At 72.3% G+C, this 230686-nt stretch carries 196 protein-coding genes, 3 tRNA genes, 3 pseudogenes and 1 riboswitch (1 of these 203 cut by a window edge); of the genes and pseudogenes, 113 read left to right on the plus strand and 89 right to left on the minus strand.

Annotated elements, in window-relative coordinates; genetic code table 11:
- Positions 1 to 75 precede the first annotated feature (75 nt).
- From HUT12_RS08300 to dapB, 3 genes are all read left to right on the plus strand, one after another.
- Positions 76 to 2436, plus strand: coding sequence for a polyribonucleotide nucleotidyltransferase (locus HUT12_RS08300; RefSeq protein ID WP_176093008.1), 2361 nt, complete (start codon positions 76 to 78; stop codon positions 2434 to 2436).
- A 151-nt stretch (positions 2437 to 2587) separates the two neighbouring features.
- Positions 2588 to 3949, plus strand: a complete 1362-nt coding sequence (locus tag HUT12_RS08305; RefSeq protein WP_176093009.1) for a pitrilysin family protein — start codon at positions 2588 to 2590, stop codon at positions 3947 to 3949.
- Between the two features lie 69 nt (positions 3950 to 4018).
- Complete coding sequence (dapB, locus tag HUT12_RS08310) at positions 4019 to 4792, plus strand: 4-hydroxy-tetrahydrodipicolinate reductase (RefSeq protein WP_176093010.1); 774 nt, start codon at positions 4019 to 4021, stop codon at positions 4790 to 4792.
- Positions 4793 to 5160: 368 nt separating this feature from the next.
- Here dapB and HUT12_RS08315 read toward each other — a convergent pair whose 3' ends face one another.
- Positions 5161 to 5733, minus strand: a complete 573-nt coding sequence (locus HUT12_RS08315) for a GNAT family N-acetyltransferase (RefSeq protein ID WP_131057756.1) — start codon at positions 5731 to 5733, stop codon at positions 5161 to 5163.
- Positions 5734 to 5768: 35 nt separating this feature from the next.
- Between HUT12_RS08315 and HUT12_RS08320 the strand changes: the two genes are divergently transcribed.
- A complete protein-coding gene (locus HUT12_RS08320; protein ID WP_176095695.1) occupies positions 5769 to 7076 on the plus strand; it encodes a glycosyltransferase family 87 protein in 1308 nt (435 codons plus the stop codon).
- Here HUT12_RS08320 and HUT12_RS08325 read toward each other — a convergent pair.
- Positions 6975 to 7526, minus strand: coding sequence for a GNAT family N-acetyltransferase (locus tag HUT12_RS08325; protein WP_176093011.1), 552 nt, complete (start codon positions 7524 to 7526; stop codon positions 6975 to 6977). The two genes, HUT12_RS08320 and HUT12_RS08325, sit on opposite strands and share 102 nt — an antisense overlap.
- Positions 7527 to 7605: 79 nt before the next feature.
- Here HUT12_RS08325 and HUT12_RS08330 point away from each other — a divergent pair, with 79 nt between their 5' ends.
- The 6 genes from HUT12_RS08330 to HUT12_RS08355 all read left to right on the plus strand — a co-directional run bounded on the left by HUT12_RS08330 (position 7606) and on the right by HUT12_RS08355 (position 14346).
- Positions 7606 to 8835, plus strand: a complete 1230-nt coding sequence (locus HUT12_RS08330) for a winged helix-turn-helix domain-containing protein (RefSeq protein WP_176093012.1) — start codon at positions 7606 to 7608, stop codon at positions 8833 to 8835.
- Complete coding sequence (locus HUT12_RS08335; protein ID WP_176093013.1) at positions 8832 to 9401, plus strand: DUF2752 domain-containing protein; 570 nt, start codon at positions 8832 to 8834, stop codon at positions 9399 to 9401. The genes HUT12_RS08330 and HUT12_RS08335 overlap by 4 nt, the downstream gene beginning before the upstream one ends.
- 194 nt (positions 9402 to 9595) lie before the next feature.
- The gene (thyX, locus tag HUT12_RS08340) at positions 9596 to 10339 is read left to right on the plus strand and encodes an FAD-dependent thymidylate synthase (protein ID WP_131055348.1); all 744 of its coding nucleotides are present in this window, start codon (positions 9596 to 9598) and stop codon (positions 10337 to 10339) included.
- Between the two features lie 80 nt (positions 10340 to 10419).
- Entirely contained in the window at positions 10420 to 11346 is a 927-nt protein-coding gene (gene dapA, locus HUT12_RS08345; RefSeq protein WP_131055344.1) for a 4-hydroxy-tetrahydrodipicolinate synthase, read from the plus strand.
- A 52-nt stretch (positions 11347 to 11398) separates the two neighbouring features.
- A complete protein-coding gene (locus tag HUT12_RS08350) occupies positions 11399 to 13090 on the plus strand; it encodes a ribonuclease J (RefSeq protein ID WP_131055346.1) in 1692 nt (563 codons plus the stop codon).
- A gap of 71 nt (positions 13091 to 13161) precedes the next feature.
- Positions 13162 to 14346 carry a S1 family peptidase gene (locus HUT12_RS08355; protein WP_176093014.1) on the plus strand — a complete coding sequence of 395 codons (1185 nt, stop codon included), beginning with the start codon at positions 13162 to 13164 and terminating at the stop codon, positions 14344 to 14346.
- A gap of 55 nt (positions 14347 to 14401) precedes the next feature.
- Here the strand turns inward: HUT12_RS08355 and HUT12_RS08360 are convergent, their stop codons facing one another.
- Positions 14402 to 15976, minus strand: coding sequence for a YbjN domain-containing protein (locus HUT12_RS08360; RefSeq protein WP_176095696.1), 1575 nt, complete (start codon positions 15974 to 15976; stop codon positions 14402 to 14404).
- Between the two features lie 101 nt (positions 15977 to 16077).
- Positions 16078 to 16545 carry a YbjN domain-containing protein gene (locus HUT12_RS08365; RefSeq protein WP_131057877.1) on the minus strand — a complete coding sequence of 156 codons (468 nt, stop codon included), beginning with the start codon at positions 16543 to 16545 and terminating at the stop codon, positions 16078 to 16080.
- Between the two features lie 113 nt (positions 16546 to 16658).
- On the opposite strand from HUT12_RS08365, the gene HUT12_RS08370 reads away from it, so the two are divergent.
- Positions 16659 to 19118, plus strand: coding sequence for a DNA translocase FtsK (locus HUT12_RS08370; RefSeq protein ID WP_176093015.1), 2460 nt, complete (start codon positions 16659 to 16661; stop codon positions 19116 to 19118).
- 111 nt (positions 19119 to 19229) lie between these two features.
- On the opposite strand, the gene HUT12_RS08375 is transcribed toward HUT12_RS08370, so the two are convergent.
- Both HUT12_RS08375 and HUT12_RS08380 read right to left on the minus strand, forming a co-directional pair.
- Positions 19230 to 19463, minus strand: coding sequence for a hypothetical protein (locus HUT12_RS08375; protein ID WP_343232793.1), 234 nt, complete (start codon positions 19461 to 19463; stop codon positions 19230 to 19232).
- Between the two features lie 90 nt (positions 19464 to 19553).
- Positions 19554 to 19868, minus strand: coding sequence for a multidrug efflux SMR transporter (locus tag HUT12_RS08380; RefSeq protein ID WP_131057162.1), 315 nt, complete (start codon positions 19866 to 19868; stop codon positions 19554 to 19556).
- 60 nt (positions 19869 to 19928) lie between these two features.
- Positions 19929 to 19994, minus strand: a riboswitch (guanidine-III (ykkC-III) riboswitch).
- A gap of 93 nt (positions 19995 to 20087) precedes the next feature.
- On the opposite strand from HUT12_RS08380, the gene HUT12_RS08385 reads away from it, so the two are divergent.
- The 7 genes from HUT12_RS08385 to HUT12_RS08415 all read left to right on the plus strand — a co-directional run bounded on the left by HUT12_RS08385 (position 20088) and on the right by HUT12_RS08415 (position 26370).
- Positions 20088 to 21011 carry an ornithine cyclodeaminase family protein gene (locus HUT12_RS08385; protein WP_176093016.1) on the plus strand — a complete coding sequence of 308 codons (924 nt, stop codon included), beginning with the start codon at positions 20088 to 20090 and terminating at the stop codon, positions 21009 to 21011.
- Positions 21012 to 21146: 135 nt separating this feature from the next.
- Positions 21147 to 22682 carry a 30S ribosomal protein S12 methylthiotransferase RimO gene (gene rimO / locus HUT12_RS08390; protein WP_236146047.1) on the plus strand — a complete coding sequence of 512 codons (1536 nt, stop codon included), beginning with the start codon at positions 21147 to 21149 and terminating at the stop codon, positions 22680 to 22682.
- Positions 22683 to 22738: 56 nt separating this feature from the next.
- Positions 22739 to 23332 carry a CDP-diacylglycerol--glycerol-3-phosphate 3-phosphatidyltransferase gene (pgsA, locus tag HUT12_RS08395; protein ID WP_131057602.1) on the plus strand — a complete coding sequence of 198 codons (594 nt, stop codon included), beginning with the start codon at positions 22739 to 22741 and terminating at the stop codon, positions 23330 to 23332.
- A gap of 84 nt (positions 23333 to 23416) precedes the next feature.
- Positions 23417 to 23905 carry a CinA family protein gene (locus HUT12_RS08400; protein ID WP_176095697.1) on the plus strand — a complete coding sequence of 163 codons (489 nt, stop codon included), beginning with the start codon at positions 23417 to 23419 and terminating at the stop codon, positions 23903 to 23905.
- A gap of 125 nt (positions 23906 to 24030) precedes the next feature.
- Entirely contained in the window at positions 24031 to 24489 is a 459-nt protein-coding gene (locus HUT12_RS08405; RefSeq protein WP_131057730.1) for a helix-turn-helix domain-containing protein, read from the plus strand.
- Between the two features lie 205 nt (positions 24490 to 24694).
- A complete protein-coding gene (locus tag HUT12_RS08410) occupies positions 24695 to 25564 on the plus strand; it encodes a PspA/IM30 family protein (protein WP_131057729.1) in 870 nt (289 codons plus the stop codon).
- Between the two features lie 23 nt (positions 25565 to 25587).
- Complete coding sequence (locus HUT12_RS08415; protein WP_176093017.1) at positions 25588 to 26370, plus strand: hypothetical protein; 783 nt, start codon at positions 25588 to 25590, stop codon at positions 26368 to 26370.
- 37 nt (positions 26371 to 26407) lie between these two features.
- Here the strand turns inward: HUT12_RS08415 and HUT12_RS08420 are convergent, their stop codons facing one another.
- Positions 26408 to 27472, minus strand: a complete 1065-nt coding sequence (locus tag HUT12_RS08420) for a LacI family DNA-binding transcriptional regulator (RefSeq protein WP_176093018.1) — start codon at positions 27470 to 27472, stop codon at positions 26408 to 26410.
- 7 nt (positions 27473 to 27479) lie between these two features.
- Positions 27480 to 28853 (minus strand): dihydroorotase family protein, encoded by a 1374-nt coding sequence (locus HUT12_RS08425; RefSeq protein ID WP_176093019.1) that lies wholly within the window; start codon positions 28851 to 28853, stop codon positions 27480 to 27482.
- Between the two features lie 35 nt (positions 28854 to 28888).
- Between HUT12_RS08425 and HUT12_RS08430 the strand changes: the two genes are divergently transcribed.
- Positions 28889 to 29668 carry an SDR family NAD(P)-dependent oxidoreductase gene (locus HUT12_RS08430; RefSeq protein WP_131054072.1) on the plus strand — a complete coding sequence of 260 codons (780 nt, stop codon included), beginning with the start codon at positions 28889 to 28891 and terminating at the stop codon, positions 29666 to 29668.
- A gap of 5 nt (positions 29669 to 29673) precedes the next feature.
- On the opposite strand, the gene HUT12_RS08435 is transcribed toward HUT12_RS08430, so the two are convergent.
- The 9 genes from HUT12_RS08435 to HUT12_RS08475 all read right to left on the minus strand — a co-directional run bounded on the left by HUT12_RS08435 (position 29674) and on the right by HUT12_RS08475 (position 41700).
- Positions 29674 to 30732: an iron-containing alcohol dehydrogenase gene (locus HUT12_RS08435; RefSeq protein ID WP_176093020.1), complete on the minus strand. Its 1059-nt coding sequence runs from the start codon at positions 30730 to 30732 to the stop codon at positions 29674 to 29676.
- Complete coding sequence (locus HUT12_RS08440) at positions 30729 to 31784, minus strand: Xaa-Pro peptidase family protein (RefSeq protein ID WP_254877036.1); 1056 nt, start codon at positions 31782 to 31784, stop codon at positions 30729 to 30731. Before HUT12_RS08440 ends, HUT12_RS08435 begins: the two co-directional genes overlap by 4 nt.
- The gene (locus tag HUT12_RS08445; RefSeq protein ID WP_131054069.1) at positions 31781 to 32572 is read right to left on the minus strand and encodes an SDR family NAD(P)-dependent oxidoreductase; all 792 of its coding nucleotides are present in this window, start codon (positions 32570 to 32572) and stop codon (positions 31781 to 31783) included. The genes HUT12_RS08440 and HUT12_RS08445 overlap by 4 nt, the downstream gene beginning before the upstream one ends.
- A complete protein-coding gene (locus HUT12_RS08450; RefSeq protein ID WP_176093022.1) occupies positions 32569 to 33381 on the minus strand; it encodes an ABC transporter permease in 813 nt (270 codons plus the stop codon). The genes HUT12_RS08445 and HUT12_RS08450 overlap by 4 nt, the downstream gene beginning before the upstream one ends.
- On the minus strand, positions 33378 to 34286 hold the full coding sequence (locus HUT12_RS08455; protein ID WP_176093023.1) for an ABC transporter permease: 909 nt from the start codon (positions 34284 to 34286) through the stop codon (positions 33378 to 33380). Before HUT12_RS08455 ends, HUT12_RS08450 begins: the two co-directional genes overlap by 4 nt.
- A 5-nt stretch (positions 34287 to 34291) precedes the next feature.
- Positions 34292 to 35401 (minus strand): PotD/PotF family extracellular solute-binding protein, encoded by a 1110-nt coding sequence (locus HUT12_RS08460; protein WP_131056607.1) that lies wholly within the window; start codon positions 35399 to 35401, stop codon positions 34292 to 34294.
- Between the two features lie 123 nt (positions 35402 to 35524).
- A complete protein-coding gene (locus tag HUT12_RS08465; RefSeq protein ID WP_131056605.1) occupies positions 35525 to 36625 on the minus strand; it encodes an ABC transporter ATP-binding protein in 1101 nt (366 codons plus the stop codon).
- Between the two features lie 239 nt (positions 36626 to 36864).
- Complete coding sequence (locus tag HUT12_RS08470; protein WP_176093024.1) at positions 36865 to 40626, minus strand: hypothetical protein; 3762 nt, start codon at positions 40624 to 40626, stop codon at positions 36865 to 36867.
- A 246-nt stretch (positions 40627 to 40872) separates the two neighbouring features.
- The gene (locus HUT12_RS08475; RefSeq protein ID WP_176093025.1) at positions 40873 to 41700 is read right to left on the minus strand and encodes an Fpg/Nei family DNA glycosylase; all 828 of its coding nucleotides are present in this window, start codon (positions 41698 to 41700) and stop codon (positions 40873 to 40875) included.
- A 111-nt stretch (positions 41701 to 41811) separates the two neighbouring features.
- On the opposite strand from HUT12_RS08475, the gene HUT12_RS08480 reads away from it, so the two are divergent.
- A complete protein-coding gene (locus tag HUT12_RS08480) occupies positions 41812 to 43029 on the plus strand; it encodes a hypothetical protein (RefSeq protein ID WP_176093026.1) in 1218 nt (405 codons plus the stop codon).
- Positions 43030 to 43081: 52 nt separating this feature from the next.
- On the opposite strand, the gene HUT12_RS08485 is transcribed toward HUT12_RS08480, so the two are convergent.
- Positions 43082 to 43324 (minus strand): CPCC family cysteine-rich protein, encoded by a 243-nt coding sequence (locus tag HUT12_RS08485; RefSeq protein WP_131056850.1) that lies wholly within the window; start codon positions 43322 to 43324, stop codon positions 43082 to 43084.
- 24 nt (positions 43325 to 43348) lie between these two features.
- Complete coding sequence (locus HUT12_RS08490; RefSeq protein ID WP_176095698.1) at positions 43349 to 44182, minus strand: S-adenosyl-l-methionine hydroxide adenosyltransferase family protein; 834 nt, start codon at positions 44180 to 44182, stop codon at positions 43349 to 43351.
- 114 nt (positions 44183 to 44296) lie between these two features.
- Here HUT12_RS08490 and HUT12_RS08495 point away from each other — a divergent pair, with 114 nt between their 5' ends.
- Positions 44297 to 44866 (plus strand): hypothetical protein, encoded by a 570-nt coding sequence (locus HUT12_RS08495; RefSeq protein WP_176093027.1) that lies wholly within the window; start codon positions 44297 to 44299, stop codon positions 44864 to 44866.
- Between the two features lie 9 nt (positions 44867 to 44875).
- On the opposite strand, the gene HUT12_RS08500 is transcribed toward HUT12_RS08495, so the two are convergent.
- Positions 44876 to 49459 (minus strand): ATP-dependent helicase, encoded by a 4584-nt coding sequence (locus HUT12_RS08500; protein ID WP_176093028.1) that lies wholly within the window; start codon positions 49457 to 49459, stop codon positions 44876 to 44878.
- Positions 49460 to 49638: 179 nt separating this feature from the next.
- Here HUT12_RS08500 and HUT12_RS08505 point away from each other — a divergent pair, with 179 nt between their 5' ends.
- The 11 genes from HUT12_RS08505 (at position 49639) to HUT12_RS08555 (ending at position 62123) form a co-directional block, all read left to right on the plus strand.
- Positions 49639 to 49977, plus strand: coding sequence for a hypothetical protein (locus tag HUT12_RS08505; RefSeq protein WP_176093029.1), 339 nt, complete (start codon positions 49639 to 49641; stop codon positions 49975 to 49977).
- A gap of 462 nt (positions 49978 to 50439) precedes the next feature.
- Positions 50440 to 53277 (plus strand): Na+/H+ antiporter subunit A, encoded by a 2838-nt coding sequence (locus HUT12_RS08510; RefSeq protein ID WP_176093030.1) that lies wholly within the window; start codon positions 50440 to 50442, stop codon positions 53275 to 53277.
- Positions 53274 to 53744 (plus strand): Na(+)/H(+) antiporter subunit C, encoded by a 471-nt coding sequence (locus HUT12_RS08515; RefSeq protein WP_131053514.1) that lies wholly within the window; start codon positions 53274 to 53276, stop codon positions 53742 to 53744. Before HUT12_RS08510 ends, HUT12_RS08515 begins: the two co-directional genes overlap by 4 nt.
- Positions 53745 to 53772: 28 nt before the next feature.
- Positions 53773 to 55275 carry a Na+/H+ antiporter subunit D gene (locus HUT12_RS08520; RefSeq protein WP_131053513.1) on the plus strand — a complete coding sequence of 501 codons (1503 nt, stop codon included), beginning with the start codon at positions 53773 to 53775 and terminating at the stop codon, positions 55273 to 55275.
- Positions 55272 to 55874, plus strand: a complete 603-nt coding sequence (locus HUT12_RS08525) for a Na+/H+ antiporter subunit E (protein WP_176093031.1) — start codon at positions 55272 to 55274, stop codon at positions 55872 to 55874. The genes HUT12_RS08520 and HUT12_RS08525 overlap by 4 nt, the downstream gene beginning before the upstream one ends.
- Positions 55871 to 56134, plus strand: a complete 264-nt coding sequence (locus HUT12_RS08530; protein WP_131053511.1) for a monovalent cation/H+ antiporter complex subunit F — start codon at positions 55871 to 55873, stop codon at positions 56132 to 56134. The genes HUT12_RS08525 and HUT12_RS08530 overlap by 4 nt, the downstream gene beginning before the upstream one ends.
- Before the next feature lie 47 nt (positions 56135 to 56181).
- The gene (mnhG, locus tag HUT12_RS08535) at positions 56182 to 56517 is read left to right on the plus strand and encodes a monovalent cation/H(+) antiporter subunit G (RefSeq protein WP_131053518.1); all 336 of its coding nucleotides are present in this window, start codon (positions 56182 to 56184) and stop codon (positions 56515 to 56517) included.
- 164 nt (positions 56518 to 56681) lie between these two features.
- Positions 56682 to 58235 carry a M28 family metallopeptidase gene (locus HUT12_RS08540; protein WP_176093032.1) on the plus strand — a complete coding sequence of 518 codons (1554 nt, stop codon included), beginning with the start codon at positions 56682 to 56684 and terminating at the stop codon, positions 58233 to 58235.
- A gap of 536 nt (positions 58236 to 58771) precedes the next feature.
- The gene (locus tag HUT12_RS08545) at positions 58772 to 60121 is read left to right on the plus strand and encodes a hemolysin family protein (protein ID WP_131053509.1); all 1350 of its coding nucleotides are present in this window, start codon (positions 58772 to 58774) and stop codon (positions 60119 to 60121) included.
- Entirely contained in the window at positions 60118 to 61185 is a 1068-nt protein-coding gene (locus HUT12_RS08550; RefSeq protein ID WP_131053508.1) for a hemolysin family protein, read from the plus strand. The genes HUT12_RS08545 and HUT12_RS08550 overlap by 4 nt, the downstream gene beginning before the upstream one ends.
- Before the next feature lie 11 nt (positions 61186 to 61196).
- Positions 61197 to 62123, plus strand: coding sequence for a sporulation protein (locus HUT12_RS08555; RefSeq protein ID WP_176093033.1), 927 nt, complete (start codon positions 61197 to 61199; stop codon positions 62121 to 62123).
- 149 nt (positions 62124 to 62272) lie between these two features.
- On the opposite strand, the gene leuE is transcribed toward HUT12_RS08555, so the two are convergent.
- Positions 62273 to 62935, minus strand: a complete 663-nt coding sequence (gene leuE, locus HUT12_RS08560) for a leucine efflux protein LeuE (RefSeq protein ID WP_176093034.1) — start codon at positions 62933 to 62935, stop codon at positions 62273 to 62275.
- Entirely contained in the window at positions 62932 to 64176 is a 1245-nt protein-coding gene (locus HUT12_RS08565) for a bifunctional pyridoxamine 5'-phosphate oxidase family protein/GNAT family N-acetyltransferase (RefSeq protein WP_176093035.1), read from the minus strand. The genes leuE and HUT12_RS08565 overlap by 4 nt, the downstream gene beginning before the upstream one ends.
- Positions 64177 to 64210: 34 nt before the next feature.
- Here HUT12_RS08565 and HUT12_RS08570 point away from each other — a divergent pair, with 34 nt between their 5' ends.
- The 9 genes and pseudogenes from HUT12_RS08570 to rny all read left to right on the plus strand — a co-directional run bounded on the left by HUT12_RS08570 (position 64211) and on the right by rny (position 73417).
- Positions 64211 to 65551: an aminotransferase class I/II-fold pyridoxal phosphate-dependent enzyme gene (locus HUT12_RS08570; protein ID WP_176093036.1), complete on the plus strand. Its 1341-nt coding sequence runs from the start codon at positions 64211 to 64213 to the stop codon at positions 65549 to 65551.
- 83 nt (positions 65552 to 65634) lie between these two features.
- Positions 65635 to 66336, plus strand: coding sequence for a UdgX family uracil-DNA binding protein (locus tag HUT12_RS08575; protein ID WP_176093037.1), 702 nt, complete (start codon positions 65635 to 65637; stop codon positions 66334 to 66336).
- A gap of 27 nt (positions 66337 to 66363) precedes the next feature.
- On the plus strand, positions 66364 to 67770 hold the full coding sequence (locus HUT12_RS08580; RefSeq protein WP_176093038.1) for an MFS transporter: 1407 nt from the start codon (positions 66364 to 66366) through the stop codon (positions 67768 to 67770).
- Between the two features lie 5 nt (positions 67771 to 67775).
- Entirely contained in the window at positions 67776 to 67976 is a 201-nt protein-coding gene (locus HUT12_RS08585) for a DUF3046 domain-containing protein (protein WP_131053787.1), read from the plus strand.
- A 185-nt stretch (positions 67977 to 68161) separates the two neighbouring features.
- A pseudogene (gene recA / locus HUT12_RS33140) lies at positions 68162 to 68776 on the plus strand (recombinase RecA); the annotation flags it as partial.
- A 3-nt stretch (positions 68777 to 68779) separates the two neighbouring features.
- Positions 68780 to 69868: pseudogene (locus HUT12_RS33145) on the plus strand (recombinase RecA); the annotation flags it as partial.
- Positions 69869 to 70300: pseudogene (locus HUT12_RS33150) on the plus strand (DNA recombination/repair protein RecA); the annotation flags it as partial. It lies immediately after the preceding pseudogene.
- A gap of 8 nt (positions 70301 to 70308) precedes the next feature.
- Entirely contained in the window at positions 70309 to 71067 is a 759-nt protein-coding gene (locus HUT12_RS08595; RefSeq protein WP_131053785.1) for a regulatory protein RecX, read from the plus strand.
- A gap of 583 nt (positions 71068 to 71650) precedes the next feature.
- Positions 71651 to 73417, plus strand: coding sequence for a ribonuclease Y (gene rny, locus HUT12_RS08600; RefSeq protein WP_131053784.1), 1767 nt, complete (start codon positions 71651 to 71653; stop codon positions 73415 to 73417).
- A gap of 70 nt (positions 73418 to 73487) precedes the next feature.
- On the opposite strand, the gene HUT12_RS08605 is transcribed toward rny, so the two are convergent.
- The 4 genes from HUT12_RS08605 to HUT12_RS08620 form a co-directional block, all read right to left on the minus strand.
- Complete coding sequence (locus tag HUT12_RS08605) at positions 73488 to 74480, minus strand: amino acid ABC transporter permease (RefSeq protein ID WP_176093040.1); 993 nt, start codon at positions 74478 to 74480, stop codon at positions 73488 to 73490.
- Positions 74477 to 75184 carry an amino acid ABC transporter permease gene (locus HUT12_RS08610; RefSeq protein ID WP_131053782.1) on the minus strand — a complete coding sequence of 236 codons (708 nt, stop codon included), beginning with the start codon at positions 75182 to 75184 and terminating at the stop codon, positions 74477 to 74479. The genes HUT12_RS08605 and HUT12_RS08610 overlap by 4 nt, the downstream gene beginning before the upstream one ends.
- A 23-nt stretch (positions 75185 to 75207) precedes the next feature.
- Positions 75208 to 76086: a glutamate ABC transporter substrate-binding protein gene (locus HUT12_RS08615; RefSeq protein ID WP_131053781.1), complete on the minus strand. Its 879-nt coding sequence runs from the start codon at positions 76084 to 76086 to the stop codon at positions 75208 to 75210.
- A gap of 64 nt (positions 76087 to 76150) precedes the next feature.
- Entirely contained in the window at positions 76151 to 76906 is a 756-nt protein-coding gene (locus HUT12_RS08620; RefSeq protein WP_131053780.1) for an amino acid ABC transporter ATP-binding protein, read from the minus strand.
- Between the two features lie 182 nt (positions 76907 to 77088).
- On the opposite strand from HUT12_RS08620, the gene selD reads away from it, so the two are divergent.
- Together selD and HUT12_RS08630 are read left to right on the plus strand one after the other, a co-directional pair.
- Entirely contained in the window at positions 77089 to 78078 is a 990-nt protein-coding gene (gene selD, locus HUT12_RS08625) for a selenide, water dikinase SelD (RefSeq protein ID WP_176093041.1), read from the plus strand.
- 302 nt (positions 78079 to 78380) lie between these two features.
- Positions 78381 to 78860, plus strand: a complete 480-nt coding sequence (locus HUT12_RS08630; protein ID WP_131053778.1) for a hypothetical protein — start codon at positions 78381 to 78383, stop codon at positions 78858 to 78860.
- 163 nt (positions 78861 to 79023) lie between these two features.
- Here the strand turns inward: HUT12_RS08630 and HUT12_RS08635 are convergent, their stop codons facing one another.
- A complete protein-coding gene (locus HUT12_RS08635; protein WP_117226614.1) occupies positions 79024 to 79242 on the minus strand; it encodes a DUF2277 family protein in 219 nt (72 codons plus the stop codon).
- Between the two features lie 52 nt (positions 79243 to 79294).
- On the opposite strand from HUT12_RS08635, the gene miaB reads away from it, so the two are divergent.
- Positions 79295 to 80800 (plus strand): tRNA (N6-isopentenyl adenosine(37)-C2)-methylthiotransferase MiaB, encoded by a 1506-nt coding sequence (miaB, locus tag HUT12_RS08640; RefSeq protein WP_131053777.1) that lies wholly within the window; start codon positions 79295 to 79297, stop codon positions 80798 to 80800.
- Positions 80801 to 80846: 46 nt separating this feature from the next.
- On the opposite strand, the gene HUT12_RS08645 is transcribed toward miaB, so the two are convergent.
- Positions 80847 to 82280 (minus strand): RICIN domain-containing protein, encoded by a 1434-nt coding sequence (locus HUT12_RS08645; protein WP_176093042.1) that lies wholly within the window; start codon positions 82278 to 82280, stop codon positions 80847 to 80849.
- Positions 82281 to 82698: 418 nt separating this feature from the next.
- A complete protein-coding gene (locus HUT12_RS08650; protein WP_131056901.1) occupies positions 82699 to 83907 on the minus strand; it encodes a DUF349 domain-containing protein in 1209 nt (402 codons plus the stop codon).
- Between the two features lie 272 nt (positions 83908 to 84179).
- On the opposite strand from HUT12_RS08650, the gene HUT12_RS08655 reads away from it, so the two are divergent.
- From HUT12_RS08655 to dapF, 3 genes are read left to right on the plus strand one after another with little or no spacing between them, the layout of a single operon-like run.
- A complete protein-coding gene (locus HUT12_RS08655; protein ID WP_176093043.1) occupies positions 84180 to 84905 on the plus strand; it encodes a class III extradiol dioxygenase subunit B-like domain-containing protein in 726 nt (241 codons plus the stop codon).
- Positions 84902 to 85819 (plus strand): tRNA (adenosine(37)-N6)-dimethylallyltransferase MiaA, encoded by a 918-nt coding sequence (miaA, locus tag HUT12_RS08660; protein WP_176093044.1) that lies wholly within the window; start codon positions 84902 to 84904, stop codon positions 85817 to 85819. Before HUT12_RS08655 ends, miaA begins: the two co-directional genes overlap by 4 nt.
- An 8-nt stretch (positions 85820 to 85827) precedes the next feature.
- On the plus strand, positions 85828 to 86661 hold the full coding sequence (dapF, locus tag HUT12_RS08665; protein ID WP_176093045.1) for a diaminopimelate epimerase: 834 nt from the start codon (positions 85828 to 85830) through the stop codon (positions 86659 to 86661).
- Between the two features lie 219 nt (positions 86662 to 86880).
- On the opposite strand, the gene HUT12_RS08670 is transcribed toward dapF, so the two are convergent.
- Positions 86881 to 88353 (minus strand): NAD-dependent malic enzyme, encoded by a 1473-nt coding sequence (locus HUT12_RS08670; protein WP_131056452.1) that lies wholly within the window; start codon positions 88351 to 88353, stop codon positions 86881 to 86883.
- Between the two features lie 174 nt (positions 88354 to 88527).
- Between HUT12_RS08670 and hflX the strand changes: the two genes are divergently transcribed.
- Entirely contained in the window at positions 88528 to 89976 is a 1449-nt protein-coding gene (hflX, locus tag HUT12_RS08675; RefSeq protein WP_131056455.1) for a GTPase HflX, read from the plus strand.
- A 52-nt stretch (positions 89977 to 90028) separates the two neighbouring features.
- The gene (locus tag HUT12_RS08680; protein ID WP_176093046.1) at positions 90029 to 91939 is read left to right on the plus strand and encodes a hypothetical protein; all 1911 of its coding nucleotides are present in this window, start codon (positions 90029 to 90031) and stop codon (positions 91937 to 91939) included.
- Positions 91940 to 91970: 31 nt separating this feature from the next.
- On the opposite strand, the gene lexA is transcribed toward HUT12_RS08680, so the two are convergent.
- Complete coding sequence (gene lexA, locus HUT12_RS08685) at positions 91971 to 92753, minus strand: transcriptional repressor LexA (protein ID WP_176093047.1); 783 nt, start codon at positions 92751 to 92753, stop codon at positions 91971 to 91973.
- Between the two features lie 566 nt (positions 92754 to 93319).
- On the opposite strand from lexA, the gene nrdR reads away from it, so the two are divergent.
- The 3 genes from nrdR to HUT12_RS08700 all read left to right on the plus strand — a co-directional run bounded on the left by nrdR (position 93320) and on the right by HUT12_RS08700 (position 97360).
- Positions 93320 to 93814, plus strand: coding sequence for a transcriptional regulator NrdR (gene nrdR, locus HUT12_RS08690; RefSeq protein ID WP_176093048.1), 495 nt, complete (start codon positions 93320 to 93322; stop codon positions 93812 to 93814).
- Between the two features lie 65 nt (positions 93815 to 93879).
- Entirely contained in the window at positions 93880 to 96759 is a 2880-nt protein-coding gene (locus HUT12_RS08695; protein ID WP_176095699.1) for a vitamin B12-dependent ribonucleotide reductase, read from the plus strand.
- Between the two features lie 361 nt (positions 96760 to 97120).
- Positions 97121 to 97360 carry a DUF5522 domain-containing protein gene (locus tag HUT12_RS08700; protein WP_176093049.1) on the plus strand — a complete coding sequence of 80 codons (240 nt, stop codon included), beginning with the start codon at positions 97121 to 97123 and terminating at the stop codon, positions 97358 to 97360.
- A gap of 55 nt (positions 97361 to 97415) precedes the next feature.
- Here HUT12_RS08700 and HUT12_RS08705 read toward each other — a convergent pair whose 3' ends face one another.
- Entirely contained in the window at positions 97416 to 98105 is a 690-nt protein-coding gene (locus HUT12_RS08705; protein ID WP_131057812.1) for a metal-dependent transcriptional regulator, read from the minus strand.
- Between the two features lie 97 nt (positions 98106 to 98202).
- Between HUT12_RS08705 and HUT12_RS08710 the strand changes: the two genes are divergently transcribed.
- Genes HUT12_RS08710 through HUT12_RS08720 form a run of 3 tightly spaced genes read left to right on the plus strand, consistent with a single transcriptional unit; the run spans position 98203 to position 102854 of the window.
- Complete coding sequence (locus tag HUT12_RS08710) at positions 98203 to 99057, plus strand: sulfurtransferase (RefSeq protein ID WP_176093050.1); 855 nt, start codon at positions 98203 to 98205, stop codon at positions 99055 to 99057.
- A 37-nt stretch (positions 99058 to 99094) separates the two neighbouring features.
- Positions 99095 to 100276, plus strand: coding sequence for an acetoin utilization protein AcuC (locus HUT12_RS08715; RefSeq protein WP_176093051.1), 1182 nt, complete (start codon positions 99095 to 99097; stop codon positions 100274 to 100276).
- A gap of 25 nt (positions 100277 to 100301) precedes the next feature.
- The gene (locus HUT12_RS08720; protein WP_254876750.1) at positions 100302 to 102854 is read left to right on the plus strand and encodes a bifunctional GNAT family N-acetyltransferase/acetate--CoA ligase family protein; all 2553 of its coding nucleotides are present in this window, start codon (positions 100302 to 100304) and stop codon (positions 102852 to 102854) included.
- Between the two features lie 48 nt (positions 102855 to 102902).
- On the opposite strand, the gene HUT12_RS08725 is transcribed toward HUT12_RS08720, so the two are convergent.
- Both HUT12_RS08725 and sigB read right to left on the minus strand, forming a co-directional pair.
- On the minus strand, positions 102903 to 103319 hold the full coding sequence (locus tag HUT12_RS08725; RefSeq protein WP_176093052.1) for a VOC family protein: 417 nt from the start codon (positions 103317 to 103319) through the stop codon (positions 102903 to 102905).
- A gap of 175 nt (positions 103320 to 103494) precedes the next feature.
- Positions 103495 to 104505 carry an RNA polymerase sigma factor SigB gene (gene sigB / locus HUT12_RS08730; RefSeq protein WP_254876751.1) on the minus strand — a complete coding sequence of 337 codons (1011 nt, stop codon included), beginning with the start codon at positions 104503 to 104505 and terminating at the stop codon, positions 103495 to 103497.
- 272 nt (positions 104506 to 104777) lie between these two features.
- On the opposite strand from sigB, the gene HUT12_RS08735 reads away from it, so the two are divergent.
- The gene (locus tag HUT12_RS08735) at positions 104778 to 105566 is read left to right on the plus strand and encodes a sporulation protein (protein ID WP_131054434.1); all 789 of its coding nucleotides are present in this window, start codon (positions 104778 to 104780) and stop codon (positions 105564 to 105566) included.
- 60 nt (positions 105567 to 105626) lie between these two features.
- Here HUT12_RS08735 and dtd read toward each other — a convergent pair whose 3' ends face one another.
- Both dtd and HUT12_RS08745 read right to left on the minus strand, forming a co-directional pair.
- The gene (gene dtd, locus HUT12_RS08740; protein ID WP_176093053.1) at positions 105627 to 106049 is read right to left on the minus strand and encodes a D-aminoacyl-tRNA deacylase; all 423 of its coding nucleotides are present in this window, start codon (positions 106047 to 106049) and stop codon (positions 105627 to 105629) included.
- A complete protein-coding gene (locus HUT12_RS08745; protein ID WP_176093054.1) occupies positions 106049 to 107533 on the minus strand; it encodes a methyltransferase in 1485 nt (494 codons plus the stop codon). The genes dtd and HUT12_RS08745 overlap by 1 nt, the downstream gene beginning before the upstream one ends.
- A gap of 178 nt (positions 107534 to 107711) precedes the next feature.
- Here HUT12_RS08745 and HUT12_RS08750 point away from each other — a divergent pair, with 178 nt between their 5' ends.
- Entirely contained in the window at positions 107712 to 108932 is a 1221-nt protein-coding gene (locus tag HUT12_RS08750; RefSeq protein WP_131054429.1) for a S8 family peptidase, read from the plus strand.
- A 128-nt stretch (positions 108933 to 109060) separates the two neighbouring features.
- On the opposite strand, the gene HUT12_RS08755 is transcribed toward HUT12_RS08750, so the two are convergent.
- From HUT12_RS08755 to HUT12_RS08765, 3 genes are all read right to left on the minus strand, one after another.
- Positions 109061 to 110119, minus strand: a complete 1059-nt coding sequence (locus HUT12_RS08755) for an ABC transporter ATP-binding protein (RefSeq protein WP_176093055.1) — start codon at positions 110117 to 110119, stop codon at positions 109061 to 109063.
- 116 nt (positions 110120 to 110235) lie between these two features.
- Positions 110236 to 111771: an iron ABC transporter permease gene (locus HUT12_RS08760; RefSeq protein WP_176093056.1), complete on the minus strand. Its 1536-nt coding sequence runs from the start codon at positions 111769 to 111771 to the stop codon at positions 110236 to 110238.
- Positions 111772 to 111836: 65 nt separating this feature from the next.
- Positions 111837 to 112895: an iron ABC transporter substrate-binding protein gene (locus HUT12_RS08765; protein WP_131057097.1), complete on the minus strand. Its 1059-nt coding sequence runs from the start codon at positions 112893 to 112895 to the stop codon at positions 111837 to 111839.
- A 137-nt stretch (positions 112896 to 113032) separates the two neighbouring features.
- Here HUT12_RS08765 and HUT12_RS08770 point away from each other — a divergent pair, with 137 nt between their 5' ends.
- Positions 113033 to 113614, plus strand: a complete 582-nt coding sequence (locus HUT12_RS08770) for an HhH-GPD-type base excision DNA repair protein (RefSeq protein ID WP_131057095.1) — start codon at positions 113033 to 113035, stop codon at positions 113612 to 113614.
- Between the two features lie 111 nt (positions 113615 to 113725).
- Positions 113726 to 114082 (plus strand): DUF3099 domain-containing protein, encoded by a 357-nt coding sequence (locus HUT12_RS08775; protein ID WP_131057093.1) that lies wholly within the window; start codon positions 113726 to 113728, stop codon positions 114080 to 114082.
- 58 nt (positions 114083 to 114140) lie between these two features.
- On the opposite strand, the gene HUT12_RS08780 is transcribed toward HUT12_RS08775, so the two are convergent.
- Positions 114141 to 115082: a sugar kinase gene (locus HUT12_RS08780; protein WP_254876752.1), complete on the minus strand. Its 942-nt coding sequence runs from the start codon at positions 115080 to 115082 to the stop codon at positions 114141 to 114143.
- On the minus strand, positions 115079 to 116014 hold the full coding sequence (locus HUT12_RS08785; protein ID WP_176093057.1) for a pseudouridine-5'-phosphate glycosidase: 936 nt from the start codon (positions 116012 to 116014) through the stop codon (positions 115079 to 115081). The genes HUT12_RS08780 and HUT12_RS08785 overlap by 4 nt, the downstream gene beginning before the upstream one ends.
- An 89-nt stretch (positions 116015 to 116103) precedes the next feature.
- On the opposite strand from HUT12_RS08785, the gene HUT12_RS08790 reads away from it, so the two are divergent.
- The 3 genes from HUT12_RS08790 to HUT12_RS08800 all read left to right on the plus strand — a co-directional run bounded on the left by HUT12_RS08790 (position 116104) and on the right by HUT12_RS08800 (position 119062).
- Positions 116104 to 116322: a DUF3039 domain-containing protein gene (locus tag HUT12_RS08790; RefSeq protein ID WP_131057695.1), complete on the plus strand. Its 219-nt coding sequence runs from the start codon at positions 116104 to 116106 to the stop codon at positions 116320 to 116322.
- 40 nt (positions 116323 to 116362) lie between these two features.
- Entirely contained in the window at positions 116363 to 117016 is a 654-nt protein-coding gene (locus HUT12_RS08795) for a trimeric intracellular cation channel family protein (RefSeq protein WP_176093058.1), read from the plus strand.
- Between the two features lie 321 nt (positions 117017 to 117337).
- On the plus strand, positions 117338 to 119062 hold the full coding sequence (locus HUT12_RS08800) for a DEAD/DEAH box helicase (protein ID WP_176093059.1): 1725 nt from the start codon (positions 117338 to 117340) through the stop codon (positions 119060 to 119062).
- A gap of 195 nt (positions 119063 to 119257) precedes the next feature.
- Here the strand turns inward: HUT12_RS08800 and HUT12_RS08805 are convergent, their stop codons facing one another.
- Positions 119258 to 119491, minus strand: coding sequence for a hypothetical protein (locus HUT12_RS08805; RefSeq protein WP_117226588.1), 234 nt, complete (start codon positions 119489 to 119491; stop codon positions 119258 to 119260).
- Positions 119492 to 119733: 242 nt separating this feature from the next.
- A complete protein-coding gene (locus HUT12_RS08810) occupies positions 119734 to 121332 on the minus strand; it encodes an RNA polymerase sigma factor (RefSeq protein WP_176093060.1) in 1599 nt (532 codons plus the stop codon).
- A gap of 287 nt (positions 121333 to 121619) precedes the next feature.
- Between HUT12_RS08810 and HUT12_RS08815 the strand changes: the two genes are divergently transcribed.
- The gene (locus tag HUT12_RS08815) at positions 121620 to 122441 is read left to right on the plus strand and encodes an inositol monophosphatase family protein (protein ID WP_176093061.1); all 822 of its coding nucleotides are present in this window, start codon (positions 121620 to 121622) and stop codon (positions 122439 to 122441) included.
- Positions 122442 to 122534: 93 nt separating this feature from the next.
- On the opposite strand, the gene HUT12_RS08820 is transcribed toward HUT12_RS08815, so the two are convergent.
- Positions 122535 to 123050, minus strand: a complete 516-nt coding sequence (locus HUT12_RS08820) for a LytR C-terminal domain-containing protein (protein ID WP_176093062.1) — start codon at positions 123048 to 123050, stop codon at positions 122535 to 122537.
- A 433-nt stretch (positions 123051 to 123483) separates the two neighbouring features.
- Here HUT12_RS08820 and HUT12_RS08825 point away from each other — a divergent pair, with 433 nt between their 5' ends.
- Positions 123484 to 123780 (plus strand): DUF4193 domain-containing protein, encoded by a 297-nt coding sequence (locus HUT12_RS08825; protein WP_007075406.1) that lies wholly within the window; start codon positions 123484 to 123486, stop codon positions 123778 to 123780.
- Between the two features lie 222 nt (positions 123781 to 124002).
- The gene (locus HUT12_RS08830) at positions 124003 to 124842 is read left to right on the plus strand and encodes a hypothetical protein (RefSeq protein ID WP_236145961.1); all 840 of its coding nucleotides are present in this window, start codon (positions 124003 to 124005) and stop codon (positions 124840 to 124842) included.
- Positions 124843 to 124938: 96 nt separating this feature from the next.
- On the opposite strand, the gene HUT12_RS08835 is transcribed toward HUT12_RS08830, so the two are convergent.
- Positions 124939 to 125439: a DUF3093 domain-containing protein gene (locus tag HUT12_RS08835; RefSeq protein ID WP_176095703.1), complete on the minus strand. Its 501-nt coding sequence runs from the start codon at positions 125437 to 125439 to the stop codon at positions 124939 to 124941.
- A 77-nt stretch (positions 125440 to 125516) separates the two neighbouring features.
- Between HUT12_RS08835 and dut the strand changes: the two genes are divergently transcribed.
- From dut to HUT12_RS08855, 4 genes are all read left to right on the plus strand, one after another.
- On the plus strand, positions 125517 to 126047 hold the full coding sequence (dut, locus tag HUT12_RS08840) for a dUTP diphosphatase (protein ID WP_131056240.1): 531 nt from the start codon (positions 125517 to 125519) through the stop codon (positions 126045 to 126047).
- Complete coding sequence (locus tag HUT12_RS08845; protein WP_176093063.1) at positions 126044 to 126712, plus strand: DUF3710 domain-containing protein; 669 nt, start codon at positions 126044 to 126046, stop codon at positions 126710 to 126712. The genes dut and HUT12_RS08845 overlap by 4 nt, the downstream gene beginning before the upstream one ends.
- Positions 126713 to 126840: 128 nt before the next feature.
- Entirely contained in the window at positions 126841 to 127221 is a 381-nt protein-coding gene (locus HUT12_RS08850; protein WP_131056108.1) for an OB-fold nucleic acid binding domain-containing protein, read from the plus strand.
- 31 nt (positions 127222 to 127252) lie between these two features.
- Positions 127253 to 127933 (plus strand): DUF3159 domain-containing protein, encoded by a 681-nt coding sequence (locus HUT12_RS08855; RefSeq protein WP_131056110.1) that lies wholly within the window; start codon positions 127253 to 127255, stop codon positions 127931 to 127933.
- Between the two features lie 13 nt (positions 127934 to 127946).
- Here HUT12_RS08855 and HUT12_RS08860 read toward each other — a convergent pair whose 3' ends face one another.
- On the minus strand, positions 127947 to 128636 hold the full coding sequence (locus tag HUT12_RS08860; RefSeq protein WP_131056112.1) for a TrkA family potassium uptake protein: 690 nt from the start codon (positions 128634 to 128636) through the stop codon (positions 127947 to 127949).
- Between the two features lies 1 nt (position 128637).
- On the minus strand, positions 128638 to 129300 hold the full coding sequence (locus HUT12_RS08865) for a TrkA family potassium uptake protein (RefSeq protein ID WP_176093064.1): 663 nt from the start codon (positions 129298 to 129300) through the stop codon (positions 128638 to 128640).
- A 152-nt stretch (positions 129301 to 129452) separates the two neighbouring features.
- On the opposite strand from HUT12_RS08865, the gene HUT12_RS08870 reads away from it, so the two are divergent.
- From HUT12_RS08870 to dxs, 3 genes are all read left to right on the plus strand, one after another.
- Positions 129453 to 131528, plus strand: a complete 2076-nt coding sequence (locus HUT12_RS08870; protein ID WP_176093065.1) for an APC family permease — start codon at positions 129453 to 129455, stop codon at positions 131526 to 131528.
- Entirely contained in the window at positions 131525 to 132760 is a 1236-nt protein-coding gene (locus HUT12_RS08875; protein ID WP_176093066.1) for a class I SAM-dependent RNA methyltransferase, read from the plus strand. Before HUT12_RS08870 ends, HUT12_RS08875 begins: the two co-directional genes overlap by 4 nt.
- 112 nt (positions 132761 to 132872) lie before the next feature.
- Positions 132873 to 134831 (plus strand): 1-deoxy-D-xylulose-5-phosphate synthase, encoded by a 1959-nt coding sequence (gene dxs / locus HUT12_RS08880; protein ID WP_176093067.1) that lies wholly within the window; start codon positions 132873 to 132875, stop codon positions 134829 to 134831.
- A 284-nt stretch (positions 134832 to 135115) separates the two neighbouring features.
- Here dxs and HUT12_RS08885 read toward each other — a convergent pair whose 3' ends face one another.
- On the minus strand, positions 135116 to 136312 hold the full coding sequence (locus HUT12_RS08885) for a hypothetical protein (protein ID WP_176093068.1): 1197 nt from the start codon (positions 136310 to 136312) through the stop codon (positions 135116 to 135118).
- Positions 136313 to 136751: 439 nt separating this feature from the next.
- Here HUT12_RS08885 and HUT12_RS08890 point away from each other — a divergent pair, with 439 nt between their 5' ends.
- The 8 genes from HUT12_RS08890 (at position 136752) to HUT12_RS08925 (ending at position 146612) form a co-directional block, all read left to right on the plus strand.
- The gene (locus HUT12_RS08890; RefSeq protein WP_254877037.1) at positions 136752 to 138527 is read left to right on the plus strand and encodes a hypothetical protein; all 1776 of its coding nucleotides are present in this window, start codon (positions 136752 to 136754) and stop codon (positions 138525 to 138527) included.
- Complete coding sequence (locus HUT12_RS08895; protein WP_176093069.1) at positions 138491 to 140323, plus strand: hypothetical protein; 1833 nt, start codon at positions 138491 to 138493, stop codon at positions 140321 to 140323. The genes HUT12_RS08890 and HUT12_RS08895 overlap by 37 nt, the downstream gene beginning before the upstream one ends.
- A 48-nt stretch (positions 140324 to 140371) precedes the next feature.
- Positions 140372 to 141037 carry a GntR family transcriptional regulator gene (locus HUT12_RS08900; RefSeq protein WP_131053366.1) on the plus strand — a complete coding sequence of 222 codons (666 nt, stop codon included), beginning with the start codon at positions 140372 to 140374 and terminating at the stop codon, positions 141035 to 141037.
- 75 nt (positions 141038 to 141112) lie between these two features.
- A complete protein-coding gene (atzF, locus tag HUT12_RS08905; protein ID WP_176093070.1) occupies positions 141113 to 143026 on the plus strand; it encodes an allophanate hydrolase in 1914 nt (637 codons plus the stop codon).
- Between the two features lie 17 nt (positions 143027 to 143043).
- The gene (locus HUT12_RS08910) at positions 143044 to 143733 is read left to right on the plus strand and encodes a cysteine hydrolase family protein (RefSeq protein WP_131053364.1); all 690 of its coding nucleotides are present in this window, start codon (positions 143044 to 143046) and stop codon (positions 143731 to 143733) included.
- 9 nt (positions 143734 to 143742) lie between these two features.
- A complete protein-coding gene (locus tag HUT12_RS08915; RefSeq protein ID WP_176093071.1) occupies positions 143743 to 144435 on the plus strand; it encodes a cysteine hydrolase family protein in 693 nt (230 codons plus the stop codon).
- 13 nt (positions 144436 to 144448) lie between these two features.
- Complete coding sequence (locus HUT12_RS08920) at positions 144449 to 146128, plus strand: regulator (protein ID WP_176093072.1); 1680 nt, start codon at positions 144449 to 144451, stop codon at positions 146126 to 146128.
- Entirely contained in the window at positions 146121 to 146612 is a 492-nt protein-coding gene (locus tag HUT12_RS08925) for an AtzH-like domain-containing protein (RefSeq protein ID WP_254876753.1), read from the plus strand. The genes HUT12_RS08920 and HUT12_RS08925 overlap by 8 nt, the downstream gene beginning before the upstream one ends.
- 65 nt (positions 146613 to 146677) lie before the next feature.
- On the opposite strand, the gene HUT12_RS08930 is transcribed toward HUT12_RS08925, so the two are convergent.
- Positions 146678 to 148537 (minus strand): hypothetical protein, encoded by a 1860-nt coding sequence (locus tag HUT12_RS08930; RefSeq protein ID WP_176093073.1) that lies wholly within the window; start codon positions 148535 to 148537, stop codon positions 146678 to 146680.
- Between the two features lie 79 nt (positions 148538 to 148616).
- Here HUT12_RS08930 and HUT12_RS08935 point away from each other — a divergent pair, with 79 nt between their 5' ends.
- The 4 genes from HUT12_RS08935 (at position 148617) to HUT12_RS08950 (ending at position 152301) form a co-directional block, all read left to right on the plus strand.
- Positions 148617 to 149918 (plus strand): PQQ-binding-like beta-propeller repeat protein, encoded by a 1302-nt coding sequence (locus HUT12_RS08935; RefSeq protein WP_176093074.1) that lies wholly within the window; start codon positions 148617 to 148619, stop codon positions 149916 to 149918.
- A gap of 77 nt (positions 149919 to 149995) precedes the next feature.
- The gene (locus tag HUT12_RS08940; protein WP_176093075.1) at positions 149996 to 150664 is read left to right on the plus strand and encodes a response regulator transcription factor; all 669 of its coding nucleotides are present in this window, start codon (positions 149996 to 149998) and stop codon (positions 150662 to 150664) included.
- Entirely contained in the window at positions 150661 to 151860 is a 1200-nt protein-coding gene (locus HUT12_RS08945; protein ID WP_236145613.1) for a cell wall metabolism sensor histidine kinase WalK, read from the plus strand. Before HUT12_RS08940 ends, HUT12_RS08945 begins: the two co-directional genes overlap by 4 nt.
- Before the next feature lie 45 nt (positions 151861 to 151905).
- Entirely contained in the window at positions 151906 to 152301 is a 396-nt protein-coding gene (locus HUT12_RS08950) for a VOC family protein (protein ID WP_176093076.1), read from the plus strand.
- Positions 152302 to 152358: 57 nt separating this feature from the next.
- Here the strand turns inward: HUT12_RS08950 and HUT12_RS08955 are convergent, their stop codons facing one another.
- The 5 genes from HUT12_RS08955 to HUT12_RS08975 form a co-directional block, all read right to left on the minus strand.
- Positions 152359 to 153162: a hypothetical protein gene (locus HUT12_RS08955; protein WP_176093077.1), complete on the minus strand. Its 804-nt coding sequence runs from the start codon at positions 153160 to 153162 to the stop codon at positions 152359 to 152361.
- A gap of 124 nt (positions 153163 to 153286) precedes the next feature.
- Positions 153287 to 155353 (minus strand): 3-hydroxyacyl-CoA dehydrogenase NAD-binding domain-containing protein, encoded by a 2067-nt coding sequence (locus HUT12_RS08960; RefSeq protein WP_176093078.1) that lies wholly within the window; start codon positions 155351 to 155353, stop codon positions 153287 to 153289.
- Positions 155350 to 156546: an acetyl-CoA C-acyltransferase gene (locus tag HUT12_RS08965; protein WP_176093079.1), complete on the minus strand. Its 1197-nt coding sequence runs from the start codon at positions 156544 to 156546 to the stop codon at positions 155350 to 155352. Before HUT12_RS08965 ends, HUT12_RS08960 begins: the two co-directional genes overlap by 4 nt.
- Positions 156547 to 156796: 250 nt before the next feature.
- A complete protein-coding gene (locus HUT12_RS08970) occupies positions 156797 to 158152 on the minus strand; it encodes a ribonuclease D (protein ID WP_176093080.1) in 1356 nt (451 codons plus the stop codon).
- A gap of 91 nt (positions 158153 to 158243) precedes the next feature.
- Complete coding sequence (locus HUT12_RS08975) at positions 158244 to 158816, minus strand: DUF3000 domain-containing protein (RefSeq protein ID WP_176093081.1); 573 nt, start codon at positions 158814 to 158816, stop codon at positions 158244 to 158246.
- Between the two features lie 208 nt (positions 158817 to 159024).
- Here HUT12_RS08975 and hemE point away from each other — a divergent pair, with 208 nt between their 5' ends.
- The 3 genes from hemE to hemQ are packed head-to-tail and all read left to right on the plus strand — an operon-like array spanning position 159025 to position 162223.
- A complete protein-coding gene (gene hemE / locus HUT12_RS08980) occupies positions 159025 to 160110 on the plus strand; it encodes a uroporphyrinogen decarboxylase (RefSeq protein WP_176093082.1) in 1086 nt (361 codons plus the stop codon).
- Positions 160111 to 160115: 5 nt separating this feature from the next.
- A complete protein-coding gene (gene hemG, locus HUT12_RS08985; protein ID WP_176093083.1) occupies positions 160116 to 161525 on the plus strand; it encodes a protoporphyrinogen oxidase in 1410 nt (469 codons plus the stop codon).
- Positions 161522 to 162223, plus strand: a complete 702-nt coding sequence (hemQ, locus tag HUT12_RS08990; RefSeq protein ID WP_176093084.1) for a hydrogen peroxide-dependent heme synthase — start codon at positions 161522 to 161524, stop codon at positions 162221 to 162223. The genes hemG and hemQ overlap by 4 nt, the downstream gene beginning before the upstream one ends.
- A gap of 236 nt (positions 162224 to 162459) precedes the next feature.
- On the opposite strand, the gene HUT12_RS08995 is transcribed toward hemQ, so the two are convergent.
- From HUT12_RS08995 to HUT12_RS09005, 3 genes are all read right to left on the minus strand, one after another.
- Entirely contained in the window at positions 162460 to 163488 is a 1029-nt protein-coding gene (locus HUT12_RS08995) for a lytic polysaccharide monooxygenase (protein WP_236146023.1), read from the minus strand.
- A 219-nt stretch (positions 163489 to 163707) separates the two neighbouring features.
- Positions 163708 to 164148 (minus strand): GNAT family N-acetyltransferase, encoded by a 441-nt coding sequence (locus HUT12_RS09000; protein ID WP_176093085.1) that lies wholly within the window; start codon positions 164146 to 164148, stop codon positions 163708 to 163710.
- 181 nt (positions 164149 to 164329) lie between these two features.
- Positions 164330 to 164590, minus strand: coding sequence for a Prokaryotic metallothionein (locus tag HUT12_RS09005; protein ID WP_131057241.1), 261 nt, complete (start codon positions 164588 to 164590; stop codon positions 164330 to 164332).
- Positions 164591 to 164997: 407 nt separating this feature from the next.
- Between HUT12_RS09005 and HUT12_RS09010 the strand changes: the two genes are divergently transcribed.
- Both HUT12_RS09010 and HUT12_RS09015 read left to right on the plus strand, forming a co-directional pair.
- Positions 164998 to 165744, plus strand: a complete 747-nt coding sequence (locus tag HUT12_RS09010; RefSeq protein WP_176093086.1) for a lytic polysaccharide monooxygenase — start codon at positions 164998 to 165000, stop codon at positions 165742 to 165744.
- 92 nt (positions 165745 to 165836) lie between these two features.
- The gene (locus tag HUT12_RS09015; protein ID WP_254876754.1) at positions 165837 to 166445 is read left to right on the plus strand and encodes a DUF305 domain-containing protein; all 609 of its coding nucleotides are present in this window, start codon (positions 165837 to 165839) and stop codon (positions 166443 to 166445) included.
- 52 nt (positions 166446 to 166497) lie between these two features.
- On the opposite strand, the gene msrB is transcribed toward HUT12_RS09015, so the two are convergent.
- Positions 166498 to 166908, minus strand: a complete 411-nt coding sequence (gene msrB / locus HUT12_RS09020; RefSeq protein ID WP_131052832.1) for a peptide-methionine (R)-S-oxide reductase MsrB — start codon at positions 166906 to 166908, stop codon at positions 166498 to 166500.
- A 47-nt stretch (positions 166909 to 166955) separates the two neighbouring features.
- Here msrB and ligD point away from each other — a divergent pair, with 47 nt between their 5' ends.
- Positions 166956 to 167981, plus strand: a complete 1026-nt coding sequence (gene ligD / locus HUT12_RS09025; RefSeq protein ID WP_176093087.1) for a non-homologous end-joining DNA ligase — start codon at positions 166956 to 166958, stop codon at positions 167979 to 167981.
- Between the two features lie 152 nt (positions 167982 to 168133).
- Here the strand turns inward: ligD and HUT12_RS09030 are convergent, their stop codons facing one another.
- From HUT12_RS09030 to HUT12_RS09040, 3 genes are all read right to left on the minus strand, one after another.
- Positions 168134 to 168586, minus strand: a complete 453-nt coding sequence (locus HUT12_RS09030) for a GNAT family N-acetyltransferase (protein WP_176093088.1) — start codon at positions 168584 to 168586, stop codon at positions 168134 to 168136.
- 194 nt (positions 168587 to 168780) lie between these two features.
- Positions 168781 to 170307: an alpha/beta hydrolase gene (locus tag HUT12_RS09035; protein WP_176095706.1), complete on the minus strand. Its 1527-nt coding sequence runs from the start codon at positions 170305 to 170307 to the stop codon at positions 168781 to 168783.
- A 114-nt stretch (positions 170308 to 170421) separates the two neighbouring features.
- Complete coding sequence (locus HUT12_RS09040) at positions 170422 to 171528, minus strand: ATP-dependent DNA ligase (protein WP_176093089.1); 1107 nt, start codon at positions 171526 to 171528, stop codon at positions 170422 to 170424.
- Between the two features lie 136 nt (positions 171529 to 171664).
- Here HUT12_RS09040 and HUT12_RS09045 point away from each other — a divergent pair, with 136 nt between their 5' ends.
- The gene (locus HUT12_RS09045; RefSeq protein ID WP_131052828.1) at positions 171665 to 171877 is read left to right on the plus strand and encodes a hypothetical protein; all 213 of its coding nucleotides are present in this window, start codon (positions 171665 to 171667) and stop codon (positions 171875 to 171877) included.
- A 29-nt stretch (positions 171878 to 171906) separates the two neighbouring features.
- Here the strand turns inward: HUT12_RS09045 and HUT12_RS09050 are convergent, their stop codons facing one another.
- Positions 171907 to 172824: a DNA-3-methyladenine glycosylase gene (locus HUT12_RS09050; protein WP_176093090.1), complete on the minus strand. Its 918-nt coding sequence runs from the start codon at positions 172822 to 172824 to the stop codon at positions 171907 to 171909.
- A 477-nt stretch (positions 172825 to 173301) separates the two neighbouring features.
- On the opposite strand from HUT12_RS09050, the gene HUT12_RS09055 reads away from it, so the two are divergent.
- From HUT12_RS09055 to HUT12_RS09065, 3 genes are all read left to right on the plus strand, one after another.
- Complete coding sequence (locus HUT12_RS09055; protein WP_176093091.1) at positions 173302 to 175116, plus strand: stealth family protein; 1815 nt, start codon at positions 173302 to 173304, stop codon at positions 175114 to 175116.
- A gap of 23 nt (positions 175117 to 175139) precedes the next feature.
- On the plus strand, positions 175140 to 177914 hold the full coding sequence (locus HUT12_RS09060; RefSeq protein ID WP_176093092.1) for a CDP-glycerol glycerophosphotransferase family protein: 2775 nt from the start codon (positions 175140 to 175142) through the stop codon (positions 177912 to 177914).
- A gap of 64 nt (positions 177915 to 177978) precedes the next feature.
- Positions 177979 to 179745, plus strand: a complete 1767-nt coding sequence (locus HUT12_RS09065) for a stealth family protein (RefSeq protein WP_176093093.1) — start codon at positions 177979 to 177981, stop codon at positions 179743 to 179745.
- A 62-nt stretch (positions 179746 to 179807) separates the two neighbouring features.
- On the opposite strand, the gene HUT12_RS09070 is transcribed toward HUT12_RS09065, so the two are convergent.
- The 10 genes from HUT12_RS09070 to HUT12_RS09115 all read right to left on the minus strand — a co-directional run bounded on the left by HUT12_RS09070 (position 179808) and on the right by HUT12_RS09115 (position 192899).
- Positions 179808 to 180494 carry a hypothetical protein gene (locus HUT12_RS09070; protein ID WP_131052823.1) on the minus strand — a complete coding sequence of 229 codons (687 nt, stop codon included), beginning with the start codon at positions 180492 to 180494 and terminating at the stop codon, positions 179808 to 179810.
- A 195-nt stretch (positions 180495 to 180689) separates the two neighbouring features.
- Positions 180690 to 181466: a zf-HC2 domain-containing protein gene (locus HUT12_RS09075; protein WP_176093094.1), complete on the minus strand. Its 777-nt coding sequence runs from the start codon at positions 181464 to 181466 to the stop codon at positions 180690 to 180692.
- Positions 181463 to 182155 (minus strand): sigma-70 family RNA polymerase sigma factor, encoded by a 693-nt coding sequence (locus tag HUT12_RS09080; protein WP_119579049.1) that lies wholly within the window; start codon positions 182153 to 182155, stop codon positions 181463 to 181465. The genes HUT12_RS09075 and HUT12_RS09080 overlap by 4 nt, the downstream gene beginning before the upstream one ends.
- 84 nt (positions 182156 to 182239) lie before the next feature.
- Positions 182240 to 183097, minus strand: coding sequence for a spermidine synthase (locus HUT12_RS09085; protein ID WP_176093095.1), 858 nt, complete (start codon positions 183095 to 183097; stop codon positions 182240 to 182242).
- Complete coding sequence (locus HUT12_RS09090) at positions 183097 to 184053, minus strand: hypothetical protein (RefSeq protein ID WP_176093096.1); 957 nt, start codon at positions 184051 to 184053, stop codon at positions 183097 to 183099. Before HUT12_RS09090 ends, HUT12_RS09085 begins: the two co-directional genes overlap by 1 nt.
- A gap of 115 nt (positions 184054 to 184168) precedes the next feature.
- Positions 184169 to 186643 carry an AAA family ATPase gene (locus tag HUT12_RS09095; RefSeq protein WP_176093097.1) on the minus strand — a complete coding sequence of 825 codons (2475 nt, stop codon included), beginning with the start codon at positions 186641 to 186643 and terminating at the stop codon, positions 184169 to 184171.
- On the minus strand, positions 186643 to 187791 hold the full coding sequence (locus HUT12_RS09100) for an exonuclease SbcCD subunit D (RefSeq protein WP_176093098.1): 1149 nt from the start codon (positions 187789 to 187791) through the stop codon (positions 186643 to 186645). The genes HUT12_RS09095 and HUT12_RS09100 overlap by 1 nt, the downstream gene beginning before the upstream one ends.
- Before the next feature lie 35 nt (positions 187792 to 187826).
- Positions 187827 to 189632, minus strand: a complete 1806-nt coding sequence (locus tag HUT12_RS09105; RefSeq protein WP_236145592.1) for an ATP-binding protein — start codon at positions 189630 to 189632, stop codon at positions 187827 to 187829.
- Between the two features lie 160 nt (positions 189633 to 189792).
- Positions 189793 to 192096: a hypothetical protein gene (locus tag HUT12_RS09110; RefSeq protein ID WP_176093099.1), complete on the minus strand. Its 2304-nt coding sequence runs from the start codon at positions 192094 to 192096 to the stop codon at positions 189793 to 189795.
- A 56-nt stretch (positions 192097 to 192152) separates the two neighbouring features.
- Entirely contained in the window at positions 192153 to 192899 is a 747-nt protein-coding gene (locus HUT12_RS09115; RefSeq protein WP_131051778.1) for a pyrimidine reductase family protein, read from the minus strand.
- A gap of 150 nt (positions 192900 to 193049) precedes the next feature.
- Between HUT12_RS09115 and HUT12_RS09120 the strand changes: the two genes are divergently transcribed.
- The 7 genes from HUT12_RS09120 to HUT12_RS09150 all read left to right on the plus strand — a co-directional run bounded on the left by HUT12_RS09120 (position 193050) and on the right by HUT12_RS09150 (position 202195).
- Entirely contained in the window at positions 193050 to 193595 is a 546-nt protein-coding gene (locus tag HUT12_RS09120; RefSeq protein WP_131051777.1) for a plasmid pRiA4b ORF-3 family protein, read from the plus strand.
- Between the two features lie 268 nt (positions 193596 to 193863).
- Entirely contained in the window at positions 193864 to 195150 is a 1287-nt protein-coding gene (locus HUT12_RS09125) for an ABC transporter substrate-binding protein (RefSeq protein ID WP_131051776.1), read from the plus strand.
- Between the two features lie 119 nt (positions 195151 to 195269).
- Entirely contained in the window at positions 195270 to 196235 is a 966-nt protein-coding gene (locus HUT12_RS09130) for a carbohydrate ABC transporter permease (protein WP_131051775.1), read from the plus strand.
- 10 nt (positions 196236 to 196245) lie between these two features.
- A complete protein-coding gene (locus HUT12_RS09135; RefSeq protein WP_131051774.1) occupies positions 196246 to 197088 on the plus strand; it encodes a carbohydrate ABC transporter permease in 843 nt (280 codons plus the stop codon).
- Positions 197085 to 198518, plus strand: coding sequence for a GH1 family beta-glucosidase (locus HUT12_RS09140; RefSeq protein WP_131051773.1), 1434 nt, complete (start codon positions 197085 to 197087; stop codon positions 198516 to 198518). Before HUT12_RS09135 ends, HUT12_RS09140 begins: the two co-directional genes overlap by 4 nt.
- Before the next feature lie 81 nt (positions 198519 to 198599).
- On the plus strand, positions 198600 to 199646 hold the full coding sequence (locus tag HUT12_RS09145) for a LacI family DNA-binding transcriptional regulator (protein ID WP_176093100.1): 1047 nt from the start codon (positions 198600 to 198602) through the stop codon (positions 199644 to 199646).
- Between the two features lie 119 nt (positions 199647 to 199765).
- A complete protein-coding gene (locus HUT12_RS09150; protein WP_176093101.1) occupies positions 199766 to 202195 on the plus strand; it encodes a hypothetical protein in 2430 nt (809 codons plus the stop codon).
- Here HUT12_RS09150 and HUT12_RS09155 read toward each other — a convergent pair.
- The gene (locus HUT12_RS09155) at positions 202169 to 203389 is read right to left on the minus strand and encodes an acyl-CoA dehydrogenase family protein (RefSeq protein ID WP_176095707.1); all 1221 of its coding nucleotides are present in this window, start codon (positions 203387 to 203389) and stop codon (positions 202169 to 202171) included. The two genes, HUT12_RS09150 and HUT12_RS09155, sit on opposite strands and share 27 nt — an antisense overlap.
- The gene (locus tag HUT12_RS09160) at positions 203389 to 204450 is read right to left on the minus strand and encodes a phosphotransferase family protein (RefSeq protein ID WP_176093102.1); all 1062 of its coding nucleotides are present in this window, start codon (positions 204448 to 204450) and stop codon (positions 203389 to 203391) included. The genes HUT12_RS09155 and HUT12_RS09160 overlap by 1 nt, the downstream gene beginning before the upstream one ends.
- A gap of 146 nt (positions 204451 to 204596) precedes the next feature.
- Here HUT12_RS09160 and HUT12_RS09165 point away from each other — a divergent pair, with 146 nt between their 5' ends.
- Positions 204597 to 205295, plus strand: a complete 699-nt coding sequence (locus tag HUT12_RS09165; RefSeq protein WP_131051769.1) for an amino acid-binding protein — start codon at positions 204597 to 204599, stop codon at positions 205293 to 205295.
- A 111-nt stretch (positions 205296 to 205406) separates the two neighbouring features.
- A complete protein-coding gene (locus HUT12_RS09170) occupies positions 205407 to 206468 on the plus strand; it encodes a GNAT family N-acetyltransferase (protein ID WP_176093103.1) in 1062 nt (353 codons plus the stop codon).
- Positions 206469 to 206809: 341 nt separating this feature from the next.
- Here HUT12_RS09170 and HUT12_RS09175 read toward each other — a convergent pair whose 3' ends face one another.
- Together HUT12_RS09175 and HUT12_RS09180 are read right to left on the minus strand one after the other, a co-directional pair.
- Positions 206810 to 207004, minus strand: a complete 195-nt coding sequence (locus HUT12_RS09175) for a DUF397 domain-containing protein (protein WP_176093104.1) — start codon at positions 207002 to 207004, stop codon at positions 206810 to 206812.
- Positions 206992 to 207738, minus strand: coding sequence for a DUF5753 domain-containing protein (locus HUT12_RS09180; RefSeq protein ID WP_176093105.1), 747 nt, complete (start codon positions 207736 to 207738; stop codon positions 206992 to 206994). Before HUT12_RS09180 ends, HUT12_RS09175 begins: the two co-directional genes overlap by 13 nt.
- A gap of 210 nt (positions 207739 to 207948) precedes the next feature.
- Between HUT12_RS09180 and HUT12_RS09185 the strand changes: the two genes are divergently transcribed.
- Positions 207949 to 208296 carry a hypothetical protein gene (locus HUT12_RS09185; RefSeq protein WP_176093106.1) on the plus strand — a complete coding sequence of 116 codons (348 nt, stop codon included), beginning with the start codon at positions 207949 to 207951 and terminating at the stop codon, positions 208294 to 208296.
- Positions 208286 to 208606: a hypothetical protein gene (locus HUT12_RS09190; protein ID WP_254876755.1), complete on the plus strand. Its 321-nt coding sequence runs from the start codon at positions 208286 to 208288 to the stop codon at positions 208604 to 208606. The genes HUT12_RS09185 and HUT12_RS09190 overlap by 11 nt, the downstream gene beginning before the upstream one ends.
- Positions 208607 to 208716: 110 nt before the next feature.
- Here the strand turns inward: HUT12_RS09190 and HUT12_RS09195 are convergent, their stop codons facing one another.
- The 6 genes from HUT12_RS09195 to bioB all read right to left on the minus strand — a co-directional run bounded on the left by HUT12_RS09195 (position 208717) and on the right by bioB (position 215839).
- A complete protein-coding gene (locus tag HUT12_RS09195; RefSeq protein WP_176093107.1) occupies positions 208717 to 209433 on the minus strand; it encodes a cutinase family protein in 717 nt (238 codons plus the stop codon).
- Positions 209434 to 209611: 178 nt separating this feature from the next.
- Positions 209612 to 212305 (minus strand): glycoside hydrolase family 9 protein, encoded by a 2694-nt coding sequence (locus HUT12_RS09200; RefSeq protein ID WP_176093108.1) that lies wholly within the window; start codon positions 212303 to 212305, stop codon positions 209612 to 209614.
- A gap of 696 nt (positions 212306 to 213001) precedes the next feature.
- Complete coding sequence (locus HUT12_RS09205) at positions 213002 to 213961, minus strand: hypothetical protein (protein WP_131051761.1); 960 nt, start codon at positions 213959 to 213961, stop codon at positions 213002 to 213004.
- A 172-nt stretch (positions 213962 to 214133) separates the two neighbouring features.
- Positions 214134 to 214640, minus strand: coding sequence for a GNAT family N-acetyltransferase (locus HUT12_RS09210; RefSeq protein WP_131051760.1), 507 nt, complete (start codon positions 214638 to 214640; stop codon positions 214134 to 214136).
- Positions 214641 to 214643: 3 nt separating this feature from the next.
- Positions 214644 to 214844 (minus strand): hypothetical protein, encoded by a 201-nt coding sequence (locus HUT12_RS09215; RefSeq protein WP_131051759.1) that lies wholly within the window; start codon positions 214842 to 214844, stop codon positions 214644 to 214646.
- Positions 214844 to 215839: a biotin synthase BioB gene (gene bioB / locus HUT12_RS09220; protein ID WP_131051758.1), complete on the minus strand. Its 996-nt coding sequence runs from the start codon at positions 215837 to 215839 to the stop codon at positions 214844 to 214846. The genes HUT12_RS09215 and bioB overlap by 1 nt, the downstream gene beginning before the upstream one ends.
- Before the next feature lie 197 nt (positions 215840 to 216036).
- Between bioB and HUT12_RS09225 the strand changes: the two genes are divergently transcribed.
- Positions 216037 to 217173: an 8-amino-7-oxononanoate synthase gene (locus HUT12_RS09225; RefSeq protein WP_176093110.1), complete on the plus strand. Its 1137-nt coding sequence runs from the start codon at positions 216037 to 216039 to the stop codon at positions 217171 to 217173.
- A complete protein-coding gene (gene bioD, locus HUT12_RS09230) occupies positions 217161 to 217898 on the plus strand; it encodes a dethiobiotin synthase (RefSeq protein WP_131057143.1) in 738 nt (245 codons plus the stop codon). The genes HUT12_RS09225 and bioD overlap by 13 nt, the downstream gene beginning before the upstream one ends.
- 11 nt (positions 217899 to 217909) lie before the next feature.
- On the opposite strand, the gene HUT12_RS09235 is transcribed toward bioD, so the two are convergent.
- Together HUT12_RS09235 and HUT12_RS09240 are read right to left on the minus strand one after the other, a co-directional pair.
- Complete coding sequence (locus HUT12_RS09235; protein WP_236146016.1) at positions 217910 to 219154, minus strand: cytochrome P450; 1245 nt, start codon at positions 219152 to 219154, stop codon at positions 217910 to 217912.
- Positions 219155 to 219163: 9 nt separating this feature from the next.
- Positions 219164 to 219832: a methyltransferase gene (locus HUT12_RS09240; protein WP_131057145.1), complete on the minus strand. Its 669-nt coding sequence runs from the start codon at positions 219830 to 219832 to the stop codon at positions 219164 to 219166.
- Positions 219833 to 220008: 176 nt separating this feature from the next.
- Between HUT12_RS09240 and HUT12_RS09245 the strand changes: the two genes are divergently transcribed.
- Positions 220009 to 220920: a hypothetical protein gene (locus HUT12_RS09245; protein WP_176093111.1), complete on the plus strand. Its 912-nt coding sequence runs from the start codon at positions 220009 to 220011 to the stop codon at positions 220918 to 220920.
- Between the two features lie 88 nt (positions 220921 to 221008).
- On the opposite strand, the gene HUT12_RS09250 is transcribed toward HUT12_RS09245, so the two are convergent.
- Together HUT12_RS09250 and HUT12_RS09255 are read right to left on the minus strand one after the other, a co-directional pair.
- On the minus strand, positions 221009 to 221584 hold the full coding sequence (locus HUT12_RS09250) for a TIGR03086 family metal-binding protein (protein ID WP_176093112.1): 576 nt from the start codon (positions 221582 to 221584) through the stop codon (positions 221009 to 221011).
- Between the two features lie 84 nt (positions 221585 to 221668).
- Positions 221669 to 222271: a TetR/AcrR family transcriptional regulator gene (locus tag HUT12_RS09255; protein WP_131056437.1), complete on the minus strand. Its 603-nt coding sequence runs from the start codon at positions 222269 to 222271 to the stop codon at positions 221669 to 221671.
- A 305-nt stretch (positions 222272 to 222576) separates the two neighbouring features.
- Between HUT12_RS09255 and HUT12_RS09260 the strand changes: the two genes are divergently transcribed.
- The 5 genes from HUT12_RS09260 (at position 222577) to HUT12_RS09280 (ending at position 227006) form a co-directional block, all read left to right on the plus strand.
- Positions 222577 to 222649 (plus strand) — tRNA-Gly (locus tag HUT12_RS09260).
- Positions 222650 to 222683: 34 nt separating this feature from the next.
- A tRNA-Cys gene (locus HUT12_RS09265) sits at positions 222684 to 222754 on the plus strand.
- 17 nt (positions 222755 to 222771) lie between these two features.
- Positions 222772 to 222846 (plus strand) — tRNA-Val (locus tag HUT12_RS09270).
- Positions 222847 to 223201: 355 nt separating this feature from the next.
- Positions 223202 to 226078, plus strand: coding sequence for an AAA family ATPase (locus HUT12_RS09275; protein ID WP_303393478.1), 2877 nt, complete (start codon positions 223202 to 223204; stop codon positions 226076 to 226078).
- A gap of 115 nt (positions 226079 to 226193) precedes the next feature.
- The gene (locus HUT12_RS09280; RefSeq protein WP_161595076.1) at positions 226194 to 227006 is read left to right on the plus strand and encodes a BTAD domain-containing putative transcriptional regulator; all 813 of its coding nucleotides are present in this window, start codon (positions 226194 to 226196) and stop codon (positions 227004 to 227006) included.
- A 62-nt stretch (positions 227007 to 227068) separates the two neighbouring features.
- On the opposite strand, the gene HUT12_RS09285 is transcribed toward HUT12_RS09280, so the two are convergent.
- The 3 genes in view from HUT12_RS09285 to HUT12_RS09295 are tightly spaced (at most 28 nt apart) and all read right to left on the minus strand, a layout consistent with a single transcriptional unit that may run on beyond the window.
- Complete coding sequence (locus tag HUT12_RS09285) at positions 227069 to 228310, minus strand: zinc ribbon domain-containing protein (RefSeq protein ID WP_176093114.1); 1242 nt, start codon at positions 228308 to 228310, stop codon at positions 227069 to 227071.
- Complete coding sequence (locus tag HUT12_RS09290) at positions 228297 to 228872, minus strand: phage tail protein (protein ID WP_176093115.1); 576 nt, start codon at positions 228870 to 228872, stop codon at positions 228297 to 228299. Before HUT12_RS09290 ends, HUT12_RS09285 begins: the two co-directional genes overlap by 14 nt.
- 28 nt (positions 228873 to 228900) lie before the next feature.
- Positions 228901 to 230686, minus strand: the 3' portion of a protein-coding gene (locus HUT12_RS09295; RefSeq protein ID WP_131055026.1) for a putative baseplate assembly protein. 164 nt of this gene lie beyond the right edge of the window; only the last 1786 of its 1950 coding nucleotides appear in the window; its start codon lies off the right edge, out of view; the stop codon is at positions 228901 to 228903.

Genomic DNA, 230686 nt, shown 5'->3' on the forward strand with positions numbered 1-230686 from the left:
GCGCTTCGATCGAAGACCGGCCGTCCGTACAGCTCCCGCGTCGTGGCCCCCGATGCGAAGGAGTACTGCCGCACCATGACCGAGACCAAACTCGGCACCGAAGTCCGCACCGCCGTGATCGACAACGGCTCGTTCGGCACCCGTGAGATCACCTTCTCCACCGGTCGGCTGGCCCGTCAGGCCGCCGGCTCCGTCATCGCCCAGCTCGGCGAGACGGTCGTCCTCTCCGCCACCACCGCCGGCAAGCAGCCGAAGGAGCACTTCGACTTCTTCCCGCTGACCGTCGACGTCGAGGAGCGGATGTACGCCGCGGGCCGGATCCCCGGCTCGTTCTTCCGCCGTGAGGGTCGCCCCAGCGAGGACGCCATCCTCACCTGCCGCCTGATCGACCGGCCGCTGCGCCCCTCGTTCGTCAAGGGCCTGCGCAACGAGGTGCAGGTCGTCGAGACCATCCTCGCGCTCGACCCGCAGCACCCGTACGACGTGGTGGCGATCAACGCCGCCTCGATGTCGACGAAGCTCTCCGGCCTGCCGTTCTCCGGCCCGATCGGGGCCACCCGGATGGCCCACGTCGACGGCCAGTGGGTCGCCTTCCCGACCCACGAGGAGCTGAGCCGCGCCACCTTCGACATGGTGGTGGCCGGTCGCGCCCTGGCCGACGGCGACGTCGCGATCATGATGGTCGAGGCCGAGGCCACCGAGCACACCGTCAAGCTGGTCGCCGACGGTGCCCCGGCGCCCACCGAGGAGGTCGTGGCCAGCGGTCTGGAGGCCGCCAAGCCGGCCATCCGTGAGCTGTGCCGCGCGCAGAGCGAGCTGGCCGAGGTGGCCGCCAAGCCCGTCGCCGACTTCCCGGTCTTCCTGGACTACCAGGACGACGCGTACGACGTGGTCGCCGAGTTCGCTCGCGCCGACGTCGCCGAGGCCCTGCAGATCGCCGGCAAGGCGGACCGCGAGGAGGCCCTCGACGCGATCAAGGCCCGCCTGCAGGAGGAGCTCGGCCCGCGCTTCGAGGGTCGGGAGAAGGAGCTGTCGGCTGCCTTCCGCTCGCTGACCAAGTCCGAGGTGCGCGGCCGGGTGCTGCGGGAGCAGGTCCGGATCGACGGCCGTGGCCCGCGCGAGATCCGTCCGTTGAGCGCCGAGGTCGGCGTGCTGCCCCGGGTGCACGGCTCGGCGCTGTTCGAGCGTGGCGAGACCCAGATCCTCGGCGTCACCACGCTGAACATGCTGCGCATGGAGCAGTCGTTGGACACCCTCTCCCCGGAGAAGTCCAAGCGCTACATGCACAACTACAACTTCCCGCCGTACTCGACCGGTGAGACCGGCCGGGTGGGCTCGCCGAAGCGCCGCGAGATCGGGCACGGCGCGCTGGCGGAGCGGGCGCTGATCCCGGTGCTGCCGTCGCGGGAGGAGTTCCCGTACGCGATCCGCCAGGTCTCCGAGGCGCTCAGCTCCAACGGTTCCACCTCGATGGGTTCGGTCTGCGCCTCGTCGCTGGGTCTGCTCTCCGCCGGTGTGCCGCTGCGGGCGCCGGTGGCCGGCATCGCCATGGGCCTCATCTCCGACGAGGTCGACGGCAAGACCCAGTACGTGACGCTGACCGACATCCTCGGTGCCGAGGACGCCTTCGGTGACATGGACTTCAAGGTCGCCGGCACCCGGGACTTCGTCACCGCCCTGCAGCTCGACACCAAGCTCGACGGCATCCCGTCGGACGTGCTGGCCGCCGCGCTCCAGCAGGCGTACGAGGCCCGGCAGACCATCCTCGACGTGATGCAGCGGGCGATCGAGGCTCCGGCCGAGATGTCCGACTACGCGCCGCGGGTCACCACGGTGAAGATCCCGGTCGACAAGATCGGCATGGTGATCGGCCCGAAGGGCCAGACCATCAACGCCATCCAGGACGAGACCGGCGCCGAGATCTCCATCGAGGACGACGGCACCATCTACGTCGGCGCCACCAACGGCCCGTCGGCGCAGGCCGCGGTCGAGCGGATCAACGCTATCGCCAACCCGACCCTGCCCAAGACGGGCGACCGCTTCCTGGGCACGGTGGTCAAGACCGCGCCGTTCGGCGCGTTCGTCTCGCTGCTGCCGGGCCGCGACGGCCTGCTGCACATCTCCAAGGTGGGCGACGGCAAGCGGGTCGACAAGGTCGAGGACTTCCTCAACGTCGGCGACCGCGTCGAGGTCGAGATCGCCGACGTCGACCAGCGCGGCAAGATCTACCTGGACAAGGTCCGGCCGGAGGGCGCCGAGGCGCCGGCCGCCGAGGCCGGTGGCGAGCGGCCGGCCAGCCGTGACCGGGGCGACCGTGGCCCGCGTGACCGGGGCGACCGCGAGCGCGGTGGCGACCGGGGCGGCCGTGGCCCGGAGGGTGGCGAGGGCGGCGGCGACGGGGACTCCCGTCCGCGGCGCCGCACCCGGCACAGCTGATCGCCGACAGTAGCTAGTACCGCACCGCTGACCGGCCGGGCGACACCGTCGCCCGGCCGGTTCGTGATCCACCACCCCTCGTCGTACTGGGAAGCAGGTTGCCGTGAGTCGGACCCGCCGTTCGTCCTTGCCCACGGCGCGACCGGGAGGGATGCCCTCGGGCGGCCGGCAGGCCGCCACGACCACCCGGTCCGCCGGAGCGGCCACCCGCGCGGTGACCAGGACGTTGAGTGACGACCCGCTGGGCGGTACGGTGCGCCGCACGGTCCTCCCCAGCGGGCTGCGGGTACTCACCGAGGCGATCCCGGCGATGCGCAGCGTCTCGTTCGGCATCTGGGTGGCGGTCGGCTCCCGGGACGAGACCGGCACGCAGGCCGGCGCCGCCCACTTCCTGGAGCACCTGCTCTTCAAGGGCACCCACAAGCGGGACGCCCTGGAGATCTCTTCGTCGATCGAGGCGGTCGGCGGCGAGACCAACGCCTTCACCACGAAGGAGTACACCTGCTACTACGCCCGGGTGCTGGACGAGGACCTGCCCCTGGCCATCGACGTGATGTGCGACCTGGTCGCCGACTCGGTGCTCGACCCGGCCGACGTGGAGACCGAGCGGAGCGTCATCCTCGAAGAGATCGCCATGCACGACGACGAACCCGGCGACGAGGTGCACGACCTGCTCACCCGGGCCGTCTACGGTGACCACCCGCTGGGCCGGCTGATCTCCGGCACCGCCGAGACGGTCACCCCGATGACCCGCCGGCAGATCCAGAGCTTCTACCGCCGCCGCTACGTCGCGCCGCAGATCGTCATCGCCGCCGCCGGGAACCTCGACCACGCGACCGTGGTCCGGCTGGTCCGGTCGGCGCTCAAGGGCAGTCCGCTCGACACCGACCCGGCGACGCCCGCGTCGCACCGGCCGATCACCCCGGCGGTACGCACCCAGACCGCCACCGTGGTCGTCCACGCGAAGGAGACCGAGCAGGCGCACGTCGTGCTCGGCTGCCCCGGCATCGACCGGCTCGACGAGCGACGCTTCGCCCTCGGCGTGCTCAACAACTTGCTCGGCGGCGGCATGTCCAGCCGCCTGTTCCAGGAGATCCGCGAGCGGCGTGGCCTGGCGTACTCGGTCTACTCCTACGCCAGCCAGTACGCCGACACCGGTCTGTTCGGCGTGTACGCCGGGTGCGCCCCGGGGCGGGTGCAGGAGGTGCTGGAGCTGACCCGGGCCGAGTTGGCGCGTACCGCCGCGCAGGGCGTCACCGAGGCCGAACTGGCCCGGGGCAAGGGGATGAGCAAGGGCTCCTTCGTGCTCGGCCTGGAGGACACCGGCTCACGGATGAGCCGGCTGGCCAAGGGCGAGCTGCTCTACGGTGACCTGGTCCCCGTCGACGAACTGCTGCACCGGGTCGACGCGGTCACGCTCGACGACGTCAACGCACTCGCCGCCGACCTGCTCAGCCGACCCATGTCGCTGGCCGTGGTCGGCCCGTTCGGCGACTCGGACTTCGTCGCCTGACCCGGCCGCCCGGGTGCGGCCGTCGTACCGCCGGGGTGCCGGCGTCCCGATTGGGATAGGTTGTGCCGCGTGACTGACGAGCAGGAGAAGGGCGCGACCGGGCCGATCCGGGTCGGTGTGCTGGGTGCCCGGGGCCGGATGGGCCTCGAGGTGTGCAGGGCCGTCGACGGCGCCGCCGACATGGAACTGGTGGCCTCGGTCGACCAGGGCGACCCGTTGACCGCCGTGGCGGACGCCGGTGCGCAGGTGGTCGTCGACTTCACCACCCCGGACGTGGTGATGGACAACCTGCGCTGGTGCGTGGACCACGGCGTGCACGCGGTCGTCGGCACCACCGGCTTCACCGGGCAGCGGCTGGATCAGGTGCGGGACTGGCTCGGCGGCAGGCCGGAACTGGGTGTGGTGATCGCCCCGAACTTCGGCATCGGCGCGGTGCTGATGATGCAGTTCGCCACCCGTGCGGCCCGGCACTTCGAGTCCGTCGAGATCATCGAGCAGCACCACCCGCGCAAGCTCGACGCGCCCAGCGGCACCGCCACGCACACCGCCCGCCTGGTCGCGGCGGCCCGCGCCGAGGCCGGGCTGGGCCCGGTGCCGGACGCCACCGCCGACGAGGTCCCCGGTGCCCGGGGCGCCGACGTCGAGGGGGTGCGCGTGCACGCGGTCCGGGCCACCGGCCTGCTCGCCCACCAGGAGGTGCTCTTCGGCACCACCGGCGAGACGCTGACCATCCGGCACGACTCGTACGACCGGGTCTCGTTCATGCCCGGCGTGCTGCTGGCCGTCCGCGCGGTGCCCGGCCGACCCGGTCTGACCCTCGGCCTGGACCCGCTGCTCGACTGAGCCCGACCCGGGCGGCCGCCACGCCCGACGCGGACCCCTCCCGGACCGGGGTTGCCGTGACGGACCGAGGCTGCCGTGACGGTTCGAGGCGGCCGGGTCCTACCCCTGCTTCGGGCACTGTCGAGCTGAACCGTCTGCGCTATCGCGGCCCGGCCGGCCGCCCGTCACCGTCGGCTGCCCGTCACCGTCGGCTGCCCGTCACCGTCGGTCGGCTACGTGTGATCCGTCGCTGCCGGACGAGCCGTCGCTGGCTGCTCGCTGCCGAGTCGGCCGTCGGTGATCCGTCTCTGCTCTCAGCTCGACAGGCACCGGGGTGGCAGTACATCTCCGTCGTGGTGCTGCCGCAGCCCCGGCCGTCCGACGGCCGCTCAGTCCGCCTCGGCGGGCACCGCCACGTGCAGGCGCAGCTGCGGCACCAGCATGTCGTCCACGTCCAGCGCCCGCCCCGCCCCGTCGGGCTCCCAGCCGGCCGCGCCGAGGAACTTCCGGGACGCCTCGTCGCCCTCGAAGACCCAGGAGACGGCCCGGGTGAATCCAGACTCCCGCCACAGGTCCACACTGGCGGCGAGCAGCCGGCTGCCGTGTCCGCGCCGGCCCCAGCGCGGCTCCACCAGCAGGTCGGTCACCGCCACCACGTCGGCGCCGAGCGCGTCGGCGGGCTCGTTCGGGGCCAGCGCCTCCGCGTCGACCGGCCCGGAGGCGGCGAAGCCCACCAGATACGATTGCTCGGCCTGTTCGACGGCGACCAGCACCCGATGGGTCTCACCGGGCGGCTGGCGCACCGCGGCGTCCCACCGCCGCGCGAGCCACGCCTCGTCGAGGTTCTCCAGCACGTGCCGGGGCAGCAGCCGCCGGTAGGCGACCCGCCAGGTCGCGAGCTGGATGCGGGCGATCTCGGCGACGTCCTCCGGACGCGCCGGGCGGACAAACCCCAGAGCCATGGGACGACAGCCTACGCAGGGTGAGGGAGGCGACGGTGGCGCAGGGTGCCAGGCGGACGGTCGGACAGGTCGTCGCAGTGGTCGTACTCGCCGTCGCGGTGACCGCGTTCCTCTCCGTGGCGGCGGTCCGGCACGGCTTCTTCGACCTGCACGTCTATCGCGGCGCGCTGGTCTGGTGGGTGCACGACGGCGGCGAGATCTACGACTACCTCAAGCCGGGCACCCAGTACGGCTTCACCTACCCGCCGTTCGCCGCGCTGGTGATGCTGCCGATGGCGTACCTGTCCTGGCACGGGGCGATCGTGGTGAGCGTGGCCGCCGGGGTGGCCACCGCCGCGGTGCTGATCTGGTGGCTGCTGGACCCGGTGTCCCGCCGCGCGGGCTGGACCCGGTGGTTCGCGTTCGCGGTGGCGCTCTGCCTGGCCGCCGCGTTCGAGCCGATGCGCGAGACCATCAACTTCGGCCAGGTCAACACGCTGCTGCTGTTCCTGGTCGCGGTGGACCTGCTGCGGTTGCTGCCACGCGACAGCAGGTGGGCCGGCGTCGGCATCGGCCTGGCCACCGCGATCAAGCTCACGCCCGGCATCTTCCTGATCTATCTGCTGGCCACCGGTCGCTGGCGGGCGGCGCTCACCGCCACCGGCACCGCGACCGCAGCGACCGTGCTGGCCGCCGCGCTGTTCCCGGACGCGGCCCGCGAGTTCTGGACCTCGGCGTTGTGGAACACCGGCCGGGTCGGTGAGCTGGCCTTCATCTCCAACCAGTCGCTGCGCGGCGTGGTGGCCCGGCTCGACCCGCAGAGCCCCAGCACGCTGGCCTGGCTGGCGCTGGTGGCCGCGACCGTCGCGCTGTGGATCCGACGGTCGCGGGCCGCCGTGGCGGCCGGCGACGAGGCCGCCGGTCTGGCGCTGACCGGCGCGGTGATGTGCCTGGTCAGCCCGGTCACCTGGGTGCACCACCTGGTCTGGCTGCTGCCGGGGCTGTTGCTGCTGGTGGACCACGGCATGGCCGCGCCACCGCGCAGCCGCCGCCGGCACCTGCTACTGGCCGCCGCCACCGTCGGGTACGGCTTCCTGACCAGCCGGATCGTCTGGGCGTGGGAGCAGGACTTTAGCGGGATCGACGGCTTCCTCTTCGGCAACACGTACGTCTGGATCAGCCTGGCGCTCCTGGCCTTCCTGCCGCTGGGCCGCCGGGGCGAACCGCTGGACCGGGGCGCACCGCCGGCGCCGGCCGGACGGTCAGCCGTCGAGGCGGCCGGTGTACCGCAACTCGACCAGCCCGATCGGCGGACGCCCGCCGGAGAGCGGCACCGGATAGGTCGACTCCTCACCATCCGGTGACAACCCGGCCCGCTGATAGAACCGGCGGGCCCGGTGGTTGTCCGCCAACACCCACACCCGGTACTCCGACCAGCCGTGTTCCCGCAGGCCGTCGTGCGCGGCGGCGAACAGCGCCGGAGCCGTGCCGTCGCCCCAGTGGGCGGGCGCCACGTAGAGCGCCACCACCTCGCCGTACGCCGGGTCGAGGTCGCCCCGGTCCTGGTTGTTGCGGTACGGCCCGAACGTGGTGAACCCGGCCAACGCCCCGTCGACCTCGGCGAGCAGCGTGGTGAACGGGTGCTCCGGGTCGGCCGTGCCGAGGGCCCGGCGACGCTGCGCCCAGGCCACCGGGTTGAGTCGGCCCAGCACCTCGTCCGGCATGATCCCGGCGTACCCGGCCTGCCAGCCGCTCACGTGCACCCGGGCGATCGCCTCGGCGTCCTCGGGTTCCTCCCGACGGATGGTGGGCATGGCTCCAGTTCTAGGCGGCCCGGGGCGTCAGGTCCAGTCTCCGCACCGGTGTCGTACGGGTGACGTAGCCTGCGCTGCGATGGTCGCACCGGAATCACTCTCGCTCGCCCAGGCCCGCCGCGTGGCGCTGGCCGCACAGGGCTTCGCCGACCCGTCGCCCACCGGGGCGCCCACCCGCCGTCACCTGCGGCGGGTGCTCGACCGGGTCGGGCTGATCCAGATGGACTCGGTGAACGTCCTGCAACGCGCGCACTACCTGCCGCTCTACAGCCGGCTCGGGCCGTACCCGACCACGTTGCTCGACACCGCCGCCTACCGCCGGCCCCGTGACCTCTTCGAGTACTGGGGGCACGAGGCGTCGCTGGTGCCGGTCGGTCTGCATCCGGCGCTGCGCTGGCGGATGGCGCGGGCGCACACCGACGCCTGGGGCGGGATGCGCCGCATCGCCCAGGAGCAGCCCGCCCTGGTGGCCTGGGTACGCGACGAGGTGGCCGCGCGGGGACCGCTGACCGTGGCCGAGATCGAGCACGACGCACCCCGGGAGACCGGCAACTGGGGGTGGAACTGGTCGGCGGTCAAACAGGCGCTGGAATACCTGTTCTGGGCCGGCGAGGTGTGCGCGGCGGACCGCACCACCTCCTTCGCCCGCCGCTACGACCTGCCCGAACGGGTGCTTCCCGCCGAGGTGCTGAACGCACCCACGCCGACCGACGCCGAGGCGTACCGCACGCTCGTCGGCATCGCCGCCCGGGCGCTCGGCGTGGCCGCGGAGGTGGAGCTGCGCGACTACTTCCGGCTGCCGGTGGCCGGTGCCCGGCAGGCCGTCGCCGAGCTGGTCGAGGCCGGGGAGTTGCGCCCGGTGACGGTGCCGGGCTGGCGGCAGCCGGCCTGGCTGCACGCGCAGGCCCGGCTGCCCCGCTGGGTACGCGGCAACACGCTGGTCAGCCCCTTCGACCCGCTGATCTGGGAACGCGCCCGCACCGAGCGGCTGTTCGGCTTCACCTACCGCATCGAGATCTACGTGCCCGCGCCCCAGCGGGTGTACGGCTACTACGTGCTGCCGTTCCGGCAGGGGGAGCGGTTCACCGCCCGCGTCGACCTCAAGGCCGATCGCAGGGCCGGGGTGCTGCTGGTGCCGGCCGCCTGGGTCGAGCCGGGCGCCGACCCGGGGGAGACCGCCGTGGCCCTCGCCGCCGAGCTGTACCGACTCGCCGGCTGGCTCGGCCTGGACGCGGTCGCTCCGCCGTCCGCCGGTGATCTGGCCGGCCCGCTGGCCGCCGCGCTGCTGAGCGTGGCGGGTGTACGGTGAGCAGCGTGACGAGCGTTGACCGACCGGGCGCCCCCGATCCCCACGCGCCCGCCACCCCCGCTCACCCGGAGGGCTACCCCGGTGGCTATCCGGCGGGCTACTACCCGCCGATCGCCGAGCCCGACCGCCTGACCCGCTTCGTCACGCGCTTGCACGAGCGCACCCCGCGCTGGGTGGTGCCGCTGGCCGCCGTCGGCTGCGTCGCCGCAGGCATCGGGTACGCGCTGATCAGCGATCCCACCCGCTCCGCGCCGGACGCGATCCCCAGCTGCCTGCTCAAACTCACCACCGGGCTGGACTGCCCGGGCTGCGGTGGCACCCGCGCCCTCTGGTACGTCCTGCACGCCGATCTGCCGGCCGCCGCCCGGCACCACTTCCTCTTCGTCTTCGCGTTGCCCTTCCTGGCGTACTTCTTCGTCGCCTGGGCCGGCAAGCAGGCGTTCGGCTGGCGACTGCCCGAGTTGCGCGTCGGCCCGAAGCTGGTCGGCGGCTTCCTCGCCGCCTGGCTGGCCTTCACGGTGATCCGCAACCTCCCCTGGCCCCCCTTCACGGCCCTCTACGTCTAACCCCCCCACCCCCACCACCCCCCACCTCCTGAATGAGTTGATCAAGAGGTTTGCGCCCTCCGGCCACCTCGTTCGTGACCGAAACCTCTTGATCAACGCGGCGGTGCACGCGGCGGGACACGTGGTGGGGTGGGTGGTGGGGGTGGGGTGGGGGTGGTGGGGTGGGGCCAACTACAGTCGCAGGAATGCCGGAGATGGTGCAGCCCCAGGTCAAGCTGATCGCGTGGACCCACTTCGACCCGCCGGAGGACGTGCCGTGGTCGACCGACGCGGACGGGGGACAGGCGCTCGCGGAGTTCGCCGGCCGGGCCTGCTACCAGAGCTGGAAGAAGCCGAATCCGGCGACCGCCACCAACGCCGGATACCTCGCGCACATCCTGGAGGTCGGGCACCTCTCGGTGCTGGAGCACGGGTCGGTGAGTTTCTACTTCAGCGGGGTCTCCCGGTCGTTCACGCACGAACTTATCCGGCACCGGCACTTCTCGTACTCCCAGTTGTCGCAGCGGTACGTGCCGGAGCGGGACGCGGCGATGGTGGAGCCGAGGGTGATCGCCGAGGACCCGGAGCTGCACAAGCGGTTCGTCGAGGCGGCCGAGGCGAGCGTGCGGGCGTACACCGAGTTGTTGGAGGGGTTGGAGCGGCACTTCGCCGACGAGCCCAACCCGACGTTGCGGCGCAAGCAGGCCCGGCAGGCGGCGCGGGCGGTGCTGCCGAACGCCACCGAGACGCGGATCGTGGTGACCGGCAACTACCGTGCCTGGCGGCACTTCATCGGGATGCGGGCCACCGAGCACGCCGACGTGGAGATCCGCGAGCTGGCGGTGGAGTGCCTGCGGCAGTTGCAGCGGGTGGCGCCGAACGTCTTCGCCGACTTCGCCGTCTCGACTCTCGCCGATGGCACCGAGGTGGCGGCGAGCCCGCACATCGCGGCATCCTGAGCGGGAGAGCACTCCGCTCACCGAGGGGTCCTGAGGCCTTCCCCGGCGGCCGACCGCCGGCCGTCCGCTAGGTTGTCACCATGACGCACGACCACCTTGACACACCGGTCCGGGCGGCCTCCCGCCCCTTCGGACGAGTGCTCACCGCGATGGTGACCCCGTTCACCGCCGACGGTGCGCTCGACCTCGACGGCGCCGCGCGGCTCGCGGACCACCTCGTGACCGAGCAGGGCAACGACGCGCTGGTGGTCAACGGCACCACCGGCGAGTCGCCGACCACCACGGACGCGGAGAAGGAACGCCTGATCCGGACCGTGGTGGAGACCGTCGGTGAGCGGGCCCGGGTGGTGGCGGGGGTCGGCACCAACGACACCCGGCACACCATCGAGCTGGCCGCCGCCGCGGAGAAGGCCGGTGCGCACGGGTTGCTGGTGGTGACCCCGTACTACAACAAGCCGCCGCAGGCCGGGTTGCTGCGTCACTTCATCGAGGTGGCCGACTCCACCGGCCTGCCGGTGATGGTCTACGACATCCCGCACCGCGCCGGGGTGCCGATCGAGACCGAGACGCTGGTCCGGCTCGCCGAGCACGGCCGCATCGTCGCGGTCAAGGACGCCAAGAACGACCTGACCGCGACGAGCTGGGTGACCAGCCGCACGGACCTGGCGTTCTACAGCGGCGACGACGCCTCCACGCTGCCCGCGCTCGCGGTCGGGTGCGTGGGCGTGGTCGGCACCTCGACGCACTTCACCGGGGCCGACACCAAGCGGATGATCGAGGCGTACGACGCGGGGGACACCGCGTCCGCGCTCGCTCTGCACCGCCGGCTGCTGCCGTTGTTCACCGGGATCTTCCGGACCCAGGGCACGATCCTGGTGAAGGCGGGTCTGAACGCGTCGAAGCTGCCGGCCGGGCCGGTCCGGTCGCCGCTCGTGGAAGCCACCGAAGACGAGTTCGCCCAGCTGCGCGCCGACTGCGCGGCGGCGGGGCTACCGCTACCCGAATGATCAAACGACACGACGGACGCCGGGTGACGGCGTCGCAGAATGAGGTGAACGCGTGACCGAGGCGCACAACGAGGAGGCCCAACTTCCCCCGCCGCTGCCGGAGGGCGGACTGCGGATAACCCCGCTCGGCGGGCTCGGCGCCATCGGCCGGAACATGACCGTCTTCGAGTACGACGGCAAACTGCTGGTCGTCGACTGCGGCGTGCTCTTCCCCGATGTGGAGCAGCCCGGTGTCGACCTGATCCTGCCGGATTTCGGTCCCATCCTCGACCGGCTCGACGACGTCCAGGCGATCGTGCTGACCCACGGGCACGAGGACCACATCGGCGCGGTGCCGTACCTGCTCGCCCACAAGCCGGACATCCCGCTGGTGGGTTCCCAGTTCACCCTGGCGCTGGTCGAGGCGAAGCTGGCGGAGCGGCGGATCCAGCCGTACACGTTGACGGTGCGGGAGGGCGGCCGGGAGCGACTCGGTCCGTTCGAGTGCGAGTTCTTCGCCGTCAACCACTCGATCCCGGACGCGTTGGCGGTGGCCATCCGTACGCCGGCCGGCCTGGTGCTGCACACCGGCGACTTCAAGATGGACCAGCTCCCGCTGGACGGCCGGATCACCGACCTGGCCGGGTTCGCCCGGCTCGGCGCCGAGGGCGTGGACCTGCTGCTCTCGGACTCCACCAACGCGGAGATCCCCGGCTTCGTCACCCCGGAGCGGGAGATCGGCCCGGTCCTCGACTCGATCTTCGCCAAGGCGCGCGGCCGGATCATCGTCGCCTCGTTCGCCTCGCACGTGCACCGGGTGCAGCAGGTGTTCGACTCGGCGCTGGAGCACGGCCGCAAGGTCGCGCTGATCGGCCGGTCCATGGTGCGCAACATGGGCATCGCCCGCGACCTGGGGCTGCTCAACATCCCGGCGGGCCTGGTGGTCGGCCTGGACGAGGCCACGTCGATGCCGCCCGAGCAGATCGTGCTGATGTCCACCGGGTCGCAGGGCGAGCCGATGAGCGCCCTGGGCCGGATGGCCAGCGGCGACCACCGGCACATCACCATCGCCCCGGGCGACACGGTGGTGCTCGCCTCGTCGTTGGTGCCGGGCAACGAGACCTCGGTCTACCGGGTGATCAACCGGTTGGCCCGGGCCGGTGCCGTGGTGGTGCACAAGGACGTGGCCAAGGTGCACGTCTCCGGCCACGCGCCCGCCGGTGAACTGCTCTACCTGCTCAACGTGGTGCGGCCCAGCAACCTGATGCCGGTGCACGGCGAGTGGCGGCACCTGCGGGCGCATGCCCGGCTCGGCATCGAGTCCGGGGTGGCGGCCGACCGGGTGGTGCTCTGCGAGGACGGCGACGTGGTCGACCTCGTGGAGGGCCGGGCCAGCCTGGTGGGACGGGTCAAGAGCCGGTACGTCTACGTCGACGGACTGGCCGTCGGTGACGTCAGCGAATCGCTGCTCACCGAGCGTCGCATCCTCGGTGACGGTGGGTTCATCGCCGCGACGGTGGTGGTGGACTCGGTGACCGGCAAGGTGGTCGCCGGGCCGACCGTCTCCGCCAAGGGTTTCTCCGAGGACCAGCAGGCGTTCAACGCGGTGATCCCGTTGGTGACCGAGGCCCTGAACAGGGCCGCTGCGGACGGCATCACCGACCCGCACCAGCTCCAGCAGATCGTTCGTCGCACGGTGGGTCGGTGGGTCAACGACGCCTACCGGCGCCGGCCGATGATCGTGCCCACTGTCGTCGAAGTCTGAACCGTTCGGTCCATCCGCCCGTACTCCGATCCGGCAGGCGTGCCCCGCGCCGGCCGGGAGGAGCATGGCGGATGGACCGCAGACGATTGACAGCCATCGGTGTCGTGGTGGCGGCGCTGGGCGCGGCGGCGGCGGTGGCCCTGCCGTCCTTCGCCGGTGACGGCGGCGCGCCGAGCACCGCGCCGACCGGTCAGGCCGTGGCGGGCGCCGACGCGGAGGTGGTCGAGGCCATGCGTCGCGACCTGGGGCTGGACCAGGCGCAGGTCGCGGCGCGGCTGAAGACCGAACGCTGGGCCAGCGGGGTCGTCGAGCAGCTCCGGTCGGACCTCGGCGGGGACTACGCCGGTAGCTGGCTGAGCGCCGACGGCGCCCAGCTCAACGTCGCGGTCGCCGACGAGGCCCAGGCACAGCGGGTACGCGCCACCGGCGCGGTGCCGAAGGTGGTGGAGCGTGGCGTCGGCCAGCTCGACGCGATCAAGACCCGGATGGACCGGACCGCCGGGCGGGCCGAGAACGTCTCCGGTTGGTACGTCGACGTCGCCACCAACACGGTGGTGGTGCTCGCCGCACCGGGTGCCGAAGCGGCCGGCTGGCGTTTCGTGGCCCGTGCGGGCGTACCCCGGCAGGCGGTCCGGATGGCCACCGAGGAGCAGCCGCGACTCTTCGCCGACGTCCGTGGCGGCGAGCCCTTCTTCGTCGGCGCCGGCCGCTGCTCGGTCGGGTTCGCGGTGGTCGGCGGCTACGTGACCGCCGGGCACTGCGGCCGGGTCGGTGCCCGGACCTCGGGGCCGGACGGCGAGTTGCAGGGTGTGTTCCGGGCCTCCTCCTTCCCCGGCGACGACTGGGCCTTCGTGCAGGTCAACCAGAACACCCGGGTGCTGCCCGAGGTGACCGACTTCCGGGGCGGCATCGCCCGGGTCGCCGGCTCGCAGGAGGTGCCCGCAGGGTCGTCGATCTGCCGGTCCGGCTCCACCACCGGCGTACGCTGCGGCACCGTGCAGGCCCGCAACGCCACCGTCCGCTACCCGGAGGGACTGGTCAGCGGGCTGGTCCGGACGAACGTCTGCGCCGAGCCCGGTGACTCCGGCGGTTCGTGGATCTCGGGCAGCCAGGCGCAGGGCGTCACCTCCGGCGGCTCGGGCGACTGCGTACGCGGTGGCACGACGTTCTACCAGCCGGTCAACGAGATCCTGCAACGCAACAACCTGACGTTGCTCACCACGCAGAACTTCGCCACGTTGGGCAGCCGACGCTGATTCCCCGCCGGCCCGGTCGGACGCGTCCCGTCCGGCCGGGCCGGCGCATGTCCGCTCAGGGCAGCGCGGCGACCGCCTCCGCGTACGCGACGCCCGTGCGGACCGCCGCGTCGACGAGGACCGTGACCTGTGCCGGGGCCACCCCGTACGCCAGGTCGGTGGTCACCTCGCCGGCCAGCACCAGTTCACCCTCGCCCGGATCGTGCACGTACGCGCTGGGCAGCAGCCGGTCCCGGTTCCACCCGTTGCAGAACGCGTACGCCTCGGCCCGACGGGCGGCCGGCAGCCGACGACCGGCGACCACCCGGGCGTGCAGGATCTCGCCGCGCTCCCCGGCCCGCCGGAACTGGATCACCGCGTCGCCCCAGCGCCCGAGCACGGTGCCGGTCGGGTCCAGGGCGTACCCGTCGCCCCGCCGGTCCAACGCCTCGGTGATCATCCGTACGGTCAGTGCACCTACCTCGTCCGCCGTCTGACCGGCGGAGTCGTCCGTCCTGACCTCGGCCCCGGTCCCGCTGCCGGTCGGCGTCGGGTCGCCGGGCCAGGGCTCGTCGTCCGGCTCGATCTCGTCCTCACCCGGCAGCGGCACCGGCTCGGCCAGCGGGCGTTCGGCCAGCCAGGCGGCGATCCGGCCGGACTGGTGGCCGGTGCCGTTGCGGGCGTCGAAACTGCCGGCGAGCGCGGTGGCGACGGCGAGCAGCTCGGTGCCGAGCGCGCTCACCGTGACCTGCGCCGCCGGCCGTCCCCGGTATGCCGGCCGGTGCACCGGGCGGTCGCCGTCGGCGGCGGCGCGGGCGCAGACCAGCGCACCGGCGGCGGTGAACTCCATCACCGACCGGTCGTCGTGCGGCTGGTCCAGCCGGGGCAACTGCGCGACCAGGATCGCCAGCCCCTGCCCGAGGTGCCCGCCGAGGGCACAGAAGCGCAGGTGCGTGGCGAGGTGGCCGAACCCGTCGGGCTCGACCCGGTGCCGCCGGTACGCCCGGACGTGGGCGCGGGCCGCCCGGTGCGTCTCGCCGGCCCGCAGCCAGGGCAGCAGTGCCCCGGTCAGGGCCGCTTCGGGCTGGGCGGTGCAGCCGTCCGGACCGTCCAGCACGGACGCGACGGCGGTGAGCGCCTCCGTCCAGTCGCCCCAGCCGGCGAGCAGTTCGGCCTGGCGTACCGGCAGGCAGTCGGGACATCCGGCGGCCGGGTCGGCGGGCGCGGCCTGCCACCGGCGCAGCCAGTGCCGGGCGGCGGGCTCGTCGCCGAGATGGTCGGCGATCCGGCAGCGCACCTGCGCCACCACCGCGTCGTCCCGGTCCGCCGTCACCCCCGGGCCCGTGTCGGTGTCGAGGAGGTGGGCGGCCTGGTCGAGGCCGATGCGCGGGGTGCCGAGCAGGGCTTCGGCGGCGTACCGGCGGTAGCGGCGCAGCGTGTCGTCGTCGGGGTCGCCGGGGGTGGACCGGGCGCGGGCGGCGGCGTCGAGGCAGCGCCGGACGGGCTCGAAGAGCCGCCACCGCTCGCCGCCGCGCAGGTGCGTCTCGACCAGTTCGGACCAGGCGGCCCGGGCGGTGGCGGGGTCACCGGCCGCCTCGGCGCGGACGGCGACGCGTTCCACCTCGGCGATGCGCGCTTCGCCGTCCGGCATGTCCCGGGCGACGTGCAACGCGTCGGCGGGCCGTTCGCCGGGGACCGGCGCGGTGGTCCGGCTGCGCTGGCGGCCACGTCCGGGACCGGTCGGCCAGCCGGTCACGGCCGCTCCGACCCGACGAGCCGGCCCACCTCGGCGGCCAGCCGGCGGCCGGTGGAGATGCCCCGGTCGAGCAGCCGGTCGAGCTGGTGCGGGGTGACGCCGCGTTCCAGGTCGGTGATCACCTCGCCGCAGACCCGGGCCCGTCCGGCGTCGTCGACGTGGACGAACGCCTTGGGCCAGAACAGGTCGTGGTTCCAGGTGTTGCAGAACTCGTGCAACCGGGGCACCTCGTCGAGGCCGAAGGCGGGCGTGGCCACGATGCGTACCTGGAGGATCTCGCCGTCGTCCCCGGCGCGCAGGAACCAGACGTGGCCCTCGGCCCACCGGCCGACCAGCGCACCCCCGTCGGCGGTGACGGGGTGGCCCCGGTGCGCCAACACGGCCGTGACGAGGTCGTGCGTCAACGGCCGCAGTGCCGACGGATGGCCGGCCAACGGTCCGTCCTCGAACTCCGGCGACGCCATCGGGCACCCTTCCATGGGGCGAATATCACGGCACGCGGCGGTGGCCGCGCTGCGACACGCGGACGCGACCAGTAAGACCGGCGTATCCCGGGGCCCGCCGTTACGGTGATGCTATGGCGGGCCGTACCTCTCAGGCGAGTCGCCGACGCGGCGCGTCGCCGCGCGGTGGCACGAACAACAGTCGTGCGCGCCAACCGGCGAAGAAGACCCGGGCGCCGGTCCGGCGTCGCACCACGGCCCGGGGGCCGGGCCCGGCGGCGTACGTCGGCCGGGCGGTCCGTGCGGTGTGGATGGGCCTGGCGCACAGCGTCGGGTGGGCGGTACGCGCCACCGGCCGTCAGGCCGCCTCCGCCGCCGACATCGACCCGGAGCACCGCCGCGACGGCGCCGGCCTGCTGGTGATCGGCCTCGCCCTGCTCACCGCCGGTGCACTGTGGTTCTCCGGGGCCGGCCCGCTGGGTGCCCAACTCGCCGACACGATCCGGTTGTTCCTCGGTGCCATCTCCATCGTGGTGCCGGTGCTGCTCGGCATCGGCGGCTGGCGGCTGATGCGGCAACCCGGCGATCCCGAGCACCGGGGACGCGGCGTGATCGGCTGGGGCTCCATGCTGGTCGCCACCGCCGCGATGCTGCACATCGGTCAGCAGCCGTCCGACCCGACCGAGCGGGACTTCGCCGGTGGCCTGGTCGGCGCGGGCGTCGGCAGCCTGCTGGAGCGCGCGGTCACCGCCTGGGTGGCGGTGCCGCTGCTGCTCCTGCTGCTGGTGTTCGGGCTGTTGGTGGTGACCGCGACGCCGATCAACAAGGTGCCCGAGCGGCTCGGCCTGCTGGCCGGGGCGGTGATCGGCCGCACCGAGGAGGAGGACGAGGCCGAGGCGGAGACGCCCGCCGCGCCGTCCCGGCGACGGCCGGCGAAGCGGACTCCTCCGCCGATCGATCCGGACGACTTCGAGGACCTGGACGGGGTGGACCTCCAGGAGACCGTGGTCCTGCCGCGCAAGGCACCGTCCCGGGTGCCGGCCAGCCGCAAGCCGGCCGAGCCGCCGGAGCACTCGCCCGCGCCGACCCGGGCCGAGCAGCTCGCGTTGACCGGGATGGCCGGGGACTACACGCTGCCGCCGGCGAACATGCTGAGCACCGGAGCCGCGCCGAAGAGCCGCAGCAAGGCCAACGACGAGGTGATCGCGGCGCTGACCGGGGTCTTCGACCAGTTCGACGTGGACGCGGCGGTCACCGGATTCACCCGGGGCCCGACGGTGACCCGGTACGAGGTCGAGCTGGGCCACGGCGTCAAGGTCGAACGGATCACCCAGCTCTCCCGCAACATCGCGTACGCGGTGAAGTCGCCGGACGTGCGGATCCTCAGCCCGATCCCGGGCAAGAGCGCGGTCGGTGTGGAGATCCCGAACACCGACCCGGAGAACGTGGCGCTCGGTGACGTGCTGCGGTCGCGGGCGGCCACCAGCGACCACCACCCGATGGTGGTGGCCCTCGGCAAGGACATCGAGGGCGGGTTCGTGGTGGCCAACCTGGCCAAGATGCCGCACATCCTGATCGCGGGCGCCACCGGCGCCGGGAAGTCCAGTTGCCTCAACTCCCTGCTGATGTCCATCCTGACCCGGGCCACGCCGGACGAGGTGCGGCTGCTGCTGATCGACCCGAAGCGGGTCGAGCTGACCGGCTACGAGGGCATCCCGCACCTGGTCACCCCGATCGTGACCAACGCGAAGAAGGCCGCCGACTCGCTGGAGTGGGTGGTCCGCGAGATGGACATGCGCTACGACGACCTGGCGGCCAACGGGGTCCGGCACATCGACGACTTCAACCGCAAGGTCCGCAACGGCGAGATCAAGGCGCCGCCGGGCAGTGAACGGGAGATGCGCCCGTACCCGTACCTGCTGGTGATCGTGGACGAGTTGGCCGACCTGATGATGGTCGCACCGCGTGACGTGGAGGACTCGGTCGTCCGGATCACGCAGCTCGCCCGGGCCGCCGGGATCCACCTGGTGCTGGCCACCCAACGGCCCTCGGTCGACGTGGTGACCGGTCTGATCAAGGCCAACGTGCCGTCCCGGCTGGCGTTCGCCACCTCGTCGCTGGCCGACTCGCGGGTCATCCTGGACCAGCCCGGCGCGGAGAAGCTGCTCGGGCGCGGTGACGGCCTGTTCCTGCCGATGGGCGCGTCGAAGCCGGTGCGGATCCAGGGCGCCTGGGTCACCGAGCGCGAGATCGGCGACGTGGTCAAGTTCTGCAAGGACCAGCGCGAGCCGGAGTTCCGTTCCGACGTGCTGGCCCCCGCCCAGGAGAACAAGAAGAAGATCGACGAGGACATCGGCGACGACCTGGACCTGCTGGTGCAGGCGGTCGAGCTGGTGGTCACGTCGCAGTTCGGCTCGACCTCGATGCTCCAGCGCAAGCTGCGGGTCGGGTTCGCCAAGGCGGGTCGCCTGATGGACCTGATGGAGACCCGGGGCGTGGTCGGCCCCTCCGAGGGTTCCAAGGCCCGCGAGGTGCTGATCAAGCCGGACGAGCTGGACGAGGTCCTGGACGGCCTGCGGGGCACGGAGGGCTGACCTCGGTGGCTCCTGGCCGATCGGTCGGCGCCGTCACACCGGACCGACCCGTACACGAGGAAGGGCCCGCCGGACGTCCGGCGGGCCCTTCCTCGTCTGCGGTGTCGCGGGTCAGCTCGCGAGGGCTGCCGCGAGGACCAGGTTGAGCAGGATCGCGGCCACGCCGGCCCCGGCGGCGTACCAGCCGAGCGGCTTGTCGCCCTGCACCGCGCCGGCGACCCCGAGCCCGACGGCGACCAGGCCGAACAGCAGCGGGAACAGGAACAGCGCGAGGCCGGCGAAGACGAAGCCCGCGATCGTGCAGATGCGGGCGGCGTTGGTGCGCGGGCGGGTGCCTGCGTGCATGTTGGCCATGATCTCCTCCGGTGGTCAACTCGTCGTTGATCGGCCAGTACCCATACCGGCGTGCCGTCCAAACAGCACCCCGGACACGGATCAGTGATAGATCTTGAGCCCCACCACACCGGCCACGATCAGCAGCAGACAGAGCAGTCGGGGCAGGCTGGCCGACTCGCCCAGGACGAGCATGCCGACCAGGGCGGTGCCGGTCGCGCCGATGCCGACCCACACCGCGTAGCCGGTCCCGACCGGGATCTCGCGCAGCGCGTACGCCAGGCCGCCCATGCTGAGCACCAGCGTCACCGCGAAGACCGCGGAGGGGACGGGTCGGGTGAAGCCGGCACTGCGGTCCAGGGCGATCGCCCACGCCGTCTCGAGAAGTCCGGAGATCACCAGTGCGATCCAGGCCATCGGGTCACCTCTTCGGGGCCGCCCGGGCCACCGGGGCGCCGGGACGAGTCGGGTCCATCACGCGGGGCGTCTTGGCTCACCGGGTACGCCCACGACTCGTCCGGGACGGCCACGCGGGCCGTCGTGACCGACCGTAGCACCGGACGCGGCGGACGGCCCGGGTGAGAACGCTCACCGGAGGTGGACCTCAAGGTGACTTCAACTTGCACGATGGCAGGCATGACGGTCCTCATCACCGATCCGGAGGTCGCCGCCGCGCTGGACGCCGCGACCACCGTGGACGCGATGCGCCACGCCCTGCTCGCCGCGTACGAGGGACGACTGGTGGCCCCGCCCCGGGCCGCCGCGCCGCTGGGCGGGGGCCGGATGGTGCTGACCGCCGGGCACCTGCGCGACGAGTGGTACGGCTACCGGTCGTACGACACCTTCGGGCACCCGGGTGCCGAGCAGGTGGTGGTGCTGCACGACGGGCGTAGCGGGGTGGTGCGGGCGGTGGCGGTGGGGGAGGAGTTGGGCTCGCGGCGGACCGGCGCGATAGGTGGGGTCGCGGTGGACGCGCTGGCCCGCCCGGACGCCGCCACGGTCGGCGTGATCGGTGCCGGCCGGATGGCCTGGGCCCAGGTGTGGGCCGCCGCCGCGGTACGACCGCTGCGCGAGGTGACCGTGCACAGCCGCTCGGCGGCCCGCCGGGAGGCGTTCGCCGCCCGGGTCCGCGCCGAACTCGGCGTCCCAGCCCGCGCGGTGGACACCGTGCGCCGGGCCACCCGGGACGTGGACGTGGTGGTGCTGGCCACCACGTCCACCACGCCGGTGCTGACCGCCGCCGACGTCTCCCCGGGTACGCACGTCAACGCGGTCGGCTTCAAGCAGTCCGACCGGGCCGAGTTCGGCACCGACCTCCTCGACGCCGCGGCCGTGCTGGCCAGCGACTCCCCGGAGCAGGCGGGCGCGTACGTCCCGCCGATGCTCGCCGCCCAGCCGCCGTACGCCGCCCGCCTGCGCGACCTGGGCGCGGTGCTGGCCGGCACGGCACCCGGCCGCGCCGACGCGGACCAGATCTCGGTCTTCTGCTCGGTCGGCCTGGCCGGCACCGAGGTGTTCCTGCTCGACCGCCTGGTCTCGGTCCTCGCCCCGGCCGCCTGACGTCCGGCCCTACCGTGCCCGGTCGGCCGCCGCGCGCCCTGCCCGGTCGGCCCGAGCGCGCACGACCCGTCCGCCTCCGGTCGGTCGGGGTCCGGCCGGGCTGTCGGCCGGTGCCCGGTGGCCCGGTACCCTCGGATGGTGTCTGCCACCTCTCCTGTCGACGACTCCCAGGCGGTGCGTCCGGCGTCGCCCCGCGACCCGGAGCAGCCCGCCGACGGCCGCCGGGTCGCCCTGCTGACCCTGGGCTGTGCCCGTAACGAGGTCGACTCGGAGGAGCTGGCCGCCCGCCTGCACGCCGACGGCTGGCAGGTGACCACCGACGGCGAGGGCGCCGACGTGGTGGTGGTCAACACCTGCGGTTTCGTGGAGAAGGCCAAGCAGGACTCGATCCAGACGCTGCTGGCCGCCGCCGACACCGGCGCCAAGGTGGTCGCGGCCGGCTGCATGGCCGAGCGGTACGGCCGGGAGCTGGCCGACAGCCTCCCCGAAGCGCAGGCGGTGCTCAGCTTCGACGACTACCCGGACATCGCGTCCCGGCTGGACGCGGTCGTGGCCGGGCGGGAGTTCGCCGCGCACACCCCCCGCGACCGGCGGGAGCTGCTGCCGCTGACCCCGGTCGCCCGGCGGGACAGCGCGGTGTCGCTGCCCGGCCACGGCACGGTGGCCGAGGTGGACGAGCACACCCCGGCGCACCTGCGTCCGGTGCTGCGTCGCCGCCTGGACAGCGGTCCGGTGGCCTCGCTCAAGCTGGCCAGCGGCTGCGACCGGCGGTGCACGTTCTGCGCGATCCCGGCGTTCCGGGGCGCGTTCGTCTCGCGTACGCCGGACGAGCTGCTCGCCGAGGCCGAGTGGCTGGCCAAGAGCGGTGTCCGGGAGCTGGTGCTGGTCAGCGAGAACTCCACCTCGTACGGCAAGGACCTGGGCGACCCCCGCGCGTTGGAGAAGCTGCTGCCGCAGCTCGCGGTGATCGACGGCATCGTCCGGGTACGCGTCAGCTACCTCCAGCCGGCCGAGACCCGGCCCGGCCTGGTCGAGGCGATCGCCACCACGCCCGGCGTGGCACCCTACTTCGACCTGTCGTTCCAGCACTCCAGCGAGCCCGTGTTGCGCCGGATGCGGCGTTTCGGCTCCACCGACCGCTTCCTGGACCTGCTGGCCTCGGCCCGTGCCCTGGCGCCGGAGGCCGGGGCGCGGAGCAACTTCATCGTCGGCTTCCCCGGCGAGACCCGCGCCGACTACGAGGAACTGGTCCGTTTCCTCACCGAGGCCCGGCTCGACGCGATCGGGGTCTTCGACTACAGCGACGAGGACGGCACCGAGGCCGCCGGACTGCCCGGCAAGGTCTCCGCCGCCACCATCAAGCGCCGGTACGACAAGCTCAGCGCCCTCGCCGACGAGCTGTGCTCGCAGCGCGCCGAGGACCGCCTCGGCGCCACGGTCGAGGTGCTCGTGGACTCGGTCGACGGCGGCGTGGTCGAGGGGCGGGCCGCGCACCAGGCTCCCGAGGTGGACGGCTCCACCACCCTGGTCGCCCCGGACGGCGGCGGGGTCGACCTGGCCGCGCTGCGCCCCGGTGACCTGGTCCGGGCCACCGTCACCGACACCGAGGGCGTCGACCTGGTCGCCGTACCCGATGAGATGATCTCGGCGGCGCCCGGCGCGACACGGTGACCGCCGGCCAGGAGGAAGCGGGGGAGCGACCAGGTGTGCTGCCGGAGAGCGGGCCGATGACCGAGGCGACGGAGTCCACGCCGCTTCCCGTGGTGGCCCGGGTGGTCCCGGTGGTCAACGCCGCCAACGCGCTGACCGCGCTGCGGCTGCTGCTCGTGCCGGTCTTCGCCGCCTGCGTGGCGGTCTCCGGCATGACGCACGCCGGGTGGCAGACCATCGCCTGCGTGATCTTCGTGGTGGCCTCGGCGACGGACCTGGTCGACGGCTGGATCGCCCGCAGGTTCTCGCTGGTCACCGCGTTCGGCAAGGTGGCCGACCCGATCGCGGACAAGGCGCTCACCGGTGCCGCCCTGCTGCTGCTCTCCTGGTACGGCCAACTGCCCTGGTGGGTGACGGCGGTCATCCTCGCCCGCGAACTGGGCATCACCGCGCTGCGGTTCTGGGTGATCCGGCGCGGGGTGATCGCGGCGAGCCGGGGCGGCAAGGTCAAGACGGCGCTCCAGATCCTCGCCATCACCTGGTATCTCTGGCCGATGCCCGACGGTCTGGCCGTGGTCGGCCCGTGGATCATGGCGGCGGCGGTCGCGGTGACGGTGGTCACCGGGTTCGACTACGTCGCCCAGGCTCTGCGGCTGCGGCGTATCCGCTGATCGATCGCCCGGCGGTGCGGCGGGTAGACCGCCCGCTCGTCGGGAAGGATGCAGGGCGTGGGTGTCACAGAGGGCGAAGGACAGATGGGCAGCGCGGCGGCCGGTGTGGTGCACCGCCTCACCGAGCGGCGGGAGACCCTCGCCACCGTCGAGTCGCTGACCGGTGGACTGCTGGCCGCCACGATCGTGGAGGTCGCCGGGGCGAGCGCGGTCTACCGGGGCGGGCTGGTGGTGTACGCGACCGAGCTGAAGGAACAGCTCGCCGACGTACCGGCGGATCTGCTGGCGGCGCGCGGCCCGGTGGACGGCGACGTGGCCGCCGCCCTGGCCGAGGGCGGACGGCGGCGCTGCGGCGCCGACTGGGGCCTGGCCACCACCGGCGTCGCCGGCCCGGAGCCGCAGGACGGCAAGCCGGTCGGGTTGGTCTACGTCGCGGTCGCCGGCCCGCACGGCAGCGAGGTCCGCGAACTCCACCTGGACGGCAGCCGGGACCACATTCGGGGCGAAACCGTCACCGAGGCGCTGCGGATGGTCACCGCCCACGTGCAGAAGGACGCCGCTGCCGCAAGCTAGGAGGGCGGGGCGGGATGTCGCGGCGGCCCACAACGGGTACGGTTGCGGGAAAGCTCCGACAGTCGGAGCCGGTGCGCACCACCGGGCCGGCGGCCGGGCGAACTGTGTCCCTCAGGGGAGGTGCGATGGTCCTGCTACGCCGGGTGATCGGTGACGCACTACGGGCGCGCCGGCAGGGGCAGCACCGCACGCTGCGCGAGGTCTCTTCCGCCGCCAACGTCAGCCTGGGCTACCTGTCCGAGATCGAACGCGGCCAGAAGGAACCCTCAAGCGAACTGCTCGCCGCGATCTGCGACGCCCTCGGCGCCCGTCTGTCCGAGCTGTTGCGCGAGGTCAGCGACACCGTCGCCCTCGCCGAGCAGCTGCCGGGCGTGCTGGTGCCGGTGCAGGACGAGCCGGCCGAGGCGACTCCGGTCGGCGCGACGGCGGTGCACAAGTCCACCGGTCGACCGGTCCGCCAGGTCAGCTCGGACGGCTCCGTCGCGGTCGCGGTGCGCCAGGAGTCCCCGCTCAAGGCGACCCTGCGCAGCACCCGGGTCCGCTCCGCCGAGCGCACCGAGCGGGACGTGGTCTGCGCCGCCTGAGCGTGTTCCACACCGCGTGAGCCGCCGGCCGATGGTCGAGGTGGCGACCGCCGCGTAGGGTTGATCGCAGCGTCCCCCTCGCGCCGGTACGGATGCCGTGCTGGCGCTCGGCGGGGACGATGGACCCACCATCGCCGGTGGCCGAGCTGGGCCGGCCGGACATGGCGGTTGGCGCAGCGAACGTGACTGAGGGGATACGGCGGAGATGGCGAACCCGTTCGTCAAGGGGTGGAAGTACCTGATGGCGCTCTTCGGCGCCCGAATCGACGAGCACGCCGATCCCAAGGTGCAGCTCCAGCAGGCGATCGACGAGGCGCACCGGCAACACCAGGCGCTCGTGCAGCAGGCCGCCGCGGTGATCGGCAACCAGCGGCAACTGGAGATGAAGCTCTCCCGGCAGATGTCGGACGTCGAGCGGTTGCAGAGCAACGCCCGGCAGGCGCTGGTCCTCGCCGACCAGGCCCGGGCGAAGGGCGACGAGACCGAGGCCGGACGCTACGAGCAGTCCGCGCAGACGCTCGCCAGCCAGCTCGTCTCCTCGGAGCAGGCCGCCGAGGACCTCAAGACCCTGCACGACCAGGCGCTCGCCGCCGCCGGCCAGGCCCGCCGGGCGGTCGAGAACAACTCGATGATCCTCCAGCAGAAGCTCGCCGAGCGGGCCAAGCTGCTCAGCCAGCTCGAACAGGCCAAGATGCAGGAGACGGTGGCCTCCTCGCTGGAGTCCATGTCGGCGCTCACCGCTCCCGGCAGCACGCCCAGCCTGGACGAGGTCCGCGACCGCATCGAACGCCGCTACTCCACCGCGATGGGCCGCGCCGAGCTGGCCGGCAACTCGGCCGAGGGCCGGATGCTGGAGATCCAGAAGGCTACGCTGGACGTGGCCGGGTCGGCCCGACTCGACCAGATCCGCGCCAGCATGGCCGGTGAGCAGCTCGGCGGCACCGCCGACCGGGACGCCGTCGGTGGCCAGCAGCCCGCCGCGCAGACCAACGACCCCGGTGTGGCCCGCCTCGACGAGCTGCGCGCCAGCATGAACCGGGATCGCAACCCCGGCGACGCCAGCGCCGCCGGCTGAACCGAGGCGTCAAGGAGGCGACGGTGGCAACAGACGAGCGCACCCGCTACTTCCGCCGGCTGGGCAAGCTTCGCCGCTCCGCCCGCCGGTGGAGCGTACTGGCCGGTGGGCTCGGCGGTGCCACCGTCATCCTGACCCCGTACGCCGGTATCGGCCTCGCCGACGCCGCCTGGGCCGCCGCCGCAGGCGCCTCCACCGCCCTGGCCGCCTGGCGTTGGGTGGACCTGCGGGCACTGGCCGCCCAGCCCGCCCCGCCCGCGCTCGACCCCGCCCAGGCCGCCGCCCGCAGTCGGGCCCGCCTGGTCGCGGCCGTGGAACGACTCCCGGTCGGTGCCGGCGTGGTGGCCGAGGTACGCCGCGCCCGGTCCCGTGGCGCCCTCCGGGGCACCAGCGCGGCCCAGCCGTGGGAACGACTGGACCGGGCGGCGTCGACCCTGGCGTCCATGGGCGGCCGGCTGACCGGCTTCGCCGAACCCGCCGTCGCCGAGGCCACCGCGGCCGAGCAGTCGCTGCGCGAGCTGGCGACCCGGGTGGCGAGCGTGGAACGTGCGGTACGCCTCGCGCCACCCGACGCGCGTCCCGCGCTGGCCGAGGCGCACGAGGCGCTGACCGGGCAGTTGGACGCCGGTGTGGGGGCGTACGAGCGGCTGGTGGTGGCCGCCGCCGGGTATCTGGCCGAGGAGTACCGGCCGAACAGCGAGCACCCTTCCGCGGCGCGGCTGACCGAGGCCACGGACATGCTGCACGGTTTCGCGTCGGCGCTCTCGGAGCTACGGGCCGTCGGCCGCCCCGCCACCACCACCTGACGGCCGCACCTCCGGATCGACGTGCTCGGGACGTTGTCTACCCACTCTGCCCGGTGTCCTGTGGCAGGCAAGGGCGGACCGGTGCGGTCGAGGCGCGTACCACCAGCCGTGGGGTGAGCCGGACCGAGTGGTCCAGCGCGTCGCCGTCGGTGAGTGCCTCGACCAGCAGGGTCGCCGCCCGACGGCCGACGTCGAAGTAGGGGACCCGTACCGTGGTCAGCGCCGGGTCGACGCGGTCGGTCAGCGGCATGTCGTTGTAGCCGACCACGCTGATGTCCCCGGGGCAGCTCAGGCCGGCGGCGCGGATCGCGGCGTAGCAGCCGAGCGCCATCATGTCGTTGCCGGCCAGGACCGCGGTGGGTGGCTCGTCGTCGGCGAGCAGGGCGGCCAGTGCGCTCTCGCCGTCCCGTTCCGAGTAGCCCTCCCGGGCGACGACGTAGCCCTCGGGCACCGGTAGGCCCCGGTCGCGCATGATGTGCTGGAAGGCGACGTACCGTTCGTGCCCGGCCGAGGTCCAGAGGGGTACGCCGAGGTAGGCGATCCGTCGATGCCCGAGGCCGATCAGGTGGTCCAGCGCCTGTGCGACGCCGACCGATTCGTCGACCGTCGCCGACGGGACGGTGGTGGCGTCGACCTTGCGGGACATCATCACCACCGGCACTCCGGACGCGGTCAGCTCCACCGGCAGCGGCTGGTCCCGGCGGGCGGTGGCCAGGATGATGCCGGCGACCCGCCAGGAGAGCAGCATGCCGAGGCGTTTGGCCTCGGCCACCGGGTCGTTGTCGGTGTCGGCGAAGAGCGTGGTGTAACCGTGCCGGGCGAGCACCTGCTCGGCGCCGCGCACCAGCGGTGGCATGACCGGGTTGGACATGTCGGGGATCAGCACGCCGATCGCCGCGCTGCGGTGGGTGCGCAGGCTCCGGGCCATCTGGTCGGGTACGTAGCCGAGTTCGGCGGCGGCCTGCCGGACCAGCGCCTCGGTGCGGGAGTTCACCGGCCGGCTCTTGGATCCGCTCAGTGCGCGCGAGGCGGTGGCCAGGTGCACGCCGGCGACCCGAGCCACGTCCCGCAACGTCGGCTGGGTGCCGTGGGTACCCGTCACAGTCGTCTCAACCCCGTCCCGGATTCGTGTCGCCGGCACCCGGCCGACGGACGAAATGTCCGCCACCGGGCTCCAGGATCTCACCATCGTGGACGATCGGTCGTCCCCGCAGCCAGGTGGCGTGCAGCCGGCCCCGCAGGGTTCGTCCGTGCAGCGGGCTCCACCCGACCTTCGACCGCATTGTCGCCTGGTCCACCCGCCAGCTACCGGCCGGGTCGAAGAGGACCAGATCGGCGTCGGACCCCGGCGTCAGCCGGCCCTTGTGGGGCAGCCCGAGGATGCGGGCCGGGGCGCCGGCCACCGCGTCGACCAGCCGCTGCGGAGTGAGGTCACCGTCGAGCATCGCCGCGTAGGCGAGCGGCAGGGACGTCTCCAGCGCCGGGTATCCCGGCGATGCCGCCCAGGCGTCGTCGCGGCCCCGGTCCTTCTCGGCCCGGGTGTGCGGCGCGTGGTCGGTGGCGACGGCGTCGACCACCCCGTCGGCGAGGGCGCTGAGCCACCGCCGCCGGGCCGTCGCCGAGAAGACCGTCGGCAGCACGTAGACCCCCTGCGTCACCAGGTCCTCCTCCTCGCTCAGGGCCGGGAAGCAGGTCTCCGCCGTCAGTCCGGGATGCCCGGCCCGTGCGCGGGCGAAGAGGTCCAGGGCGTCGAGCCCGTACGCGCTGAGGTGGGCCAGGTGCACCCGCTGTCCGGTGGCGGTGGCGAGGTCGAGGACGGTCCGCAGGCCGGACAGGTTGCCGGGTCCCCGGGTGACCTCGAGGACGGCGGCCGGGTCGCGCCGCCCGGCGGCGATGAGCCGGTCCCGGTGGGCGTCGCTGGCCTGCTGGTCGCCGACGTGCACCGCGACCGCCCAGCCGAGCCGGCCGGAGACCTCCAGCACCCGGGCGACGGCGGCCGCGTCGGCGGAGTAGAGCTCCTCGAAGCCGGGGGCGGTGGCCATGTAGATCTTGACGCCGATCGCCCCGGCGTCCGCCATCGCGGCGAGCGCGGCCGGGTCGGTGCCGCCGGCCCAGAGCGCGAAGTCCACCGTGGCGCGTCCACTCCAGGAGGTGATCTTCTCCCGGTAGCGCGCGACCGAGGTGACCTGCGGCTGGGTGCTCGGCATGTCGCAGACCAGGGCGGTGCCGCCGGCCGCTGCGGCGGCCGTGCCGGTCTCCACCGTCTCCTTGTGGGTCTGTCCCGGATCACGCAGGTGCACGTGCAGGTCGATGGCGCCCGGCAGGACGTCGAGGCCGTCGACGTCGACGATCGTGCCGGCGTCGACGGTGCCGACCGGCTCAACCGCCCGGACCCGCTCACCGGCGACCACCAGGTCGACCACAGTCGGCGTGGCGTCGGCGGTGAGCAGCCGTCCGCCCCGCAGCACGGTGAGTTCCCGCACTTCACCACGGTGACCTGCGTTGATAGCGTCGCCGAATGACGTCATCCGAGAATCCTTCCGATTTCGGTGGGGGGCGCGTCCCGGCCACCGTGCTGGTCACCGGCGCCGCCTCCGGTATCGGACTGGCCTGTGCCCGTCGCCTCACCGCCGAGGGCCACCGGGTGGCGCTCGTGGACCGGGACGGCGACGGACTCGCTGCCGCGTCGCGGGCCTGCGGTACGCGGGGCGTGAGCGTCCACCAGGCCGACCTGACCGATCCGGCCCGGGTGACGGCGGTCGTCGCCGAGGCGCTCGCCGCCCACGGCGACCTCTCCGGTGTGGTCAACGCCGCCGGTGCGGTCCGCGCCGGCTCGGTGGTGGACACCACCGACGAGGACTGGCGGTGGAACCTGGACACCAACGTGTCGACCGCCTTCCACGTCTGCCGCGCGGTGCTGCCGCACCTGGTGGCGCGCGGCGGCGGCGCCGTGGTCACCGTCGCCTCGCTGACCGCGCTGCGCCCCATCCCGCAGCGCGCCGGCTACGCCGCCGCGAAGGGGGCTGTCATCGCGTTCACCCGGCAGCTCGCGCTGGAGTACGGCCCGTACGGCGTCACCGCCAACACCGTCTGCCCGGGAGCGATCCGTACCCCGCTGCTCGCCGCCCGGCTCGACCGGGAGCCGGCCGTGGAGGCCGAGTTGACCGCCCGGGTGCCGTTGCGCCGGGTCGGCGAGCCGGCGGAGCTGGCCGGTCTGGTGCACCTGCTGGTCACCGGCGGCTGCGACTACCTCACCGGTCAGACGCTGACGGTCGACGGCGGGCTGAGCCTCGTCTGAGCCGTTCACGGCCCCGCCCAGGCGCGGCGCAGCAGCTCGGTCAGCGTCGCCTCGTCGACCGGCCCGGGCAGCCACGGCATCCCGGAGCTGCGCATCGCGGCGGGGACCGCGGCGCGGACCTGCTCCCACGAGAAGCCGGCGGCGCACAGGGTCCGGGGGACTCCGGCGAGGTCGGCGAGGTCGGTCAGCCGCGCGGCGACGGCGTCCGCGCGGGGCGAGGTGCCGAGGGGACCGGCCACCGCCCGCCAGTCGACCCGGTCCCCCCAGTACGCGACGACGTGTGGCGCGAGCAGCACGTTGACCGCGTCGTGGGTGCGGCCGGCGTGGGCGCCGAGCGGTGATGCGGCGGCGTGGGCCAGTCCGAGTCCGGTGGCGGCGAACGCCTCGGTCACCAGCCCGGCGCCGACCACTCCGGCCAGGTCGTCGTTCGGCGCGTCCCGGCACAGCGCGGACAGGCCGGCGGCGGCGAGTGCCCGCCCCCACTCCTGGGTGCGCCGGCTCAGCAGCACCTCGACGGCGTGCACGATGGAGTCGGCGCGGTGCAGGTGGCGTACCCGTTGCGGTCGGCGGGAGAGCGCGGCGGCGTCGAGGAGCACCCCGGCGTCACCGAGGGCCGGGTCCGGTCGGCTCACCCGGCTACCGTCCCGGCCGTAGAGGCTGGTGAAGGGGGCGAAGGCTCGCCAGGGCTCACCGCCGACCGGTGCCAGCAGCAGCTCCGGCCCGGCGGTGCCGAGTCGCCACGCCTGCTTGGCGACGTCCAGGGTCGAGCCGTCGCCGACCGCCACCAGCCGTTCGGGGCGGTTCCGGTCGAGTCGGACGGCGAGCGCCTCGGCGTCGGCGAGCCGGGGCGGGTATGCGACCCGGACCACGTCGCCGGGGGTGCCCGCCGTCGCGGCGACGTCCCCGCCGGCCGGATCGAGCAGGGCGAGGTCGCCGGGGCCGAGGGTGAGCGTGCCGGTGTGGATCACGCCTCGGAACGCGACCCGGTGTTCCCCGGTCGACGGGGTGAGGTGCGGGCCGGCGTGGGGGACCTCCACGCCGGCCCGCGGGTCGACGCCGCTCACAGCTCGCGCAATCCCGGATCCGACGTGGTCAGCGGCGTGCAGCCGGTCTCGGTGACCAGCACCGCGTCCTCGATCCGGGTGCCGCCCACACCGGGTACGTAGACCCCCGGCTCGATCATCACGACCATGCCGGCTTCGAGCACGGTGTCGTCGTGCGGCGAGAGCAGCGGCGGCTCGTGCTGGTCCAGGCCGATGCCGTGGCCCAGCGAGTGCTTGAAATAGCCGTCCAGGCCGTATCCGGCCAGCACCTCCCGGGCCACCGCGTCGACGGCGCTGGCCCGGACCCCGGCCCGGACGGTCGCCATCGCCCTGCCGTGTGCCTCCCGGACGGCCGAGTGCAGCCGGTGGAACGCGGCCGGTGCCGGTCCGAGGTGGAAGGTGCGGGTGATGTCGGCCCGGTACCCGCGCACCACCGGCGAGAGGTCCACCACCACGGGTTCGCCGGCCCGCATCACCCGGTCGGAGGCGGCACCGTGCGGCAGGGTCGAGCGCTCTCCCGAGGAGACCAGGATCGGGGCGGCGCTGCGCTCGGCGCCGAGGTGGCGCTGGGCGTACTCGATCTCACCGGCGATCTCGTTCTCCGCGCGGCCGGGCCGCAGCCACTCCGGTAGCCGGGCGACGAGCGTCTCGGCGAGTTCCGCCGCGTCGCGGAGGGCGCGCAACTCGTCGGTGTCCTTGACCGCGCGCAGCCGCTCGACGAGCCCCGCGCAGTCGACCGTCGCGCCCGGCTCGGGGAGGGAGAGGTACTGCTCGGCGGTGAGGTTGCGGGGGTCGATACCGATCCGGCCCTGGTCGGCGCGCAACCGGTCGAGCATCGTGGCCCAGAGCCGGGGTGGGGCGCAGCCGCCGTCGACCGTGATGTCCTCGGCCTGCTGCGCCGCCTGGGCCGCGTAGCGGAAGTCGACCACCAGCACCGGCTCGGGGCCGAGCAGCAGCACTCCGGCGGTGCCGGTGAAGCCGGTGAGGTACCGCACGTGGGTGATCTTCGAGACCAGCAGGGTGTCGACACCGCGTGCGGCCATCTCCCGCAGCGCGGCGCGGCGGCGGTTCACGTGTTCCAAGAGGGTCCTCCCGCGGTGTATCCGCCGTCGACGACGAGCGTCGCGCCGGTGATGGTCGCCGCCCGGGACGAGCAGACGAAGGCGATGGTCTCGGCGATCTCCTCCGGTTCGGAGAGACGCCCGATCGGCTGGAGGGCGGCGTGCGCCCGTTCGGCGGCGGCCGGGTCGGCGGCTCGGGCGTACCCCTGGCGGACCAGGTCGGTGCGGGTGGCGCCGGGGCAGACCGGGACGACCCGGATGCCGTCGGCGGCGCACTCCACGGCGAGGGTGCGGGCCAGTCCGAGCACCCCGGCCTTGGCCGCCGCGTACGCGCTCCGGCCGGGAAGCCCGACCAGCGCGGTGGTGGAGGAGACCGGCACGATCACCCCGCCGCCCCGGCGACGCAGTCGGGGTACGGCGGCCCGGCACCACCAGAAGGTTCCGGTGAGGTTGGTCGCCAGGGTGTCGGCCCAGATCTCGTCGGTGGTCTGGTCGATCGGGTCGATCCGACCGATGCCGGCGCAGGTGACCAGGGTGTCGAAGCCGCCGAAGCGGTCCTCGACGGCTGCCGCCGCCCGCTCGGTGGCGGCCGGGTCGCGGACGTCGGCGTCGAGGGTGAGCACCGGATGGTCGGCGTCCCGCAACTCGGCGGCGAGTGCCTCCAGGGCCGGACCGGAGCGGTCGACCAGGGCGAGGTGGTGGCCGTCGCGGGCCAGCCGGCGGGCGACGGCGGCACCGATGCCGCCGGCCGCACCGGTGATCACGGTGACGGTGGGTTCCGTCCGGTCTCGTGTGCTCATCGGCGGCGTTCCCTCCCTGAGTGCAGGCCCGAGACCGCCGAGGTGCCGGCCGTCGCCATCACGACGGCGACCAGGGCGAACGTCGCGCCGATCAGGATCGTGGAGAGCGCGGCGAGCGTGGGGTCCTGATAGCGCTGCAGGTACTGGTACATCGACACGGGCAGGGTGAGCTGGTCGGGGGAGACCACGAAGACCGTGGCGTCCACCTCGTCGAAGCTGATCATGAAACAGAGCACGTACGCGGCGAGCAGCGATCGGCGTAGCTGGGGCAGGGTCGCCGAGACGAAGGCCCGCACCGGCCCGGCGCCCAGGTCCCGGGCCGCCTGCTCGTAGACCAGGGGAATCCGCACCAGGGCCCCGCCGACGATGTTGACGGTGAAGGGGAGCAGGAGCACCAGGTGCAGGCCGACCAACGCGCCGTCGCTGCCGTAGAAGCCGGCCTGCAGGAAGAGGATGAACGCGCCGAGCCCGATCGCGACCTTCGGCACGATCAGGGGAGCGAGCAGCAGCGACTCGACCAGACCCCGGCCGGGGTAACGGAACCGGGTCAGCGAGACCGCGGCGGCGGTGCCGGCGGCCACCGCCGCCAGGGCGGCGACGGCGGCGATGCCGAGGCTGCGCAGCGCGGCCCGCCCGAAGCCGTCCTGCTCGGCGAGGCGTTCGTACCAGCGCAACGACCAGCCCGGCGGCGGCCAGGCACCGTAGCCGGAGTCGTTGAAGGAGTTGACCACGACGAAGACCAGCGGGGTGACCAGGAAGGCCAGCCCGAGCAGGAGCGCGGTGAGGGTGAAGGCCCGGTTGCGGTTCATCCCCGCCTCCGTCCGGTCAGTCGGGCGGCGAGGCTGACGACACCGACCAACGCGAGGGCGATGAACAGCAGCGCGTACGACTGCACGGCCGCCATCGGCCAGTCGACCGCACCGACGTTGGTGTAGACCAGCCCACTGAGCACCTGCACCCGGCCGCCACCGAGCAGGGCCGGGGTGGCGAACGCGCTGATGGTCAACGCGAAGCAGAGCTGGAGGCTGAGCACCACCCCGTACCGGGTCAGCGGGAAGGTGACCCGCCAGAAGACCTGGTGCCGGTTGGCGCCGAGATCGTGGGCGGCCGCGACGGCCGAGGCCGGCACCTGGGCGACGACGCCGAGCAGTGGGAAGACGGCGAAGGGCAGCAGGACGTGGACCATGGCGATCACCACTGCGGGGAAGCCGTACATCATCCGCAGCGGTGCCTCGATCAGCCCGATGTCGACCAGGAAGCGGTTGACCACCCCGCCGTCGCCGAGCAGCACGTTCCAGCCGTACGCCCGCACCACCACGCTGGTCAGCAGCGGCGAGAAGATGAGGAAGACGGCGACGGCACGCAGTGCCGCGCTGCGCATCCGGTGCAGTGCCAACGCCATCGGATAGGCGAGCGCCACCGCCAGCACCGCGCAGACCACGCCGAGGGTGACCGTGTCACCCAGGACCCGCCAGGTGTACGGGTCGTCGGCGAACCGGCGGACGTTGTCCAGGGTGACCCCGGTGCCGATGCGCCCGGCGGAGTACGGACGCAGGCCGAGTTCGGCGAGCTGGGCAAGGCTGCCCAGGAAGATGACGGTGAGCGGGACGAGAGCGGGCAGGACCAGGAGGTAGCGGGGTGCGGCGCGGCGCATCCGCTGCCTCCTGGCCGGTGCGGCGGCCCGGTCCGGCGCGGTCGGGGTGGACTGGACCATGCCGGTCAGATGTTCGCCTTGATGTCGGCGTCCCAGCGGGACCGCCAGGCGGTCATGTTCTCGGCGACCAGACCCCAGTCGACGGAGATCAGCTTCTCGACGTTCGCCGGCTGGAATCCGGGCAGTCCGGCGAGTTCGGCCGGAAGGGTGACGGTGCCGTTGGCGGGTGTCTGCACCGCCGTCTCCGCCCACATCTGGCACCAGCGGGGGGAGAGCATCTCGTTGAGGATGTCGAGACAGATCTCCTGCTGGTTGTCGCTGTTGCCGGCCACGGTCTGCAGATAGACCGGGACCGCGATGGCGCCTTCCTCCGGCACCACGTAGTCGACCGGCGCGCCGTCGGCCTTGAACTGGAGTCCGGTGCCGTTCCAGCAGCTCGTGATGTCGGCGGTGCCGTTGCTGAGCACCTGCTGCCACTCCGGATTGGCGGTGACCAGGGTGCGGATGTTGCGGGCCTTCTCCTTCCACAGCGCCCAACCGGGTTCCATGTTCTCCACCGACCCGCCGTTGAGCCGCGCGGCCATCATCACCACCTGCCACCAGTAGTCGAAGAGGGTGACCTTGCCGCGGTGCCGGTCGTCCCAGAGGTCGGCCCAACTCGTCGGGGCGGTGGTGATCGCCGTGGTGTTGTAGACGATGCCGATCTGGTCGGCACCGATGCCGATGCCGTTGGAGTTGGGACGGCGGAACGTGTCGCTGACGTCGGCGGCGTTGCTGAGGCTCGGGTAGTCGAGGGTGTTCCAGACGCCGTCGAGGTCGCCCTGGGCGGAGATCTGCGAGTTGAAGAAGCCCATGTTGACCAGCGGGCTGTCCGGCGTGGCCTGTCGCGCGGCGAGGATCTTCGGGTAGCCGACGGCGTTGCTGTCCTCGTAGATCTTGATCTCGACGTTCCGGTGCCGGCTCATGTAGTCCTCGGCGAACGCCTTCGGCATGTCGGCGAGCCGGTTGCCGAGGAAGGCGAAGATCGTGACGGTCTCCTTGCCCGGCGTGCCGCCGCCGTCCGACCGCTGGTCGGCGGGGTCGAGTTCGCGTCCGCACGCGCCCAGCGCCGGCACGGTGGCGGCCGCTGCCGCCGCGGCGAGGAAACTTCTCCGGCTGATCCGACCTTGTCTCATCGCGGAACTCCTTCCGCGGGCGGCCGTCACGGGTCGCCCGTCGCTCGCTGTGTCGGGGGTGGGAGGGGTGGCACGTTCGGCGCAGGCCGGGGCCGATCGTCGGCGGCGGGACGGTGCGGTGGGTCAGGCGCTCAGGACGACGGCGTCCTCCGGACGCCAGCGGACGGTGACCAGGTCACCCACCGGCAGGCGGTCGGCGTTCGCCGGGCGGACCGCGCGGAGCGCGAATCCGTCCACGGTCTCCAGGTCGTAGCGGATCTGTGGGCCGAGATAGGTGGCGCCGGTGATGCGGGCGGCGAGTCCCGGTGGGGTGTCGGTGCCGGCCGGTGTGTCCGGGTCGTCGGCGGTGGTTCCGGCCGTCGTGGTGTCCGGCCGGATCCGGACGTCCTCCGGGCGGACCGACAGGGCCACGCCGGTGCCCTCGGCGGCCACCCGCACCGCGCTCTCGCCGATCCGGGCACTGCCCTGCTCGACCGGGATCTCCAGGACGTTGGCGTCGCCGATGAAGCGGGCGACGAAACGGTCGGCCGGACGACGGTAGAGATCCTCCGCGCCACCGACCTGGCACAGTTCCCCGTCCCGCATCACCCCGATGCGGTCCGAGAGTGTCATCGCCTCGGTCTGGTCGTGGGTGACGAAGAGGAAGGTGGTGCCCGAGTTGCGCTGCACCTCGCGGAGCACCTGCTGCATCTGGTGCCGCAGGTTGAGGTCGAGCGCGGCCAGCGGTTCGTCGAGCAGCAGGACGGCGGGCCGATTGATCAACGCCCGCGCGATCGCCACCCGTTGCTGTTGGCCGCCGGAGAGCTGCTCCGGGTAGCGGCGCTGGTATCCGGAGAGTTCGACCAGTTCGAGGACCCGGTCGACGTCGGCGGCGCGTCGTTCGCGGGGCACCCGCCGCAGTTTCGGCCCGAAGGCGATGTTCTGCGCGACGTCGAGGTGGGGGAAGAGGCCGAGGTGTTGGAAGACCATGTTGGTCGGTCGGCGGTTGGCCGGCCGCCGTCCCATGTCCTCGCCCTTGATCCTGACCGTGCCGGTGGTCTGGGTCTCCAGGCCGGCGACGATGCGCAACGTGGTGCTCTTGCCGCAGCCGCTCGGTCCGAGCAGTGAGAAGAACTCCCCCTCACGGAGTTCGAGGTTGACGCCCCGGACGGCCGAGGCGTGACCACCGGGATAACTCTTGGAGATGTCGATGAGCTCGGCGACGGGAATCGCGTCGGATGTCATCGCACCTCCACGGCGTAACGTTTTGCCTTGGCGCTCACTATCAGCAGCGCCGACAACCGCCGTCAAGGGTGAGGCTGCAATTTCTTCCTGGTAGAGCGAGGTTTCCTCGACCAGGAGAGGGCGTCAAACGTATTGCCGTCGGGCGCATCCGGCCGAAGCGGACAGCGACTCGACCCCGCCCAGGCGGATGATCCGGATCGCCACGAGCGCAGGCTTCGCCGCCGACGGTGACCCGCCGGTCACTCCGGGGTGGTGACCGGGATGGTGCCGGTGTACGGGGACGCGGCCACCACGTTGAACGAGCGGATCCGGTAGTGATAGGTGACGCCTCGGGCCAGCCCGGTGTTGGTGAAACCGCGCCCGGTGACGGTGAAGGTCGCCAGCTCGCGGGTGAACGCGGCGTCCAGGGCGCGTTCCACGGTGAAACCGGCGCCCGCGCCGGTGGGGGTGCTCGCCGCCCAGCCGAGCACGACGGTCGCGGTGTCCGGGCCGGGCGTGCTGGTGGCGACGCTGACCGCGGTGGGTACGCCGGGCACCGGCGGGGTGATCACGGTGGCCACCGTGGACCAGGGCGAGGCGACTCCCAGATAGGTGGTGCGTACCCGGTAGTAGTAGGTGGTGTCGGGGGCCAGCGCGGTGTCCAGGTGGTGGTCGCCGACGCCGATGGCGGTGGTGCCGGGGCCGCTGGTGAAGGTCGGGTTGGTGGCCCGCTGGACGTCGATGCCGGTGGCGAAGGAGCGGTTGGCCCAGCGCAGCGCCGCTCGCAGCGGGGCGGCCGGTGGGATGGTGGCGGTCAGGCCGGTGGGGGCGGCGAGCTGCACCGCCGCCGGAACGCTGTTCGACCAGGCGGAGCAGCTCACCGTGTTCTCCGCGCGCAGGCGGTAGTGGTAGGTCACGCCGGGGGTGATGGTGGCGTCGGTGTAGCGGGTCGCGGTGCCGGCCACGGTGATCTCGGTGAGGCCACCGGAGAAGGCGCAGTCGGTGGCCCGGTGCAGCAGGTGGCTGGTGGCGGCGGGCAGACTGCCGTTGCCGGTCCAGGTCAGGTTGATCGCCGGCAGGGCGGTGGCCGAGCCGGGGGCCGGGCTGGCGTTCAGGCCGGTGGGGGAGCGGGGCGCGACGCGCACCACCAGCGGGCGGCTCATGCCCTGGTCGCGCAGGCCCGCCGAGGCGCTGCCCCAGCGGTACTCCCAGCCGAGGTTGACCAGGCGGTTGACCACCGAGGCGGGACGTCCGTCGAGCGGGCTGACCTCGGTGGAACCGGTGGGTACGCCGGCCGGTCGGGTCGGGTCGAGCAGCCGGATGCTGTCGCCGAGCTTGAACGGCAGCGGTGGGGCCTCGGGGCGGAGCGCGATCAGCACGTCCTCGCCCGGGTCGACCCGGACGACCTGCTTCCAGCCGAGTTCACCGGGGTGCGGCGGCCGGATCCGACCGTCGCGGCCGACCCGGCTGATCACCTGCACGTCCAGCCCGTCGAATCGGACCGGGTGGGTGTGCCGTCCGGTGCCGCGTACCCGCCAGAGCTGGGTGCCGTCACCGGGTGCGCCGACCGGCACGGCCGGGTCGCTGACGTGCAGGTTCTCGGTGGCCGGGTCGGCGGGCCCGAGTGGCAGGGTGGGTTCGTCGAGCGGGCCGGCGTGTGGGTGGCCGACGCCGAGGCGGCCGGTGGCACGACCGTGCTCGGGGTCGAAGACCTGCCGGACGGCCTTGACCGCCAGCGGCAGCGTCACCGGTGTGGTGCCGCCGGTCGGCGTGAACGTGACGGCGGCGGCGTGCACCGGGATCCGGGTCGGCGCGGAGACCGTGCCGAAGCAGGCGTCGTAGGCGGGTTGCGGCACGATCGGCGGGCGCTGGCTGGCCGCGTACGCGCCGGGCAACCGCTCGCGCAGCCGGTCCAGGTCGTACGGGGACGCGGGCGTGCCGGAGACCCGGAACTGCATCAGGGTGCGAGTGTTCGGGCCGTACCCGGGGAGGGTCGGTGGGGCGCCGCCCTCGCCGGTGCGGTCCGGGCCTCCGGTGTGGTGGTCGTGCCGGTGGTCGACGGCGGGCAGTGGGGCCGGGGCGTCGTTGTAGAGGATCAGGGTGCTGCCCGGCGCGACGGCGGCGAAGTCCACCAGCACGTCGGCGCGTTCGCCGGGTGCCAGCAGCAGGGCGTGGCCGTCGACGTTGAGCACGGTCGCCTCGCGCCGGTCGTACCGGAAACCGATCGGGCGGTTCGGGATCACCACCGGCTCGGGCAGCAGGCCGCACTCGTTGCCGATCCGGATCAGCTCCGGTCCGGCGGCGTCCGGGTCCGGTACGCCACCGGGGCGGCCGTCCGCCGGCCAGCCCGTCGGCCGGTCGGGTGACCGGACCGCGTCGACCGTCGGCACCTCGCCGGCGTCGGCGTCGGCCAGCCGGCCCTCCGGTGTCCACATCGGGGCGTCCGAGGCGGCCCGGTAGAGCTGGAGGTTGAGCCACCGGTCGGTGCAGGCGTTCAGGATCCGCCACCGGTAGACCTTCGGCTCCACCGCCAGGTACGGGTACGCGGTGCCGTTGACCAGCACGGTGTCCCCGTACGCGGCGGGCACGGCGCTCGGGTGCGGCACCCCCGGCGCCTCCGGCGGCTCGTCCGGGTCGGTGACCGGGTCGTGGTGCGGGTTGGGCACGGTAGCGGCGGTGACCGCCGGTCCGGCCGACACGGCGGTACGCGCCCACGGGCCGTAGTCCCAGCGGCCGGTGGGGTTGACGCCCTCCGGGCGGTGCGGGTCCTGCCGGGGTTGATAGACGTGCGGGTACCAGAGGCTGCCGCGCGCGCCCCAGCGGCTGCGGTCCCAGGTGGGGTCCTGGGCGGCGAGCTGCGCGTCGTCCGGCACGAAGGTCTTGTCCTCGAAGACCAGCGGGAGCTGCTCGCAGGGCAGCACCCCGTCGTCGACCAGCCGCTCCTGCGCCTCGTCGGTGAGCAGACAGAGCGCCACCTGTCCGGAGTAGACGGTCAGTCGGGACATTCCGGCGGTGTTGTCGTGGAACCAGAGCAGGCGACCGCTCTGCTCGTTCGGGAAGTAGAGCGTGGTGGCGCCCTGTCCCGGGTGCGGCATGTCGGGGACGTTCGTCAGTCCGACACCGGTCGGGTACGGGGTGATCTCCCCGGCCGGGGTGATCCACTGCCACGGGTTGCCGGCGCTGGCCCAACCGGTCGACGCGCCGCTGAGGTGCAGCACCGCCCGGTTCTGCGGGTACGGTGCCGGTCCGCCGAGCGGCCCGGTCCCGGCCCCCGGCACGGTCGGGTCGACCGGCAGGAAGATGTCCCCGGCCGGCCCGGCGGGAAGCTGGTTGATGAACTTGATCCGCACGGGTCGGCCGCGTCGGGCCAGCACCACCGGCCCGAGGTGCCAGGGCTGTCGGGGCGGTGCGACCGTGTTGTGCCCGTCGACGTCGGTGCCGAGGTTCAGTTGCCGGTAGCCGCGCAACCGGGTGGCCGGCAGATCGGTGTGCAGGCGCTGGGCGTACTCGGCGAGACCGATCTCGTAGTAGTCGCAGCCGGGGTAGCTGATGGTGTCCGGCACCGCGACCGGCAGGTGCGCGCCGAGCGGCGTACGCCCCAGCGGGCCGAGCCCGGGCAGCGGGTCGACGAACTTGCGGATGCCGGTGCCACCGACCACCGCGCCGTCGGCGTCCACCACCGGCAGCGGACTGTACGCGTGGTTCGGCACCGCGCCGAACATCCGGGGCACCGCCGCCGGGTCCAGGCTGGCCGGTACCGACGGGCGTCCGCCCGGCGCGCGCCGGGTCGGTGCGGGCGGTGCCGTCCGGCCCGGCACGGTGGGAGACTTCTCCGCCGGGGCCGGCGGCGCGCTCTGCGCCTGGTAGGGCGGTGCACTCTGCGGGGTCGGTGAGGTCGGGGTGGAACCGGGGTCCGTCTGCTCCGGGCCGGTGCGGGCTTCGGGGACGGCCCCCGGGCTCGACTCGCCGTTGCGGGTGGCGCGATCCCGCCAGGTCGACCGGAATCTGCGGAACACGGCCATGGCTCTCCCCGGGGTCGGGGCGCGGCGGCCCCCACCGCGATGTGGCGGGCCCGGCGCGCGACTTTGACGTTCCGTGAGCGCTCAATCGCAGCATGCGACCATCCGGGGTCGGTTAGGAAGTACCCAATCGTCCCTATCTGGTGGCCACCCGGCGTGTCGGCTGCGCCACTCCGACCCGGCCCGCCACCTGCGCAGACACCCGTGGAACTTGCATCCGGACCGGCGGAACTTCCACGCCTGCCCGCGTCAGGTGACGGGCTGGCAGACGGGACACCAGTAGGTGACCCGTTCGCCCAGCTCCTCCTTACGGATCGCGGTGCCGCAGCGGCGGCAGGGCTGTGCCCGGCGTCCGTAGACGTAGCTGGTCTGGCCCCGCCGCAACGATCCGGTGCTGCTCTGTGTCCACCGCCCCCGGTTCGCGGCCAACAGCTCCTGCGCCAGCCGGACCAGGCCGTCGAGGTCGGGCACCTGTCGGACCGGCGTACGCGGATGCACGCCGCGCAGGAACAGCACCTCGCACTTGTAGAGGTTGCCGACCCCGGCCAGGTTGCGCTGGTCGAGCAGGGCGACTCCGACGGCGGTGTCCGGATGGGCGGCGAGCCGGCGTACCGCCTCGGCCGGATCCCAGTCCGCGCCGAGCAGGTCGGGGCCGAGATGCCCGACCAGGTGGTCCTCCTCGGCGGTGGGCACCAGCGCCACGTCGTGCAGGTGGTAGCCGACGGCCGTCGCGGCGGAGGCCCGCAACACCACCCGGATCAGGTGCGCCGGGCGGGCCGTCCAGCGTTCCCCCGGCGCGTACGTCCGCCAGGTGCCGTCCATCCGCAGGTGTGAGTGCAGCGTCCAGTGCTCCTGGGTGTGGCCGGCGGGAGTGACCCCGGTCGGGGCGGCGCTGGTGGGGGCGGTCAGGCGGAGCAGCAGGTGTTTGCCCCGGCTGGCGCATTCGCGGACCGCGAAGTCGGTCAGGTCGGTGGTGGCCAGTCGCGGCACCCGGAAGTCGCTGCCGGTCAGCCGGGTGCCGGCCAGGGCGCGGTCCAGGACGCGGGCGGTGTTCCACACGGTGTCACCTTCGGGCACCCCACCATCCTCCCTCACCCGAGCCGAATTCGCGTGTATCGCTATTTGTATGTCACTTCGGTTCGATCTTCCTATATGAGCATTATCGGGGAGATCTGAGGAGGAAAACGAATGAATCGCATTCGTCTATCGCGACCGGCGATCGCGCCGGCCGCTGTCCTGGCCGCTGTCCTGGTCGTCACCCTGGCGCCCCCCGCGCCCGCCTCGGCCGCCCGCGCCGACCGGTGGAACGCCGCCCTGTCCACCGTCGACGCCGACGACGTCAACGTCCGGCACACCCGGTCCGGGCTGCGGCTGGCCGACCCCCGTCCGCCCGGCGTACCGATCCGCCGCAGCGCCGTCGCCGAAGGGATGCTGGTGGCTGCGCCGCGTACCCTGAGCAGCCCGGCCACCCGGTTCCGGGCCGAGGTGACCGCCACCGCCCGGGCCGGTGCCACGGCGAGCGTCCAGGTGCGCGGCTGGCACGACACCGGCTGGACCGAATGGCGCGACGCCGTACCGGCGGCGGTGTTCGACCGGCCGATCGGGCGGGTGCAGACCCGGGTGGTGCTCACCGGTGGCCCGGCCGGCGCCACCGCCGAGGTCCGCGCCGTCCGGTTCACCGCCGACACCGGCGGGGTGGCCGTCGCCGCCGCCACGCCCGGCCGCGTCTACCGGGTCTACACCACCCGGATCGGCCTGGTCGGCGAGGTGACCGCCAACGGGCACACGGTCGCGCCCCGCGACCATTTCGTGGCGCTGCCGTCGCGGCGGAGCCTCTCCCCGCGCAACAGCGGCGACTACACCGTCCGGGTCTGCACCACCAGCGGCAGCCGCTGCACGTACGCGCCGGTCTGGGACGTCGGACCGTGGAACACCCGGGACGACTACTGGAACCCCAGCGCGGTGCGGGAGAACTGGAAGGACCTGCCGCAGGGACGCCCGCAGGCACAGGCCGCCTACCAGAACGGCTACAACGGCGGGCGGGACCAGTTCGGGCGTACGGTGCTGAACCCGGCCGGAATCGACCTCGCCGACGGCACCTTCTGGGACGGGCTGCAACTGACCACCAACACCTGGGTCGACGTCGCCTACCTCTGGACCGGCACCGGCAGCCGGGCGGTGATCGGTGACGGGCCGCTGAACATCCGCGCCGGAGCCGGCACCGGCTACGCCAGCCGGGGACTGGCCGCCCGCTACTCCCACGTGCCCGTCGAGTGTTACGTGACCGGGCAGACGGTGACCGGGCCGTACCGCACCACCAACCGGTGGAACCGACTCGCCAGCGGGCAGTTCGTCAGCCACGCGTACGTCTCGGCGGTCTGGGGCCCCACGGTGCCGCGCTGCTGAATCCCGCGCGCGGAGCCGGGCCGGTGTCCTCCCACGCCGGCCCGGCCTGGGCTCAGGGCAGCTCGTCCGGACGGGGGCCCCGGACCGCGTCCTGGTAGCGGGGGTGGCAGGCACCGTAGACGGCGAAGTTCAGCCGGGCGTGCGACAGGCTCAGGTCGCCGTTGGGGCCGCCACGGACCACGTCCGCGTCGGCGTCGGCCTGACCGTCGTCGGTCCAGAAGCAGACCGGACAGGTGCCGCCGCCGGTCCGGTACGCGCAGCAGGGGCAGGCGGCGGGAACCCAGCGATCGTTCACCCGAACAGCTTTCCACAGTAGACGTCACGGGCGTGTGGCGCGGGGCACCTCGTCGGTGGGGGCCGCCCACACCCGCAGCAGCCTACCCGGTACCACCCCGAGCAGGTCCACAGCGCGTCCCCCGTTGACCGAGAGCGCCACCAGGCCGGCCGAGTCGGCATGTGCCACCAGCCCGCCGACGGGCGCGTCGCCGAACGTCCGTCCGTGCACCGCCTCCCGCACCGGCTCGGCGTCGTGCGGGCGTACCCGTAACCGGGCCGGCAGTGGGGCGAGCAGGTCGGCCGACGCCGCCACCTGCACGTTGCCGAAGTTGTCCACGGTCAACACCTCGGCGACGAAGCCGTCCGGCGTCGACTCGACCACCGGCTCCGGCAGGCGTACCAGCGTCTCCGGACCGACCGCCGGACCGGCCTGCGCCATCGGCGCACCCGTGGCCAGCCGGGCCGCCACCGGCGCGAACACGTCCCGGCCGTGGAACGTGGCGGAGACCCGGGCGCCCCACCACGTCGGATCGGTCAGCTCCACTGCGGCGCGCACCCCACCCAACGCGTCGGCCGCGTCGCACAGCAGGCCGTTGTCCGGCCCCACCAGCAGGCCCCCGGGCGTGGCCAGCGCGACACCCCGCCGGGCCGTACCCACCCCCGGGTCGACGACGGCCAGGTGTACGCCGCCGCCAGGCAGGTACGGCACCGTCTGGGCGAGCACCGTCGCGCCCCGCCGGACGTCGCCCGGTGGCACCAGGTGCGTCACGTCGATCACCCGCACCGTCGGGGCGAGCCGGGCGATCACCCCGTGGCAGGCCGCCACGAATCCGTCGGTCAGGCCGTAGTCGGTGGTGAACGAGACGACCCGATCCACGCTGCTGGTCACGGCACCGCATCGTACGGTCCGGTGTCGGTGCCGGATAGGTGACAGGCCGCCTGACCGACCGGCCACTGCACACCGCGCCGTCCGCCCGGCAGACTGCTCTGAGTGAGCCACCGGATCCTGCCAGCCCTCGTCCTCGTCGCGGTCACCGCCGCCCTCACCGCCTGCGGTGGTGGGGAGAAGGAACAGCCGTCCGCCGCCGACCCGACGAGCGCGCCGCCCCCGGCCAGCGCGCCGGCCACCGCAGCCACCCCACCGGTCCCGTCGGACGCCCCGTCGGGCGCGCCGTCCACCGCCGAGCCGACCGTCACCGGCAGCACCGAGCGCCGCCCGCCCAGCCCGCCCCCGGTGGAGCTGCCGCCCCGCAAGGCCGGCGAGCCCAGCGCGCGGGAGGTCGTCGCCGCGTTCCGGGCCGCCGGGCTGAAGGCCGGCAAGTCCAAGGACCGCTCGGTGGACTGCGGGCCGGACGGGCTCGGCCTGGGCTGCTCGGAGATCGTGGTCACCGACGGCGTGGCCGTCTACGTCTTCCCCGACGAGGTCAGTGCCACCGACATGGCCGACGTGTGGGCCGGCGCCTCGTTCCGCTCCGGCACCGTCGTGCTCAACTACCTGGAGGCCAAGACGCCCCGCGCCGACCGCCCCGCCTACGAGAAGGCGCTGACCGCGCTCGACTGAGCCAGGCGCTCAGGCGCGTAGCCGCAGGCCGCGCGGGGTGGTGCGGAAACCGGCGGCGGTGAGGGCGTCCCGCAGCGGCGACGAGCGGACGGCCTCACCGTCGGCGCGTTCCACCGACATCGGGCCGAGCGCTCCGGAGTGGACCGCGTCGGCCAGCGCCTTGCCGGCAGCGGTCAGCGCGTCGGAGTCGTCGGTGAAGCTGAGGATCGTCCGGCCGCCGCGCTCGACGTAGAGCACCAGATCGCCGGCGACCACCACGACCAGGGCACCGGCCTTGCGCCCGGCCCGGTGCCCGGTGGGCGCGGGGGTCGCCGCGTCACCCGAGTCGACCACCCGCTCCGGCCAGGGCAGTGCCGCGCCGTACGGGTTGGCCGGGTCGGTCGCGGCCAGGACCACCGCCGGAGCACCCCGAGTCGCCCGACCGTCGTCGAGCGGCTCGGCCAGGGCCCGGATCCGGTCCACCGCGCCGGGTACCGCGAACTGTGCCGCGCCCAGACCGTCGACGAAGTATCCACGCCGGGCCGCCCCGCGCTCCTCCATCGCCGCCAGCACCGGATACACCGCGGCGAACCCGCCCGGCACCTGCTCGGCGACGACCGCGCCCCGGGTCACCACGCCGTGCCGCTCCAGCAGCACGTCGGCCAGTGCGGCGGCCCGGCGGGTCGGATCGGTGTCCCGCTCCGGCAACCGGGACCAGCGGCCCGCCACCGTCGGCGGGCCACCCCGGGCCGGCAGGGCCACCCGTCCCGGCCGTCGGTAGCGGCCCCGAGCGGCGGTCGGCCGGGACCGGTGCGCGCCACCGCCGCCGAGCAGCGCCCGCAGCGGTGCGAGCGTGTCGTTGGTGAGATGACCGGACCAGACCAGCTCCCAGATCACCGCCGTCAGCTCGGCGTCGTCGGTGGACCGGACCCGGTCGGCCAGCGGGCGGAAGAACATCGCCTGTCCGTCACCGAGCGCGTCCAGCACCGCGTCGTGCAGGGGCGTACGCGCCAGCGCGTCGTCCGTCGGCGGCAACAGCAGCGCGGCGGCGTCCGCGTACGCCAGGCCGACCCAGCCGTCGCCGCCGGAGATCGCACCCGCGCCGGCCCACAGCACCTCGCCGCTGGCACACAGCTCGTCGAGGTGGGCGGGGGAGTAGTCGGCCACCCGGGCCGGCAGCACCAGCCGTTCCAGGGCCGAGGCGGGAACCGAGACGCCCTGCAACTGCTCCAGGGCGGCGGCCACCGCCTCGACCCCGCGCGCCGACGAGCCGACCTGCTGCCAGCGGGGCAGGAAGGTGGCCAGCGCCCGGGGCGGCACCGGCTCGATCTCGCGACGCAGCGCGGCGAGGGAGCGGCGACGCAACAGGCGCAGCACCTCGGCGTCGCACCACTGGGTGCCGACCGACTCCGGGGTGAACTCGCCGGAGACCACCCGACCGGTGGCCCCCAGTCGGCGCAAGGTCTGCTCCACCACGAAGACGCCCAGCCCGAACCGGGCCGCGCAGGTGCTCGCCGCGAACGGCGCGTGCGTGCGGGCGTACCGGGCGACCAGGTCACCGAGCGGATCGGCGACCGGTTCGAGGTACGCCTCGGCGACGCCCACCGGCAGGGCCACGCCCAACGCGTCCCGTAGCCGGCCGGCGTCCTCCACGCCGACCCAGCGGTCCTGCCCGGCGACGCGGACCCGCAGCACCCGCCGGGCGGCGGCCAGCTCGGTCAGCCAGTCCACCGGCACCCCGCGTGCCGCCAGCTCGTCGTCGCTCAGGTCGCCGACCTGGCGCAGCAGCTCCACCGCGTCCTCGGCGTCGCGGGGACGGCGCTGCGGGGTGAGCCACCTGAGCTGTCGCTCGGTCTCGGCGAGCACCTCCGCGTCGAGCAGCTCGCGCAGGTCGACCCGACCGAGCAGCTCGCCGAGCAGGGCCGAGTCCAGCGCCAGCGCCGCCGCCCGGCGCTCCGCCAGCGGCGAGTCGCCCTCATAGAGGAACGCGCCCACGTACCCGAAGAGCAGCGAGCGGGCGAACGGCGACGGACGCGGGGTCTCCACCTCGACCAGCCGCACCCGGCGACCGGCCAGGTCCCGCATCACCTGGGTCAGCGCGGGCAGGTCGAAGACGTCCTGGAGACATTCGCGGGCGGCCTCCAGGGTGACCGGGAAGTCGGCGTACTCGCGGGCGACGTCGAGCAGTTGGGCGGCACGTTGCCGCTGCTGCCAGAGCGGCTGGCGGCGACGCGGGTCGCGGCGGGGCAGCAGCAGCGACCGCGCGGCGCACTCGCGGAACCGGGCCGCGAACAGCGCCGAGGTGCCGACCGACTCCTCCACGAGCTGGACGATCTCCTCGGGGTCGAAGGCCACCACGTCGGCACCGGGCGGCGTGTCGGCGGTGTCCGGCAGGCGCACCACGATGCCGTCGTCGGCGGGCAGCACCTGGGCGTCCACGCCGTACCGTTCGGCGAGTCGACGGCCGACGGCCAGTGCCCAGGGCGCGTTGACCCGGGCGCCGAGCACACTGTGCACCGCCAGTCGCCAGTCGCCCAACTCGTCGCGGAACCGCTCGACCACCACCGTCCGGTCGTCGGGCAGGGCGCGGGTGGCGGCCTGCTGCTCGCGCAGGTACGCCATCAGGTTGCCGGCGGCCCAGTCGTCCAGGCCGGTGGCACGCAACGCGGCGGTCGCCTCGTCGTCACCCTGGCGCAGCAGGCCGCGTACCCGGGCACCGATCGCCCGGCCCAACTCGACCGGGCGGCCCGGCTGGTCGCCCTTCCAGAACGGCATCTTCGCCGCCTGGCCGGGCGCGGGGGAGACCAGCACCCGGTCCGGTGTGATCTCCTCGATCCGCCAGGACGACGAGCCCAGCAGGAAGACGTCGCCCACCCGGGACTCGTAGACCATCTCCTCGTCCAGCTCGCCGACCCGGGCGGCACGTTCGGCGCCGGCCAGGAAGACGCCGAACAGACCCCGGTCGGGGATGGTGCCGCCGCTGGTCACCGCGAGCCGTTGGGCGCCCGGCCGACCGGTCAGCAGGTCGGTGGCGCGGTCCCAGACCAGGCGGGGACGCAGCTCGGCGAAGGCGGTCGACGGGTAGCGGCCGGAGAGCATGTCGAGCACGGCGTGCAGCGCGGAGTCGGGCAGCTCGGCGAAGGGCGCCGCCCGGCGGACCACCGTCGCCAGGTCGGCCACCGGCCACTCGTCGAGCGCGACCATCGCGACGATCTGTTGGGCGAGCACGTCGAGCGGGTTGCGCGGATGGTGCAGCTCCTCGATCGCGGCGTCGCCCATCCGCTCGGCGACCACGGCGCAGGAGAGCAGGTCGCCCCGGTGCTTGGGCAGCACCACCCCACGGGACACCGCGCCGACCTGGTGCCCGGCCCGCCCGACGCGTTGCAGGCCGGCGGCCACGCTCGGCGGCGCCTCGATCTGCACGACCAGGTCGACCGCGCCCATGTCGATGCCGAGTTCGAGGCTGGAGGTGGCGACCACGGCCGGGAGCTGACCGGCCTTGAGCGCCTCCTCGATGTGCCGGCGCTCCTCGCGGGAGACGCTGCCGTGGTGCGCGCGGGCGATCACCGGCGGCGCGCCGGCCACGGCCCCGGCCTGGGCCATCATCTCCGCCGGTGTCCGGCCGGCACGCTCGGCCGGCGGGGTCACCCCGTCAGTGGTCGGCGCGGTGGTCTGCTCGTGGGCGAGTTCGTTGAGGCGGGCGCAGAGCCGCTCGGCGCTGCGCCGGGAGTTGGTGAAGACGATGGTCGAGCGGTGGGCTCGGATCAACGAGTGGACGCGTTCCTCGACGGCGGGCCAGATCGACGCCGACCTGGGGCGGCCGAGGTCGTCCTCCGGCTGCTCCTGCTCGTCGAGGCGGGTCATGTCCTCCACCGGGACCTGGACGCTGACCTCGATCGTCTTGGCGCTGGCCGGGGCCACCACGTCGACCGGGCGGGCGCCGCCGAGGAACCGGGCGCACTCGTCGAGCGGCCGGACGGTGGCGGAGAGCCCGATCCGCTGCGCCGGAGCGGGCAGCAACTCGTCGAGACGCTCCAGGGAGAGCGCGAGGTGGGCGCCGCGTTTGGTGCCGGCGACCGCGTGCACCTCGTCGACGATCACCGTCTCGACGCCCCGCAGCGCGTCCCGCGCGGCGGAGGTGAGCAGCAGGAACAGCGACTCCGGGGTGGTGATCAGGATGTCCGGCGGAGTCCGTGCGAAGGCCCGCCGCTCGTCCGCCGGGGTGTCGCCGGTCCGCATGCCGACGGTGATCTCCGGCGGGGGGAGCGCGAGCCGGGTGGCGGCCTGCCGGATGCCCGCCAGAGGTGCGCGCAGGTTCCGCTCGACGTCGACCGCGAGCGCCTTGAGCGGGCTGACGTAGAGCACCCGGCACCGGTGTCGGGGGTCGTCGGGGGCCGGCTCGCGGGCCAACCGGTCGAGCGACCAGAGGAAGGCGGCGAGGGTTTTGCCGGAACCGGTCGGCGCCACCACCAGGGCGTGCCGCCCGGCCGCGACCGCCGTCCAGGCGCCGGCCTGCGCTGCCGTGGGCGCGGCGAAGGCCGCCCCGAACCACTCCCGGGTCGCCGGACCGAAGCGGGAGAGCACCCCCGTCGACCCGCCGCTGGAATCCGCCACGACCCCATACTGCCCCTGGGGACCGACATCCTTCGTGTTCGTCGGTGGAGAGGTATGTCTGTTTAAGGCGTTGCAGGCGTCATGACCGTAGAATCCGTTAAGTCTTACTTAACTTCTTGCTTGCATCCGGCAACATAAAGTAACTTCACTCGCGGTGTAACGCACGGCGAGGAGGTCGGATGGACGTCGAGGAGCGGAGTCCAGGGTCCGGCACCGACGTCCTGATTCGCAAGGTCGACAGTCATGTCGCCACTCTCCGCACCGGCCTGCACGGGCCCGATCTTGAGCTGGCCGAGCGTCTCGCTGGCTGCCTGCGGGAGTTGATCGCGTCGACGGCCCAGGCCAGTGCCGCGGACCGGGCGCGGGTGCGGGTCGCCGTGCACTATTTCGTGCTCCGTCGGGAGAGTCGAGGGCGGCTACTCTCCGTGCGCTCGCTCGCCGCAGCCCAGCGACTGGTCAACAAGGCGGCACGGCAACTCGGCCGACCGGACCTGGCGGTCGAGACCCGCGCCGGGTAGGACGGAACTCCTCGCGCCGGTGGCGCGGCCCCGCCGCGCCCGAGCGTCACCGATCTCTCCCGGTCGCCACGCGGTCGCCCACGCGGTCGCCCACGCGGTCGACTGCGGCCGGTCACTCTTCGTGGCTTCCCCGGGTCGGCTCCGAGTGCTCTCGCTCGCCTTTGCTCTGCTTCAACCCACGCAATGCCCTCTGAACTGCGCTGCTCTGGCGACCGGCGCCGATGGCGACCTCGATGATCGACACGAAGGGTGACTGTTGCGTGGGTTGAAGCAGAGCAAAGGGCACCACGAGGGGTGGGTCCGCTTCGCGCCCGCCGCCTGGCACCCTCGACGCGCCAGACAAAGGTGAATATGGGCTTTTTTCGGTAAAACCGACTATCGCGCCCCGGAGATGTCGTCTGATCGCAGGTAGGCGCCATGCACGCGAAACGGGCGCCGCTGCCACCTCGACCGGGAGCGCGCGTGCTCGTACTGCTGATCCTGCACCTCGTGGCGGCGCTGGCGGCACCGCTGCTGGTCCGTCGGTGGGGTGCGCGCGCCTGCTATCCGCTGGCGCTCGCGCCGGCCGCCGCGTTCGGCTGGGCGGTGGTCCGCACCCCCGACGTGACCGACGGCGGTGCGGTGGTCGAGACGTACCCGTGGATCCCGAAGCTCGGGCTCGACCTGGCCTTCCGGACGACCACGCTGTCCTGGGTGATGACCCTGCTGATCGGCGGCGTCGGCGCGTTGGTGCTGGTCTACAGCGCACGGTACTTCCCGCCCCCGGCCGTCGGGACGGCCCAGTTCGCCGGGGTGCTGGTCGGCTTCGCCGGAGCCATGCTCGGCCTGGTCTTCGCCGACGACCTGCTGCTGCTCTACGTCTGCTGGGAACTGACCACGGTCTTCTCGTACCTGCTCATCGGGCACAGCGCCGAGCGGCGTTCGGCCCGCTGGGCCGCCGCCCAGGCGCTGACCGTGACCACGTTCGGCGGCCTGGCCATGCTGGTCGGGTTCATCATGCTTGGCCACCACGCCGGCACCTACCGCCTGTCGGAACTGTCGCAACACCCGCTTCCCGGCGGGGCGTACCTGGTCGTCGCCGTGGTGCTGATCCTGCTCGGGGCGCTGTCCAAGTCGGCCCTGCTGCCGTTCACCTCGTGGCTGCCGGTGGCGATGGCGGCACCGACGCCGGTCAGCGCGTACCTGCACGCGGCGGCGATGGTGAAGGCCGGCGTCTACCTGCTCGGTCTGCTTGCCCCGTTGCTGGCGCAGGCGAGCCCGTGGCGACCGGTGGTACTTGTCGCCGGGCTGGCCACCATGGTGCTGGGCGGCTGGTCCGCGTTGCGGCAGAACGACCTGAAACTGCTGCTGGCGTACGGCACGCTCAGCCAGCTCGGCCTGGTGGCGGTGGCGATCGGGGTGGGCACCCCGGACGCCGCGCTGGCCGGCGTGGCGATGTTGGTGGCACACGCCCTGTTCAAGGCGGCGCTGTTCCTCGTCGTCGGCATCATCGACCACGGCGCACACACCCGTGACCTGCGCAAGCTGTCCGGCCTGGGGCGAAGTACCCCGGTCCTGGCGGTGGTGGCCGGGCTCGCCGCCGCCTCCATGGCCGGGGTGCCGCCACTGTTCGGTTTCGCCGCGAAGGAGGCGATCTTCGCCGCCTTCACCGATCGGCCGGTGGCGCTGGCCGTGCTGGTGGTCGGCACCGTGCTCACGGTCGCCTACAGCATCCGGTTCCTCTGGGGCGCGTTCGGCACCCGTCCCGGCCTGGCGCCGACCGAACTGGAGCGGATCCCGGCGGCGATGCTCTGGCCACCGGCCGTGCTCGCCGGGGCGGGACTCGTCGCCGGGCCGGCGGCGGGCGCGCTCGACCACCTGTTCCGCCCGTACGCGCAACTCCTCGGACCGGTCCACGGGCACCTCACCCTCTGGCCCGGCTTCCACCTCGCGCTCGGTCTCTCCGCGCTGACCCTCGCCGGCGGCGCGGTGCTGTTCCTGCTCCGCGGTCCGTTGACCCCGGTGCTGGCCCGACTGCGGTCCCCGGCCACCGGACAGCAGGGCTACGAGTGGCTCATCCACCGCTTCGACCGGACCGCGGTGGACGTCACCAGCGTCACCCAACGGGGTTCACTGCCGCAGTACCTCGGTCTCATCCTGATCGTGCTCTCCGCCGTGCCCGGCGGGGTGCTGCTGGTGATCCGTCCGTGGGAACAATCCCTGATGCTGTGGGGCTCGCCCGCGCAGCCGGTGGTGCTGCTGGTGATCGCGATGGCGGCGCTGCTCGCCGTCGGGGCCAGCCGCCGGCTCACCGCGATGCTGCTGGTCGGGGTGACCGGCTACGGCACCGCGATGTTCTTCGTGCTGCACGGCGCACCTGACCTGGCGCTCACCCAGTTCCTGGTGGAGACCGTGACCATCGCGGTCTTCGTGCTGGTGCTGCGTCGCCTGCCGGAGCGGTTCTCGGTGCGTCCGCTGCGCCGCAGCCGCTGGATCCGCCGGTCGATCGGCGCACTGGTCGGCCTCACCGTGGCCGGGCTCGCACTGGCCGCGACGGCGGCCCGGCACACCCGCACCATCTCCGAGGACTTCCCCCGGCTCGCCGTCGAGCAGGGGTACGGCCGCAACGTGGTGAACGTGACGCTCGTCGACATCCGGGCCTGGGACACGTTCGGTGAGCTGGCGGTGCTGGTGGCCGCCGCGACCGGGGTGGCCAGTCTGGTCTTCCAGCAGTCCCGCACCGGCCCCCGGCCCCGACGGTTGGACGCCGACCGGGGCGAGAGCCTGGCCGGGCGGCCGGTGTGGCTGCGCGGCGGCGCCACGCTGATCGAACGCAACCGCTCGATCGTGCTGGAGGTGGTCACCCGGCTGATCTTCCACACCGCCGTGCTCTTCTCCTTCTACCTGCTGTTCTCCGGCCACAACGCGCCCGGTGGGGGATTCGCCGGTGGCCTGGTGGCCAGCCTGGCGCTGACCATGCGCTACCTCGCCGGCGGCCGGTACGAACTGGCCGAGGCCGCGCCGGTCTCCGCCGGCACCGTACTCGGCGCCGGGCTCGGCCTGGCGGTGTGCGGCGCGGTGGCCTCCCTGCTGGCCGGCGGTGCCGTGCTGGAGAGCGCGCGGATCGACCTCTGGCTGCCGGTGATCGGCGACTTCTACCTGATCACCTCGCTCTTCTTCGACATCGGCGTCTATCTGGTGGTGATCGGGTTGGCGCTGGACGTGCTGCGCAGTCTCGGTGCCGAGGTGGACCGGCACATCGAGGCGGCCGGCGGACCCGAGGGCGGGCTCGCCGTGGAGCGCCGGGGCGGCACCCGATGAGCGCCGGGGCCAACCTTGTCTCGTTCGTGGCGATCGGGGTGCTCGTCGGCTGCGGGGTGACCCTGCTGCTGGAACGCAGCCTGAGTCGGATCCTGCTCGGCATCATCCTGATCGGCAACGGCGTCAACCTGCTGATCATCTTCGGTGGCCGGTCCGGGCGGGCACCGGTGGCCGGGGTCACCGAGCCGGATCGGATGAGCGACGCGCTGCCCCAGGCCATGGTGCTGACGGCCATCGTCATCACGTTCGGGTTCACCGCCTTCCTGCTCGCCATCAGCTACCGCAGCTGGTACTTGACCGGCGACGACGAGGTGCCCGACGACCTGGAGGACCAGCAGATCGTCCGCCGCGCGGCGCGCCGGGAGGTCTCCACCGCGGACCTCGGCGGGGAACCGCCGGAGAGCGACCCCGAGCAGGTCGACGCGCCCGCGCCGTGGCAGCGCCGCCGCGAGGGGGGCCCGGGATGAGCCGGTACGCGTCGCACGGGCGGCACCGATGACCGCCCTCGTGCCGCTGCCGGTGCTGCTGCCGGTGCTGGGCGCGGCACTGACCCTGCTGCTGGCGAAGTGGCCCGTGCCGCAGCGCATCGTCAGCGTGGGTTGCCTGGCCACCACACTCGTGGTGGCGGTGCTGCTGCTGGTGCACGCCTACCGGCACGGTCCGGCGGTGGTGCAGGTCGGCGCCTGGCCGGCACCGGTGGGCATCGTGCTGGTCGCCGACCAGTTGGCGGCGTTGATGCTGGTGGTCTCCTCGGCGGTGACCCTGTGCGTGCTGCTCTACTCGATCGGCCAGGGCCAGGCGGACACCGGCGAGTCCGCGCCGCTGGCCATCTTCCACCCCACCTACCTGGTGCTGACCGCCGGCGTGACGAACGCCTTCCTCGCCGGGGACCTGTTCAACCTCTTCGTCGGATTCGAGATGCTGCTCGCCGCCAGCTTCGTGCTGATCACGCTGAACAGCACGCGACTGCGCATCCGCACCGGCTCGACGTACGTGGTGGTCAACGTCCTGGCCTCGATGATCTTCCTGATCTCGGTCGGCCTGGTGTACGCGGCGACCGGCACGCTCAACCTGGCCCACCTCGCGGCCCGCTTCGACGGGCTGCCCGAGGGCGTACGGCTGAGCCTGCAACTGATGCTGCTGCTGGCCTTCGGCATCAAGGCGGCGGTCTTCCCGCTCTCGGCCTGGCTGCCGGACAGCTATCCGACCGCCCCGGCCCCGGTCACCGCGGTCTTCGCCGGCCTGCTCACCAAGGTCGGCGTGTACGCGATCATCCGGACCCAGACCCTGCTCTTCCCCGGCGAGCAGGCCGACCGGGTGCTGATGGTGGTGGCCGGGCTGACCATGCTGGTCGGCATCCTCGGCGCGGTGGCCCAGTCGGACCTGAAACGACTGTTCTCGTTCACACTGGTCAGCCACATCGGCTACATGATCTTCGGGGTGGGGCTCAGTACCGTCGCCGGACTGGTCGGGGCCATCTTCTACGTGGTGCACCACATCACCATCCAGACCACCCTGTTCCTGGTCGCCGGCCTGATCGAACAACGCACCGGCAGCACCGACCTGCGTCGGCTCGGCGGCCTGGCCCGGTTGACGCCGCTGCTCGCCGTGCTCTTCTTCGTCTCGGCGATGAACCTCGCCGGCATACCGCCGTTCTCCGGGTTTCTCGGCAAGCTCGGGCTGCTCCAGGCCGGCGTGGCGGTCGGCGGCGCGCTGCCCTGGACGCTGGTGGCGGTCGGCACGTTGACCAGCCTGCTCACGCTCTACGTGGCCAGCCGGGTGTGGAACCTGGCCTTCTGGCGTACGCCCTGCCAGACCGTCGAACCGACCGCTCCGCTGCCCGCGCTGACCGTCGGCGCCACCATCGCCCTGGTGGCCCTCGGGGTGTCCCTGACCGTGGTGGCGGGTCCACTGTTCGACGTGACCACCGGCGCGGCCGTCGACCTGCGCGAGCGGACCCCGTACATCCACGCCGTCCTGCCGGACGGTCCACCGTGACCGATCTCCACGGCGGGCCGGCCGACGAGCCGGGCCGGGACGTCCGCGGCCGGGCGGGCCGATGGCGGGACCAGGCCATCGCCGTCGGTTGGCTGGTGCTGGTCTGGAACCTGCTCTGGGGCGAGTTCACCTGGGGCAACCTGCTGGGCGGAATCCTGGTCGGCGCGGCGGTGCTGGTGTTCTTCCCGCTCCCGCCGGTGACCTTCGCCGGGCGGCTGCGGCCTTGGGGACTGCTGGTGTTCGGGGTCCGGTTCGTCGTCGAACTGGTCCGGGCCAGCGCGCACGTCGCCCGGATCGCGGTGCAGCCCGGGTACGTGCCCCGCTCGGCCATCGTGGCGGTGCGACTGCGGGTCCGCACCGACCTGAACCTGGCCCTCACCGCCGAGGCGCTCTCGCTGGTGCCGGGGACGTTGATCGTGGACGTGGAGCGGGAGAGCGCGACGCTCTACGTGCACGTGCTGGACGTACGCCGACGCAGCGACCTCATCGACGCCCGCGAGCAGGTACGCGCCGTGGAACGGCGGATCATCGAGGCGGTGGGGTCGACGGCCGAGGTCCGCCGCCTGCGCGCCGACCCGGCCGACAAGGAGTCCCCGTGAACACCGTCCTCATCGTCGTACTGGCGGGTCTTCTGTCGGTGACCGCGCTGCTCGCCCTCGCCCGGCTCTACCGGGGGCCGTCGCTGCTGGACCGGGTGATCGCCGCCGACATGCTGCTGGCCACCATGATCGGCGCAGTCGGTGCGGAGGCGGCGATCAACCGGCACGCCACCACGCTGCCGGTGCTGGTGGCGCTCGGCCTGCTCGGCTTCGTCGGCTCGGTGTCGATGGTCCGCTTCGCCGTCCGGGAGAAGCCGTGACGGCCGTCCGGTCGACCGTGTTGTCGGCCGCGAACTGGCTGGACGGGGTGACCCTCGGGACCGTCGCCGACTGGCTGGGCGCGACCAGCCTGATCGCCGGTGCGTTGCTGAGCCTGGCCGCCGCGATCGGGGTGGTGCGCTTCCCGGACGCGCCGACCCGGATGCACGCGGCCACCAAGCCGCAGGTGCTCGGCGTCCTGCTCCTGCTGCTGGGGGTCGGGCTGCGGCTGCGGACCGTCTCCGACATCGGGATGATCGCGCTGGTCGGGGTCTTCCAGTTGGCCACCGCGCCGGTCGCCGCGCAGATGATCGGTCGGGCGGCGTACCGCAGCGGACGACTGGACCGGCAACTGCTGGAGGCCGACGACCTCGCCGACCGGTGACACGCCGGATTTCGGACGGAGCGATCAATCCGGCACCTTGCGTCTTGCCCGCCAGGGCCCGGCCCAGCAACCTCTCGCAATGACGGACATCGATCAAATGGCCGTCCGCCGGCCACCCGTGCACCCACGGTCGGCCGGTGCTCGCCCCCGAACCGGGAGGACCCATGAGACCCCGCACCCTCCGTACCGCCGGGCTAGCCGCGGTCGTCGCCACCGCGACGGTCGCCGCGTCGGCCCTCGCGGGCGCGCCCGTGGCCGGTGCCGCACCCATCGCCGCCGCCGTCACCGCGCCCGACATCTCCCTGACCAACGTCAAGGGGCACCTCAACCAGTTCCAGTCGATCGCGACCGCCAACGGTGGCAACCGGGCACACGGCAGACCCGGCTACCTCGCCTCGGTCAACTACGTCCGGGCACAGCTCGACGCCGTCGGCTACACCACCGCCGTCCAGTCGTTCACCTACAACGGCGCCACCGGCTACAACCTGATCGCCGACTGGCCCGGCGGCGACCCGAACGCGGTCGTGATGACCGGGGCGCACCTGGACAGCACCACCGCGGGGCCCGGCATCAACGACAACGGCTCCGGCTCGGCCGCGATCCTGGAGGTGGCGCTCGCCGTCGCCCGGACCGGGTTCGCACCCGACCGGCACCTGCGGTTCGCCTGGTGGGGCGCGGAGGAGTTGGGGCTGCGTGGCTCGCAGTACTACGTCAACAACCTGCCCACCGCCGAGCGCAGCCGGATCAAGCAGTACCTGAACTTCGACATGGTCGGCTCACCCAACGCCGGCTACTTCGTCTACGACGGGGACAACTCCGACGGGGTGGGTTCCGGGCCCGGCCCGGCCGGCTCCGCCCAGATCGAGCAGACCATCCAGGCGTACTTCACCTCGATCGGCGTACCGACCCGGGGCACCGACTTCGACGGACGAAGCGACTACGGCCCGTTCATCAGCGTGGGCATCCCGGCCGGTGGCACCTTCACCGGCGCCGAGGGCACCAAGTCCAGCGCCCAGGCGTCACTCTGGGGCGGCACCGCCGGGCAGGCGTTCGACCCCTGCTACCACCGGTCCTGCGACACGCTCACCAACATCAACGACACCGCGCTGGACCGCAACGCCGACGCGATCGCGTACACCGTCTGGACGCTGGCCCAGGTGGCGACCCCACCGCCCGGCACCACGGTCTACAGCGACACCTTCGAGACCGCCACCGGCTGGACCGTCAACCCGGCAGGTACGGACACCGCCACCGCCGGTCGGTGGGAGCGCGCGGACCCCGCCGCCACCAGCAGCTCCGGTGTCGCCACCCAGCTCGGCACCACGGTCAGCGGCAGTTTCGACCTGGTCACCGGACCGCTCGCGGGCAGCAGCGCGGGGGACCACGACCTCGACGGCGGCGTCAGCACCGTCCAGTCCCCGACGATCACCCTGCCGTCCACCGGCACGCTGACGCTCTCGTTCTCCTGGTACCTGGCCCACCTGAACAACTCCAGCAGCGCCGACTACCTGCGGGTACGCGTGGTCGGCAGCAGCACGCTCACCGCGCTCACCGCGACCGGCGCGGCCACCAACCGGGCCGCCTCCTGGCAGACCGGCGGCGCGGACATCTCGGCCCTACGCGGACAGACCGTCCGGATCGTGATCGACGCCGCCGACGCCAGCACCGCCAGCCTGGTCGAGGCCGCCGTCGACGACGTCCGCATCGTGCAAAACTGACCGCCCGGGTGTAAGGAAGGGCCCCCTGCTAACGCCTCCGGTATAGCAGGGGTCCCCTCCTAACATCCGAACAGCGGCATGCCCGAAGAGCGAGGTCCACCGGGGTCAAGATGGTCGTTCACGACTCGACCCGATGCGCATCCTGTGGCACCTGGACCACCCGCATCCCGCCGACGTCTACGCCGCCCGCCCGCACCATCGCCGCTGGACCGATCGGCAAGAGCGTGGCAGTGCAGCTCTCCGACACGCCGTGCGCACAACAGCTGCACTGCCACGCACCCCGAGCACCCCACACCCCGCGTCCGCACGCCGCACCCCGAGCACCCCACACCCCGCGGCCGCACGCCGCACACCGAGCAGGCCCGACGGCGGCGTGCCACGCGGTCGGGACAGTGCCTCCACAGCCCGCGAGCCGGGCGTCCCCGCCGGTAGAATGAGGGGATGATCGACTCTTCTGCCCAGGAGGGCAGCAGTAGCCAGCCGGGTAAGCCCCGGCATCCACACGACCCGACGACCCCGGGAGCCCTGAGCGTCCCGTGTTGATCACCGTCGGTCTCGTACTGATCATCGTTCTGACCATCGCGACGGGCTACTTCGTCGCGCAGGAGTTCGGCTACGTCGCGGTCGACCGGGGCAAGCTCAAGCAGAGTGCCGACGAGGGCGACCAGGCGTCCGTCCGCGCCTTGGAGGTCACCGGCCGGCTGTCGTTCATGCTCTCCGGCGCGCAGCTCGGCATCACCGTCACCACGCTGCTGGTCGGCTACCTCGCCGAGCCCTATCTCGGCGCCGGCCTGGCCGAGCTGCTCGGCGTCTCCGGCGTCTCCACCGCGGTCAGCCTCCCGCTGTCGGTCGCCCTGGCCCTGGTCATCGCGACCGTGGTGCAGATGGTGGTCGGCGAGCTGGCCCCCAAGAACCTGGCCATCGCTCGGCCCGAGTCGGTGGCCCGGGCGCTGTCCCGTTCCACCCTGGTCTACCTGGCCGTCGCCGGGCCGCTCATCAAACTGTTCGACCGGGCCGCGGTACGGCTGCTGCGCCGGGTCGGCATCGAACCGATCGAGGAACTGCCCAGCGGCGCCACGCCGGAGGACCTGGAGCAGATCATCGCCGAGTCCCGGCAGGGCGGGCATCTCGACGCCGAGATGTCCGAGTTGCTGGACCGGGGGCTCGATTTTCGTCAACTGACCGCCGGCGAGGCCATGGTGCCCCGGGTCGACGTGCACACCGTCCTGGCCCACGAGCCGGTCAGCCGGGTGGTCGAGCTGCTCGACACCGGGCGTTCCCGCTTCCCGGTACGCGGCACCGAGGGCGTCGACGACCTGGTCGGCGTGATCGGCATCGCCGACGTACTCGGGGTGCCTCCGGCACGGCGTGCCACCACCCCGGTCAGTACGGTCGCCGGCGCACCGCTGCTCGTACCCGAGACGTTGCCGTTGCCCATCGTCCTGGACCGGCTCCGGTCCGGACACCGGCAGCTCGCCTGCGTGGTCGACGAGTACGGCGGCTTCGCGGGCGTCATCACGCTGGAGGACATCGCCGAGGAACTGGTCGGCCCGATCCGCGACGAGGACGACCCGCCGGAGCGGGCCCCGGCCCGCCAGGAGGACGGCTCATGGGTGGTGCCCGCACGCTGGCGCATCGACGAGGTCGCCGACAGCACCGGCATCGCGCTGCCCGAGGGCCCCGAGTACGACACCCTCTCCGGACTGGTGATGCGGGAGCTGGGCCGGGTACCCGAGGTCGGTGACCGCCTGGAGATCCGCCTGCCGGCCGACGGCGACCACGGTCCGGGGCCGCGTGCCCTGGTCGAGGTGCTCGCGGTGGACCGGCACGTGGCCGACTCGGTACGGCTCCAGCTCACCGACGGCCCTGCGGAGGTGGGTGCGTGAGTACCGGATTCGCGCTGATCACCTCGGTGGTCCTGCTGGCGCTCAACGGGTTCTTCGTCGCCGCCGAGTTCGCCTTGGTGGCGAGCAAGCGGTACCGCCTGGAGCAGGCGGCGGCGGGCGGCGGGCGGGCGGCGAAGGCCGCTCTCGACGGCGTACGCGAGCTGTCGCTGATGCTGGCCGGCGCGCAGCTCGGCATCACCCTGTGCACGTTGGGCCTCGGTGCGCTGGCCGAACCGGCGATCGAACGGCTGGTGGGGCCGCTGCTGCACGCCGTCGGCCTGCCGTACGGCGCCAGCCACGTGATCGCGCTGATCTTCGCGCTCAGCCTGGTCACCTTCCTGCACCTGGTGGTCGGTGAGATGGCCCCGAAGTCCTGGGCGATCACCCACCCGGAGCGGTCCGCGCTGCTGCTGGCCCTGCCGTTCCGGGCCTTCGCCCGGGTGTCCCGGCCGGTGCTGTCGGTGCTCAACGCGGTGGCCAACGCGATGCTGCGTCTGTTCAAGGTCAATCCGCAGGACCAGTTGGCCCAGGTGCACGGCCCGGACGAGTTGCGGATGCTGCTGGAGCAGTCGCACGAGCACGGGCTGCTCGGTGCCGCGCAGCACGAGTTGCTGACCAGCATGCTCCAGTTGCAGGCGACCACCGTGGCGCAGGTGATGGAGCCCTTCGACCGGATGGTGACGGTACGCCGGGAGGACCCCGTGGACCGGATCGAGCAGGTCAGCCGGGACAGTGGCCGGTCCCGACTGGCGGTGCTGGACGCCGCCGGTGACGTCTGCGGCCTGGTGCACGTACGGGAGGCGGTGCGCGCGACCGCCGTCCGGCCGGAGGCCCGGGCGGTGGACCTGATGAACGAGGCGATCACCCTGCCGGGCACGGCCAGCGTGACCGAGGCGGTGGCCGTGATGCGGGCCCGCCGCTCGCAGCTCGCGCTGGTCCGCAACGGTGGTGGCCCGGCCCGACCGGTCGGCTTCGTCGCCCTGGAGGACCTGTTGGAGGAGGTCATCGGGGAGTTTGACGACGAGACCGATCCGATCCCGCGTGCGGTACGCCGCCTGAGGTAGGAGCGACACGGATGCGGCTGACGGGGATCTCACCGGAGTCGGGCGGTACGGGCCTGACGGTGCAGACCGCGTTGGCCAATCCGAGCACCCGTCCCGGTCTGCGCCTGCCGGGGCGGGTGAACCTGATCGCCGGTGCGGTCGACGTGCCGGTCCTCCATGTCCGGCTCGGCCTGGTCAGCTCGGTCGAGCCGGACGACCCGGAGGCACCTCGACGGCTGGTGCAGTTCCACCAGGCGCAGGTGGCCGACGCGTTGGTGCTGAGGGCCGGTCGGGCGCGGTCGATCCCGTTCGAGTTCCCGCTGCCGTGGGAGACGCCGGTGACCACGTACGGCGGGGTGCCGCTGCTCAGCCTGCGGATGGGTCTGCGTACCGAGGTGGCGATCGACCCGGCGCTGGACCAGGGCGCCATGGTGCCGGTCTTCGTTCACCCGCTGCCCACCCAGCAGCACGTCCTGGCGGCGCTGGACACGCTCGGGTTCAGCGTGCGCCAGTCGGGGCTGGTCGACGGGCGGCTGCCCGGGGTGGAGCAGACCCTGCCGCTGCACCAGCGGTGGGGTTTCTGGGTGGGGCCGCTCTATGCCGGGCCGATCACCGAGCTTGAGGTGATCTTCGTGGCCAACTCCGCCGGTCTCGAGGTGATCCTCTGGTGCGACCGCCGGCTGGCACTGGCCGGGATCACCCACACCAGCATCAGCCGGTTCCGGATCTGGCACGTCGGCGCCGATCAGCGCGACTGGATCTCCGTCGTGGACGGCTGGCTGCGCGAGACGATCAACCGGCACGCGGCAGCGGCGGCGCAGGCCGACTGGTCGGCCACCATCAGCGAGTCCGCTCACGTCAGCCGCCCGCCCGACCGGCCGATCGCCCCCGGCTTCGGCCTGGGCGGCACGGCCGGCGGCGGGGGTGTCGGTGGCGGCGGTGGAGGCGACGGCACCTGACACCCGCCGCAGTATCCCGCGCACGTTCCCGTGTTTGCGGCACCTCGCGGCCGTCGGTGTGAGGAGGGATCCCCTGCTATACCTCAGGCGTTAGCAGGGGACCCCTCCTTACAACAACACAACAACACACACGAGCCGCAGCCCTGCCCTCAACCCTGCGCGAGCTTGAGACCGAAGCCGAGGAACAGCGCGCCCACGGCGCTGGTCGCCCCGGCCGACAGTCGGCGGCGTTGCCTGAACTGGGCGGCCAGGAACGTGCCCGCGAAAATCAACGCGGTCAGGTAGAGCAGGCTGGTCACCTGTGCGATCAGCCCGAGCAGCAGGAAGGACAGTGCCGGCCAGGCATACGTCGGGTCGACGAACTGGATGAAGAACGAGATGAAGAAGAGGATCGCCTTCGGGTTGAGCAGGCTGATCATCATGGCCTTGCGGAACGGGCTGCGCATCTCCGCCGGCTTCGCGGCGTCGATCAGCCGAGGCGTGTCCGGGTCGTTGCGGTCGCGCCAGCGCCGCCAGGCGCCACGCAGCATGGTCACCCCCACATAGCCCAGGTACGCGGCACCCGCGTACTTGATCACGAGGAAGACCGGCGGGTACGCCTTGAGCAGCGAGGCCACTCCGGCGGCGGAGAGGACCATGAGCACCGCGTCGCCGACGAGCACCCCGCCGGCGGCCCGGTACCCGGTGCCCACCCCGCGCCGGGCGGCGGTGGAGAGGACGAAGAGCGAGTTCGGTCCGGGCAGCATGATGATGGCGACGGTGCCCAGCACGTACGTCCAGATGTCGGTGATCCCCAGCACGCCCGACATCATCCGGCCGCGCCGGCTCCCGAGAGAAGCCTTTCCCGCAGCCTGACCTGTGCGTTCGGCCACTCGTCGGCGGTCATCGAGTACTGCACGGTGTCCCGCCACGAGCCGTCCGGCCGCTGCCGGTGTCTGCGCAGCACGCCTTCCCGGGTGGTGCCGAGCCGTGCGATGGCCTGCTGCGAGCGTTCGTTGCGGATGTCGGTGTGCCAGACCACCCGGATCGCGCCGAGGTCGTCGAAGGCGCGGCCGAGCAGCAGCAGCTTGGCCTCGGTGTTGATTCCGGTACGCCACCAGGGTCGCCCGAGGTAGGTGTAGCCGATGGCCAGCGACCGCCGGTCCTCGTCGATCTCGTAGTACGAGGTGGAGCCGACGACGGCCCCGGTCACCGCACACCGTTGTGCCCAGGCGACCCGCTCGCCACGGTGCTGGGCGGCCAGCGCCGTGGCGATCTCGTCGCGCAGCGCCTCGGGGTCGGCCGGCTGGGGGACGCCCAGGTGCCGCCAGACCTCCGGGTCGGTGGTGGCCGCGTATATCTCGTCGGTGTGCGACAGGTCCAGCGGTTCCAGCCGGACGTGCGTGCCGTGCAGTTCGGTCGCCTGGTGCCACGGTGTGGCGGCCGGTCGCAGGTACGCCGGCACCGGCGCGGTGACCCCGGCGTCGGGTTGCGGCGGCCCGGCGGTCAGCCGCAGCGGCACCACCCCGGCCCAGTGGGGCAGCGCCAGGTCGGCGGGTTCGTCGCGGACGCCGCCGGTGCGCGTGCGGACGGAGACCTCGCGCAGCGGCAGCGCCATCAGGGCGGTCTCGGCCAGTTCCCGTCGGCTCGGCGGGCGGCTCTCCGCCGCACGGCCGGTGCCGGTCTTCTCCACCAGGGCGGTGAAGACCTCGGCCCGCAGATCGGTGTCGGTGACCAGGTGGGCGGTGCCGTGCGCGATCACCGAGCGGTAGTTGGCGCTGTGGTGGAACTGCGACCGGGCATACACCAGGCCGTCCAGCAGGGTGACCGCCACGCACACCGGCAGGCCGTCGCCGCGGGCGGCGAGTAGCGGCCGGCTGCCGGTGGAGCCGTGCAGATAGAGGGTGTCGCCGACGCGGACGTGCAGGGTGGGCAGGACGCGGGGCTCACCGTCCACGGTGAAGGCGAGCGCGCAGTGGTACGCCTCGTCGAGCACCGCGTGCGCGGCGTCGCGGTCGTAGCTCATCCGGTCCCGGGAGCGGCTGGCGGTGGTACGGGCGGTCGGCGTGTACATGCTGCCACCTTTGTTCTAGTACAATCTCTTGTTTGTGTCAGCACGCTATCAGGTGACCGGTGCGACGGCCGCCGAGATCTCGGCCAGCGTCGAATCGGGCATCCGCCACGCCGCCCTCGTCCCCGGTGATGCGCTACCGCCGGTCCGCACGCTCGCCGTGGAGCTGGCGGTCAGCCCGGCCACCGTCTCCCGCGCCTACGCCGACCTGCGTCGACGCGGCCTGGTCGTCACCGCCGGCCGGCACGGCACCCGGGTACGCCCCCGCCCGCCGGTGGCCGCCCGCCGCGCCGCCCTGCGCCCACCTCCCGGCCCCGGGCTGCGCGATCTCTCCGCCGGGCAGCCCGACACCCGGCTGCTGCCCCCGCTCGGCCCGCACCTGGCCCGGCTGGCCGAATCCGCCGGTACGCCGGTCGGCTACCCCGACGTCGGCGTGCTGCCGGAGGTCGCCGAGGCGGCCCGGGAACGACTGGCCGCCGACGGGATCCCGCCGGCCGAGGTGACTCTCACCGGCGGCGCGCTGGACGGCATCGAGCGCCTGCTCGGCGCGCACCTGCGTCCCGGTGACGCGGTGGCCGTCGAGGACCCGGGCTGGGCCAGCCTGCTCGACCTGATCGCCGCGTTGGGGATGCGGCCGATCGGCGTACCGGTCGACGACGACGGGCCGATGGTCGCCGGGGTGGCCGCCGCGCTGGCAGCCGGAGCACGGGCGCTGGTGGTGACCAGCCGGGCGCAGAACCCCACCGGCGCGGCCGTCTCCGCCGACCGGGCCGCCGCGCTGCGCGCCCTGCTCGCCGAGTACGCCGACCTGCTGCTGATCGAGGACGACCACGCCGCCGAACTGGCCCGGGTGCCGCTGCACCCGCTGGCCGGCGCGACCGCCAGTTGGGCCTTCCTCCGCTCGGTGAGCAAACCGTTCGGCCCCGACCTGCGGCTGGCCGTGCTGGCCGGGGACGAGACCACGGTGGCCCGGGTGGCCGGACGGGCCCGCGTCGGCGCCGGTTGGGTCTCCACCGTGCTGCAACGCCTGGTGCTCTCGCTCTGGCACGACCCGGCGGTGACCGCCTCGGTCGCGCGGGCCGCCGACAGCTACGAACGGCGGCGCGACGGGTTGATCGCCGCCCTGGCCGTCCGTGGCCTGCCCGCCCACGGACGCAGCGGCATCAACGTGTGGCTGCCGGTGGCCGACGAGACCCTCGCCGCGACCGTGCTGCGGGACGCCGGCTGGCTGGCCGCCCCGGGCGCGCTCTACCGCATCGCCGGTCCGCCCGCGTTGCGGATCACCGTCAGCGCGCTGGACGAGGAGGACCTACCGGCGCTGGCCGACGCGCTGGCCCGGGCGGCACGCCCTGCCGTACCCGCCGGGTTCAGTGCCTGACCGATCTGCCCGTGACCTGCCCGTACGGCCGAACTGCCGGCCTTGTTCGCGTGGCCCGCGCCACACCGGGTAGAACAGTCGCCATGGCCGACACCGACACCGCACCGGGCGCCCAACGGTTCATCCCGCCGCGCGCCGACACGCTCGACGACCTGCGCGCCGCCGCTGCCGGCTGCCGGGGCTGCGAGCTGTACCGCGACGCCTCGCAGACCGTCTTCGGTCGGGGCGACGCCGGAGCCCGGGTGGTCTTCGTCGGCGAGCAGCCCGGCGACCTGGAGGACCAGAAGGGACTGCCCTTCGTCGGCCCGGCGGGTCGGCTGCTGCGCAGGGCGGTCGACGACGCGGGGCTGGACCCTCGGCAGATCTATCTCACGAACGCGGTGAAGCACTTCCGCTTCGAGCTGCGCGGCAGACGGCGCATCCACCAGACGCCGGACCGGGTGCACATCACCGCCTGCCGGCCCTGGCTGGTCGCCGAGTTCGCCCGCCTGCACCCGGAGATCGTGGTGGTGCTCGGGGCGACCGCCGCGAAGGCGCTGCTCGGCCCGACGTTCCGGGTCACCCGCCAGCGTGGCGAACTGCTGCCCTGGCCGGCCGCCGCGCAGCATCCCGAGGACTTCCAGCGGGTCCCGGTGGACAGCGCCGGGCACACCGCCGACGCCCCCGCCGCCCGGCTGCTGGCCACCATCCACCCGTCGGCGGTGCTGCGCGCCGACAACCAGGACGTCGCCTACTACGGCCTCGTCGCCGACCTGAAGGTGGCGGCCCGCGCACTCACCCGGTGACCGTCCGGCGGTGCCACACTTGCCGCCATGCGCCCGCATCTGCACGAACGCGACCGCGACGAGTCCCCGGTGACCTCACCGGCGCCCGTCGACGTCGCGTCGCTCCAGCGGCGTACCCTGCGCCTGCTCTGCGGTACCCAGGTGCTCGGCGGGATCGGGGTGACCATCGGCTTCGCCGTCGGGGCGCTGCTCGTCGCCGAGCTCGCCGGCACCGCCGCGGCCGGTCTGGCGCAGAGCGCCGCCGTGGTCGGCGGTGCGCTGCTGGCCGTACCGATCACCCGGATCATCACCGGGCACGGTCGCCGGCCGGGCCTGGCCGTCGCGTACTGCGTCGGCGCGCTGGGCGGGACGCTGATCGTGGTGGCCGCGGCGACCGGGTGGATCCCGCTGCTCTTCCTCGGCATGTTGCTGTTCGGCGGCGGGTCCGCGGCCAACCTCCAGGCCCGCTACGCCGCCGTCGACCTGGCCGCCCCGGCCCGCCGCGCCCGGCACCTGTCGCTGGTCGTCTGGGCCACCACCGTCGGCGCGGTGGCCGCCCCGAACTTCGCCGCGCTGGCCGACCGCGTCACCGGTGGGTGGGGGCTGCCGGCGCTGTCCGGACCGTTCGCGTTCAGCGCCGTCGCGTTCGTGCTCGCCGCCGGCGTACTCCTGGTGCGGTTGCGGCCCGACCCGCTGCTGACCGCACGCCGTCTCGCGGCGGCGGTCCCCGACGGTCCCGGTGGGGATGTCACCGTGTCGGCCGGTGCGCAGTCCATCCCCGCGCCGCCGCCCTCCGGCGACCCGGTGACGGCCGAGCCCGTGCCGGTGCCGTCGGCCCGGCGCGGTGCGGGGATGCGTGCCGCCTGGTCGGTGGTACGCGCCCGCCCGGCCGCCCGACTCGGCGTGGCCGCCGTGGCCGTCGGCCACCTGGTGATGGTGGCCGTGATGGCGATGACCCCGGTGCACCTGCGCGAGTTCCACCCGGTGGACGAGGTACTGCCGGTGGTGGGGCTGGTGCTGAGCATGCACATCGCCGGCATGTACGCGCTCGCCCCGGTGGTCGGCTGGCTCGCCGACCGGCTCGGCCGCCGCGCGGTGATCCTCGGCGGGGTCGGCACGCTGCTGGCCGCCTGCGCGGTCGCCGGCACTGCCGGCCACCACACCCCCCGGCTGGTCGTCGGGCTGGTGCTGCTCGGGCTCGGCTGGTCGGCGACCATGGTGGCCGGCTCCACGCTGCTGTCGGAGTCTGTGCCGGACGCGGTACGCCCCAGCGCCCAGGGCCTGTCCGACCTGCTCATGGGGCTGGCCGGTGCGCTGGCCGGCGCGATCAGCGGGTTTGTCGTGCAGGTGTCGGGATATCCCGTGCTGACCCTGCTGGCGGCGGTCGCGGTCGCCCCCCTGCTGGCGCTAGCGTTGCGGCCGGTGCCGGTGGGCGCACCGGACGAGGAGGACTGATCGACGTGCGGCTGACCGACTTCTGGACGCGGCTGGAGGAGGCGTTCGGCCCCGGGTACGCGGCCAGCATCGCCCGTGACCAGGTGCTGGCGCAGCTCGACGGGCGGACCATCGAGCAGGCGCTCGCGGCCGGTGCCCAGACGCACGTGGTGTGGCGTGCGGTGGTCGCCGCCTACCCTGACCGGGTGCCCGCCCGGCTACGCTGAGCAGCCGATTCGTTACTTCCGCGTGTCCCTTGCCGACTCGTACACCTGTTCGGCTATTGTCCACAGCGGGGTGCTCGTCCACAGATCACGGCCCGTCGGCTGGTTTTCTGTCGGACCCAGCGCCTAGCGTGTCCCGCGTGACGCGAAGCTCAGGAAAGACGCCGGCGAAGGCAGGGGTGGCAACGATGGCGGCAGGGCCGGACCGGGAGAAGGCGCTCGACCTTGCTCTCGCTCAGATCGATAAACAGTTCGGCAAGGGCTCGGTGATGCGGCTCGGGGAGCGGCCGATCATCCAGACCGCGGTGATCACCACCGGCTCCATCGCCCTCGACGTCGCGCTCGGCGTGGGCGGCCTGCCCCGGGGTCGGGTCGTCGAGGTCTACGGCCCGGAGAGCAGCGGTAAGACCACGGTCGCCCTGCACGCGGTGGCCAACGCCCAGCGGGCCGGCGGCATCGCCGCGTTCATCGACGCCGAGCACGCGCTCGACCCGGAGTACGCCAAGGCCCTCGGCGTCGACACCGACGCCCTGCTGGTCTCCCAGCCGGACACCGGTGAGCAGGCGCTGGAGATCGTGGACATGCTGGTCCGCTCCGGCGCCATCGACATCATCGTGATCGACTCGGTCGCCGCGCTGGTGCCGCGCGCCGAGATCGAGGGCGAGATGGGCGACAGCCACGTGGGTCTGCAGGCCCGGCTGATGAGCCAGGCGCTGCGGAAGATCACCGGTGTGCTCAACAACACCGGCACCACCGCGATCTTCATCAACCAGCTCCGCGAGAAGATCGGCGTCATGTTCGGGTGCATGTCGTACTCGACCCGGGTCACCCTGGCCGACGGCACCCAGGAGAAGATCGGCAAGATCGTCAACCAGCGGATGGACGTCGAGGTCCTCTCCTACGACCCGGAGACCGACCGGGTCGAGCCGAAGCGGATCGTCAACTGGTTCAACAACGGTCCGGCCGAGCAGTTCCTCCAGTTCACCGTCGCCAAGTCCGGCGGCAACGGGCGGGCGCAGTTCGCCGCCACCGCCAACCACCTGATCCGCACTCCCGGCGGCTGGCGCGAGGCGGGCGAGGTGATCGCCGGTGACCGGGTGATGCTGGCCGAGGCGCGGCGCCTCAGCGAGCAGCAGTGGCAGGTGGTGCTCGGATCGCTGATGGGCGACGGCGCACTCTCGCCGAACCGCCGGGACCGTTCCGGCGTCCGTTTCCGTCTCGGGCACGGCGCGCAGCAGGTCGACTACCTCGACTGGAAGGTCTCGCTGCTCGGTAACATCGGGCACTCCCGGCGCACCGACTCCCGAGGCGCGGCCTTCGTCGACTTCACTCCGCTGCCGGAGCTGGACGAGCTGCGGCGGGCCGTCTACCTGGGTGACGGCAAGAAGCACCTGAGCTGGGACTATCTCAAGGCGCTGACGCCGCTCGCCCTCGCGGTGTGGTACATGGACGATGGCTGCTTCACGGTCCGGTCCACGGGTGCGCAGGCGCGCACGGCGGGAGGGTCCGGCCGGATCGAGATCTGCGTCGAGGCGATGGCGGAGGGCAGCCGCGACCGGCTGGTCGCGCACCTGCGGGACGCGTACGGCATGGATGTGAAACTGGTTTCCCGTGGGGCTCGGCAGACGGCGTCGATCATCTTCACCACCGAGTCGTCGGCGAGGTTCCAGGAGTTGGTCGCTCCGTACGTGCCGGTGGCGATGGAGTCGAAGCTACTGCCGCGGTTCCGTGGCCGGTACGCCGTCGAGCCGCAGTTCGTTCCGGAGGAGCTCACTCCGGTTCCTGCCCGGGTCATCGACGTGCAGGTCAAGCCGAAGACCCGCTCCATGAACCGGTTCGACATCGAGGTGGAGGGCAACCACAACTACTTCGTCGACGGGGTCATGGTGCACAACAGCCCCGAGACGACGACGGGTGGTCGGGCGCTGAAGTTCTACGCCTCGGTCCGGCTCGACGTGCGCCGCATCGAGAGCCTCAAGGACGGCACCGACGTGGTCGGTAACCGCACCCGGGTCAAGGTCGTGAAGAACAAGGTGGCCGCGCCGTTCAAGCAGGCCGAGTTCGACATCATGTACGGCAAGGGCATCTCCCGCGAGGGTTCGCTGATCGACGTCGGCGTCGAGCAGGCGATCATCCGCAAGTCCGGCGCCTGGTACACGTACGACGGTGACCAGCTCGGCCAGGGCAAGGAGAAGGCCCGCGAGTTCCTCCGGGAGAACCCGGACGTGGCCGCCGAGATCGAGAAGAAGATCCTGGAGAAGCTCGGCGTCGGGGCCGGTGCGGGCGATGCCGCCGGTGGCCCGGAGCTGCCGCCGGTCGACTTCTGATCTGACTCATGGCTGGACGACGTGCGCGCACGGGGCGGGGCTGGGATGCCAGTCCGCCCCGTGCGGCCGATGGCACCCCTCGCCCCCGCCGAGGTCGCCGCGCCGCCGGTGACGAGTTCGACCCGGCCGCCGGTCCGCCCGACGACGAGACGGGCCCCGGTGCGTCGGCGGTCGAGGAAACGGCGGGCGGTCGACGGACGAACCCGCCCCGGGACGAGGCCGAGATGGCCCGGGAGATCTGCCTGCGGCAGTTGGCGGTGCGTCCGCGCACCCGTGCCGAGTTGGCCGCCGCGCTGGCCCGGCGGGGCATCTCCGAGGAGACCGCCGTCGGAGTCCTCGACCGGTACGACGAGGTCGGCATCATCGACGACGCCGCGTTCGCCCGGGCCTGGGTGAGCAGCCGGCACGCCGGCCGTGGGCTGGCCCGCCGGGCGCTCGCCAACGAGCTGCGCCGGCACGGCGTGGACGGTGAGACCGCCAGTGAGGCGCTCGGTGAGTTGGACGAGACCACCGAGGCGGAGACCGCGCGGGCCCTGGTGGAGCGCAAGCTGCGGACGGCCCGAGGTGAGCCGGACGCGGTGTTCCGGCGACTGGTCGGCATGCTGGCCCGCAAGGGTTACCCCCCGGGCGTGGCGATCCGGGCGGTGAAGGACGCCCTGGCGGCGCAGAGCGCCGAGGCGGCCGAGTTCGCCGAGCGACTCGACGCGGACGCCTTGATCGACGCCGAGGGGGACGCTGCGGGCGGTCCGGGCGGTCCGGGCGACTGACCGGAGGTTCGCTCGGACATCGGTGGCGTTTGTCCGCTCACGTCCGACTCTTCAGTGGCTCAGGGTGACTGGGTGACTTCTCTCCGTCCGGGTGGTTTGATCATGACTTCTTGACCGGAGGGCGTTGGAGTCCTAGCCTCGCCATAAAGGCTCACATTGCCCGACCGGCGCAGGCTAAGCGCACAACATAGATCTCGTAACAGAACAGCATCACTTTGGCCGGTTTCGCCGGCTGCATACGTCGACCGGACAGGCCGGTCCGGATCGGCGTGACAACTGCACCCGGCCCGCCGACGGTCCCCGTGACCTCGTCGGCGGAGGAAGCCATCCCACGGCCAGGCGCTCCGGTCGGGCGTCCAGAGCCGTAGGAGCGTGTCCACCGGCATGCTGCTGCGGCGCGACGTTCAGGGGAGGCGCGCCATGTCGAGGCGGTACGGGTCCATCGGGTGGCCGGCATGAGCGGGGGAGCGGGCGCACCCGCCGAGGCGGGGGCCACCGACGACGGTGAGCAGAGTCCGGGGTCGCCGGGGAAGCCGACGCCCCGCGTCGCGGCGACCGGTGACGCAGCCCGGGGGGCCGCCGGATGAGGGGCCTGGACGTGGTGCTCCTGGTCGCCGTCCTGTTGCTGACCGTGGTCGTGCTCGGTGCGGCCTTCCTCGGGTTGCGGGTGCTGCGCGGCATGCAGTCACGCCCCGCGCCGGAGGATCCCGCCTACATCGCGGAGAAGGACCGTCGGGAGCAGTCGCTGGCGGCGTTGCGGACCGCCGCCGACGAGGTGAACAGCACCATCGACGTGGCCAAGTCGGCGGCGTCCGCCGCGCGCGCCGAGGCGGCGGGGGCCAAGGCGGAGGCGAAGTCGGCCCGAGCGGAGGCCCGCCGGGTGCTCGACGACGCCCGCGCCGAGGCGGACGCCGTACTGGAACGGGCGCACAAGCAGGCCGAGGCGGACGCCGAACAGTTGCGGACGGCGGCCCGGCGCAGCGGTGAGCGGGAGGTGGCGGTGCTCGCCGCGACCACCCGGGAACAGGCCGCCGAGGTCGAGCGGCGGGCGACCCGGATGGACGAGCGGGAGCGGCTGCACACCGAGGAGGTGGAGCGGCTCGCCGAGCGGGAGCGCCAGCTCACCGCCGCGAATGCGGCGTTGGCGGCTCGTGAGGCGGCGCTGGCGGTCCGGGAGACGGAGTTGACCGAGGCGGAGAACCAGCGGCGTCGGGAGCTGGAACGGGTGGCCGGACTGACCGCCGACGCGGCCCGGACCGAGCTGGTCGAGGCGATCGAGACCCAGGCCAAGCGGGAGGCCGCGCTGCTGGTGCGGGACATCGAGTCCGACGCCCGGTCGACGGCCGAGCAGCGGGCCCGGCACATCGTGGTCGACGCGATCCAGCGGGTGGCCAGCGAACAGACCGCGGAGAGCGTGGTCAGTGTGCTGCACCTGCCGGGCGACGAGATGAAGGGCCGGATCATCGGCCGGGAGGGCCGTAACATCCGGGCCTTCGAGTCGGTCACCGGCGTCAACCTGATCATCGACGACACCCCCGAGGCGGTGCTGCTCTCCTGCTTCGACCCGGTACGCCGGGAGGTGGGCCGGTTGACCCTGGAGAAGCTGGTGCTCGACGGCCGGATCCACCCGCACCGGATCGAGGAGGTGCACGACCTGGCCCGCCAGGAGGTCGACCAGCTCTGCCGGCGGGCCGCCGAGGACGCCCTCGTGGAGGTCGGGATCACCGAGATCCACGACGAGCTGATCACCCTGCTCGGGCGGCTGCGCTACCGCACCTCGTACGGGCAGAACGTGCTCAAGCACCTGGTGGAGACCGCGCACATCGCCGGGGTGATGGCCGCCGAGCTGCGCCTGGACGTGCCGTTGATCAAGCGCTCGGCGTTCCTGCACGACATCGGCAAGGCGCTCACCCACGAGGTGGAGGGCAGCCACGCCATCATCGGTGCCGACGTGGCCCGCAAGTACGGCGAGAGCGAGGACGTGGTGCACGCCATCGAGGCGCACCACAACGAGGTGCCGCCGCAGACCGTCGAGGCCGTGCTCACCCAGGCCTCCGACGCCTGTTCCGGCGGACGGCCGGGGGCACGGCGGGAGAGCCTTGAGGCGTACGTGAAGCGGCTGGAGCGGATCGAGGAGATCGCGGCCGGCAAGCAGGGTGTGGAGAAGGTCTTCGCCATGCAGGCGGGCCGGGAGATCCGGGTGATGGTCAAGCCCGACGACGTCGACGACATCGGCGCGGCGGTGCTGGCCCGCGACGTGGCCAAGCAGGTCGAGGAAGAGTTGACCTACCCGGGGCAGATCCGGGTGACGGTGGTACGCGAGTCCCGGGTCACCGAGATCGCCCGCTGACGCCGATGGCCGGTCGGTGGCTTCTCGCCTCCGACCGGCCATCCGGTTCGTGTGGTGCTCCTGATCGAGGTCAGGTGGCCGTGCCGGCGACCGCCACGTCCTGGCCGAGGCCCGGCTCTGCCCGGCTCGGGGTCGCGTCGTCCTTCGGCGTGTTCTTGATCGTCCGACGGCCCTGGGCGAGGCGGCGCTGGGCGTACTCGGCGAGCTTCGACAGCAGGTAGTTGACGGCGATGTAGATGACGCCGACGACGAAGTACACCTGGATCGGGTTGTCCAGCACCTGGATGACGAAGCTGCTCTTCCGGAGCACCTCCTCGTAGCTGATGATGAAGCCCAGCGAGGTGTCCTTGAAGACCACGACGAGCTGGCTGATCAGCGCCGGGAGCATGATCCGGAACGCCTGCGGCAGCAGGATCATCCGGGTCGCCTGGAACGAGGTCAGACCGATCGCGTCGGCCGCCTCGCGCTGGCCGCCGGGCAGGCCCTCCATGCCGGAGCGGAGGATCTCACCGATGACCACACCGTTGTAGATGGTCAGGCCGATCACCAGGTACCACAGGATGCTGCCCAGGTCCACGCCGAGCACCGGCAGGCCGCTGGCGCAGAAGAAGATCGTGATGACGACCGGCAGTCCCCGGAACACCTCGACGAAGAACTTGGTCACGCCGTTGAGCACCCAGCTCAGCCCGCGTACGGCCAGGGCCACCGGCGGCGCCAGGGTGGTGAAGCGACGGCGCATCAGCGCCTTGAGCTGCACCCGCAGGATGGCGAGCAGGGTGCCGAAGACCAGCGAGCTGACGATGGCCAGCGCGGCGGCGATCAGCGTGGCCTGGAAGCCCTGGCCGAGCTGGGTCCACACCTGGCCGAAGACCTCGTTGCTCGGGTCGATCAGCGGTCCCCACTTCTCCATCGCGAACTGCTCACGCTCGTCGAGCGGCTTGTACACGAGGAAGTAGGCACCGGCGACGGCCGCGACGGCGGCGAGCACGCTGGAGATGATGGTGACCCGACGGGCGCGCGGACCGGGGGCGTCGTAGAGGACCGACATCGTCTGGTTGCTCATCGGGCCACCGCCTGCCGGCGCTCGATCCGGTCCAGCATCAGGCCGAGGGGGACCGTGAGGATCAGGTAGCCCAGGCTGATGCCGATGAAGACGGGGATGATCGGCAGGCCACCCACACTGGTGAGTGCCTGGCCACTGGCGGAGAGGTCTCCGGCGACGCCGAAGAAGCCGGCCAGCGCCGAATTCTTGATCATGGCGATCAGCACGCTGCCGAGCGGCACGATCGCTCCTTTCCATGCCTGGGGCAGGACGACGAAGCGCAGGTTCTGCGTGAAGGTGAGCCCGATGGCCCGAGCCGCCTCGGCCTGGCCGCTCGACACACCGTTCACACCGCTGCGGACCGCCTCGGCCACGAAGGCGGCCGTGTAGACGCTCAGCGCGATGAACGCGAACCGGAAGTAGGGGAGATCGGTGCCCATGCGCTGGAAGATCGCGTCCAGCCCCGGGATCCGGAGGAAGTCGGCGTTGGACCCGAGTGCCGGGAGACCGAACGCCGCGAAGAACATGACAATCGTGAGTGGACAGTTGCGCAGCACCGTGACATACGTTCCGCCGAGCCACCGCAGTGGCGGCACCGGCGAGATCCGCATGACGGCCACGAGAACGCCGAGGATCAACGCCCCCGTGGCCGACAGGATGCAGAGCTGAAGAGTGACAAAGAATCCACTGCGAAAGACGTCGAAATTGTCGACGAGGACGTTCACGAAATCACCCTTCAGCTAAGGGATCAGTAGCGGTCGACGGTCGGGATCTTCGGGTCGGTCGAGTCGACCTTGCCCGCGGTGTTCTTCCAGGCCTCCAGGTAACGGCCGTCGGTGAAGGACGCCTCGAGGGTGTCGTTCAGGAAGGTGCGGAAGTCGTTGTCGCCCTTCTTGAGGCCGATGCCGTACGGCTCCTCGGTGAAGGTCTCACCGGCGAGCTTGAACTGGCCCTCGTTCTGCGACATGTAGCCGGTCAGGATCACGTTGTCCGTGGTGATCGCGTCCACCTGGCCGCCCTTGAGGGCGTCGAGGCACTTGGTGTACACGTCGAAGACGACGAGCTGCTCGGCGACGTTGCTCAGGTACGGCTCGATGTTCTTGGCCGGGGTCGAACCCTGCACCGAGCAGATCTTCTTGGTGGTCGTCTTGAACGAGTCGGGGCCGGTGATCTCGTTCTCGTCGGCCCGGACCAGGATCGTCTGGCCGGCGATGTAGTACGGCCCGGCGAAGTCGATCCGCTCCTTGCGGGTGTCGTTGATCGTGTAGGTCGCGATGACCAGGTCGACCGCCGACTCCTCGATCCGCTGCTCGCGGACGGCGGACGGGGTCTCGACCCACTCGATCTTGCTCGCCGGGATGCCCAGCTCGGCGGCGATGACCTTGCCGACCTCGACGTCGAAGCCCTGCGGGTCGCCGTCGAGGCCCTTGAGGCCGAACAGCGGCTGGTCGAACTTGGTGCCGATCTTGATGGACTGGGCCTTGTTGAGGCGCTCCATCGTGCTGCCGGCGGCGAAGTCCTTGGTCTCGCCGGTGGCGGCGTCGTCGGCGTCGTCCCCGCCGCAGGCGGTCATGCCGAGGGCGAGGGTGGCTGCCGCGGCAACGGCCGCTATGCGCTTAATACGCATTTTTCATCTCCTTCTGCGACAAAGCTCCGCCGCCGGGGGGACGGCGTGCTCGTATTCGGTCGGACTAGTGAGTGAGGATCTTGGAGAGGAAGTCCTTGGCCCGGTCGGTCTTCGGGCTGGCGAAGAACTCGTTCGGGGTGGACTCCTCGACCAGCTTGCCGTCGGCCATGAAGATGACCCGGTTGGCGGCGTGCCGGGCGAAGCCCATCTCGTGGGTCACCACGACCATGGTCATGCCGTCACGGGCCAGCGAGGTCATCACCTCCAGCACCTCGCCGACCATCTCCGGGTCGAGTGCGCTGGTGGGCTCGTCGAAGAGCATCGCCTTGGGCTGCATGGCCAACGCCCGGGCGATCGCGACGCGCTGCTGCTGACCGCCGGAGAGCTGGGCCGGGTACTTGTCGGCCTGGTTGGCGATGCCCACCCGGTCGAGCAGGGCCAGACCCCGCTCGCGGGCCGCCGCCGGCTTCTCCTTGCGCACCTTGACCGGGCCAAGGGTGACGTTCTCGAGGATCGTCTTGTGCGCGAAGAGGTTGAAGGACTGGAACACCATCCCGACCTCGCTGCGCAGCTTCGCCAGGGCCTTGCCCTCGGCCGGCAGCGTCTGGCCGTCGAACGTGATGGTGCCGGAGTTGATCGGCTCAAGTCGGTTGATCGTGCGGCACAGGGTCGACTTGCCGGAGCCGGACGGGCCGATGACCACGACCACCTCACCCCGGTTCACCGACACCGAGACGTCGTCCAGTACATGCAACGGCCCGAACCACTTGTTGACCGAGTCCAGCACGATGAGCGGTTCGCCCGTCGTCACGTCGTCCACCGTCCCCCTCATTGCTTTGAGGGCCGGATGACCCTCGGTTAGCGGCCACTGTAGGCGGGGCGACATGTCGGTAGACAACTCAGTTGGTCACGGAGCGGTAACACCGACCCGGATCCTGACCTGAAGTCCGAAATTGCCGGTGAGCGCTGGTGCTCACACCGAGTGACGGAGATCATGGGGCTATGACCGAGGCAGTGCGGCTGACGCGGTACGCCCGTGGCGGCGGATGTGCGTGCAAGATCCCACCCGGCGAGCTGGAGGCGATGGTGGCCGGGCTCGGTCCCGCCGCCGGCGCGGCCGACCTGCTGGTCGGGCTCGATCACGGCGACGACGCGGCGGTGGTCCGGCTGGACGAGCGGACCGGCGTGGTGACCACCGCCGACTTCTTCACCCCGGTGGTCGACGACGCGTACGACTGGGGCCGGATCGCCGCCGCCAACGCACTCTCCGACGTGTACGCGATGGGCGGCACCCCGTTGGTGGCGCTCAACCTGCTCTGCTGGCCCCGTGACGTACTGCCACTGGAACTGGCCCGCGAGGTGCTGCGCGGTGGCCGGGACGTGGCCCGGGAGGCCGGCTGCCACCTGGCCGGCGGGCACAGCGTGGACGACGACGGTCCCAAGTACGGGCTGGCCGTCACCGGCCTGGTCCGGCCGGAGGAACTGATCACCCTCGACGGCGGGCGTGCCGGACTACCGCTCTCGCTCACCAAACCGCTCGGTGTCGGCGTGCTCAACACCCGGCACAAGAACACCGGGGAGAACTTCCCCGAGGCGGTCGCCGCGATGACCACGCTCAACCGGGACGCGGCCCGGGCGGCGGTCGCGGCCGGCGTGCGCTGCGGCACCGACGTGACCGGATTCGGTCTGCTCGGCCACGCGTCGAAACTGGCCCGGGCCAGCGAACTCACCGTGGTGATCGACACTGCCCGGGTGCCCTGTCTGGCCGGCGCCTCGGAAGCGGTGCGGGACGGGTATGTCAGCGGCGGCTCCCGCCGCAACCTCGAATGGGTGACCCCGTGGACCGACTTCGGCGCCGTCGGTGAGGCCGAGCGACTGCTGCTGGCCGACGCGCAGACCTCGGGCGGCCTGCTGGTGGCCGGCGAGGTGCCGGGCGCCCCGGTGATCGGCGAGCTGAGGCCGCGCAGCGAACACCGGATCGTCCTGCGCTGACGGTCGCCCTGCGCTGACGGTCGTCCTGCGCGGGTCTCGGGCCGAGCCCTGGATCGGCCCGCACCGACCCGCGCCGGACGCCGGATGGCGCTGCGTCGACCCGGCGAGCCGTTGCGTGGGAGCGCGGACCATACCCGATAAACTGTCACCTTCCCGCTACGTCGAGCGATGTGACGTCGGGAAATTTTGCCCAGAATGGTCACAGACCGGTAACTTGCCCCCGGCTTGGGGCAAATGCCCCCCACCATCGTCAGTAAGGCCCGATCCGGAGGCCGGTGGAACGAGCACAGCGAGGAGGCGGCATGACCGAGCTGTGGAACTGGAGAATCGACCAGGTGCGACCGGTGGAGGTCTACCCGGCACTGGCCGAGGCGCTCGGTCGGGTGGTCATGCCCCTGGCCGTGGCCGACCCGACCCGGTTGCCAACGTACGCGGTGATCTGCGACGTGTGGCAGGCGCCGGGGGAGTTCGCCACGATCGTGGACAGTTACGGCGTACCCGACGGGTTGCCCGAGCTGCCCAGCGTCGCGGCGCTGGCCCGGCTGCTCGACCGCAACTGCCTGCTGCGCGACGACACGCTCGACGAGACCCGGCACCTGCTGGTCGCACCCGACGGGAGCATCCGTCCGGTGCACTTCGACGTGCGGGAGACCGACGACGGTGAGGTGCTCAGCGAGCGCCGCCTCTGCACCGAGGCCGACTCGCGCTGTCGGGGCTGGTCCCGGTGCCACCGCTCGCGGTGGACCCCGGACTCGGTGAACCCCGCCCTCGCCGCCGCCTGAGGTGTAAGGAAGGGCCCCTTCTTAACGCCTCGTGCAGAGCACGGGCCCCCTCTTAACGGCGCGAGCCGCCAAGACGAGGGTTGCTGTTAACAAGGGTCCCTTCCTCTACCGCAGGCGTTAACAAGGTGCCCTTCCTTGCACTGAGCGGCACCGGGGGTGCGCGTCAGCTCGGGCGGGCGCCGCGGACCACGAGTTCGTCGAGCAGCGTGCGGGTGGCAGCGGCGACCGCGGCCACCGCGGCGTCGAACGCGGCGGCGTTGTGCGCCGCCGGCGCGCGGAATCCGGAGATCTTCCGGACGTACTGCAACGCCGCGGCCTCCACGTCCGCGTCGGTCACCTGTGGGGTGTACGGCTCACGCAGGGTCTTGATGCTTCGGCACACGGCTCCTCCTCGTTCCGCCCCGTTCCACGGGTCCGGCTACGCTTTGCACGTCATGACTACCGCAGCGGCGGGCGGCCCGCGCACCTACCAGGTGCGCACCTACGGCTGCCAGATGAACGTGCACGACTCCGAGCGCATTTCCGGCCTGCTCGAACAGGCGGGATACATCCGCGCGGGCGAGGCCGACGACACCCCGGACGTGGTGGTGTTCAACACCTGCGCGGTCCGCGAGAACGCCGACAACCGACTGTACGGCAACCTGGGGCACCTGCGGCCGGTCAAGGACCGGCACCCCGGGATGCAGATCGCGGTCGGCGGCTGCCTGGCGCAGAAGGACCGCGGCGACATCGTCCGCAAGGCGCCCTGGGTCGACGTGGTCTTCGGCACCCACAACATCGGTTCGCTGCCGGTGCTGCTGGAGCGGGCCCGGCACAACTCGGCCGCCGAGGTGGAGATCCTCGAAGCCCTCGACGTGTTCCCGTCGACGCTGCCGACCCGCCGCGAGTCCACGTACGCGGGGTGGGTGTCGATCTCGGTGGGGTGCAACAACAGCTGCACCTTCTGCATCGTGCCGTCGTTGCGGGGCCGGGAGAAGGACCGCCGTCCCGGCGACATCCTCAGCGAGGTGCGGGCGCTCGTGGACGAGGGCGTGCTGGAGGTGACGCTGCTCGGGCAGAACGTCAACTCGTACGGCGTGGAGTTCGGCGACCGGTACGCCTTCGGCAAGCTGCTGCGCGCCTGTGGGGAGATCGACGGGCTGGAGCGGGTCCGGTTCACCAGCCCGCATCCGAAGGACTTCACCGACGACGTGATCGCCGCGATGGCCGAGACGCCGAACGTCTGCCACTCGCTGCACATGCCGTTGCAGTCCGGCTCCGACGAGGTGCTGCGCGCGATGCGCCGGTCGTACCGGTCGGAGAGATACCTGGGGATCATCGAGAAGGTCCGCACCGCGATGCCGGACGCGGCGATCACCACGGACATCATCGTCGGGTTCCCCGGCGAGACCGAGGCGGACTTCGTGCGCACGCTGGAGGTGGTCCGCGAGGCGCGGTTCTCCTCCGCCTTCACGTTCCAGTACTCGAAACGCCCCGGCACGCCCGCCGCGACGATGGACGGCCAACTGCCCAAGCAGGTGGTGCAGGAACGGTACGAGCGGTTGATCGCCTGCGTCGAGGAGATCACCTGGGCGGAGAACCGCAAGCTGGTCGGCGAGACCGTCGAGGTGCTGGTCGCCGTCGGGGAGGGCCGCAAGGACGACCGCACCGGCCGGATGTCGGGCCGGGCCCGCGACGGCCGCCTGGTGCACTTCGCGACGGGCACGGTCGAGGCGGGCTCGATCCGGCCGGGCGACATCGTGCACACCACGATCACCTACGCCGCCCCGCACCATCTCAACGCCGACGGGGAGCCGGTGTCGCACCGGCGGACCCGGGCCGGTGACGCGGCCGAGGCGGGACGCGCGCCGCGTACCCCCGGGGTGTTGCTCGGGTTGCCGTCGGTCGGCGCGCCGACCGTGGTGCCCGCGCCGACCAGCGGCTGCGCCGTCGCGACCTGAGAGCCGGTCGGGGCCCGGCGTGCCGCGCCCCGACCGACCCGCGCGGTCAGACCGAGATCCGTCCGGCGCCCGCGCCGCCCGTCACGATCGACTTGACGTTGCTCGGCGTGTCCAGGGTGTACGCGTACGGGATGCCGGCCACGCTGCCGCCGCTCTGCCCGCCGCCCGAGTTGACGAAGTGGTTGTTGCGCGCCACCAGTGAACCGGGGCCGGAGTCGCCTTCACCACGGTGGAACGGGTCGGGGGTGTTCTCGAAGTAGTTGCCCTCGACCAGCACACCGGCGTTCATCGTGGACGCCACGCCGTAGCCGCGTACGTTGCTGTAGAAGTTGTTGTAGACGTGCACCGGGTTGCCGAAGCGGACCCGGGGGTTGCGCTGGTTGCTGCCGTCGAACCAGTTGTGGTGGTACGACACCCGCAGCTTGCCGACGTCCTGGCCGGCGTTGTCGTCGCTGTGTCCGAGCAGCATCGTCTTGTCGTGGCTGAACACCCGGTTCCACGACACGGTGATGAAGTCGGAGCCGCGCTTGATGTCGACCGCGCCGTCGTAACCACTGCTGAAGGTGTTGTGGTCGACCCAGATGTTGGTGGCCGACTGCTCGATGTTGATCGCGTCGTCGCCCCAGTTCCGGAACGTCAGGTTCCGGATGATGACGTTGCGGTCACCGTTGATGGTGAAGCCACAACCGGCGATCGTCGCGCCCGCGTTGCCGAGGATGGTCTTGTTGGACCGGACCCGCAGCATCCCCGAGCAGTTGATGGTGCCGGAGACCCGGATCACCGCCGCGCTGCTGGAGCCGAGCGCGCTGGTCAGCGCCGAGGCGGTGGTGACCGTGGTGGTGCCGGCGCTGCCGCCGCCGCTGGTGCCGCCGTTCTGGGTGGCCCAGCCGACCAGTCCGGTCTGCGGGCCGGGGTTCGGCGGGGGAGTGGTGCCACCACCGAGCCGGACCAGTTGCCACCGCTGGTTGGCGCCGTCGACGTCGGCGTACTGCGAGACGATCCCACCGTCGGCGGTGGACCACTGCCACACTTCGAGGGCCTTGTTGCTGTGCCGGCTGACGAACCGGACGTCGCCGTTGGCGGAGTCCGCGAGCCGGAAGTGCTGCTTGGTGTCACTGCTCGCGGTGACCTGGGTGACCTGCACGCCGTCGTTCGAGTTGGGGATGCTCACGACCTTGCCGGAGTGCCGGTTGCGGAGCTGGTAGTAGCCGCTGCCCACGTCGACGAACTGGAACTGCTGGTTGTTGCCGTCGGCGCGGGTGAACTGCCGGATCTCGCCGCCGTCGGCGGTGGACCAGTTCCACAGGTCCATCGCCTTGCCGCTGTTGCGGTTCACGAACACGTAGTACGCACTGGTGTCGACGGTCGCCGCCGTGGCGGGGGCGGCCGTCACCGCGACGAGCGCCGTGGGCAGCGCGACCGCCGTGGCGGCCAGCGCCGCGAGCCGCCGGGTCAGGCGACGCGTGACGAATGCAAGCACGGAGATTTCTCCTCATCCTCGGGTACGCGGAACGGGCCGGACGACGCGTGGTGTTCGCGGACCGACTGTCGCTGCCCGGACGCGTCCGCGATACGGCCCGCCACGTTCGGGTGCCGGTGGTGCGTCCCGTGGCGCTGGCCTCGATGCGTCATCCGGTCGGCAGGGGGTACGCCCCGGCGCCGGTGACTGCCCTGCCCAGTGGCAGCGGTGCCGTGGCGGTCGCGGAGTGCGGCCTGCCGTCGGACGAAGTGGGTCGGAGTGGCTCGGCGTGTCTGGCCCCGGAGGGCAAACGCTTTCCCCAGATAACCATAGAATCAACTCGATGTAAATGTCGTACGTTCACATCGCCCTGACCAGGAGTTCCGGCAACGGAAAAGCCCCGGCTCCCACACGGGGACCGGGGCTTCGCCAGGTGCGTTCAGCCGGCCTGTTCGGCCAACTGGAGGAACTGCCGCTTGGAGGCGAGCGCCTGCTCGGCCTCCTTGATCCGTCGGGCGTCGCCGGCTGCCTGGGCGCGGGCCAGCCGCTCCTCGGCCTCGGCCACCTGGGACCGCATCTGGGCCAGCAGCGGGTTGTCCTCGCGGGTGGTCCGGCGCCAGGCCGAGTCCATCACCTCGCGGACCTTCTCGTCGATGGTCCGCAGTCGGCGCTCCAGCCCGGCCGCCGCCTCCCGGGGGACCCGGCCGGCCTCGTGCCACTGTGCCTGGATGTCCCGCAGCCGGGCCTGCGCGCCCTTCGGGTCGCCCTCGACGTCGAGTGCCTCGGCCTCGGCGAGCAGCGCCTGCTTGCGCTCCAGGTTGGCGCGCTGTTCGTTGTCACGCGCCGAGAAGACCTCACTGCGCCGGGTGAAGAAGGCGTCCTGCGCGGCCCGGAACCTCTCCCACAGCCGCTGCTCGGCCTCCTTGGAGGCGCGCGGTGCGGCCTTCCACTGGTTCATCAGCTCCTTGAGCTGGTTGGCCGTGGACGCCCAGTCGGTGGAGTCGGAGATCTTCTCGGCCTCGGCGACCAGCTCCTCCTTGACCGTCTGCGCCTGCTTGCGCTGCGAGTCCAGGGAGGCGAAGTGGGCGCCCCGGCGGCGGGTGAAGCCGTCCCGGGCGGCGGCGAACCGCTTCCACAGCTCGCCGTCGGTCTTCTTGTCGACCCCCCGGATGGTCTTCCACTCGTCGAGGATCTCCTTGAGCCGGTCGCCGGCGGTCTTCCAACCGGTCGACTCGGCGGCCAGCTTCTCGGCCTCCTCGACGAGCGTGGTCTTGCGCGCCAGTGCCTCGGTGCGGGCGGCCTCCTTGGCGGCCCGCGCCTCACCGGCCTTCTCCTCGGCCACCGTGGCGAGCTTGTCGAGCCGGGCGGCGAGGGCGTCGATGTCGCCGACCACGTGCGCCTCGGCCAGCGACGCGCGGATGCGCCGGATCGTGCTCAGCGAATGGTTGGCGTCCGCTGCGCCGGAGTTGAGCCGCGCCTCGGTCAGATCCACCTCGGTCACCAGGTCGGCGAAGCGGCGCGCGAAGTGCGCCAACCCCTCCTCCGGTGCCCCTGCCTGCCAGGATCCGACCACCCGCTCGCCCTCGGCGGTCTTGACATAGACGGTGCCGTCCGCGTCCACCCGTCCGAAGGCAGTCCAGTCGCTCATGTGCCCATCCTCGATCTCCCGGTGCCCAGGGAGTCGCCTCCCGGGCCCGCCACGGCGCAGTCAAAGTTCTCCGGGCATTGTCACAGGTCCGCCCCGGTCCGCGTCGAGCGCCTATCGCCGACCGTGACCATACGGTGTCCTAGCCCTCTGTCATCACCGTCCGAACCGGCGTGCCGCTTTTCGCCGAACGGCGTACGGCCGAGGGACCCGCCGGCAGGCCGGGGCGGCCGGTGCGCGACGGTCCCGGACCGGCCGCCCGATACGGTTGCCGGGTGCCACTGGTCGCCGCCGCCGTCTGCCCCCATCCGCCGCTGTTGGTTCCCGAGGTGGCCGGTGCCGCCGCGCCCGAACTGGACGATCTCCGCGTCGCGTGTGACGCCGCCGTCGCCCGGTTGCTCGACTCGGGTGCCCGCGACGTGCTGGTGATCGGTGCCGCCGACCGCACCGCCGATCTCGACCCCCCGTTCCGGGGCAGCTTCGCACCCTGGGGCCTGCCGTGGGAGGTACGCCTCGGCGACGGTGACCGGGCCGGCAGCGACCGCCTGCCGCTCGGCCTGCTCGTCGGCGCCTGGCTACTGAACCGGCAGCCGGTGGCGGCGTCGGCCGGTACGGGCTGGCGGATGTCGACCGTCGCCGCCGACGCGCCGGCCGGGACCTGTGCCGACCTCGGTGCCCGTCTCGTGTCGGACCGACCGTGGGCGCTGCTGGTGATGGGCGACGGGTCGGCCTGCCGGGGTGAGAAGTCCCCTGGTTACGCCGATCCGCGCGCCGAGGCGTACGACGAGACGGTCGGAAGATCCCTCGCCGACGCGGACGCCGAGGCGCTGCTCGGCCTGGACCCCGCCCTGTCCTCGCAGCTCAAGGCCGCCGGGCGGGCGCCCTGGCAGGTGCTCGCCGGTGCGGCGCGGGCGAGCGGCGGCGACTGGCGCGGCGAGCTGCGTCACCACAGCGCGCCCTACGGCGTGGCCTACCTGGTGGCGAACTGGGAGCGGGCATGAGTTCTCTGGGCACGGTGGTCGCGGTGGTCGGGCCGACCGCGGCGGGCAAGTCGGCGTTGAGTATCGCGCTGGCGCACGCGCTCGGCGGCGAGGTGGTCAACGCCGACTCGATGCAGCTCTACCGGGGCCTGGACATCGGCACCGCCAAGCTCACCGTCGCCGAACGGGAGGGCGTGCCGCACCACCTGCTGGACCTCTGGGAGGTGACCGAGCCGGCCAGCGTCGCGGAGTACCAGCGGCTGGCCCGCGCGGCGATCGACGACATCCTGGCCCGAGGCCGCGTACCGCTGCTGGTCGGCGGCTCCGGGTTGTACGTGCGGGCGGTGTTGGAGCGGTTCGAGTTCCCCGGCACCGACCCGGCGCTGCGCGAACGCCTGGAGGGCGAACTGGCCGCCGTCGGCCCGGCACCGCTGTACGCGCGGCTGCGCGCCGTCGACCCGGCGGCGGCGGCCGGCATCCTGCCCGGCAACGGCCGGCGGATCGTCCGGGCGCTGGAGGTGATCGAGCTGACCGGCCGGCCCTTCACCGCCGCGTTGCCGGAGCCGACGCCGTATTATCCCGCCCTCCAGGTCGGCGTCGACCTGGACACCGCCCGGCTGGACGAGCGCATCGCGCTCCGGGTGGACCGGATGTGGGCCGACGGCCTGGTCGCCGAGACCCGCGAGTTGGTCGGCCACGGCCTGGCGCAGGGGCGTACGGCCAGCCGGGCGCTCGGGTACCAGCAGGTGCTGCGCTTCCTCGCCGGTGAGCTGACCGAGACCGAGGCGCACGACGAGACGATCCGGGCCACCCGTCGCTTCGTCCGCCGCCAGCGGTCCTGGTTCCGGCGCGACCCGCGCGTCCGCTGGCTCGACTCGACCGATCCGGGACTGATCGAGGCCGCCGTCGGGACGGTCCGCGCCGCTGCGCCATGATGGAAGGCGTGGAGTTCACCAAGGGACACGGCACCGCCAACGACTTCGTGATCCTGCCCGACCCGGACGGCGCGTTCGACCTCACGCCCGAGCTGGTCGCGACGATCTGCGACCGGCGACGCGGCCTCGGCGGGGACGGTGTGCTGCGGGTGGTCCGCGCCGCCAAGCACCCGGACGGCGCCGCCCTGGCCGGCGAGGCCGAGTGGTTCATGGACTACTGGAACTCCGACGGCTCCTTCGCCGAGATGTGCGGCAACGGCACCCGGGTCTTCGTCCGGTACCTCCTGGAGACCGGGCTGGCCGTCCCCGGCGACGGCGACCTGCCGGTGGCCACCCGCGCCGGCATCGTGCACGCCCGGGTCGACGGCGACACCATCGCCGTCCAGATGCAGCGCCCCCGGTTGTACGCCGCCTCGACCGCCGCCCTGGGCGGTCTGGCCCTGCCCGGCACGGCGGTGGACGTCGGCAACCCGCACCTGGTCTGCCCGCTGCCGGCCGGTCTGGACCTCGCCGCCCTGGACCTGACCCGGGCGCCCCACGTCGACGAGGACCTCTTCCCGCACGGCGTGAACGTCGAGTTCACCGCCGCCGCTGACGCCGTCGACGGCGGTGACCCGCACGTGCTGATGCGGGTCTACGAGCGCGGCTCGGCCGAGACGCTGTCCTGCGGCACCGGCGCGTGCGCGGTCGCCGCCGTCGCGCTGCACGACGCCGGCCGGGAGACCGGCACCGTCGTGGTCGACGTACCCGGCGGCCGTCTCACGGTGACCGTCGACGAGGACTCCTGCTGGCTCTCCGGCCCCGCCGTCCTGGTGGCCGCCGGCACCCTCACCCTCACCTGACCACCCTCGGCACCCCGCCCACGCCGCACCCGCCGGCCCGCCCACGCCGCACCCGCTGGGCCGCGCCGATCATGGAGTTGTGGCTGACGGTATGCCCTCTTCACGTGGGCTCTGTCCGCGCCACAAGTCCATGATCGACGCAAGCCGGCGGTCTCCGGGCAACCCGGCGGTGTGCAGGGCCGGCTAGCGCGGGGTGTCAGGGCCGGGCAACGCCGGGTGTCAGGGGGTGGCGGAGGCGCTGGCGGCGATCTCGGGGAGGTCGGCCGGGCCCGGGTCGGCGACGGGGGGCGGGGTGGCCGCCGGGTTCTGGGCGGCGGCGCGGACGGCGGCGGCCACCGCCGGGGCCACCCGGGAGTCGAAGACACTGGGCACGATGACCGTGGGGTTGATCTTCTCCTCGCCGACCACGTCGGCGATGGCCCGGGCGGCGGCCAGCGCCATCTCCTCGGTGAACTCCTCGGCGTGCGCGTCGAGCATGCCCCGGAACACGCCCGGGAAGGCGAGCACGTTGTTGATCTGGTTCGGCTGGTCGGAGCGGCCGGTGGCGACGACGGCGGCGTGCTTGCGCGCCTCCCGGGGGTCGACCTCCGGGTCCGGGTTGGCCAGCGCGAAGACGATCGAGTCCTTGGCCATGGTGGCGACGTCGTCGCCGGTGAGCAGGTTCGGCGCGCTCACCCCGATGAAGACGTCCGCGCCGTTCAGCGCCCCGGCGAGATCGCCGGAGTAGCCGTCCCGGTTGGTGTTCTCGGCCAGCCACTGCCAGGCCGAGTTGAGGCCGGTCTGGCCGCGGTGCAGAGCGCCCTGCCGGTCGCACGCGATGATGTCGCCGACGCCCCGACGCAGCAGCAGCTTCATGATCGCGGTGCCGGCCGCACCGGCTCCGGAGACCACCACCCGCACGTCGGCGAGCTGCTTGCCCACCACACGCAACGCGTTGGTCAACGCGGCGAGTACGCAGATCGCGGTGCCGTGCTGGTCGTCGTGGAAGACCGGGATGTCCAGCGCCTCGCGCAGTCGCGCCTCGATCTCGAAGCAGCGCGGCGCGGCGATGTCCTCCAGGTTGATCCCGCCGTACGCGGGCGCGATCGCCTTCACGATGGCGACGATCTCGTCGGTGTCCTGGGTGTCCAGCACCACCGGCCAGGCGTCCACGCCACCGAACCGCTTGAACAGCGCCGCCTTGCCCTCCATCACCGGCAGGGAGGCGGCCGGCCCGAGGTTGCCCAGCCCGAGCACGGCCGAACCGTCGCTGACCACGGCGACCGTGTTGCGCTTGATGGTCAACCGCCGGGCGTCGGCCGGGTTCTCCGCGATCGCCTGGCAGACCCGCGCCACCCCCGGGGTGTACGCCCGGGACAGCTCGTCGCGGGTCCGCAGCGCCACCTTCGAGCTGACCTCGATCTTGCCGCCGAGGTGTAGCAGGAAGGTGCGGTCGGAGACCTTGCGCACGTCCACGCCGTCCAGCGCGGTCAGCGCGTCGACGACCTGGTCGGCGTGCCCGGCGTCGGCGGTGTCGCAGGTGAGGTCGACGATCACGTGGGTCGGGTCGGAGTCGACCACGTCCAGTGCGGTGACGATGGCCCCGGCCTCGCCCACGGAGGTGGTCAACCGGCCGATCGAGGACGCATCGGCGGGTACGGCGATCCGGATCGTGATCGAGAATCCGGCACTGGGCAGTCGGGTGGTGGGCACGCGGATCCCCTCCGTCGGCGCTGAACGGCTCGCCCATTTCTACTCGCCCTGCTCGGGAGTCCGGCAGCCGCCCCCGTGTCTGCCCGTTCCGGCGGTGGGCATATAGCAGGTGCACCGGGCGTTGACACATGTCAGGATTGCTCGGTACATGCACAGAACGGACAGGAGAGACGCTTGCGCGACCAGGAGACCCAGGTTCCATTTCCCGACGACGAGCTCGACGCCACCACCGGCCAGTACGAGCTCTCCGAACGGCAGGCATTGCGACGGGTCCCCGGCCTCTCCACCGAGCTGACCGACGTCACCGAGGTCGAGTACCGCCAGCTCCGGCTGGAGCGGGTGGTCCTGGTCGGCGTCTGGACCGAAGGCAGCCAGACCGACGCGGAGAACTCCCTGACCGAGCTGGCCGCGCTGGCCGAGACCGCCGGCTCGCAGGTGCTCGAAGGGCTGATCCAGCGACGCACCCGGCCGGACCCGGCCACCTACATCGGGCGTGGCAAGGTCGACGACCTGGGCTCGGTGGTGCTGTCGGCGGGCGCCGACACGGTCATCTGCGACGGTGAGCTGTCCCCGTCCCAGCTGCGCAACCTGGAGCAGCGCACCAAGGTCAAGGTGGTCGACCGGACGGCGCTGATCCTCGACATCTTCGCCCAGCACGCCAAGAGCAAGGAGGGCCGGGCCCAGGTCGAGCTGGCCCAGCTCGAATACCTCCTGCCCCGCCTGCGGGGTTGGGGCGAGACGCTGTCCCGGCAGACCGGTGGCTCCGGCCGTGGCGGTGGTGCCGGTGGCGGCGTGGGTGTGCGTGGTCCCGGTGAGACCAAGCTGGAGACCGACCGTCGGCGCATCCGCCACCGCATCGCCCGGCTCCGCCGCGAGATCAAGGCCATGCGGACGGTACGCGAGACCAAGCGCGCCCGCCGTTCCCGCAACGCGGTGCCGGCCGTGGCCATCGCCGGTTACACCAACGCCGGCAAGTCGAGCCTGCTCAACCGGCTGACCGGTGCCGGCGTACTGGTCGAGGACGCGCTCTTCGCCACGCTCGACCCGACCACCCGCCGCTCCACCACCGCCGACGGGCGGGTCTACACGCTCTCGGACACGGTCGGTTTCGTCCGGCACCTGCCGCACCAGATCGTCGAGGCGTTCCGCTCGACGCTGGAGGAGGTCGCCGAGGCCGACCTGGTGGTGCACGTGGTCGACGGTGCCCACCCCGACCCGCAGGAGCAGGTCCGGGCCGTGCGCGAGGTGCTCGGCGAGGTCGGCGCCGACCGGCTGCCCGAGCTGTTGGTGGTCAACAAGATCGACGCCGCCGACGAGGAGACCCTGCTGCACCTCAAGCGGCTCTGGCCCGAGGCGATCTTCGTGTCCGCGCACCGTGGTCGCGGCATCGACGACCTGCGGACGGCGATCGAGCAGCGGCTGCCACGCCCGGCGGTGGAGCTGCGGGTGGTGCTGCCGTACGAGCGGGGTGACCTGGTGGCCCGCCTGCACCGACAGGGCGAGGTACTCAGCACCGCGCACCTGCCCGAGGGAACCATGCTGCACGTACGCGTCAACGAGGCGCTCGCTGCCGAACTGACCGCGTACGTCGACGCCTCGCAGGCGGTTCGTGCCGCGCGGTGACCGCCCAGGAGCGTCACCCGAAGGAAACGTGCGCCGTGCGACACTTCCTTCCATGCACCGCACTGTTTCCTCGGTCACGGTTGCGCTCGGCCTGTTCGGGGCCACCGTGGCGGTCACCGGCGTCACTCTCGCCGCACCCGGGTCGTCGCCACCCGCGTACGCGGCATCGCCGGTGACCGATGTCGCCCCGCCGGCCGCATCGACCGACGTGGGGCCGGTGCTCGCCGCCGCGCCGGCGGCGGTGCCGGCTGCCGTCGTGCCGCTCGCGGCGGCGCCCAAGAAGCAGTGTGCGGTCACCGACCCGAGGCTGCGGGAGCTGTCCGGTCTGGTGGTCACCCGTAACGGGTACATCGTGATCAACGACAGCACCGACCAGGACAGCCGCAAGCAGGTCTTCTACCTGAACAAGGACTGCCAGGTCACCCGCGCGGTCCCGTACTCCGGCGCGGGGCCGTTCGACACCGAGGACCTCGCCGTCTCGCCGGACGGCAGGACGTTGTGGATCGCCGACACCGGCGACAACATCACCAGCCGGCAGCGCCGCGAGCGGGTGGCGGTCTGGAGCATGCCGATCAGCGGGAACAAGTCGCCGGTCCTGCACCGGCTGGCGTACCCGGACGGCAAGCCCCGTGACGCCGAGGCGCTGCTGATCGGCAACGACAACCTGCCGCTGATCATCACGAAGGTGACCTCCGGCAAGGCGGAGATCTTCACCGCCGACGGTGCGCTCAAGAGCGGCGACACCGAGCCGGTGCCGATGAAGAAGCTCGGCGACATCGAGCTGCCCAAGACCGACACCGAGAACCCGCTGAGCACGTTCGGGCGGGTGGCGATCACCGGTGCGGCCCGGTCCCCGGACGGTGCCCGGGTGGTGCTGCGCACGTACGCCGACGCCTTCGAGTACGACGTGCAGAACGGCGACCTCGTCGCCGCGCTGACCACCACCACGCCCCGGGTGACCCCGCTGGCCGACCCGTTCGGCGAGGCGATCGCGTACTCGACCGACGGCAAGACCTTCCTGACCGTCTCCGACGCGGGGCATCTCGACGACAACGAGCCGGTCGACATCCTCAGCTACACCCCGTCCACGGAGGGCCCGAAAGACCTGGCCAACGACCCGGACGCGGTGAAGAACGCGGCCGGCCGGTCGTGGTTCGACGGGCTGACCCTGGACGACATCACCTACCTGATCGCCACTGTCGGCGTACTCGGTGCGCTGCTGGTGGGCGCCGGCATCTTCGGCATCCTGCGGGCCCGCAAGCGCCCGACGCCGGCCGCCAAGAGCCGCGACGGCGACGATGACGACGACGACCCGAGCCGCAAGGACGACGCTTTCGGCCCGAAGGACCGTGGTCGGGGCGCGGTGTACGGCGGCGCCCAGTCCGGTGCCGTCTACGGCGGCCCGGCGAAGGGTGGACGGCCGGAGGGCTCGCGGTCGGGAGCGGTCTACGGCGGTGCCCGTCCTGCGGGCGCCAACGGCTCTCGCCCGGCTCAGGGCGGTGGCGTCTACGGCGGTGGTGGCGGTGGCCGCTCCGGCGGCGAGGGTGGCCGGTCGGGTGGCGAGGGCGGACCGGTCTACGGTGGCGGCCGTCCCGGTGGCGGTGGCCGCCCGGCTCAGGGCGGCGGTGGACGCTCCGGCGGCGGCGGGGTCTACGGGGGCGGCGGTGGTCGGGCCGGTGGACCGCCCGGTGGCGGCGGCCGTGGCGGTGGCGGTGCCCCGGGTGGTGGTGGCCGGGCCGGTGGCGCGCCCGGGGGCGGCGGTGGCCGCGCGGGCGGCATGCCCGGCGGTGGGCGGGGCGGTCAGCCTGGTGGTGGAGGCCGTGCGGAGCCCCCTCGACGGGGTGGGCCGGGCGGCGAGCCGGACCATCGGGGCCGGCGTTCCGGCCGCTACCGCGAGGACGGCAACGAGCCGTACGGCCAGATGCCGGGCGGCAACTACGGCTACCGGGGCGACCGGTACTGACCCTGGGGGCCGGTACCGGTCGGGTTACGGTCTAGATCCGGCGCAGCACCGCGACCACTCGCCCCATGATCGTGGCGTCGTCACCGGGGATCGGGTCGAAGGCCGGATTCTGCGGCATCAGCCAGACGTGGCCGTCGCGCCGTCGGTAGGTCTTCACGGTCGCCTCGCCGTCCAGCATGGCGGCGACGATCTCGCCGGAGTCAGCGGTCGGCTGCTGCCGGACGACCACCCAGTCGCCGTCGCAGATCGCCGCGTCGAGCATCGAGTCGCCCTTGACCTGGAGCATGAAGACCTCGCCCTCGCCGACCAGCTCACGGGGGAGCGGGAAGACGTCCTCCATCGACTGTTCGGCGAGGATCGGCCCACCGGCGGCGATCCGGCCGAGCATCGGCACGTACGCGGGGGTGGGGCGCTGCGAACGGGCCAACTCGTCGTCGACGTCGCTTGCGGACCGGACGTCGACCGCGCGGGGGCGATTCGGGTCGCGCCGCAGGAAGCCCTTCTTCTCCAGCTCCTTGAGCTGGTAGGCGACGCTGGACGGGGAGACGAGCCCGACCGCCTCGCCGATCTCCCGCACGCTCGGCGGGTAACCGTGCCGCTCCACCCAGGTGCGGATGAAGTCGAGGATGCGTCGCTGGCGGGCGGTCAGGTCGACCGTCGCCGGGTCGGGGAAACCGCTGACCACCGGCGTCACCGGGCGTACGGCGGGCTGCCCGGAGCGGGCACGGGTGACGCTGCGGCGACGGGCGGCCGGCGGAGCCGCCTCGATGCTCTGCTGCGGGCTCTGCGGCCGGTTGGCCCGGTCCTCGGTCACGTCCGTCCTCCCTGGTCGGCGCTGGGGTGCCTTGGCGGCTCGTGGTGCGCACGGTGATCTGTCGGCCGGTGCGGCGACCATGGTCACCTCCGGCTGTTCATGACCGTATCGGTGAGATCGGTCATTTTCAAACATCTGTACGACCTGTCTCCGCGTGTCGGGGCGGAAAAGCGCGACAGTCGTACGTCCGTTCTGATAAATGGTACGCGTAGTCGAACGTGTGTTCGACCCGGTACGGATTGTCGGTGATCCTGTCCGGTCGGGCGGTAACCCTCGCCACCGGTCCGCGTTGGGCTCTCCGGCTGGGTGGAGAGGGGGTGGCGGATGGGTTGTCGGGTGACGCGCCGGACACGCCGGTCAACTTGACCGCGGATCGCCAGCGACATACGGTCGACCCCTAGATGTAGTAGTCACATTGGCGTAAGTCGCCTACAGGTTGGGTTCGACTACCCACCGCACTTTCCGCACCGCCGAGCCGGCGGCCGTCCTGCGGGCGGCCCCGCCGTCCCTGCGTGCGCCCGGAGGTGGTGGGAGGCGTACCCGAAGTCGATCAAGGAGGTCGGGCGATGCGGTGTCCGTACTGCCGGCACGCCGACTCCCGGGTGGTCGACTCGCGGGAGGCGGACGACGGTCAGTTGATCCGTCGGCGGCGCTCCTGCCCGGAGTGCGGCAAACGGTTCACCACTGTCGAGGAGGCGGTGCTGGCGGTGGTCAAGCGCAGCGGGGTGACCGAGCCGTTCAGCCGTACGAAGATCATCGGCGGAGTGCGCAAGGCGTGCCAGGGGCGACCGGTCGAGGAGGACTCGATCGCGATCCTGGCGCAGCGGGTCGAGGAGACCATTCGCGCCAAGGGGGCCGCCGAGATCCCGAGCCACGAGGTCGGGCTGGTCATCCTGGGTCCCCTGCGGGACCTGGACGAGGTCGCCTACCTACGGTTCGCCAGCGTCTACCGGTCGTTCGACTCGCTCGCCGACTTCGAGCGGGAGATCGAGACGCTGCGGGCCGCCGCGCGCCCGGGAGGGCGACGGGGCCGAGACGGCCCACGCGCAGTGAACGTCTGAGCAGCAGCAGTAGCAGTGACAGTCGGATCACGCGGGGTGCCCGCGTGAGCGAGGGGGCGGATGAGATGTCGGGGGACGGTGTGACAACAAGCAGGTCACGGAACAAGACGAACGCGGGCCTCAAGGTGGAGCGGGTCTGGACCACCGAGGGCGTGCACCCGTACGACGAGGTCGCCTGGGAGCGCCGCGACGTCGTGATGACCAACTGGCGGGACGGCTCGATCAACTTCGAGCAGCGCGGTGTCGAGTACCCGGAGAGTTGGAGCGTCAACGCGGCCAACATCGTGACCACCAAGTACTTCCGGGGCGCGGTGGGCACCCCGGAGCGGGAGTGGTCGCTCAAGCAGCTGATCGACCGGGTGGTCACCACCTACCGCACCGCGGGTGAGGAGTACGGCTACTTCGCCTCCCCGGCCGACGCCGAGATCTTCGCCCACGAGCTGACCTGGATGCTGCTGCACCAGGTGTTCAGCTTCAACTCGCCGGTCTGGTTCAACGTCGGCACGCCGTCGCCGCAGCAGGTCAGCGCCTGTTTCATCCTCGCCGTCGACGACTCGATGGACTCCATCCTCGACTGGTACAAGGAGGAGGGGCTGATCTTCAAGGGCGGCTCCGGCTCCGGCGTCAACCTGTCCCGGATCCGCTCCTCCCGGGAACTGCTCTCCTCCGGCGGCACCGCCTCCGGCCCGGTCAGCTTCATGCGCGGCGCCGACGCGAGCGCCGGCACCATCAAGTCCGGCGGCGCCACCCGGCGAGCGGCCAAGATGGTCATCCTCGACGTCGACCACCCGGACATCGAGGAGTTCGTGGTCACCAAGGCGCGCGAGGAGGACAAGATCCGCGCGCTGCGCGACGCCGGGTTCGACATGGACCTGGGCGGCGCCGACATCGTCAGCGTGCAGTACCAGAACGCCAACAACTCGGTCCGCGTCTCCGACGAGTTCATGGGTGCGGTCGAGCAGGGCGGCGGCTTCGACCTGCGCGGCCGGCTCGACGGCGCGGTGATCGACACCATCGACGCGCAGAAGCTGTTCCGCACCATCTCCCAGGCCGCCTGGGAGTGCGCCGACCCCGGCCTGCAGTACGACGACACCATCAACGACTGGCACACCTGCCCGGAGACCGGCCGGATCACCGCGTCGAACCCGTGCTCGGAGTACCTGCACCTGGACAACTCCTCGTGCAACCTGGCCTCGCTGAACCTGATGAAGTTCCTCCGCGCCGACGGTGGCTTCGAGGTGGAGAAGTTCGTCCGCAGCGTCGAGATGGTCATCACCGCGATGGACATCTCGATCTGCTTCGCCGACTTCCCGACCGAGAAGATCGGCGAGACCACCCGGGCCTACCGGCAGCTTGGCATCGGGTACGCCAACCTGGGCGCCCTGCTGATGGCCTCCGGCCTGCCGTACGACTCGGACCAGGGTCGTTCGCTGTCCGCCGCGATCACCTCGCTGATGACCGGCACGGCGTACCGCCGCTCGGCCGAGCTGGCCGGCATCGTCGGCGCGTACGACGGGTACGCCCGCAACGCCGAGCCGCACAAGCGGGTCATGCGCAAGCACGCCGCCGCCAACGACCAGATCAAGCCGGCCGGCACGGTGGCCACCGCGGTGGTCCGCGAGGCCACCAAGCAGTGGACCCAGGGCAACAAGATCGGCGACCGGAACGGCTGGCGGAACTCGCAGGCCAGCGTGCTCGCGCCGACCGGCACCATCGGCCTGATGATGGACTGCGACACCACCGGCGTCGAGCCGGACCTGGCGCTGGTGAAGTTCAAGAAGCTGGTCGGCGGCGGCTCGATGCAGATCGTCAACCAGACCGTGCCCCGTGCCCTGCGCAGCCTCGGCTACCCCGAGGAGCAGGTCGAGGCGATCGTCGAGCACATCTCCGACCAGGGGCACGTGGTGGACGCCCCCGGCCTGAAGCCGGAGCACTACCCGGTCTTCGACTGCGCCATGGGCGAGCGGTCCATCGCCCCGATGGGCCACGTCCGGATGATGGCGGCGGTCCAGCCGTTCATCTCCGGCGCCATCTCCAAGACGGTCAACATGCCGGAGCAGGCCACCGTCGCCGACGTCGAGAAGATCTACTTCGAGGGCTGGAAGCTCGGCCTCAAGGCGCTGGCGATCTACCGGGACAACTGCAAGGTCGGTCAGCCGCTGTCGGTGGCGAAGAAGAAGACCGCCGAGCCGGAGGCGACCGTCACCGCGGTCGAGCCGGTGGTGGAGAAGGTCGTCGAGTACCGCCCGGTGCGCAAGCGGCTGCCGAAGAAGCGCCCCTCGGAGACCATCTCCTTCTCGGTCGGTGGCGCCGAGGGGTACCTCACCGCCTCGTCCTACCCGGACGACGGCCTCGGCGAGGTCTTCCTCAAGATGTCGAAGCAGGGTTCCACCCTGGCCGGGGTGATGGACGCCTTCTCGGTGGCCATCTCGATCGGCCTGCAGTACGGCGTCCCGCTGGAGACGTACGTCAGCAAGTTCACCAACATGCGCTTCGAGCCGGCCGGCATGACCGACGACCCGGACGTGCGGATGGCCGCCTCGGTGATGGACTACATCTTCCGTCGCCTGGCGCTGGACTTCCTGCCCTACGAGCGCCGTGCCGAGATCGGCATCTTCACCGCCAAGGAGCGGGCCGCCCAGCTCGTCGCCGAGGCGGAGGCGGAGGCCAACGGCACGGACCTCACGGCCATGGCCGCGTCCGCCCCGGTCGAGGCCAAGCCGGAGGAGCCGAAGAGCGGCCCGGTCGCCCAGCCGGCTCAGGAACTCGCCGACGCCGCCGCGATCAAGCCGGCACCGTCGGTCGGTTCCAGCACCGAGTTGCTGGAGGCCGTGATCGGCAAGGCCGCCGACGCGCCGCTCTGCTTCACCTGCGGTACGAAGATGCGCCCGGCCGGTAGCTGCTACGTCTGCGAGGGCTGCGGCTCCACCAGCGGCTGCAGCTGACGACGAGCACCGAGGAGCCCCGGGCGCACACGCGTCCGGGGCTCCTCACGTCCCCCGCCCCGCCCGCCCCGCCCGCCCCACCCGCCCCGCCCGCCCCACCCGCCCCACCCGCCCCGCCCGCCCCGCCCGCCCCACCCGCGCCATCCCCCCCGACCAACCCCACCCCGCGCCCAGCCCGTCGATCATGGGGTCATGGTGGGGATGAAACTGGGCAATCGGGTGCTTCTCGGGTGCCGTAAGTCCATGATCGGCGAGCTCCCGGCGGGCCGGGCTGCGACCCGGGACGCGGCGGGTGGGCCGAGGTGCGGCGGGGCGGCGGGCGGGGCCGGGTGAAGGGCGGTGGCTGCCTAGACTGCGCGGGATGAGTGGAGAGCGACGACCTCTGGCGGCGCGGCCCCTGACCGAGCCGCACCCGTCGCGGCTGTCGCTCGGGCACCCCGGCCGGGAGCAGATCATCGCCGCGCACGACGCGGCACTGGCCGCCGGGGACGCCGGTTACCTCGACCCGGACACCGGGCTGTTCGTACTCAGTGCCGGCTTCCTGGCCCGCCGGGGAACGTGCTGCGGGCGGGGTTGCCGGCACTGCCCGTACGTGGAGTGAAAACGGTCAGGCCGTACATGGAGTGAAACGGTCAGGCCGTAGGTGGAGTGAACGGTCAGGCAGCGGCGACGAAGACCCGGGAGGCGACCTCGCGGGGCAACCGGACGCTCTCGCCGGAACGGTCGATCGACACGCCGTCGCGTTCCTGCGCCACGGTGACCGTGGCCCCCGGGTCGACCCCGGCGGCGTGCAGTTGGCGGAGGACCTCGGCGTCGGTCTGCACGCTCTCGCAGATCCGCCGGACGATCACCTTGCCGCTCAGGCCGGGGAAGGCGAGGTTGCGCTCGCTCTCGGCCAGCTCCGGCTCGGTCTGCGTGGGTGGACCGAGCTCGTCCAGGCCCGGGATCGGGTTGCCGTACGGCGACCGGGTGGGCCGGTTGAGCAGGTCGTAGACCCGCTTCTCGACCGCGTCGCTCATCACGTGCTCCCACCGGCAGGCCTCTTCGTGAGCCTCCTCGTAGGGCATCCCGATCACGTTGACCAGCAGCAACTCGGCGAGCCGGTGCTTGCGCATCACCGAGACGGCGGTGGCGCGGCCGAGGTCGGTGAGTGTGAGGTGCCGATCGCCCTCCACGGTGAGCAGGCCGTCGCGTTCCATCCGGGCGACGGTCTGGCTGACGGTGGGGCCGCTCTGGCGCAACCGTTCAGCGATCCGGGCGCGTAGCGGCGGCACTCCCTCCTCTTCGAGTTCGAGGATGGTGCGCAGGTACATTTCGGTCGTATCGACCAAGTCGTGAGACTTCATGGTGTCAGCGGCCCTCCGGCATCGATGGTACCCTGCCGCGCCCCGATCGATGGTCACCGAACCACCGCCGTCGTCACTGATGGTGTTGACTGGGTGCATGTCCGGTACAGACGATCTTCTGGTCGGGGCGCGGGCGCTCGCCGCCGAACTCGACGCGGCCGAACCGCCCACCCTGCTCGACGTACGGTGGCGGCTGGCCGGCCCACCCGGCCGGGACGACTACGCGGCCGGGCACGTTCCGGGCGCGGTCTTCGTCGACCTGGACACCGCGCTCTGCGGTCCGCCCGGTCGATCGGGCCGGCATCCCCTGCCCGATCCGGCGGCGCTCGAAGCGGCCCTGCGGTCCGCCGGGGTCCGCGACGGTCGTCCCGTGGTGGTGTACGACGGCGGCGACGGCATGGCCGCCGCCCGCGCCTGGTGGACGCTGCGCTGGGCGGGCCACCGGCCGGTACGCCTGCTCTCCGGTGGCTACCCGGCCTGGCTGGCTGCCGGCCTGCCCACCAGCGACGACGTGCCGACGCCCGAGCCCGGTGACGTGACCGTGCGCCCGGGTGCGCTGCCGGTGCTCGACGCCTCGGCCGCCGCCCGGCTGGCCGCCGGTGACGGGGTGCTGCTCGACGTGCGCGCCGCCCCGCGCTACCGGGGCGAGCAGGAGCCGGTCGACCCGGTCGCCGGGCACGTCCCCGGCGCGGTGAACGTGCCCGCGCCCGAGTACGTCACCGACGGCCGCTTCCCCGCCGCCGAGGCGCTGCGGGACCGGTTCGCCGCAGCCGGGGTGGCCGCCGGGGTGCCGGTCGGGGCGTACTGCGGCTCGGGGGTGACCGCCGCGCAGGCCGTCCTCGCGTTGCATGTGGCCGGACGTCCGGACGCCGCGCTCTATGTCGGCTCGTGGAGCGAGTGGGTGGCCGACCCGGAGCGACCGGTGGCCACCGGCCCGGGGTCGACCGCCTGATCAGGCCGGTTGCCCGGTCGCGTGCGACCATGGGCAGATGTCCGACGACACGGTGGTGATGTGGGACGAGTCGCTGCTCGCCTACGACCTCGGCGACCACCCGCTCGATCCGGTCCGGGTGGAGCTGACCCTGGCGCTCGCGTGGGAACTCGGCGTGCTGCACCGGCCCGGGGTCCGCATGGTCAAGCCGTACCCGGCCGACGACGAACTGCTCGGTCGGGTCCACGACCCGCGCTACCTGGGCGCGGTCCGGATGGCGCCGCGCGAGCCGTTCTTCACCGGCTTCGGCCTGGGCACCTCGGACAACCCGGTCTTCGAGGGGATGCACGAGTCGAGCGCGTTGATCGCCGGGGCGACGGTGGCCGCCGCCGAGGCGGTGTGGCGCGGCCAGGCCCGGCGCGCGGTCAACGTGGCCGGCGGCCTGCACCACGCCATGACCGACCGGGCGGCCGGGTTCTGCGTCTACAACGACCCGGCGGTGGCCATCGCCCGGCTGCTCGACCTGGGCGCGGAGCGCATCGCGTACGTCGACGTCGACGTGCACCACGGCGACGGGGTGCAGCAGATCTTCTGGGACGACCCGAGGGTGCTGACCGTCAGCCTGCACGAGACACCGCTCGCACTCTTCCCCGGCACCGGGTTCCCCGACGAGACGGGCGGCCCGAACGCCGCCGGCACGGCGGTCAACGTCCCGCTGCCGCCAGGGGTGGAGGACGCCGGCTGGCAACGCGCCTTCCACGCGGTCGTGCCGTCGGTGCTGCGCGCGTTCCGCCCGCAGGTGCTGTTCACCCAGTGCGGTGCGGACGCCCACCGCGTCGACCCGCTTGCCGACCTGCATCTGTCGGTGGACGGTCAGCGCGCCACCTACCTGGCGTTGCGGGCGCTCGCCGACGAGTTGTGTGACGGGCGGTGGGTGGCCACCGGTGGCGGCGGGTACGCGCTCGTCGAGGTGGTGCCCCGGGCCTGGACGCATCTGCTCGCGGTGGCCACCGGCGCGCCGTTGGACCCGGCGACGCCGACCCCGCCGGGCTGGCGGGATCTGGCCCGGGCCCGGCGTCCCGGCACCGACATCCCGTTGCGGATGACCGACGACGTCGACCCGAGCTACGAGCCGTGGCAGCCCACCGGCGAGCCGAACCCGGTGGACCGGGCCATCGCGGCCACCCGGAAGGCGGTCTTCCCGCTGCTCGGCCTCGACCCACACGATCCCCGCGACTGAGTCGGCCGGGGGAGGGCCGCCCGAGGTGACCAGAACCGAACCAGTCGTCGACGTGCTGCTCAGTGACGGCAGCACCGTCCAGTTGCGACCGATCCGTCCCACCGACGCGCCGGCGATCGTCGAGATGCACGCCCGGTTCTCCGAGCGCACCCGGTACCTGCGGTACTTCTCGCCGTACCCGCGCATTCCCGAACGGGACCTGCACCGCTTCGTCAACGTCGACCACCGCGACCGGGAGGCGTTCGTGGTGCTGGCCGGCGACCGGATCGTCGCCGTCGGCCGGTACGAGCGGCTGGGCCCGGCCTCGCCCGACGCCGAGGTCGCGTTCGTGGTCGAGGACGCCTACCAGGGCCGGGGCATCGGCTCGGTGCTGCTGGAACACCTCGCCGACGCGGCCCGCCGCAGCGGGATCGTCAACTTCGTGGCCGAGGTGCTGCCGGCCAACGGCGCGATGCTGCGGGTCTTCGCCGACTTCGGCTACCAGATCCAACGCCAGTTCGCCGACGGCGTGGTGCACCTGACCTTCCCGATCGCGCCCACCGAGGCGACCCTGGAGGTGCAGCGGGGGCGGGAGCACCGCACCGAGGCCCGGTCCATCGCCCGGCTGCTCGCCCCGCGTGGCGTGGTCGTCTATGGCGCCAGCGCCACCGGCCAGGGCGTCGGCGCGGCCGTGCTCGGGCACCTGCGCGACGGCGGGTTCACCGGGTCGGTGGTGCCGGTGCACCCGAGCGCCGCCCGGGTCGCCGGGCTGCCCGCGTACCCGTCGGCGGTCGACGCCGACCTGCCGGTGGACCTGGCCGTGGTGGCGGTGCCGCCGGAGTCGGCGCCCGAGGTGGTCGCGGACGCCGCCGCGGCCGGCGTACACGGCCTGGTGGTCATCTCGGCGGGCTTCGCCGAGGCCGGGATGGCCGGCGCCGCCGCGCAGCGCACGCTGGTGCGTGCGGCCCACGCGGCGGGCATGCGGGTGATCGGCCCCAACTGCCTCGGGGTGGCCAACACCGACCCGGCGGTACGCCTCAACGCCACCCTCGCCCCCCGACTGCCGGAGCCCGGCCGGGTCGGCATCTTCAGCCAGTCCGGCGTGTTCGGGGTGGCGCTGCTGGCCGAGGCGGACCGGCGCGGGCTGGGCGTCTCCAGCTTCGTCTCGGCCGGCAACCGGGCCGACGTCTCCGGCAACGACCTGTTGCAGTACTGGCAGGACGATCCGGCCACCGACGTGATCATGTTGTACCTGGAGACGTTCGGCAACCCGCGCAAGTTCGCCCGGCTGGCCCGGCGGATCGGTCGCGACAAACCGGTGGTGGCGTTGGCGTCCCCGGCCCGCCCGCCCGGACTGGGCGACTCCGCCGGCCCGGACGAGACGGCGGTGAGCGCCCTGTTCGCCCAGTCCGGGGTGATCCGGGTGGACACCGTGGCCGAGCTGCTCGACGTCGGGACGCTCCTGGCCAACCAGCCGCTACCGGCCGGGAACCGGGTCGGCGTGGTCGGCAACTCCTCGGCGTTGGCCGGGCTGGCGGCCACCGCCTGTGCGGCACAGGGCCTCCGGGTCGCGCCGGGCTACCCTTGTGACGTCGGCCCCCGGGCCAGTGCCGCCGAGTTCGGTGCGGCGCTCGCCGGGGCCGCCGCCGACGACTCGGTCGACGCGCTGGTGGTCCTCTTCGCACCACCGTTGCCGGGGCAGCTCACCGGCACCGAGGCCGACTTCGCCGCCGCGCTCGCCGTCCCGGCGGCCGACAAACCGATGGTGGCCACCTTCCTGGTCGGGCGGGCCCCGGCGGGAACACCGGCCTACCCGAGCGTGGAGGAGGCGGTACGCGCGCTGGCCCGGGTCACCGCGTACGCGGACTGGCGGCGTCGTCCGGCCGGCGTCCTGCCCGAGCTTCCCGACGTCGATCCGGTGGCGGCGCAGGTGGCGCTGCGTGCTGACGGAGGCGACCCGGAGGCGCTGCTCGCCGCGTACGGCATCGACGTGGTCGAGTCGGCACGGGTCGACTCGGTCGACGCGGCGGTCGACGCGGCGACGCGATTCGGCTTCCCGGTGGCCCTCAAGGCCGCCGCCGGTGGACTGCGGCACCGCCTCGACCTCGGTGCCGTCCGCCTGGACCTGCCCGACGCCGACACGGTCCGCCGCGCGTACGCCGAACTGGCCGCCGCGTTCGGCGCGGACGCGCTGGTGCAGCCGATGGTGCCGCCCGGGGTGGCCTGTGTGGTGGAGCTAGTCGAGGATCCCGCGTTCGGGCCGGTGGTGGGCTTCGGTCTCGGCGGGGTCGCCACCGACCTGCTCGGCGACCGCGCCTGGCGGGCGGTGCCGCTGACCGACCGGGACGCCACCGAGCTGGTGGACGCCCCACGGGCGGCCCCGCTGCTGCGGGGCCACCGGGGCGCCGCACCGGTGGACCGGGCGGCCCTGGCCGACCTGCTGCTGCGCATCGGGCGGCTCGCCGACGAGCAACCCCGGGTACGCGCACTGACGCTGAATCCGGTGCTGGCCCGCCCGGACGGGCTGTCCGTGCTGCACGCCTCGGTCCGCACCGGCTCGGCTGCCGCCCGCCCCGACACCGGCCCCCGCCGTTTGTGAAAGGAAGGGCCCCCTACTAACGCCTCGTGTATAGCAGGGGACCCCTCCTTACATCCCGGCCGGGCGGGCGGAGATCTGCTGGACCGCCCACGAGTTGCCGTCCGGGTCGTCGAAGAAGACGAAGCCGACGTTGTCCAACGGGTGCGGTGTCGGGCTGGGGTTCTGCCCGAGCACCTGGATCTCGCTCACCTGGACACCGCGCTCGCTCAGCTCGGCGCGGGCCTTCTCCAGGTCCGGCACGACGAGTTGGAGACCCTTGAGCGAGCCGGGCGGCATGTAGGGCAGCGGCCCGGCGCCGATCACGATCGAACAGCCCGAGCCGGGCGGGGTGAGTTGCACGATGCGGGCGTCGTCACCCATCACCGTGTCGTGGTCCACGGTGAAGCCGACCTGGTCGGCGTAGAACGCCTTGGCCCGGTCCACGTCGGAGACCGGTACGACGACCACTTCCAACGTCCAGTTCACGATCAGTCCTCCTGATGTCCTCGTCGGCGGCTCCGACGCTGTGCACCCACTCTGGACGACCGGCGCCCGTTCGGCCCGCGCGACACGAGCCGTAGCCCGCTGGGCACCCAACGAGGCCGGGGACACACGACATCGGCCCCGGCGCACCGCCGGGGCCGATCGCACACCAGTCACGTCAGGAGGCGTACGCCTCCAGCCGCTGCGCCCGCTCCGGGGCCCGCAGCTTCAGCAGCGTCACCTTCTCGATCTGCCGGATCCGCTCGCGGGACAGTCCGAACTCGCGGCCGACCTCGTCCAGGGTACGCTGCCGGCCGTCGTCGAGCCCGAAGCGCAGCCGGATCACGGCCTGCTCGCGCTGGGAGAGCGTGGCCAACACGATGCTCACCTCGTTGCGCAGCTCCCCCTGGGCGGCGGTGTCGCCCGGTCCGCCGGCCGGGTCGACGGAGGCGACGAAGTCACCGAGTGCGCTCTCCCCGTCCTCGCCGACGGCCTGGTCCAGGCTGACCGGCTCCCGGTCGTACGAGATCAGCTCGATCACCTGGTACTCGGGTACGTCCAGCGCGCGGGCCACCTCGGCGACCGTGGGTTCCCGACCCAGCGAGACGGACAGCTCGCGGCGGGCCCGGACCATCCGGTTGACCTGCTCGACCATGTGTACCGGGATGCGGATGGTGCGGGCCTGGTCGGCCATGGCGCGGGTGATGGCCTGGCGGATCCACCAGGTGGCGTAGGTGGAGAACTTGTAGCCCTTGGTGTAGTCGAATTTCTCGACGGCGCGGATGAGGCCGAGGTTGCCTTCCTGGATGAGGTCGAGGAAGGCCATGCCACGGCCGGTGTACCGCTTGGCGATGCTCACCACGAGGCGCAGGTTCGCCTCCAGCAGGTGGTTCTTGGCGGCCCGGCCCTGCTGCGCGACCACTTCCAGGTCTGCGTGCAGGCCGGCCGAGACCGGGGTGCAGGTGGACAGCTTCTCCTCGGCGAACAACCCGGCCTCGATCCGCTTCGCCAGGTCGACCTCTTCGGCCGCGGTGAGCAGCTTGGTCCGGCCGATCCCGTTGAGGTATGCGCGAACCAGGTCGGTGGAGACGCCACGTTCGTCGGTGGCGTCCAGGTCGGTAAGGGTGTCGACGCCGTGCTCCGCCTCGGTGCCGGCGCGCATCCGGTGCTCCATCATCTGCAGGGCCATCTCTGTCTCTCCCCGTTTCCACGTCCGTGCCGTGTCGCCCCGGCCCAGTAGCCGCCGGTGAGACACAGCTTGGCGGGTGGGGCGTAAAACGGGAGTGAGGCGATCGGAGAACCGACAGTGACCGTTCCGTTACCCCCTCCTTGCGGGTCGGTGTACGGGTTCGGCAGATGCGACTTGGCGGCGCCGGTTACCGTGCCAGCGGTCGGCCGTCGGGCCGACGCAACCCCGTACCCCGGGTGCCGGGGTCGGGCGACCAAGCGACGGAGGCAATGGTGGTCTTCAAGCGGCTCATGCAGGCGATGGGAGTCGGCGGCCCGTCCGTGGAGACGGTGCTGACGAACCCGAACTGCCGGCCGGGCGGTGAGCTGACGGGCACCATCGCGGTGACCGGTGGCGAGCACGGGGTGGACGTCTCGTACGTGGCTCTGGGCCTGATGACGCGGGTCGAGGTGGAGAGCGGCGACAACGAGTACGCGACGAACCAGGAGTTCCACCGGCAGCAGGTGACCGGCCCGTTCCGCCTCGAACCCGGGCAGCGCTACGACGTACCGTTCCGGTTTCCGGTGCCCTGGGAGACCCCGGTGACCGAGCTGTACGGGCAGCGCCTGCACGGCATGACGATGGGGCTGCGCACCGAGCTGGAGGTGGCCCGCGCACTGGACAAGGGTGACCTGGACCCGGTGGCGGTGCATCCGCTGCCGGCGCAGGAGCGGTTGCTGGAGGCGCTGCTGCGGCTCGGTTTCCGGTTCGCCCGGGCCGACGTCGAGCGGGGGCACATCTACGGCGTGCACCAGACGCTGCCGTTCTACCAGGAGATCGAGTTCTACCCCGCGCCGCAGTACGCGGGTGCGATGAAGCAACTGGAGGTCACCTTCGTCGCCGATCCCCGGCAGATGCAGGTGGTGTTGGAGCTGGACAAGCGTGGCGGCCTGCTGACCGAGGGCCGGGACGTCTTCGGCCGCTTCACCGTCGACTACGCCACGATGGACCGTACGGACTGGGCGGCGCAGCTCGACGGGTGGCTGCGTCAGTCCCTGCAACGCCGGGGCCTCTTCGGCTGACCGGAGACCACGGGCGGGCGGGCGACGTGGTGCGACGCCCGCCCGCCGCGTGGTCGCGCTTCAGAGGTCGAGGAGGATGGTGCGGGGCCCGACGTTGACGCTCTCGACCAGCATGTGCGTCCGGAATCGGCCGGTGGCGACCGTCGCGCCGCGTTGACGCAGCGCCTCGACCACCGCGTCGACCAGGGGTTCGGCCACCTCGGCGGGGGCCGCTGCGGTCCAGCTCGGACGGCGTCCCTTGCGGGCGTCGCCGTAGAGCGTGAACTGGCTGACCACCAGGATCGGCGCCCCGACGTCGGCGGCGGACCGCTCCTCGTCCAGGATGCGCAGCTCGTACACCTTGCGGGCCAGCGTCCGGGCGGTCTCGGCGGTGTCCGTGTGCGTCACCCCGACGAGCACCAGCAGCCCGTCGTCGACCGCGCCGACCACCTCGCCGTCCACGGTGACGCTGGCCCGTCCGACGGTCTGCACCACGGCCCGCATCAGGACCGCACCGGCTCGATGAAGCCGCGTTCGACCAGGTGCGCCACGATCGGTCCGGCGGCCTCGGCGAGCTCGTCCGGCGTCACGTCGTGCGCGACGGCGAGCAGCGCGATCTGGTCGCGCAGCGGCAGGCGTCCGTCGGCGCCACCCACCAGCGCGAGGACGAGTGGATCGATCTCCTCGGTCCAGCGCAGCCCGTGCGGCATGGTGAGGACCTGTCGGTCGACGCCCCAGCCCTCCGTGCCCATGGTCGCCTCCTGCCGCAGCTGGAGCCCGTCGGCGGCCCGGTAGCGGGCGTCCAGCAGCCCGTCGGTGCCCTGCCGGCGCAGCCAGTCCTGCCGGTCGAACCAGGTCGCGACCCGGTCGCCCATCGGGGCCTCCACCCGCTGCCGCAGGTCCTCCACCCGCAGCACCGGGTCGTCGTGCCCGCTCCGGCGCAGCGAGACGACGCCGAAGCCGATCGCCTCGACCTTGTGGGCGTCGAACCAGTCCAGCCAGTCGGCCATCCGCTGCGGGTCGGCCGACTCGCCGACGTCGGTCAGCCAGAGGTTGACGTACGCCATCGGGTCGGCGACCTCGCGCTGGATCACCCAGGCGTCCAGACCGGTCCCGGCGAACCAGCCGGCCACCCGCTCGCCCCAGTCCTCGCCGGCCACGTGCACCCAGTTCGCGAGGTACTGCATGGTGCCGCCCTCGGTGAGCAGGCCGTCGGCGGCGGCGGCCAGTTCGGCGCCGATCGCGTCGCCGACCCGGCCCGAGTCGCGGTAGACGTGCGTGGTGGTGCCCGGCCCGACCACGAAGGGCGGGTTGCTGACCACCAGGTCGAAGCGCCGTCCGGCGACGGGCTGCACCATGTCGCCGCGCAGCAGCTCCCACTGCTGGCCGTTGAGCGCGGCCGTGGTGGCGGCGAACCGCAGCGCCCGCCGGGAGACGTCGGTGGCGGTCACCTGCCGGGCGTGCGTACCCAGGTGCAGGGCCTGCACGCCGGAGCCGGTGCCCAGGTCGAGCGCGCTCTGCACCGGCTGCCGGACGGCCGCGCCGATCATCGTCTGGGTCGCCCCGCCGATGCCCAGCACGTGCTCGGCGTGCAGGGGCCGACCGGGGCGGGCGCTTGCCGGCACGTCGGCCAGCACCCACCAGTCGTCGCCGTACGGTTCGAGGTCCAGCCCCATCCGCAGCCCGTCGCCGTACCGTTCGACAAGCCCGGCGGCGAGCGCCTCGTCGATCGACAGCGGCGCGAGCGCGGCGGCGACGGCGGCCTCCGGCTCGGTCTGCTCGCAGATGAAGACCCGGATCAGGGTGTCGAGCGGCTCGCCGTCGGTGGTGGCGCGCAGCGCGGCCCGGAAGTCGTTACGGGCCACCCCGCCGGTGGCCTGCGGGCCGAGCCGGGCGGCGATGCCGTTGGCGGTGAAGGCGGCTCGCGTCAACGCGGTCCGCAGCGCCTCGACGCCGGCGGGGGAGAGCAGCATGTCGTGTCCGTCCACACCGCCATCCTGCCTGGTGACGTCGGGGCGGGGAGCGGGTGCCCGTGACAATCTCAGTCAATCGAAGAACGTCCCTGTCATATTCATCGATCTAACGCTAGCATCTCATCCATTCGAGTCCATGGGACGCACCGTCCGGCCATGACCCGGTCGGCCGTTCCGGTTAGGGAGGCAGACGATGTCCTCAGGGTTCACCGCGCGACGGCACGTCATCCGGGCGCTCGCCGTCGTCGCCACCGCGGCGGCCGTCTCGGCGGCCAGCACCACCGCGGCGGTCGCCGCACCCACCGGCGAGATCCGCGGCGCCGGTGCCGCGAACGCGGTCAGCGGCAGCTACCTCGTCGTGCTGCGCTCCGACGCGGTCGGCACCGCCGGTTCGTCGGCGGCCCGCACCGCAGTGCCGGACCGGGCCACCGCCCTGGTCCAGCGGTACGGGGGCAGCGTCTCCGACACCTTCTCGGCGGCACTGACCGGCTTCGCCGCCAAGATGTCCGCGAAGCAGGCGGCCCGGCTCGCCGCCAACTCGGCGGTCGCGTACGTCGAGCAGGACCAGGCGTTCACCGTCCAGGCGACCCAGACCAACCCCACCTGGGGCCTGGACCGCATCGACCAGCGGAACCGCCCGCTGAGCGGCACCTACACCTACCCGAACACGGCCTCGAACGTCCGGGCCTACATCATCGACACCGGCATCCGGACCACGCACAACGAGTTCGGCGGTCGGGCCACCTGGGGCACCAACACGGTCGACTCCAACAACACCGACTGCAACGGCCACGGCACCCACGTCGCCGGGACCGTCGGCGGCGCGACGTACGGCGTTGCCAAGTCCGTCCGCCTGGTCGCGGTGAAGGTGCTCAACTGCTCCGGTGGCGGCACCACCGCCAGCGTGGTCAACGGCGTGAACTGGGTGACCGCCAACGCGGTGAAGCCGGCCGTGGCGAACATGAGCCTCGGCGGCGGGGCCAGCAGCACGATCGACAACGCGGTGGCCAACTCGATCGCCTCCGGCATCAGCTACGCGGTGGCGGCCGGTAACTCCAACGCCAACGCCTGCAACTACTCGCCGGCCCGCACCTCGACCGCCATCACCGTCGGCTCGACGACCAGCACCGACGCCCGGTCGTCCTTCTCGAACTACGGCTCCTGCGTGCACATCTTCGCGCCCGGGTCGAGCGTGCTGTCCGCGTACCACACCAGCAACACCGCGACCAACACGCTGAACGGCACCTCGATGGCCTCCCCGCACGTGGCCGGTGCCGCCGCGCTCGTGCTCTCGGCCAACCCGTCCTACACCCCGGCCCAGGTCAAGAGCTACCTGACCAGCAACGCCACCACCGGCGTGGTGACCAGCCCGGGCAGCGGCTCGCCGAACCGCCTGCTGTTCGTGGTCAACTGACCCTGACGCACACCGGCCCGGCGGACGGCTCCAGCGTCCGCCGGGCCCGCGCGTGACCACCGAAGACCAGACCGACCCGGGCCGACGCCACCGGTGCCGACCCGGGCCGGCCGGACCACCGGTCGAGGTCAGGCGGCGAGGTCGACCGGGGACCTGCGCTCGGCGTCCGCCGGGAAGACCCGCGCCGCACCGTCCACCCGCACCGTGACCTCGCCGTCCATCGGCACGGTGGCACCGTCGAGCACCCGGGCGGTGATCGCCGTACCGTCGCCCAGTCGCAGACCGACGAGCGCGTCGTGGCCGTGGAAGTCGTGCCGCAGCACGGTGCCGGTGATCCCGTCCGGCCCGGCGGCCAGCCGGATCTGCTCCGGCCGCAACAGCACGGTGACCGGCCCGTCGGCCACCGCACCGGCGACCGGCAGCACCCCCAACGCGGTCCGGGCCGTCCCGCTCTCGACGACCGCCGGCAGCAGCACCGCGTCACCGACGAAACCGGCCACCCACGGGTCGGCCGGCTCCCGGTAGACCGTGGTCGGCGCGGCGGCCTGCACCACCCGACCGTCGCGCAGCACCACCACCTTGTCGGCCACCGACAGCGCCTCCCCCTGATCGTGGGTCACCAGCACACCGGTCGCCCCGTCGGCGCGCAGCGCCTCGCGTACGTCGTGCCGCAGCCCGGCGCGCAGCCCCGCGTCCAGGGCGCTGAACGGCTCGTCGAGCAGCACCACCGACGGTCGGGGCGCGAGTGCGCGGGCCACCGCGACCCGCTGCTGCTGCCCACCGGAGAGCTGGTGCGGCATCCGGTCGCCGTACCCGGCGAGCCCGACCAGCGCCAGCACCTCCTCGACCCGGTCGGTCCGCCGGGTGGCCCGGTCCAGCCCGTACCCGATGTTCTCGGCCACCCGCAGATGCGGGAAGAGGGCACCCTCCTGGGGCACCACCGCGATACGGCGCCGGTGCGCCGGCAGGTGCCGGCCGCCGCCCGCGACCACCGCGCCGTCGATGCGGATCTCGCCGCCGTCGAGCCGCTCGAAGCCGGCCAGGCAGCGCAGCAACGTGGTCTTGCCGCAGCCGGACGGCCCGAGCACCGCGGTCAACTGCCCGGACGGCACACTGAGGTCGGCGCCGGCCAACGCGGTGACCCGCCCGTACCGCTTCACCACTCCGTCGAGCACGACCTCACTCATGCCACCCCTCCACTCCGTTGCGTGGCGGCATGGCCTGCTGAGCTGCTGATTCGTTCGCTGCGCTCACTCATGCCGCCCCTCCACACTCATGCCACCCCTCCAGTCCGTTACGTGTCTCATGCGTTGCGCTCCCGGTCGAGCAGGCCGCTGCGGGCGACCAGCAGCCAGGTGGGTACCGCCGAGATCAGCACCAGCAGCGCGGCGTAGGGGGCCGCCGCCGCGTAGGCGCCGACGGCCGTACTCGTCCACAGCTCGGTGGCCAGGGTGTCCGTGCCGGTGGGACGCAGCAGCAGGGTGGCCGGGAGTTCCTTCATGCCGGTGAGGAAGACCAGCGCGGCCCCGGCGCCGATGCCCGGCAGGGTGAGCGGCAGGGTCACCGTGCGCAGCACGGTCCAGGGGCCACGGCCGAGCGACCGGGCCACCTCCTCCAGTCCGGCGGGGGACTGGGCGGCCGCGCCGGCTACCGCGCCGACCGCCAACGGCAGGAACAGCGTCGCGTACGCCAGGGCGAGCAGCCACCGGGTCTGATAGAGCGGGTACGCCACGTTGATCCCGAAGAAGATCAGCGAGAGCCCGATCACCACGCCGGGCAGGGCGTGGGCCAGGTACGCCAGCCGGTCCAGTGCGGTGGTCAGCGGACCCGGCGCCCGGGCGACGAGCAGCCCCAGCGGAAGCGCCAGCAGCATGGTGAGGGCGGCGCCGGCCAGCGAGACGGTCAGCGAGTTCCCGGCGGCGGTGAGCACCTCGGGCAGGGCACCCGGGCGGGACACCCCGGCGGCGAGCCGCCGACCGAGGCTGACCGCCGGCACCCCGAGCGCCAGCGCGGCGACGCCGGCCAGCACGGCGATGACCGGCCAGCGGGCCGCCCCGAGCGCCAGCCGGGGTGCGGGACGTCGGGTGCCGCCGAGCCGCGCGTACCGGGCACCGCGACGGCGGGTGGCGGTCTCGCCGGTGAGCAGCACCACCGTGAGCACCACCAGCACGCTGGAGAGCACCAGCGCCCCGGTGCGGTCGAAGCCGAGGTCGAAGGCGACGAAGATGGCCCGGGTGAAGGTGTCGGCGCGCAGGATGGAGACCGCGCCGAAGTCGGAGAGCACATAGAGGGCGACCAGCAGCGCACCGGCGGCGGTGGCCGGGCGGATCTGCCGCAGCGTCACCGCGGTGAAGGTCTGCCACCCGCTGCGCCCGAGCGAGCGGGACACCTCCTCCTGCGCCGGGTCCGCGCCGCGCAACGCCGCCGCGACCGGCAGCAGCACGTACGGGTAGGAGCAGAGGGTGAGCACCAGCGCCGCCGGCCAGAACCCCTCCCACCGGGGCAGCGCGGAGACCCAGGCGAAGGCGGCGATGTAGGTGGGCACGGCCAGCGGCAGCGCCGCCAGCACGGCGAAGGCCCGGCGGCCGGGCAGGTCGGTGCGGGTGACCAGGAACGCGGTACCCACGCCGAGCAGGACGCAGGCCGTGGTGACCACGGCGGCCAGTCCGAGACTGCGCAGGGCGAGCAGCGCGACGCGGTCGGTCCACAACTCGGCGACGACCGCGTCCCAGCCCGCCTCGGCGGTGCGTACCCCGAGGTAGGCCAGCGGGATCAGGGCGACGGCCACCGCGGCGGTCGAGGCCGCGAGCAACGCCGGCCGTGGGGCCAGCCGCCGCATCCCGCCGGGTACGCCGGACAGGGCCGACCCGGATCGGGACGGCCCTGCGACGGAGGGAGGTGCGGTCAGGGCACCAGGCCCGAGTTCTTGATCATGGTGACGGTGGCGTCGAGCGTGTCCAGGTCGTTCAGGTCGATCTGCGGCACCGCCAGCTCGGACAGGGCCGGCACGTACGCCGGGGAGGGCACGCCGTCGATCACCGGGTACTCGTAGGTCTGCTCGGCGAAGAACGTCTGGGCCTCGGTGCCGAGCAGGAAGTCCACGAACTTCTGCACGTCGGCGTTCTCGGCGGCCCGCTTGAGCACACCCACACCCGCGACGTTCACCAGGGCTCCGGTGTCACCGCCGGAGAAGAAGTGCAGCTTGACCTTGAGCGCGTCCGGCGTGGTGCCCTGCTCCTTGGCGATCTCGCCCAGGTAGTAGTGGTTGACCAGGCCGGCCGGGATGGTGCCGGCGCCGACGTCTTCGAGGATCTTGCCGTTGCCGTCGCGGATCTGCGGGTCGTTGGCCTTCAGACCGCTGAGGAACTGCTCGGCCTTGGCGTCGTCGTGCTGCACCCGGATGGCGGTGACGAACGCCTGGAACGAGGCGTTGGTCGGGGCGACGCCGATCTTGCCCTTCCAGGCCGGGCCGGTCAGGTCGAACACCGAGGCGGGCAGCTCCTCGGCCTTCACCAGGTCGGCGTTGTACGCCAGCACCCGGGCCCGGGCGCTCACGCCGACCCACTGGCCGTTGCCGGCACGGTAGGACGCCGGCACCTTCGCCGTGGTCTCCTCGGCGAGCGTGGTGAACATGCCCTGCTTCGCCACGGTGCCGAGGGCGCCCGCGTCCTGCGCGAAGAACACGTCGGCGGGGGACCGGTCGCCCTCCTCGACGAGCTGGGCGGCGAGCTGCGCGGTGTTCGCGTACCGGGCGTTGACGGTGATGCCGGTCTGCTCGGTGAACTTGTCCAACAGCGGCTTGACGAGCTGCTCGTTGCGTCCGCTGTAGACGGTGATCGACTTGTCGGTCGACTGGCCCGAGTCTGCTGCCGCGTCCTCCTCACCTGATCCGCAGGCGGCCAGCCCGACGGTGAGCAGGCTGGCGGCGAGCAACGCGCCGGTGGTACGGCGGGTGAGAAGCACGATGAACCCTTTCCTCTGCGGCCCGGGGCGACCGAGGCGCCGAAGTTAGCACAGCCTAACCTAATCGCGGAATCGAGCTGAGGGTGAGATCACGTGCCGGAGGCCAGGGCGAGGGCCGCGACGGGCAGGATGAGGGCATGACACTCGCGCTGCCCATCGATCCGGAGGCGAACCGGCTGCTCATGCAGAGTCCGCTGGCGTTGCTGACGGGAATGGTTCTTGATCAACAAGTCTCGATGGAGAAGGCGTTCTCCTCGCCGTACGTGCTGACCCAGCGGCTCGGTCACGACCTGGACGCCCGGGAACTCGCCGAGTACGACCCGGAGGCGCTGGTGGCCCTCTTCGCCCAGCCGCCGGCGCTGCACCGGTTCCCGAAGGCGATGGCGGCCCGCGTGCAGGAGGTCTGCCGGGCGCTGGTCGACCGGTACGACGGTGACGCCGCCCGACTCTGGGCCGACCCCGCCGACGGTGCGGAGCTGCTCGCGCGGATCACCGCCCTGCCGGGCTTCGGCCGACAGAAGGGGCAGATCTTCCTCGCCCTGCTCGGCAAGCGGTTCGGCGTACGGCCGCCGGGCTGGCGGGAGGCGGCCGGCGGCTACGGCGAGCCGGAGGTCCACCGGTCCGTGGCCGACGTCACCGACGGCGAGTCGTTGCGCCTGGTCCGGGAGTACAAGCAGCAGCAGAAGGCGGCGGCGAAGGCGAAGACCGCCGGAGGCTGAGCGGTCCGGCGGGGGATGTGCCGGGCTGGGTCGGCGGGGTAGCGGCACGACGAACGTCGTCGCGGGCCCGGTCGAGGTGACAGGATGGAGGCGACCCCGAGGAGGTACACGGTGAAGCATCAGGCGTACCGGCCGATCCTCATCACCGACGCCTCGCGCAGCCAGAACGACCAGCTCACCACCCGGCAGCGGCGGTACGTGGCGATGATGGGCGTCCGGGTGGCGTGCGTGATCGTCGGCGCGATCCTGGTCGGCACGCGGGCGCCCCTGCTCTGGCTCTGGCTGCCCCTGGTGGCGCTGGGCATGATCGTCGTCCCGTGGCTCGCGGTGCTGCTGGCCAACGACCGGCCGCCGAAGGAACAGCACCGGCTGATCGGCCGGTCGGCGCGGCGGCAGCAGCAGGAGGCCCCGCCGATGAGCCTGACCGCCGAGGAACGGCCGCACAAGGTCATCGACGCCGAGCCCTGACGCAGTCCCACCCGGGCAGCACTGGCACGGCCCGGGCGGGACTGTCGTCGTGAGCGGTTCAGCCGACCGGCCGGGCACCCACCTGGGAGACCGCCGCCGCGCCGAGGTCGGTGGCCCGGTTCAGGGCGGCCTCCGGGGTCGCCCCGGTCAGCCAGGCGGCGAGCAGCCCGGCCGCGAAGGCGTCACCCGCTCCCGTCACGTCCACCACCGCCACCCGGCGGGCCGGTGAGGTGACGAGCGTTCCGGTCCGTTCCACCCAGGTGGCACCCGCGCCACCGCGCTTGACCACCACCCGTCGGGCGGTGGCGGCCAGCGCCCGTCCCTGGGCCGCCGGATCCAGTCCGCCGGCCAGCACCGTCGCCTCGTCGGTGTTCACCAGCAGCAGGTCGACCCCGCGTACCCAGGACAGGAAGGCCGCCGGGCCGACGGCCCGCAGCGGTGCCGCGGAGGCCGCGTCCACGCTGGTGGTGAGGCCACGCTCGCGGGCGGCGGCCAGCGCGTGCCGGCCCGCCGGGCGGGACTCCGGGTCCAGCAGGGTGTACCCGGACAGGTGCAGGTGGCTCGCCTCCGGCGCCTCGGCCAGGGCCGCGTCGACCTGCTCGGGGCGCAGCCGCACGTTCGCCCCGCGCTCGGTGACCATGGTGCGTTCGTCCTCACCGGCCAGCACGATCACCGTGCCGGTGCCGATCCCGGGCACGGTCCGCACCGCGCAGTCGACGCCGACGGCGGTCAGCTCCGCGATCCGGTCCCGTCCCGCACCGTCGTCGCCGACGGCACCGACCAGCGTCACCGGTACGTTCTGCGTGGTCAGCCAGGCGGCGGTGTTCGCGGCCTGCCCGCCACCGGTGAACCGGATCGACGCGGGCGTGTCCGTGCCCCGGGCCAGCGGGGTGGTCAGCACCGCCACCACGTCGGTGATCACGTCACCGACGACCAGCACCCGGCCGGCGGCGCTGACGCGGCCCGTTCCGGTGCCGGTCCGTACGCCGGATCCGCTCACGCCGTGGCGCTGTCGCGCCGGGTGGTGGCGGCCACCGCGATCCGGGCGGCGAGATCGGCGTTGCGCAGGATGATCCGGACGTTGACCGCCAGGCTGGCGCCCTCCGTGGCGGAGTGGAAGTGGGAGAGCAGGTACGGGGTGACCGCCTTGCCGCTCACCCCGTCGCGCTCCAGTCGGGCCAGCCCCTCGGCGAGCGTCCGGTCGTGCAGGTCCGGGTCGAGCTGCTCGTCGACCGGCAGCGGGTTGGCGACGACCAGACCGCCGTGGTGCACGCCGTGCGCCTCGCGGGCGGCCAGCGCGTCGGCGATCAGCTCCGGCGAGTCGACCGACCAGTCCAGGTCGAAGCCGCTGTCGGTGATGAAGAAGCCCGGGAACCGACGGGTGCGGTAGCCGACCACGGCCACCCCGAGGGTCTCCAGACGCTCCAGCGTCGCGCCCACGTCGAGGATCGACTTGACCCCGGCACAGACCACCGCGATCGGCGTCCGGGCGAGGGTGACCAGGTCGGCGGACTCGTCGAAGGTCTGCGCGGCCTCGCGGTGCACCCCGCCCAGGCCGCCGGTGGCGAACACGCCGATCCCGGCCCGGGCCGCCACCGCGCTGGTCGCGGCCACGGTGGTGGCACCGTCCGCGCCGGTCGCGGCGGCCACCGCGAGATCGCGTACGGAGAGTTTGGTCACGTCCTCGGCGGTGGCCAGCCGGGTCAGCTCGGCGTCGTCGAGGCCCACCACGAGTTCGCCGGAGACCATCCCGATGGTGGCCGGGACGGCGCCCGCGTCCCGGACGGCCTGTTCGATCTCCCGGGCCACCCGCAGGTTGTCCGGCCGGGGCAGGCCGTGCGAGACGATGGTGCTCTCCAGGGCGACCACAGGACGCCGCTCGCGCAGCGCCTGGGCCACCTCGACGCCGTGGCGAAGGTGAAAGTCGGTCACAGTCGCCCACCGTACTGCCGCCACCCCGGTCACCTCAGGTGGACCGGGGCCACAGTGACCTGCCAGACTTGTCGGTCGGAGGTGCAGACGTGAGCACAGAGGTCCTCGAGCGTCCGGAGCTGAAGGACGCCGACACCGGCCCGGAGATGTTCCACTACGTCCGGAAGGAAAAGATCGCCGAGAGTGCCGTCATGGGCACCTTCGTCGTGGCGCTGTGCGGAGAGACCTTCCCGGTGACAAAGACCCCCAAAAAGGGTTCACCGGTCTGCCCCAAGTGCAAAGAGATCTACGACTCGTACCGCGAGTGACCCCGGGCCGACCGCCCGTACGCCCGCGTAACCTGCGGCGGTGACCACCTCCACCGCCCTGCTCCTGGCCGACCTGGCCGGGGTCGCGGTCTTCGCCGCCTCGGGAGCCTCCGCGGCGGTCGCCAAGCGTCTCGATCTGTTCGGCGTGGTCTTCGTCGGTTTCGTCGCCGCCCTCGGCGGTGGGATCTTCCGTGACCTGGTCATCAACGAGGCGCCGCCGTTGGCCTTCGGCGACTGGCGGTACGCGACCACCGCCGCGCTGACCGCCGGGGCGATCTTCTGGCTGCACCCGCAGTTCGCCCGGCTGCGGACCACCGTCCTGGTGCTGGACGCGGCCGGGCTGGGCCTGTTCACCGTCGTCGGCACCCTCAAAGCCCTCGAAGCCCAGGTCCCGCCCGTCGGTGCCTGCCTGATCGGCATGCTCACCGCGATCGGCGGTGGGCTGGTCCGTGACCTGCTCACCGCCGAGATCCCGGTGGTGCTACGGCGGGAGATCTACGCGCTCGCGGCACTGGTCGGCTCGATCGTGGTCGCGGTCCTGTACGGCCTCGACCGCACCGGCCCGGTCCCGCTCACCGCCGCGGCGGCGCTGGTCTTCGGCGTACGCCTGGTGGCGCTGCGGCACCGGTGGTCGGCGCCGGTGGCGACGCTGCGCCCGCCCCGCGCCGGGGCGTCCGGCCCGCCGCCGGAGTGACGGCGACCGCCGCCGCTGCGGCCGTCACCACCCGGTGGACGCGGCGTCACGTCGCGGACGCGGTGCGGTGGCCGAGACGACGTGGTGCGGAGGCCGACGCGGCACGGTGACCTGGCGCTCTGGTCGTTGCGGCCGGGCAGTGGCGAAGGGCACCGGACGTCCGGTGTGGCGTCGCGTGGGGCCGGTCGCCGGTCCTGGTTATGCTGAGTCGGCCTTCGCGGCTTCTTCTGCGCGGAGGCGTTTTCGTGGGGCGACTACCGCGCCCTCGACCCGGGTCCGCCGGCCTGCGGTCGGGACACTGCGGTCGGAGAGGAGCGAGCCGTGGCACCCCGGACGCCGGCGCTCGAGACGTTCCCGCCCCTACGGGCCTGGCAACGCAAGGCGATGGTGGAGTACCTGCGCCGACGCAGCGAGGACTTCACCGCAGTCGCCACCCCGGGTGCCGGGAAGACCACCTTCGCCCTGCGGATCGCCGCCGAACTGCTCGCGGACGGCACCGTCGAGGCGGTGACCGTGGTGGCGCCGACCGAGCACCTGAAGACCCAGTGGGCGGACGCGGCGGCCCGGATCGGCATCCAGCTCGACGCCGCGTTCCGTAACGCCGACCTGCACTCGTCGACGGACTACCACGGTGCGGTGATCACCTACGCGCAGGTCGGCATGGCCCCGCACGTGCATCGGCGGCGCACCATGACCCGGCGCACCCTGGTCATCCTCGACGAGATCCACCACGCCGGCGACTCCCGCACCTGGGGCGACGGGGTGAAGGCCGCCTTCGAACCGGCCGTACGCCGGCTGATGCTGACCGGTACGCCGTTCCGCTCCGACGACAACCCGATCCCGTTCGTCGACTACGAGCGGGGTGGGGACGGGCTGCTGCGGTCCCGGGCCGACTCGGTGTACGGCTACAGCGACGCCCTGCGCGACGGCGTGGTGCGGCCGGTGCTGTTCCTGGCGTACTCCGGGGAGACCCGGTGGCGCACCAACGCCGGGGAGGAGCTGTCGGCCCGGCTGGGCGAGCCGATGACCCAGGATCTCATCGCCCAGGCCTGGCGTACCGCCCTGGATCCGGCCGGGGACTGGATGCCGCAGGTGCTGCGGGCCGCCGACGCCCGGCTGACCGTGCTGCGCGAGGCGGGCATGCCCGACGCGGCCGGTCTGGTGATCGCCACCGACCAGCAGTCCGCCCGCTCGTACGCCAAACTCATCGAGCAGGTCACCGGCGAGAAGGCGGCTGTCGTCCTCTCCGACGACGTGGGCGCTTCGGCCCGGATCGCGACGTTCGCGGCGTCCGAGCAGCGGTGGTTGGTCGCGGTGCGGATGGTCTCCGAGGGGGTCGACATCCCCCGGCTGGCCGTCGGCGTCTACGCCACCAGTGCGAGCACGCCGCTCTACTTCGCGCAGGCCATCGGGCGGTTCGTCCGGGCCCGTCGCCCGGGGGAGACCGCCTCGGTGTTCCTGCCCAGCGTCCCGCACCTGCTCGGGCTGGCCAGCGAGATGGAGGCCGAGCGGGACCACGTGCTCGGCAAGCCGAAGGACCGCGAGGGTTTCGACGACGACCTGCTGGAGCGGGCCCAGCGCGACGACCAGGCCAGCGGCGAACTGGAGAAGCGGTTCGCCGCCCTCTCCGCCACCGCCGAACTCGACCAGGTGATCTTCGACGGCGCCTCGTTCGGCACCGCCGCCCAGGCAGGTACGCCCGAGGAAGAGGAGTACCTGGGCCTGCCCGGGCTGCTGACCTCGGCACAGGTGGCGGAGCTGCTGTCCAAGCGGCAGTCCGAGCAACTGGCGGCCCGGAAGCGGCGTGCGACCGAGCGGCCCGCCGAGCCCTCCGCCCCGCCCGCGCCGGCGCCGATGAACGCCGCCCAACGCCGAGTCGCGCTACGCCGCCAGCTCAACGCCCTGGTGGCCGCCCAGCACCACCGCACCGGTCAACCGCACGGCAAGATCCACGCCGAGCTCCGCCGCCTCTGCGGTGGCCCGCCCAGCGCCCAGGCCACCATCGAACAGCTCGAAGAACGCATCGCGACCGTCCAGACCCTCTAACCCCACCCACCCACCCACCCCACCCACCCCGCCTGACCCGGGTGATCAAGAGGTTTGCGTCGGGGTGAGCGGGCGATCGTGGCCCAAATCTCTTGATCACCCGGGTCGGGCGGGGCGGGGAGAGGGCGGGGCAGAGAGACGGAGCCGGCCGGAGGCCCGTGTGGGGCCTCCGGCCGGCTCTGTGTCTCGTGGGTTCTAGTTGGCCATCAGGTCGGCGCCGCGCCACGTGAACTCAGGATCCGTCGCGAACCGTACGGTGATCTTCACGAGATCTTCCGCGTACTTGTTGGCGTGGTGTCCACAGAACACCAGCTCACTGCCACCCGAGAGGGTGATCCGGAGCTTGCCGGCGGCATTGCAGCGGTCGCACCGTTCATCGGCGGCCGGGGGGCTCACCGTCTCGGGCGGCGGCGTGAGGGTCGGGGTCATCGCCTTCCTCCTCTGGTCGTCACCGATGAACACTCTCTTCGGTCTGGTCACCTATCGTGCAACACCCTTGCAGGGCCTCGCCTTCCCTGTGTGCCCGCGGGGGACCGAGGTCACACCTGGCACGGATAGTGTGCCGTGCACCCAGGGTGCCACGTCAACGATCACATTCGTGCAACCACCTGATCACCATCCGGCGTTGACGCCTGGTGATCAAAACGACACGATCGGTTGACGTGTGCTGATCAGTCGAGATAATCCCGGAGTACCTGGGAACGCGACGGGTGCCGCAACTTGGACATCGTCTTGGACTCGATCTGCCGGATCCGCTCCCGGGTCACCCCGTAGACCTGCCCGATCTCGTCCAGCGTGCGCGGCTGGCCGTCGGTCAGGCCGAAGCGCAGGCGGACGACGCCCGCCTCCCGCTCGGACAGCGTCTGGAGCACCTGCTGGAGCTGGTCCTGGAGCAGCGAGAAGGACACCGCGTCGACCGCGACGACCGCCTCCGAGTCCTCGATGAAGTCACCGAGCTGGCTGTCGCCCTCGTCGCCGATGGTCTGGTCGAGCGAGATCGGCTCCCGGGCGTACTGCTGGATCTCCAGCACCTTCTCCGGTGTGATGTCCATCTCCTTCGCCAGCTCCTCCGGAGTGGGCTCACGGCCCAGGTCCTGGAGCAGCTCGCGCTGGATCCGGCCCAACTTGTTGATCACTTCGACCATGTGTACCGGGATGCGGATGGTGCGGGCCTGGTCGGCCATGGCGCGGGTGATGGCCTGGCGGATCCACCAGGTGGCGTAGGTGGAGAACTTGTAGCCCTTGGTGTAGTCGAATTTCTCGACGGCGCGGATGAGGCCGAGGTTGCCTTCCTGGATGAGGTCGAGGAAGGCCATGCCACGGCCCGTGTACCGCTTGGCGAGCGAGACGACCAGGCGGAGGTTCGCCTCCAGCAGGTGGTTCTTGGCGCGCTCGCCGTCGCGGGAGATCCAGAGCAGGTCGCGCTGCATGTCGCGGACCAGCTTCTCCTCGCCCTCGTCGGCGGCGCGCAGTCGCTCGGCGGCGTAGAGCCCGGCCTCGATCCGCTTGGCCAGCTCCACCTCCTGCTCGGCGTTGAGCAGCGGCACCTTGCCGATCTGCTTGAGGTACGCCCGGACGGAGTCGGCCGACGCCGTCAGCTCGGCGTCCCGGCGCGCCTGCTTGAGCGCCTCGGACTCCTCGTCGTCCCACTCGAAGTCGTTGTCGGTGGCCGAACTCGCCGCGTCGGCCTCGGCGGCCCGGGTCAGCTCGGCCGGCTCCTCGACCACCACGTCCTCGATCTCGGCGGCGAGTTCCTCGGGGTCGACCTCACCCTCGGCGCCCTCGCCCTTGCCGGCGGCCTTGGCCGGCTTGGCGCCGGTCGCGGCGGCCACCGTCGCCTTGGTGGCCCGGGTGGACTTCTTGGCCGGCGCGACGGCCTTGGCCACGTCGGCGGTGGTGCCGGTGGCCTTGCGCGCGGTCGCCTTGCGGGGTGCCGGCGCCGGCGCCTCGTCGGCGGCGGCCGCCTGCTTCGGGGCGGGCGGAGCCGCCTTCTTGGTGGTCTTGGCGGTGGTGGCCCGGGAGGCGGGAGTCGCGGAGCGGGCGGCGGCGACCCGGCGGCGGGTGCTGGCCGAACCGTCGACCACCACGGTCACCCCGGCCTCGGAGAGCGCCCGCAGGATCTTCTTGGCCTGGGCCGGAGTCACCTCGGCGGACTCGACGGTGCGCGCGAGCTGGGCCGACGTGAGCTGGCCGCCGGCGCTCTGCGCGTGGGCGATCAGGGTGTCGGTGAGCGAGCGAACGTCGGCGCCGGTCTGGCGGGGTTCTGTCACGAATGACCTTCCGGAGGCGAAGAGCGAGCACGGCCGGGATCGTCCGGCGCAGCGTGGGGCACCACGCCGGGCGATGTGGTTGAGGAACCCCCGTGTCCCCGGCCGACCGGTCGTCCGGTCGCCCGTGGCGGTGGGCAGGGGTGAATTGTAACGCCGTCTGCGGCGATCATCCTGCGCCGCACGGCTGACCGGCGGTCGAGACCGCCGATTCGGTGCACATCTGGACTTTGTAAGGATGATACCCGCGCAGGACTCGGAAACCCGCCCGTGCGGGAAGGGGACGGACGATGGACCGCTCGACGCCGCAGCCAGGGCAGTTGTTGGAGATCGCGATCGAGGTGGCGCGGGAGGCGGCGGCCACCGCGTACCGGATGAGGGTCGAGGGCGTCTCCGTGGCGGCCACCAAGAGCACCGCCACCGACGTGGTGACCGCCGCCGACCGCGCGGTGGAGCGCCAGATCATCGACGCGTTGCGTCGGCGGCGTCCGGACGACGCGGTGCTGGGCGAGGAGTACGGCGCGGCGGAGCGCGGCACGGCGGCACCGGCGCCGGTGCGGTGGATCGTGGATCCGATCGACGGCACGGTCAACTACCTGTACGGGCTGGCGCACTGCGCGGTGTCGATCGCTGCCGAGGTGAACGGCGAGGTCGTGGCCGGTGTGGTGCGCAACATCCAGACCGGCGAGGAGTGGACCGCGACGGCCGGCGGCGGTGCCTGGCGGGACGGCCGGCGGTTGCGCGGTTCCGCCGAGACCGACCTCGGGCAGGCGCTGGTGATCACCGGTTTCGGCTACGACTCGGCCCGTCGGGTCCACCAGGCCCGGGTGGTGACCGAGTTGATTGCGCACGTCCGGGACATCCGTCGGCTCGGCGCCGCCGCCGTCGACCTCTGCCTGGTCGCCGAGGGGCGCGCCGACGCGTTCTACGAGAAGGGCCTGGCGGACTGGGACCGGGCCGCCGGCGGACTGGTGGCCACCGAGGCCGGCCTGCGGATAGGCGGGATCGACGGGCAGGACCCCGGGCCGGACATGGTCATCGCGGCGCCGCCGGAGCTGTTCGTGCCGCTGCACGACCGGCTGGCCGCGCTGGACGCCTCCGGCGGCCCCTGATCGTCCGGCCGGGTGACCCGTAGTCGGGACGCTCGGCCGATCAGATCGGCCCGCCCGGCTCGTCCGGTCCACCCGGTCGGGTCGATCCGTCGGTCAGTCCTCGATCGGCATCGGGCAGGTGCCCGGCGGGGCCACCGGCGAACCGAGGTCACCGAGGGACTGGTTCACCTCGGTGGTGGTCGCCAGTTGCCGGAAGCCGTTGCCGAGGACCACGTCCACCACGTCGTCCTCGCGCTTGGCGTCGTACTCGTACTCGGCGTTGTTGAGGAAGTACGCCCGCAGCAGGTGGGCGGAGCCGACGCCCTTCGGGCCGTACCGCAGCACCGCCACGTCGTCGACCTGCTTCTTCTGGCTCGCTTCCTTCTGGACCTGGAAGTCGCGGTTGCGGAACTCGTCGCCCACGCTGGCGGCCAACCCGGGGCGGTCGGTGGCGTTCAGCACTTTGATCTTGACGTCCTTGCGCTCGCGCAACGTCACGTCGGCGCGGGGCCAGTCCACCGGGCAACCCTGGGCGGAGCCCGCGTTACCCTGGGTGTCCTTGACGAGTGCGACGACCACGAAGACCAGGGCGACCACCGCCAGCATGCCGACGACAACGAGTGCTCGCACTCGCGCAAAGCTCATCAGGGCGCTCCCGGGCGATGGATGGGTGGCAGCGGCCGTCGGCGTGGGGGGCCCGTCCCGCCGGCCGCCGGGTACGCCGCTGAGGTTAACGGTTGTCCGACCGTCGCGTGGAAACAGTCCGACATACCGGCGCGCCACCCTGGAACCGGGTACTACTACCCCTATCTTCGTGTCGCCTGAGTCACATTGGGAACAACTTCCCGTGCAGGGGCGTACATCTCAGCCACGAGGGCGGTATACATGCCTCGCCCAAGGGGGGGTAGGTTCCGCGCTCGTCGGGGAGATCCTCTGGCGGTCTGGCCCACACAGTCGTCGGGTCGGGTGGCCGACACTTGCGGTGGCCTGCCAGCGGAACCGAAACAGCGTCGTCCGGCGTTACAACCGGAAGCGACAACATCGAAATGGGAGAGTGAAACCGATGGCCACCGACTACGACGCCCCGCGCCGCGACGAGGTCGACCTCGGCGAGGACAGCCTCGAAGAGCTCAAGGCCCGGCGCGTCGACTCACAGTCGGGTGCCGTGGACGTCGACGAGGCGGAGGTGGCGGAGAGCTTCGAGCTGCCCGGCGCCGACCTGGCCGACGAGGAGCTCACGGTCAAGGTGCTGCCGATGCAGCAGGACGAGTTCCGCTGTGCCCGGTGCTTCCTGGTGCACCACCGCAGCCAGCTGGCAGTCGAGCGCAACGGCGAGCTGATCTGCCGTGAGTGTGTCTGACCGACGGCCCGACACCACCAGAACAGCGGCGGCTCCGGGACGGAGCCGCCGCTACCCGGCTCGGCGAGCGGTGGTGCCCGAGACCTGATTCACTCGTGAGGTGACGCGCCACGCGGTGGCCGTCAGCCGGGGGAGGTCAGGCATGGGCGCGCGGCAGTGGTCGAGTCATCGATTCCGGGCCGCGGTGTCGCGTGGCGGCACGGAGGGCAGCGGAGTGGCGGCATGAGCGAGCCGAACGCGAACAGGCGGGACGCGGACGAGCAGGGCACGCACGGGCAGGACACGGACGAGCTGGGCGCGACGGTGGTGGCGTTGACCGCCGACGACGTCGAGCCGGCGGCGCGTCGGAAGTTGCTCGGGCGTCTGGTGCAGCAGGCCCGGAACCGGGGCATCGGTGACCTCTTCAAGCCCAAGGCGGCCGTGCGGTGGATGGTCGACACCGTCGCCGAGGTCGCCCCGCACGTACCGATCAGGGACCTGGCGACCCTGCGCCGGCACTTCCCAGGCCTGGACGACGAGCAGTTGGCCGACCGGCTGGTCCGCAACGCGTCCCGGGCGACCGCGGGGATCGGCGCGGCCGGTGGCGGCGCCTCCGCCGTGCAGTGGACGGTCACCCCGAGCCTGTTGTCCGCGCCGGTGCTGCTGGCCGCCGAGACGGTCACCGTGGTGACGATCGAGCTGAAGCTGACCGGCGAGCTGCACGAGATCTACGGCGCGCCGCTGCCCAGCGGCGGGACGGAGCGTACGGTCGCCCTGGTGCAGGCGTGGGCCAACCGGCGCGGCGTCAACCCGATGATGCCGGGCGTGGGGGTCGGTGCGGTGCTCGGCACCGCCGCCCGGCACGAGCTGCGGGACACCCTGCTCAAGCGGTTCGGTCGTAACCTGACCACGCTCGGGCCCTTCCTCACCGGCGCGGCGGTGGCGAGCTTCCTGAACCGGCGGGCGACCCGGGCGCTGGCCGACGAACTCCGCACCGACCTGCGCCGGCAGCGGCGGACGCTGCCCGGTGGACCGGCCGGGCCACCCGTGCCCGGTGGCCCGCCCGCGCTGCCCGCTTCCTGACCGGCCGTCCGGCGGCGGCTGAGCCCCGGGACAGTGCCGGCAACGGCCCTGAGAACGCCGAGGAGGCCCGAGTCTGCCCGGAGTGGGGTACGAAGGTCAGCGTGCCGAATCCCGGGCGGCCAGGAGCGCCTCGGCGAGTTCGACCGGGCGCCGGGAACTGACCACCCAGAACGGGGTGGGGTCGTCCGGGTCGTCGAGGACCACCTGGACGGCGCCGGAGATCCACGGCCGCTGCACCACGAACGCCAGCGGGTCGGCGGCGACACCGAGCACCTCACGCCGCCCGTCGGCGTCCAGCGCGACGGCGTCGGCGACGAAGCGCGCCGGCAGTCGGGCGTCGTCGACCTGGAGTTCCCCGTCGGTCACCGCGACCCGGATCCGGCCCAGCCAGGCCATGGTCGCCAGCGCGAGCGGGACGAGCACCGCGAACGGCAGCCAGGCGCGTACGCCGGTCGCGCCCATCCAGACCTCCACCGACAGCAGTGCGGCGACCGCGATCCCGGCCGGCCACAACCACCAGGGCAGCCGGAGCCGTTCGGCGTACGTCGGGGGTGCCGTGGTGGGGGAGGAGGACGGTGACGTGCTCACTCGTGCCAGGGTACGGCGCGCGGCGGCCCGGGTACCGGGCAGGATGGCAGGGTCACCCCCAGCGGAACGGACGAAAGAGGTAGACCGTGACCGACCTGGTGCCCGTACCGGTACGGCAACTCGACCCCGATTTGCCGCTGCCGGCGTACTCGCATCCCGGTGACGCCGGTGCCGACCTGGTGGCCGCCGCCGACGTCGAGTTGCCGCCCGGCGGCCGGGCTCTGGTGCCGACCGGCGTGGCGATCGCGTTGCCCGAGGGGTACGTGGGTCTGGTCCACCCCCGATCGGGGCTCGCGGCCAGACTCGGCGTGACGGTGCTCAACGCGCCCGGTACGGTCGACGCCGGCTACCGGGGTGAGATCCTGGTCAACCTGATCAACCATGATCGGGACGCACCGGTGAAGATCTCGCGGGGCGACCGGATCGCGCAACTCGTTGTGCAGCGGGTGGCACGGGCGGCCTTCCGGCCGGTGGCCGAACTGCCCGCGTCCGGCCGGGGCACCGGCGGGCACGGCTCCACCGGCGGACACGTCGGCCTGGTGCCGCCGCCGGCCACGGACGGCGTGGACGGAAGAGATGGCACGGTGAGTGCGAACAGCGGAGGGTGGACGCAGTGATCTTCTCCCGAAAGCGGGCCGCGGGACGGCACGCCCGTGACGAGCGAGCCACGGACGCGCTCCAGACCGTCGACGGCGCCGGGTCGGCGCCGGAGGCGCCGGCGCGCGGGCCGTACGACGTCTCCGAGGCGCCGGACGGGGTGCAGCGACTCGACCTGGGCAGCCTGCAGATCCCGGCGGTCCCCGAGGTCGAGGTGCGGGTGCAGGCCGACCCGCAGGGGGTGATCCAGCAGGTCGTGCTGGTGCACGGGCCGAGTGCCCTGCAACTCGGCGTCTTCGCCGCGCCCCGCTCCGAGGGGATCTGGGACGAGGTGCGCGAGGAGATCCGCAAGTCGTTGTTCAGCGACGGCGCCGCCGCCCAGGAGGTCGTCGGCGAGTACGGCACCGAGCTGCACGCCCGGGTGCGTACCGAGGACGGGCTGACCGACCTGCGGTTCGTCGGAGTGGACGGGCCGCGCTGGATGGTCCGGGCGGTGTACCAGGGCGCGGCGGCCACCGACCCCGACGCCGCCGGTCCGCTGGCCGACTGCCTCAACGGGCTCGTCGTCGACCGGGGACAGGAGGCCAAGCCGGTGCGGGAGCCGCTGCCGCTGCGGCTGCCCCGCGAGGCGTCCGACCAGGTCGAGGCCGATGCCGAGGTGGCGCCGGCGCCGGGTACGCGCTGAACCCGGCTCCGTCGTAGGCACCGGGACGGCCCGGACCGGCGTACGCTGGCGTGAGTCGTTCCGGTGCCGCCGGGATCGGCGGGTGCCGGCGACGTCCCGGCCGGCGTGGATGGGGTGACGCGGAGGTCATGAGCACCGGCGAGGGTCGGGGTTCGCTGCGGCGCATGTTGCGACGGCTCACCGCCAGCGAGGCCGAGATCGAGGCGCAGCAGTTGCAGTGGGACAGCGCCCGCTGCGGCGGTGTCCCGGCGGCGCAGTGCGCCCGGGGTCAGGTGGCCTCGGTCACCGGCCGCCTGCGTACGGTGGTCTACTCGCCACGGACCAACCTGCCGGCGCTGGAGGCCGACCTCTACGACGGCAGCGACGTCGTGACGCTGGTCTGGTTGGGTCAGCGGCGTATCACCGGCATCGAGCCCGGGCGACACCTGACCGCGAAGGGGCGGATCGCGGTGCGGGACGACCGCAAGGTGATCTACAACCCGTACTACGAGTTGGAGCCGTCGACGTGACTGCGCGGGCGCGGCGGATGAAAGGCGGGCGATGACCACCGGACAGCACCCGGCCACCCAGCCGGAGACCGAGCCGACCGACGAGGAGCGGCTGCCGACCGTCGCCGAGCAGATGGCCGACCAACTCGGCGGCTGGCGGGGGCTGGTGGAGTCCAGCATCCCGGTGGTCGTCTTCGTGGTGGTCAACATCCTCGGCGAGCTGCGTCCCGCGGTGATCGCCTCGGTGGGCGTGGCGGTCCTGATCGGCGTGCTGCGGCTGGCCCAGCGCCGGCCGGTACGGCACGCGGTCAACGGACTGTTCGGCATCGGCATCGGTGCCGCCATCGCCTGGCGCACCGGCGAGGCACGCGACTTCTATCTGCCCGGCATCCTGTACGGCATCGGCTACGGGGTGGCGCTGCTGGTCTCGGCGGTGATCCGGCAGCCACTGGTCGGCTGGCTCTGGTCGGTGCTGGTGGCCAAGGGCAGCTCCGAGTGGCGCGACGATCCGAGGCTGGTGCGGACCTTCACCGGCCTGACCGTGCTCTGGGGCGTGGTCTGGTTGGCCAAGGTCGGGGTGCAGGCCGGGCTCTACCTGGCGGAGCAGGACACCGCGCTGGGCGTGGCCCGGCTCGCGCTGGGCTACCCGCCGTACGTGCTGCTGTTGCTGATCACGGTCTGGACCGTCCGGCGGGTCATGCGGGAGTCGGAGCCGACGCCGCTGCCGAGCTGACCCGTCCGGCGGCTCAGCGCGACTCGCGGGTCCGCTCGACGCTGTCCGGGCCGAGGATCACCGCGCGTACCGCGTCCTCCATCTCGGCTGTGCACACGAAGATCAGCTCGTCGCCGGCCTCGACCGGGTCGTCGGGACTGGGCACCAGGACCCGCTTGCCGCGCAGGATGGCCACCAGCGCGGCGTCCCGGGGCAGCGGCACCGCCCGCAGCGGCTGCCCGACGTAGGGCGCGGTCGGCGGCAACGTGATCTCGACGAGGTTGGCCTCGCCCTGCCGGAAGGTCATCAGACGGACCAGGTCGCCAACGGTCACCGCCTCCTCGACCAGGGCGGCCATCACGCGCGGCTTGCTGACCGCCACGTCCACGCCCCACTGCTCGGTGAAGAGCCACTCGTTCTCGGCCCGGTTGACGCGGGCGACCACCCGGGGCACCGCGAACTCGGTCTTGGCCAGCAGCGAGACCACGAGGTTGGCCTTGTCGTCGCCGGTGGCCGCGACCACCACGTCACAACCGGCGAGGTCGGCCTGCTCCAGGCTGGTCAGCTCGCAGGCGTCGGCGAGCACCCACTGCGCGTCCGGCACCCGCTCCGGCCGCAGCTTCCGCCGCTGCCGTTCGATGAGCATCACCTGGTGGCCGTTCTCGATCAGCTCCTGGGCGATCGAGCGGCCCACGTTGCCGGCGCCGGCGATGGCGACCCGCATGTCACTGCCCCCCTTCCGGCGCCGCCGCCGTCGCGGTGACCGTGGCCACCATGTCGTCGGTGACCAGCATGAAGACCTGATCGCCCTCCTGCACCACGCTGGAGCCGGTGGACAGCGTGCCGATGCCGAAGCGGATCAGGTACGCCACCCGGGCCCCGGTCGCCTCCTCCAGCGCCCGGACGGGCCGGCCGATCCAGTCCTCGTGCACCGGCACCTCGACGATGGAGACCGTGCTGGTCGGATCCCGGAAGATCTCGACGTTGCCCTCCGGTAGCAGGTGCCGCAGCATCCGGTCGGCGGTCCAGCGGACGGTGGCCACGGTGGGGATGCCGAGGCGCTCGAAGACCTGGGCGCGGCGCTGGTCGTAGATGCGGGCCGCCACCCGGGACACGCCGAACGTCTCGCGGGCCAGCCGGGCGGAGATGATGTTGGAGTTGTCGCCGCTGGAGACCGCGGCGAAGGCGTCGGCCCGCTCGATGCCGGCCTCGCGCAGCACGTCGCCGTCGAAACCGGCCCCGGTGACCGTGATCCCGGCGAAGTCCGGCCCCAGGCGGCGGAACGCCTCGGCGTCGTGGTCGATCACCGCCACCGAGTGCCCCCGGGCTTCGAGGCTCTGCGCCAGGGTCGACCCGACCCGGCCACATCCCATGATCACGATATGCACGCTTCCTCCCACGGTGCGTACCGCCGCGCCTCGTCGCCTGCGAGCCTGCCACGTCGGCGTCGCGGACGGGGACCGACGGTACTCCGGCCCGGACAGCGGCTGCGGGCGACCACCGCGCGTCCCGGCCGGCAGCGGTCGTACGCTTGGCGGCTGTGGCCCGATCCACCTCCCTGTTGAAGCGGCTGCTCGTCGGTCGACCGTTCCGGTCCGACCGCCTCAAGCACACCCTCCTACCGAAGCGCATCGCCCTGCCCGTCTTCGCCTCGGACGCGCTGTCCAGCGTGGCGTACGCGCCGGACGAGATCCTCCTGATGCTCTCCATCGCGGGGGCCTCGGCCTTCGTGTTCTCGCCCTGGGTGGCCCTCGGCGTCGTCGTGGTGATGCTGACCGTGGTGGCCAGCTACCGGCAGAACGTGCACGCCTATCCCTCCGGCGGCGGCGACTACGAGGTGGCTACGGTCAACCTCGGCCCACGGGCCGGGGTCGGGGTGGCCAGCGCCCTGCTGGTCGACTACGTGTTGACGGTCGCCGTGTCGGTCTCCTCCGGGGTGGCCAACCTCGGCTCGGTGATCCCCTTCGTGGCGACCCACAAGGTGCTGATCGCGGTCTGCGCGGTGGTCCTGCTCACCGCCGTCAACCTGCGCGGGCTCAAGGAGGCCGGCAGCGCGTTCGCCATCCCCACCTACGGCTTCATGATCGTCATCGTCGGCATGATCCTCACCGGGCTGGTCCGGATCGTGGTGCTCGGCGAGGACCTGCGCGCGCCCAGCGCCGACCTGGTGATCGCCGCCGAGTGGCACGACACCACCGGCTGGGCGATGGCGTTCCTGCTGCTGCGCAGCTTCTCCTCCGGGTGCGCCGCGCTCACCGGCGTCGAGGCGATCTCCAACGGGGTACCGGCGTTCAAGGCGCCCAAGAGCCGCAACGCCGCCACCACGCTGCTGATGCTCGGCCTGGTCGCGGTGACCATGCTGGTCGGGATCGTCTGGCTGGCCCGGCTCACCGGGTTGCAGTTCGTCGAGGACCCGGGCCACCAGATCGTCGGCGGCCCGGACGGCTACGTGCAGAAGACCGTCACCGCGCAGCTCGCGGAGACCATCTTCGGGTCCGGCTCGGTGCTGCTGTTCCTGGTGGTCGGGGTGACCGCCACGATCCTCTTCGTGGCCGCGAACACCGCCTTCACCGGCTTCCCGGTGCTCGGCTCGATCCTGGCCCAGGACCGCTACCTGCCCCGGCAGCTGCACACCCGGGGCGACCGGCTGGCCTTCTCCAACGGCATCCTGTTCCTGGCCGCCTTCGCGATCGTGCTGATCATCGGCTTCCAGGCCGAGGTGACCAAGCTCATCCAGCTCTACATCGTCGGGGTCTTCGTCTCGTTCACGCTCTCCCAGGCCGGCATGATCCGGCACTGGAACCGGCTGCTGCGCACCGAACGCGACCCCCGGGTGCGGTCCCGGATGATCCGTTCCCGGGCGATCAACGCCTTCGGCATGGCGATGACCGGGACCGTGCTGGTCATCGTGCTGATCACCAAGTTCCTGCTGGGCGCGTGGATCGCGATCGTCGCGATGGGGGTGATCTATCTGCTGATGCTGGCCATCCGTCGGCACTACGACCGGGTCGCGGTGGAGCTGACCCCGGACGAGGGACGCCCGGTGCTGCCCGCCCGCAACCACGCGATCGTGCTGGTCAGCAAGCTTCACCAGCCGACCCTGCGGGCGGTGGCGTACGCGCAGGCCACCCGGCCGGACACGCTGACCGCGGTGACCGTGAACGTGGACGACACCGACACCCGGCAGTTGCAGGCGGACTGGGAGCGGCGGGAGGTGCCGATCACGCTGACCGTGGTCGACTCGCCGTACCGCGAGATCACCCGGCCGATCCTGAACTATGTTGCGGGGGTCCGCCGCGAGTCGCCGCGCGACGTGGTCACCGTCTTCATCCCCGAGTACGTCGTCGGACGCTGGTGGGAGCACCTGCTGCACAACCAGAGCGCGTTGCGGCTCAAGGGCCGCCTGCTCTTCGAACCGGGAGTGATGGTGACCAGTGTGCCGTGGCAGCTCGCTTCGACCGCCGGCAAGGACCTGGACCGGATGGACGCCACGCTGAGCCGGGGACCGGCCCGGGGCCCACGGGCGACGCCGCGCAGCACGCTGCCGCCGAGCGTCCCGCCGGCCGGCCCGGTGGCGGCCCGCGACGGCGAGGCGCCGGGCGGTGAGCCGCGATGACGGGGTCGACCGGTGGCGGGCTGGAGGAGGCCCAGCGGGTGGAGTTGACCGTCGCGGCGGTCGCCCCCGGCGGTCACTGTGTGGCCCGGGTCGACGGGCAGGTGGTCTTCGTCCGGCACGCGCTGCCCGGTGAGCGGGTGGTGGCCGAGGTGACCGAGGTGCACCGGGGGTTCGTCCGGGCCGACGCGGTGACCGTGCTGGAGCCCGCCGAGCAGCGGGTCACCCCGCCCTGCCCGTACGCCCGGCCGGGCCGCTGCGGTGGATGCGACCTGCAACACGTCGCCCCGCAGGCCCAGCTCGACTGGAAGACCACGGTCGTCCGCGAGCAACTCGTCCGACTCGGCGGTCTCGACGAGGCCGCCTGCGACGCGCTGGGCGTCCGGGTCGAGGCACTGCCCGGCGGGCCGCTGGGCTGGCGGTCCCGGGTCCGCTACGCGGTCGACGCGGCGGGTCGGGCCGGGCTGCTCAAACACCGCTCGCACGAGGTGGTGCCGATCGACCGCTGCCTGATCGCCCACCCGGCCGTGCAGGAACTGCCGGTGCTGACCTCCGCCGGTGCGCGGTGGCCGGACGACGAGGCGGTGGAGACGGTCGCCTCCACCGGCGGGGACGTGACGGTGACCGCCGTCGCGGCCGGGCGTACCCGGATCGTGAGCGGCCCGGAACAGGTGCGTGAGCGGGCCGCGGGCCGGGAGTGGGCGCTGCCCGCCTCGTCCTTCTGGCAGGTGCACCCGGCGGCGGCGGACACGCTCGTCGACGCGGTGCTGGCACTCACCGACCCGCAGCCGGCCGAGACCGCCTGGGACCTCTACGGCGGGGCGGGGCTGTTCGCCGCCGCGCTGGCCGACCGGGTCGGCGGGTCCGGCCGGGTCACCCTGGTCGAGGCGGCCGGTGACGGCGTCACGGCGGCCCGGCAGAACCTGCGCGACCTGCCCCGGGTCGAGGTGGTGGCGGCCCGGGTGGAGACCGCACTGGCCCGCCGCCGGATCACCGGACTGGTCGACGTGGTGGTGCTCGACCCGCCCCGGGCGGGCGCCGGTGCCAGGGTGGTGCGCGACGTGGTCGCCGCCGGGCCGCGTGCCGTCGCCTACGTGGCCTGCGACCCGGCCGCGTTCGCCCGGGACCTGCGGGTCTTCACCGGGCTGGGCTGGCGGCTGGCGGCGCTGCGCGGGTACGACCTCTTCCCGATGACCCAGCACGTGGAGCTGGTGGGGCTGCTGGTTCCCGGCTGACCGGGGGTGGTGCCGCCACGCCGCCTACGGGTGCGGGCCTGACCTGGCGGTCAGGGTGAGGGCCCGGTGACCCGGGCTGCGAGGTGTGCGAGGGCCGATAGACTCTGCGGTCATGAGTGTTGAAGAGGACACGGCCAACCAGGGCCGGCTGCTGGCCACGGTGCACGGTCCCCAGGACGTCAAGCGGATGTCCGCCAGCGAACTGGACATCCTCGGCGCGGAGATCCGTGACTTCCTGGTCGCCAAGGTGTCCCGCACCGGGGGCCACATCGGCCCCAACCTGGGCGTGGTCGAACTCACCCTCGCCATGCACCGGGTCTTCGACTCTCCCCGGGACCGGCTGCTGTTCGACACCGGTCACCAGGCGTACGTTCACAAGATCATTACCGGCCGCCAGGAGGGCTTCGACCAGCTGCGTCAGCGCGGCGGGCTCTCCGGCTACCCGAGCCGGGCCGAGAGCGACCACGACATCATCGAGAACTCGCACGCCTCCACCGCCCTGTCGTACGCCGACGGGCTGGCCAAGGCGTACGCGCTGCGGGGCGAGGCGCGCAGCGTGGTCGCCGTGGTCGGCGACGGGGCGCTGACCGGCGGCATGTGCTGGGAGGCGCTGAACAACATCGCCGCCACCGGCAACCCGCTGGTGATCGTGGTCAACGACAACGGGCGCTCGTACGCGCCGACCATCGGCGGCCTCGCCGACCACCTCTCGACGCTGCGGCTGAACCCGGGCTACGAGAAGGTCCTCGACACCGTCAAGGACGCCCTCGGCTCGACCCCGCTGGTCGGCAGGCCGATGTACGAGGTGCTGCACGCGGTCAAGAAGGGCATCAAGGACGCCGTCGCGCCGCAGGCGATGTTCGAGGACCTCGGCATCAAGTACGTCGGCCCGGTCGACGGGCACGACGTGGCCGCCGTCGAGACCGCGCTGCGCGCGGCGAAGAACTTCGGCGGTCCGGTGATCGTGCACGCGGTCACCCGCAAGGGCTACGGCTACCGCCCGGCCGAGGAGGACGAGGCCGACTGCTTCCACGGCCCGGGCGCCTTCGACATCGCCACCGGCAAGGCCACCGCCGCGCCGTCGGTGAAGTGGACGAACGTGTTCGGCGACGAGCTGGTCGCGATCGCCGACGAGCGGCCCGACGTGGTGGGCATCACCGCCGCGATGGCCGAGCCCACCGGCATCGCGAAGCTGGCCCGCAAGTACCCCGAGCGCACCTACGACGTGGGCATCGCCGAGCAGCACGCGGTCACCTCGGCGGCCGGTCTGGCGCTCGGCGGGCTGCACCCGGTCGTGGGGGTCTACGCGACCTTCCTCAACCGGGCCTTCGACCAGGTCCTGCTGGACGTGGCGATGCACAAGCTGCCGGTCACCTTCGTGCTGGACCGGGCCGGCATCACCGGGCCGGACGGGCCGAGCCACTACGGCATCTGGGACATGTCGGTCTTCGGGGTGGTGCCGGGCCTGCGGATGGCGGCCCCCCGGGACGCCGCCACGCTGCGCGAGGAGCTGCGCGAGGCGGTCGCCGTCGACGACGGCCCGACCGTGCTGCGCTACCCGACCGGTTCGGTCGCCGCCGACCTGCCCGCGCTGCGCCGGATCGGCACGGTCGACGTACTGGCCGAGTCGGCGCGTACCGACGTGCTGCTCGTCGCGGTGGGTGCCTTCGGCCACCTCGGCATGGAGGTCGCCACCCGCGTCGCCGAGCAGGGCTACGGGGTCACCGTGGTCGACCCGCGCTGGGTGCGTCCCGTCCCGGCCGAGCTGGTGGAGCTGGCCGCCGGGCACCGCCTGGTGGTCACCGTCGAGGACGGTGTCCGGCAGGGCGGCGTCGGCGACGCGCTGGCCCAGGCCATGCGGGACGCGGGCGTCCACGTGCCACTGCGCGACCTGGGCGTACCGGCCGAGTGGCACCCGCACGGCACCCGCGCGCAGATCCTGGCCGACCTCGGCCTGACCGCGCAGGACGTGGCGCGTGACGTCACCGGCTGGATCTCCCGCCTGGAGACCACCCCGGTCGACCCGACCCGGTTGACCTCCGAGAACACCCCCACCCCGTCCGCCAACTGACCCTGCCCGACGTCCCAGCGGGAATGCCGTGGGCTGCCCACCCGCACGCCGTCGTCGTCGGCGCGCGGGTGGCGCCTGGCCCCGCCGATCATGGAGTCGTGGTCGGCGCAGCGTCGATCATGGAGTTCGGGCAGTGCTTTTGGCTTTCTATGCCCTTTTCGTGACTGCCATCGCTCCATGATCGGCGGGGCGTCGCACGGTGCGGGCGGCCGAGGCGGGGCGAGCGTGCGGGGCGCGGGGGGCTGGGTGGCGCGGGGTGGCGCGTGTGGCGTGGCCTGTGGGGGTCAGCGGCGGTGGCCGGCGGAGCGGTAGTGCGTCTTGTCGTCGGCGGCGAGGCTGAAGGTCTCGCTGCGCTCCGGCAGCGGCGCCACCACCAGGCCGGGGCGGTCGAGCAGACGGGTCGTGTCCGGCGGCACCGACAGCGTGGTGTCCTTGGTGGCCCGCCAGCTCAGTACGACCAGTGGCTGACCCGGCACCGGCAGTTCGTAGACCTGCAACGGGTTGGTCCGGTCGGCGGGGGAGAGCACCGTCTGGCCGCCGTCCGCAGGCCGGTAGACGAGCGCGGTCATCGTGCCGTCCGCGGTCTCCCAGGTGAGCTGCTCCAGCTCCGCCGGTTCGCCGCCGCCGAGGGCCAGCTCGCCGAGGGTACGCACGGCGACCTTCGCCTTGGGCCACGACGCCGGCACCGAATCCGGGGTGTCCCGGTCGCCCACCCGCCGGGTCACGCTGCCGAACGGACCGTCCTCGCCGGCGAGCGCACAGGTGTCCAGCTCGGCCAGGGCCCGCCGGCCCGAGCCGCTGTCGTCACGGACCAGCGGGTACCGGGGATTCGCGGTGCCGGTGCCGAGGTCCAGCAGCCGGTCGGTGGCACGCCCCCGGGGCAGCGACTCGGTGGAGCGCAGCGTGGCGGTCACCGGCACGGCCTCGCACTGCGGGACCTCCACCGGGTCGGTCAGGCCGTCGGTGGCCGGTACCGGACGGCCGTCCGGGCCGACCAGCCGCCGCACCCGCTCCGAGGTGAGGTAACGCCGCCCCTCGGCGGTCTGCACCGGCAGCACGTCGGAGTAGACGAGATAGCCCGGGTCGGTGTACTCGGTGGCCTGACTGACCTCGTACCCGCCGTCGCCGCCGCGGAGCTGGAGCAGCCAGGACGCGGCCTGGCCGGGCACCGACGCGGCCACCAGGACCAGCGGGACACCCTCCACCTCGCCGGAGAAGAGGATGCCGGAGGAGGGTACGTGCACCCGGTCGTCGACCGGTGAACGCCACTCACGGACCGCCTCGGTCACCGCGGCGGTGGTCGCCGCGTCCCCGGCCAGCGAGCCCCGTGGCGGCCACACGGTCAACGACCCGTCCATGCTGTCGTAGCCGACCCGGAGGTCCTGCGGCCGGCGCTCGGCGACCGGGCCGCAGGCGGTGACGGCGACCAGCAGGCTGGACAGGCCGGTGGCCGCCACGCCGCGCCAGCGGGCTGAAGCCACCTGTCACGCCCCCGATCACATCGGCCGTCGTTTCGGAGGGCAATAGTACGAGACGCCCGGTCGTCGGCTCGCGCCGCCTCACGCTGCGTCGCCCGGACGGCACACTAGCCACAGGGGACGCCGCGTCGACTTGGGAGCTATTTCCCCACTCGGGTAGACTCCGCCGACTGTGACGCCTGCTGAGACCCGCGCCGCATCGCCGCCGAAACCCGACGTCGTGGCAGGCTCGCCGTCCGAACCCGTCACGCTGGGTGAGGGTACGCGCGACTCCGCGCTGCCGGACGACACCACGGACGCCCCCGTGGGCAACACGACATCAACCGTCGACGCGGCACCTGCCGACCCGGTGGTGCCCGACGCGGCGCTCACTGTGGAGGCCGGTACGACCACGCCGGAGCCCGAGGTGCCGACCGAGGCGGTGGACCCGCCGGCGGGTGCCGTGGCGGCCGGCTCGGCCCCGTCGCGCTGGCGCCGGTTCCGCTGGACGCGGCGGCGGCAGGACCTGGCCGTCTTCGGCGGCTTTCTGCTCACCGCGATCTGGGTGACCAGCCAGATCTGGATGGACCCGGCCGGTCGGGTGGCCTCGCTCTACAGCAGCGACCCGGCGCAGGTGCAGTTCTTCCTCGCCCACTCGGTGCGGGTGGTGCTGCACGGGGAGTTCCCGTTCTTCACCGAGCAGTTCAACTATCCGGACGGCGTGAACCTGATGGCCAACACGGCCATCCTGGCGCTGGGCATCCCGATGGTGCCGGTGACCCTGCTGTTCGGTCCCGCCGTCACCTTCGTGCTGCTGGTCACGCTCGCCCTCGCCGGCACCGCCTCGGCCTGGTACTACGTGCTGTCCCGGCACGTGGTCAGCTACCCGCTGGCCGCGATCGTCGGCGGCTGGCTCTGCGGGTTCTCCCCCGCGATGCTGTCGCACGCCAGTTGGCATCCGAACATCATCAGCCAGTTCCTGCTGCCGTTCATCGTGTGGCGGGTCATGGTCATCACCCGCTCCACCCGGCCGTACCGGGACGGCGCGCTGCTGGCCCTGCTGGTCACCGTGCAGGCGTTCATCAACGAGGAGATCCTGCTCTTCACCGCGATGGGCTGCGGCATCTTCCTGATCGCGATGGTCGTCCAACGTCCCGGCCTCTGGTCGGCGGCCTGGCGCCCGCTGGGCAAGGCGGTGGCCACCTGCACGGTGATCGCGGGCGCACTGCTGGCGTACCCGCTCTACATCCAGTTCGCCGGGCCGATGGCGTACCACGGGCTCAGCGACGCGGTCCGCGACTACGGCAACGACATCGCCGCGTACTTCGCGCCGGGCTCGCCGACCATCGGCGGCAACCAGCGCGCCAACGTGAACCTGGCCCCGAACTACTCGGAGGAGAACGCCTTCTTCGGGTGGAGTCTGGCCCTGATCGCGGTCGGCATCGTGCTCTGGCTGCGCCGGGAGCTGCTGGTCCGCGCGTTGGCGGCGACCGCCGGGTTCTACGTCGTCCTCTCCCTCGGTGAGCGCATCACCTGGTGGGACCGGGAGCTGATGGTCGGCCCGTGGGAGTGGCTGGTCCGGCTGCCGCTGCTCGACGCGGTGGTGCCGACCCGGTTCGGCATGATCGTCAGCGTGGTGGTGGCGATCCTGCTGGCGCTCGCCATCGAGCGCAGCCGCACGCTGAAGCTGGACCGGCAGGTGGTGCGGACGCTGACCGTGGCCGGTCTGGTGCTCGCCCTGCTGCCGATCGCCCCGATGCCGCTGCCGATGACCTCCCGACCGCCGGTGCCGGACTTCATCACCTCGGACCGCTGGCGCGCCTACGTCGGGCCGGACCAGACGCTGGTCCCCATCCCGGTGCCGAGCATGGGCAACACCCACGGGATGCGCTGGGCCGCCTCGACGAATCTCGACTTCAAGATGCCCGGCGGCTACTTCCTGGCCCCGCGCAACGCCACCACCGGTGACCCCGGCCGCTTCAACGGGCGGCCCAGCGGCGTCGGCAAGCTGCTGGAGGAGGTCGCCACGACCGGCCGTACGCCGGAACTGGACGACCGTCAGCGGCGGCGCTCCCTGGACGAGCTGCGGCACTGGAAGGCGGCCGTGCTGGTGCTGCCGCTGCGCCAGCCGCACTCGGAGCCGCTGCGGCAGACCGTCGAGCAGTTGGTCGGCCCGGCCCGGCAGGAGCTGGACGTCTGGGTGTGGGACGTACGGCCGTTGACCGCTCCGACGGGCTGATGGTCGTCGGCACCGCCGACCGTACCGCCGAGGTGGCGTCGCGCCGGTGGCTGCCGGCGCGTACCCCGGACGTGGCGGTGCCGGTCGGCTACCTCGCGCTGGCGGTGTGGCTGACCCACCGCCAGTGGGGTCGCCCGGACCGGCTGTTCCACCAGGCCGGTGACCAGATCCTCTTCGAGTGGATGCTGGCCCGCGCGGCCCGTGCCGTGGCCGGGCTGGAGAACCCGCTGTGGAGCGACGCGTTGAACGCGCCCGGCGGGGTGAACCTGATGGCGAACACCTCGGTGCTCGGCCTCGGCGTTCCGCTGGCCCCGGTCACGCTGCTGCTCGGGTCGCAGGCCGCCTTCGTCGTCGCGGTGGTGCTCTGCCTCGCCGGCACCGCGACCGCCTGGTACGTGCTGCTGCGCCGCCGCATGGTCGATGCCTGGCCGGCCGCCGCCGTCGGGGGCCTGGTCTGCGGTTTCGCGCCCGGGATGATCGCCCAGGCCGGTACGCACCTGCACATGGCCGCCCAGTTCCTGGTGCCGCTGATCCTGGCGCTGGTGTTCCGCCCCGAGCCGGGCGGCCGGGTGTGGCGGCACGGGGTGCTGCTCGGGCTGGTCGTGACGTACCAGGTCTTCCTCGGTGAGGAGGTGCTCCTCTTCGTGGCGCTGGCCGCCGGCGTGCTCGTCGGCGCGTACGCGATCGCCGACCCGTCGGCCGCCCGTCGGCTCGCCCCGTCGACGGCCGGGCGGATCGGGGTCGGTGCGCTGGTGGCGGGGGTGCTGCTGGCGTACCCGCTGTGGTTCCAGTTCTTCGGGCCGGGCCACTACCGGGGGATGCCGTTCCACGCGTACAGCTACCAGTTGGACGCGGCGTCGTTCACCCGGTTCGCCCGGCAGACGCTGTTCGGCGTGGACCGTCCGCCCGGCCTGCTGGCGCCCAACCCGACCGAGGAGAACTCGTTCTTCGGCGTCGGGCTGCTCCTGCTGGCCGTGGTCGTCGCGGTCTGGCTCCGGCGTCGACCACTGGTCCGCGCGCTGGCCGCCTGTGGGCTGGTGTTCGCCCTGCTCTCCCTCGGTCCCCGGGTACGCCTCGACGGGCGCGCCACCGACCTGCCCGGGCCGTACCGGCTGATCGCCGAACTGCCGTTGCTCGACCACGTGGTGCCGGCCCGGTTCGCGCTGGTCTGCATCCCGGTGCTGGGCGTCCTGGTCGCGCTCGGAGTGGACCGCTGGGTGCGGCGGACAGCCGTCGACACCGCGCCCGCCCGGCCCCGACGACGTGCGACGGTCCGCCTTGTCGGGGCCGCCGCGCTGGCCGTCGCGCTGCTGCCGCTGGTGCCGACCCCGATCCGTACCGTGTCGAGCCGGCCGGTGCCGGCGTTCGTCGCCGACGGCACCTGGCGGACGTACCTGCCGGCGGGCCGCACGCTGGTGCCGGTGCCCCCGGTGACCAACGCCGGCCGCAGTCCGGGCATGCTCTGGTCGGCGCGGACCGGACTGGCCTTCACCGCGCCGGGCGGCTTCTTCATCGGCCCCCACGCCCCGGGCGACCCGACGGCCCGGTGGGGCGCCCCGGACCGGCCGACCTCGCTGCTGCTGCGGCGGGTGGCGGAGACCGGCGTGGTGCCGCCGATCACCGAGACGGACCGCCGGCAGGCGGTGGCGGACCTGCGGCACTGGCGGGCGGCCGTCGTCGTGCAGGGCGGGCTGCACCACGGCGACCCGGTGCGGCACACCGTGGAGGCGCTGCTCGGCCCGCCCCGGGAGATCGACGGCGCGCTGGTCTGGGACGTCCGCCCGTTCGTCGGCTGAGGTGCGCCCGCGCCGGTCGCCTCTCCGCCGGATGGCAGACTCGTCGGGGTGAGCGACGTGGCCGCGACGCCGATGGACGGTGAGCTGGAGAGTGTCAGTCTGGTGGACCTCGCCGTCTCCCGGCTGACCCGGGAACTCCTCAGCGGACGGAGCGAGCCGGGTGAGCGCCTGGTGGAGGAGCAGTTGACCCGGCGGCTGGGGATCAGCCGGGCGCCGTTACGCGAGGCGTTGCGCCTGCTGGCGCAGCGGGGGTTGGTCGAGCACGTGCCCCGGCGCGGGGTCCGCGTCGCCACCCTCTCCGACCGGGACGTGCAGGAACTGTACGAGGTGCGCGACGTGCTGGAGCGGTTCGCGGTCCGGGCAGCGATCCCGGTGGGCCGGGAGAGCGACCTGGTCGGGTTGCGGGCGGCGCTGGACCGGATGCGGGAGGCGACGCGCGCGGGTGACCGGTTGGCGGTCGCCGAGTCGCACCGCGCGTTCCACGTCGCGTTGGTGGCGCTGGCCGGCAACCGTCAGCTCTCCGGGGTGTACGACTCGATCCTGGTGAAGTTGCAGCTCTACATGGCCATCAACCTGCGCCGCGAGGCGGAGCAGGCGCAACCCCTGGACGGTGTGCACCGGCACGAGCGGCTCTTCGAGGCGGTGGCCGGGGGAGACCCGGAGGTGGTCCTCGCCGCTCTCTCGGTGCACGGAGCGCGGTCGTACCTGGGGTAGCGGATCGGGAGCGGCGTCATGCCGTCGTTACGTTCGGCGTCGGCTCTCGAAACAGAACGGTCGACAATCGACTGTATGCCGGAGCGGATCGGATCGATCTCGGAATTGCGGTCGGCGTACCGCGAGCACCGTCTCACCCCCGTCGACCTGACCGAGACCGTCCTCGAAGGACTGGCCGGTCGAGCCGGTGAACCGGTCTGGATCAGCACCGTGTCCCCCGACGACCTGCGGGCCCGTGCCGCCGTACTGGCCGACACCGACCCGCAGACACTGCCGCTGTACGGGATCCCGTTCGCGGTGAAGGACAACATCGACGTCGCCGGCATGGTCACCACGGCCGGCTGCCCCGACTTCGGGTACCGCGCCACCGAGGACGCACCGGTGGTACGCCGGCTCCTCGACGCCGGTGCCCTGCTGGTCGGCAAGACCAACCTCGACCAGTTCGCCACCGGCCTGACCGGCTCGCGATCCCCGTACGGCAGCGTCGAGAGCGTGTTCGGTGGCGGTCTCGTCTCCGGCGGGTCCAGCTCCGGCTCGGCGGTCGCGGTCGCCACCGGTCAGGTCACCTTCGCCCTCGGCACGGACACCGCCGGCTCCGGCCGGGTTCCGGCCGCGCTGAACGGGATCGTCGGCCTCAAACCCACCCGAGGGCTGCTCAGCACCGCCGGTGTGGTGCCGGCCTGCCGCTCGCTGGACTGCGTCTCGGTCTTCGCCACCGACGTCGCGGACGCCACGGAGGTGCTGCACGCCGCTCGCGCCGTGACCACAGCCGACCCCTGGGGACGTCCACTGCCGGCCGCGAGTCTGGCGTCCCGGGCACCGGAGACGCTCCGCCTCGGCGTACCCCGGACCGCAGACCTGGAGTTCTTCGGCGATGCCGGGCAGGCGGTCCGGTTCGCGGCCGGCGTGCACCGCCTGCGGGACCTGGTCGACACCGTGCGGCAGGTGCCGCTGGCTCCCTTCCTGGCTGCCGGAGACCTCCTCTACCAGGGCCCCTGGGTGGCCGAGCGGCTCGCCGGGCTGGACGACTTCCTGCGGACGCATCCGGAGTCGGTCCTCCCGGTCACCCGGACCGTGTTGGAGACCGGGCGGCGTTACGACGCCGTCGACGCCTTCCGGGGCCGACACCGGCTCCGTGAGTTGCGGGCCGAGGTCGACCGGTGGTGGCAGGAGATGGACGTGCTGGTGGTGCCGACCGTCGGCACCACCTTCACGCTCGCGGAGGTCGCCGAGGACCCGATCGGACGCAACGCGGTACTCGGCCGGTACACCCAGTTCGCGAACCTGCTCGACCTGGCGGCGGTGACCGTGCCGAACGGATTCACCGCCGACGGTCGACCGGCCAGCCTGACCCTGATCGGCCCGGCCTTCAGCGACACCACACTGGCCCGGCTCGCCGCCGCCTGTGCCGGAGCCGACGCGCACCCGGTGGCCGAGAGCACGTCGGGCAACGGGGCCGCGCCGCCGATCCGGGGAGGTGGGGTACCGACAGGCCGCAGGGAGGTGCTGATCGCCGTGGTCGGGCGGCACCTGAGCGGGGAGTCGCGCAACACCGACCTGACCGACCTCGGGGCCACCCTCGCCGGCACCACCCGCACCGCACCGCTCTACCGGCTGTACCGGATGCCGACCCCGGACGGCGAAGGATTGCCCGGCCTGGTCCGGGTCGCCTCAGCCACCCCCGACGGTCACGGAATCGAAGTCGAACTCTGGTCGCTGCCGACCTCGGCAGTGGGCGGATTCCTGGCCGGGGTGCCGGCCCCGCTCTCGCTCGGCTGGGTGCGGCTGCACGACGGGCGGCACGTGCTCGGGTTCCTCTGCGAGGCGTACGCGGCCGGCCCGGAGGCCGAGGACATCAGCGCCACCGGTGGGTGGCGCGCGTACCGGCGGTTGACGTGTAAGGAGGGGTCCCCTGCTAACGCCTCGTGCATAGCAGGGGACCCCTCCTCACACCGCCGCCCGACGGTCAACGGCGGCGACGCCGCCTGAGCAGGACAGGAGGAGCGATGGCAACGATCGGTCCGGTACCGGCGAACCCCTACCCGTGGCCGTACGACGGCACGGTCGACACCGTGCGTACCGCACTGCTCTGCGTGGACTGGCAGACCGACTTCTGCGGGCCGGGCGGCTACGTCGACGCGATGGGCTACGACATCGGCCTCACCCGGGCCGGCCTGCCGGCTACCGCCCGGCTGCTGACGCACGTCCGTTCGCTCGGCATGCTGGTCGTGCACACCCGTGAGGGACACGACCCCGACCTGTCCGACCTGCCGCCGAACAAGCGCTGGCGCTCGGCCCGGATCGGCGCCGAGATCGGCGGAGCCGGGCCCTGCGGCCGGATCCTCGTCAAGGGCGAACCGGGATGGGAGATCGTGCCCGAGGTCGCCCCGGCCCCCGGCGAGGTGGTCGTGGACAAGCCGGGCAAAGGCGCCTTCTATGCCACCAACCTGGACCTGGTGCTGCGTACCCGGGGCATCACCCACCTGATCCTCACCGGCATCACCACCGACGTCTGCGTGCACACCACGATGCGCGAGGCGAACGACCGGGGCTACGAGTGCCTGATCCTGTCGGACTGCACCGGCGCCACCGACAAGGGCAATCACGAGGCCGCCCTGCACATGGTGACCATGCAGGGCGGCGTCTTCGGCTGCGTGGCCACCTCCGACGACGTCATCGCCGCCACGACCGGGTGAGGTGGACCAATGCCGACCATCGCCGCCGCGCGACCCTTCCCGTACACCTTCGACCTCACGACCACGGCGCTGCTCGTCATCGACATGCAGCGCGACTTCCTGGAACCGGGCGGTTTCGGCGAGAGCCTGGGTAACGACGTCAGCCGGCTGCGGCGCACCATCGCGCCGCTGGGCGCGCTGCTGGCCGCCGCCCGTGCCGCCGGCATGACCGTCGTGCACACCCGCGAAGGCCACCTGCCGGACCTCTCCGACTGCCCACCGGCCAAGCTCCAGCGGGGTGCCCCCCGCATGCGCATCGGCGACCCCGGGCCCAACGGCCGGATCCTGATCCGGGGCGAGTACGGCCACGACATCGTCGACGAGCTGGCGCCGCTGCCCGGCGAGCCGGTCGTCGACAAGCCAGGCAAGGGCGCCTTCCACGCCACCGGCCTGGGGGACCTGCTCGCCGAACAGAAGATCGACAGTCTCCTGGTCACCGGTGTCACCACCGAGGTGTGCGTGCACACCACCGTCCGGGAGGCGAACGACCGCGGGTACGAGTGCCTCGTGCTCGCCGACTGCGTCGGGTCCTACTTCCCGGAGTTCCACCGGGCCGGACTCGACATGATCGCCGCCCAGGGCGGCATCTTCGGCTGGGTGGCCGACTCGACGGACGTACTCGCCGTGCTGCCCACCACCCCCTCGTCGTACGCCTCCTCCTGACCGGGAGCAGCCCATGCAACCCACCACGACATCCCCGCCACGCCTGCCGTACTGGGTGCGCGGTGACACCAACGCGTTCTTCGGCTTCGGCGTCAACGTCCTGGTCAACGTGCTCACTCTGACCGGGCTCTGCATCTTCGTGGTGAACCTGCCCGAACGGGAGGTGTTCGGCACGATCCTGCCGGCCCTCGGCATCGCCCTGGTCGCCGGCAACATCTACTACACCCACCTGGCCCGCCGCCTGGCCCGACGGGAGGGGCGTGCCGACGTGACCGCCCTGCCGTACGGGCCGAGCGTGCCGCACATGTTCATCGTCATCTTCGTCATCATGCTGCCGATCTTCCTGAGTACCGGTGACCCGACGCGGGCCTGGGCGGCCGGGCTGGCGTGGGCGTTCATCATCGGCGTGATCGTGCTGGTCGGTGCGTTCGTCGGGCCGTACATCCGCCGGTACACCCCCCGCGCCGCGTTGCTCGGCACGCTGGCCGGCATCAGCATCACCTTCATCTCGATGAACCCGGCAGGGCAGATGTGGCGGATGGCCTGGATCGCTCTGCCGGTCCTCGCGCTGCTGCTGATCGGACTGCTCACCGACGTGAGACTGCCGTTCAACTTCCCGATCGGGCTGGCCGCCCTGCTGCTGGGTACGGCGATCGGCTGGCTCGGTGGGGCGATGTCGGTGCCGGACGTGACAGCGGCGGCGCGCGACATCGCCGTCGCCCTCCCCACGTTCCAACTCGACCTGCTGGGACGTGGCCTGTCCGACATGGCGCCACTGCTGGCTACCGCGATCCCGCTCGGGGTCTACAACTTCACCGAGGCGATGACCAACGTGGAGAGCGCCGCCACCGCCGGGGACAACTACAACCTGCGCAGTGTCCTGCTCGCCGACGGCGCCGGGGCGGTGGTCGGTGCGGCCCTCGGTTCACCCTTTCCGCCCGCCGTGTACGTCGGGCATCCCGGCTGGAAGGCCGCCGGAGGCCGGACCGGCTACTCGATGGCGACCGGGGTGGTCATCGCGCTGCTCTGCTTCCTCGGGATGTTCTCCCTGCTCGGTGCGATCTTCCCGACCGCGGCGATCGTGCCGATCCTGCTCTACATCGGACTGCTGATCGGCGCGCAGGCGTTCCAGGCCACGCCTCGGGCCCACGCGGCGGCGGTCGTGGCGGCGCTGATCCCCAACATCGCGGCGTGGGCGACCGGGCAGATGAACAACGTGCTGGCGGCGGCCGGCACCACCGCTGCCGAGGTCGGCGACGAGGCGCTCGCCGGTGCCGGGGTGGTCTACGACGGGCTGCGGATACTCGGTGAAGGGGCCATCCTCGCCGGTCTGGTGCTCGGCGCGATCGTGGCGTTCATCATCGACAAACGCTTCGTGCACGCGGCCGTGTTCGCCGCGTCGGGCGCGGTGCTCGCCTTCATCGGTCTGATCCATGGCGAGGAGGTCCGGTGGAACGCCAACGGGCAGGTGGCCCTCGGCTACCTCTTCGTGGCGGTGATCTGCGGAATCGTCGCGCTCGGGTCGCACCCGCCCCGGGTGCCCGCGCCGGAGGAGGCCGAGCTGGACCGCCCGCACGGCGGCACTCCTTCCCGCGCAAAGGACGTACCCGCCGAATCGGTCACCGCGCCGGGCCGTCCGGCCGGTGCCGCCCCGGCGGACGACGACACCCGCGAGGCGGCGGTGAGTGGCTGAGGTGGTGTCCCCGGTCGGGCGGCAGGTCCCGCCGCCCGACCGGGGACACTCCGCCGCCCACTGCCGGTCCCGACTGGAGAGGACGAACCCGATGGAGATCGACCGTGCCGACGTGGTGGCCGAGGTCACGACCGCCTTCGCCGGCTACGAGCAGGCCCTGGTCGACGGGGACGCGGAGCGGATCTGCGGCTACTTCTGGGACTCTGACCGGACGGTGCGCTTCGGCCTCGCCGACCACCAGTACGGCCTTGAGGAACAGCGGAAATGGCGGGCCGCGCAGCCGCCGTTGCCACCGGGTCGCCGGCTGGTCGACCCGGTGATCACCACCTTCGGCCTCGACCTCGCGGTCGTCACCACCCGGTTCGGCTACGTCGGCACGGCCGCCACCGGCCGACAGACCCAGACCTGGGTACGCCTGCCCGTCGGCTGGCGCATCGTCACCGCGCACGTATCCGAGCCGCTGCCCGCTGCGCCTGAGGTGTAAGGAGGGGTCCCCTGCTAACGCCTCGTGTATAGCAGGGGACCCCTCCTTACAACCCGGAGCGCGCGTCAGACGCGGTCGCGGACGTCCCAGAGCCAGACGTCGTCCACCCGCTGCGGCTCACCGAGCAGGCCGGTCAGCAGGTCCCGCAGCACGGCCTCCCGGGGGTGGGCACCGAGCACCACCACCGAGGCCCGCCAGAAGCGCAGGTCCTCGACCGCCTGCTGACGGTTCTCGTCGGTCAGCTCGGGCACCTCACCGGCGTCCATGGAGCGGTAGACGAGGGTGCTGGTGGGCCGGTTCGGTGCGCCGAAGACACCCTCGCCGTCGAGGTTGGGGCCGATGAAGTAGCCCGCCGGGATCGGGAACTCGTGCTGGGTCAACGCGCTCCAGCGCAACGTGGACAGTCCGTGCACGTTGCTCGGGATGGGCACCGGCACCAGCGTGCGGCCCTCCGGCACGTACGGCCGCCAGGCGCCCGAGGTGATGAAGGTCGGCGGCGGGTCGACCTCCTTCGCCGGCAGCGGGGTGGGGAACAGCGGCAGCACGGCCAGCGAGATGGCCGCGTACCCGACGCCGCGCTGCCAGCGCGGCCGGGAGCCGGCGGTGGCGGTGGCGGGCACGGGTTCGCCGGAGCGCGGTGCCGGCACCGGAGACCGGCGGTTGCCGGCCACCGCGTCCCAGGCCAGGGCGAGCAGGACACCGAGCGCGGCGGTGGTGACCAGCGTCAGCCGCGTCGGCATCATCATCTCGACCAGCGGTACGTCCTCCGAGATGTACGACCACGGGCCGGCGATGCCGGTGAGTTCGCCGTTGAACCGGATCTCCGGTCCGAGCGAGGCCACCGAGAAGAGCACCACCAGCACGGCGATGATCCGGGCCACCAGCGACCGGCGCACCAGCAGCGCCAGCGCCACCACCGTGAACAGCACCATCGGCCAGCCGAACCAGGTGTTCTGCTCGGTCATCCCGATGGTCGCCTCCACCGCCTCGTTGCCGGCGATGGTGTCGCGCGGGAAGGTGACGAAGGCGACGATGTCCTCGCCCCAACTGTGGAACACCCCGCCCTGCAGGCCCCGGTAGGACTGCGGGCCGTTGAACTGGTACCAGATCGGGTAGGCGGTGAGCAGCAGGGCGACGCCACCACCGAAGCCCAGCCCGGCACCGAACGTACCGGCGCGGGCCCGCGCCGTACGCGGGCGCATGATCGCGTACGCGATCACGACGACCAGGCAGGCCAGCGCCGTGAGCAGCAGCATCTCCTCGTTGATGAAGATCTGGTACGCCACCAGCAGGCCCAGCACCAGCCCGTTGCGCCGCCACCGGCCGGGCTCGGTCAGCCGGAACACCCGCACCACGATCAGCGGCAGCAGGAAGTTGGAGACGAAGTTCGGTTGGCCGTTGGCGTGGTGCACGATGCCGGGGGCGAAGCCGAGGAACGCGCCGCCGACGAAGGCGGCGGCCCGGGAGCGCACCAGGTGCCGGGAGAGCATCCAGTACGAGGTGGCGGCGGTGGCCGCCAGCGCACCGCCCAGGTAGAGCGCGTACACCACCTGCGGGCCGAGCAGCCAGGTGAGCGGAGCCAGCGGCAGGGTCACCCCGAGCAGCGAGGTGTTGGCCATCATGTTCACCCCGTCGGGGGCGTTCTGCCTGGTGCTGAAGAGCGGGTTCTCCAGGTGCATCACCGAGTACGCACCGTGCGAGAACAACCACTCGAACCAACTGTGGTCGGTGGGCAGATGTGACGAGACGCGGTTCTGCACGTCCACCCAGTAGTAGAGGCAGACGAGGACACCGAGCAGCACGTAGGCTCCGATGGCCAACACGTCGACGCGCGTCGGCCCGCGTCGGCGAGGTCGTGTCGCTGACTCCGCCTCGACGGTCTCGGGGGCAGGGTTCAACGAGGAATCAATCACCGGCACAGCCACGACGGGCCATCGTACAGGCGGTCGCCGGGGCCGCCGACGGCCGTGAGGGCCGCGTCGGCGCGCCGGAGGAAGGACGACCGTGACGGTGATCGACCTCGGTGACCTCACCGAGCCGACCTACCAGCCGCCGAGACGCCGCCGTATCGTCGCCGGTTCGCGCCGCTGGGGGGCCGCGTTGCTCGCGGTGGTCGTGCTGGTGTCGATGGCCGGAGCCGCGCCGCCGACCCCCCGGGTGTACGCGACGGTGCCGGTGCCACTCGGTGCCAACCTGCTCCTCGCGGCGGACCAGATCTTCGCCGTCATCCCGGGCACCGAGGTCACCGACGGCCACCCCGAACTGCTCGCCTTCCCCTATCCCGAGAAGGCCATCGGTGCGCCGCCGACACTCACGCCGTCCTGGCGGACCCGACTGGCGTACGGCCATCGGGTCTTCCGGGCGCAGCCCGTCGCCGGCGGCGGGGTGCTGGTCTCGATGTCCGCCGAGGAGACCGAGAGCAGCCAGAGCGTGCTGCTCGACGCGCGTACCGGTCAGGAACGCTGGCGCGAGCCGGGCGTGGCGATGTTCGACGACCCCCGCCGCGCACTGCTGCGGACCCATCGCGAGAGCGCGCCGAACACGCTACGGATGATCGAGCTGCCGAGCGCCCGTGAGCTGTGGTCCATTCCGCTCTCCGCGTCCAGCGTCGACTACCGGCTGCGCGACGGTGTGGTCGACGCGATCGTGGTCTCCACACTCGACGGCGGCGTCGAGGTGCGTGACCCGGAGACCGGGGAGGTCCGGCACCGCCTGCCGCCGCCCGCCGACGACCCGGCCGGCTACCAGTCGGCGTGGGTGGTCGGCGACCTGGTGGCGGTGGTCCGAAACTCGAACACCGTCGCCGCCTACGCGGTCGACGGGCTGGTCCCGCTCTGGCAGACCACCGTGCCGACGATCTATCACGTCACTGCCTGCGCCGCACTGCTCTGCGCCTTTCCGGCCAGCGGCGGGGTGCAGGTCCTCGACCCGGCCACCGGCGCCGCCGGGTGGGACAACCGGAACATCGCCGACCTCCTGCTGGTGGGGGCGCGGCGTGCGCTGGTCCTGTCCGGGTGGGCCGAGGGGACGATGGAGTTGGCTACCTTCGACATGACGACCGGGGCGCTGCTCGTCGACCACGGTTCGTGGGAGCAGGTCCAGCGTTACGAGTACGCGCCGCACCTGCTCGCCGTGCGACCGGTGCCCGACGTCGGTGTGGTGCTGGCCCGACTACACCCCGACGAGGACCGGGCCCGGCCGATCGACGTGCTGGTCGGGGCGCGGGGCGAATGCCAGGCCCGCCACGACCTCGTCGCCTGCCGTCGCGCCGACGGCGACTTCGGCGTCTGGCGACTTCCGGGGTGACACCGCTCGGCGCGGCACATCGACTTGGCGGCCGGCGCTAGGTTGTCGGGTGGTCACCGGCGGAAAAGGGGCGTGACATGCGGGTACTGGTGGTCGAGGACGAGCGCAACCTCGCTGACGCGATCGCGCGCGGTCTACGCAAACGCGGCATGGCGGTGGATGTCGCGTACGACGGCGACAGCGGACACGAAATGGCCTTCGTCACCCGGTACGACGTGGTGGTGCTCGACCGTGACCTGCCCGGCATGCACGGTGACCAGATCTGCGCCGAGCTGGCCGCGTCCGGCGCGCTGACCCGGGTGCTGATGCTCACCGCCAGCGGCACGGTCGCCGACCGGGTCGAGGGCCTGCAACTCGGCGCCGACGACTACCTGCCCAAGCCGTTCGCCTTCGACGAACTGGTGGCCCGGGTGCTGGCGTTGGGCCGGCGGGCCACCCCGGCGGCACCGCCGGTGCTGGAACTGGCCGACCTGGTCGTCGACCCGGCGCGGCGGGTCGCCACCCGGGCCGGGCAGCCGGTGGAGCTGACCAACAAGGAGTTCGGGGTGCTCTGCGAGCTGCTCAAGGCCCGTGGCGCGGTGGTCTCCAGCGAGGAACTGCTGGAACGGGTCTGGGACGCCAACACCGACCCGTTCACCACGATCGTCCGGGTCACCGTGATGACCCTGCGCCGCAAGCTCGGTGACCCGCCGCTGATCGAGACCGTGGTGGGGGCCGGCTACCGCACCGCCGAGGGGCCGGCGTGACGCCCGCCCTGGGGCTCGGGCCGGTCACACGGCTGCGGCTGCGGCCCACCCTGCGACTGCGGCTGACCCTGCTCAACGGCGTCCTGCTGATCGGCGCCGGGGCGATTCTGCTGCTGCTGGCCTGGTTGCTGGTGCGCGACGCGCTGCGCCCCACCGACGAGTTGCTGCCCGGCACCACCGTGGTGCTGGCCGACGGCAGCACCCTGGAAGCCGGGGCGTGGCAGCGGCAACTGGTCAGCGCGGCCTCCGGCGAGCTGCTGGCGAAGGGGCTGGCCGCGCTGCTGGCGGTCGGGGCGGTCGGCGTGGTCGGGGCGTACGCGGTGGCGGGGCGGGCGCTGCGGCCACTGCACCAGGTCACCGCCACCGCGCGGCGGCTCGGCGAGACCACGCTGCACCAGCGGATCGGCTACTCCGGGGCGGACGACGAGGTGGCCGAGCTGGCCGACACCTTCGACGCGATGCTGGACCGGATAGGTGCCGCCTTCGAGTCGCAGAAACGGTTCGTCGCCAACGCCTCGCACGAGTTACGGACACCGCTGGCGGTGATGCGTACCGAGATCGACGTGACGCTCAGCGACGACGACGCGGACGCGGCCGAGTACCGCCGGATGGCGACCGTGGTGCGCGACGCCTCCGAACGCGCCAACGGGCTTGTCGACGCCCTGTTGGTGCTGGCCCGCAGCGAGGCGCAGACGGGCCGACGGCTCGCCCGGCGTACCGAGTGCGACCTGGCCGCCGGCACGCTCAACGCGCTCTCCGCGGTGCGCCGGGAGGTGGAACGGATCAAGCTGGACGTGCGGACCTCGCTCCAGCCGGCACCGGTGGTCGGCGACCCCGGGCTGCTGGACCGGTTGGCCGGCAACCTGATCGAGAACGCGGTCCGCTACAACCACCTGCACGGGCGGCTCTGGGTGCGGACCGGCTCCGACGGTCAGCGATCGTGGCTGGTGGTGGGCAACACCGGATTCGAGGTCGACCCGGCCGACGTACCGGGGCTGTTCGAGCCGTTCCGGCGTGGCGGCCGTGAGCGGACCGGCGCCCGTGGGTCGGGCCTCGGCCTCTCCATCGTCCGGGCGGTCTGTGACGCGCACGGCGGCACGGTGGCGGCGGTGGCGCAGCCCGGGGGCGGCCTGGAGGTGACGGTGAACCTGCCGGCGGCCGACTCCGCGCCGACCGTGGAGCAGGGCACGCGCTGACCCGACGCGCGAATAATCGCTTGATCCCGATGAGAGGTTGGGGTCATGGCTTCCCGAGTGCGTTGGATCGACGTCGACTGTGCCGACCCGTACACCATGGCGACCTTCTGGGCCGAGGTCACCGGGCTGCGGCCCGACCCGGACGACCGGCCGGGGGACGAGGAGTGCGCCCTGTTGTCCGGCCCGGACCTGGCCGGCGGTGGCATGCTCTTCCAGCGGATCCCCGAGGGCAAGATCGCCAAGAACCGCATCCACCTGGACCTCCAACCGACCGACCGGACCCGGGACGAGGAGGTGGAACGCCTGATCGGCCTGGGTGCCACACGGGTCGCCGACCGCCGCCGGCCGGACGGCACGGGCTGGGTGGTGCTGGCCGACCCGGAGGGCAACGAGTTCTGCGTGGAACGCAGCGCCGCGGAGCACTCCCCGACGGAGGGCTGACTCCTCACCGGGCCGGCGCGGGCGGGGATCCACCCCGCCCGGCCGTCGGCGCGTACGTCAGGACCGTTGTTCGACCTGGCCCCGGATGGTGAGGAACTCGGACGCGGCGTCGTTGCGGGAGGAGAAGAACATGACGATCATGCCGACGCTGCCCCGGTCGGCCCAGACGCAGATGCCCAACGCCACGTCGGCCCGGCCGTCGCCGCAGCGGGCCTCGCCTCCGAGTGGGCCCGGCTCGACCGGCGTCATGTTGCTGACCGTCAGCTCGGTCGAGATGGCCTGGACCGCCTCGTCGAGCTCCTTCTTCGGGTCGGACATCAACCCGGAGACGGCCACGATCATCACGAGGTTCTCCTGCGACGGATTGCCGTAGAAGGCACCGACCGCACTCGTCTCGTTCTGGATCGAGGACTTCAGTTGCCGGACCATCGACTCGGAGAGCTGCTGCAACTCCGGCTCGGTGACCTTCGGTCGGCCGGCCAGCGTCTCCGGCGCCACCACCCGGGTCCGGGTGGCGTCGACCGCCTCGCCGACGGTGTCCCGGACCACGAACCAGACGACCGCGCCACCGCCCACGCAGAGCACCATGAGGACGGCGAGGACGATCAGCACGATCTTCCCGGTGTGGGACTTCTTCGGCGGTGGGGGCGGCGGGAAGGCGCCGAACGACTGGCCGGGCGCGGGGTACCCGCCGGCCTGCGGAGGCGGGGGATAGCCGGCACCCGACTGTGGCGGATAGCCCGCACCCGGCGGTGGTGGGTAGCCACCGGCCTGCGGGTACGCCCCGGCCGGCGGGTAGCCGCCGCCCTGCGGGTGCGGGCCGCCGCCGGGCGGATAGTGGTGCTGGTCCGGGTGGGACATGCGGTCAGCTCCTGGTGAAGGGTGGAACCGGAAGGGTAGCCAGCGACCGCACGCGCCGCTGCCCCAGACCGCCGGTCACGGTGGTCAACCCCCGGTCGGGGCGACCACCGTGACCCGGGTCGGCTCAGCCGGTCAGGCTGGCCACTCCCGGCGGCAGGAAACGCTGACCGGTGACCTGCTCACTGGTCCCGGTCCGGTCCAGGTACGGCGTGACGCCGCCCAGGTGGAACGGCCACCCGGCACCGAGGATCATGCACAGGTCGATGTCCTGCGCCTCGGCGACGACCCCCTCGTCCAGCATCAGCCGGATCTCCTGGGCCAGCGCGTCGAGCGCCTGCTGGCGTACCTGCTCCTCGGTGAGCGGCTGGTCGCCGACCACCAGCAGCTTCGCCACCTCGGCGTTGATCTCGTCGTCCACCACGATCGGCTGACCGGAGTCCGCGATCCGCTTCAGGTTCTCGCTGACCGTGAACCGGTCCGGGAAGGCCGCGTGCAGGGTGCCGCCGACGTGGTGGGCGACGGCCGGGCCGACGAGCTGGAGCAGTGCCAGCGGTCGCATCGGCAGGCCCAGCGGGTCCAGCGCGCGGTTCGCCACCTCCAGCGGGGTGCCCGCGTCCACGGCGGCGAAGACGGTGCCGAGGAAGCGGGTGAGCAGCCGGTTGACCACGAACGCCGGGGCGTCCTTCACCAGCACCGACGACTTCTTGAGCTGCTTGCCGACCGCGAAGGCGGTGGCCAGCGTGGCGTCGTCGGTCCGCTCGCCGCGGACGATCTCCAGCAGCGGCAGCACCGCGACCGGGTTGAAGAAGTGGAAGCCGACCACCCGCTCCGGGTGCTCCAGGTCCTCGGCCATCGCCGTGATCGACAGCGACGAGGTGTTCGTCGCCAGCACCGCCTCCGCCGGGACGATCTTCTCCAGCTCGGCCCAGACCTGCTTCTTGACGGAGAGGTCCTCGAAGACGGCCTCGATGACGAAGTCGGCGTCCGCGAACGCGCTCTTGTCGACCGTGCCGCTCACCAGGCCGTACAGCTTGGCGGCGGTGCCCTTGTCCATCCGGCCCTTGCTGACGGCCTTCTCGATCTGGGTGTGCACGTAGCCGACGCCCTTGTCCACCCGAGCCTGGTCGAGGTCGGTGAGCACCACCGGCACCTGGAGACGGCGGGCGAACAGCAGCGCCAACTGACCGGCCATCAGGCCCGCGCCGACGATGCCGACCTTGGTCACCGGACGGGCCAGCCCCTTGTCCGGCGCGCCGGCCGGTCGCTTGGCCCGCCGCTGCACCAGGTCGAAGGCGTACAGGCCGCTGCGCAACTCCTCGGAGAAGACCAGGTCGGCCAGGGCCTCGTCCTCGGCGGCGGTGCCGGTGGCGAAGTCGGCGTCCTTCGCCGTCTCCAGCAGGTCCAACGCCCGGTACGCGGACGGGACCGCGCCGTGCAGCCGCTGGTCCAGGGTCTGCCGGGCGAAGTAGAGCACGCCCGCCCACATGTCCTTGTCGACCTCGGGCCGGGTGACGGTCACCTCGCCGCGCACCACCCCGGCGGCCCACTCCAGCGACCGCTCCAGGAAGTCGGCCGGCTCCAGCAGCACGTCGGCGATGCCCAGCTCGGCGGCCTGCTTCGGCTTGAGCATCTTGTTCTGCATCAACGGGTTCTGGATGATCACCTGGGTGGCGGCCGGGATGCCGATCAGGTTCGGCAGGAGCTGGGTGCCGCCCCAACCCGGGATCAGGCCGAGGGACACCTCGGGCAGGGCCAGCGCCGCCGCGCCGCCGGAGAGCGTCCGGTAGTGGCAGTGCAGGGCCAGCTCCAGGCCGCCGCCCATCGCCGCCCCGTTGACGAAGGCGAAGGTCGGAACCGGGCTGTCCTTGAGCCGGGCGAAGACCCGGTGCCCCAGCCGGCCGATCTCCAGCGCCTGCGCCCGGTCCGCCAGCAGCGGCAGACTGGTGATGTCCGCGCCGACACAGAAGATGTACGGCTTGCCGGTCACCGCGATGAACGCCGGATCGGCCGCCAGCGCGGCGCTGATCGCCTCGTCCAGGCTGGTGAGGCCGCCCGGGCCGAAGGTGTTCGGCTTGGTGTGGTCGAATCCGTTGTCGAGGGTGATCAGGGCGGCCGGGCGGTCCAGCCCGGGCACGTTCACCTGACGCAGCAGCGCCCTGGTGACCACCTCGTTCGGTGCCGCAAGGCTCATTTGTCTCCACCCTCCCAGTGCGGGTTCTCCCAGATGACCGTGCCGCCCATGCCGATGCCGATGCACATCGCGGTGAGGCCGTAGCGGACCTCCGGGTGCTCGGCGAACTGCCGGGCGAGCTGGGTCATCAGCCGTACGCCGGAGGAGGCGAGCGGGTGCCCGATGGCGATCGCGCCGCCCCACTGGTTGACCCGGGGGTCGTCGTCGGCGATGCCGAAATGGTCGAGGAAGGCGAGCACCTGCACGGCGAACGCCTCGTTCAGCTCGAACAGGCCGATGTCGTCGATGGTCAGGCCGGCGATGCGCAGCGCCTTCTCGGTCGACGGGATCGGACCCACGCCCATCACCTCGGGCTCGACGCCGACGAAGCCGTACGACACCAGCCGCATGGCGATCGGCAGGCCCAGCTCACGGGCGACGTCCTCGGCGACCAGCAGGCTGGCGGTCGCGCCGTCGTTCAGCCCGGCCGCGTTGCCCGCGGTCACCTTGCCGTGCGGGCGGAACGGGGTCTTGAGCGTGGCCAGCTTCTCCAGGGAGGTGTCCCGGGGCGCCTCGTCCACGGTCGCCAGGCCCCAGCCGGTCTCCGGATCGCGGACCGCCACCGACACCAGGTCGTCCTGCAACTTGCCGTCGGCGTACGCCTTCGCGGTCTTCTGCTGCGAGGCGAGGGCGAACGCGTCGGTGCGCTCCTTGGTGATGTGCGGGACCCGGTCGTGCAGGTTCTCCGCGGTGGAGCCCATCACCAGCGCGGACGGGTCGACCAGCTTCTCCGCGACGATGCGCGGGTTCGGGTCGACGCCCTCGCCCATCGGGTGGCGGCCCATGTGCTCGACACCGCCGGCGATCGCGACGTCGTACGCGCCCACGGCGATGCCGCTGGCGACGGTGGTCACCGCGGTCATCGCACCGGCGCACATCCGGTCGATGGCGAAGCCGGGCACCGTCTTGGGCAGGCCGGCCAGCAACGCGGCGGTACGGCCGATGGTCAGGCCCTGGTCACCGGTCTGGGTGGTGGCGGCGATGGCCACCTCCTCGACCCGTTCCGGGGGGAGCTGCGGGTTGCGGCGCAGCAGTTCGCGGATGCATCGGATCACCAGGTCGTCGGCGCGGGTGTTGGCGTACATCCCACCCGCCTTGCCGAACGGGGTGCGGACGCCGTCCACGAAGACGACATCCCGAACTTCACGGGGCACTTGAGCCTCCTAGCCAGCACTGGCGTTTCCCCCGAATGCTACTCGCCAGTAATAACCAGTGCCGCCGTCCCCACTGTGGCCCACCCCACACCCACCCCACACCCACCCCACACCCGTCCTCGCCCCCGCCCCCACCGCTCTCGCCGACGGCCGCTCTCACCGCTCTCGCCGACGGCCGCTCTCGTTGATCAAGAGGTTTGCGTCGGCGAACGGCCGCCCGCCGGACGCAAACCTCTTGATCAACCGCGGGTCAGGCGGGTGGGGTGGGGGAGGCGGGGGGTGGGGGTGGGGGTGGGGCGGTCAGGGCTTCGGCCAGGTCGGGGAGGAGGAGGTCGATCTGCCAGTCCCGGGCGTGGTGGCTGCGGAGCGCCTCGGCGACGGTGTGTTCGGTGATCTCCTCGGGAGGCTGCCAGGCGACGCGGCGGATGGTGTCCGGGGAGATCAGGTTCTCCGGCGGCAGATGGTGCGCGCCGGCCACCCGCAGCACCACCTCACGGGAACGGGCCAGCCGGGCGGCGGCGGCCGGGTCCCGTTCGGCCCACCGGTGCGGCGGTGGCGGGCCCTCCACCGTCGGCGTCACCGGCAACTCGTCGTCCGGCAACTGCCGGGCGTCGTCCAGCGCCGTCAGCCAGGTCCGCGCCAGCCGGCGTACCGACCGACCGCCGAAACCGGGCAGGGTGAGCAGCGTCTTCTCGTCCTTCGGGTCCAGCTCGGCGGCGGCCACGATGGCCGAGTCGGGCAGGACCCGCCCCGGTGCCGCATCCCGACGGGCGGCGATCTGGTCGCGGGCGTACCAGAGGGAGCGCACCCGGGCCTGCGCCCGCGCTCCGCGTACCCGGTGGATGCCGGAGGTGCGCCGCCACGGGTCGGCCCGGACCCGGGGTGGACGGTCCCCGCTGTTCACCAGCGCAGCGAACTCCTCGGCCGCCCACGCGGACTTGCCCTGCCGGGACAGTTCCGCGTCGAGCGCGTCCCGCAGGTCGGTCAGCAGCTCCACGTCCAGGGCGGCGTAGGTGAGCCAGGACTCCGGCAACGGCCGGCTGGACCAGTCCGCCGCCGAGTGGTGCTTCTCCAGGCTGAACCCGAGCAACTGCTCGGTGAGCGCGGCCAGGCCGACCCGCTCGAACCCGGCCAGCCGGGCGGCCAGCTCGGTGTCGAACAGTCGGCGTGGTCGCAACCCCAGCTCGGCGAGGCAGGGCAGATCCTGGTTGGCCGCGTGCAGCACCCACTCCGTGTCGGCTATCGCCGCGTCGAGCGTGCTCAGGTCGGGTAGCGGCAACGGGTCGATCAGCACGGTGCCGGCGCCCTGGCGGCGCAACTGCACCAGGTACGCCCGTTGGCTGTAGCGGTAGCCGGAGGCGCGCTCGGCGTCCAGGGCCACCGGACCGGTGCCGGCCGCGAAACGGGCCACCACCTCGGTGAGTTGGTCCGGTGTCGCCACCGGTTCGGGAGTGCCCTCACGTGGGGCGGTCAACGGCACGGACTCGCCGCCAGTGGGTTCGGTCCCCGCGTCCGACGGCTCCGGCCGCGCCGACGGCTCGTGGTGCGTGTCGTTTCCCGTACGGCTTGCGGCGGTCCGACGGCGCAGGGGTGGTTCGTCGGTCACCTGGCAACCCTAGTGCGCCAATGGATCGTGCGGCGCGCACCCGCCCCGCCGCGTGTCGGCGGTTCGCCGCCTGGGTGCCGTACCGGCCCCGTCAACCGGCGGCCGCGGCGCGCCGCTCGGGCAGCGCGGTGACACCCGGCGGCGGCAGACCCGCCGTCGAGGCGAGCAGCGTGCACCAGGCGTACAGGTGCGGGGTGAGCTCGATGCCGGTCGGGGTCCACGACGCGCGGATCTCGATGTCACAGGCGGCCGGCGGACCCGCCAGGTCGCCGAACCGGTTCGACGCCGTCTGGGTGATCGTGCCGCCGATCGCCCGGTGCCCGGCGTCGTGCGTCTCCAGCGCGTCGGTGAGCCAGGTCCAGGCCACCCCGGGCAGCAGCGGGTCGGTGGCCAGGTCGACCTCCAGCTCGGCGCTCACGTAGGTGACCAGTCGCAGAGTTCCCTGCCACCCCTCGTGGCCGGCGGGGTCGTGCAGCAGGATCAGCCGGGCGGTGGCCACCTCGTCACCGTCGCGCAGCACCGCCGCGGAGAGGGCGAAGGAGTACGGCGCCAGCCGCTGCGGCGCGCCGACCTCCTCCAGCACGATCTCCGGTCGAGGCGCCGACACCCGGAGCCCGGTGACCGCGCGGGCGAAGGTGTCCGGGAGCGCGATCTGGGCGGCCATGTTCGCAGCCTAAGCCGCCGCCCGGTTCCCGGCCCGGATGGCGCGCCGACGATCTCCCCACACGGGCGCGCTCCGCCCGCTTCTGTGTTAGCAGGGGTCCCCTGCACTACCGCAGGCGTTAGCAGGGGCCCTTCCTTGCACGCCCGCTACGTCACAAAGCCGGCGGTGGGCGCGGGGTGGGGATCGGCCGCGTGGCACGATGGCCGCGATGGCCACCGAGACCACGGGCGACGCCGCCCGAGACGACGCAACCCGCCCCGACGGGCCGGCCGACTCGCCCTTCGTGCGGGCGTGCCGCCGCCGGTCCGTCCCACACACCCCGGTCTGGTTCATGCGCCAGGCCGGCCGCTCGCTGCCGGAGTACCGCCAGATCCGGGCCAACGTGGCGATGTTGGAGTCCTGCCGCCGCCCCGAGCTGGTCACCGAGATCACCATCCAGCCGGTACGCCGGCACCACGTGGACGCGGCGATCCTCTTCAGCGACATCGTGGTGCCGGTCGCCGCCGCCGGGGTCGACCTGGACATCGTGCCCGGGACCGGCCCGGTGGTGGCCGAACCGGTCCGCACCGCCGCCGACGTCGCGCGGATCCGACCCATCGACCGCAGCGACGTCGGGTACGTCGACGAGGCGGTCCGGATGCTGGTCAAGGAGTTGGGCGACACGCCGCTGATCGGCTTCGCCGGTGCCCCCTTCACGCTCGCCAGCTACCTGGTCGAGGGCGGGCCGTCGCGGACCCACGCCAAGACCAAGGCCCTGATGTACGGCGAGCCCGAGCTGTGGCACGCGCTGGCCGGCCGGCTGGCCGAGGTGACGTTGGCCTTCCTGCGCGTACAGATCGAGGCCGGGGTCTCCGCCGTACAGCTCTTCGACTCCTGGGCCGGCGCGCTCTCCGAGGCCGACTACCGTCGCTTCGTGCTGCCCCACTCGACGGCCGTGCTCAGCGGGCTGGCCGACTCGGGTGTGCCCCGGATCCACTTCGGGGTGGGCACCGCCGAGCTGCTCGGCGCGATGGGCGAGGCCGGTGCCGACGTGGTCGGCGTGGACTGGCGTACGCCGCTGGACGTCGCGACCGGCCGGATCGGGCCGGACAAGGCCGTGCAGGGCAACCTCGACCCGTGCCTGCTGTTCGCCCCGTGGCCGGTGATCGAGGCCGAGGTGCGGCGGATCCTCGACGAGGGCCGGGCCACCCCCGGGCACGTGTTCAACCTCGGCCACGGCGTCCTGCCGGAGACCGATCCGGAGGTGTTGACCCGGGTGGTCGCGCTGGTCCACGAGCTCTCCGCCCGGGACTGACCGCCATGGCGACGCGGTGGCGGGTGGCGGTGGTCGGCGGCGGCATCACCGGCCTGGCCGCCGCGCTGCGGTTGCGCGACCGGGCCCCCGAGGGCACCGAGATCACCGTGTACGAGCAGTCCGGCGCGCTCGGTGGCAAGCTGCGCACCGGCGAGCTGGCCGGCGGGCCGGTGGAGTTCGGCGCCGAGTCGTTCCTGATGCGGGACCCGGCCGGCGGTGAGTCGGCCGCGGTGACCCTGGTCCGCCGACTCGGGCTGGCCGACCGGATCGTGCACCCGACCGTCGGGCAGGCCGCCCTCGCCGTCGACGGCGGGCTGCGCCCGATCCCGGGCGGGACGCTGGTGGGCGTACCCGGGGATCTGGCGAAGGTGACGGCGGTGGCCCGGCCGACGCCGGAGGCCGACCACGACGGCGGTCGGCCGCTGCTCGGCCCGGGCGAGGACGTCGCCGTCGGCGCGCTGGTCCGCGCCCGCTTCGGCGACGAGGTGGTCGACCGGCTGGTCGACCCGATGCTCGGCGGCGTGTACGCCGGCCGCGCCGACGACCTCTCACTGGCCACCACCATGCCGGCGCTGGCCCGGGCGGCCCGGACGGAGCACACGCTGCTCGGTGCGGTACGCGCGGCGCAGGCCGCCACCCCCCGCGCCCCCGGCGAGCCGGTCTTCGGCACCCTGGCCGGCGGACTGGGCACCCTGGTCGACGCCGCCGCGACGGCCGGCGGGGCGACCGTCCGGCGCAACGCGGCGGTCCGCGAACTGGCCCCGGTCGGCCCCGGTTGGCGGCTCACCGTCGGCCCCACCCGCGACCCGGAGCACGTCGAGGTCGACGCGGTGGTGCTGGCCGTACCGGCCCGCCCGGCGGCCCGCCTGCTCGCCGAGACGGCCGCCGAGGTGGCGGCGCGGATCGGCGAGTTGGACTACGCCAGCGTCGCCCTGGTCACCCTGGCCCTGCCGGAGCCGGCGCTGCCGGCGCTCTCCGGCTTCCTGGTGCCCGGCACCGAGGGCCTGCTGATCAAGGCGTCCACCTTCTTCACCACCAAGTGGGGACACCTGCGCCGGTCCGACGGGCTGGCCCTGGTCCGCGCCTCGGTCGGCCGCTACCGCGACGAGGCCCAGCTCCAGCGCCCCGACCAGGACCTCGCCGCCACCGTGCACCGGGAGCTGTCGGGGGTGCTCGACACGCCACTGCCCGCCCCGGTGGACGGGCACGTGCAGCGGTGGGGCGGCGCGTTGCCGCAGTACACCCCCGGTCATCTCGACCGGGTGGCCGCCGCGCGGGCCGCGCTGCGGGCGACACGTCCGACGCTGGCGCTGGCCGGTGCGGGCTACGACGGGGTCGGCATTCCGGTCTGCGTCCGCTCCGGCGAGACGGCGGCCGAAGAGATCATCACAGCACTGGAGGGATCGGGCAGATGACCGAGCAGAGCAACGCGGCCCGGCTGCGGGAACTCAACGACACCATCCGCTACACGATGTGGTCGGTGTTCCGGGCCAGCGCGCCGCTGCCGTCACTGCGCGACAACGTGACCGGCGAGGTCGAGTCGCTGATCGAGGAGTTGGCCGGCAAGGACGTCGTGGTGCGCGGCACGTACGACGTCTCCGGCCTGCGCGCCGACGCGGACCTGATGATCTGGTGGCACTCCTCGTCCAGCGACGACCTCCAGGACGCGTACCTGCGACTGCGGCGGACCACCCTGGGGCGGGCGCTGACCCCGGTCTGGTCACAGATGGCGCTGCACCGGCCGGCCGAGTTCAACAAGAGCCACATCCCGGCGTTCCTGGCCGGCGAGGAGGCCCGCGCCTACCTCTGCGTCTACCCGTTCGTGCGCTCGTACGACTGGTACCTGCTGCCCGACGCCGAGCGGCGTGAGCTGCTCGCCGAGCACGGCAAGATGGCCCGGGGCTACCCGGACGTCCGTGCCAACACGGTCGCCTCGTTCGCGCTCGGCGACTACGAGTGGATGCTGGCCTTCGAGGCGGACGAACTGCACCGCATCGTCGACCTGATGCGTGACCTGCGCGGCTCGCGGGCACGGCTGCACGTCCGCGAGGAGGTGCCGTTCTACACCGGTCGCCGCCGCCCGATCGCCGACATCGTCTCCGCACTCGCGTGATACGCCGGCCGAGGTGTAAGGAAGGGCCCCGTGCTAACGCCTCGTGCATAGCAGGGGACCCCTGCTAACACCAACGCGTAGCGCACGGCACCATCGCGTAGCGCACGGCACCATCGCCCGGCGGACGCCGGCATCGCGCAGCGCAGGCCGGCATCGCCCGGCGTGCGGCGGCATCGGCCGACGCGACGAGCCGGCCGGGGCCGCGCCCGAGGGAGTAGGCGCGGCCCCGTCCGGGGTCAGGTGGTCGCCGTGCAGGTCAGCGTCGGTGCGCTCGACCCGCTGCCGGAGGCCAGGAAGCCGAAGGTGGTGCTGGCTCCGGCTCCGAGGCCTCCGTTGTAGCTGACGTTCTGGGCGGTCACCGTCGAACCGCTGGAACTGAGGGTGGCGTTCCACGCCTGGCTGACCTGCTGGCCGCTGGCGTACGTCCAGGTCACCCGCCAACTCCGGATGGCCGCGCTGCCCGCGGTCACCTGCACCTCACCCTGGAAACCACCGGACCAGGTCGAGGTCACCCGGTACGTCGCCGCGCAGGCACCCGCCACCGGCGGTGCGGTGGTCGTCGGCGGCGTGGTGGGCGGGTCGAAGGTCGGCGTCGGCGTTGGCGAGGCCGGCGGGGTGGTCGGGGGAGGCGTGGTGCCGCCACCGAACTGCACGTCGCTGCAGATGTAGTACGACTGGTCCGTGTGGCTGGCCTGCCAGACGGTGAACAGCACGTGCCGTCCGCTGCGACCCGGCGCGTTCACCGGGATCTCGGTGGACACCCCGTCGACCTCGCGCTGCCACTGCGAGGCCGGAGTGTTGCCGATCTGGCCGACCAGTTCCAGGTCCGACCAGGCAAGGGGCTTGGTCAGTACGTCGTAGCCCTGCCGGGAGGCGTACACCCGGATGTAGTCGGCACCGTGGCTGGCCTGGTCGAAGAACTTGAGCCGGAAGCTGTTGGCCACCGAGGTGGTCCGCCAGGCGCCGACGGCGTCCAACGCGTTGTAGCGCCCGCTCTCGGTACGGCCACCGGAGCAGAGCTGGCCGTTCGGGATGGCGCCCTGGTGGTTGCCGGCCACCCCCTCGCGGAACAGGCCGTTCCAGTTCCACATGGCGTTCGGGTTGGCCTGCCAGGCCTGCCAGCACATCGGGTCCTCGGTGGCCATCCGCGGGTTCTGGAAGTCACCGCCCCAGCGCTGCCAGCAGCCGTAGTTGCGGGAGATCGGGTTGGCCACCGAACCGTGCGCGGACACCGGAGCGACAAGCGCTGTGGAGAGCAGCAGCATGGCACCGGCCGCCACACCCAACAGCGACAGTGCCCGTGATTTTCGAACTAGCTTGGACATGGAGCCCCCAGGGGGAGTCGTCGGATCGCGACATCGCCCGGATCGCACGGGAGTTGCCTCTCCCGGCCTGATCACGTTGCCCTGGCTTCGCCCGAAGAATGGCACACACCATCGCCACTGGTCAATTCGATGGTGGGCTGGGCGGGACTGCCCGGCTGCTCAGACCACGCGGCGCATCGGGGTGTGCGAGATGCCGTCCTCGACGTACTCGGGCCCGCTGGCCGTGAAGCCGTACCTGGCGTAGAGGGCCACCAGGTGCGACTGGGCGTCCAGCACGCAGGGACGGTCACCGATCCGGGCCAGCGCCTCCGTCATCAGCCGTCCGGCGTGCCCGCCGCCGCGCGCCGCCGGGGCCACCACCACCCGTCCGATCCTGGCGACGCCGTCCGGGTCGGCCAGGATCCGCAGGTACGCGACGGGTGCGCCGCCGTGGGCCAGCCAGAGGTGCCAGGTGCCCGGTTCGACGTCCCGTCCGTCGAGTTCCGGGTACGGGCACTGCTGCTCGACCACGAACACGTCGGCGCGCAGGCGTACCAGGTCGTGAAAGGTCCGGGCGTCCAGGTCGGTGAAGCGCGCGACCCGCAGTTCGGTGCTCGACACCCGGCCAGGTTAGGCCGTGCCCGGTCGCGTGAAAGGAGGGGTCCCCTGCTAACGCCTCGTGCATAGCAGGGGACCCCTGCTAACGCGTGGGCGCGGCGGCGCCAGCGTGCGCGGCGGCGCTAGTGCGGTGCGGCGCTGGCGCGCGGGGCGGCGTTCAGCGGGGGAGCCGTCGCGCGGTGGGTCAGGCGGGGCGGGCGCCGACGGCGTCGCGGATCTCGGCACCCTGCTCCGTCTCCACCGCCCGTGCGCAGTGCCCGCAGCAGAAGAAGCGGCCGGAGACCTCCACGCCGTGTCCGAGGATCTTGACGCCGCAGTGTTCGCAGATGGGGGCCAGCTTGTGGCTGGCGCACTCGAAGCTGTCGAACGTGTGCACGTCACCGCTGACCGTGCGCACCTCGAACGCCAGCCAGTAGTCGTTACCGCAGACCTCACAGGTGGCCACGACGGATCCCTCCAGTTAGAGCCTTTTGTGCAAGTTTGCCCTGATCTAGGCTTGGTGCGACGCGAAATCGCGCTGACTCGTCCGGTTCGCTCGGCGTGTCGCCGACGCGCGTCGGCTGCCGTGTGCCATCGGCCGCAGCGTGCTTTGGTCCCAGCGCGTCGGCCACGGCGCGAGGCGTCCGGCCGGGCGCGGGCGGTCCGGTGGGCCGACGTCGGGCGGGCGCTGGCGTGCTGATGATCGTGAGGCGGGAGGAAGTGTGGGCGGACCTGGATCGACGCGCGGGCGCGACCTGAGGGGCCTCGGATGCGCGTACCGTGCGTTTTATCGATAGCGGTCTTTACTGTTAACAATGTTTAAATTATGTTGGTGGCACCTCACCAGGCAACATGCCGAAAGGGAGTGCCGCCATGCGTCGAAGAATCACCCTCCCGCTCGTCGCCGCCGGGGCCATGGTCTCCACCCTGGCCGTCGCGACCCCGGCCCAGGCCCACGGCTACGTCTCGTCGCCGCCGAGCCGCCAGGCGCTCTGCGCCCAGAACCGCGTACCGGACTGCGGCCAGATCCGCTGGGAGCCGCAGAGCGTGGAAGGCCCCAAGGGGCTCCGCACCTGCCACGCCAACATCTCCCACTTTGCCGTCCTCAATGACGACAACCGGGGCTGGCCCGCCACCTCGGTCGGCACCACGGTCACCTTCACCTGGGTCAACACCGCGCAGCACGCCACCCGCGACTGGGAGTACTTCATCGGCAACACCCGGGTCGCGGTGTTCAGCGGCGGCAATCGCCAGCCGGGTCCCACCGTCTCGCACACCGTGAACCTGTCCGGCTACTCGGGCCGCCAGAAGCTGCTGGCCGTCTGGAACATCTCGGACACCGCCAACGCCTTCTACTCCTGCGTCGACCTCCAGATCGGCGGCGGCAGCGGCAACCCCACGCCGAGCCCGAGCCCGACCACCCCGCCGGCACCGTCGCCGACCCCGACGACCGGCCCGACCACCAACCCGCCGGCCGGGGGCACGTGGACCGCCGGCCGGGCGTACGCCGTGGGCGACCAGGTCACCTACGGCGGGCGCACGTACCGCTGCCGGCAGGCGCACACCGCCATCGCCGGATGGGAGCCGCCGAACGTACCGGCGCTGTGGACCCAGGCCTGACCAGCGTGAGGTGCGGTCGGGCCCGGCCCGCGCCGCACCTCACGCCGGCTCCCCACCCGGCGGTACGCGCCGCCGCGTCCCACCGGCGTGCCGTGCGGTCCGTCGCGTCGCGTCGCTGGCCTGCCGCACTGCCCGCCCTGCTCGTCGTGCTGCTCGCCGCCGGATGCGGCGGCTCGTCCGTGCCGGCTGCGGACCAGGCGCCGAGCGGTACGCCGTCAGCGGTCGCCGCCCCGGCCACGCCCTCCGTCACGACCGAGATGACCGGCATCGACCTGCTGTTCCTGTCGATGATGGCTGGGCACACCGAGCAGACCCTGGAGATCGTCCGGCTGGTGCGGGACCGGCTGGTCGACGATGAGCTACGGACCCTGGTGGCCGCCATCGAGGTGACCGAGACCGACGAGCTGGCCGACGCGCGTGCCTGGCTGGCACAGGCCGGTCGCACCGCGCGGGCCGACGATCACGCCGGGCACGGCACCGGCCCGGACCAGTTGGCCCGGCTCCGCGACGCCGCGCCCGGCCAGGTCGACGCGGTACTCGTCGAGGTGCTCGGCGCCCACCAACAGGCCGCCGCCGACCTGGCCCGGGCGCACCTCGCGGCCGGCACCGACGAGCGGGTACGCGACCTCGCCCAACGCGTCGGGCAGTCGCGTACCGCCCAGGTGGCGATGCTGACCGCGCGCCCGGCGGCCGACGGCTGACCCGGCACGACGCGGGCCGACGGCCGACCGCCGGACGCGACGTGGCCGGCGGTCAGGCGGTGCTGGGGTCCAGGCGGATGGAGAGCGAGTTCACGCAGTGCCGGGTGTTCTTCGAGGTGAAGCCCTCGCCCCGGAAGACGTGCCCCAGGTGGCTGTCGCAGCGGGCGCAGCGGATCTCGACCCGCCGCATGCCGTGGCTGTCGTCCTCGATCTCGGTGATCGCGCCCGGGATGGCGTCGTCGAAGCTCGGCCAGCCGCAGTGCGAGTCGAACTTGGTGTCGCTCGGGTACAGCTCCGCGCCGCAGGCACGGCAGCGGTACATCCCCGGCGTCTTGGTGTCGACGTACTCTCCGGTCCATGCCGGTTCGGTGCCGGCCTCGCGCAGTACCCGGAACTCCTCGGGGCTGAGCCGGACCCGCCACTCGTCGTCGGTGCGGGGCAGTTCGCTGTCGGGAAGACTCACCGGACAACCGTACGTCGAAGGTCGGACCCATCGCATATGGTCGCGCCATGGCAGGTGCGAAGGCTGCGGCCGAGGAGATCGAGGTCGCCGGGCACACGGTACGGCTCTCCAGCCCGGATCGGGTGATCTTCCCGAAGCGCGGCTTCACCAAGGCCGACGTCTTCCACTACTACCGCAGCGTCGGCGACGGCATCATGCGGGCGCTGGGCGACCGCCCGACGACCCTGCAACGCTTTCCGGACGGCATCGAGGGCGAGATGTTCTTCCAGAAGAGGGTGCCGACGCGGGGTGTGCCGCCCTGGGTGCGTACCGCCGAGATCAGCTTCCCCAGCGGACGCAGGGCGGCGGAGCTGTGCCCGGCGGACCTCGCCCACGTGGCGTGGGCCGCGCAGATGGGCACCGTGGTGTTCCACCCCTGGCCGGTACGCGCCGCCGACATCGACCGTCCCGACGAGCTGCGCGTCGACCTCGACCCGCAGCCCGGCACCGACTTCGCCCACGCGGCCACCGCCGCCGCCGAGCTGCGCGTGATCCTCGACGAGCTGGGGGTGCCGGGCTGGCCGAAGACCTCCGGCGGCCGGGGCGTGCACGTCTACCTGCGTATCCAGCCGCACTGGAGCTTCGTCGAGGTGCGCCGGGCCACCATCGCGCTGGCCCGGGAACTGGCCCGCCGCCGCCCCGAGCTGGTCACCACCGCGTGGTGGAAGGAGGAACGCGGCGAACGCGTCTTCATCGACTACAACCAGATGGCCCGGGACCGCACGATCGCGTGCGCGTACTCGTTGCGGGCCAACGCCCGGGCCACCGTCTCCACCCCGGTCACCTGGGACGAGCTGCCCGACGTCGACCCCGACGACTTCGACCTGCGGACCGTGCCGCAGCGGTTGGCCGAGCGCGGCGACCCGCACGCCGGCATCGACGACGCCGCGTGGGACATCACCCCGCTGCTGGAGTGGGCCGAGCGGGACGCCGCAGCCGGCGAAGGCGACTTGCCGTACCCGCCGGACCACCCGAAGATGCCCGGCGAACCGAAGCGGGTCCAACCCTCCAAGGACCGCGACCGCCCCCGCTGACCCGTGCCGTGCCGTGCCGCTGTCGATCCGGTGTGCTCGGCAAGGTCACGCTCGATCCTGGATCGAGTGGCTTTGGAGCGCGCGGACAACCACTCGATCCAGGATCGAGCGGGATCTTGAGCGGCTCACGGGACCATCGGCCGAGGAGAGGGTCAGATACTGAGCTTCATGCCCTCGTGACTCGGGACGAAGCCGAGGCCGAGATAGAAACGGTGTGCGTCATGGCGGCTCTTGTCGCTGGTGAGCTGCACCAGCCCACAGCCGCGCTGCCGGGCGCGGTCGATCGCCCAGGTCATCATCAGGCGGCCCACGCCCCGCCCGCGCTGGTCCGAGCGGATCCGCACCGCCTCGATCAACAGCCGCTCCGTGCCGTGCCGGCCGAGTCCCGGGATGTAGGTGAGCTGCATGCATCCCAGCACCTCACCGTCGGCCTCGGCGACGACGAGGTGGTTACGCGGATCGGCACCGATGTCGGCGAACGCCTTCTCGTAGACGGCGTCGACCTCCCCGACGTCACGAGTACGCCCCAACACGTCGTCGGCGAGGAGATCGAGGACGGCGGGTAGGTCGGCCCGGACCGCCTCCCGGAAGAACACGTCGCTCATCCCGCGAGCGTCCCACAGCGGCGCGAACCGATGCGCGGGGGAGCAGCGTCATCCGTCGTTCTGGCGGGTGACGCCCTGTATCACCGCGATCGGGGCGCCGGCGGGTCCGCACTCGACCGGCAGGGGCGGCAGGTGGCCCGGCGGCTCGTCCTCGGTGAGTGGGGCCTCGACGTATCCGGATCTTCCTCGGGTCGCTAACGGGCGGGGCAGCGCTTGCCTTCGGCGGGGACGGTGAGGTCGATCAGGTACGCGTCGACGGCCTCGGTGATGCAGGGCGTCTGCGGGTATGCGGTGTGCCCCTCGCCCTCCCAGGTCAGTACGCGTCCGACGCCGAGCATCTCGGCCAGGGCCGGGGTCTGCTCGTAGGGCGTGGCCGGGTCGCCGGTGGTGCCGATGACCAGGATCGGCGGGGCACCTTCGGCGCGACCGGTGGGGTAGGGGTCGCTGCCGCCGGGCCACTCGGTGCAGGAGATCAGGCCGGTGGCGAGCGCCGGACCGAAGAGCGGGTACTGCGTACGCCACTCGGACTGCAACTGGCGGATCCGTTGCAGGCTGGGGCGTTCCTCGTCGTCGGCGCAGTTGATCGCCGTGTTGGCGTCGAAGAGGTTGGTGTAGCGGCCGTTGTCGTCGCGGTCGGTGTAGTTGTCGGCGAGCTGGAACACCGCGTCGGGGTTGCCCTGGTCCAGCTGGTCGATGGCGCGGGCGAGCTGCCGCCAGCCGGTCTCGTTGTAGAGCGACGAGATGACCGCGTAGAAGATCCAGCCGGAGGTGGCCTCGCGGCCGTCGGCGGAGCGGACGGGGGAGGACTTGGCCTTGTCGATGGCGGAGACGACTGCGGCTCGGGCGTCGGGGGCGATCGGGCAGTTGCCGGCGTTGGCCGCGCACCACCGGCCGAAGTTGTCGAAGGCGCGCTCGAAGCCCTTGGCCTGGCTCTCCGAACCGGCGATCAGATTCTGTCGGGGGTCGACCGCGCCGTCGAGCACCAGCGCCCGCACCCGCTGCGGGAAGAGTTGGGCGTACGTGGCGCCGAGCAGCGTGCCGTACGAGTATCCGAGGTAGGTCATCTTGTCGTCGCCGACGGCCGCGCGGATCGCGTCCATGTCCCGGGCGGTCTGCTCGGTGGAGTAGAGCTTGAGCTGGTCGCCGTACTTGTCGCCGCAGCTCTGGCCGATCCGCTTGGCCATGGTCACGTAGACGTCGAACTTCTCCTGGCTCTCCGGGTCGGGGTCGTAGCCGAAGACGCCGTCCAGGTCGGCGTCGGAGATGCACTCGACCGGACTGGACCGGGCCACGCCGCGCGGGTCGAAGCCGATGATGTCGAACCGTTGCAGGATGCTGTCGGGCAGGCCGCCGAACTGCTCGCCGAAGGAGAGGTAGACGGCGGTGTCCACGCCCGACCCACCCGGGCCGCCCGGGTTGATCAGCAGCGAGCCGATCCGGTTGCGCTGGTTGTCGGAACGGACCCGCAACAGGGCGATCTCGAAGGTCTCGTCGGCGCCGGGGCCGGTGGTGGCGCCGGTGCCGCCGGCCCAGTCGCGCGGCACCTGGATGCGGGCGCAGTCGTACCGGACGCCGGGGGCGCTGCGTCCGACCAGGTCGTCGGGGACATCGGGGCAGGCCCGCCAGTCGGGTGCCGTGCCGGGTGGGGCGGCCGACCCTTGCGCCTCGACGTCGGCGCGCGGCGCGAAGGCCGGCAGCGTGCAGCCGGCGGTGACGACCATGGCGGCGGTCAGGCCGGCCAGGGTGAGCCGCAGGCGGCGGATCCGGTCGGAAGTACGGGTCACGAGCTGGGCCTCCGTGATCGGGTCGACGGCCGCGGGTCGGTCGGGTGCGGGTCAGTCGGACGCGGATCCCACCGGCACCGCCGGGTCACCCCGCAGGACCTGGTCCACGTCGAACCGCACCGGCCGGTCGAGTTGATCGTATCGGCAGGAACGCGGGTCGCGGTCGGGCCGCCAGCGCACGAACCGCGCGGTGTGCCGGAACCGGTCGCCCTCCATCGCGTCGTACGCCACCTCGACCACCAGCTCCGGGCGGACCGGCTCCCATTCCAGGTTCTTGGTGCCGGTCCACCGGCTGACCCCGCCCGGGATGCGCTGGCCCCGCTCGTGGTCGCCGTGCACCCACGGGTGTGCGGCGCCGACGTCGCGATAGGGCGCCAACTCCTCCAGCAGCTCGGCCCGGCGGGCCATGGTGAACGAGGCGCTCACGCCGACGTGGTGCAGCAGACCCTCGTCGTCGTAGAGCCCGAGCAGCAGCGAGCCCACCACCGGGCCGGACTTGTGCCACCGGAAGCCGGCCACCACCGCGTCGGCGGTACGCGCGTGCTTGACCTTGAACATCAACCGCTTGCCCGGCTCGTACGGCAGGTCGGCCGGCTTGGCGATCAACCCGTCCAACCCGGCGCCCTCGAACACGTCGAACCAGCGGCGGGCGGTGTCCGCGTCGGTGGTGACCTGGGTGACGTGCACCGGTGGGCGTACCCCGGCCAGCGCCTGCTCCAACCGGGCGCGGCGGGTCGGGTAGGGCGCGTCGAGCAGGCTCTCGCCGTCCAGCGCCAGCAGGTCGAAGGCGACGAAGTCGGCCGGAGTGGTCTCGGCCAGCAGTGTCACCCGGGACGCCGCCGGGTGGATGCGCTGGGCCAGCAACTCGAAGTCGAGCCGGGGCTGCCCGCTCGGGCCGTCCCGGCGGATCACGATCAGCTCTCCGTCGACCGCGCAGCGCTCCGGCAGTTGCCGACGGGCCTGCTCCACCACCTCGGGGAAGTAGCGGGTCATCGTCTTGCCACCCCGGCTGGCCAGCTCCACCTCGTCGCCGTCGCGGAAGACGATGCAGCGGAATCCGTCCCACTTGGGCTCGTAGGTCATCCCGGTCGCGGTCGGGATCGACGCCACACTGCGGGCCAGCATCGGCTCCAGCGGCGGGTTGATCGGCAGGTCCACGGCGACCAGTCAACCAGACCACACCGACAACGGTGAGGCAGATCACCGCCGCGCCGTGGGCGCGGTGTCCGCCCGTACGCCCTGCCGCCCGGCCCGGGCGAATCAGGAAACCGCAGGTCAGAGCTACTTTCGCGGAGTGTCGGAGTGGGTGTGCGGGTGCTGCGGGCGGTGGCGGGTCAGCGTCGAGCTGATCCAGCGCCGGTACGTGTACCGGCTGGTCCAGCACTATCCGCAGCGCTTCGGCGGGGGCAAGAACGTCCTCGGCGAGGTGGGCTCGGTGCCCGAGCTGGCGGAGCTGCTGCGTCGGCGTACCCCGGTGAGCCTGGCCGACCTGCGCGAAGCCGCCTGAACCGCCCTGCGCGAAGCCGCCTGATCCGGTCAGAAGCGGGCGAAGGAGCGGATCGGCGCGCGGGGACCGAACTTCGGTGCCTGGACGCCGGCGACCTCCAGCAGCCGGCAGACCCGGCCCCGGTGTCCCCGGAACGGTTCCAGCAGCTCCAGCAGCCGGGCGTCGTCACCACGCGGCTCACCGGCCAACGCCCAGGCCACCGTGTTCGGTACGTGGTAGTCGCCGACGCTCACCGCGTCCGCGTCGCCGTACGCCACGCGTACCACCTCGGCGGCGGTCCAGACGCCGATGCCGGCGACGGCGGTCAACCGGCGGGTGGCTTCGGCGCTGTCCGCGCAGCGCTCCAGCCGGTCGGCGACGGCGGCGGCCCGGCGCAGGGTCTCGGCCCGGCGCTGTTCGACCCCGAACGGGTGGAACACCCAGTACGGAGTGGCCGCGACGGCGGCCGGCTCGGGCGGCAGCAGCAGCGACACCGGCCCCGGTGCCGGTGCGGCGAAGTGGCGGACGGTGGCGGCGTACGCCCGGTAGGCCTCCTTGCCGGTCACCTTCTGCTCGAAGACGGCCCGGAGCACCCGGGGGAAGACCAGGCCGGTGGCGGGCATCCGCAACCCGGCGTGTCGGGCCGCGAGTCGCGCCACCACGGGATGCGACCGGGCCAGGTCGGCGAAGCCGGTCAGGTCGTCACGCAGCCCGGCGACGGCGTCGGCGTGCGCGACCAGCCAGTCGCCACCCGGCCCGTACCCGTCGGCCCGCAGCTCGGACCCGGTCCCGTGCAGCGCGAGGGTGCCGGGTCCGGCCGGTGTACGGGTCGCCCACCACAGGGTGTCGTCGACGATCCGGGCGCACGGGTCGTACGGGCTGAAGGTGAGCGGCCGGATCGTGGCGGCCAGCCGGTAGCCGGGTGGCGGGCGCAGCGTCCGGCTCGCGGTCGGCGCGGTCCCGGTCACCACCCCACTCTGCCATCCGGTCCGGGGCGCCGGGGCGGCGCGGTCCGGGCACGCCCTCGGCGGCGGTGCGCGGGCCGACCAGCGGACACCGTCCGTTCACCCCTGGGCCACCTGAACGGCCAGGATTCTTCGGGCAGATAATCCCAAAGATATATGTATCTGGCGAGATCATTGGGCTTCGGCGGCGACGCCACGGATTCATCGCTGTCCCGCTCCCGGACCCGCTGCTATGGTCCGACCTGCGCGGCACCCGTCCAGTCAGCACCTGACACCGGTGCGTGGTCGAGGAACGGCCGAACGGTCAGCGAATCGATCACCGAGCCGCGCACAACGGGGAGCTGTGCAGAAAGGCATTCGGGGATGACTGCTGGAGCGGTTGTTCGGTCCGGGCGGCGGGGAGCCGTCGTCTCGTCACACCGGCGTCACCACTGACGTGGCCGCCCGGGAGGTGACCCGCCGAACTCGACGGCCGGTCACGTGATAGCGCTGCGCGTCTACCGCCTGCTGCCGCTCGCTGCCCGGCGCCGCCTGCTGCGGCTGCTTCCGGAGCACCGGCGGATCGGCGTCGTGCGTACCCTCACCCGACCTCGCGGCGGCGAGACCCTGCATCCGGTCGGCGCCTCGGTGACCGTCACCGACGACGGCGTCCGCACCGAGGCCGAGGTGGTCGCGGCGGCCACACCGTTGCAGATGTGGCACCGCAACCTGACCGCCGTCACCTCCACCCTGGAGTCCGCCGGCATCGAATACCACTGCGTCCGCAACGACGACTACCTGCGCAGCACGGTGGCGGTGCTGGACGACGAGCAGGACGACCTGCGTGACCTGGTCGGTTCCGCGCCGGAGCTCGCCGGGGCACACGTCCGCGTCGTCGAGGTCCGGCCCGGACGCCACCAGCCCGACCTGGCGCCGACCGAGGTGATCCAGGTGTGGTTCCCGGTGACCGACGTGCGGGCCGGTGTGGTGCTGGGCGCGGAGTTCGCCTGCGAGATCGAGCTGTGGACCCGCGTCGAGGACGTGGTGCGCGCACCCCGGCACAACGCGGTCATCGACGAGGCGCCGGCCGTCGCCGAGCCGGTCCGGGTCGCGGCGGCACTGCTCAGCCACTTCGTGCCGGAGGCCGACGACCACCACTACGGCACCCGCCGTGACCTCGCCGTACGCGCCCCGGACCGGGTCGGGTTCCCGATCGACGCGGTCTTCACCTGGGTGGACGGCTCGGACCCGGAGTGGCAGGAGCGCAAGCAGGCGGCACTCGGCACACCCGGCGACGCGCTGCACGCCATCGCTGCCAACACCTCCCGCTACCACAACCGCGACGAGCTGCGGTACGCGATGCGGGCGCTGCACAGCTTCGCGCCCTGGCTGCGGAAGATCTTCGTGGTCACCGACAGCCAACTGCCGAGTTGGCTCGATCCGAGCCACCCGATGATCACCGTGGTCTCGCACGCCGACCTCTTCGCCGACCTCGGCGGCCTGTCGTCGTTCAACTCGCACGCCATCGAATCCCGGCTGCACCGGATCGACGGCCTGGCGGAACACTTCCTCTATCTCAACGACGACGTCTTCCTGGGCCGCCCGCTCCTGCCCACGCACTTCTTCCACGCCAACGGGATCGCGAAGTTCTTCCTGTCCCCGGCGCAGTTCGGGCTCGGCGAGGCGAAGCCCGGCGACCCACCGGTGAACGCCGCCGGGAAGAACAACCGCCGGCACATCCAGCGGCAGTTCGGGGTGACCATCACGCAGAAGATGAAGCACACCCCGTTCGCCCTGCGGCGCAGCATCATGCACCAGATCGAGGAGGTGCTCCGGGCGGACGTCACCGCCACCGCCCAGCACCTGTTCCGGCACCACGAGGACCTGTCGATCCCGTCGTCGCTGCACCAGTACTGGGCGTACCTGACCGGCCAGGCCGTACCCGCCGACATCGAGTACGAGTACGCCGACCTCGGCCATCCGTCCACCCCGGCCCGTCTCGCCGAGCTGCTGGCGCGCCGCCACCGCGACGTGTTCTGCCTCAACGACACCGATTCGGATCCGCGCGCGTTCGCCGACCAGGAGCGGATGCTGGCCGACTTCCTGCCCCGCTACCTTCCCTTCCCTGCACCGTTCGAACTGCCCGACGACGAGGTGGCGGAACGCCGCACGCTGAGCGCCAGCGCACTGTGGCGTGACGCGCAGCAGTCGGTGCCGAGTGCGCGCCAGCCCTCGGTGGACGCTCCGACGCTGCCGAACAGCATGCTCAAGACGCTCGGCGACCTCAGAGGCGTCCCACTGCGTCCGGACGGCTGAACCCGTCGCGCCGGTCGTCAGCGGTGTTCGCCTTCGTCGTCTGTACGTCATTCTTAGTGGAGCCCAGTGTGGTAGGCCCTGCGCCTCAGGTCACGATCATCGTCCCGGTCTACAACGTCGAGAGCTACCTCCCCGAGACACTCACGTCGATCGCGGCGCAGACTGTGTTCGCTCAGTGTCGCGTGATCCTCGTGGACGACGGCAGCACCGACGGATCCGAATTGCTGGCGAAGCAGTTCGCTGCAGAACACGCGAACGCGACCGCTGTCCGGCAGGTCAACAGCGGGCCGGGCGCAGCCCGGAACCTTGCACTGGACATGGCGGATACGCCGTACGTCACGTTCGTCGACTCCGACGACATCCTGCCGCCCCGCGCCATCGAGCTGCTGCTCGCCGCGATCCTGAGGCACCGGGCGAGCATCGCGATCGGCGACATGAACACCTTTCCGAAGCCGACCGCCTTCCTGTGGAAGAAGCCGTTCGGGAAGGGGGACCGACTGTTGGACAGTGTGGTGGACGCACCCGAGCTGGTCTTCGACGCCGGTCCGTGTCACAAGCTCTATGACCTTGCGCAGATTCGGGAGCATGGCTTCCGCTTCCGCGAGGGTGTGCACTTCGAGGACGCCTTCCTGGCCATCCCGATGTTGCTCAAAGCGGAGCGGATCGCCCTGGTGGACGAGGTGGTCTACGAGTACCGCCGCCGCGGCAGCGGTGACTCCATCATGGACAACCTGTTCATCAGGGCGCAGAACTACTGGGACCACCTTGACCTCTGCGAAACCCTTGCAGAACTGCGCCCCGAACTGGATGTGTTCCGCCGCGAGGTATTGGAGCGCTTTCTCGTCCGCAGCTACCAGGGCTTCGCCATGCGTGCGCACACCTTGTTCGGTGATGCGGACCTGTGGCGGATCTTCGAGCGGTGCAGTCGGATCTACCAGGACATCGATCCGTCCTTCATTGCACGCTGGACCGCCGACACCCGGCACCGTGTTCCCTTCCTGGCCTTCAAGTCGTACGACTTCGACCTCTTCGCGCGGCCGTGGGAGCGGGTGCAGGGAGTGGTGGCCTGTGGGGGTGAACTGTTCCTGGACTACCCGATCGCGCCCGCACTGCTTCCGTTGACCAAGGTCAGTGCGGTTGCGGTACGGCTGGAGCAGGTCCGGGTCGCCGAGAACGGCACGATGGTCACCCTGTCGGGGCAGGTCCAGGTGAACGGCCTGCCCATGCATCGTCCGGTCCGTACCCCGCTGGGGCTGAGGGTGCGGGGCAGTGGGCTGACCGTGCCAGCGCTGCCGCAGCGTCGTCCGGATCTCAAGTCTGCTGACGACAGCCGCGAGTGGGCCGGCTTCACCGCCGAGATCCCCGCAGCTCAACTCCGTAACGGCAACCACAGCCTGCGTCTGGTCTTCCAGACCGAGACCGGACAGGCGTCCAGCCAGGCGGTGATCACGGCGGCCTACCTGCGGGACGCGCCGATGAAGCTGGTGGGAGACACTCGGATCCTGCCGAACTTCATCGGACGGGACAGCGCGGCCCTTCAGGTTCTCCGTGCCTCGGGCGCAACCGGTCAGCGGCGATGGCAGCGGATGCTGGTTCGTAAGGACCTCCGGCATGCCGTCGGGCGGCAGCCGTTCTGGAAGCAGCGTCTGCTGCGTCTGATCACCGAGCCGCTGATGCGTCGTCGTGACATCTGGCTGATCGGTGAGCGCAAGGACACCGCCCAGGACAATTCCTGGCATCTCTTCCGGCACCTGCGGAAGTCCGAACCCAAGCGGAACGTGTACTACCTTATCGCCAAGGGGAGCCCGGACCGCGAACGGCTGCGAGGGCTGGGTAACGTCGTCACGTGCGACTCGCTCCGTCACAAGTTCCTGCTCCTGCACGCCAGCAAGCTGATTAATTCGTATGACATCGACTCGTACATGCTGCCGTCGAAGTGGGACAGGACGGCATTCCTCAAGCACCTGAACTGGCGGATCGGCGCCGATCGCGTCTTTCTTCAGCACGGCGTCACGGACAAGGACGTCAGCGGTGGGTTGCATCGGGCCAAGACCGGGGTGGATCTCTTCGTCGCCGCTGCTGGCCTGGAGGCCGAGTACGTCGCGGAACACTTCGACTACGGCAGCGCTGCCCAGCGGCTCGGTTTTCCGCGCTTCGACGCCTTGGTGCCCGAGCGGGGTGGTCGGCGTATCCTGCTGATGCCCACCTGGCGTAGTTACCTGGTCAGCCCCTCCTACAACCCGGGACTGCCACCGCGGCTTCCGTTTGAGTCCTCGCGTTACGCCCTGTTCCTACAGGAGTTGTTCGCCAGTGAGGAGCTGAAACAGAGCCTCCGCCACCACGGGTACACCCTCGAATTCCTGCCGCACTACGAGATGCGGCAGGTGTCGACGAGTCTGGTGCCCTCGGATCCGTGCTTCGCGGTTGTCGATCAGACTCGGCGCAGCGTGCAGGACGCACTTCGGCAGTGCGACCTCTTCATCACGGACTATTCATCCACCGCGTTCGACGTCGCGTACCTCGGCACCCCGATGATCTACGCCCACTTCGACAGTGCGGAGTACTTTTCGATCGGGGGATACCGTCGGGGATACTTCGCCCACCATGAACACGGGTTCGGTCCCGTCTGTGAGACGGCTGAGGAGACGGTCCGGGCCATCGTCGGCTATCTGGAGAACGGCTGTCTCCGTGAGGAGGAGTACTCGCGGCGGGCGGCTGACTTCTTCGCGATTCAGGACCAGCACAACAGCCGACGGGTGAGCGCGGCTATCGCCGCTCTACCCGGCCCACGACGGTGATCCGACGACAACGCCGCGTCAGCCCGGCCAGGCCGGTAGGACAGACCGGTGCCGAAGGAGCAAGATGAGCGACGGGACCCCTTCTCCGCCGGAGACGCCACGGGCGGTGGCCGAGCCGTCGGGTTTCGTGGAGGTCTATCGGCGGGTGCTGAGCCCGCAGACCCGTCGGGCCATCGCGAAGAAGGTCAGTCCGCGTACCCGGCACCAGCTCAAGCAGTGGGTGGCCCGCGCCGCGGGGGACAGCCAGACCGCCGGCCGGCGGGGTGAGCGGTTGGCGCGTCGGCAGCCGGAACTGTTGGCCGGGGCGGACCGGGCGGTGGTCGTCGCCGACCAGGCTCCCCGGATCGCCCAGGTGGCGGCGACCGTCACCCCGGCCCGGGTACGGGCGGAGAACCTGGCGGCGGTGACGACGGCACTGGACGAGGCCGGCGTAGCGTACTTCCGGGTCCGTGGTGCCTCCCACCGGTCGTCGGTGGTCGCGGTCGACGCGGCGGATTGGGAGCGGGCGTGCGCCGCACTGGCCGCCGCCTGCGAGCGGGCACCCGGCTACGTCACGGTGCTCACCGACGGTGCGACGGGGACAACTGCCCCCGGGTTTGAGGCGAAGACCTGGCGCCGTGTCGCGGGCGCCACGGTGCTGCGGTTGACCTGGTATTGGACCGACCCCCGGCACCGGTTGGTGCTGGGTCAGGCGTACGGGTGCGAGGTGGAGTTCTGGACCCGCCAGGGGGCGGTGCTCGTCGCCCCGCGTCCGAACCGGGCGACGGCGGAGGTGGCCGCCGAAGAGCCCTCGGTGGAGGTTTCCGAGTCGCTGTTCACCGGGCTGGAGCCGACCGGCACCACGGCGACGGCCCGGACACGGCCCGCGTTCGCCGGTGCGCGTCCCTTCGACGTCACGTTCCCGGTCGACGTGGTCTACACCTGGGTCGACGGCACCGATCCGGACTGGCTGCGCCGCCGCGCCGAGGTGACGGGTGTGCCGTACCACAGTGAGGCGGCGAGCGCGGCGCGCTTCCTCAGCCGGGACGAACTGCGGTACTCACTGCGTTCGCTGCACCTGTACGCGCCCTGGGTGCGCAACGTCTACCTGGTGACCGACGACCAGGTGCCGCAGTGGTTGGCGCGGTCCGCGCCGGGCATCCGGGTGGTCAGCCACCGGGCGATCTTCTCCGACCTGTCGGTTCTGCCCACCTACAACTCGCACGCCATCGAGAGCCAACTGCACCACATCGACGGGCTCTCCGAGCACTTCCTCTATTTCAACGACGACGTGTTTCTCGGTACCGAGGTGCTGCCCTCGGACTTCTTCCTGGCCAACGGCATCTCCCGCTTCTTCCCCTCGCCCGCGCTGGTGCCGCCCGGAGCGGCGACCGTCGAGGACATCCCGTCGTCGGCGGCGGGGAAGAACAACCGCGCCCTGATGGCCGAACGGTTCGGGACGGTGCTGACGCAGAAGATGAAGCACATGCCGCACGCGCTGCGGCGCAGTGTGCTCTACGAGATCGAGGAGAACTTCGCCGAACCGCACGGCCGGACCGCCGGCAGCCGTTTCCGGAGCATGACGGACCTGTCGATCGCCTCGTCGTTGCACCACTACTACGCGTTCCACACGGGACGGGCAGTGCCGGGGGACCTGCGGTACGCCATCGCCGAACTGTCCCACCCGGACACGCCCGCCCGGCTCGCGCACCTGCTGGCCCGTCGGGACCGGCACGTGTTCTGCCTCAACGACGCCTTCTCCACCGAGGAGGACCTGGCCGACCAACTCAAGGTCGTCACCCCGTTCCTGGACACCTACTTCCCGGTGCCCAGCCCGTGGGAGAACGGCTGAGAGACGACCGTGGCCGGCCGCGCCCGTAACGGGCTGCGACCGGCCACCGGTGACGGATCGGATCAGTAGTCCGAGCCGCTGTCCGACTTGGTCTTCGAGGGCGGGGAGACCGCCTTCGGGGTGCCCTTCGGCAGGCACTCCAGGTTCTTGCTGCCGTCCGGGTTCACCACGAACCAGGTACCGCCGACGCCCTGGCCCTTCCACTGGCCGGGCTTCTTGTCACCGATGTAGGTGTAGAGCGGCCAGCCGTCGAGCGTGATCTGACGGGTGCCGTCGGGGCGGGTAATGGTGCCCACCGCGTCGTCCGAGACGCCCTTGAGCTTCGGGTTGCCGTCGGTCAGCGCGGCCGGCCACACCTCGATGCACTGGCCCTCGCAGTTGCTGGCCGGCGGGTCGTTGGTGTCGTTGTCGAAGCGGTACAGGAGGAATCCGTCCTGGTTGACGACCGCGCTGCCCATCCGGGGGAACTTCTTACCGGTGAGGCTCTCGGTCAGCTCGACGCCGTCGGGCAGGGGAACGTCGTTCGCGTCCTCGGCGCCGGGTGATGCCGAGGCGCCCGGGGTGGCGCTCGCCTCCGGGTTCGCGCTGACCTCCGGGTCGGCGGTCACGGTGGGCTCGGCCGCGGCAACGGCGACCGGCTCGACCGCGCCGGCGTTCGTCCCGTCGTAGCCTGCGGGAGCGCAAGCCGTAAGTACGACCATGGCGCCCACGGCGCTCACAGCGATGACGGTCCGCTTGATCTGTGCCACGTGCCCTCCTCATGCTTGACAGTCACCGGGATATACGGGGACGACAGTGTCAAGGTTGAATGCGAAACGGTGGCTCATTTCACAGCGGACCGTTGAACCGGACGGCCCGAACCTGCGTATGAGTGCGTATCCGCAGACCAGCGCCATGAAGGCCCGCCTCCGAACGGAGACGGGCCTTCACTCACGCGGTGCGGATCAGGGGGCGGGCACGGTCAGCAGCGACCGGGCGGTGCCCCTGCCGTTCACCTCCTGCACCTCGACGTGCTTGATGTCCTCCATCTGCACCGACGTGGTCGCGGAGAGGGCGGCCCGGGTCGGGTTGCTGTTGGTGCCGTACCCGGACGTCGGCACCGTCCAGGTGGAGACGACCTCGGTGCTGTTGTCCTTCTTGACCACGACCAGCCGGCAGGTGCGCGGACCGGGCAGCCGGCCCAGGCTGAAGTCCATCTTGGTGCCGAAGTCCTTGTCGATGAGCCAGAACGTGCCCTCGACGCCGGTGCTCGGGTCGGTGACGTCGACCTGCTCGCCCTCCTGCTCGTTGCCGCCGACGCCGGGGCCCGGGTTACCGGTGCCGCCGCCCGACGGGTCGAACGGGGCGCTGCTCGGCCCCCCGGCGATGGGCGGCGCGCTGTTGTCACCGGCCAGGTTGCTGAACACCACGCCGGTCAGGCCGCCGAACACCACCACGGCCGCCGCAGTCGCCAGGATCTGCCGGAACCGGGCCTTGCGCCGGTGGCTGCGCAACGCCACGAGCGTACGGTCCAGCAGGACCGGATCGGAGTGTGTCTGCTCCAGCGCCGTCACCGACTCCTCGTCGATGTCGGAGAGCAGCCCGACCACCGGCACCATCGATTCCAGTTCGGCGGCGCAGGCCCAGCAGGTCGCGAGGTGTTCCTCGAACCGCTCCATGTCCTGTTCGTCCAGTACGCCGAGCGCGTACGCGGCGACGTCCATGTGGTCTACCCGGCTCATTCCGTCACCCCCCGTTCCTGTAGAGCTGTGCGCAGCGCGCGCAGTGCGTAGTAGACCCGCGACTTCGCGGTGCCCAACGGCAGCCCGAGTTCCTCGGCCGCCTCCGGCACCGTCCGGCCCCGGAAGTACGTCGCCACCAGGATCTCCCGGTGCGATTGACTCAACGTCCGCAACGCGTCCGCCACCGTCATCGAGCGCAACACCCGATCGGTGCTGTCCGACTCGGCGAAGGCGGTCAGGTCCCGGTCGTACGTCTCGGCCGGCCGGGCCTGCTCGCTGCGGTGCTCGTCGATGGCGATCCGGCGGGCCACCGTCACCAGCCAGGGCCGAAGCGATCCCTGTCCCTGCGTGCCCAACCGGTGCGCGTTGCGCCAGGCCCGCAGCAACGTCTCCTGGACGATGTCCTCCGCCCGCTGCCGATCCCCACCGGTCAGCCGCATCACGAACATCAGCAGCGGGCCGGCGTGTTCGGCGTAGAGCGTGCGGATCAACTGGTCGGAGTGGGCGGCCTCGGTCGTCGTGGCCTGGTGTCGGCCAGGGGCAGGTCGCGGCGTCACCGGGCTATTCTGGCGAGACGTCGCGCGGGAGTCGACCCCACGGTCGGACGTGGTCGGCCGCGACTGGGACCGAGCGGACATCCAGTCCACCCGCACCCGGTCGCCCTGCCAACCGACCGCCAGTGCATGCATGCAGACCTCCGGATGTCCATGGACAGAAAGCCGTCCCCCCACGGGCATGGCTGCCGAGTAGTACGGAGGGCCTCGCCGAACGGATCAACGGCGGACGGAAAAAATCCCCGGTGGGGGTGGTGTGGAGTCGCTGGCGTCGCTGTCGCGTACCGCCGGGACGCCTCCGACGAACCGGTCCAGGTCCGCGCCGGCAAGCACCCGGCCCGGGAACCAGTCGCCGGCGGCCCGCCGCGTCAGCGCCGCCACCGGCGGATCCTGACGGCCGGCGACCAGCACCAGGTTGCCGTAGCGCCGCCCGCGCAGCACCCCGGCGTCGGCCACCAGGCAGGCCCGGGGCAGCAGGTCCCGGACGGTCGCGACCTGTCCACGGGCGTACCGCAGCGGCGGGCCGTCGGCCAGGTTCGCCAGGTACCACCCGCCGGGCCGGAGCACCCGGGCCACCTCGGTGGCGTACTCGACCGAGGTCAGCCGGGCCGGTGTCCGGGAACCGGCGAAGACGTCCGCGACGATCACGTCGTAACCGGCGTCCCGCCCGGCGGCCAGCACCGCCCGCGCGTCGTCCACCCGGACCTTCACCCGCGCATCGGGTCGCCAGGGCAGCTCCCGGCGGACCAGCTCGACCAGCGCACCGTCCACCTCGACGACCCGCTGCACCGAGCCGGGGCGGGTGGCGGCGACGTACCGGGGCAGGGTGAGCGCACCGCCACCCAGGTGCAGCACCCGCAGTGGCGCGCCGGCGGGTGCGACCAGGTCGATCGCGGCGGCCAGGCGGCGGACGTACTCGAACTCCAGGTGGGTCGGGTCGGTCAGGTCCACATGCGACTGCGGGGCGCCGTCCAGCAGCAGCGTCCACGACCCGGGCCGGTCCGGGTCGGGCGCCAGCTCGGCCTGCCCGGTGTCGACCTGCGCGGTGATCCGGTCGGCGTCGCGCCGCCGACCCATCAGCGACCCCTCCGGGCGGCGGCGGTCAACGCGCGGTGCAACAGCCGGGAGTCGCCCAACCGGGAGCGCAGCAGCCGTTCCAGCCCGGCGATCGGCACCAGGTTCTGCGGGGCGCGGGGGTCCTTGTAGGGAGTGGAGGCGAACCGGGGCAGGGTGACCAGCGACAGGTCGGCCAGCCGCACCACCTCGGCGATCTCCAGGTCTGCCGAGCACTCCAGCCGGACGATCCCGGCCCAGGGCGCACCGGCGGCCACCGGTAGCCGGACGTACCACGACCAGCCGCCCCACGCGGTGCCCAGACGGAACACCGGGGAGCGGTGCCCGGCGGCGAGCCCGGTGACCACCGCGGTGAGCCGGGCGTCGAGATACTGGCTGTGCTGGGTCTTGATGTAACCGAGGGTGCGCGGCAACTGCCGCCGGTTGCGCAGCGGTCCGTCCACCACCAGCAGGTCGTCGTCGGTACGCGCGGCGGACGAGACCTCCACCTCCAGCGCGGTCAGCGGCCCCTGCACGGCGGCCGGCAGCTTGGCCAGCTCCCCGGTGCCGCTGACCCGGTGCACCGGATAGCGGACGGTGCCGGCGACCACGTCGGCGGCAGACGGGCTGGCCGTGAAGAGTCCCCGGCCCACCTTGGCGCCGGCCAGCTGGGCCGCGCCCCGCTCCAGGTCGCACCGGACCACCCCGGCGGCGTACGACGCGGCCAGGCCCGGGAACGAGGTGCCGTCCTCCTCCGCCGTCCAGACGCTGGCGTCGATCCGGCGTACGCCGTCGACCAGCAGCACCACGTCCGGGGCGCGCACCCCGGGCCGGGGGCCGATCGCCCGCCAGTCCACCACCGGCAGTTCGTGGTCCGCCTCCACCTGGGCGCTGCTCGGCGCGGCCGGTCCGGCCGACGCCTCGAACGAGGCCCCGTAGGCCGGATCCCACGCGTCGACGAAGAACCGTCCCGCGCTCACGGGACGAACCTTTCGTTCGCGACTGCGGGGCTCCGCTGCGCTGCACTCCTCGCGCTCACGGGGTCACGCCTCTCGTTCGCGACTGCGGGGCTCCGCTGCGCTGCACTCCTCGCGCTCACCGGCCGGTCCGCTCGATGCGGGCCGAGCGGGCGTCCTTACGGACCTCGAAGCGGACCGGGATGCGTTCCGCCAGGGCTGGCACGTGGGTCACCACGCCGACCATCCGGTCACCCCGGGCGGCCAGATTCTCCAGGGTGGCGGCGACCGTGTCGAGGGTGGCCGCGTCGAGGGTGCCGAAGCCCTCGTCCAGCACGATCGACTCCAGGCTGGCCGCCGTGGTGGACATCCCGGCCAACTGCTCGGAGAGCGCCAGCGCCAGGGCCAGGGACGCCTGGAACGTCTCACCGCCGGAGAGGGTACGCACACCCCGGCGCAGCCCGGCGTCGTAGTGGTCGACGACGAAGAACTCGCCCTTGTCGTGGACCAGGTCGTACTGCCCGCCGGAGAGTTCCCGCAGGATCCCCGAGGCGCCGTCGACCAGCAGGTCCAGCGCCTCGGCCAGCAGCCACCGCTCGAAGTTGTTGGCGCGCAGGTGCCCCGCCAGCGCCCGCGCCACCTGCGCCTGGCGTTCGTGCTCGGCCCGCTGGGCGCGCAGCTCCTCGGCCTGGGTGCGGCGTTCGGTCAGCCGGCGCAGGTCGGCCTCGGCCCGTTCCACGGCGACCGTGGCGGCGCGTACCGGATCGTCGGAAGCGGGCATACCGGCGGCGGTGAAGATGCCCGCGATCCGGGCCGCGACCTCGGTGGCCACCGCCTCGGCCGCGGCGACCGACTGCGCCGAACCGGCCCGCTGCGTCCGGCGCTGCCGCACCTGCTCGTCGGCCCACTCCGACAGCGTCGTCCACGCGGCGGCGACGTCGTCCCGGTCGGCCGCCGGTGGTCCGAACCGGGCCACCCCGTCGCGTACCCCGTCGAAACGCCGCCACGCCGACCGTAGGCGCTCCTGTGCCGCGTCCAGCGTGCCCCGGGCCCGCCGGGCGGTGTCCCGACCGGCCCGCACCCCCGCCGCCGCCTCGTCGAGTGCCTGCCGCAGCCGCGCGTGCTCGGCCACCGTCGCCCGCAGCGCCTCGGCGGTGGCCGCCCCGGCCAGCCGTTCGTCCACCTCGGTGAGGCGGGTCCGCAGTCCGTCCTGCTCGGCGCGGGCCCGCAACAGCACCCGTTCCAGGTCCCGGGCGGCCGAGTCGCGCTCGGCCAGCAGCCGCTTGGCCGCCTCGCTGGCCGCCCGCGCCGCCTTGCCGGCCGCGACCGCCTGCGCCACCGCCGAACCGGCGGGCATCGCCGGCACCCGGGCGACGGTCTGCTCGCAGACCGGGCAGGAGTCGCCGTCGCTCAGGTGCGCCCGCAACGCCGCCGCCTGGTCGGCCGCCTTCGCGTCCTCGTGGGCCTGGAACGCCGCCGCCAACTCCGCCTCGGCCCGGTCGGTCGCCGCCCGCGCCTCGGCCAGCGCGCCGGCCGCCGCCTCGTGCTCGGCACCGGCGGTCCGCACCACGGCGCGTACCTGCTCCGCCTCGGCGGCGAGCCGGTCCCGGTCGGCGTACGCGCGCAGCAGCATCCGCAGCGCGCTCTCGTCACCGGCGGCGGCCAACTCCCCGCGCAGCTTCTCCTCACGCTCCTCGGCCAGCGACACCGCGCCCGCCGCCGCGTCCGCCTCGGACCGCGCGGCGTCCACCGCCCGGGCCACCTCGGCCACCCCGTCCGGCGCCCGGACCTCGCCCAGCACGGTCAACTCGGCGTCCAGCGCCGCCAGCGCCGACCCGGCCTCGCGCACCGTCGCCCGCGCCGCGTCCAGCTCCGGTACGGCTGCCGCCACCGCCTCCGCCAACTCCCGCATCCGGCCAACATGGTCGGTGACCTGCGCCAACGTGGCGTCGTCGGCGTCGGCGAGCCCGGCCAGCAGCTGGTCGACCGTCTCCAGTCTGGCCTCGGCCTGCCCGGCGCGGGCGGTGGCCCGCTGCTGCACCTGCTCGTAGACGCCGAGACCGAGCAGGTTGACCAGGATCTGCTGCCGGGTCGCGGGACGGGCGTGCAGGAAGTCGGCGAACTGCCCCTGTGGCAGCACCACGCAACTGGTGAACTGCTCGTACGGCAGACCCACCGCCTCCAGCACGGCGGTCTCCATCTCGGCCGGCGTACCGGCGACCACCTCGCCCAGGTCCTCCGGGCTGAGCCCGGTGTCCAGCTTGGTGACGTCGAAACCGTCGGGCATCAGTTGCAGACCGGCGTTCGCGGTCTTCGCGTTGCCCCGGCTGTCCCGGCGCACCACCCGGGTGGCCACGTAGCGGGCCCCGCCGGACTCGAAGACCAGCCGGACCCGCGCCTCGGTCGACGACGGGGCCAGCGCGTTGCCGAGCCCGCGCGCGCCACCCCAGCGCGGCACCGTGCCGTAGAGCGCGAAGCAGATCGCGTCGAGCACCGTCGACTTGCCCGAACCGGTCGGCCCGACCAGGGCGAAGAAGTCGGCGTCGGTGAAGTCGACGGTGGTCTCGTCCCGGAAGACGGTGAAGCCCGCCATGTCCAGCCGCATCGGCCGCATCAGTGCTCGACCTCCTCGATCAGCTCGTCGAAGAGTTCCCGGACTCCGTCGTCGGCGTGCCCCCGGTTGTCCAGGTAGTCGGCGAAGAGTTGACGGGGCGACCGGCCGGCCCGCTGGGCGACCCGGGTGCCGCTGCCCGGCGCGGGCACCAGCTCCGGATCGATGCGGATCTCCAACGCGCGGGGGAGCAACTCCTGCACGTCCTCCCGCAGCCCGGCCCGGGGCTGCTCGCGGACGTACACCCGCAGCCAGCCCTCCGGCGCGGTGATCTCGGCGAGCTGGGCCAGCGTGCCGCGTACCGTGTGCAGCGCCGTCGCCTCCTCGACCGGCACCTCCCGGACCCGTGCCGCCGTCGTGGCGGTCACCTCGACCAGGGTCACCGACGGGACGTTCTCCTGCTCGCCGAAGTCCACCGCCAGCGGGGCGCCGCTGTAGCGGATCGGGCACGGCCCCTGCACCCGCTGGGCGCGGTGCAGGTGCCCCAACGCGACGTAGTGGGCGGTGCCGGGGAAGACCGTGGCGGGCACGGCGTACCCGAGCACGGTGTGCGCGTCCCGCTCACCGCCACCGGTGCTCGCGCCCACCACGGTCAGGTGCGCGGTGACCAGGTGCACCCGGTCCGGCTCGTCGAAACCCTCGGTCAGCCGGGTGAGGATGCGGCCCAGGTGGTCGGCGTACGTCTGGTTGGTCTCGGCGGCGGTCAACTCGTACATCTCCACCGCGCGGATCGCGTACCGCTGGGACAGGAACGGCAGCGCGGCCAGCCGCCAGCGTTCCCCGTCGGCGGTGGTGCCGTCCACGACGTGCTCGGCCGGATCCTCGCGGACCGCACCGCGCAAGGTGATGCCGGCGGCCTCGGCCCACGGGCGCAGCGCGTCCAGCGCCGCGCCGTTGTCGTGGTTGCCGCCGATGGCCACCACGTCGGCGCCGGTGCGGCGCAGCGCGGTCAACGCGCGGGTGACCAGGCGGGTCGCCTCCGCCGTCGGCGCGGCGGTGTCGTAGAGGTCGCCGGCGATGACGACCAGGTCGGGCCGCTCCTGGCGGGCGATGTCGATGACACCGGCCAGCACCTGCTTGTGCTCCTCGGCCCGGGACTGCCCCTTGAGGACCTTGCCCACGTGCCAGTCCGAGGTGTGCAGGATCTTCACGGGTAGCCCTCTCCTCGTGGCGAAGACGATGTCGTCTAGAAGGGGATGTCGTCGTCGGCGCTGCCGCCGCCGGAACCCACCACGGCGAACGGGTCGGCGGACTGGGTGATCGAGCGCAACGTCTGCGACGGTGCCGCACCGGCCTCGGAGACCCGGGTAGCCCAGGCCGGGAACGGGAACTCCAGGCAGAGCGGCACCGGGATGTCGGGCTGGTTGACGAACATCGTGCCGGGTTTGGCCAGCAGCGCCCGCTGCCGTTGCGCCGGGGGCAGGAAACCGTACTCGGGGCGGGACGCCTCGGCCGGGTCGAGCCGTCCGACCACCCGGATCGCCGAGTTGGTGACGATGCGCCGCTCCACCTCGCTGGCGGTCTGCTGCGCGCCGATCAGGATCACCCCGAGCGAGCGGCCCCGCTCGGCGATGTCCAGCAACACCTCCTTGATGGGGGAGGAGCCCTCGCGGGGGGCGTACTTGTTCAACTCGTCGAGCACCACGAAGAGCAGCGGCTTGGCGCCCTGCTTCTCCTTGTTGTCGAACTCGGTCTTCAGGGTCACGCCGACCACGAAGCGCTGCGCGCGATCCGGCAGGTTGTGCAGGTCGACGACGGTGACCTGGGCCGACTCGGCGGTGTTGATCGAGTGTGGGCGGCGGGTCGCCAGGTCGCCCCGGATCAACCGGGACAGGTCCTTCTTGCTGCCGATCAGCCGCCGGGCGAAGGCGTTCACGGTGCCCAGGCCGACCGCGCTGCCCGCCCAGTCGCTGCGGGTCTCGTCGTCGCTGAGCTGCTCGACGATGTGGTCGACCAGGTCGGCGTACGTGCCCAGGCGCACCCCGTCGACGCTGACCCCGCCGTCGGCGGGCTGGGCGTAGCGGGCCAGGTGCGCGGCGACCGAGTGCACCACCATCGTGTACTGCTGCCGCTCGTCGTCGGCGTCGGCGAAGACGTACGGCAGCAGGCGCTTCTCGCAGAACTCGGTCAGCGTCCAGTAGAAGCTGTCCACCCCGGTCAGTCGGTTGTGCACGTCGGGCGTGCCGGAGGAGTCGCCGACCCGGGGTGGGGCGTACACCCGGACGTCCGGGAAGGCGTCGGCGACCAGGCCGAGCCGGGCGTACGCGGCCCGGGTGGGATCGTCCAGCCGGGCGTTCGGGTGGTCGAGGAAGAGCAGGTCCTCGCCCTTGACGTTGAAGATCAGCGCCTTGGCGTTGACCGCGTCCCCGCCGAGCTGGCCGGAGCGGAACACCGAGTAGAGCAGGAAGGTGGCGAAGCTGGTCTTGGTGGCCACCCCGGAGATGCCGGAGATCGACACGTGGGCGCCACGGGTGCCGTCGAGGAAGTCGGCGTTGAGGTAGACCGGCACCCCGTCGCGCCCGGTGCCCATCGGGACGCGTCGCTCCATCCGGTCGAAGTGCAGCGCCCGGGCGCGCGCGTCCCCCTCGGCCCGGTGCACCACCGCGCCCGGGTGCGGCGGCACGTAGAACTCCGGGTCCACCCGGGTGGTGGTGATCTCCGCTGCCTCCTGCACCTGCGCCGGCAGCGTGCCGTCGGCGATGGCGAACACGTCGGAGTCGAACTGTGCGCCCTCGTGCCGCGCACGGACCTGGGTGACCACCCCGGCGATGGTCACCGGCTCGCGGTCCGGCAGCTCCCGCCGGGTCACCACCACGTCGTCGAGCTGGAGGTAACTGCCGGGGGCGACCGCCGTCCAGAACTGCAGCGGCGTGGCGTCGGCGGTGCCGAGCACCCGACCGACCCCCTCACCCGGGCCGTCGAGCCCGCCCGGGTCGACCCCCTCGCGCGGGCCGTCGAGCTCGCCCGGGCGGTGGATCCCCTGGTCAGTCATCAGACGGCTCCGGTCGGCTGGTCGTCGCGGTCGGCACACACGCCCTGCATCCTGCCGGAGGAGTACGACAGGCCGCCACGCGACGCGGCGGAGACCACGCCCCGGCCACCCGCCGGGCGCGTACGGCGACCGACCGTGGACCCTGCGTGCCGGTGGCCGCCTACCGGTGTCGTCGTGGCGGCTGCCCGGTCGGGTCGAGCCGCCCGGCCAGCTCGTGCACGGCCGCCTCGTACCCCCGGTCGGTGTGGTACGGCCAGTGCTGGTCGATCGGGGGCGGGACGGTGTCGTCCGGGTCGACGACGACCGCGCGGGGATCGCGGAGCCGACGGTCGACCGTACCGGCCGGCCCCGACACGCGTGGACGCTCGCCCGGGTGGTGCGCGGAGAAGATCGGCCCGCCCACCGGGTCGGTGTCGCGCCACAGGTTCACCCACCGCCAGCCGATCCGATCGCCCAGCTCGTGCAGGGTCGCGTCGCCGAGGAAGGCGGGGAAGAGGCGGGCGTAGAGCCGGTGCAGCGGGCTGCCGTGGGTCAGCAACGCCACCCGCTGCCGCACCGAGTCCGGCAACTGGAGCAGCGTGGCGGCGGCGAGGACGGAACCGTGACTGTGCCCGGAGAGCACCACGTCGCCCCGGGCGGTCAGCGCGGTGACCCGCTTGGCCAGCTCCGGCACGGCCCGCTCGGCGTAACAGGGCGGCGCGAACGGATGCACCGTACGCGGCCAGAACGTGCCCAGGTCCCAGATCACCGCCACCGTGCGCCGGGTCTCCTCGGACCGGTACGAGAGCACCCCGAGCACCAGGATGCCGAGGCCGACCAGCCCGATCACGTACATCCCGACGTCGGTGGCGATGGCCAGGTTCGTGGTCGCCGTGCCGTCGGTGTGGATCATCCGTCGGCTCAGGTCCGACGGTCCGATGCCGATCAGGTCGAGCCCCACCGCGGCCACGCCGATCAGCGAGAGCACCAGGAAGACGATGAAGGCCGGGGTGAGCTGCTCGGCGATCGCGGCCCGGGCGACCACCTCGCGGACGGCCCGGCGTCGGTTCACGGCCTCCGGCGGCACGTCGGGGAAGTCCCGCCGCACGACCTCCTCGGCCATCCGACGTCGTCGGCGTCGGCTGCTCAGCACCCGCCACATGGTCGTGGCGGCCACCACCACGATCGCCACCAGGCCGGCGAGCGCGGCCCACCGGTAGGAGACGGGTGGTTCCAGCGGTGGTGCGCCGGGCAGGTTCGGCCGGGCCGGGTTCGGGATCTCGCCCCGGTCCAGGAAGTCGGCGACCCGGTAGACCAGGGCGGCGGAGAACCCGTACGCGGCGGCGATCGCCGCCGCGGCGAACACCGGCGCGGCCAGGCCGCTCAACCAGGACGTGCCCTTCCCCGCGCCGTGTCGTCGCTGGTGCAGCGTGGCGGCGGTGAGCACGGCCAGCAGGGCGGCCTGGACCGCGACCAAGGCGGCCACCGCCCCTTCGTAACCGGGCAACTGCTCACGGGGCGGGGGCGGCTCCAACGGGATCACGGTGTAGACCAGCGTCAGCACGGTGAGCCCGGTGGCCACGACCCGCACCGGGCGGATGCCCCGGAAGTCCACCGGTCCCCGGCCCTGCCCGTCGCCGACCCGGCGAGCGGGCATCGTGAGCAATACCACGCAGGCCGCGAGCAGCAACCAGGCCGCCACGAACAGCACGTACGCGACCGGGGTGGGAAAGATGTTGATCTGTGCGCCGAGCAGGATGACGTCCAGGGTGCCCAGCCCGACCGCCCGGTGGATGGCGCGCAGCCGCTGCACCACGAGCGCGTCGTTCCAGAAACCCGGACTGTCGATCCGGTCCTCCCCGTCGCCGCCCCGGTCCTGGCCGCGTGCGGCCGGGAACGCCTCGAAGACCCGGGCGGACCGCTCGCCGAGCCACCAGAGCAGCCGCAGCGCACCGATCGGGACCAGCGCGAGCAGCGCCAGGCGCGGTCCCAGCGGCAGGTACGACAGCCAGGACAGGTACGGGCGGTTCCGCACGCAGGGTTCGTAGGGCGTGCACTGCCAGCCGACGATGTCCACGGTCACGCCGACGATGGAGAGAACGAACGCGACCGTCAGGGTGGCGGCGAGCAGACGGCAGAGCGGACCGATGGGGCTGCCGCTGCCGCCGGTCGGCGGCCGGGCCCACACCGCCAGGTTGACCAGCATGAAGGGCAGCAGAAAGAGCAGCGACAGGGTACGCACCGCGCCGCCCGCGGTGAGCGCACCCCAGCGGTACGCCTCCACGTGCATCCCGCCCGGCCGGTCGCTGATCCCGAAGCCGGGGCGGGGGCGGTAGAACCCGGCGTTCGTGTCTCCGGCGACCCGGATCACCACGGGATGGTCGAGCAGCGACTCGGCGGAGGTGCCGGAGACACCGTGCACCCGTAGCTCGACCACCTCGTGTGCCAACGCCCCGCCTCCCGGCAGTTGCCGATCCGGGTTCACGGTAGTGAGCCGACCTGCGGCTACGTGGCGGATTACGGCAACTCGCCCCGGTGGCGTCAGCCTCGGGCGTAGCGCAGCAGCAGGGTGCCGTCGGCGGCGTGCAGCACGTGCCGTAGTGGCAGGTGTCGGGCGGGACTCGGGTCACCGGCGGTGATCCGACCCGCGCCCGCGCCCGCGAGCAGTGGGGCGACCGACAGGCAGACCTCGTCGACCAGGTCGTCGGCGGTGAGCGCGCCGAACAGGTGCGGGCCGCCCTCACAGAGCACCTGGTCGAGCCCGCGTCGGCGCATCTCGGCGAGGCCGGCGACGAGGTCGACCCGGTCGTCGCCGCAGGGCACCACGTCGGCCACGGTGGACAGCCCGGTCGGTGGGACGGCGTCGGACCGGGTGAGCACCAGGGGGCGTACCGGGGCGTCGGCGAAGGCGGCCTGCTCCGGGTCGAGTCGTCCGCTGGCGGAGACCACCACCAGGGTCGGGTACTCGGTCAGCCCGTGCCTCCGCCGCCAGGCACGACGGCGTTCGTCGAGCCGGATCGCCCGGTAGCCCTCGTGGCGCAGCGTGCCGGCGGCCACCAGCAGCGCGTCGCAGAGCATCCGCAGCAGCCCGAACACCCGCTTGTCGGGCTCACCGGAGAGCCCGGCGGAGTAGTCGTCGAGGCTGACCGCGCCGTCGACACTGGTCACGAAGTTCATGCGCAGGTGCGGTCGGTCGGCACGCCGGTAGAGGGCGGTCAGCGCGTCGTCGTCGACCGGCCCGGGTGACGGCTCGGGCCAGAGTGCGTGGATCGGAAGTCCGACGGTCATTCGCCGGCCGGACCGGTGACCGGAGGGGTGGGGCGAGGGGTACGGTGCTGGCAGTCGCACCAGTTACGGCCCGGACACTCGTCGTGCCGCCGTGTCCGGCACGCTCGGCAGATCATGCTGGCAGCCTATGCCGGGGGAGGATGACGCAGCATGTCACGTCAGATCTTCACGCTGCGGATGTCGCTGTCCGGGCTGCGTCCCACGATCTGGCGACGGGTCCTGGTGCCCGGTGGTTACACCCTCGACCGTGTTCACCGGGTGGTACAGCACGCGATGGGGTGGCGCGACTGCCACCTGCACTCGTTCGAGATCGACGGGGTGCAGTACGGCGAACCCGACCCCGACGGCGAGTTGGGCGTGCACGACGAGTTGGACGTACGCCTGGACGCGGCGGTGGGCAAGGGCGCCCGGTTCCACTACACGTACGACTTCGGTGACTGGTGGGAGCACGACCTGGTGGTGGAGGACGCCTTCGCCGCCGATCCGGACGAGCGCTACCCGATCTGCCTGGACGGTGAGCGCGCCGGGCCGCCGGAGGACGTCGGCGGTCCGCAGGGTTACCTACTGCTGCTCGCCGCGCTGAGCGACCCCGGCCACCCGGAGCACCGGGCGATGCGGGAATGGGTGGGTCCCGGATTCGACCCGGACGCCTTCGACGCAGGTAGGGTCAGCACGCTGCTGCGCCGACTCTGCTGATTCGTTACTCAGCGATCACGTTGAGCAGCCCCGCGCTTCGTTCGTGAGCGCGGGGTAAACATTTTCGCGGTAACGATCTGGGAACGCTCCCAGCGGGCTATTGACACTCCGGATACCTCCCGGCAATCTCATGGGAGCGTTCCCAAGATGGCGTGGATCACAGTCCCGCCCCGAGCGCCCGACACCGACAGACCAGGTCGGTGCCGGATGGCGCTGCGGCACCCCCCACCACACATAAACCAGCCTCACCACTGAAAGAGGGGTCAGGATGAGCCTCACCACGCGGCGTACCCGCCTGGCGGCAGGCGCGCTGGCGGCGGTCACCGCTGTCGGCGGTCTCGCGGCCTGCGGAAGCGACGACAGCAACACGGGCGAGGGCGGCAAGCCCGCCAAGCTGGTCGTCGACACCTTCGGCGAGTTCGGCTACGACGAGCTCGTCAAGCAGTACGAGCAGGAGACCGGCATCAAGATCGAGCTGCGGAAGACCGCGCAGCTCGGCGAGTACCGGCCGAAGCTGGTCCGGTACCTGGCCACCGGCAAGGGCGCGGCGGACGTCACCGCGCTGGAGGAGGGCATCCTCAACGAGTTCAAGGCCAACCCGCGCAACTGGGTCGACCTCAACCCGCTCGTCGAGGACCACTCCAAGGAGTTCCTGCCCTGGAAGTGGGAGCTGGGCAAGGCTCCCGACGGGCGCCTGATCGGCCTGCCGACCGACGTCGGCAGCCTCGCGGTCTGCTACCGCAAGGACCTGTTCCAGGCCGCCGGCCTGCCCACCGAGCGTGACCAGGTCTCGGCGCTCTGGCCGGACTGGAACGGCTTCCACCAGGCCGGTAAGAAGTACAAGGACGCGACCGGCAAGGCGTTCATCGACTCGATCACCGCGGTCTCGAACGGTGTGCTGTTCCAGCAGGGCAGCGACCTGTTCTACGACAAGGAGAACAACATCATCGCGGACTCCAGCCCCGCGGTGAAGGCCGCGTGGGACACCGCGACCTCGATGTCGGACATCTCCGCCAAGGCGGCGACCTGGTCGCCGGAGTGGTCGGGCGGCTTCAAGCAGGGCACCTTCGCGGCGACCTTCTGCCCGTCCTGGATGCTCGGCATCGTGGCGGACAACTCGGGTGAGGCCAACAAGGGCAAGTGGGACGTCGCGGCCGTGCCGGGCGGCGGCGGCAACTGGGGCGGCTCGTGGCTGGCCGTGCCGGAGCAGAGCGCGCACCAGAAGGAGGCGGCGAAGCTCGCCGAGTTCCTGACCAAGGCCACCAGCCAGGTCGACGCCTTCAAGCTCAAGGGCCCGCTGCCCACCAACCTGGAGGCGCTGAAGGACGAGGCGTTCCTCAGCTACACCAACGAGTACTTCAGCGACGCGCCGACCGGCAAGATCTTCGGTGAGAGCGTCGCCAAGATCGAGCCGGTCCACCTCGGCCCGAAGCACCAGGCGGTCAAGGAGAACGCGCTCGAGCCGGCCCTGCGGTCGTTCGAGAACGGGCAGGCCAACAAGGACAAGGCCTGGGAGCAGTTCGTGAAGGACGCCGCCATCCAGGGCGCCTTCTGACAGTGATTTCCCACCGGTGGCGTCCGGGGACTACCCCGGGCGCCACCGGTCGGTCCCCGTCTGGGTTGCACCCTGCGCGTGGGCCCCCTCGGAAGGGCTCCCGCCGGGAAAGGAAAATCATGAGCCTCTCGGCCACGACGGCCCCCCCGTCGAACGTCACACCACCCGGCTCCGAGCCCCCGCGTCGGCGCGGGTTCCTGCTCAACCGCCTGGATCTGAAGTACTCCCCGTACCTCTACATCGCGCCGTTCTTCCTGATCTTCGGCATCTTCGGGTTGTACCCGATGCTGCGTACCGCCTGGATGTCCCTGCACGACTGGGACATGATCGGCGACCAGACGTTCATCGGGCTCGACAACTACGCCGCCCTGATCAAGGACGACTACTTCTGGAACGCGCTCTACAACACGTTCGGCATCTTCGCGCTGTCGACCATCCCGCAGTTGCTGCTCGCGCTCTTCCTGGCGAACCTGCTCAACAGCACCCTGCTGCGCGCCAAGACCTTCTTCCGGCTGGCGATCTTTATCCCGAACGTGGTCTCGGTGGCCGCCGTCGCGATCGTCTTCGGCATGCTGTTCCAGCGGGAGTTCGGCCTCATCAACTGGGTGCTCAGCTTCGTCGGCGTCGACAACATCGACTGGGACGGCCAGCGGTGGAGCTCCTGGACCGCGATCGCGACCATGGTCAACTGGCGCTGGGTCGGTTACAACACCCTGATCCTGCTCGCCGGGATGCAGGCCATCCCGAAGGACCTCTACGAGGCCGCCTCGATCGACGGCGCCGGCCCGTGGCGGCAGTTCTGGCAGATCACCGTCCCCATGGTCCGCCCCACCCTGATCTTCGTGATCATCCTCTCCACGATCGGCGGCATGCAGCTCTTCACCGAGCCGCTGCTCTTCGCCAACGGCAGCATCCTCGGCGGTAACCAGCGGGAGTTCCAGACCCTGGCGATGTACATGTACGAGAAGGGCATCGAGAACCTCAACACCGCTGGTTACGGCGCCGCCGTCGCCTGGGCGATCTTCCTGATCATCGCGTTGATGTCGCTGCTCAACTTCCTACTCGTCCGCCGTTCGGCCAAGTGAGGAGAGAGCTGTGACCTCGGCTTCCCGGCGCCTGTGGCGCACCAGTCCGCTGACCTACATGGCGCTCGTCCTGGCGGCGCTGCTGTCGATCTACCCGTTCTACTACATGATCGTGATCGGGACGCGCACCCTGGACTCGATCAACGACGTACCGCCGCCGCTCACCCCGGGCGGTGCCTTCGGTGACAACTTCGGGCGCGTCCTCGACAACGACGCGGCCAACTTCCTCACCGGCCTGATGAACTCGGTCATCGTCTCCTCGGTGGTCACCCTGTCGGTGGTCCTCACCGGCTCGCTGGCCGGCTTCGCCTTCGCGAAGCTGCGCTTCCGGGGCCGCAACATCCTGCTGCTGATGATCGTCATCACCATGATGATCCCGACCCAGCTCGGCATCATCCCGCTCTGGGGCATGATGCAGGAATTGAACTGGTTCGGCACCCTGTACGCCGTCACCGTGCCGTTCCTGGTCAGCGCGTTCGGCGTGTTCATGATGCGGCAGTACGCCAGCCAGGCGATCTCCGACGAGCTGATCGAGGCCGGTCGGGTCGACGGTGCCAGCACGTTCCGGATCTACTGGAACATCGTGCTGCCCGCGCTGCGTCCGGCGGCGGCCGTGCTGGGTCTGCTGACCTTCATGGAGACGTGGAACTCCTTCCTCTGGCCGTACGCGATCCTCACCCCGGAGAACCCGACCCTCCAGGTCTCGCTCTCCTTCCTCTCGTACGCCTACTACACCGACTACTCCCAGGTCTTCGCCGCCACGGCGGTCGGCACCCTGCCACTGGTCCTGGTCTTCATCCTGTTCGGCCGCCAGATCATCGGCGGGATCATGGAAGGTGCTGTCAAGTCGTGAGCAACCCCGCCATCCCACCCGCGGTGGGCGTCCTCGACGAACGCGCGCCGTTGACCTTCCCGTCCGACTTCCTCTGGGGCGCGGCCACCGCCGCCTACCAGATCGAGGGCGCGGCGAGCGAGGGTGGCCGTACCCCGTCGATCTGGGACACCTTCAGCCACACCGAGGGCCGGACGGTTGCCGGGCACACCGGCGACGTCGCCTGCGACCACTACCACCGGCTCGGGGACGACGTTCGCCTGATGGCCGAGCTGGGGCTGAAGTCGTACCGGTTCTCGGTGTCATGGCCGCGGGTGCAGCCGGGCGGCACGGGCCCGGCCAACGCCGAGGGGGTGGACTTCTACCAGCGGCTGGTCGACGAGTTGCTGGCCAACGGCATCGAGCCGTGGCTCACCCTCTACCACTGGGACCTGCCCCAGGAGTTGGAGGACGCCGGTGGCTGGCCGGCCCGCGACACGGCGGCCCGGTTCGCCGACTACGCGCAGCTCATGGCGGGGGCGCTGGGCGACCGGGTGAAGTACTGGACCACGCTCAACGAGCCGTGGTGCTCGGCGTTCCTCGGGTACGGCTCGGGCGTGCACGCGCCCGGCCGCCAGAACGGTGCCGACTCGGTCCGCGCCGGACACCACCTGATGCTCGGCCACGGGCTCGCCGTCCAGGCGCTGCGCGCGGCCATCCCGAGCGCCCAGCTCGGCGTGACCGTCAACCTGTACCCGGTGACCCCGGCCAGCGACGCTCCCGGCGACCTGGACGCCGCCCGGCGCATCGACGGGCTGGCCAACCGGTTCTTCCTGGACCCGATCCTGCGCGGGTCGTACCCGGAGGACCTGGTCGCGGACCTGGCGAAGGTGACCGACTTCGCGCACGTCCACGACGGGGACCTGGCGGTCATCTCCACCCCGCTGGACGTGGTCGGCATCAACTACTACAGCCGGCACGTGGTGGCCGCGCCGGTGCCCGGCGAGGACCCGGAGGAGTACTGGCGGGCCCCGTCCACCTGGCCGGGCAGCGAGAACGTCCGGTTCGTCACCCGGGGCTTCCCGGTGACCGACATGAACTGGGAGATCGACGCTCCCGGCCTGGTGGAGACCCTGCGTCGGGTGCACGAGGAGTACACCGACCTGCCGCTCTACGTCACCGAGAACGGTTCGGCGTTCGTCGACGCGGTGATCGACGGCCAGGTCGACGACGTCGACCGGCTGGCGTACTTCGACGCCCACCTGCGCGCCTCGCACGAGGCGATCAGCGCCGGCGTGCCCCTGCGGGGATACTTCGCCTGGTCGCTGTTGGATAATTTCGAATGGGCCTGGGGTTATACCAAGCGGTTCGGGATGATCTACGTCGACTACGACAGCCAGACTCGTATCCCCAAGTCCAGCGCCAGGTGGTACGCGGAGGTGATCCGACGCAACGGTCTGGCCGCACAATAAGGCGACGGCCAGCCAGTAACGGGTGGCCCGGCACCATCGCTGAACCAGGTGCCGGGTCCGCCCATGTCGGAGGAGCAGACGATGACAACGCAGCGCACCCGGTCGCTCGGGCGCCCGACCCTCGACGCGGTCGCCGCCCGCGCCGGAGTCGGCCGCGGCACGGTCTCCCGCGTGGTCAACGGCTCCCCGCAGGTGAGTCCCGAAGCCCGCGCCGCCGTGCAGCAGGCAATCGCCGAGCTGGGGTACGTGCCGAACCGCGCGGCCCGGGCCCTGGTGACCCAACGAACCGACTCGGTGGCCCTGGTGGTCAGCGAGTCCGGTGAGCGCATCTTCGCCGAGCCGTTCTTCGCCGGCATCGTGCGCGGGATCAGCTCGGTCCTGCTGGAGACGCCGTTGCAGCTCTGGCTGGCGATGGCCCAGTCGCCGCTGGAGCGGGAACGGGTCGAGCACCACCTCACCAACCAGCACGTCGACGGGGTCCTGCTGCTGTCGCTGCACGACTCCGACCCGCTGCCCACCCTGCTGGAGGAGCGGGGGCTGCCCACCGTGCTGGGCGGACGCCCGGCCCGGATGCTGCACCCCGAGGCCCAACCCGCCTCCTTCGTCGACGTGGACAACGCCGGCGGCGCGCGGCAGGCCGTGGAGTACCTCGCCGCCCGGGGGCGACGCCGGATCGCCACCATCGCCGGCCCCCAGGACATGGGCGCCGGCCTGGCCCGGCTCGCCGGCTACCGGGACGCGGTCCGCACCGCCGGCTTCGGCGTCAACCCCGACCTGATCGGGTACGGCGACTTCAGCGAGGAGAGCGGGGCGACCGCGATGCGGCAGCTGCTGGACCGCTGCCCCGACCTGGACGCCGTCTTCGTCGCCGCCGACCTGATGGCCTTCGGCGCGATGCGGACGCTGCGCGAGACCGGCCGCCGCGTACCGGAGGACGTGGCCGTGATCGGCTTCGACGACGCGCCCATCGCCCGGCAGGCCAACCCGCCGCTCACCTCGGTGTTCCAGCCGGTCGACGAGATGGGCCGGCAGATGGCCCGCCTGCTGGTGGCCCGGATCCGCGGCGACCAGATCCCCGATCCGCACATCGTCCTGGACACCCAACTCGTCGAGCGCGCCACCGCCTGACCCTGAGTATCGCTATTGCAGATCAGTCGGCCGCTGCGGCCGGTCGACAGCCTCACCTACTCTGACAGGCCCGGACAGAGTGTGCGCTGGAGGCTTCCAACGTGGCGACGCTTCATTCGATGCCGACCGACACCCCATCTCCTGCAGCGGTAGCCGATGCCTTGACGGAGGCATTCACACACCACAACGTACGCCCTATCCAGGACTTGCTGTCGCGGACGGGGCACGCGCATGCCCTGGCTGATCTCGATGCTCTGTTCACTGGCCGGGCCCCCGATTCGGAGATCGTGCGGGCCGTCCTCCGCGCTCAGGTCGGACACGTTGCCGGTCGACCTGATCTCCTTTTGTTGCTCGTCTCGTACCTCTACGCCCGAATCAACGAGATGTGGGATCTCTATGCCGATCAGGGTGGAGTGCTGCGGACGATCACCGAGGTGTTGCGCACGGGTTTTCCGGAATCTCCGGAACAGGTTCGAGGTGCCGGGTCCGGTCCACCTTCCACAGCGATCACCGAACATACCTCGATCATGCTGGAGAACATCTGGCTCGTGTCGCAGGGGATGGCAGTCAGCAGGGCTGTCAATTCCTCCTGCATGGACGAGGTGGAGAAGCAGGCGGGTCGCATTGTGGCAGCGATGGACGATCAGATCTGCCGGATCCGGTCGATTCTGGACGGCGGTGAATTGACCGACTGGTTGTCCGAGCACGCCAACGAGACGCGGGACTACTATCAAGCCCTCGTCTTTTGTGCCCAGGCAACGCGTCAATTCCTTCTGGCCGGGAGGAGAGCCGGCGATCAGGGCGTCCACGAGCGCCGGGAGGTTCTGGCCGAGGAGTTGGCCGGCTTCCTCGAAAAGGTAGAGCAGACCAGGCGTCGGCACCCGGCGAAGGCCTGGCTCTCCGGCGACCTTGCCGCACTCGCGGCCAACCTGCGGATCATGCGCGAGTGGGTGAACCGTGACTTCCTCTTCGTCGAGGATGCCACGGTCGTCTACATCTATCCGTTTGCGATTCCCAGCGCTGTGCTGGACCGGATGTGGCTGACGCCTGGTCGGGACGGATCGAGCGCGTCGACCGGGTACGGTGCCGATCCGATCAGCGCGATCAGGAGTCGTTGTGAAGAGCGAGCGGTGCGTGTGCACGGGCGACCGATCAGTGCGGTCGTGGATCACGCGGTCGGCGACGACTGGGGGGCGGAGTCCGACTATCGGGTGCTGGACGTGTCGCTGCCTCCGGTGTTGATCACGATGACGGACGCCGCGAAGACACAGACGACCCTCACCGCCACGCTGAGGATCAGCAGCCTCGGGAATCACAGCCTCCGCCTTGAGGGCGCTCTGGTCGATGCGGACGTGCACCTCGTCAACCAGGCGCTTCGTCGTCCATCGGTCGTGATGGGAGCCAGCGAGAAGGTGCGCTTGGCGACCTCGGACCACACGGAGGCGTGGAGCAGACTCTCCGAGTATGCCCAAGAGGTGATCACGGAATTCCTCAACGGGCTGAATGACGACCCATCGGTGGAGCAGTCCTTCGACGATGTCGTCCAGCGCACTGTAGGCACGGCGGTGGCACTGAGTCACTCGTTGTTGGTGGTTCATTCTCTCCAGGTCATTCAGGCCGACGGAACAGCCCGACATGCCTGCGGATCCGAGATCAGTGATGCCGCTGTCGTGGGCAGCAGCCTATTCGTCAGCCCCGTTGGCCGGGATGCCGTGACACTGGAGGAGTGGGTGCGTTATCGCCCATCGCCGGATGCCACCGACATCCTCGGCGACTACGGATACGACGGTGACATCGTCCTGCGTACGGCGAACACCACAGTGGTTTCCGCGCCAGAGACGCCGGACTGGATGGCTCTGAGCTACAGCGCTCAGGCCGAGTTCATCGCCACGCTTCCTGGCGTACTGCTCGGCTGGACTGCGGAGATCACCGAATACATCCGGCAGGCGCGGGACCAGCTCGACACGGCCCGACGGCTTCTTCAGGAGGCGCCGATGTCGACGGTCCAGGAGAGGAACGCACTGCAGCACACCATCTTGTCACTCGAACAACGGTATGCCGACCTCAGACTGGTCACGAGTGACGTCCGGGCCAAACTCAACGGAATCAATTCCCCCACCCTCTTGCGTGACCTGATCAGGCGTTCCTATTTCGACCGCCTGTACGAGGCGGCTGGTCTTGCCGCGTACGAACGTTCCTTGTTGAGTCGGATTCAGGAGGCTGAGGATCTGTACCAGGCCGCCTCGGGGCTGTTCCGCGCCTTCGACGACCGGCTGGCCGCTGCCGAATCTCACCGGCGTCGGCGCCTGAACACCATCCTGACCACGTCAGCGACTCTTCTCGCCATCGCCTCCACCGCCGAACTCTATGGACTGCTCAACGACCTCATCGAACCTCGGCCATGGGTGCTCGCGGTCGAGGTCACCTCGATCGGCGTATTTGCCCTGGCCATGGTGGGAGTTCTCGTTCTGGTCGGACGGCAGCCCCGAGCCAGGAACGCACGCCGTTCGTGGCGGGTGCCGTCAGGCGGGGCGGGTCCAGCGGCGTAGTTCGCGTTTGGCGAGGCTGGCGCGGTGCACCTCGTCGGGGCCGTCGGCGAGGCGGAGCGTACGGGCGTGGGTCCAGAGTGCGGCCAGGGGGGTGTCCTGGCTGACGCCGGCCGCGCCGTACGTCTGGATCGCCTTGTCGATCACCCACTCGGCCATCGCCGGCGTGGCGATCTTGATCGCCTGGATCTCGGTGTGTGCGCCCTTGTTGCCGACGGTGTCCATCAGCCAGGCGGTCTTGAGTACCAGCAGGCGGGCCTGCTCGATGCGGACCCGGGACTCGGCGATCCACTCCCGCACCACGCCCTGCTCGGCGAGGGGGCGGCCGAACGCGACCCGGTCGGCGGCTCGGCGGCAGAGCAGTTCCAGGGCCCGTTCGGCCATGCCGATCAGGCGCATGCAGTGGTGGATGCGGCCGGGGCCGAGCCGCGCCTGGGCGATGGCGAACCCGGTGCCCTCGGCGCCGACGAGGTTCTCCGCCGGCACCCGTACGCCGTCGAAGTGGATCTCGGCGTGGCCGCCGTGCGGGGCGTCGCTGAAGCCGAAGACGGTCATCCCCCGGCGGACCGTGACCCCCGGAGTGTCCCGGGGGACCAGGATCATGCTCTGCTGCCGGTGCCGGTCGGCGCCCGGGTCGGTCTTGCCCATCACGATGAAGATCTCGCAGGCCGGGTCCATCGCCCCGGACGACCACCATTTTCGGCCGTCGACCACGTAGTGGTCGCCGTCGCGGCGGATCGCGGTGGCGATGTTCGTCGCGTCGGAAGAGGCGACGTCCGGTTCGGTCATGCAGAACGCCGAGCGGATCTCACCGGCCAGCAGCGGGCCGAGCCACCGCTCCTGCTGGGCGGGGGAGCCGAACTCGGCGAGCAACTCCATGTTGCCGGTGTCCGGCGCGGCGCAGTTGAGCGACTCCGGGGCCAGGTGCGGGCTGCGGCCGGTCAGCTCGGCCAACGGCGCGTACTGAAGGTTGGTCAGCCCGGCGCCGTGGCGCGGATCGGGGAGGAAGAGGTTCCACAGGCCACGTCGGCGCGCCTCGTCCTTCAGCCCCGCCAGCACCGGCGGTCGGGCCCAGGGGTCACCGGCGGCGGCCACCTCGGCGGCGTACACGGCCTCGGCCGGGTAGACGTGATCAACCAGGAACTCGGTCAGCTCCCCGCGCAACTGCTCGGTGCGGTCGTCGTACCCGAAGTGCATCATGCCTCCCTCAGCGTGGCCAGCCCGTGGGCGACCAGCGGGGCGACCATGCCGCCGATGGTGTCGAAACCCTCGCCGAGGGTCTGCCCGAGGGTGTGCCGGTAGTGGATGCCCTCGCAGATCACCGCGAGTTTGAAGCAGCCCAGTGCCACGTGCCAGTCGAGCGGGCCGACGTCGACGTCACTGCGGGCGGCGTACCGGTCGATCAGCTCCGCGCCGGTCGGGAACCCGGCACGCGGGCCGGGTCCGTCGGCGACCGGGTTGTCGACGGAGACGCCGCCGCCCAGGACGTCCCAGTACGTCAGCAGCAGCCCGAGATCGGCAAGCGGGTCGCCGAGCGTGGCCATCTCCCAGTCCAGCACCCCGGTCACGGTCATCGACCCCGTCGCCGGGTCGACGGCGGCGAGCAGGTTGTCCAGCCGGTAGTCGCCGTGCACGAGACGGCCCGTACCGGTGCTGTCGGGAACCGTGGCGGCGAGCCGGTCGCGCAGCTCGTCGATGCCGGGAAGCGGTCGGCTGCGGGACCGGTCGAGCTGCCCGGCCCAGCGGCGCACCTGCCGGGCCAGGTAGCCGTCGGGGCGGCCGAAGTCGCCCAGGCCGACCGCCGCCGGGTCGACGGTGTGCAGCGTGGCGAGGGTGTCCATCATCGCCATGGCCAGGTCGTGCCGCTGCCCGGCACTGAGCCGGTCGGTCTGCCGGCGCGCCCGGTACACCTCGCCGGGCACGCGCTCCATCAGATAGAACGGCGCGCCCAGCACCTCCGGGTCGGCGCAGAGCAGCAGCGCGCGGGGGACCGGCACGTCGGTGGCGGCCAGCGCCGAGATCACCCGGAACTCTCGGGCCATGTCGTGCGCGGTGGCCAGCACGTGCCCGAGCGGTGGTCGCCGCAGCACCAGGTCACGGTCGCCGGCGTGGACCAGGTAGGTGAGGTTCGACCGCCCACCGGCGATCAGGTCGGCCCGCAGCGGCTCCCCGGCCGACTCCGGTCGATGCGTCGCGAGGTACGCGCCGAGACGGCCGAGGTCCAGACCGGCGGGGAAACGGGCAGCCGGATCGGTCATTCGGACAGTTGATGGCAGCCCCGTCAGGTTGTCAAGGTCAGGTTTTGCCCAGGGGACATGCCGCAGCAACAGGGACGAAATGGTCAACTGCCACGCTCGGGTTCAGCCTGCCGGGATTGTGCCGGCCCGCCGAGCGGAGGGTTCAGATGTTGCTGCGTGTACGGGTCACCCTGCCGGACCGTCCAGGCACGCTCGGTCAGGTGGCGCGCACCCTCGGGGTATCAGGCGCGGACATCGTCCAGGTGGTCGTCCTGGAACGGCTCGGCGGCCGGGCGGTCGACGACTTCACCGTGGTCTGGCCGGGCGCCGCCCGGGTGGAACGGTTGCTGGCCGGTCTGGCCGCGATCCCGGGCGTACGCGTCGACGGGGTGTGGCGGGCGATCGGCGCGCCCACCACCACCGGGCAGGACGCGGAACTGCTGGCCCAGGTCGCCGCCAACCCGGCCGACGGGCTGGCCACCCTCGTCGACGCGGTACCCGGACTGCTCGCCGCCGAGTGGTCCGTGGCCGCGGTCGTACCGGTCGACTGGGCCTCCCGCACCGGCGGCGGCGGAGCGACGGTCGGGCACGCGAGCTGGCGTACGCCGATGCCGCCCCGGCTGCCGGAGGTGACCCCGCTGCGCGCCCGGTCGATGACCATGCCCGACGGCAGCCACTTCGCCATCGCGCCGTTCGGTCGCGCCGGACTGGTCCTCGTGGTCTCCCGCGAGCACAACGAGACGTTGACCCCGGCCGCCTTCCACAGCACCGAGGTCGACCGGCTCGCCCAGCTGGTCCGGGCCAGCGCGGTGATCCTCGGCGACCGGCTCGACCTGGTCGGCTCCCCGACCGTCGCCACCCCCTGACCGGCCGCGACCTGGTGTGACGCAGACCGCAGGGCCCGTGGCCGCTGGACACGACGGGGCAACCGGCCGGCAACAGCGGCAGGCCAGAGTGACAGGTGAAAGGAGGCGACCATGACGCTGTGGCGGATCCGGGCCACCGTGGACGACCGACCGGGCTACCTGTCGGTGCTCACGGCGAGCCTCGCGCTACGTGGGGTCAACATCCTCACCGTGCAGGTGCACACCACCGAACGTGGCGCCGTCGACGACTTCCTCGTGGACGCGCCGGACACCCTCGACGAAGCGGGTCTGATCGCCGCCGTGGAACGGGGCCGGGGCCGGGACTGCTGGGTGGCGCGCAGCGAGGCGCGCGGCCTGGCGGACCAGCCGACCCGCGTACTCGGGCTGGCCACCCGGCTGGTCCACGACCCGGACGCCACCGGCGAGGTGCTGCGTGCCCTCCTCGGCGCGGACGAGGTGACCTGGCGTCCGGCACTCGCCGAGATGCGTATCGGAGTCGACGAGGCGACGATGCTGCTGGCCGACCCCAACGGCGGCTCCTACCTGCTGCGCCGGGTCGCGCCGAGCTTCACGCCCGCCGAGTACGCCCGCGCGCAGGCCCTGCTGGAGCTGGGCGCCACCGCCGCCCGCCGCACCACCGAGCAGGTCACCGTGGTCCTGCCCGACGGCGCCGAGCTGACCGTACGCCCCGCCGTCGCCGACGACCTGGCGGCCGTGACCGAACTGCACGAGGCATGCTCGGCGGACACCCGCCAACGCCGCTACCTTGGCGGTGCCTGCCTGCCCACTCCGGCCCGGATGCGTCAGCTCCTGGAACCGGCGCGTGGGCAGACCCTGATCGCCGCGACGACCGGCTCCGACGGGGCGGCGGAGTCGGTCGTCGCGATGGCGAACCTGCTCGCCGAGGGCGACGAGGCCGAGGTGGCCCTGCTGGTCCGCGACGACTGGCAGCGGCGCGGCCTCGGCTCGACCCTGCTGCGCCGGTTGACCCGGCAGGCCGAGTCCGCCGGGTACGCGGCCATGGTGCTGCACATCCAGGCGGACAACACGGCCATGCTGCGTACCCTGCGTCGGCTGGCCCGACCCACCACCGCCGACCGCGACGGCTCCCTGCTCACCATGACGGTCCCCCTCGGGGCCGAGGTGTCGGCGGCGACGGAACGCGCCGGCTGACAGCACAGACGACCGACCTCCGGTGCGGAGGACGGTGAGGTGGGCGGGACTCCCGATGCGGGAGCCCCGCCCACCGCCCTTTCCCGTCCCTCACGCGCGTGTTGCGGCCGTCGTGTGCCGTGTCGCGCGTGGTGCCGTGTCGCGCGCTCTGCCGCGGCGCGCGCTCTGCTGCGTCGATCATGGAGTTGTGGTGCCCGTTGTCTGATGAAACGCCCCTGTTTGTCGATGCCACAACTCCATGATCGGCGGGGGTGGTGGCTGGCGGGGAGGTGTTGGGGCGGCTGGGGACGGGGAGAGCGCCCGGCCCCGGTGGGGCGAGCGCTCTCGGATGTCCGCAGTGGTCAGGCTCGTTTGGCGAGTTGGGCGACGAACGCCTGCCATGCGGTGGGATCGAAGGCCAGGGCGGGACCACTCGGGTCCTTGGAGTCCCGGACGCCGACGATGTCCGGCAGATTGTCGGTGACTTCCACGCAGTTCCCGCCGTTGGAGCTGCTCCGAGTGCTTGTGCGCCAGTGGGCGCCGGTCAGGTCAGCCATTCCCGCGCTCTCAGAAACTCGATGGACTGGTCACGCGGAAGCGCCACCGACCTCACGGTATCCCAGACGGCCCAGAGTGGAGCCACCTCATTGGTGATCCGTCCCTGGGCCTGATCGTCCAGGTAGCCGACGTCGTCCCCGTCCGCAGTCGTGGCGATAACGAACGGCCCGGCCTGGCCCGGGTGTAGACCGGCCGTCAGTGGAACGATATGCACCATGACGTTCGGCCGCTGCGCCATGGTGATCAGGCGGTCGAGTTGAGGTCCCACGACCTTCTGTGTGCCCCGGCGTAACGCGGCTTCGTCGATCACGAAGACCGCGAGCGGTGGTCGAGGCCGCTCGAACACCGCTGACTGCCGCTCCATCCTGAGTGCGACGAGGCTTTCGGTGTCGGCCATCAGGGGCCCGGAGGCGAGCACGGCCTGCGCGTATTCCTCGGTTTGTAGAAGCCCCGGAATCACCGACGACTCGTAACAGCGGAGTCCGGTCGCTTCCCGTTCGAGCTGCGTCCACGGCAGGAACCACGCGGGCTCCTTACGTCGCAGTGCGTCCGGCCAAAGGTCCTCTATGTCCCGCCGCAGGATTTCTGCCACGAGGGCACGATGACGCATCTGCGGAACGCGTCCCTGGCTGACCCATCGCGCAGCGGTTTTCGGATCTACTCCGATCTGAGCTGCGAGGCTGTCGGCGGTCTCCCCGGCCGCTGCCATTGCGAGCTGAACAGCCCGATTCATCCCCTGCTCCAAACACATCGTCCAGAATGTCTTCGGTACACACTCCTACGCGGTGTAACTGCCCCGCAACCCTTGGCAAGGTCTTGTTCAGATGGCGCGTTCGGTGGAGGTCAATCCCCCTAACCCGGCGGGCGCGTTCGTCCCGGGGGTCGCCGCCGGGCGAGCATCCGCGGCGGCCCCCGGTCCACCGAGGCGGCGAGGGAGGCTCCCGTGTCCACACCGAGACCGACGAACGATGTCCCGCCGTCGCGCTGGTCCGCACCCACCGATGGATCGCCATCTGTACCGTCGCTCGCCGCAGTGCTCGGTGGGGAAGCACTCGGCACCGTGGCGGTGGGGGACGTGATCCGGGTGCCGGAGGGGGCGTACCTGCCCGGGGTGGGAGAGCTGCTGCTCTACGTGGCCGAGGTGATCGGCCGGGCGCAGCAGCAGGACGGCCACGTGTGGGCCGAGGTGAGCGGGCATGCGGTGCAGGGGGACGGGACGCTCCAGGTCCGCCGCCGGTACGCCCGGGTGCGGGTGGACCAGGCTGTGGTCGTACCGCGTCGTGCCTGGTGAGCGGCGTCGGCCGGACGGGACGCCGGTGGTCGAGCCCGGTGTGTACCTGTTGACCCGCGAGGCGGGTCCGCAGTTTCGCACGCCGATCGTGGTGCGGGTCGTCCGCGAGCAGGCCGACTGGCATCCGCCGTACGGCTGGACCTGGATCCAGTGTTACCAGCTCGACCGGTACGGAGACGCGGTCGAGAAGCGGCAGTTGTTCGTGATGCCCGCCGGGTTGCGGCGACTCGTGCTCGCCCCATCCCCGCACACCCGACCACACCGCCACGATCGTGCGGTACGGATGTCTATCTTGGACAGTTTCCGTTAGCTCCTAACGGAAACTGTCCAAGATTGCCGTCGCCGCAGTACGGCCGTCGCCGGCTGCCGACGACGACGGACCCGCCGCACTCGCCGCCGCAGATGGAACCAGCCGCGAGGTCAGCGGGGTACGTCGGCGGTGGCGCGGGCGGCGGCGAAGCGGGTGGCCTGGGGGTGGAATCCCTGGTAGTTGACGTGTGCGGCGAAGCTGAATCCGCCCTGGCAGAAGCGGTCGTTGGCGTTGCAGTACGACTGGATGCGGTCGGCGAAGCCGTTCAGTCGCCCCGCGCCCCGGGGGAAGATGCCGGAGCGTCGGCCGTCGGTGACGTTGAAGGGTTCACCGGCGGTGAAGGAGGGGTCGCCGAAGAGGAGGACTGACGAGACCCGGGTGGCGAGGTCGGCGGAGAGGCCGGCACGACTGCCGGTGCCGGCCAGCGCGTCGCCCATCACGTCGGCGCCCTGGGAGTAGCCCATCAGGACGAAGCGGGTGCCGGGGCACTGCGCGGCGGTCGCGGTCATCACCCGCTGCACCTCGGTGACGCCCTGGCGGACGCTGGCGACGTAGTTGCCGGAGGCCGGGTAGTCCAGCGGGGTGGTGCGGACGGTCTGCGGCAGGTCCCGGGTGATCTGCCGGGCCAGCGGCGTCAGCACGATGCCGAGGCCGGGGCGTTCGGTGGTGCCGCGTGCGCCGATGACCTCCAGGTCGGGGCAGGTGTTGCGGGGTGCCTCGGCGGCGAAGGTCATCGGGGCGATCGCGAGCCCGGCGAGGGCCACCACCCCGACCGCCACCAGGGCCAGCAGGCGTGTCCGACGTGTCCGACGGTGTCGTCCGCGCATTGTTCAGCTCCTTTTCCCAGGTCGACAGGGGTGCCGTTGGGTACGGGAGCGGTCGGCGTGCGGGTGGATCTTATGGATGTTCACACAATCTGCACTGATGGTGAACCGATCGGGGTGTCGGCGCGTGCTGGAGGGGCGGTGTGGCCGAGCACGTCGGCCGGCCACACCGCCCCCGGGATCAGGCGACGGTGCAGGTCGCCCCGTTGACCGTGAAGCCTGTCGGTCGGGGGTTGCTGCCGGTGTGCGTACCGTTGAAACCGATGCTTGTCGATGTGCCCGGCGCGAGAGTGCCGTTGTAGGACAGGCTGGTCGCGGTCACCGACGCGCCGGTCTGCTGGAAGGTCGCCCCCCAGCCCTGGCCGACCCGCTGGCCGCTGTGCGGGAAGGTGAACGCCAGCGTCCAGCCGTTGATGGTCGAGGTGCCGGTGTTCGCGATGGTGATGTTCGCGGTGAACCCGGTGCCCCAGTCGTTGGTGCCGTAGGTGACCCGGCAGGGCGTCGTCGGCAGCGGCGCCGAGGTGGTCACCGAGACCTTCGCGGTGGGCGGCGAGACGTTGCCGCCCGCGTCGACGGCCACCACGTGGAAGCGGTACGTGGTCTGCGCGGTCAACCCGGTCGCCGCGTACGTGGTGCCGGTGACGGTCGCGACCAGCACGTCGTCCCGGTAGACCCGGTACCCGGTGACGCCCACGTTGTCGGTGGCGGCACCCCACGTCAGGGTGGCTCCGGTCGCGGTGATCCCGGAGACGGTCACCGCGCCGGGAGCGGTCGGCGCGACCGTGTCGTCCGGGTCCGGCGGCGGCGGGTCGGTGTCACCGGTGGGCTCCACGCCCCACACCCGGACCCCGCCCGCGTACAACGGCACGTTGCGGTTCGGCCCGGCGGTGGCCTGGAACGACGGGTCGTTGCCGGTGTTCCAGGTGCCGCCCTCGGGCACACCGACCTTGAACTGCACCTCCATCCGGTGCTGCGACTGACCGGCCGGCGCGATGGTCTGTCCGGTGCAGTCGACCTCCACGTACCAGAGGTCACCGCTGGCCTGCTTGGCGGTGCTCGGCGCCGGGCAGCCCTGGGTGTAGCCGGGGGTGACCTGCACCGCGCCGGTGCCGTCCGGGCGGAAGTAGTAGCGGAACTTCGCGTCGGTCAACGCCCGCGCCGGGAACGCCGACTTGTTGTAGATCATCACCTTCAGACCGGTGGCCCGGGTCTCGTTCTGCATCACCGTGGTCTCCACGGTCAACTCGTCGATGTCGGGCCGCTCGACACCCGGGAAACCGGCGAGCGGCGTACCCCCGTACTCCTGGGAGAGCCGGGCCAGCGCGGACGTGAAACCGGCGTTGTAGTCGGTGGCGACCTCGTTCATCACGTAGTCCGACCGGTTGTCGGTGTACGCGTCGTTCGGCGACGACGGCCCGCCGACCAGGGCGCCGAAGAGGGTGTGCCGGGTCTCCGTGGGTACGGTCATGCTGTCCCACCAGGAGCCGTGCGCGGTGCGGTGGTGCGGGTTCTTCGGCGGGTTGGTGCCGAAGCCGACCACGTAGCTGGAGTTGCGCGGGTTGTCACCGAGTGCGTAGTTGATCTGCCGGACGGCGAAGTCGTGGTAGCGGGTCTTGCGGGTCGCGTCGGTGGTCTTGTCGCTGTAGACCAGCGCGGCGAACGCGGTGTTGGCCGCGTACCGCAACGCGCCCCAGGAGTCGAGCACCGCCATCCCGCCGGGGGAGTAGCGGATCCGTTCCCCGTTCACGCCCACGGTCCAGAAGTCCAGCCACCGGTTGGCGTCGTCGACGTACTTCTGCTTCCCGGTCAGGTTGGCCAGCAGCACGTACGCGCCGAACTGCTTGTTGTCCCAGGCCACCGTCCACTTGTAGGAGCGGGTGGTGGTCTGCGGCTCGGTGCCGAGCTTGTCGTACTCGCTCTCCGCCTTGGCCAGGTACGTGGCGTCGCCGGTCGCCCGGTACAGCCAGATGGCACCCCACACCAGCTCGTCCTGGTAGCCGCTCCACGACCGGTAGAAGCTGGTCGCGTCCGTGATGCACTCGTGGTAGCTCTTACGCACCGTGTCGGCGAACGTGTAGAGCTGCCGCGCGTGGGTGAGCAGCTTATCGGCGTACGCGGCGTCGGTCGGCCGGAACACCATGGACGACGCGGCCATCGCCGCCGCCGTCTCACCCGCCAGGTCCGCGCCGCCACAGCTCGCATCGATCTTGTACGCGGGCCGCGCCATCGGCATCACCTCGGCCGGCCCCCACCACTTGTGGTCGTCGTCGCCCTTGCCGACCTGCCCGTACAGCACGTTCGGCGAGGGGTGCGCCTTGACGAAGTAGTCGTTGACGAACCGCAGATTGTTCAACAAATGGGTGAGCTGGCCCGACGCCACGTACCCGGCCCGGTACTCGACCGCGCCCCACGCCAGCATCGTCGTGCTGAACGCCATCGGGAAGCCGAACTTCACGTGGTCACCGGCGTCGTACCAGCCACCGGTGAGGTCGAGCCCCACGTCCGCGCCGTCCCGCAGTGCCGAGTCGTCGCGCCAGGAGACCCGGTTCCAGTCCGGCAGCTTGCCGGACTGCTGCGCCTCGTAGAACAGCAGCGACTTCTGCAACGCCTCGGCGTAGTTGAACGCCGGAGCGGCGGCGTTGCTCGACGCGGCGTTGCTGGCGGCGGCGTTGCTGGTGGTGGTGTTCGGTGCGGTGGAGTTGGTGGTGTTCGGCACGGTGGTGTTCGGCGCGGCGACGCCTGCCGCCGGTACGCCGACCGCCAGCGCCAGGCCGGCGGCGATGACCGTGCCGGTGCTGCGGAGACGACGCGACCAGTGGCCGCGTCGGCCGGGATCGTCGCCGCGCGCGCGGCCCGGCCGTCTGATGTGGTGCATGCGGCTGCTCCTGTCGTACGGGGCAGGCAGCGTCGACGCGCACGCGTCGGGGTGGACGGCTGCCGGCGGTGGTGGCAGAGTGGCTCCAGCAGGACCGGGAGCGCTCCCATGGATGAGTAGCAATGTAATCTGGCGTTCACCGGTTTGGGAAGGCCGAGCGGCACCATAGGAGCGAGCGTTCCGGGAAGGCCGATCCGGAACGGCGCGAGCGTCTCGTCGGGATGCAAGCCGGGGCGCGGGCGATTCTGGGCCGGCGGGGGTAGCGTCGGCGGGCCGAATCGCGTTACACCGACACGCCGCTGGTGGCCCCTGATTCCACCCCGACGTCCCGACACGGGACCCGCCCGTCTGCCCAGGTCGGACCGTTCGCCTGAGATCGGTGGGCCCCATCCGCAGGCAAGCTTGTGCCATCTCCTCCGGCTGATCGGGGGGAGACCCGATGACCAACCACCCGAGAACGGCCGCCGGTGTCCCTCCGGCGGCCGTTCTCGCCGTCACCACCCGATCCACCCGGCCCGTACCCGCCAACCGGGTCTGCTCCGTCCGGGTCTGCTCCGTCCGGGTCCGCTCCGGCCCGTCCCTGCTTACCGCGTCCGCTCCGTCCGTTCGCAGGACGCGGTACCTCGCGCTTACGGTGCAGCCTGTCCGGCGATCGTGGACAATTTCCGTTCGACAGTGACGGCAACCGTCCAAGATTCACGAGTCCGGACGCCAACCGGCGGCGACGAGGGCGCGGCGGACCGTGTCGGCGACCTGGTCGGGGTGGGCGCGTACCAGCCAGGCGGGAAAGCGCAGGATACGGTCACCCGTCGTCCAGACGTCGTTCTGCCGCTGCATGTCCGCCGCCCACTGGCGTACGTCCATGTGGTGCGCCCCGTCGATCTCCACATGGATCCGCCACTCGCGCCAGTACGCGTCGAGCCAGCGCGTACGACCGGTGGTGTCGGTTCGTCGCTCCTGTAGGTCCGGTGCCGGCAGCCCGGCGCGGCGGCAGAGCCGGACGAAGTCGATCTCGCTGAGCGCCTGCGCGCCACCGGCGATGTCGTCGACGGTCTGCCGGATCAGTCGTCGCCGTGGTGCCCGGGGCAGGACGTCGAGCACGGCGGTGATCTCCTCGGGCAGTACCCGTCTCTGCTGGCACCCGGCAGCCAGCACCTCCTGCGCCGCGCGGGTCGAAGGTGCCCAACTCGCCGCGTCCACCAGGGCACGTGCCGTGCTGGTCCGGGGCGGCCGGCCGACCTGAAGGTGGTCGGCGGGCAGCAGCGACGTCCGGTGCACCACCACGGCGGCCATGTCGAGCGGCAGCCGGCGCAGGGTGGTACGCCCGGACCGGCGGGTCGACGGCACGAGGACGTGCAGCGGCTCGGGCCGCAGGCCGCGTACTCCGGCCTCGGTAGCTGCGGTGGGACCGGCGAGGACCGCGCCGCGTCCGCAGGCCAGGACGGCCACCCAGAGTTGTTGGGTCCGGGTGAGTCGGCCGTTGCCGGAGAGCAGCAGGCCACGGCCGACGGAGCGCCATCGGCGGGAACGGACGAGACCCCGTAGCGTGCCCTCGGTCAGGACGGTCAGCGCCTGGGCGGTGGTGAGGACTCCGGCCTGCGCGAAGGCCAGCCACTCCAGCGGGTCGGCACGATCATCGGGTACGAGGGGCGGCATCGTCCGACTCTGGACATTCCAGCGGCGGGGCGCCAGCGGATTTCCGGTGCTGCGACGGCGGGGATGTTAGGAAGGGCCCCCTGCTATACACGAGGCGTTAGCAGGGGGCCCTTCCTTACATAACACCCAGCGCACCCATCAGAAGCGCGCGAGGGTCGCGGTCCGGGTGGGGTCAGCGGAGGTCGTCGGCGAGCAGGTCCATCAGGAGGCCGTCGTGCCAGCGGCCGTCGGCGCCGCGCTCGTAGCGACGGAGGACGCCGACGGTGCGGAAGCCGGCCTTCGCGTACGCGCGGATCGCGGCGGTGTTGGCCGCCGCCGGGTCGATGGTGAAGCGGTGGTGGCCGTGGGCGTCGACCAGGTGCCGGACCAGGGTGCGGATGGCGTCTCCGGCGAGGCCCCGGCCGCGTACCGACGGGTCGAGGAAGATGTCCAGTCCGGCGTGGCGGTAGTCGGGGTCGTTCTCGGCGTACCACTGGATCGCCCCGACCACCCGGTCGTCGTGCTCGACGACGTACACCTCAAGGTCGTCGTCGGCGAGGTCGGCCTCGACGGCGGCGGTCAGGTCGTCGTCGCCGCGCCACCAGCGACGGACCTCGGGCTCGGCACGGATGGCGGCGAGCGTGGGCACGTCGTCGGCCGTCGCCCGCCGCAGGGTCACCGTCTCTCCGCGCAACGTCACGCCTCAGCCTCGCTGTTCGCCGTGTTCGACGCAGGTGGCGGACCAGCCGACCGGCAGCACCTGCACCTTCATCCGGCGTCGGCATCCGGCGCAGTACCGGGGCGGTTCCAGGGTGCGGGCCGCCGCGCAGCCTTCGTGGTCGCCGACCGCCACGGCCTCACCGCAGCGGTCGCACCACGTCCCGACCAGCTCGCCCATCGGCATCAGAGCGTCGCCGACAGCGCCTTGACCGGCATCTTGAGGTCGTCGAGCAGCTTGAGGTCGTCGGTGGCCGGTCGACCGAGGGTGGTCAGGTAGTTGCCGACGATCACCGCGTTGATGCCGCCGAGCAGGCCGTCGCGGGTGCCCAGGTCACCGAGGGTGATCTCCCGGCCGCCCGCGTACCGCAGGATGGTGCGCGGCATGGCGAGCCGGAACGCGGCGATGGCGCGCAGCGCGTCCTTGCCCTCGACCACCGGACGGTCGCCGAGCGGGGTGCCCGGCCGGGGGTTGAGGAAGTTCAGCGGCACCTCGTGCGGGTCCAGTTCGGCGAGCTGGGCGGCGAACTCGGCCCGCTGCTCGACCGTCTCGCCGAGCCCGAGGATGCCGCCGCAGCAGACCTCCATGCCGGATTCGCGGACCATCCGCAGCGTCTCCCAGCGCTCCTCCCACGAGTGCGTGGTGACCACGTTCGGGAAGTACGACCGGCAGGTCTCCAGGTTGTGGTTGTACCGGTGCACACCCATGGCGACCAGCTCGTCGACCTGCTCCTGGCTGAGCATGCCGAGCGAGGCGGCGACCTGGATGTCGACCTCGGCCTTGATCGCGGCGACGCCCTCGCGCATCTGCGTCATCAGTCGCGCGTCCGGGCCGCGGACGGCGGCCACGATGCAGAACTCGGTCGCCCCGGTCGCGGCGGTCTGCTTGGCGGCCTCGACCAGCGACGGGATGTCCAGCCAGACCGACCGCACCGGCGAGGTGAACAGCCCGGACTGCGAGCAGAAGTGGCAGTCCTCCGGGCAGCCGCCGGTCTTCAGCGAGACGATGCCCTCGACCTCGACCTCCGGGCCGCACCAGCGCATCCGCACGTCGTGGGCGAGCTGGAGCGTGGCGGTCAGGTGCTCGTCGGGCAGGTTGAGCACCGCGAGGACACCGGCCTGGTCCAGGCCGACGCCACCCTCCAGCACCTGGGTACGGGCCTGGTCGAGGATCTCTGGCATGGCACGTACCCTACAAGGCCGTCCGACGGGCGGAAACGTGCGCGGCCCCGCCCCGGTGCCCTCCGGCGAGCCGTACGGCGCCACGCCGGGGCGGCCCGGACGGGTGGTAACTTCGCCCGGCGGAAGCGCCCGGGGCGACGACGTGCGACCGGGCGACGACGCCTGACGGTGGAAACCGGCGGGGAAGGGGCGTGGTGGTGGCGGACTGGCTGGCGGCCCTGGCACGCCGCGCGGACCTGCGGGCCAAGGCGGGACTGACCCGTCGGCTGCGTCCGCGTACCGCCGACGACGCCGTGGTGGACCTGGCCGGCAACGACTACCTGGGCCTCTCCGCGCATCCCGAGGTGGTCGCGGCGGCGGCCAAGGCGCTCTCCGAGTACGGGCTGGGCGCGACCGGCTCACGACTGGTCCGGGGCTCCACCGACGCCCACCACGCGCTGGAGGACGCGCTCGCCGACTGGCTCGGCACCGACCGGTCGCTGCTCTTCTCCTCCGGCTACCTCGCCAACCTCGGCGCGGTCCGGGCGCTGGTGCGCCCCCGCACGCTGCTGGTCTCCGACGCGCACAACCATGCCAGCCTGATCGACGGGTGTCGCATCTCCGGCGCGGAGACCGTGGTGACCCCGCACGCCGACGTTGACGCGGTGGCGGCGGCCCTGGCCGGGGCACCCGGCCGTCCGGCGGTGGTGGTCACCGAGTCGGTCTTCTCCGTCGACGGTGACCTGGCGCCCCTGGCCGAGCTGCACGCGACCGCCCGCGCGCACGGGGCGCTGCTGCTGGTCGACGACGCGCACGCGCTCGGTGTCGTCGGTCCGGCCGGGGCCGGTGCGGTGGCCGCCGCCGGGCTGACCGGCGCGCCGGACGTGGTGGTCACCGCCACCCTCTCCAAGGCGCTCGGTGGTGCCGGCGGGGTGGTGGCCGGTCCGGCCGAGTTCGTCCGGCACCTGGTGGAGACCGCCCGGACCTTCATCTACGACACCGCGCTGCCGCCGGCCGTGGCCGCCGGGGTGCACGCCGCCGTCGGGCTGGCCCGTGACGGCGACGCCCTCCGCGCCGAACTGGCCGCCCGCGCCACGCTCGCGGTGGACCGCCTGCGCGCCGCCGGCCTGGAGGTCTCCGTCCCGGACGCCGCCGTCGTCTCGGTCACCGCCGCCGGCCCGGAGGCGGCGACCGCCTGGGCCGCCGCCTGCCGGGACCGGGGCGTGGCGGTCGGCTGTTTCCGGCCGCCCTCGACCCCGGACAGCCGGTCCCGGCTGCGGCTCACCATCGGTGCCGGGCCGTCCCGGGCGGACTTCGAGCGGGCCCTGGAGGTCATCGTGGAATGTGCGCCGTGACGGATCAGTGGCGCGGACCGGTGCTGGTCACCGGGACCGACACCGAGGTCGGCAAGACGGTGGTGACCGCCGCGATCACGGCCGCCGCGCAGGCGGCCGGGCTGCGGGTGGCGGTGGTCAAACCCGGCCAGACGGGTACGGCCACCGGTGAGCCCGGCGACGTCGAGGCGGTCACCCGGCTCTCCGCCCCGATGACCGCCCGCACGCTGGCCGCCTACCCCGATCCGCTCGCCCCGTTGGCCGCCGCCCGGGTGGCGGACCTGCCGCCGCTGGAGTTGTACAACGCCGTCGACGCGATCCGCGAGGAGGCGGAGAAGCACGACCTGGTGCTGATCGAGGGCGCCGGTGGGCTGCTCGTCCCGATGGGGCTGCGACCCTCGGGCGAGGCGTGGACGGTGGCCGACCTGGCGGTGTCGTTGGGTGCCCCGGCGGTGGTGGTGGCCCGCGCGGGTCTCGGCACCCTCAACCACACCGCGCTCACCCTGGAGGCGCTGGACCGGCGTGCGGTGCCGGCGGGTGTGGTGATCGGCGCCTGGCCGGCCGACCCGGAGCTGGTGCACTGGGCCAACGTCAGCGACCTGCTGCCGAACCTGCTCGGTGCGTTGCCGTCCGGGGCCGGGGCGATGGACCCGGGGGTGTTCCGGCGGTCCGCGCCGGGCTGGCTGACCCCGGCGTTGTACGGCGTGCTCGACGACTGGCGGGCCTGGGCCGACGAGATCAACTGAGGCCGACGAGATCAACCGAGCGGGGCGCGCGTCACGACCAGGGCGTCCGGCATCCGGAAGGTGAGGTTGTCCGGGTAGCGGGGTGCGCGGAGCACACGGACCCGGGCCAGCAGCGGCGCCACCTCGGTCACCACGGTCGCCGCCTCCATCCGGGCGAGTTGGTCGCCCACGCAGCGGTGTACGCCCGCGCCGAAGGCCAGGTGCCGGCGTGACCCGCGTTGCCCCGGCCGGAACCCGTCCGGTGACTCGACGACCGCCGGGTCGCGTCCGGCACCAGCCAGCCAGAGCACGATGCTGGTGCCCGCCGCCACCGCCGTCCCGCCCAGCGTGGTGTCCACGGCGGCGACCCGCCGCCAGGTGACGATCGGCGGTTCCCGTCGCAGCCCCTCCTCGACGACGTCGGTGACGGCCACCGTGCCGTCGCGCAGCCCGGCGAGCACGGTCGGTTCCCCGATCAGCCGGTGCATCAGCAGAGTGAGGAACTGCGAGGTGGTCTCCTGGCCGGCGACCAGCAGGAAGAACAGTGCGCCGACCACCACGTCGGGCGGGTGCCCGGCGTCCCGCAACGACGCGGCGAGCCCGCCGCCGGTGACCGCGAACTCGCGCAGCACCCGGTGGAAGCGACCCACCTCGGTGGCGAGGGCCTGCTGCCGGTCGGCGTCCAGGGGTGCCCAGAACAGTTCCAGCGCGGCGCGGGCGAACTCCTTCACCGCCGCCACCGGCGCGTCGGGCAACTCGACCAGCCGGGCCAGGACCAGCAGCGGCAGGTCGGCGGCGAGCGCGGCGTGCAGGTCGACGTGCACGCCCTCGTCGAGCGTCGCGTCCAGACCGGCCACCCGTCGGCGGACCAGCGCGGCGAGCCAGTCCCGCTGCTCGGCCACCCGCCTCGGGTGCAGCGCGTCGGCGACCAGCGCGCGGATCCCCGGGTGGTCGGCCCCGCCGTTGTTGGCCAGCGTGGGCGGCAACCGGAACCGGTGCGCGGCGAGGACGCGCAGCGCGGCCACCGGGATCGGGGTCACTGCGTCCAGGGCGTTGTCCGGGCGGTACGTCACCGGGTCGGTCAGCACCTGCCGCACCAGCGCGTGCCGGGTCACCAGCAGATGGGCGACACCCACGTGGTCGACGACCCGGACCGGGTCGACACCCGCCCCCGCACCGGCTCCGGCGGACCCGGCTCCCCGGGCATCGGCCATGGCGGCACCGGCCCCGGCGCTCGCGGTCGCCTCCGGGGCCTGCTCCCAGGCGCGGAACAGCACCGCGTCACGCTAGCGGGCCGCCGACGGCCGTCCCGCGCGCAGCCGCCACACCGTGGTGCGCTTCACCCGTACGCTCTCCAGCGCCTCGCTGACCGGCACGTCGTAGGCGGCCAGCTCGTCGAAGCGGTCCCGGGGCAGGAAGGCGCGTCCGGGATCGCCGACCAGCACGGTGGCCCCGGACCGGGCGGCGCGCAGCAGGAACCGCAGGACCCGGTTGGCCATCGCCTCGCTGTAGAACACGTCGCCGGCGAGCACCACCTCGGCGTCCCCGGCGTCCCGATCGAGGACGTCGCCGAGTTCGGCGTCGACGCGTACCCCGTTGGCTTCGGCGTTGAGCGCGACCGCCGCGACGGCCAGCTCGTCGACCTCCACCGCGCGCACGGCGGCGGCACCGGCCCTGGCGGCGGCGATCGCCACCAGGCCGGAGCCGGAGGCGAAGTCGAGGATCCGCCGGCCGGCGACGAGGTCCGGGTGGTCGGTGACGTACCGGGCGAGGCCCTGACCGCCCGCCCAGGCGAAGGCCCAGAACGGCGGCGGCCGGTCGCTGCGGAACTCACCCTCGGTCAGCTCCCAGAGGCCGATCGGCTCGTCCGCCTGGTGCAGCCGTACCTCGGGGACGAAGGCGACGGGACCGAGCCGGGCGTGCAACTGGACGAAGGCGGCGGAGAGAGCGGACACCCGGTGATTGTCCATCGTGACCCTGTTCGGCGTGTCGCGGGTGTCGCGTGACCGGTTCAATACCGTACGTGAAAAGGGGCATCTTGCTTCACACCACGTGCGAACACGCCCGTCTACCGGCTGGCGCCCGGCCCTCATAGCGTGGCCGATGGAGGCGACCAACAGGAGGACAGATCGTGAGAAGGCTGTGGCGGAACACGCTACGGATCGGGGTGGTACTGGCCTGCGTCACCGGTGTGCACCTGGCCATGTCCGCGCCGGCACAGGCGGCGTTCGCCACCGAACTCAGCGGCCTGCCGGACCGGTTCACCGCCGGAGGGCGGGTGGAGACGGTCTCCGCCGTGGTGTCCCGCTCCGACCAGGGCGGCTGCATCAAGGTGCGTTGGTCGATGGTGGTCGGTGTGCAGGGCGTACGGCTGGACCAGGTGCGGATCGACCGGATCGAGGAGAACGGTTCGTTCCCGGTGCAGGTGCGGACCGAGGGCAACGCGGCCCGGTTGACGGACCGGCAACTCGACCCGGGCACGCTCTGTCCGGGGCGTACGGTGACCGCCCAGTACCGGATCGCGTTCGCCCGGAACGCCGACCAGGGGCAGGTCCAGCTCGCCGTCGAGGCGTACGACCAGAACCTGCAGTTGCTGTCCCGTCAGACCGCGACCCGCGACGTGGTCGGCGGCCAGGGGGCGGCCCGGCCGACGGCGGCGCCGAACCCGACCGGGGCGACGCCGTCGGAGTCGCCGCGGGAACTGGAGCCGCAGCCGACGGAGGACCCGCCGGAGGAGGGACCGGGGGAGAGGGTCGATGCCGGTGCCGCCGGTGGCGGAGCCGCCGCGCCGGACGCCGGAGCCGCCGGCAACGTCTCGCAGACCGGGGCGGGGCTCGGCCTGACCGAGGTCGCCTTCCTGCTCGGTGGGCTGCTGCTGTTCCTCGGCGTCGGCCTGCTGATGCGGCTGCGGCAGTTGACCAAGGATCCGGAACCGGTACCCGCCGACGGCGTCTCGGTGAGCGCCGCGGACCGCTGGGAGCGGCAACCCGGGCCGCGCCAGCGCTGGCGGACGGTACCCCGTGACGGTGGTCGGCTGGGCTGACCGCTCGCGTACTTCACACACCGGGGGTGCGGCCGGCGCGGGATCTCCCGCGCCGGCCGCCGTACTCGTCACGCCGTGCGGCGGGCGGTTACGGTGCCCAGCCGGGATCGCGGCCGAACGCGCCGATCAGCCGGTCCTGCTCGTCGGCCTGCGGTGAGACGTCGACCTGGTCGTGCACCAGCCCGTTGCTCCGGTAGTCGCCGACGGCGCGGCGGAACCACCGGGCGCACTCGGCGACCGCGTCGGCGTCCATCCTCGGGTCGACGCCGATCGCCACGGCCAGGTCCCACCCGTGAACGAGATGCTCGGCGAGCAGTTGGTGCAGGTACTCCTCGGCGGGCGTGTCGCCGGCCGAGAGGTGCACGGTGCGGTGCAGCGCGCCGGGGGAGGCGGCGGCCAGTTCGGCCTGTGCCGCCGCGTCACGCGCCGCCACGACCGGATCGTCACCGAGCTGGTCGCCGTCGTACCGGTCGCCGACCTGCGCGACGGTCCGGCCGGCGAGCAGCGCGACACTCCAGCGCTGTTCACCGACGACGTGGTTGACCAGGGTGCGGACGTCCCACCCCGGGCACGGGGTCACCGCCGACCACTGCCCACCGCCGACCTGTTCCACCCGGTCGGTGAACTCCACCAGACTGCGTCGGTACACCTCGAGCAGATCCATGGCGTCATTGTCGTCGTCGCCGACCGCTTCCGACGGCGGTTCGCCAGGTGCCGGAGACGGCCTGGTGGTCGGTGCGGTGCGGGCTCAGTCGAGCTGCGCCGGATCGAGGCCCAGTTCCCGGGCGGTCACCAGGCGTACCCACTCGGCGAACTGCCGTCGGGAGATCACCCGGTCGTGCACCGCGAGCTGGACCGCCAGGCCGTCCATGACCGCGCTGATCCGCCAGGCCGCGCCTGCCGGGTCGGTGCACTCGAAGACACCCTCGCGGACCCCGTCGGAGATCACCGTCGCGAGGTCCTGCCGCCACCGCAGGTCCAACTTGCGGGAGACCTTCTCCAACTCCGGGGTACGCAGCGACTCCGACCAGCCGTCGATCCACATGGACCAGGAGGTGGGTCGACCGGCAGGAGTGTAGAGCCGGAGGATGCGACGGAGCTTGGTCAGCGGCGGGGCACTGGACCGGGTCACCGTGTCCAGCCGGGCCAGATCCTGTTCGACCGCGTACGCGAAGGCCTGCGCGAGCAGGCGTTCCTTGGTGGCGAAATGGTAGAAGACCAGGGCCTGGCTCACCCCGGCGGCCTGCGCCACGTCCGCCGTGCGGGTGTTCGCCAGCCCCCGCTGCACGATCACGTCACAAGCGGTGCGCAGCAGGGCATCCAGGCGGATCTCGGCCGCACGTCTCGTCACGTCCGTCACCGTAGCCCATCAAGACGGACACGGCGTGTCACCAAACCCCTGGTGATCCGGCTTGCGACAGTCGGAACCCGGACACTCGCGACGTCCGTCCCGGGCCGTCTACCGAGCTGCGGTCCTGCTCTTGCGCGGCCCTCCACCATCGGCCGCGATCAGGAGCAACCAGTGCAGGCTCCTAGGAAGCTCGCGGGGCGCGGTCTGCCGCACGGCGGAACCGGGCGCGCCGGGTGGGGCCCGATTTGGCAACCGTTCCACCGCTCGGCTAAAGTTCTCATCCGTCACCGGAAAACCGGAGACGTGCGGACGTAGCGCAGCTGGTAGCGCATCACCTTGCCAAGGTGAGGGTCGCGGGTTCGAATCCCGTCGTCCGCTCGGAGCTGCCGCCACGCGTGACGGGGGCAACCTCGGTGGGGTGGCCGAGAGGCGAGGCAACGGCCTGCAAAGCCGTGTACGCGGGTTCAAATCCCGTCCCCACCTCGGTGTAACAACAGCACGGGCGATTGGCGCAGTGGGAGCGCGCTTCCTTGACACGGAAGAGGTCACTGGTTCAAACCCAGTATCGCCCACCATCGATCGCAGTTCGAGCGGCCCGCTATCAGATCCTGATAGCGGGCCGGTTCGTCTTCGGGTGACCGGCTGGCCCCGTCATCCCCCCGTGGTCGTGTCGCGTCCCCGCCCGCCGGGAGGCATCCGGGCGAGGGGGTGGATCGGTGCGGGGTGGTGCGGCGCGGGGGACGGTGCGGTGGGGGCGTGCCCGCCGGGGGTGGTACGCAGCACGGATGCGGTCGCGGTGGGAAAAGCGAGCCCAGGAAATGCGAGCCACATTCTCGGTGTTCAATTCGTGGTCATGTTCGGGCGTGACGGTCGGCTAATATGCACCGATGCGCGTCGCTTCGCGGTCCATTCCGTTCGGGTGCATTCGCCATGTTTCCAGTTGATCTGCCAACTGTCTGGGCCGGACGGGAAAAGGAACTGGCCGTGTTGCACGCCGCCGCCGAGGCCGCCGGCCAGGGCCGTGGGTCGGTGCTGTGGGTGGAGGGCGAGGCGGGCATCGGTAAGTCTGCCCTGGTCGCAGCCGGTCTGACTGCCCGGGAGGGCGGCAGCCGTGAGGTGCTGTGGGGGACTGCCGACCAGTTGTCCCACCGCTTTCCGTTGCGGGTGATGCTGGACTGTCTCCAGGTCCGGCCGCGTTCGCCGGATCCGCGCCGGGCACGCATCGCCGTGTTCCTGCGGGACCGTCGGCCAGGGCTTTTCGCTGCCGACGACATCGCCGGTACGGCGACGGAAATGCTCGTGTCGCTGGTCGACGAGTTGTGTGCGGACGGCCCGACGGTGCTCGTCCTCGACGACCTGCAATGGGCCGACGAGGCGTCGTTGATGCTGTGGCACCGGCTCGCCCTCGCGGTCGAGGAGCTTCCGCTGCTGTTGGTCAGCGCCACCCGTCCGGTGCCGACCCGGCAGGACGTCCAGACGTTGCGGGCCGCCACCCTGCGCCGGGGCGGCACGCTGCTGGCGCTCGGCGCGCTCAGCCCGGACGACGTCCGCACGATGACCACCGGGGTCCTCGGCGCGCCACCCGGACCGGGCCTGGACCGTCTGCTCGGGCGGGCCATGGGCAATCCGCTCTATCTGCGTGAACTGCTCGACGCCCTGGCGCGGGAGCAGACCGCCGGTGCGGTGCCGAGCGGCGGTGAACTCTCCGACGACGCCCTCGACCGGGTGCCCGCCTCCTTCGCGGCAGCGCTGACCGACCGGCTCAGCGTGGTGTCGGCGGCCACCGCCCAGATGTTGCGGACCGCATCGCTGCTCGGTGGCGAGTTCGCCGTCACCGACCTTGCCGCAGTGCTGCGCCGGACCGCGTCGGACCTGGCCGAAGGGCTGCAGAACGCGGTCACCGCCGGGATCGTCGTCGGCGTCGGCGACCAACTCGCCTTCCGGCATCCGCTGATCCGGCAGGCGCTCTACGACAGCATGCCGGCGGCGCTGCGTGCGGCGCTGCACTGCGAGGCGGCGCGGACGTTGGCGGGTGCCGGCGCCGAGCCGCTGCGGGTGGCCCAGCAACTGTTGGCGGCCGGGCACACCGGTGACGAGTGGACCCGTACGTGGGTGGTCGAGGCGGCACCGGCGTTGGCGGCCCGTGCCCCGGACATCGCGGTGGAGTTGCTGCACCGCGAGTTGTCGGTGAGCCCGCTCGACCGGGCCGACCAGGCGGTGCTCTCGGTGGAGCTGGCCCGGGTGCTGCTCGACGCCGGGCGTCACTCCGAGGCCGCCGCCCGGGCGCGGGCGGCGTTGACGCTGCCGACCGGGCCGGGACAACAGGCCGAGATGTCCTCGATCCTGGCCCGCACGCTGTTCGGCCAGGGGCGCAACGAGGAGGCGCTGGACGTGCTGGGTACGGCGCTGCGCCGGCCGGGCATACCGGCGGTGTGGCAGGCCCGCCTGCTGGCCTCGCTGTCGATGGTCAACCGGGCGAGCAACGGCGACCTGGGTACGGCGGACAGCACCGCCCGGGAGGCGTTGCGGGTGGGGGAGGAGGCCGGGGACGCCTTCGCCGTCGCGTACGCGTTGACCGACCTGTGGCTGACCCACTCGGTCCGCCGCGACCACGTCGCCGCCCTCGACTACGCGGACCGGGCGCTGGCCGTGCTGGGCGACGCACCCGAGTACGCCGACCTGCGGACGTTCGCCTTCGACGGCCGGATCTTCAGTCTGCAGAACCTCGACCGGTGGCCGGCGGCGCAGGAGACCCTGTGCCGGGCACGCGACCTGGGTCAGCGCGACGGCGGGCCCGGTCGGGGCGTCTCGACGCTCACTGCCGCCGTGCTGCTGTACTGGCTCGGTCGCTGGGACGACGCGCTCGCCGAACTCGACGGCCTCGAACGGGACAGCACGGCGATCACGTACTCCGGGCTGCGGGAGCGCGGGCCGGCGTTGCTCTGGCACGGCGTCGCCGCGGTGATCGCCGGGCGTCGCGGGAACACCGCCGTCGCGACCGCGCACCTACGCGCCGGTCTGGAGCTTCCCGTGCGTACCGTCGCCGACCGGGAGAATCGCGACTTCCTGCTGGCCGCGCGGTCGCTCGCCGCCGAGCAGGCCGGGGATCCGGCGCGGGCGCTGGCGGAGCTGTCGGTGGTCCTGGACCGTGGGCCCGGTGAGATGACCCTGCTCCACCAGTGGACGCCCGAGCTGGTGCGGCTCGCGGTGGCGGCCGACGACGCGGCGGCGGCCCGGGCGGCGGTGGAGGCGTGCCGGGCCGAGACCGCGGCGGAGTCCCGGCCGGGTCGGGCCGCGGCGGCGTTGCGCCGGTGCCAGGGGCTGCACGAGGACGATCCGGCACCGCTGCGCGAGGCGGTCGCGTACTACCGCTCGGTCGGGTCCCCGGTCGAGTTGACCGGCACGCTGGAGGACCTGGCGGCGGTACTCGCCCGGCGCGGCTCGGCGGCCGAGGCGAGGACGCTGCTGGGCGAGGCGGTCGACGGGTACGACGGCCTCGGCGCGGTCTGGGACGTGCGCCGGGCCGAGCGGCGGCTGCGGCGTCTCGGTGTCCGTCGGGGTGTCCGGGGTCCCCGGCCGGCCCGCGCGCAGGTCGGCTGGGAGGCGCTCACCCCGACCGAGGCGCGGGTGACCGCGCTGGTGGCGGAGGGGCGGTCCACACCGGACATCGCCCGGGAGATGTACCTGTCACGGCGTACCGTGCAGACCCACATCTCGCATGTCCTCGGCAAACTCGGCGTGCGGAGCCGGGTCGAGATCGCCCGCGAGGCGCTGCGCCGGGAGGCGGTCTCCGGCGCCGAGTCCTGACCCTGTGACGCCGCCGAGATCGGTATGCGTCAACTGACTGATGTCTACGCGCGGTGATCGGCGCAGCATCTGTGGTGGGCACGGCGACCGATGGGGGACGGAGGAGTTCCGGAAGATGAGGTATTCGAGCCATCAGCCGCTCCGGGGACGGGCGGTCGAGGAACCGGGGTCGACCGCTGCGCAGCCGTCGGACGCCGCACCGCTCGTGGTCCGCTGTTTCGGCGGGTTCCATCTGGAGATCCCGGGGCGGCGGCTGGAGTGGACGACGGTACGGCCGAGGGTCCGCGCACTGCTGCGTTTCCTGGCCGCCCACGGTGGTCGGCCGGTACACCGGGAGACCATCCTGACGGCGCTCTGGCCGGAGCTGCCGGTCGGGTCCGGCATCCGCAACCTGCACGTCGGCGTCTCCACGTTGCGGGCGTTCCTCGAACCGGGCGTACGGCGCGGCGAGTCCCGGTTCGTGCGTCGGGACGGCGAGTCGTACCTGTTGGACCTGCCGCGCACCGCCCGCTGCGACGTGCGGTCGTTCGAGCACGCGGTGGCGGTGTGGCGTCGCGACGTGGGCGCGGGGCAGCGGGGCGTCGCGACGGCGGCCCTGCGGGAGGCCCTCGCCCAGTACACCGGTGACCTGCTGCCGGAGGACGGGCCGGCGGAGTGGGTGGTGGCCGACCGGGACCGCTACCGCACGTTGGCGGCGGAGGCGGCGGCGACACTCGCCGCGCGCGAACTGGAGGCGGGCGATCTCGCCGGGGCGGCTGCGGCGGCCCGACGCGGGCTGGAGATCGACGGGTTCCGGGACGACGCGTGGCGGGTGCTGGCCGAGGCGCACCAGCGCTCCGGGGACACGGCTGCGGCGGCGCGGACGCGCTGCGCGTACGACCGGGTGCTGCGCACGCTCGGGGTGCCCGAGTCGGCCCGCGCGGCCTGAGGCCCCGCGCGGCCTGAGCGCCGCACGGGCATCGGGGTGCCGTGCGGGGCGACGCGGCACGCTCAGGGGCGGCGGAAGAACTCCACCTCGGCGATGGCGGTCCGACGGCCGGCGGCGCTGCCGTAGCTCTCCCGGACGGTGAGACGTACCCGCACCACGTCGTCGACGACCTGGTGGAAGGTCTGCGGGCCGGCCTGGTCGCCGAGCTGGAGCGTCCGGGTCTCCGAGGTGCCGCCGCCGGTCCAGAGCATCAGTTCCAGCACCGCCGGGCGGGCCTGCCGCAGGAACACGTCCCGTTGCGCCGAGACGCCGGAGTGCACGATCAGGTCGAGCAGCCGGAACGGGGAGGCGAAGGTGAGTTCCACGTACTCTCCGGCACCGGTGCCCTCGGCGGTGGGGGACCAGTAGCTGTTGCTGAGTCCGTCGACGACCGCCTCCGCCGGGTGACCGCCCGCCTGACTCGACGCCTGGACCGACACCGGGCTCACCGGCTGCGGGTCGGCGAGCCGGTCCCGCACGGCGTCGCCGGCCTGGGGACCGAAGCGTGTCACGCCGTACGCGAGCCCGGCGAGCAGGGCGACGACGAGCAGCAGGGCGGCGAGGCGGCGTACCAGACCCGCGACGCCGGAGCGGGGCCGGAACATCCAGTTCGCGGCCCGGAGCACGGCTCGGCGCAGGCGACGCCACCACGACTCCCGTCCGGACGGGCCGGTCCGGGCGTCGAGGGCGCTCCCGCACCGTCGGCAGAACCTGCGGCCCGGCGGGTTACCGGTCCCGCAGACCGGGCAGACGACGTCGCCGGCATCGTCCTCGGTCGACGGTGGGCGTTCCCGGACGACGGGCCGGCGGGTCGACGGGCGGGCCGGCTGGACCGCCTCCACCACCTCCGCCGGGGCCTGCTCGGCCGCCGGGGCGGTCGCTGCCCACGCGTCCACCGTGGTCGCCGGGGCCGGCGCGCCGGCCGGGGTCCCCGGGGTCGTTCCGGCCGCCGGGGCGTCGTCGGCGCCGCTTCTGGGGGAACGGGTGTCGTCGGCGGTGGTCCCGGGGGAACGGGTGTGCGCGGTGGCGGTGTCGGCGGCCGGGGACTGCGCGGTGTCGGGGTCCGGTGCGTCGAACCACGGCGTCGGGTCGCCGGGGCCGTCACCGGTGCCCGGGTCGGGCGCGGTCGGGCCGGAACGGGGCGTGCTCGACGGCCGGACGGGCGGGGGCGCGTCCGCGGACTGTTCCCAGTCGAGGAACGATCCGCAGACCCCGCAGAAGGCGCTGCCGGGTTCGGCCGGTACGCACCGCTCACAGCGCTCCATCGTCGTCGCCTTCCGCCGGCTGCCCGCCGGCGACGACCCGGACCGTGCAGGGTACGTGCGCCGGCCGGTTCGCCTCCACCAGGGCGCGTAGTGCGTCCAGCGGCACCCGGTCCGGCTCGGCGACCCGCACCGTCACGGTCAGGGCGGGCGTCGCCGTACCCGGCAGCGGCCCACCGGATGTCGACGACCAGGCCGTGCCACCGTTCTCGGTGATCTCCGGCCGGACTCCGAAGATCATCTGCACCTGCTCCGCCAGGCCCTGCGCGGTGCCGCGTACCCGGTGTCGCGCCACCGCACCGGCGACCGCCTCACGGCGCTGCGTCAGCGTCCAGCCCGGTGCCGTCTCGGCCGCCACCCAACCGGCGAGCCAGTCGACGAAGTCGGCCGGAGCCAGCCGGGGGTCCAGATAGGCGGCGAGGTTGTCCAGCGTCGCGTGCACCGGCGCCAGCACCTCGTCGAAGGCGGCGAGCAACCGACCGGCCACCTCGTCGGTGGCGTAGATCGCCGGCAGCCGGCGGCCGAACGGATGCGGTGTGCCGAGACCCGCCACCGTGCCGCGCATGGGACACCCCTCTCCGGTCCGGGCGGACCTAGCGTTCCTCGATCCGGACCTGGTGTTCGTAGGAGAAGGCCAACGCGTGCGGGTCGAGGTCTACCCGGGACGTGGCCGTGCCCCGTCGGCCGGTGAGCGGGTCGGCGGGGAAGAGCAGGACCTCCTCCAGCAACGCGACGCCGGGCAGCGGCTGGAGCACCCCGAAGAGTTCGCCGGCCTGCACCGGCCGCCCGAACGGCCAGCCCGTCCCGTCCGGGCCGCCGCGCAGCGGGTTGAGGTAGCCGTAGAGCGCGTCGAGCACCGCCGTCCGGATGCGCCCGGCCGTCGCACCGGGCCGGGCGGTCAACCGGACCGCCACGGTGACGCCCTGGTAGAAGGGCGGTTCCACGCTGAGCCGTACGCCGATGGGCCTCCGCGCGTCCAGGTGTGCGGCGATGGTGGCGAGCATGTCGTCGGGCGGGATCAGCTGCTCGAAGCGAAGCTGCTCACCGGCGTCCGCGACCGCCTCCGGCACCACCAGCAGGCGTACGCCGCCGGAGTCGGCGCCGTCCCCGGCGGGCAGGCAGCGGATCCGGGCGGCGGCCGGCACGGCCTGCCCGGCGATCAGCTCGTAGTCCCGGGCGGTGACGGCCCGGTCCTGTGCCCGCAACTGCACCGGGCCCCGCTGCCGGGCACTCTGCACCGACTCGCCGTCCACCCCGCCGAGGGCGGCCTCCCGGTTCTCCACCCGGCTGACGTACGGCACCGAGCTGCGCAGCATCGAGATCGCGCCCCGGGCCACGTTCCCGCGCCGCCCACCGCCGGTGCGGTAGCGCCGGACCCGCAGCCGGGCGCCGTTGGGCGGCACCGCGCCGTAGCGGCGCAGCGTTCCGTCGGGTTCCCGGACCGCCGGCCCGAACGCCACCTCGCCGGTGGTCCGGTCCACGGTCACGCAGCGGTCGTCCGGACCGGTGGCGCCGAACGCGTCCACCTCGGTCCACTCCTGCCAGCCGGTGCCGTCGGAGACCTCGACCACGAACGGCTCGTCGTCGGGGAGCACCGGCGGGCGGGCCACCCGCAGGTGCAGCCCCGGCACCCCCTCGGACTCGCCGAGGAACTCACCCACCACCGTCTCGGCGTGCACCGCCTCGACGGTGCCGCCGATGGTGAAGGCCGTCGCGGCCCGGATCGTCGGGGACGCCGAGTAGAACGGCTGGCCGGGTTCGGCGGCGACCAGCCGGCACCGCAGCCAGCCGGCCCGCTGGCCGCCGACGGTGGAGGTGGTGTGTCCGGCGGGTACGTGCAGCACCACGTCTCCGGGCCGGTTGAGTCCACCGGTGGAGTCGCTGTCCACCTCGCACTCCGTCCAGCGCGCGCCGTCCCATGCCTCCCAGCGCACGGGCGGCTGCCGGGGGTCGACGCCGATGCCCTCGACCCGGCTCTCCAGCCGCAGCACCACCGTGCAGGACGGGACCGCCGCGTCCAGGCCGAACAGCACCGCGTCGCCGGCCGTGGGCGGGGTGCCGAAGCAGGCCACGTCCCGGCCGTCGCGTACCTGCTCGGTGCGGTCGGCGGCCTTGCCGTCGGCGGGGTGGACGCGCAGGTGGGCCAGCTCGCACGGCACGATCGCCAGGTCGGTGACGGTGGCGAAGACGATGGCCTCCTCCGTCTCGGTGCGGATCGTGCCGGCCTCGGTCCCGGCCCGCAGCAGCACCGTCTCGGCCTGCGGGGCGGCGAGCCAGAAGGAGAGCGCGGCCCGGGCCGCGGTCGGCGGGAAGAGGCGTACGCCGATCAGGTCGAGGAAGGCCAGGTAGTTCTTCTCCGGCACCCGGTTCAACCGGTAC

It is taken from the genome of Verrucosispora sp. NA02020, from assembly GCF_013364215.1.
Classification (GTDB): domain Bacteria; phylum Actinomycetota; class Actinomycetes; order Mycobacteriales; family Micromonosporaceae; genus Micromonospora.

Bases quoted from the DNA above. Each gene is read 5' to 3' on its own strand.
- HUT12_RS08455 (WP_176093023.1), bottom strand. From the start codon at position 34,286: ATGGTCCAGTCCACCCCGACCGCGCCGGACCGGGCCGCCGCACCGGCC.
- HUT12_RS08940 (WP_176093075.1), top strand. From the start codon at position 149,996: ATGCGGGTACTGGTGGTCGAGGACGAGCGCAACCTCGCTGACGCGATC.
- HUT12_RS08705 (WP_131057812.1), bottom strand. From the start codon at position 98,105: ATGAAGTCTCACGACTTGGTCGATACGACCGAAATGTACCTGCGCACC.
- HUT12_RS09125 (WP_131051776.1), top strand. From the start codon at position 193,864: ATGAGCCTCACCACGCGGCGTACCCGCCTGGCGGCAGGCGCGCTGGCG.
- rimO (WP_236146047.1), top strand. From the start codon at position 21,147: ATGGTGTCTGCCACCTCTCCTGTCGACGACTCCCAGGCGGTGCGTCCG.
- HUT12_RS08650 (WP_131056901.1), bottom strand. From the start codon at position 83,907: ATGAGCGACTGGACTGCCTTCGGACGGGTGGACGCGGACGGCACCGTC.
- HUT12_RS08950 (WP_176093076.1), top strand. From the start codon at position 151,906: ATGGCTTCCCGAGTGCGTTGGATCGACGTCGACTGTGCCGACCCGTAC.
- HUT12_RS09030 (WP_176093088.1), bottom strand. From the start codon at position 168,586: ATGAGCGACGTGTTCTTCCGGGAGGCGGTCCGGGCCGACCTACCCGCC.
- HUT12_RS08855 (WP_131056110.1), top strand. From the start codon at position 127,253: ATGACCACCGGACAGCACCCGGCCACCCAGCCGGAGACCGAGCCGACC.
- HUT12_RS09095 (WP_176093097.1), bottom strand. From the start codon at position 186,643: ATGCGGCCGATGCGGCTGGACATGGCGGGCTTCACCGTCTTCCGGGAC.
- HUT12_RS08580 (WP_176093038.1), top strand. From the start codon at position 66,364: ATGCGCCCGCATCTGCACGAACGCGACCGCGACGAGTCCCCGGTGACC.
- HUT12_RS08430 (WP_131054072.1), top strand. From the start codon at position 28,889: ATGACGTCATCCGAGAATCCTTCCGATTTCGGTGGGGGGCGCGTCCCG.
- miaB (WP_131053777.1), top strand. From the start codon at position 79,295: ATGACTACCGCAGCGGCGGGCGGCCCGCGCACCTACCAGGTGCGCACC.
- pgsA (WP_131057602.1), top strand. From the start codon at position 22,739: ATGACCGAGGCGACGGAGTCCACGCCGCTTCCCGTGGTGGCCCGGGTG.
- HUT12_RS08860 (WP_131056112.1), bottom strand. From the start codon at position 128,636: ATGCGGGTCGCCATCGCCGGCGCCGGCAACGTGGGCCGCTCGATCGCC.
- dapA (WP_131055344.1), top strand. From the start codon at position 10,420: ATGACGCACGACCACCTTGACACACCGGTCCGGGCGGCCTCCCGCCCC.
- thyX (WP_131055348.1), top strand. From the start codon at position 9,596: ATGGTGCAGCCCCAGGTCAAGCTGATCGCGTGGACCCACTTCGACCCG.
- HUT12_RS09155 (WP_176095707.1), bottom strand. From the start codon at position 203,389: ATGCACTTCGGGTACGACGACCGCACCGAGCAGTTGCGCGGGGAGCTG.
- HUT12_RS09010 (WP_176093086.1), top strand. From the start codon at position 164,998: ATGCGTCGAAGAATCACCCTCCCGCTCGTCGCCGCCGGGGCCATGGTC.
- HUT12_RS08305 (WP_176093009.1), top strand. From the start codon at position 2,588: ATGCCCTCGGGCGGCCGGCAGGCCGCCACGACCACCCGGTCCGCCGGA.
- HUT12_RS09145 (WP_176093100.1), top strand. From the start codon at position 198,600: ATGACAACGCAGCGCACCCGGTCGCTCGGGCGCCCGACCCTCGACGCG.
- HUT12_RS09250 (WP_176093112.1), bottom strand. From the start codon at position 221,584: ATGGATCTGCTCGAGGTGTACCGACGCAGTCTGGTGGAGTTCACCGAC.
- hemG (WP_176093083.1), top strand. From the start codon at position 160,116: ATGGCGACGCGGTGGCGGGTGGCGGTGGTCGGCGGCGGCATCACCGGC.
- HUT12_RS08375 (WP_343232793.1), bottom strand. From the start codon at position 19,463: ATGCACGCAGGCACCCGCCCGCGCACCAACGCCGCCCGCATCTGCACG.
- dxs (WP_176093067.1), top strand. From the start codon at position 132,873: ATGAGTGTTGAAGAGGACACGGCCAACCAGGGCCGGCTGCTGGCCACG.
- HUT12_RS09160 (WP_176093102.1), bottom strand. From the start codon at position 204,450: ATGACCGATCCGGCTGCCCGTTTCCCCGCCGGTCTGGACCTCGGCCGT.
- HUT12_RS08700 (WP_176093049.1), top strand. From the start codon at position 97,121: ATGAGTGGAGAGCGACGACCTCTGGCGGCGCGGCCCCTGACCGAGCCG.
- dtd (WP_176093053.1), bottom strand. From the start codon at position 106,049: ATGCGGGCCGTGGTGCAGACCGTCGGACGGGCCAGCGTCACCGTGGAC.
- leuE (WP_176093034.1), bottom strand. From the start codon at position 62,935: ATGATGTCGGGCGTGCTGGGGATCACCGACATCTGGACGTACGTGCTG.
- HUT12_RS08955 (WP_176093077.1), bottom strand. From the start codon at position 153,162: ATGTCCCACCCGGACCAGCACCACTATCCGCCCGGCGGCGGCCCGCAC.
- HUT12_RS09205 (WP_131051761.1), bottom strand. From the start codon at position 213,961: ATGCCGCCCCTCGTACCCGATGATCGTGCCGACCCGCTGGAGTGGCTG.
- HUT12_RS09200 (WP_176093108.1), bottom strand. From the start codon at position 212,305: ATGCACCACATCAGACGGCCGGGCCGCGCGCGCGGCGACGATCCCGGC.
- HUT12_RS09080 (WP_119579049.1), bottom strand. From the start codon at position 182,155: ATGCATGCACTGGCGGTCGGTTGGCAGGGCGACCGGGTGCGGGTGGAC.
- HUT12_RS09195 (WP_176093107.1), bottom strand. From the start codon at position 209,433: ATGCGCGGACGACACCGTCGGACACGTCGGACACGCCTGCTGGCCCTG.
- HUT12_RS08875 (WP_176093066.1), top strand. From the start codon at position 131,525: ATGACGGGGTCGACCGGTGGCGGGCTGGAGGAGGCCCAGCGGGTGGAG.
- HUT12_RS08975 (WP_176093081.1), bottom strand. From the start codon at position 158,816: ATGGCCGCCCAGATCGCGCTCCCGGACACCTTCGCCCGCGCGGTCACC.
- HUT12_RS08520 (WP_131053513.1), top strand. From the start codon at position 53,773: ATGACCGCCCTCGTGCCGCTGCCGGTGCTGCTGCCGGTGCTGGGCGCG.
- HUT12_RS08575 (WP_176093037.1), top strand. From the start codon at position 65,635: ATGGCCGACACCGACACCGCACCGGGCGCCCAACGGTTCATCCCGCCG.
- HUT12_RS08565 (WP_176093035.1), bottom strand. From the start codon at position 64,176: ATGTACACGCCGACCGCCCGTACCACCGCCAGCCGCTCCCGGGACCGG.
- HUT12_RS08760 (WP_176093056.1), bottom strand. From the start codon at position 111,771: ATGCGGCGGCTGGCCCCACGGCCGGCGTTGCTCGCGGCCTCGACCGCC.
- HUT12_RS08630 (WP_131053778.1), top strand. From the start codon at position 78,381: ATGACCGAGCTGTGGAACTGGAGAATCGACCAGGTGCGACCGGTGGAG.
- HUT12_RS08360 (WP_176095696.1), bottom strand. From the start codon at position 15,976: ATGCCGGACGGCGAAGCGCGCATCGCCGAGGTGGAACGCGTCGCCGTC.
- HUT12_RS09215 (WP_131051759.1), bottom strand. From the start codon at position 214,844: ATGCCGATGGGCGAGCTGGTCGGGACGTGGTGCGACCGCTGCGGTGAG.
- HUT12_RS08960 (WP_176093078.1), bottom strand. From the start codon at position 155,353: ATGAGCCTTGCGGCACCGAACGAGGTGGTCACCAGGGCGCTGCTGCGT.
- HUT12_RS08445 (WP_131054069.1), bottom strand. From the start codon at position 32,572: ATGAGCACACGAGACCGGACGGAACCCACCGTCACCGTGATCACCGGT.
- HUT12_RS09170 (WP_176093103.1), top strand. From the start codon at position 205,407: ATGACGCTGTGGCGGATCCGGGCCACCGTGGACGACCGACCGGGCTAC.
- HUT12_RS08515 (WP_131053514.1), top strand. From the start codon at position 53,274: ATGAGCGCCGGGGCCAACCTTGTCTCGTTCGTGGCGATCGGGGTGCTC.
- miaA (WP_176093044.1), top strand. From the start codon at position 84,902: ATGAGTTCTCTGGGCACGGTGGTCGCGGTGGTCGGGCCGACCGCGGCG.
- ligD (WP_176093087.1), top strand. From the start codon at position 166,956: ATGGCAGGTGCGAAGGCTGCGGCCGAGGAGATCGAGGTCGCCGGGCAC.
- HUT12_RS09035 (WP_176095706.1), bottom strand. From the start codon at position 170,307: ATGGTCGTCACCGCCGGCTGCACGCTGCCGGCCTTCGCGCCGCGCGCC.
- HUT12_RS08770 (WP_131057095.1), top strand. From the start codon at position 113,033: ATGACACTCGCGCTGCCCATCGATCCGGAGGCGAACCGGCTGCTCATG.
- HUT12_RS08405 (WP_131057730.1), top strand. From the start codon at position 24,031: ATGGTCCTGCTACGCCGGGTGATCGGTGACGCACTACGGGCGCGCCGG.
- HUT12_RS08830 (WP_236145961.1), top strand. From the start codon at position 124,003: ATGAGCGAGCCGAACGCGAACAGGCGGGACGCGGACGAGCAGGGCACG.
- HUT12_RS08470 (WP_176093024.1), bottom strand. From the start codon at position 40,626: ATGGCCGTGTTCCGCAGATTCCGGTCGACCTGGCGGGATCGCGCCACC.
- HUT12_RS08995 (WP_236146023.1), bottom strand. From the start codon at position 163,488: ATGCTGCTGCTCTCCACAGCGCTTGTCGCTCCGGTGTCCGCGCACGGT.
- HUT12_RS09290 (WP_176093115.1), bottom strand. From the start codon at position 228,872: ATGCGCGGCACGGTGGCGGGTCTCGGCACACCGCATCCGTTCGGCCGC.
- HUT12_RS08540 (WP_176093032.1), top strand. From the start codon at position 56,682: ATGAGACCCCGCACCCTCCGTACCGCCGGGCTAGCCGCGGTCGTCGCC.
- HUT12_RS09280 (WP_161595076.1), top strand. From the start codon at position 226,194: ATGAGGTATTCGAGCCATCAGCCGCTCCGGGGACGGGCGGTCGAGGAA.
- bioD (WP_131057143.1), top strand. From the start codon at position 217,161: ATGTGCGCCGTGACGGATCAGTGGCGCGGACCGGTGCTGGTCACCGGG.
- atzF (WP_176093070.1), top strand. From the start codon at position 141,113: ATGCCGGAGCGGATCGGATCGATCTCGGAATTGCGGTCGGCGTACCGC.
- HUT12_RS08695 (WP_176095699.1), top strand. From the start codon at position 93,880: ATGTCGGGGGACGGTGTGACAACAAGCAGGTCACGGAACAAGACGAAC.
- HUT12_RS08330 (WP_176093012.1), top strand. From the start codon at position 7,606: ATGGTCGCACCGGAATCACTCTCGCTCGCCCAGGCCCGCCGCGTGGCG.
- rny (WP_131053784.1), top strand. From the start codon at position 71,651: ATGAGGGGCCTGGACGTGGTGCTCCTGGTCGCCGTCCTGTTGCTGACC.
- HUT12_RS08315 (WP_131057756.1), bottom strand. From the start codon at position 5,733: ATGGCTCTGGGGTTTGTCCGCCCGGCGCGTCCGGAGGACGTCGCCGAG.
- bioB (WP_131051758.1), bottom strand. From the start codon at position 215,839: ATGCCAGAGATCCTCGACCAGGCCCGTACCCAGGTGCTGGAGGGTGGC.
- HUT12_RS08465 (WP_131056605.1), bottom strand. From the start codon at position 36,625: ATGACATCCGACGCGATTCCCGTCGCCGAGCTCATCGACATCTCCAAG.
- hemE (WP_176093082.1), top strand. From the start codon at position 159,025: ATGGCCACCGAGACCACGGGCGACGCCGCCCGAGACGACGCAACCCGC.
- HUT12_RS08325 (WP_176093011.1), bottom strand. From the start codon at position 7,526: ATGCCCACCATCCGTCGGGAGGAACCCGAGGACGCCGAGGCGATCGCC.
- HUT12_RS09085 (WP_176093095.1), bottom strand. From the start codon at position 183,097: ATGGGTCGGCGGCGCGACGCCGACCGGATCACCGCGCAGGTCGACACC.
- sigB (WP_254876751.1), bottom strand. From the start codon at position 104,505: ATGGCCCTGCAGATGATGGAGCACCGGATGCGCGCCGGCACCGAGGCG.
- HUT12_RS08815 (WP_176093061.1), top strand. From the start codon at position 121,620: ATGGACCGCTCGACGCCGCAGCCAGGGCAGTTGTTGGAGATCGCGATC.
- HUT12_RS08915 (WP_176093071.1), top strand. From the start codon at position 143,743: ATGCCGACCATCGCCGCCGCGCGACCCTTCCCGTACACCTTCGACCTC.
- HUT12_RS09120 (WP_131051777.1), top strand. From the start codon at position 193,050: ATGTCACGTCAGATCTTCACGCTGCGGATGTCGCTGTCCGGGCTGCGT.
- selD (WP_176093041.1), top strand. From the start codon at position 77,089: ATGACCGAGGCAGTGCGGCTGACGCGGTACGCCCGTGGCGGCGGATGT.
- HUT12_RS09065 (WP_176093093.1), top strand. From the start codon at position 177,979: ATGAGCGACGGGACCCCTTCTCCGCCGGAGACGCCACGGGCGGTGGCC.
- HUT12_RS08365 (WP_131057877.1), bottom strand. From the start codon at position 16,545: ATGGCGTCGCCGGAGTTCGAGGACGGACCGTTGGCCGGCCATCCGTCG.
- HUT12_RS09105 (WP_236145592.1), bottom strand. From the start codon at position 189,632: ATGACTGACCAGGGGATCCACCGCCCGGGCGAGCTCGACGGCCCGCGC.
- HUT12_RS08805 (WP_117226588.1), bottom strand. From the start codon at position 119,491: ATGACCCCGACCCTCACGCCGCCGCCCGAGACGGTGAGCCCCCCGGCC.
- HUT12_RS08380 (WP_131057162.1), bottom strand. From the start codon at position 19,868: ATGGCCTGGATCGCACTGGTGATCTCCGGACTTCTCGAGACGGCGTGG.
- HUT12_RS09180 (WP_176093105.1), bottom strand. From the start codon at position 207,738: ATGAATCGGGCTGTTCAGCTCGCAATGGCAGCGGCCGGGGAGACCGCC.
- HUT12_RS09115 (WP_131051778.1), bottom strand. From the start codon at position 192,899: ATGACCGTCGGACTTCCGATCCACGCACTCTGGCCCGAGCCGTCACCC.
- HUT12_RS09150 (WP_176093101.1), top strand. From the start codon at position 199,766: ATGCCGACCGACACCCCATCTCCTGCAGCGGTAGCCGATGCCTTGACG.
- HUT12_RS08385 (WP_176093016.1), top strand. From the start codon at position 20,088: ATGACGGTCCTCATCACCGATCCGGAGGTCGCCGCCGCGCTGGACGCC.
- HUT12_RS08300 (WP_176093008.1), top strand. From the start codon at position 76: ATGACCGAGACCAAACTCGGCACCGAAGTCCGCACCGCCGTGATCGAC.
- HUT12_RS09165 (WP_131051769.1), top strand. From the start codon at position 204,597: ATGTTGCTGCGTGTACGGGTCACCCTGCCGGACCGTCCAGGCACGCTC.
- hemQ (WP_176093084.1), top strand. From the start codon at position 161,522: ATGACCGAGCAGAGCAACGCGGCCCGGCTGCGGGAACTCAACGACACC.
- HUT12_RS08710 (WP_176093050.1), top strand. From the start codon at position 98,203: ATGTCCGGTACAGACGATCTTCTGGTCGGGGCGCGGGCGCTCGCCGCC.
- HUT12_RS08825 (WP_007075406.1), top strand. From the start codon at position 123,484: ATGGCCACCGACTACGACGCCCCGCGCCGCGACGAGGTCGACCTCGGC.
- HUT12_RS08605 (WP_176093040.1), bottom strand. From the start codon at position 74,480: ATGAGCAACCAGACGATGTCGGTCCTCTACGACGCCCCCGGTCCGCGC.
- HUT12_RS08370 (WP_176093015.1), top strand. From the start codon at position 16,659: ATGGCGGGCCGTACCTCTCAGGCGAGTCGCCGACGCGGCGCGTCGCCG.
- HUT12_RS08755 (WP_176093055.1), bottom strand. From the start codon at position 110,119: ATGAGTGAGGTCGTGCTCGACGGAGTGGTGAAGCGGTACGGGCGGGTC.
- HUT12_RS09285 (WP_176093114.1), bottom strand. From the start codon at position 228,310: ATGGAGCGCTGTGAGCGGTGCGTACCGGCCGAACCCGGCAGCGCCTTC.
- HUT12_RS09075 (WP_176093094.1), bottom strand. From the start codon at position 181,466: ATGAGCCGGGTAGACCACATGGACGTCGCCGCGTACGCGCTCGGCGTA.
- HUT12_RS08460 (WP_131056607.1), bottom strand. From the start codon at position 35,401: ATGAGACAAGGTCGGATCAGCCGGAGAAGTTTCCTCGCCGCGGCGGCA.
- HUT12_RS09175 (WP_176093104.1), bottom strand. From the start codon at position 207,004: ATGGCTGACCTGACCGGCGCCCACTGGCGCACAAGCACTCGGAGCAGC.
- HUT12_RS08910 (WP_131053364.1), top strand. From the start codon at position 143,044: ATGGCAACGATCGGTCCGGTACCGGCGAACCCCTACCCGTGGCCGTAC.
- nrdR (WP_176093048.1), top strand. From the start codon at position 93,320: ATGCGGTGTCCGTACTGCCGGCACGCCGACTCCCGGGTGGTCGACTCG.
- HUT12_RS08555 (WP_176093033.1), top strand. From the start codon at position 61,197: ATGCGGCTGACGGGGATCTCACCGGAGTCGGGCGGTACGGGCCTGACG.
- HUT12_RS08680 (WP_176093046.1), top strand. From the start codon at position 90,029: ATGCACCGCACTGTTTCCTCGGTCACGGTTGCGCTCGGCCTGTTCGGG.
- HUT12_RS08750 (WP_131054429.1), top strand. From the start codon at position 107,712: ATGTCCTCAGGGTTCACCGCGCGACGGCACGTCATCCGGGCGCTCGCC.
- HUT12_RS08715 (WP_176093051.1), top strand. From the start codon at position 99,095: ATGTCCGACGACACGGTGGTGATGTGGGACGAGTCGCTGCTCGCCTAC.
- HUT12_RS08410 (WP_131057729.1), top strand. From the start codon at position 24,695: ATGGCGAACCCGTTCGTCAAGGGGTGGAAGTACCTGATGGCGCTCTTC.
- HUT12_RS08505 (WP_176093029.1), top strand. From the start codon at position 49,639: ATGGACGTCGAGGAGCGGAGTCCAGGGTCCGGCACCGACGTCCTGATT.
- HUT12_RS08920 (WP_176093072.1), top strand. From the start codon at position 144,449: ATGCAACCCACCACGACATCCCCGCCACGCCTGCCGTACTGGGTGCGC.
- HUT12_RS08615 (WP_131053781.1), bottom strand. From the start codon at position 76,086: ATGCGTATTAAGCGCATAGCGGCCGTTGCCGCGGCAGCCACCCTCGCC.
- HUT12_RS08850 (WP_131056108.1), top strand. From the start codon at position 126,841: ATGAGCACCGGCGAGGGTCGGGGTTCGCTGCGGCGCATGTTGCGACGG.
- HUT12_RS09275 (WP_303393478.1), top strand. From the start codon at position 223,202: ATGTTTCCAGTTGATCTGCCAACTGTCTGGGCCGGACGGGAAAAGGAA.
- HUT12_RS08480 (WP_176093026.1), top strand. From the start codon at position 41,812: ATGAATCGCATTCGTCTATCGCGACCGGCGATCGCGCCGGCCGCTGTC.
- HUT12_RS08400 (WP_176095697.1), top strand. From the start codon at position 23,417: ATGGGCAGCGCGGCGGCCGGTGTGGTGCACCGCCTCACCGAGCGGCGG.
- HUT12_RS09130 (WP_131051775.1), top strand. From the start codon at position 195,270: ATGAGCCTCTCGGCCACGACGGCCCCCCCGTCGAACGTCACACCACCC.
- HUT12_RS08595 (WP_131053785.1), top strand. From the start codon at position 70,309: ATGGCTGGACGACGTGCGCGCACGGGGCGGGGCTGGGATGCCAGTCCG.
- HUT12_RS08355 (WP_176093014.1), top strand. From the start codon at position 13,162: ATGGACCGCAGACGATTGACAGCCATCGGTGTCGTGGTGGCGGCGCTG.
- HUT12_RS08450 (WP_176093022.1), bottom strand. From the start codon at position 33,381: ATGAACCGCAACCGGGCCTTCACCCTCACCGCGCTCCTGCTCGGGCTG.